This is a genomic window from Ruegeria sp. BG3, from assembly GCF_056538485.1.
This window is the reverse complement of record NZ_JBQFTE010000001.1, coordinates 508,144-720,850: the sequence shown is the minus strand read 5'-3', so window position 1 is coordinate 720,850 and position 212,707 is coordinate 508,144. Positions and strand designations below refer to the sequence as shown.

The following is a 212,707-nucleotide window of genomic DNA, read 5'->3' as shown; positions in this document are numbered from 1 at the left end:
TTGGAGTGTTGACAAAACGCGCCGTCCAAAACTGCTCGTAACCGCATAGGTGATAAAACCTAAAGCCCCGGGCAAAACCCCGGGGCTTTTGTTATGGTTTTCTAACCTTCGGTAGCTTTGCAGGTTGCCAATAGGCCCCGGTGTCTTCGCGTGTTTTCTCATAGGCTTCCACGCGGCGCAGGGCGTTTTCTCCGCCAACTGCGAATAGGTGGCTGAGCAGGCATTCCAGAACGGCCATCGCTCCGGAGAAGCTAGAAAAGTGGTGCCTCGACCGCGTGCTGATCTGCAGGCTCAGGTCCGGGCGAATACCGGGTGCGATCATGTCGCTGTCCGAGATAAGGATGATCTTCAAACCTCGGTCCGCGGCGAAGCGCATGGTTCGGATCGTCTCGGACGAATAGGGTCGAACGGTTATGGCCAGCAGACAATCATTCGGCCCCGCATCCAGCAGATCGTCGGTTGCGGACCCCATGTGACGCGGGATCAGTTGTAAACCCGGATGGGCCATGCGGCCTGCATAGTGGAAGTAATGAGCGAGCGCATAACTTGCGCGCGTTGCTGTTATGAAGCAGCGGTTAGCGTTCAAGATAAGCTGGATCACGGCGCTTGTTTTCTCCGGATCCATCAAACGTAGGGATCTTGCCACGACGTTCATTTCATTTCGCGCAAACCCTGCCTGAGCGGTGTCGAACGAAGCATCTGTTCGCACCTCGTTCAACCAATCCCGATCCAAGCGGGTCTCACCATCTGTGACCAGGGCATGTCGAAAGGGTTTGCGCAAGGCGTTGTAGCTATCAAAGCCCATCCGCTGGGCGAGGCGGACAAGAACGTTTGAGCTGACACCGATCTTCGTTGCGGTCGTGCGGATCGGGTCGAGGCCAAAGTCGCCCGGATGGTCTATCACATATTTGGCTGCCGCCTGTAGTTGCGGAGGCATTTGGTCGATTGATTGCCGGAGAGCAGAGATCAGAGGGCTTAGGGCGTCGGTCATAAAACAGAAGAAAACATATGTTTTGAAAATAGCCAATTGAAAACGATCTGTATGAGCGTAGATCGACCTGAAACAGAACGGAGAGTTTCATGACGTCCGAAGCAGGAAAACCCTATGTCCTTGTTGCTCCCAATGGGGCGCGGCGGGGGCATGCGGATCATCCTCAGCTACCAGTGAGCTTGCAGGAAACCCTTCAAACCGCGCATGACTGCCACGCAGCCGGAGCGGACGGGCTGCATCTGCATGTCCGGGATTCGGAGGGGCGGCACTCTTTGGATGCGGGGCTGTATAGTGAAGCCCTAGGCGAGTTGCGCCAGCAGTTGCCGGGTCTGGAGGTGCAGATCACGACCGAGGCCGCGGGGGTCTATGGTGCAGAGGCTCAATTCGAATGCTTGCGGCAGGTGCGACCCACTTGGGCCTCGATCTCTGTACGAGAAGTCTCGGAGATAGCGGATCGGGTCTACGGTCTTTGCTATGATCAGGGGACACGCGTGCAACATATCCTCTATGATGCTGAAGACGCGGCTTTGTTGGGGCGACTACAGGCTGAAGGCGTTGTGAGGGCCGGGCAGGTGGATCGCCTGTTTGTTTTGGGCCGGTATGCGACGGGGCAGGAATCTGCGCCTGACGATCTGGATCAGTTTCCGCAGGAGGGTGATCCGTGGATGCTCTGCGCGTTTGGAGCAAAGGAACACGCGTGTCTGCTGAAGGCCGCGCGGCAGGGCGGGGATGTGCGTGTCGGGTTTGAGAACAGCCTGACGGATTCCTCGGGTCAAACCTGGCCGAACAATGCAGCGTCGGTTGCAGCACTCGTGTCGTTGATCAAAGGAGAACAAGAATGAGCCATGTGTTTCCGCGCCATACCAAAGCCGAGTTGCCTATCGCCGCAGGCGGCGACGGGTGTTACTTGATTGATGCCGATGGCAAACGCTATCTGGATTGTGGCGATGCGGCCGTGTCTTGTCTGGGACATTCCAACCGCGCGGTGATTGAGGCTGTTCAGCAGCAGGTTGAACAGATCGCCTTTGCCCATAGCGGTTTCATGACCTCGGAACCGGCGGAAGAGCTGGCCGATCTGTTGATCCAGCATGCTCCGGGCGATCTGGAGCGGGTGTATTTCGTATCAGGCGGCTCGGAAGCGACTGAGGCGGCAATCAAGCTGGCGCGCCAGTATTACCTTGAGGTCGGTCAGCCTGAACGTCGCCATGTGATTGCGCGTCGCCAAAGCTATCACGGCAATACGCTCGGCGCTTTGTCTGCCGGCGGCAATGCGTGGCGGCGGGCGCAGTTCGCGCCGATGCTGATCGAGATGACCCATGTATCGGCGTGTTATGAATACGCGGAAAAGCCCGATGGTGAGAGCAGCTTTGACTACGGTCAACGCGTCGCGAATGAGTTGGAGCAGGAGATCCTGCGACTTGGACCAGAGACCGTCATGGCGTTCATGGCGGAACCAGTAGTCGGGGCGACTCTCGGTGCCGTTCCGGCGGTCGAGGGGTATTTCAAGCGCATTCGTGAGATTTGTGACCAATACGGGGTTCTGCTGATCCTCGATGAAGTGATGTGTGGAATGGGGCGAACCGGGCATCTGTTTGCTTGCGATCACGATGGCGTGGCACCGGATATTCTGTGCATCGCCAAAGGGTTGGGGGCCGGGTATCAACCGATTGGAGCGATGCTCTGCACGGATAAAATCTATGATGCGATCCAACAGGGCTCGGGCTTTTTCCAGCATGGTCATACCTATATTGGCCATCCGGTGGCGACTGCAGCGGCCTTGGCGGTGGTTCGTGAATTGACCAGCCGAGACCTGCCCGCCCGGGCGGGTGTTATGGGGGATAAGCTTCAGTCAGCGCTAGAAGCGACCTTTGGGCAGCACACCCATGTTGGCGATATCCGGGGCCGGGGCCTGTTTCGTGGGATTGAGCTGGTCGCGGATCGCGAAAGCAAAACTCCGTTCGATCCAGCGCTGGGTGTGGCTGCAAAGATCAAAAAGGCTGCAATGGCCGAGGGGTTGATCTGCTATCCGATGTCGGGAACGCGAGACGGCAAGGCCGGAGATCACATCCTTCTTGCTCCGCCCTTCATCATCGAAGAGGAGCAGATCGACGAGCTTGTCACCAAGCTTGGCCGGGCGATCGCCGCCGTGATCTGACAATCCGGTGACAGCCCTTTTCGCCCCGCGCAATTTTGCTAAGTTTCGCGCGAACTGAAAAAAGGTCGCGACTATGGTGCAGGATATTTGGCAGAGTTTCCGAGGGTTACCCCTTTGGGTGCAAATCTGGGTCGCCGTGATCTTGGCTCCGGTCAACCTGATGCCGTTGTTCTTTCTGGGCCAGCCGCAGGGGGTTTTGATTGCCGGTCTTGCGATCACGGGGATGGCGTTGAACCTGCCGATCATGATTGCCGCGCGCGGGATGAGCGGAGCGATGGCCCTTCCGCATCTCCTGTGCTGGGTTCCGATGGCGATTGTGGTTGCGGGGATGCTGAGCGCAGCAGAAACGCTCAACCCGGCCTATGTTCGGTTCCTGTGGCTGCTGCTGATTGTCGATGTCATCTCGTTAGTATTTGACGTGCGGGATGCAGCCCATTGGATGAGCAGCCGAAAGCCAGGATGAAAAAAGCCCCTTCGGAGATCGAAGGGGCTTGGGAATTTGCGGTGATAGGCCGAGTTACTTCTGCGGTAGCGGGCCGATCATCATGATCATCTGACGGCCTTCCATCTTGGGCATATTCTCAACCTTGCCCAGTTCCTTGATGTCTTCGGCAACGCGCTCCAGCAGTTCGCGACCCAAGTTTTGGTGCGCCATCTCACGGCCGCGGAAGCGCAGGGTGACTTTGACCTTGTCGCCCTTTTCCAGGAACTTATAGACGTTCTTCATCTTGACTTCATAGTCATGCGTGTCGGTGTTGGGCCGGAATTTGACCTCTTTCACCTCGATGATCTTTTGTTTTTTACGGGCTTCGCTTTCGCGTTTCTGTTGTTCGTACTTGAACTTGCCAAAATCCATGATCTTGCAGACCGGCGGGTTCGCGTTGGGCGAGATCTCGACCAGGTCAAGGCCGGCATCGGCGGCAAGTTGCATGGCTTTGGCGGGATGAACCACCCCGACATTTTCACCTTCGGCACCAATCAGGCGGATTTCGGGGGCACGTATCTTTTCATTGACGCGCGGGCCAGTGTCTCTCTGCGGCGGCGCGTTGTGGGGTCTGCGAGCTATGGGTTCATTCCTTTGATTATTGCAGAATTTCGAGGTGGGAATTTAGACGGGTGCGCGCAGTGTTTCAAGCAGCATAAAGGCTTAAAGACTGGAAATTCCCACGATTGAACACAGGAAACAGTTGGCCGGGACCCGATGAACCCGGCCAAACAGGTCGATCAGCCGACAAATGCTTTTTCGATCACGAACTCTTTGGGCTCGGAGTTTGCACCTTCGCGCAGGCCGAATTCCTCGAGGATTTCCTTGATGTCCAAGTTGAATGCCAGCGAACCGCAGACCATCGCACGGTCGGTTTCCGGCTTGATAACGCCTTCGATCCCCAGATCGGCAAACACGGTGCCGTCTTTCAGCAGGTTGGTAATGCGGCCCATCTTCGGGCTCTCTTCCCGAGTCGTTGTTGGGTAGTAGCGGATCTTGTCGGCAAAGCCTTCGCCCATCAGCTCGGCCAGCATTTCGTCCTGACGGATGTTTTCGATCAACTGGCGGCCATATTCCAGCTCGGCCACTTCGCGGCAGGTGTGGGTGATGATCACCTCGTCATAGTCCTCATAGGTCTGAGGCTCGCGCAGCAGCGAGGCGAAAGGGGCAAAGCCGGTGCCGGTGGCGAAGAACCACAGGCGTTTGCCGGGCAGCAGGGCGTCATGAACCAGCGTGCCGACGGGTTTGGGGCGCAGGATGATCTGATCGCCGGGCTGGATGTGCTGCAGCTTCGAAGTCAGCGGGCCATCCTGTACCTTGATCGAGTAGAACTCCAGCTCTTCGTCCCAGGACGGAGATGCAATTGAATAGGCGCGCAGCAGCGGTTTCTGCCGACCGGTTTTCGGATCAGGATCGCCCATCAGGCCGATCATCACGAACTCACCCGAGCGGAAGCGCAGCGTCGCAGGGCGCGACACCCGGAACGAGAATAGGCTGTCGGTCCAGTGTTTGACCTCGGTCACGGTCTGGGCGTCCGGCAGAACGGGGGCCTTTACGGCGGTTGCTTCAGTCACAGGCTTCATCTCTGTCATCGTTTCGCTATCGGTCTGCTAAACCGACATCTCCGTTTAATCTTTGATCCAAGTCAGGAAAAGGGGCGAAATGCCCCTTTCGTGTCACAAGCTGGCGATGGCGGGGTCAGCCCCGCAGGCGAGCCTGATAGTTGTTTTCTTCCCAGTTGGCGCGGGCCAACCACTGATCTTCGGGCTGGCGCGATGCGAGGGCGTCGTCGATCTCGACCTCGTCAAAACCGCTGCGGCGGGCCATGGCGTATTGATCGGCCAGAACGTGCCCTTTGGCGCGCAAACGGCCCGTATAGCCTTTCAGGCGCAACACGCGGGCAATGGTGAAACCGCGACCATCCGCCGAGGACGGGAAGGCCACCCGCACCATCTGTGCATTGCCAAGGCGCTCGACCAGCTCATCGGGGTCGGTGTCCGAGGCCACATCAAGCGCCACAACATCATTGGCCGCGTCTTCAAGCGTTACAAAGCCGTCGGTCCAGTCATCGGGGGAAAACCCCTCATCCGATACAATTACGTTCATGTTTTCTCTCCAGCGCGCACCATTTTGCCGTCGACGAAATGGATGCCGCATTCTTCTTTGTTCTGGTCGCGCCAACGTCCGGCGCGAGGGTCTTCGCCTTCCTTGACCGGCGAGGTGCAGGGCGCACAACCGATGGAGGGATAGCCTTTGGCCACCAGCGGATGGCGAGGCAGGTTGTTTTCATCCATATAGGCGCGCACGTCCTCGGGCGCCCAATGGGCCAGCGGGTTGACCTTGATCCGGCCTGTGCCGTCCTCGACCTCAAAGAACTCGAGCGCAGCGCGGGTGCCCGCCTGAAACCGCTTGCGACCGGTGATCCAACCGCGATAGCCGGTCAGGGCCTGTTGCAGCGGGAAGGTCTTGCGCAGGTTGCAGCACGCATCCGTATCCCGCAGACGCAGTGCGCCATAGGGGTCTTCACGCTGAATGTCCTCATCCTCGGCGCGGATGATTTTAACGTTCTTCAGGCCGAGGCGCTCGCTGACTTCCTGTTGATATTCAAGCGTTTCCGCAAACAACATCATGGTGTCAACAAACAGGACCGGCGTCATCTGGTCGACAACGGCAGCCATGTGCAACAGAACAACCGACTCGGCCCCAAAGCTTGAGACCAGAGCCAGATCGTCGATTTCCTCAATCGCTCCGTGCATGACGTCATGCGCCGAGTGATGGCGGAACCGGGCGTTCAGCGCGGTGACTTTTTCAGTCAGTTCGCTTCGGTCTTTACCCAGTTCCGTCTGGATCAAATCAAGCGGCATTGGCCTGTGCCTCGGGGTAGAGTGCAGCCTTGAAGGGCGCCATACCGACACGGCGGTAGGTTTCCAGGAAGGTCTCTTCGGCGCTCTCCCGCTGGTTCAGATAGGTGTCGACGATGCGCTCGACGGCCGGAACGATCTCATCATAGGCAAAGCCCGGGCCTGTGCGGTCGCCGATGGCCGCGGTCTCGGTGCCGTCGCCGCCCAGAGTGATCTGGTAGTTTTCAACGCCTGCACGATCCAGACCTAGAATGCCGATATGGCCGACATGGTGGTGACCACAGGCGTTGATGCAGCCCGAGATCTTGATCTTCAGGTGGCCGATATCATGCTCCAGCTTCAACTCGTCAAAGCGGGTCGCGATCTGTTCCGCAACCGGGATCGAGCGGGCTGTGGCCAGCGCGCAATAGTCCATGCCGGGGCAGGCGATGATGTCGCTGATCAGGCCGATATTGGCTGTGGCCAGCTCGTGCTCTTTCAACTTGGCGTGGATCGCGGGCAGGTCCGATTTGTGGACATGCGGCAGGATCACGTTCTGCTCATGGCTGACGCGCAGTTCGTCATAGGCGAACTCTTCGGCCAGATCGGCCATCACACGCATCTGCTCGGCGGTTGCATCGCCCGGCGTTTTCCCGTGCTTCTTGATCGAGATCGTGACGATCGCGTGGTCCGCGTTCTTGTGCGGCGCGATGTTGGTGTCGACCCACGACCGGAAGACCGGATCGTTGGTATAGGCGGACTCAAAAGACGCAACCGAAGCTTCGCGGAAGGCTGGAGCCGCAAAATGGCCCTTGATCTCTTCCAGTAGAGCCATGTCGGCGCCTTTGAACTGCGGGCGAACCTGCAAGAAGCGTTCGTTGACCTTGGCGCGGATGGCGTCGATGCCATGCTCGTGCACTGTGATCTTAATGCGTGCCTTGTATTTGTTGTCACGGCGACCGATCTGGTTCCAAACGGAAACGGTGGCTTCTAGGTAAGCCAACAGGTCGTCGAAAGCGACGAACTCGGACAGTTCCTTGCCGATCATCGGGGTCCGGCCCAGGCCACCGCCCACGATCACGCGGGCGCCCAAAACGCCGTCACGTTCGACCAGTTGCAGGCCGATGTCATGTGCCTTGATCACGGCGCGGTCGTTCTCTGACCCGGTGATGGCGATCTTGAACTTACGCGGCATGAACTGGAATTCCGGGTGGTCAGTCGACCACTGGCGCAGGAGTTCGGCATAGGGGCGCGGGTCGGCGACCTCATCCGCAGCGGCACCGGCGAAATGGTCGGCGGTCACGTTTCGGATGGTATTACCCGACGTCTGGATAGCGTGCATGCCAACTTCGGCGAGCGCGTCCAGCATATCCGGCACGTCTTTCAGTTTCGGCCAGTTGTACTGGATGTTCTGACGGGTGGTGAAATGGCCATAGCCTTTGTCCCACTTCTCAGCCAGCAGGGCCAGTTGGCGCATCTGCGCGCTGGACAGCGTGCCATAGGGAATGGCAACGCGCAGCATATAGGCGTGCAGCTGCAGATACAGGCCGTTCATCAAGCGCAGCGGCTTGAACTCATCTTCAGTCAGCGAGCCGTCGATGCGGCGTTCGACCTGTGCGCGGAACTGACGATTGCGCTCGGCCAGGAATGCTGTGTCAAACTCGGAGTAGCGATACATGTGTAGCTGTCCTTAAATGCAGCCCCGAAACCTTGGGGCCTAAATGGGGAGAAAGGGGCCAGAGGTCAGGCCCGGGGCTGCGACTGTGTTTCCTGCTTGCCATGGGCATAGTTCGAGGGTCCGGTGCGGCGGAACTCCTCTCGGAAATGGGTGGGTTCGGGGCCGTTTTCACCAGCCACGGCATCAGCCAGATACGCACCGACGATCTTGTTCGCCTGACGCGCGGCGTCCAGCAAACGGACCTGCGCATGGGCCTCATCGGTGATCAGCTCGGCCTCGGACAGTTCACGCGACCAGCGGTCATCTTCGGTCTGATAAATCACATCGCCTTCGAGCAGATCGTTGGCGGTGACGACTTTGGGGGTAAAAGCGCGGGCCATCAGGCATGCTCCTTTTTGAATTCGGTCAGGGCCTGAGCCGCTTGGCGCGGAGCCAGGCCATAAAACATAAGGGCTGGGCCTTCCATCTCGGCAGCAGCCAGATCTTTTGGCAGACGGTCCAGATTGGTTTCCAGAATGCGTTGGCCGGGGCGCGAGGCGTTCTCGATCAGCGTCACAGGTGTCTGTCGGTCGGCGCCGTGCATGATCAGGCGGCCTTGAATGAACCGTGCTGATTTCTTGCCCATATAGACCGCCGCAACTGATCCCAGGCGCGCGAGGGCCGCCCAGTCGTGATCCGCGAACCCTTTCATATCGTGGCCGGTCAGAAACCGAACCGAGGAGTTGCGACCGCGCCGGGTCAGGCTTTGACCGATCCCGGCCACGGCAGCAGAGGCCGCAGTGATACCCGGTACGATCTGCCACGCGATACCTGCGGCCGCGACGGCCTCAATCTCTTCGTCCAGACGCCCGAAGACGGTCGGATCGCCTGATTTCAAGCGCACAACACGTTGGCCCTCAAGGGCGTAAGAAACAAGCAGTGCGTCGATGTCTTCCTGTTTCCACGAAGGCCCGAAACCGGCCTTGCCAACATCGACCAGAATTGCGGACTGACCAGCCAGTTTCAGAACCTCTGCGCTGATTAGGCGATCATGCAGTACGACATCTGCCCGCTCAAAGGCTTTGACCGCCATGAGCGTGAGCAAATCCGGATCACCGGGTCCTGCGCCGACAAAATCGACGTGCCCTAAGTTTTTTTGTGACTCCGACTGCGTCATCTTCTGTTCCAGTTGGTTTGACTTGTCCTGATATATAGGAAATATTCCCGGTATCGCGCCATATGTCGCGTCAAATAAGAACATTCGTTCTCATGGGTTTAAATTTTGGAACGCTGGTTTCGAAACGCAAGGAAAATTGGAATGTCGGTGCGAATAGATGACACAGATCGGAAAATTCTGGCTGAACTGCAGCGCGATGCCAGCCAATCTCTGGACGAAATAGCGGCGCAGGTCGGCAGTTCCAAGACGCCTGTGTGGAATCGAATCCGCAAGTTGAAGGGGGCCGGCATCATCGGTCAGCAGACCGTTTTGCTTGATGCCGAAGCTCTTGGTTTTGAGGCCACGTTCTTTGTCTTAATCCGTACCTCTGAGCATGAGGCCGAATGGCAGCGCAAATTCCTGAAGGCGCTGCGTGATCAACCCGAAGTCCAAGAGGCCCATCGGCTGGCAGGGGACATTGATTACATCCTGAAAGTGAGGGTCAAGAATGCCCGCGCCTATGATCAGTTCTACCAACAGCTGATATCAGAGGTGCGTGTTCACAACGTGACCGCACTTTTGTCGATGGAAGAGATCAAGTCGACCACGATGCTGCCTCTCAACGCTTTGGTGGAGAGCTAGCAATAGATTGGGGGCGCTGCCCCCGCCGCCCCTGAAGGGGCGACTCCCCCGAGGTATTTTTAGCCAGATGAATAAAGGATTCCATGCTTCATCTGGCCCTAAATATCCCCGCCGGAGGCATCGTGCGGTAGCGCGGTTTTCTTGAATCTTTTGCCCGCCCGGAGGCTGATTTATTTCGTCTTTGCGGCGGGATGCAGTCTGGCACGAAGCTTTTTGGAAGTTGTGCGGACTTGCCATAAGGCGCCGCCAATGCAAGACCGTAGGACATGCAGCGTATTTTGGTCATTGCCGGATTTCTACTGATGGTCGGAGTTTTGTCTTCGACTGTATGGTCCTACGGCTACCGGCAGGCTGTGTTTCAACTCAGCGAAAAGGCCGAGGCAGATTTGGATCTTGCGGCAGATCGGTTGACCACGCAGTTGCAGGTTTATCAGGAACTGGCGGTGCTGATGGCCAGCCACCCCGTGCTTGAGGATCTGGATACACTATCCGGACGCTCCACCGCGCAGGCACTACTGTTGGAGGTCTCGGATAAAACGGCGGCGGTCGAGGTTCTTTATGCCGACCGGTCCGGGACGGTTCTGGCCTCTGCGCATAAAGGTGTCGCAGGCTCGGTCCGAAACAATCCGGCCTTCACACGCGCCATGCAAGGCGCGCTGGGAAGCGCACATGGTATCTTGCCGGGGCCCGGCAATCGGATTTTCACCTATGCCGCACCCGATTTCGATGAGAGCGGAGCGGTGATCGGGGCTTTGATCGTGATTGCTGACGTTGAGGACATTGAGCAAACTTGGCGCGGCAGCACCGAAGCGGTGTTCTTTGTCGACCATTCAGGTCTGGTCTTCATTTCAAACCGGTTGGAACTGCTGATGTGGCAACGCGTGGGTGAGGAGGTTGGCTTGACCCCTCCGGATGGGCGGATGGTTTCATTTCAGGCACGGCGTTTGGGGCCGTATGAACTCTGGACACTGGATTGGAGTCCATATCTGCCGCGACGGGCTTTGCATCTTGTCAAGGAATTGCCAGTGATCGGCATGACCGGTGAGGTCTTGATGGATGTTGCTCCGGCGCGGCGATTGGCGGGCTTGCAAGCCGCGACAGTCGCAGCCCTCTGTTTGGCTTTCGGCGCGCTGCTGTTTCTGGCAACCGAGCGGAGGCGCACGCTGACAGAGGCAAACGCGGTGCTGGAAACCCGTGTGGCAAAACGCACCAAAGATCTGACGAAAGCAAATGCCGCGCTGCGCCGCGAGATCACAGAGCGGCAGGAGGCCGAAGCCGCCCTGAAGCGCGCTCAGGCGGATCTTGTGCAGGCCGGTAAGCTAAGTGCACTCGGACAGATGTCCGCCGGGATCAGCCATGAATTGAACCAGCCTTTGATGGCGATCCAGCAGTTTGCCGACAATGGCTCAGCCTTCATGGAGAGAGGGAAATCCGAGAAAGCCGCGGAAAATCTGGGTCGAATTTCTCAGATGGCAGCACGTATGGCGCGGATCATCAAGAACCTACGCGCATTTGCCCGCAATGAAAGCGAACCGATGGGGCGCGTGGATCTGGTGCAGGTTCTGAACGCTGCGGTCGAGTTGACCGAAGCACGGCTGCGTTCCGAAAGTGTCTCGCTGGACTGGTTCGCGCCCGAACATCCTGTCTTTGCCTGGGGGGGCGAGGTTCGGTTGGTGCAGGTTTTTGTGAACCTGATCAACAACGCAGCCGATGCAATGAGCCAACAAGAAGACCGCCGCATTCAGATCGCGATCCATCCGGGTGAAAGGCTATCGGTTATTGTGCGGGACATCGGGCCGGGGATCGAGAATACGGAAAAGCTGTTCGAGCCGTTTTATTCCACCAAGGCCGTTGGCTCTTCAGAAGGGATGGGACTTGGGCTTTCGATCTCTTATGGTCTGGTCCAGAGCTTCGGGGGCAATATCCGTGGGATCAACACGGAAGAAGGGGCAGAGTTCACGGTCGAACTGGAGCCCTGCGAGAAGGAACAGGCAGCATGAGTCGGGTCGTTTTGTTGGTGGATGACGACGCTGCGGTGCGTGAGGCGCTGGCCCAGACCCTCGAACTGGCCGAGTATCAACCGATCGCGGCGGGGTCTTTTGTGGCCGCCAAAGACCACATTCGGGCTGGTTTTCCAGGTGTCATCCTGTCAGATATCCGTATGCCCGGGAGGGATGGGTTTCATCTGCTCAGCTACGCGCAAGAAATCGACCCGGAGTTGCCGGTGGTTTTGCTGACGGGTGAGGGTGACATTCCGATGGCGGTTCAGGCCATGGGGCAGGGGGCCTTCGACTTTCTGGAGAAACCCTGTGCCGCGGCGGACCTTCTGGCGGTGCTCGACCGGGCGTTTGACGCCCGCGCGCATATCATCCAGCAGCGGGCGTTGAAATCCGAGCTGGAACGCGGAGACCCCGCGGCACGACTTTTGTTCGGCCTTTCGCCTCAGGCCGAGGACTTGCGCGAGCGGGTGCGCAGTGTCGCTCCGACTGGCGCCGAGGTTCTGGTCACCGGTCCGGCGGGCAGCGGGATTTCCAAAGTCGCCGAGGTTGTGCATCTGATGTCGCCCATTGGGCAGGGACCGTTCGTCAAACGCGCGGCGGCCGGATTGAGCGTTCAGGAATTCACCCAAGCCCGCGAAGATGCTAAGGGCGGGTCCCTGTTTTTGGACGAGATATCGGCGATGCCGCAGGCTACTCAGTATGAAGCGCTGGACGTGATTGAGCGCGGCGCAGGGGCGCGGATCATCGCGGGCACGACCTCGGATCTGTCTTCGATCTCTGCCGAGGGCCGGTTCAACGCCGATCTCTACTACCGATTGGATGTGATGCGCGTGCGCATTCCGTCTCTGGCGGAGCGCCCCGAGGATATCCCGACGCTGTTTCGTCACTATGTTGCCCAGGCCGCCGAGCAGGCGGGAATTGCTGAACCGGACGTTTCACCTGAGCATCTTGCGGCATTGATGGCCAGCGATTGGCCGGGTAATGCGCGCTCTTTGATGTCGTCGGCCATGCGGTTTGTTTTAGGGATGCCCGAGGAGGTTACCGAGGCGACGGATCTGGGCTTGAACGAGCAGATGGCACGGGTGGAACGTTCGTTGCTGATCGCAGCGTTGGGGCGGCACAACGGAAAGGCCTCGGACGCAGCGAAGGCGCTGAAGCTGCCACGCAAGACGTTCTACGACAAACTGGCGCGCTATCAGATTCGGCCCGAGGATTACCGGCGATAGGGTATCCTCCCGCCAGCTTTGCCCGCATTTGCATGCGGTTAAAGCTGTTGGGCCAAGCAGTTCGCCTAGGCGGGCTGCGGATGGTGTCAGAGCGATTCGGGGGTGATTCGAAAAACTGTGCGGAATTCCGCACAGCGTCGTCGAGAGATGTGCGGGATTTCGCACATTGGCGACGCTGGCCTAATTTCGTGTTTTAGAGTTAGGTTTTAATTATCTGTTTTAACGGGATAAATTCTGACAACCCAAAGCCCGCTACAAATTGTTGTTTCACCGTGAAGCAGTCGGTTCACTGCTGTCCATACGGTGCCGAAATGGGGCCGATGAGACATTTCGAGGAAGTCTGGGAGGAAAACAGATGAAATTCCTAACAACAGCAGCCACAGCGCTGGCTTTGACGGTAACGGCGACGGCGGGCATGGCTGCGTGTGACGATGGTGAGATCGTCGTAAAGTTCGCGCATGTGACGAACACAGACAAGCACCCCAAAGGTATCGCTGCCTCGCTGCTGGAACAGCGCGTCAATGACGAGATGCAGGGCGTTATGTGCGTTGAGGTCTATCCGAACTCGACGCTCTACAATGATGACAAGGTTCTTGAGGCAATGCTGCAGGGCGATGTGCAACTGGCCGCACCTTCGTTGTCCAAGTTCGAAAAGTTCACCAAGCAGTTCCGCCTGTTCGACCTGCCGTTCATGTTCAAGAACATTGACGCAGTGGATGCCTTCCAGGCCTCGGATGCCGGTCAGGCAATGAAGGACAGCATGCAACGCCGAGGTCTGCAGGGGCTGGCGTTCTGGCACAATGGCATGAAGCAGATGTCGGCGAACAAGCCGCTGGAAACTCCGGCTGATGCAGATGGTCTGAAGTTCCGCGTGCAGTCCTCGGACGTGCTAGTTGCGCAGATGGAGGCCATCGGTGGCAGCCCGCAGAAGATGGCGTTCTCGGAAGTCTACGGCGCGCTGCAACAGGGCGTTGTCGACGGGCAGGAGAACACCTGGTCAAACATCTACGGCAAGAAGTTCTTCGAGGTGCAGGACGGCATCACCGAGACCAACCACGGTATCATCGACTATCTGGTCGTGACCTCGGTGGACTGGCTGGACAGCCTCGACCCCGAAGTGCGTGATCAATTCCTGACCATTCTGGCTGAGGTCACCGAGACCCGTAACAAAGAAGCCTTTGCCGTGAACGAAGCTGCCAAAGCCTCGATCACCGAAGCGGGTGGCATCATTCGTCAGCTGACGCCCGAACAGCGTCAGGCCTGGGTCGACACGATGAAACCGGTTTGGGACCAGTTTGCGGATGACGTAGGTCAGGACAAGATCGACGCCGCTCAGGCTATTAACGCTGGGTTCTGATCCCGGTTCAAGCCGCGCGCTGGGGACTGGGGAGTAATCTGCGTGCAGGCCGGGCGGGCCAAACGAAGGCCCGCCCCAACACTCTCATCATCAAAAAAATGTGGGGACAGATAGATGTCTGGTGCGAAATCCGGCCCGGCTGGGCTGGTCGACCATATCGAAGAAACCCTGATCGCGGTGCTACTTGGCCTGATGACGGCCGTGACCTTTGCCAACGTGATCGCGCGGTTCTTCTTCAACTCGAATATCCTGTGGGCGCTTGAGCTGACGGTCTTCCTGTTTGGGTGGCTGGTGCTTTTGGGGGCGTCCTATGCCGTCAAGAAACACGCCCATCTGGGTGTGGATGCGATCCTGAACATGCTGGCCCCTGCGCCGCGCCGGATTCTGGCGCTGATCTCTGTGGCCTGTTGTCTGGCGTTTTCGCTCCTGTTGCTGAAGGGGTCCTATGATTATTGGGCTGTCTTCGCGGATCTGCCGCCAACCTCGGGACGCTGGTTTCCCACGGGTCTGAACTTCGACGCGCGCAGTCAGAGCTTTTACGAGGTTGACGATATCCCGATGATCGCGCCTTTCCGCTTTCTCGAGGACTTAATTAACTACGGCGAATATTACGAGAAGCTGCCCAAGGTTGTTCCTTATTTCATCCTGCCACTGTCGATGTTGCTGCTGGTGATCCGCTTTGCGCAGGTCGCGGTGCAGATTTGGCGTGGTGAGGCGGATCGTTTGGTCGCCAGCCACGAGGTTGAGGATGAGATCGAAGAGGTTCGTGCGCAGCAAGGAGAGCATGACTAATGGACGTTGTACTTCTTTTTTCCATGGTCATCGGCCTGCTGCTGATCGGGGTTCCGATTGCGGTGGCACTTGGCCTCAGCTCGACCCTGTTCCTGCTGATATACTCAGACAGCTCACTAGCTTCGGTTGCAGGCACGCTGTTTGAGGCGTTCGAGGGGCACTTCACCCTGCTGGCGATCCCGTTCTTTATCCTCGCCTCGTCCTTCATGACGACCGGAGGGGTCGCGCGGCGGATCATCCGGTTCTCGATTGCCTGTGTGGGGCACCTTCCGGGTGGTCTGGCGATTGCAGGCGTGTTTGCCTGTATGTTGTTCGCTGCGCTTTCGGGGTCGTCGCCTGCAACAGTTGTGGCGATCGGCTCAATCGTCATCGCGGGAATGCGTCAGGTTGGCTATTCCAAGGAATTCGCCGCTGGTGTGATATGTAATGCCGGTACGCTGGGTATCCTGATCCCGCCGTCGATTGTAATGGTTGTCTACGCGGCCGCCGTTGAGGTCTCGGTCGGGCGTATGTTCCTTGCGGGGGTCATCCCTGGCCTGATGGCGGGTTTGATGCTGATGATCACCATCTACGTCATGGCGAAGGTCAAGAACCTGCCCAAAGGCGATTGGAAAGGCTGGGGTGAGATCTTTGTTTCCGCCCGCGAGGCCGGTTGGGGCCTGTTCCTGATCGTCATCATCCTCGGCGGTATCTACGGGGGCATCTTTACCCCGACCGAGGCCGCTGCGGTGGCTGCCGTCTATGCCTTCTTCATCGCGAGCTTTGTCTATAAGGACATGGGGCCGCTTAGCACCGAGGAAGGTACGCAGAACCTGCCGCTGCTCAAAAAGCCCTATGCTCTGGTCACGGCCTTCTTCCACCCCGATACCAAGCACACGCTGTTCGAGGCCGGAAAGCTGACCGTCACGCTGCTGTTCGTGATCGCCAACGCGCTGATCCTCAAGCATGTGCTGACGGATGAACAGGTACCGCAGCATATTGCCAGCGCCATGCTGTCAGCGGGTCTGGGCCCGGTGACCTTCCTGATCGTGGTGAACGTGATCCTGCTGATCGGCGGTCAGTTCATGGAACCCTCGGGTCTGCTGGTGATCGTGGCGCCTTTGGTGTTCCCGATTGCCATCGAGCTGGGCATCGATCCGATCCATCTGGGCATCATCATGGTGGTGAATATGGAGATCGGGATGATCACGCCTCCGGTCGGGCTGAATCTGTTCGTGACCTCGGGCGTTGCCGGGATGCCGATGATGGGCGTCGTGAAGGCCGCGCTGCCGTTCCTGGCCGTGCTGTTCGTCTTCCTGATAATGGTGACGTATATCCCGTGGATATCGACCTTCCTGCCCAACACCTTCATGGGGCCGGAAATCATAACCAACTAAGGGTGATAAACGAGTGTGAACCGGGCGAGTTTTCTCGCCCGGTTTTTTCATGTCTTGAAGACGGGTGTCGAGTACCTACCTATAACGTCAGAGGACGACCTCCCCATAACGGGCGATCATTCGGGACGACCTGAAAATCCGAAAGGGGTCCTCGATGTCCTGGATTTTTCTTTTACTTGCTGGCCTGCTGGAAATTGTTTGGGCCGTTGCCATGAAGCAATCGGCCGGTTTCACGCGGCTGGGGCCCACGGCTGTGATGGGCGTGTCAATGATCGGGTCCTTCGCGTTGCTGGCGCTTGCGATGCGAACCCTACCTCTGGGGACGGCCTATGTAATCTGGACAGGTATTGGCGCAGTGGGCGCGTTTCTGGTTGGCATCATGTTTTTGGGTGAAGCCGTGACCGCCACGCGTATCTGCGCGGCAGTTCTGATTGTCGCGGGCCTAACTACAATGAAACTGGCCTGAGGGCCCTTAGGCGGTTTCCAGCGCTTCAACGATGCGTGAGAAATCGGCCGCTTTCAGGCTGGCCCCACCGACCAACGCGCCATCCACATTGGACACGCCGAAAATCTCGGCCGCGTTGGAGGCTTTGACCGAACCACCATAGAGCAAACGCACCGAGCGCCCGACGCCCTCGCCAAAGCGACGCTCAAGCCGGGCGCGGATGAAGTCATGGACCTCTCCGATCTCGTCGAGTGTCGGAACCTTGCCGGTGCCGATGGCCCAGATCGGTTCGTAGGCGACAATCAGGTTCTCACCAGTGGAGCGGTCCGGGATCGAGCCCGACATCTGACCTCCGATGATGTCCAGCGTATTGGCGGCCTCGCGCTGCTCAAGGCTTTCGCCGACGCAGATGATCGCCTGGAGGCCAGCCTCCATCACGGCGTTGGCCTTGGCGCGCACATCTTCGTTCTGTTCGCCATGGTCCTCGCGCCGTTCGGAATGGCCCAGAATCACAGCCGTGGCTCCGGCGTCTTTCAGCATCTCGGCGCTGGTGTCGCCGGTATGCGCGCCCGAGGCTGCGGCGTGGCAATCTTGCCCGCCGACGGCAACGCCCGTGCCTTGGGTGCGTTCCGCGGCCCGGTGCAACAGCGTGGCGGGGGGGCAGATCAGGACATCGACGCTGGGCGAGGGGTGCTTCGCGGCGAGCGCGTCCAACTCGCTCAGCGCCGCGCTGGTTCCGTTCATTTTCCAGTTTCCAGCCGCCAGTTTGCGCCGCATCTCCGCGTCTCCCTTGTCGCTATTCTGTGGTTTTGTCCTGCGATATCACCCTTGGTCGGGCCTTACAATTCCGGTTGCAGTTCCGATACTGGAAAGGCAGGGTCCGCGCAGCGATTCCGAGGGTTCCATGATCGACAAACTCAACCTTGAAAAACTGGACAATCAGGACATTGATGAGCTTGCCAGATTGCTGCGGGCCGTCGGGCAGGTGGGGTTTCTGACCGTCGGCAACACTGGGCTTAGCGCTGAGCGGGTTCAGGACGTCATCGAGGCCTACCGCGCCTTTTTCCATTTGCCCGAGCAAGAGAAGAAGTCGGTCGATATGGCGTCAACCGGGTCGAACCGGGGTTGGGGCGCGCCGAAATCCGAACAGGTCGATCCAAACGCAAATCCCGATTTCAAGGAAGTGTTCGATTGCGGTTTTGAGTTGCCGCCGGAAAACCCATATCGCGCTGAAAATCTCAGCGTCTATGCGCCCAACCTTTGGCCTGCGAAGCCCGAGGGGTTCCGAGAAGCTATTCAGTCCTACTACACCGACGCCTGCGATGTAGCGATGCGCGTTCTGCGCGCAATTGCGGTTGCTCTGGGGCGCGGCTCGGACAGTTTCGACGACGCTTTTGACACGCCCATGGCGTTGCTGCGTGGCAACTATTACCCTCAGCGTCCGGATTGGGCTGGGGAGAAGGATTTTGGCATCGGCGCGCATACCGATTATGGCTGCGTGACCCTGTTGGCGACCGATGGCACTGCGGGGCTTGAGGTGCGGATGCCCGATGGTAGCTGGGAAAAGGTCGAGGCCGAGCCGGGCGTATTCATCATCAACTTTGGTGAGATGTTGGAGTTCTGGACTGCCGGTCGCGTCAAAGCGACCGAGCATCGTGTGGTTGGCGGCACGAATGAGAGGATCTCGGTCCCGCTGTTCTTTAACCCGTCCTACCACACGAATGTGGCCCCTCCGACGTCAGACCAAGTGATCACAGCCGGAGAGCACCTGACACGGCGTTACAACGAGACCTACGTTCACTTGAACGCAAGTTAGGATTGCTGGGCGAGGGTTTCGTCGAACTTGATCGACTCGCCGCAGCCGCAGGCGTCCACGACGTTGGGGTTCTTGAACTTGAACCCGGACTCCAGCAGCGAAACCTCGTAGTCGATTTCGGTGCCGAACAGGAACATCTGCGCCATTGGGGCAATCATCACCCGCGCACCGTCTTGTTCCACGACCTCGTCATGGGGATCGGCGTCATCGACGTAGTCCATGGTATATTCCATACCGGCGCAGCCACCTTTTTTCACGCCGATGCGCAGACCGGCATGTCCGCCGGACTTCATCAGGCGGGTGATCTGCTCTGCCGCTTTGGGCGTCATGGTCACGGCTTGTTTTCCGGGGATGCCGAACATCTGAGTCTCCATCGTCGCGCGATAGATGTAATCTAGGGTCGTCTTTCAGCAGGCTCAAGTCAGAGCGCCCCTAGAAAATGAAATTTGATACTGGATGCGCGTGCGCGTCCGTGTTGCTTTCGCATTGAGGATAGGTTTAGCCTGTTTTTAGGTGATCACAGTCACGTGCTTTAGATCAGAGGTCTTTCTGCGGAGATTTAAATTAAATGAACAGGTTAAAACGTAAAGTGAAGGTGTGTTTGGGAGCGTTCTTGGCTAGCGCGGCTCTATTGGCTTTGTCAGTTCCCGCTTCTGCCGAGGAAACTTTGAAACGACATCCCATCAATTGCACAACAGCGGAGGGTGATCTGCGCGCGATTGCAGCCGAGAAGAAACATGCTGAGGACCAGCAATTAGAAAGCGTTGCAGCCATAACGCCGGCAGGTGCTTTGCTTGGGTTGGTGACGGGGACCGAGAACAAGAGATTGCAGATGCTTTCCGGTGACTACATCAAGCAACTCGATGCGCGATCGGATGAAATCAAGGCCAAGTGCGGAGTAAGTTAGGTCTTAATAAAAAGACCGCCCTCGGGCAAGGGCGGTCCAATTTCGGGGCCGGTACCATGGGGGGCGGTGTCTTCCAGTCAGGCCCATTTGCAAGAGCTTTTGGGAATACAAACACTTGCGCCGCATGTGTCCCGCAGTACTGTGACAGTAGCTCTACACTTTGGTAACAGAAGGGTTAACCTTTTGTGACAAAGGCTTAGCTAGGTGCTGATGTTACATAAAGCCCAGCTCTAGCCGCGCTTCGTCTGACATCATTTCCATGCCCCAGGGCGGTTCCCAAGTCAGTTCGACATCGACTTCCTTGACGCCAGCAACGGGCTCGATGGCTTCCATGATCCAGCCTGGCATGTCTCCGGCGACGGGGCAGCCCGGGGCGGTCAGAGTCATGATCACCTTGACGGCGTTGTCGTCCTTGATGTCGATCGTGTAGATCAGGCCCAGGTCGTAGATATTGACCGGGATTTCCGGATCAAAGACCGTCCGGCACGCTTCGACCACCTGGTCATACAGGGGGTGTTCAATGCTCGATGGCGCAATCAATGGTGTGCCTTCTAACTGTTCACTCGGGTGAGTCATCTTTGCCTCGGGTCAGTTGCCTGAGTGTTTATATAGGGAACAGGTCTGGCAGCGTCCAGTCGTGCAGTGACTCTTGGGCGCTGCCTGTACTTAGTCGTTGATATCACGTTCAAACGTTTTCACCTGCCCATGCGGGTGCGCGAAGGTCTTGCGCAAGGCCAGCCATGCAACCAGCGACAAAACCGCGAAGATCAGCATCAGAACCGGCAGAGAGGGCGCAAGACCCGGGATCAGCAGCAGCAGGCCGGTGCCCGCTGCCCCGATGGCGAAACCGAGAAAGATGAACCCGGGCAGGACGATCTCGAGAATGCCGAGCGCCAAAGCGCCCGCCATCCAGATCCACCACGTCATCCAAAACGGGTCTGCCATCATTTAACCCCTTTGAGCATTTTGAACGCATCGCCAAAGGCCTCAAGCGCATTGGCCGGTACGACAATCGTTTGCTTACCAGTACCATTGCCCAGAGCGTTCAGAGATTCCACCTGTTTCAGAGCGACCTGGTATTGCGCGGCCTCGATGCCGTTGTCCTGAATGGCCTTGGCAACAACGCCGGTTGCGTAGGCTTCGGCTTCGGCCTCAATGCGGCGGGCCTTTGCGGTTTGCTCGGCCGCATAGAGCTCTGCGTCCGCCTGCAGCTCAACCGCGCGTTTCTGACCTTCAGCCTCAGTGACCTGAGCGCGACGCGCGCGTTCAGCGTTCAACTGCTGCAGCATTGCATCGCGAGTGGCCTGATCAAGGTTCACATCCAGAATCTCGGCCCGGGTCACTTCGATACCCCAGTCGTCGACAGCGGTTTCTACGCTGGCCTGAATTTGCGCAATCAACTGCGCGCGGTTCGATTGGACCTCATCCAGGTCCATCTTGCCGATTTCAGCCCGCACGATACCCGCGACCGTGGTCGCAATCGCGCCGTCCACATCGCGGATACGGTAGACGGTCTTTTCCGGCTCGAGAATACGGTAGAAGACCGAGGTGTCGATCTGCACCAGCACGTTGTCCTTGGTAATCGCATCCTGCGTTGCGTTGGGCAGCTGACGCTCAAGAATGGATATCTTGTGACGCGCAACATCCAGAAACGGTACGATAAAGTTGATCCCCGGCCCAAGGACCGAGTGCAGGCGTCCGAACCGTTCCACCACGTATTTCTCAGATTGGGGAACGATTTTGATACCTTTGAAGATGACGACCACCACAAGAATGGCGGCCAACAGGTACATGATATTCGACGAAAGCAATCCGATGATCTGCTCTTCTGTCATAACTGTCCTCGTTTATTGTGTACAATAGTATACATTTGGGGATTGAGTCGCCCGATTTCAACTCTGGTATGGCGGGAACCGGGGTGGTTGCAAATCCGGAATGCTCGAAACTGATGGCCGAAACAAGCGACAGTGACCGCTTTGCATCTGTGAATGCTTGCGTTATCGGGTGAGGATGAAACTGATAATCGACACAGACCCCGGCATCGACGATGCAATGGCGATCGTCTACGCTGCCGCCGCACCCGAGATTGACCTGATCGGGCTGACCACCGTTTTCGGAAACACCCATGTTCATCAATCCAGCCGCAATGCACGCTATCTGGTTGATAAACTTGGACTAGCTGTCCCTGTTGCGCAGGGCGCCCCCTTTGCTCATGGTGAGGACGACCATAGCCCATCCGAGCATGTGCATGGGCCTGAGGGGTTCGGTGATCTGACCGAAATCCCCGAGATTGGGCAGAACCACGACCTGAGCGCGGCCGCGTTTCTGGTCGAAATGGCACGCGAACATCCCGGAGAGCTTGTCGTTTGCGCGGTCGGCCCGTTGACCAATATCGCGGACGCATTGGCTCTGGATCCCGAATTCGCCTCGAACCTCAAACGTCTGGTGATCATGGGCGGCGCAGTCTATTGCCCCGGCAACATCACGGAACATGCCGAAGCAAATATCTACCACGATGCCAAAGCAGCCGACGCGGTGTTTTCGGCACCGCCTGAGACTGTTCTGGTCGGTTTGGATGTGACGCTGAAAACGCTCTACAAGAGCGCGGATTTCGAGGATCTAGCCCTGAGATCGCCCGATATGGGGGCATTTCTGCGCGATATCTCTCGTTTCTACCTGAAATTCTACAAAGAGATCGGAGGGTTGGAGGGTTGCGGTCTGCACGACTCGACCGCTGTCATCGCCTGTACCCATGATCATATGTTCGACTCCGTTCGGACCGGATTGAAGGTGGCAACCGAGGGAGAGGCAATCGGAGCCACAGTGCCAGACGAGGGGCGGCCCCCGGTTTGGGTCTGTCGAGACGTTGACGGGGCAGGGGTTGTTGATCTGTTTACGGCCCGCGTGGCCTCTCTGCCCTGACGGGTTGCAAAGACCCGGCGGATCGGGCAAATCCTGCCCGGTTCCGCGATCCGAGATGATGACATGACCCAACAGTTTTCCTTTGACCTCAAAGCAACCGACGGCAAAGCCCGCACCGGCGTGATCAACACGCCACGCGGCGAAGTTCGCACGCCTGCCTTCATGCCGGTTGGCACCGCAGCGACGGTCAAGGCGATGATGCCGGAAAGCGTACGTGCGACCGGGGCCGATATCCTGCTGGGCAACACTTACCACCTGATGCTGCGCCCCACGGCAGAGCGGATCGACCGTTTGGGCGGGTTGCACAAGTTCATGAATTGGGAACGTCCTATCCTGACTGACTCAGGCGGTTTTCAGGTCATGTCGCTTGCAGGGCTGCGCAAACTGACCGAAAAGGGCGTGACCTTCAAATCCCATATCGACGGCTCCAAGCATGAGCTGACGCCGGAACGGTCGATGGAAATTCAGCGCCTGCTGGGGTCGGACATCGTGATGTGTTTCGATGAATGCCCCTCACTGCCTGCGGACCGGAAGCGCATTGCCGAGTCGATGCAGCTGTCGATGCGATGGGCACAGCGGTCGCGCGATGCGTTCGGGGATCGCCCCGGCCACGCGCTGTTCGGGATTATGCAAGGCGGGCTGGAGCAAGACCTGCGCGAAGAAAGCGCCGAGGCGTTGAAAGCGATCGGGTTCGAAGGCTACGCTATCGGTGGTCTGGCCGTGGGTGAGGGGCAGGAGGCGATGTTTGACTGCCTCGATTTTGCCCCCGATTTCCTGCCCACCGACAAGCCGCGCTACCTGATGGGCGTCGGGAAACCGGATGATATCGTGGGCGCTGTGGCGCGCGGTGTGGACATGATGGATTGCGTTTTGCCGTCCCGGTCCGGTCGCACCGGTCAGGTGTTCACGCGACACGGTGTGGTGAACATCAAGAACGCGCGCCATGCCGATGATCCACGCCCGCTGGACGAAGAGTGCACATGCCCGGCCTGTTCGAACTACTCGCGCGCCTATCTGCACCATGTATTTCGCTCGAACGAGATGATCTCGGGCATGCTTTTGACCTGGCATAACCTGCATTACTTCCAGGAAATCATGCAGGGTATGCGCGACGCGATTGCGGCAGGAACGTTTGAGGCCTGGCAGGCCAATTTCCATGCACAGCGGGCACAGGGTGATATTGAGCCGATTTAGCAGGCACCGGCACAATTTCGGTGGATATCTTCCTGGCGCGCCTTGCGGTCCGCAGAACCTTTGGTCATGCTGCGCATTGAGACACGGTGGTGAGGTTGAAATAGGGCGGTAACAGCCCCACCTTAAACCATCCAAGACAGGAGACGGCCAGCGGTTGCCTCAAGCAGGGACCAGAGCCGTCTTGCCAATGATAAGGATAGAGCATGCAAGAGCCTCTGAATTCCTCATACCCCGTCCTGCCGCTGCGCGATATTGTGGTGTTCCCACATATGATCGTGCCGCTCTTCGTGGGCCGAGACAAATCGGTCCGCGCGCTGGAAGAGGTGATGCAGGATGATAAGCAAATTCTGTTGTCCAGCCAGATCGACCCCAGTGTCGATGATCCGGATGTGGATGGTATCTATCAGGCCGGTGTTCTGGCCAATGTGCTGCAACTGCTGAAATTGCCCGACGGCACCGTCAAGGTGCTGGTCGAAGGGCAGGCGCGTGTGCAGATTACGGAATTCCTTGAAAACGATCAGTTTTTCGAAGCCCGTGCCGAGTATCTGACCGAAATCCCCGGCGATGTCACTACGACTGAAGCGCTGCTGCGCACCGTTGCGGATGAGTTCGAGCGCTACGCCAAGGTTCGTAAGAACATCCCCGAGGAAGCTTTGGCTGCCGTTGGTGAGACCACCGAGCCTGCCAAGCTGGCTGACCTCGTGTCGGGTCACTTGGGCATTGAGGTCGAGCAAAAGCAGGAACTGCTTGAGACGCTCTCGGTCAGCGAGCGGCTTGAGAAGGTCTATGGCCTTATGCAGGGCGAAATGTCGGTTCTGCAGGTCGAGAAAAAGATCAAGACCCGCGTAAAATCCCAGATGGAGAAGACTCAGCGCGAGTATTATCTGAATGAGCAGATGAAGGCCATTCAGAAGGAGCTTGGCGATGGTGAGGACGGCTCGAACGAAGTTGCCGAGCTGGAAGATAAGATCAACGAGACCAAGCTGTCGAAAGAGGCGCGTGAAAAGGCCGAAGGCGAGCTGAAGAAGCTGCGCAACATGAGCCCGATGTCGGCTGAGGCCACTGTCGTGCGAAACTATCTCGACTGGATCCTGTCGCTGCCGTGGGGCACCAAATCCCGCGTTAAAAAGGATCTGGGCCGCGCGCAGGATATTCTGGATGCCGATCATTATGGGCTTGAGAAGGTCAAAGAGCGGATCGTTGAGTATCTGGCGGTTCAGCAGCGTTCGAAAAAGCTGAAAGGCCCGATCCTGTGCCTTGTTGGCCCTCCGGGCGTGGGTAAAACCTCGCTGGGTAAGTCCGTTGCCAAGGCCACGGGGCGCGAGTTCATTCGCATCTCGCTGGGTGGTGTGCGCGACGAATCTGAAATTCGGGGTCACCGCCGGACTTACATTGGCTCGATGCCCGGTAAGATCATTCAGGCGCTGAAAAAGGCGAAAACCACGAACCCGCTGATCTTGTTGGATGAAATCGACAAGATGGGGCAGGATTTCCGTGGTGATCCGGCCTCGGCAATGTTGGAAGTATTGGACCCGGAACAAAACAGCACGTTCATGGATCACTACCTTGAGGTCGAATATGACCTGTCGAACGTGATGTTCCTGACCACCTCGAACAGCTACAACATGCCTGGGCCTTTGCTGGACCGGATGGAGATCATCCCGCTGGCCGGTTATACCGAAGAGGAAAAATCCGAGATCGCCAAGCAGCACCTGATCAGCAAGCAGGTCAAAAACCATGGACTGAAGGCCAAGGAATTTGAACTGACCGATGAGGCTCTGCAGTCGATCATCCGCACTTACACCCGCGAGGCGGGCGTGCGGAACCTCGAACGTGAAATCGCCAAAGTGGCGCGGAAGTCGCTGACCAAGATCATCAAGAAAGAGGCTGACTCGGTTACCGTGACGCCTGAGAATCTTGATGATTTCTTGGGAGTGCCGAAGTTCCGATATGGGCTAGCTGAGCAGGATGATCAGGTTGGTGTCGTGACCGGTCTGGCATGGACGTCGGTTGGTGGAGACCTTCTGCATATCGAGGCGCTGAAACTGCCTGGCAAGGGGCGGATGAAGACCACCGGTAAGCTGGGCGATGTGATGAAGGAATCTATCGACGCAGCCTCGTCCTATGTGCGGTCGATTTCGCCTCAGATCGGGGTGAAGCCGCCTCAGTTCGACAAAATCGATATCCACGTGCACGTGCCGGATGGCGCAACGCCTAAGGATGGCCCGTCGGCCGGTTTGGCGATGGTGACTTCGATTGTGTCCGTGCTGACTGGCATTCCAGTGCGCAAGGATATCGCCATGACGGGTGAGGTCTCACTGCGCGGGAATGCGATGCCGATCGGTGGTTTGAAGGAAAAACTGCTGGCGGCTCTGCGCGGTGGCATCAAGACGGTTCTGATCCCGGAAGAAAACGAAAAGGATCTGGCCGACATTCCGGACAACGTGAAGGAAGGGTTGGAGATCATCCCGGTCAAACACGTCTCGGAAGTGCTGAAACGGGCGTTGGTCGAGGAGCCCGAGCCCATCGAATGGGACGAAGCCGCAGAAGAGGCGGCGGCTGCGGCAGCAAAAGCGGCTGAAAGCTCTGGGCCGTCTGCAACGGCGCACTAAGACACAAAGAAAAAGGCGGGGCTGGTCCCCGCCTTTTTTCTATAGCCCGATAACTGGTTGTTTCGGGTCCAAAATTTCCTCTTCTTCGATGTATTTCTGAAACTTTTCGTCGGCCAAGGACGACCGGACAGCGATCATGAATATCCCCGTCGAGAACAGAATGCAGACCAGAACATCCCAGCCGAACGGGATGAATTTTAGAGCACCCTCTCCGAACTGGCCAAATATTGAGATTACACCGATGCCGACGAAATAGGGCATCAGCCAACGCGCTTCGGCCACGTCCATTTCATCCAGGCGATTGTGAAAGCGGATCAGCAACAAGATCATTCCGATGATCAACGCGACGCCCAAGCGCCAGACGGTGTCCCATCCGCTCCAATAAACGATCAGTGTCGCTATGGCGAAGGCCAGTGCGCCTACGAAACGGACAGCGGGGATTCGGATCGAGCGTGGGTGATCTGGCATCAGCTTTCTAAGGCATACGACAGCGATCGGCCCTACCGCGAAAGACAAGACAATTGCCGCCCCGTTCAATGCGATGACCGTGGTAAACGGGACCGAAAGCAGGAACAAAACTCCGATCCCGAAATTCAGCACAAGAGCCCAAAGGGGTACTCCGAACGAAGACAAGCGCATGATGCGTTGAGGAAGAAAACCGTTCTTTGATAGGGCCATAGCGATCCGAGCATTTGATCCTGTTGCAACAAGCCCGTTGCCGAACGGTCCGATGACTGAGCCAACATTCAATACGCTTAAGAACCAGACAATGCCCACCGACATTATCACGGCATCAAGCGGCCCTTCACCGCCGAAGTTGAGGCTGGACCAGCCTTGTGCAAGCGATGTTGGATCAAGTGCGCCGATGAATGCGATCTGTAGCGCAAGATAGATGGCCGCGCACATCACGATCGACAGAACCAGCGCGGCTGGGATTGCGAATTTCGGGTTGCGGACCTCGCCCGCCATATCGACGATGTGGCGAAATCCGATGAAGGAGAAGATCACGCCTCCGGTCGACACCGCAGCCATGATGCCTTGCAGACCGTATGGGGCGAACCCGTCTGGATGGTTGAAGTTCTGAACCTTAAACCTGCTCACGATCAAGAGTGCTGAGAGAATGACCGGAATCGCGATCTTCGCCCAGGTTAGGGTGGCGTTAACACGTGTGAAGAATTTTACGCCCAAGGCATTGACGACAACGAATAGCAGCATGAAGGACAGAGCAACCAGCACACCCGCGCTCGTCAGATCACCGGTCTCTGCAGTGTGCAACCACGGCGTATAGGGGGCTAAGTACTTCAACATCGCCTCAACCTCGATGGGCGCAGTCGTGTTGTAGCCGATCCAAGCTGTCCAACCCATTGCCATCGCGACGATGTTGCCATGAGAGAATTGCGGAACCCGCGCGATCCCGCCCGGGATAGGCAGCATGGCCGAGATTTCAGCGAAGGTGATGGCCAGAACAAACATGGCCACCGCACCGATGATCCAGGACAGAACCGCAGCTGGTCCTGCATGTTGCACAGCCAAGAGCGGGCCGAACAGCCATCCAGAGCCTATAATGCCGCCAACGGAAATGAAGGTCAGTCCCAGTAGGCCAATGTCTCGCTTCAATTTGGCCATCTGCGTCAACCCTTTACACTGCGTATATCAAGGATACGCAGGCGGCTTCTGACCTGACAAGCGTTGTCTGGAGATGGGAAAATAGGAGGTGGTGGGTGATAAGAGATTTGAACTCCTGACATCTTCGATGTGAACGAAGCGCTCTACCACTGAGCTAATCACCCATTGCCTGGCGTCTTATCGCAGCTCATTCCCGGCTGCAAGACTTATAGGGCGGGACCCCGGCCAGTATGCAAGCCGGGGTCTGAAGTTCTTAAAGGCCGGGCAGCTTGTCCAGAACGCCACGGCGTCCGAAGGTTGTGCCGCGCTCGTTGCCCAGGTTGATACGGACACCTGCGCCTAGGAACGGTTCGGTGCTGCTACCGCTGCCGATGGACAGGTGGGCTGCGCCGAATTCTCCATAGACCTGTGCGTTGGTGCCAACATTGTAGGTCGCGCCAATCGAAAACGCGCTTACGTCCAAAGCGCCTTCGATGTCGTTGATGTAGTCGTATTTGCCGACCACAGTCCATTTGTCATTGACGGCTCCTCCGGCCGAAAAGCCCAGGATCACGCCATCTGCGTTAGAGATTTCTTTCAGGTCCTGAAAGCCCAGGTACCCTTCGATCTGCGCGGGGCCTGCGCCGAAACCGGCCTCAACGCCGTAGAATTGGAAGGTTTCGTCCTCGATATGGTCTTGCCCGTAGAAGGCGCCGAATGACGCGTTTTGTGTATGCAGATTGGCATGCAGGGTGACGCTTGTGCCGTCAAAGTCCTCATCCTCGAACCGGTAAGCGCCAGCATCCAGCTGCAGGCTGAACGCACGGGAAAACGCCAGCTCGCCCGCGCCGTTGAGGTTGTAAACATCGCCAAGATCGCTGTCTGTGAAGGTGGAATAGCCTAGGTCCACATATCCGCCGGTCACCTCGACGGCATATGCCGCGCCGGACAGTAAAAGGCTGGTCAATGCACTGGTAGCAATGATTTTTTTCATGTTGCTGCTCCGATTTGTGTTTTTGTTGGCGCGGGTCAAAATGAGACTAACGCGCATGAATGTCTGGTTAGTTTTTATCGTTTAGGATGAGTAGGGGGTCGGCGCGATTTCAATATGCTGTTGCAGGTGGGGCACAAATGCGCGGTCGTATGGGCCGCGCCCCGAAGGATGGCCGAGGAGCGGCTGCAAACAAAAATCAGGCTTCAGGCAAAAAACTTCAAAACGCCGCTTGACGATGCCCGAGCGTAGCCATAATACACCCCAACGTTCAGCAACGAACGGGCAGCGGGCGGTTGTAGCTCAGTTGGTTAGAGTACCGGCCTGTCACGCCGGGGGTCGCGGGTTCGAGCCCCGTCAACCGCGCCATCGCTGCCAGACTTGGTCCAGTTTAAAGGCCACGAAAATAGATGCGCGGTTGTAGCTCAGTTGGTTAGAGTACCGGCCTGTCACGCCGGGGGTCGCGGGTTCGAGCCCCGTCAACCGCGCCATTTTCCCTTGAAAATTGCGAAAATCACTGGTTCTTGGCGCAAGGCTGGCGTTGTTTCAGTATGATGTCAGTATGTGTCGGCAATAATCGGTGCGTTCATAGTTTGTTCTAACTTTTCTGTTGGAGACTCAGCGCCGCTCGCCTATCTCTGAGGGACGTGTTTGTTGGGGGCCAGAATGGCTGAGCTGAAGAATATCGAGGTGCGCGGCGCGCGCGAGCATAACCTCAAGAGCATTGACGTGGATATCCCGCGCGACCAGCTGGTGGTGATCACCGGGCTGTCTGGCTCGGGTAAATCCTCGTTGGCCTTTGACACGATCTATGCCGAAGGTCAGCGTCGCTATGTCGAAAGCCTCTCGGCCTATGCGCGGCAATTCCTCGATATGATGGAAAAGCCGGATGTGGATCACATCAGCGGGCTGTCTCCGGCGATTTCGATCGAACAGAAAACCACGTCAAAGAACCCGCGCTCGACCGTTGGAACGGTGACCGAGATTTATGACTACCTGCGATTGCTATTTGCCCGTGCGGGGACACCTTACAGCCCTGCGACTGGTCTGCCGATCGAAGCGCAGCAAGTACAGGATATGGTCGACCGGATCATGACGATGGAAGAGGGCACGCGCGGCTACCTTCTGGCCCCTATCGTGCGCGACCGGAAGGGCGAATATAAGAAAGAGTTTCTTGAACTGCGCAAACAGGGCTTCCAGCGCGTCAAGGTGGATGGTGAGTTCTACGAACTGGATGAACCGCCAACGCTGGACAAGAAATTCCGCCACGATATCGATGTGGTTGTGGATCGTCTCGTCGTGCGCGAGGGGATGGAGACGCGACTGGCCGACAGTTTGCGCACCGCTCTGGATCTGGCTGATGGGATCGCGATTCTGGAAACCGCGCCGCGCGAAGGGGATCCTGAGCGGATTACGTTCAGTGAGAACTTTGCCTGTCCGGTCAGCGGCTTTACGATTCCTGAAATCGAACCGCGCCTTTTTTCGTTCAACGCCCCGTTCGGGGCCTGCCCGGATTGTGACGGTCTGGGGGTTGAGCTGTTCTTTGACGAACGCCTTGTGGTGCCGGATCAGACACTGAAGCTGTATGACGGGGCCTTGGCGCCGTGGCGAAAGGGGAAATCTCCGTATTTCCTGCAAACCATCGAAGCCATCGCGCGCCACTATGAGTTCGACAAGAACACGCCGTGGAAAGACCTGCCCAAGAAGGTGCAACAGGTGTTTCTGCGCGGCTCTGGGGATGAGGAAATCCAGTTCCGCTATGATGAGGGCGGTCGTGTCTATCAGGTAACGCGCAACTTCGAAGGCGTTATTCCGAATATGGAGCGCCGCTACCGCGAGACTGACAGCGCCTGGATTCGGGAAGAGTTTGAGCGCTACCAGAACAACCGTCCGTGCGGCACCTGCGAAGGCTACCGCCTGCGCGCCGAAGCTTTGGCGGTGAAGATCGCTGGCCTCCATGTGGGGCAGGTCGTTGAGATGTCGATCCGTGAGGCTCTGGCTTGGGTCGAAGACGCGCCGAACCATCTGAGCATTCAGAAGAATGAGATCGCGCGGGCGATTCTGAAAGAGATTCGTGAACGCCTCGGGTTCCTGAATAACGTGGGTTTGGAATACCTTACACTGTCGCGTTCAAGTGGAACTCTGTCCGGTGGTGAAAGCCAGCGTATAAGGCTTGCCAGCCAGATCGGATCGGGCCTGACAGGCGTTCTTTACGTGTTGGACGAGCCGTCAATCGGCCTGCACCAACGGGACAATGATCGCCTGTTGGGCACGCTGAAAAACCTGCGAGATCAGGGCAATACGGTGATCGTCGTCGAACACGATGAAGAGGCCATACGTGAGGCCGACTACGTGTTCGACATTGGCCCCGGAGCGGGTGTCCACGGTGGGCAGGTCGTCAGCAAGGGAACGCCAGCCGAAATTACGGCCGATGCGGCCTCGGTCACCGGGCAATATCTGGCTGGTACGCGAGAGATTGCGGTGCCTGCGGAGCGGCGCAAGGGCAACAAGAAAAAGCTGACCGTGGTGAAAGCGACGGGCAACAACCTCAAGAACGCGACGGCCGAGTTCCCTCTGGGCAAATTCGTCTGTGTGACCGGCGTGTCGGGTGGGGGCAAGTCGACGCTTACGATTGAGACGCTTTTCAAAACGGCCTCGATGCGGTTGAACGGCGCGCGTCAAACGCCTGCGCCCTGCGAAACGATCAAAGGGTTGGAGCATCTGGACAAGGTCATCGACATCGATCAGCGTCCCATCGGGCGGACTCCGCGTTCGAATCCAGCGACTTACACCGGGGCGTTCACGCCGATCCGTGACTGGTTCGCAGGATTGCCCGAGGCCAAAGCGCGTGGCTACAAGCCCGGGCGTTTCAGTTTCAACGTCAAGGGCGGCCGGTGCGAAGCGTGTCAGGGCGATGGGGTCATCAAGATCGAGATGCACTTTCTGCCCGATGTTTATGTCACGTGCGAGACGTGCAAGGGCGCGCGGTATAACCGCGAGACATTGGAGATCAAGTTCAAAGGCAAGTCCATCGCCGATGTGCTGGATATGACAGTCGAAGACGCGCAGGAGTTCTTTAAGGCCGTGCCCTCGATCCGCGACAAGATGGATGCTCTGGCGCGGGTTGGTCTGGGCTATATTAAGGTCGGCCAACAGGCGACAACGCTGTCCGGAGGGGAAGCGCAGCGGGTCAAACTGTCGAAGGAGTTGTCGAAGCGCTCAACTGGGCGGACGCTGTATATTCTGGACGAGCCGACCACGGGGCTACATTTTGAAGATGTACGTAAGTTGTTGGAAGTTCTGCATGAACTGGTCGATCAAGGGAACACGGTAGTCGTGATCGAACACAATCTGGACGTTGTGAAAACCGCAGACCACATCATTGATATCGGCCCGGAAGGCGGCGACGGCGGTGGTGAGATCGTTGCGACCGGAACACCGGAAGAAGTGGCTGAGGTCGAGCGGAGCCACACCGGGCGTTACCTCAAGCCGATGCTTTCAGGAACCCGTGTCGCGGCTGAATAAGCTGCGACACGGTTTTTTGCGAGGCTCTGCCTCGCGCTCCGAGATATTTTTGGCCAGATGAATGAAGGATCCTTGTGCCTTATTCTCGGCTGCGTTTTTCAAATCTGGGCAGCATGGCTGAGAAGTCCTGGCCCAAACCACCTTCGGCTTCAACGAACTGCTGGTAGAGCGCAGTTGCGGCTTGGCCCATCGGGGTGTCGGCATCCGCGCCTTCGGCAGCTTGCTGGCTGAGGCGCAGATCTTTCAACATCAATTCGGCGGCGAAGCCCGGCTGATAGTCATTATCCGCGGGGCTGGTGGGGCCGACTCCGGGGGCCGGGCAATAGGCGTTCATGGTCCAGCTATAGCCGGAGGACGTGCTGACCACGTCGAACATCTTTTGCCGGTCCAGACCCAGTTTGTCGGCCAAGGCAAAGGCTTCACAGGTTGCGATCATGGTGACGCCGAGGATCATGTTGTTGCAGATTTTTGCGGCCTGTCCAGCGCCGGCCTCACCGCAATGCACGGCTTTTTGCCCCATGATGTCAAACAGGGGAGCGGCCTTGGCAAAGGCGTCGGATGTTCCGCCAGCCATGAAGGTCAGGGTGCCGGCCGAGGCCCCTCCGATTCCGCCGGAGACCGGCGCGTCCACGGACAGAAGATGCGCGGCGATGGCTTGCTCTGCCACGGCTCGGGCGCTGTCTACGTCGACAGTCGAACAGTCTATCAACACGGCGCCCTGTTGCATGGTCGGGATGATCTGGTTGGCGACCGCGCGCAGTATGTCGCCGTTCGGCAGCATGGTGATGACGGCATCGGCGCCCGAGACGGCCTCTGTTGCGGATTGCGCTTGCGTCACTCCATCAACGCTTACACCCGCCGTGTCAAAACCGGTCACCTGATGCCCGGCCTTCGCAAGGTTGGCCGCCATCGGCGCGCCCATATTGCCCAAGCCGATAAAACCGATTTGCATCTCTTAATCCTCCTCAAAAGTCAGTGCGTTTGCGCCAAGCGGTTGCAGCATTTTCGAGACCGCGACAGCGGGTACTTTCATATCCGGATACTGCCAACTTGGGCTACGATCCCTATCTATGATCAGCGCGCGGATACCTTCGATGAGATCTCCGTGCTCCTGCGCGCGGTAGGTGAAGCGATACTCCAGATCCAATGCGCGATGCATGGTCAGGGACGGGCCGCGGAGACGGTGGATCATCTCGACCGTGCAGGCCATGGAGAGCGGGGCATGCTGGCCCATCATTTCCAGCGCTTTCAACGGGAAATTAGTCTCTTCTGAGCGAAGTGTGATGAGGATATCCTCCAGCGTTTCGCCTGCAAAATAATGGTCGATCTCGGGTTGCATCTGTTGCAATTTCCCGTCGGGCGCGGGTTGGGCGTGATCGGTGACCAGTTCGGCATTGCCCGACGCCTCAAGCAATTCGATAAGGTCTGGCCAAGTGGCTTGAGGGATGAAGTGATCGGCGAAACCGGCGTAGATGGCATCCGCTGGCCCCATCCGGAAGGCGGTGAGGCCTAGATATTCGCCAAGCCGCCCAGGCGCCAATGCCAACATCAACGAGCCGCCGACATCCGGAACCAGCCCGATCGCGCATTCCGGCATCGAGATTTTCGAGGTCTCTCCGACTACGCGATGGGTTCCGTGGCAGCCGATGCCGACTCCGCCGCCCATTGTGAAACCCTGCAGAAAGCTGATGATGGGTTTGGGGTACGCGAAGATCAGCGCATTCAGGCGGTATTCATCGCGCCAGAAGGTTTGCCCGTGTGAGAAATCCCCTGCAAGTCCAGTTTCATATAGTTTGGCAATGTCGCCGCCTGCGCAAAAGGCTTTGTCGCCCTCGGCGTCGATGATGATCAGGTCGACCTCGTCGTCTTCGCGCCAGTTGCGCAGCGCGGTGTCGATGGCCATGCACATCTCATAGCTTAGGGCGTTCAAAGCCTTTGGGCGGGTCAGGGTGATGCGCCCGGCGCGACCGGTCGTGCGAATGTCGATGTCAGGCATGATCCCCTCAGGTTCCGGCCAGCAGGTGGCGCGCCACGATCACGCGCATGATTTCGTTTGTGCCTTCGAGTATCTGATGCACCCGCAGGTCGCGCACAAGCTTTTCGATGCCATAGTCGGCAAGATATCCGTAGCCGCCATGAAGTTGCAGGCATTGATCCACGACATTTGAGCCGGTCTCGGTCACGAATTTCTTGGCCATTGCGCAGAATTTCGACGCATCCGGCGCGCCTTGATCAAGTTTCCAGGCGGCCTGTCGCAGGAAGGTGCGCGCGGCCTGCAATTCGATCTCCATATCGGCCAGGCGGAATTGCAGAGCCTGGAACTGGTCGATGGATTGGCCGAATGCCTTCCGTTCAGACATATATTGCAGGGTCATGTTCAACCCGGCCTGCGCTGCGCCTAGGGAGCAGGAGGCGATGTTCAGACGTCCTCCATCAAGGCCCATCATGGCGTATTTGAAACCGTCCCCTTCAGTGCCGACCAGATTGCCTGCAGGAATGTTGCAATCGTCGAACTGGACCTGCGCTGTGGGTTGGCTTTTCCAACCCATCTTCTGTTCCAGTGCACCAAAGCTCAGGCCCGGTGTGCCGTCTTCGACATAGACAGTTGAGATTCCTTTTGGACCTTCCGCGCCCGTGCGGACCATGCAGACATAGGCGTCCGAATACCCGCCGCCCGATATAAAGGCCTTGGTGCCGTTCAGCGTGTAGCCCTCGTTCGTGCGCTCAGCACGCGTCTTCAAAGCGGCGGCGTCCGAGCCGGAGCCAGGTTCGGTCAGGCAATAGCTCAGCACTGTATTCAGGCTCAGCACATCGGGCATGACCTGTGATTTCAGCTCATCACTAGCGAAACTGTCCAGCATCTTGGCGCACATATTGTGGATCGACAGGAACGCCGCGACCGAGGGGCAAGCCATGGACAGCGCCTCGAACACGAGGGTTGCGTCGAGACGGCTGAGGTCTGCGCCGCCGCTGTCTTCCGAGACGTAGAGCGCGCCAAAGCCAAGCTCTCCGATGCGCGGCCAAAGCTCTTTGGGGATTGTGCCTTCGGCCTCCCACTGGCGGGCGAAGGGGGCGATGTTGTCCTGCCCAAATCCGTAGGCCATATCGAAAATGGCTGTTTGTTCCTCGGTCAGCCCGAAATCCATTGCGCACCCTCCCACAGGCAAAGAATTGAACGATTGTTTATTTCGCAATCGTTACAGAACTATTTCAGGATGAGCAATCCTGAGAGCTGTTCGCTAAAGGTCCGCGTGAAACTCTTCGATCAGATGGAGGACAACGGCCTGGCCGGGGTCTTCGCCTTTGGCGACAGCCTCGGCATGAACGCGCCGTTGGCGAGTGGCAGAGGTGCCTGCCTCGGCGATCTGACGCAGGCGGGCGAGTTCAGTCATGGTCCCCAGTGCCTCGGCATCTTCGGCCAGCATCCCCATGAGTTCGCCGATCAGCTCGGCCATGGGTTTGATCGAGCGATCCCCAAAGTCAATTAGCCCTTCGCCGACCCCATAGCGTTGAGCGCGCCAGCGGTTCTCACCGATCAGGAACCGGTCATATTGCCGCCAGCGCAGATTGCGGGCCTTGAGGCGACACAGCATACGGGTCAGCGCCTGCACGAGGGCGGCCAGAGATAGGGTGTGCTCAAGCCGCGGCTGGACGTCCATGATCCGCGTTTCCAGCGTCGGGAAACGATGGGAGGGGCGTAGATCCCACCATATTTTCGAGGTGTCTTCGATCACGCCCAGTTCGACCAGGACGCCGGTTGTGCGTTCGTATTCGCTCCAACTGTTGTAGACCGGCGGCAATCCGGTACGCGGTAGATTGTCGAACACGGTCAGGCGATAGGAGGAAAGCCCCGTATCCTCGCCATTCCAGAACGGGGAGGACGCCGAAAGCGCCAGCAGATGGGGTAGGAAGTAACTGAGTTGCGGCATCAGGTCTGCGCGTAGGGCCGGGTCCTCGACCCCCACATGCACATGCATCCCACAAATCAGCATCCGCCTCGCAACTCCGCCCAAGGCGTGTTGAAGCGCATCGTAACGCTCTTTTCTCGTGTGGTGCTGTTTTTTCCAATCGGCGAAGGGGTGGCAGGACACGGCGATCGGGCTGAGGTTATACTCCGCGGCACGTTTCGACACACAGGAGCGCAGACGTCTGAGATCTTCGCGCGCTCTTTTGACCGTCGTGTGGGGGCGGGTACCGACCTCGATCTGGCATTGCAGGAATTCGGGGCTGACCTGCCCTTCGAAATCGGCCTGGCAGGCTTCCATCAATGCGGCGGGGGCCTCGGCCAGGTGCAGGCTGTCGCGGTCGACCAGCAGGTATTCTTCTTCAATGCCGATCGTGAAATCTTGTTGCATGGGCCTTCCTGCCGTTTTCCAATGCAATCAGTGAATACGTAAATCAACGTTTTGCCAAGGGTTTGCCGCTGCGCCGCTTGCGGAGCGACCGCAAGCAGCGCTAAGGAACGGTTAGCAATGCGATAACGGAGCCGGCCTCGTGAAACCCAGAAAATTCCCGCAGATCAACGCAGCCCTTGATGAGTTAGGGGTGAAGCTGGTCGACAAGGTGACCGAACAGGACGAACGCGCCCGGCTGGAGGCGTTCGAGCGGGCAGGCGGGCTGGAGCGACCGGCTTACGCGCTTTCACCGGGGATGGAAGGCTTCGACATCGCAGAACTGGTCGCCGAATACGGCCAACACAAGGGGGCGCTGGAGGCCTTGAAGGACCCGGCCCGGAACCAGACAGGATATCGTTTGGGCAATGGCTATTATGACAGCCCGGATGCCGACGCTCTGTATTTGATGATCCGCAGGTTCAAACCGAAACGCGTGATTGAGGTCGGTTGCGGCAACTCAACTCGCGTGACGCGGCAAGCCATCCTTGACGGAGGGTTGGACACACATATCACAGCCATCGACCCTTACCCGCGGGCGGATATCGCTCATGTGGTCGATTCGTTCGAACAAAAACGGCTGGAAGAGGTCGATCCGGCGCTGTTCGAGCAGCTTGATGCCGGGGACATTCTGTTCATCGATTCCAGCCATGTTGTTAGGATGAGCAATGACGTCGCACATCTTTTCTGCCGCATCATCCCGACGCTGAAACCGGGCGTTGTCATCCACGTGCATGATGTTTTTTTACCTTATGAGTATCCTAAGCGTTTCTTCTATGATTGCCCCGGTTGGGGTGAACAGTACATGCTGCACGCTTTGCTGCAATCCGGCGCGTTTTCAATGCTTTGGCCGGGTTATTACCTGCAACAGGACCGCCCTGATGCGTGTGAGGCGCTGCCGTTTCTGAACGATGGTCGGGCGCAGAGTATCTGGGTTCAGATCAAAGAACAGTGATCCTAAAGTGATCCGGTGTGAAACATGCGCCGTACACCTTTCCATAACAAGCTGGAGAGGAGAAGACAGCCATGTTTCGTCGCACACTGATGGGCGCTGCCGCCGCCGTTGCACTTGCCATGCCAATCAAGGCTCAGGCTGCTGACATCGTTGACACCGCCGTATCTGCTGGATCGTTCACCACACTGGTCGCAGCCGTTCAGGCCGCCGGTCTGGTCGACACGCTGAAGGGCAACGGCCCATTCACCGTTTTCGCACCGACGGATGAGGCCTTTGCCGCTCTTCCCGAAGGCACGGTGGAAAGCCTGCTGCTGCCTGAAAACAAGGACAAGCTGGTTGAGATTCTGACCTACCACGTTGTGCCTGCCAAAGTGATGTCCGGCGATATCGCGGGCAAGCGCGCAAAGGTTCTGACCGTTCAGGGCGATCGTCTGAGCGTCAACGCCAAAAATGGTGTCCGCGTGAATGGTGCTGATGTGGTGCAGGCCGACATCGAAGCCAGCAATGGCGTTATCCATGTGGTCGATGAGGTTATTCTGCCTGAATAACTTTGGCTTCCCGCCAAACAAAAAGCCCCGGTCCTGTTGGCCGGGGCTTTGCTGTTTCTGAGTTTTAGCCCTCAGACCAAACGTACCTGCGTACCGATTTGGACCAGCGGGTACAGCTCTTCCACATGTTGGTTGTAAAGGCCGATGCAGCCCGACGAACTCTGCCGTCCGATCTTGCGGGTGTCGTGGGTGCCATGGACCAGATAAGCTGGCCAGCCCAGATACATCGCGCGCGTGCCCAGCGGGTTGCCGGGGTCACCACCCTCCATCCGAACGGGCAGAGACGGATCACGTTCCCGCATCGAGGCGGTTGGCGTCCATGTCGGGTATTCGGCCTTGCGGACAACCTTGGTGTAGCCTCGCCTGGTCAGCTCTTCACTCATCGGAACCGAGCTGGGATACAGTTTGTACGTCCCGTCCGGTCCCCAATAGTGAACCGCGCGGCTGGTGATGTCAGCCAACAGGCAGCCCGCACCCAGCTGATCAAAATGGTCTTGCCAGTTCTGCTGCGAGAACGACGAGACGTTTCGGCGTACCGGCAGTTGCGTGCTGATCGCATCTTCGGTTTGCGGGAAGGCGTCAGAACTCTGCGCGCGCACGAGGGCAGGTGTGGCGAGAACGGATGCGGCCCCCAAAAGGGCCGTACGGCGAGTCATATTGGATTTGGACAAGGCGACCTCCAGAGGTTCAATCTGCTCGAATATATAGTTGCGCCGAAAATATTTGCCAGGCTCGCAAATAGCCAGCCTCTACAGTTTGAATTTATCGTGAGATTCCGGGTTTTGGAGGGTCTTGGCGGAACCCTGCCAATGAAAAACCCGGCCAGAGCGGCCGGGTTTGAACAGAATTGGCTTTGGATCAGTCCATCGCTTTGAAGTTGAACTCGCCACCTTCCTTGATGCCCGACGGCCAGCGGGCCGTGACAGTCTTGGTGCGGGTGTAGAACTTGAAGCTGTCCGGGCCATGCTGGTTCAGGTCACCGAACATGGATTTCTTCCAGCCGCCAAAGGTGTGGTAGGCCAGCGGAACCGGGATCGGGACGTTGATGCCGACCATGCCGATGTTGATCCGGCTGGCGAAGTCACGTGCAGTGTCACCGTCGCGCGTGAAGATCGCGGTGCCGTTGCCGTATTCGTGGTCCATCGCCAGACCGATTGCCTCTTCGTAGGAGCCTGCGCGAACAGTCGACAGAACCGGACCGAAGATTTCCTGCTTGTAGATATCCATGTCTGGCGTCACGTGGTCGAAGAGGTGCGGGCCGACAAAAAAACCGTCCTCATAGCCCTGCAGGCTGAAATCGCGGTTGTCGACGACCAGCTTCGCGCCTTGCTCAACGCCCGAGTTGATCAGGCCGAGGATACGCTCTTTTGCAGCTCCGGTCACAACGGGGCCCATGTCCACGTCGTCTCCGGCTGTGTAGGGGCCGACTTTCAGCTTTTCGACGCGCGGGATCAGTTTCTCGATCAGACGGTCCGCGGTTTCTTCGCCCACAGGAACGGCAACCGAGATCGCCATGCAGCGTTCGCCCGCCGCACCGAAACCTGCACCGACCAGCGCGTCTGCGGCTTGGTCCAGATCCGCGTCGGGCATGACGATCATGTGGTTCTTGGCGCCGCCAAAGCACTGCGCACGTTTGCCGTTGGCCGTTGCGCGGCTGTAGATGTATTGCGCGATCGGGGTCGAGCCGACAAAGCTGACGCCTTGAATGATTTCGCTGTCGAGGATGGTGTCTACGGCCTCTTTGTCGCCATTGACGACTTGAAAGACGCCCTTGGGAAGGCCGGCTTCGATGAACAGTTCGGCCAGCATCAGCGGAACTGAGGGGTCACGCTCGGACGGTTTCAGAACCACGGCGTTGCCGCAGGCCAGTGCCGGACCAACGTGCCACAGAGGCATCATCGCCGGGAAGTTGAACGGCATGATCGAACCGACAACGCCCAGAGGCTGGCGCATCGAGTACATGTCGATACCCGGACCTGCGCTGTCGGTGAACTCACCCTTCAGCATCTGAGGCGCGCCGATGCAGTATTCGATCACCTCCAGACCACGCTGCAGGTCGCCCTTGGCGTCAGGGATGGTCTTGCCATGTTCACGGCTGAGCGCTTCGGCCAGTTTGTCCATGTCGCGGTTCATAAGGCCAACCATGGCCATCATGACGCGCGCGCGTTTCTGCGGGTTGGTTGCGCCCCATGCGGGTTGTGCGGCTGCGGCGGCTTCGATCGCGGCGGTGGTTTCGGCCGCGCTTGCCATTGGGCATTTGTACTGAACTTCACCCGTTGCCGGGTTGAAAACGTCATCAAAACGGCCCGAGGTTCCGGCCACGTTCTCGCCATTGATGAAATGAGTCAGATCTTGCATTGCAAACTCCTCCGATATGTTTGCGCGCAGAATAGGCTTGCAGAAATAACCTGAACAGAGGCAATGTCTCAAAAGACCTTTGCAAAAATGCAAGAAGGGTAGGATGACACCAAATTGGGATGATATGCGCGTTTTTCTTGCCGTAGCGCGCGAGGAAAGCCTGTCTTCGGCGGGGCGTATCCTCAAGATCGACCCAGCTACTGTTGGCCGGAGGATCGCCCGTTTGGAGAGCAGTCTGGACGCGCAGCTTTTCACCAAGTCGCAACAAGGTTACATTTTAACGACCGCTGGGGAACGCCTGTTGGATCACGGCCTTCAAGCCGAAGAGGCGATGCGCGCTGCCGCTGGCGCAGTGGTTGGGTCGACCGAGTCGCTGAGTGGTCAGATTCGGATCGGCGCTCCGGATGGTTCGGCGAACTACCTGTTGCCTCAGGTCTGCGCGAAGATCAGTGATGCCAATCCAGATTTGGATATTCAGATCCTGGCGCTGCCCAGGATCATCAACCTGTCGCGGCGTGAGGCGGATATGGCTGTCACGGTCAGCTCTCCGACCGCAGGTAAGCTGCTGGTGCAAAAGGTCAGCGACTACAAACTGCATCTGGTTGCGGCGCAGAAATATCTGGACCGACACACCCCGATCCAGACGGTCGAGGACCTAAAAGCCCACCGTTTGATTGGCTATATCCCGGATATGATCTTCGATCGCGAGTTGGACTACCTCAATGACTTGGGGATCGACCGGGTAGCGCTTGCATCGAACTCGGTACCTGTTCAATTGCGTCAGGCGGCGCTTGGGGCGGGGATCTGTGTTGCGCATGACTTCACGCTTCCGTTTCATCCGAACCTGCGCAGGTTGTTGACTGATCAGGTCAGTCTGACCCGCAGCTTTCATCTGGTTCGGCATCAAGGCGATCAGCGAAACGAACGCCTCAACCGCTTTGCGCAGGCATTGACCCGTGGGATTCGCGACGAAGTTGCACGGCTTGAGGCGGAAGCCGGAACTTGACACACATGACCATTCCGGCAACGCTTTGGAAAACAGTACGTTATTGCCGGAGGTTTTTTTATGCTCGTTCAAGCCATTCTGACATCCAAAGCCACCGATGAGGTGGTGACCGTCGCTCCATCCGCGACTGTGTCCGAGGCGGCGAAGATACTGGCGGAAAGACGCATCGGTACAGTTGTTGTCTCAGAGGACGGAGGCAGCACGGCCATCGGTATCCTGTCCGAACGCGACATCGTCCGAGAACTGGCGGCCAGCGGCAGCGGGTGCCTGAACCAATCGGTCGATAGCTATATGACCAAGGACCTGATCACTGCGACACGACAGGAATCGGTCGAAGATATTCTGGCACGCATGACCGAAGGTCGGTTCCGCCACATGCCGATTGTCGAGGATGGCAAGCTTGTCGGCATCGTCACCCTCGGGGACGTGGTCAAGGCGCAACTGACCGAGCTTGCAATGGAAAAAGACGCCCTTCAGGGCATGATCATGGGGCATTAAAGCGCTTTGCGTTTCATCGAAAACCCATCGAAATGCGCGTTCGACCGCAGGGATAGGCAGCGTATTTCGATTCATATAAAACGCAAAGCGATACGGGGGCAGGGCATAACGCCCTCTTGCACCTGCAGCATGATTGTGTTTGCTATCGCCCAGTTTTTGAACGCAGGAGAGCGTGATGCGGGTTGGCCTTTATCCCGGAACTTTTGATCCGATCACCTTGGGGCATATCGACATCATCCGTCGGGCCTCGGCGCTGGTGGACAAGCTGGTGATCGGTGTGGCCATCAACCGCGACAAAGGGCCTTTGTTTTCGCTGGAAGAACGCGTTGCCATGATCGAAGCGGAATGCGCGCATCTGTCAGAACAGACCGGGACCCAGATCGTGGCGCATCCGTTCGAGAACTTGCTGATCGACTGCGCGCGGGATGTGGGCGCGCAGGTTATCGTGCGTGGGCTGCGGGCCGTTGCTGATTTTGAGTATGAATTCCAGATGGTTGGGATGAACCGCGCGCTGGACGATTCCATCGAGACCGTTTTCCTGATGGCCGAAGCGCGGCATCAGGCCATTGCTTCGAAACTGGTGAAAGAGATCGCGCGGTTGAACGGGGACGTGTCGAAATTCGTCACGCCCCGCGTTAACGTGGCCCTTAAAGAGCGGTTAGGATAACGCGCCCATTGCGGCGGCTGTGTCCAGCATCCGGTTCGAGAAGCCCCATTCGTTGTCATACCACGCCAGCACGCGCACCAGCGTGCCATCCGTGACTTTGGTCTCCGCTAGCGACACGGTCGAGCTATGGGCATCGTGGTTGAAATCGATCGAGATCAGCGGACGGTTTTCTGCTGCCAGAACGCCAGGGATTTTGGCAGCGGCCTCAACAAACAGGGCGTTAACCTCTTCCTCGGTCGTTGGGCGCGAGACCTCGGCCACTAGATCAACCACCGAGACATTCGGCGTCGGTACGCGGATCGCCTGACCGGTCAGTTTGCCCGCCAGCTGAGGAAGAACCAGCCCCACGGCTGCAGCAGCACCAGTGGTTGTCGGAATCATCGACAGAGCTGCCGCGCGCGACAAGTAGGGGTCTTTGCCTGCGGTGTCATGCACCGGCTGGCTTGCGGTATAGGCGTGAACGGTGGTCATGTTTCCATGCACGATCCCCAACCCGGCATCCAGCGCCGCAGCAACAGGTGACAGGCAGTTGGTTGTGCATGAGGCATTCGACACGATCGTGTCCTCGGCGGTCAGTTCGGAATCGTTCACGCCAAACACGATCGTCTTGACGCCTCCGTCTCCACGGGCCGGGGCCGAGATCAGGACTTTCTTGGAGCCGTTCTTCAGGTGACGCTCAGCCGCTTCTCGGGTCCGGAATACGCCGGTGCATTCCAGCACGACATCGACATCCGACCAGTCCAACGCTTCGGGATCGCGTTCGCTGGTCAGTCGGATCGGACCCGCGCCGACGTCGAGACCGGCCTCGGACAGCGTGACGGGCGTGGAGTAGCGGCCATGAACGCTGTCAAATTCGAACAGATGGGCGTTCATTTCCGGCTTGGCCAGATCGTTGATGGCAACGATTTCCACATCGGTCCGTCCCGACTCCATAACCGCGCGCAAAACGCCGCGCCCGATACGTCCAAATCCGTTAATGGCCAGTTTAAGTGTCATGTCCTGCTCCGTCAGAGTCTCTGCTCGAAATGAGTTAGCGCTAACAAAGCGAGATCGGCGAGAAAGTCAAGTAAAACCTTGCTCAGCGCCAGAAGGCGAGCCAGTCGAGAAAGTCATAAAGTTTCTTACCGAGGAACAGAAAATGCTCGGTCCCGAACAGGGCATAGTCCAGCATGATTGCGCCAAGGATCAGCAGCGCCAGCCAGATGGCGATTTGATTTGTCATGAGGGCCCCGAACAAAAACGCCCGCCCAGATAACCTGAGCGGGCGAAGCTGTTCAAGCGATCATGGGGAAATCAGTTAAGGCGCCCCATTGCGACGGCGACATCGGCCATACGAACCGAAAAGCCCCATTCATTGTCATACCACGCCAACACGCGGACCATGCGGTTGTCCACCACGCGGGTCTGGTCCGGAGCGAAGATCGAGCTTTCCTCGGTGTGGTTGAAATCGGTCGAGACCAGCGGCGCAGGCTCATAGCCCAGTACGCGTTGCATCGGGCCTTTGGCGGCCTCTTCAACGATTGCGTTGACCTCTTCAACGGTCACGTCGCGCGAAGCGCGGAAGCTCAGGTCCACGGCCGAAACATTCGGAGTAGGGACGCGGATTGCCGAGCCGTCCAGACGACCTTTCAGGTTGGGCAGAACCTCGCCCAAAGCAGCCGCCGCACCGGTCGAGGTCGGGATCATCGACATCGCCGCCGCGCGGGCGCGGTAAAGGTCACTGTGGCGACGGTCCAGTGTCGGCTGGTCGCCAGTATAGGCGTGGATGGTGGTCATGATACCGTGTTCGATGCCAACACCTTCGTCCAGAACCTTGGCAAGCGGAGCAAGGCAGTTGGTGGTGCAGGAGCCGTTCGAGACCATGTTGTCATTTGCGGTCAGCGTGTTGTGGTTCACGCCGAACACGATGGTCTTGTCGACATTCTTTCCGGGGGCCGACAGCAGAACCTTCTGCGCGCCGCGATCCAAGTGGGTTTTTGCCTTGGTGCCGTCGTTGAACTTGCCGGTGCATTCCAGAACGACGTCGCAGCCTTCCCAGTCCAACTCGTTCATGTCGTAGGTCGAGAACATCTGCATCGGGCCGCGGCCCAGATCCATAGTGTCGCCTTCGATCGAAACTTCGCGCGGGAAACGGCCGTGAATGCTGTCATATTTCAGCAGATGCGCCGATGTTTCGAGCGGGCCGGTGGCGTTGACTTTGATCACTTCGATGTCGTTGCGGCCCGAGGCGGCAATGTGCGACAGGGTACAGCGGCCAATGCGGCCAAAACCATTGATACCGACCTTGATGGTCATGTGACGTCTCCAAATGCGCTTGCGTTTGAGGCCATATAGCCTTGAAACCGGAATCTCAAAAGGGCAAAAGCGGCATATTTTTAAGGTGTTAGCGCAAACCTGAACAGATTGCGCTAACGCTTGCGCTAGCTGTTGGATCGGGTAGGGTCCGTTTGCGGCAGGTGACAGGAAAGGACACGCGATGAGCGGACTGTTGGCCCTTTTGGATGATGTGGCGGGGATTGCCAAGGTGGCTGCGGCCTCGGTGGATGATGTCGTAGCGGCTGCTGGCAAGGCGGGGGCCAAAACGGCCGGCGTGATTATCGACGACGCGGCGGTTACGCCAAAATACGTTCAAGGGTTTGCGCCTGCGCGTGAGTTGCCTATCATTTGGCGCATTGCCCGTGGGTCGGTTTTCAACAAGCTCATCCTGCTGCTGCCGGTCGCCCTGTTGCTTGCGAATTTCGCGCCTTGGCTGATTACACCTCTGCTGATGCTGGGCGGGTCATATCTGTGTTTCGAAGGGGCCGAGAAGATATTTCACGTTCTGTTCCCACATGGCAGCCACGCCATTGAAAAGGACATGGATGTACGCGATCCGGGCCACCTTGAAGAACAGAAGGTCAAAGGTGCGATCAAGACGGATTTCATCCTGTCGGCTGAGATCATGACCATTGCGCTGGCCGCGATTGAGGCTCCGAATGTGTGGATGCAGGCGGCGACTTTGGCTGTTGTCGGGCTTGGGGTGACGGTGGCCGTTTACGGCTCAGTCGCCTTGATCGTGAAGATGGACGATGTCGGGCTGTATCTGGCCGGAAACGCTCCGACGCCGGTGGGCCGAGGTCTGGGGCGCGGATTGGTCAAGGCCATGCCCACGGTGATGAAAACCCTGTCGATCGTCGGAACGGCGGCCATGCTGTGGGTGGGCGGGTCCATCGTCATCCACGGGATGGAGGTTCTGGGCTTTGGCTGGCTGGGGCATCATATCCATGACTGGGCTTATGCGGTTGGTCATTCGGTCTCGGCGCAATGGGAGGCCGCGGCGGAGTGGATCGCCAAGGCGACGATGGACGGCATCTTTGGTCTGGCCTGGGGGATGGTCTTGATCCCCCTGGCAACCAAAGTCATTGGGCCCGTGATGGGAGCATTTTCAGGTTCATCCAAAGAACACTAGGCGATGACGTCAGGTCCTACTGGCTTCTCTCTGCGGTCAGATCATCCTCGACATGACAATAGTTAAGTGGAATTCCCATGTCCGAGCCATCCCTGTTCGATGTCCTCAGCGCCGCTGAGGCGCAAGACGATTGCCTCAGCTACCCAATACCGCAGAACTGGAAGCAAGGCCGCACAACATTCGGTGGGTTTTCGTCGGCCCTAATGCTGTCAACGGTTTACAATCGGCATAACGATCTGCCGCCCCTCAGATCGGCTCTGATCAATTTCACGGCGCCGATCAGTGATCCGCCGCTAGTCAAAACGGAAATCTTGCGCGAGGGGCGAAATGTGAAGACCATCAGCGCTCGTGCCGAAATCGGTGGCAGTGTTGCGGCGCAGGCGACATTTTCCTTTGGCCGCGCGCAAGACAGCCATGTCGCGTTCGATTGCCCGGCGAAGCCCGCAGATGCGCCCGAGATGACGGAGTATTATTTCCCTCCAGATTTGCCGCGACCGCCGATACCTTTCCTTACAAACTTTGACGTCAGAAAGGTCGAGGGTGAATTGCCTTTCATGGGGGCAGATCGCGGGTATCTGCGCCTTTGGGCCCGACACAACGATCCTCGGATGTGGAACAGGACGGAGGGCTTGATTGCAATCGCTGACCTCCCCCCGCCAGCTATCTACCCCACGCTAAAGAAACCCGGACCAAATTCGTCAATGAACTGGATTTTCAACGTGTTGTCCGAGGATATTCAAACACGCGACGGTTGGTTCTTACTGGAGCACCAACTTACAGCAGGCCGCGATGGCTATAGTTCGCAGGTCATGCGCGTTTGGAGCACAGAAGGCGATTTGATCGTGGATGGAATGCAGTCTGTGATCATCTTCGTGTAAGAAAAAAGCCCCGGCGTGGACCGGGGCTTTTCATTTTGTGGCAGGCTGGATTAGCCCAGAAGTTCCTTGACCTTGGCAACGGTCGCTTCGGCGGTGATGCCGAAATGCTTATATAGCTCACTTGCCGGAGCAGAAGCACCAAAGCTCGACATGCCAATGAAACCTGCCTTGGCTTCACGTCCACGCTCACCCAGTAGCCAGCGGTCCCAGCCACCGGCGCGAACAGCGGCTTCAATACCCACGCGGACAGCACCGGCGGGCAGCACGCGCTTGCGGTAGGCTTCGTCTTGTTCAGCGAACAGCTCCATGCAGGGCATGGAGACGACGCGGGTGCCGATGCCTTCGGCTTCAAGCATCGCTTTGGCTTCCATCGCCAGCGAAACCTCAGAGCCCGTGGCGATCAGGATCGCCTTACGCTTGCTCTCGGCTTCCGTCAGAACGTAAGCGCCCTGAGCGGTCAGGTTCTTGGCTTTGTGATCCTTACGCACGGTCGGCACGCCTTGGCGGGTCAGCGACAGGACCGAGGGGCTGTCCTTGAAGGTCAGCGCCAGTTCCCAGGCTTCAGCGGTCTCGACGGTGTCGGCGGGGCGGAACACATAGGTGTTCGGCGTCGCGCGGCTGATTGCCAGATGCTCGACGGGCTGGTGGGTCGGGCCGTCTTCACCCAGACCGATCGAGTCATGGGTCATCACGAAAACCGACGGGATTTTCATCAGCGCGGCCAGACGCATGGACGGGCGGGCATAGTCGGTGAAGGCCATGAAGGTACCGCCATAGGGGCGGATGCCACCGTGTAGTGCCATACCGTTCATCGCGGCGGCCATGCCGTGCTCACGGATACCGTAGTGGATGTAGCGACCCTTGCGGTTTTCCGGCAGGAACACACCCATATCAGCCGATTTGGTGTTGTTCGAACCGGTCAGGTCAGCCGAGCCGCCAACGGTCTCGGTCATGATCGGATTCACCACGTTCAGAACCTTTTCAGACGAGGCGCGGGTGGCCAGCTTGGGCTGATCTTCCGACATCTGTTTCTTGAACGAACGGATCGCACCGGCCAGTTTCTTGGGTGCTTCAAACGCGTAGGCGCGGTTGAACTCGGCCTGTTTGCGTTCTGAAATTTGCGCGAAACGCGCTTCCCATTCTGCACGCTCGGCTGCACCACGGGCGCCGATGGCTTCCCAGGCCGATTTCACATTGGCAGGGATTTCGAACGCGTCATGCGGCCAGCCATAACCTTCTTTGGCGGATTTCAGCTGCTCCTGATCTGTCAGCGCGCCGTGACCTTTCGAGGTATCCTGTGCGGCGTGGCCCAGAGCAATGTGGCTTTTGCAGGCAATCATCGAAGGCTTTTTCGACTTTTTCGCCTGCGTGATCGCCGCGTCGATGGCTTGTGGATCATGGCCGTCGATCTCGATCACGTGCCAGCCCGAGGCTGCAAAACGACGTACCTGATCGGTGCGGTCGGCGATATCCACGGTGCCGTCGATTGTGATGTTGTTGTCGTCCCAGAAAACGATCAGCTTGCCCAGCTCATGACGGCCGGCCAGAGTGATCGCCTCTTGGCTGACGCCTTCCATCAGGCAGCCGTCGCCCGCGATCACGTAGGTGTAGTGATCAACGATCTTCTTGCCGTAATGCGCGCGCTGGATCTCCTCGGCCATGGCAAAGCCCACAGCGTTTGAGATGCCCTGACCCAATGGGCCGGTGGTTGTCTCGATCCCCTCAACCAGGAAGTTCTCCGGGTGACCCGCAGTTTTCGCGCCCAGCTGACGGAAGTTCTTGATCTCGTCCAGCGTCACATCCGCGTGGCCGGTGAGATAAAGCAGCGAATAGATCAGCATCGAGCCGTGGCCCGCCGATAGAATGAAGCGGTCGCGGTCCGGCCAGTTCGGGGCTGAGGCGTCGAATTTCAGGTGCTTTTCGAACAGGACGGTCGCAACATCGGCCATGCCCATCGGCATGCCGGAATGGCCGGAATTGGCGGCGGCGACGGCGTCCAGGGTCAGTGTGCGGATGGCCGCAGCTTTGTCCCAGTGTTCGGGGTTTGCATTGCGCAGCGCAGTCAGGTCCACGGGCGTTGTTCCTTTGGATTTGAAGCAGATTGCGCGCTCAATAGCATTCAGCCCTCAAAGTGCAAGCAGAACCGGGCGAAACAAGGTCGCACCGCTTGAAGAGAGCAGTCCAAGTCTTTGAAACCAAACAGTGGGTATTTTCCGTCACATTCCGCTAGACTGGGACCAAGCGGGACCGATTCTTGATTCGGACGGTTCAGCAACAGAATGAACCTTGGTTAAGAGGTGACAGGGGCATGAGCCAGATTGAAGAGTTACAGCAACGCATTCTTGCCGCGATGGAGCGTATTGGTACGGGCGTGACCGCCCTGCAAAACGCGCCGGTGGGCGATACAGATGATGGGTTGCAAGCGGCGCTGGATGATGAACGTGTTGCCAACGCACAGCTGCAAGAGCGCCTGACTTCGTTGAAGGAACGCCACGAGCAGGAAGTTGACGGCATGCGCGCCGATATGGAGGCGCTGCGCGCTGCTCCGGCCCCCACGGCGGATGTGGACGCCCTGCGGGCTGAGTTGGCCGAAGCCGCAACCAAGCTTTCTGCGGTTGAGGCAGCACGGGCCGAACTGGCCGAGGCCAAGGCGGCACTGGAAAACACCGAGGAACTGGACGCTCTGAAAGCCGAGAACGCGCGATTGCGGGCCGATCTGGAAGGCCAGGAAGACCCTGCCGCGCTACGGGCCGAGATCGAAGAGATGAGGGCTGCCATTTTGCAGGCCGGTGCCATCGAGGCCGAAAATAGTCGTTTGCGGGCCGAATTGGCCGATAGCGAACGGGTGGCCGAGCTGAACGCCGAGCTGGAAATGCTGAGGGCCGAACGCGCCAGCCACGGGGCTGCCATGTCACGTCTTGATGACGACCTGCAGAGAATGCGGCAGGCGAATGAACAACTCCGCAATTCGGTCGATGCCCTACGCTCCGCCGCGCAAGAGGGGGTTCAGGATGCAGAGCTATTGAATCAAGCCACTGTGGCGGAGTTGGAAGCAACGCGTGCGGCGCAGGCGACCGATGCGGCCGAGGCTCGGGCTGTTCTGGCACGGCTTGAGCCTCTGCTTTCGCAGGCGAAACTGGCAGAAGGTGAGGTTGAGTAATGCCCGAAGTGACCATTCATATCGGCGGGCGCGGGTTTGACGTGTCCTGTCAGGACGGGGAAGAGAGCTTTCTGCAGGCCGCCGCGAAAATGCTGGATGACGAAGCGCAGGTGCTCTCGGATCAGATCGGGCGTATGCCGGAATCCCGCATGTTGTTGATGGCCGGTCTGATGTTGGCGGACAAGACGGCTGCGACTGACGACAAGGTCAAAGCGCTTGAAGCGAAACTGGCCGAAACCGAGGCCGAGATTCAAACGTTACGCAGCGCGCCTGCACCCGAACCCGAACGGATCGAGGTCGCTGTCGTGCCGCCTTCGGTGACGGATACACTGGCCGAACTGGCCGCACGGGCCGAAGCCCTGGCATCAGATATCGAGGAAAAAGCAAAATGAAACGAGCATGCGGCTTGATTTGCAGGGCCGTGGCCCTTGTGTGTGCGTCCAAGGCTATGGCCGAGATCGACATACTGACGGTGACGTTCAACTGCGAGAACGGTATTCCGTTGCCAGTGACCTATTTCAACGCATCCGACGGTTCGGGCGCCGCGGCAACGATGGTCGACAATTCTCTGGTCGCGATGCGTCAGGTCGAGAGCGGTTCGGGCATTCGGTACGAATCTGTGGATACGAACGGAACCTATATCCTGCGATCAAAAGGGTGGAATGCCACGGTGAGCTTCCTGGCGACAAACGCCGCCAGTGAGCAGGTCATTTTTCAGGATTGCTCCAGCCGTTAAGGCCGGGTCAGGCGTTGGCCTCACGGATTTTGTCGGCTGCGTCCTTGTTGTAGCCGACACCGTTTTCGTCAAACAACGTGTCTAATTCACCCGACAGGGTCATTTCAGTGATGATATCGCAACCACCGACAAACTCGCCTTTGACATAGAGCTGCGGTACGGTCGGCCAGTCCGAATAGTCCTTGATGCCCTGACGGACTGCTTCGTCGGCCAAAACATTCACATCGGCATACTCGACGCCCATGTAGTTCAGCACACCTGCCACACGGGATGAGAAACCGCACTGAGGCATCTCCTTGGTGCCTTTCATATACAGCACCACGTCATTGGCTTTGACGGTTTCGTCGATCTGAGTTTTCACATCGGTCATTTCGCGTTTCCTTTGCTCTTCGGCATCATAGCTTTAGCGTAATCTTGCGTATCCTTGGAGATATGGGTCTCTGCCGAGCTGATTGCACCGTCATGTGTTTGATAGGAGGAATGTAGGTTTTTTTTCTGTCCGGGTGGCGATCCTAGCCTTGTCTTGCGTCTAGTCTTTGAGTTGTTTCGCGCCAAGAGCGCGATGAGCAAAACAAAGACGGAAACCGCAATTGAGATTACAATCGCATGTTCCATTCTACTCCGGCACTTTGGTGGTCAGCGCCAGCGCGTGCAGGTCACCGTCCGGGCCGTCCATCTTGCCTTTCAGGGCTGCATAGACAGCGCGTTGTTGTTGGACGCGGTTCTTGCCGCGAAAGCTCTCGTCCACGACCATGGCGGACATGTGAACGCCATCGCTGCCGCCAACCTGAATTTCCGCGTTGGGAAAGCTCTCGCGCAGCAGGGTTTCAATCTCGTGGGCGCTCATCGGCATGTAGGCTTACTCCTGAAGGTCTTTCCCAAGATGTAGAACTCTGTCGGGCGACGTGCAAGAACACAAGGCAAGATAGGCTTCTTCAGAAACCGTATTTTCGTCGAATCTTGGAGCTGAGCGGTTTCGCCAATGGCGTTTCTGATCCGTTCAAGGCGCGAAAAACCCAACGATATGCAAGAATTGGCAACCAGCTCATGTTCAACGTCACGAAGGCGACGTCCCGGCCGTCGCGTGTTCCAACAATGCGCCCGTTCTTGAGGCGAATGTCTTTAACGAACATGTCTTTGTTGTAGAACGCTGTCTCAAACCCCTGAGCTTGCCGTAACACATCATCGAAGACCTCATCTTCGGAGAATTGCATCAAGTGCAAGCCTTTGGCCTCGGAGTTTGACATGAATTCTTGGAACGCCCGCATTTCCGAGAAGGCAAACTCAGGGTGATGTTCGTCAAACTCGCGCTGTTGTTGTTCAAGAAATTCTGCGTCCTTGAACAAGGAAATTGTGTGGTCGTTATATTGGGCAAGGAGGTCCGTTTTCACATACCCGTTGAGGCAAGTTGCGTTGCAATGAGTCGTGTAGTCATAAGGCTGCAAAGGGGCCTCGTATTCGTCCAGATTACGCAGCACCATCGTGTCACTGTCGAAATGCCAGAACCTGTCATAAGAGTGCACTTTCGCAAAACCTTCGACGTGATACCAGCGTTCGAAAACGAACTTCAGCCAGTCTTTGCCGCCTCGTATATTGTGCTTTACCCGGAACGCCTTGCCTTGTATCGGAGAATATACCTGGTCAAATTCGTCCTGACTTTCCGACCTGAACTCTCGATAGTCAAAATGATCCCATCCCTCATCAAGTGCGGTTTTCCGATTGCTATCATCCCCCAATAGAACCAGACGCCTCTCGGGGTTGGTCCGTCGCGCGCAACGAAAGGTGAACTTCAGGTACGGAGCATTCCCATAGTGGCAGAAAATAAGAGGTGACGTCATTTTATGCTCTGCTCGAAATCTCGTGCCTGCCTCAGTGCTGACTAAGCGACAACTGCTTCCAATCCGGTTCGATAGGCATGCGCAAGATCCGCAAGCGGAGCTTCGCTTGAACCGATCTTGACCGTCTCGCCCGTAAAGCGACCGACTGAAGTCAGCGGGACGCCGGCCTGACCAGCTGCGATCATCAATGCTTCGGCCTGATCAAAGTTGCAGGCAACCAGATAGCGGGCCTGATCTTCGCCGAACAGAACTTCGGTCGATGCGTCGTCGAGGTGAACGCCAACGCCCGCTGCTTCAGCCAGTTCAAACGCGGCCACTGCCAGGCCACCGTCGCTCAGGTCGGTGCAGGCCTTGATCATTTCGCGGTTGGCGCGGATGAAATCGCCGTTGCGTTTCTCGGCCTCAAGATCCACGTGGGGCGCGTCGCCTTCTTCGCGGTTGAACACCTCGGCCAGAAGGGCGGATTGGCCCAGATGGCCTTTGGTTTCACCGATCACGAGGGCAACGTGACCTTCACGCACCTCGTTTCCGATGATCTCATCGGTGTGGTTGAGCAGGCCAACGGCGCCAATGGTCGGGGTCGGCAGGATCGCCTGACCGTCGGTCTCGTTGTAGAGCGAGACGTTGCCGGACACGATGGGCACATCGAGCGCGCCAACGGCGGCTCCGATGCCTTGGATTGCGCCGACGAACTGACCCATGATCTCGGGCTTTTCGGGGTTGCCGAAGTTCAGGTTGTCGGTTGTGGCCAGCGGTTTGGCCCCGACAGCGGTCAGGTTGCGATACGCCTCGGCCACCGCTTGTTTGCCACCTTCGACCGGGTTGGCGCGGACATAGCGTGGCGTCACGTCCGAGGTGAAGGCCAGTACCTTGTCGGTGCCGTGAACACGCACCATCCCGGCACCCAGACCCGGGGTGCGGGCGCTGTCGGCCATAACCATGGTGTCATACTGCTCATAAACCCACTGCTTGCCCGCGTAGTTGGGCGAAGAGAGCAGGGCGCGCAGACCATCGATCGGGTCGATCTGCGGGACGTCGGCCAATTCCTCAGCCTCGGGCGTTGCAATCCATGGGCGGTCATATTCCGGCGCGGTCGACGAGAGTTTCGACAGAACCAGATCAGCCTTAACTTCGCCATTGTGCATGATCAGGAAGCGGTCTTCGGCGATGGTTTCGCCGACGATGGCAAAGTCGAGGTCCCACTTCTCAAAAACGGCGCGGGCTTCGGCCTCCAGCTCGGGCTTCAGAACCATCAGCATGCGTTCCTGAGACTCGGACAGCATCATCTCGTAAGCTGTCATGTTCTCTTCGCGCTGAGGCACGTTTTCGAGATCCAGACGGACGCCCAGACCACCCTTGTCGCCCATCTCAACGGCCGAGCAGGTCAGGCCTGCCGCGCCCATATCCTGGATCGAGATCACAGCGCCGGTTTTCATCAGCTCCAGCGTCGCCTCCATGAGGCGCTTTTCGGTAAAGGGGTCGCCGACCTGAACGGTTGGGCGTTTCTCTTCGATCGTGTCGTCGAACTCGGCCGAGGCCATGGTTGCACCGCCAACGCCGTCACGTCCGGTTTTGGCACCCAGATAGACGACAGGCATGCCGACGCCAGAGGCCGCCGAGTAGAAGATTTTATCGCTGTCTGCCAAACCTGCCGCGAAGGCGTTCACAAGGCAGTTGCCGTTGTAGGCCGAGTGGAAGCGAACCTCGCCACCGACGCAGGGCACGCCGAAACAGTTGCCATAGCCGCCGATACCTTCGACCACGCCGTTGACCAGCTGGCGGGTCTTGTGGTGACCGGGCTCTCCAAAGGACAGGGCGTTCATCGAGGCGATCGGGCGCGCGCCCATGGTGAAGACGTCGCGCAGAATACCGCCAACTCCGGTTGCCGCACCCTGATAGGGTTCGATGTAAGACGGGTGGTTGTGGCTTTCCATCTTGAAAACAACAGCTTGCCCTTCACCGATATCGACAACGCCTGCGTTCTCACCCGGTCCGCAAATGACCTGAGGACCAGACGTTGGCAGGGTGCGTAACCATTTCTTGGAGGATTTATAAGAGCAATGCTCGTTCCACATGGCCGAGAAAATGCCTAGCTCGGTGAATGTCGGCTCACGCCCGATGATCTCGAGGATCATGTCGTATTCCTCGGGCTTCAACCCGTGGGCGGCAATCAGATCAGGTGTGATGGCTGGCTCTTGCATCCTGTTTCGGTCCCCGAGATGGCAATGTTTGGCGCCTTTTAGGGGAAGGGACCGCCGGGGGGAAGAGAAAAGGCGCTTTCTAAGCGCTGTCCTGTTGCAAACTGGACAAAGGTGCAAATTGCGCAGATCGGGCAGAGCCTCAATCGAGGGATCGGCACGCGACAAAGACAGCCGCGTGCCGGGTTGAATTTACTTTTGTTGGTCCTGTTGCTGCGCCTGCTGCGCGACCGCTCCAGCGGCGGCGCCAACGGCTGCTTTCTGGTCTTCACTCAGGTGTTCAGCGTCATCCAGACCGGGTATGGCAACGCGCACTTCGCGGCGGGCGAAGTCGATGCCGTTCTCCTTGAAGGCCGCCTTGACCCGGTTGAAGATCTCTTTGCGCAGCGTGAACTGTTTGCCGGGTTTGGCCATGAACTTGCCCCGGATGATCATGCCCACATCGTCAAAGTCGAACACGCCCTGAGATTTGAACGGCTGCAGGAAGCCATCCTTGTGGGTCTCGTCCTCCATCATCTCGGCACCGATCTTCTTGAAGATCTTCTTCACCTTGTTGGGATCGGTGTCGAAAGGCACGGTGAATTTTAGCTTCATGATGACCCAGTCGCGGCTGTAATTGGTCAGTTTCTGAATCTCACCATAGGGAATGGTGTGCACCGGCCCGCGATGGTGACGCAGTTGCATGGAGCGGATGGAGATCTTCTCGACCGTTCCGGTAGTGCCTCCCACATCGACATACTCACCAACGCGGAATGCATCATCGATCAGGAAGAAAATGCCGCCAACGATGTCGGATACCAGCTTTTGCGCGCCGAAACCGATGGCCAGACCCAGGATACCTGCACCAGCCAGAAGTGGCGTGATGTCGAGCCCAAGGGCGCCCAATGCCAGCAAAACGAAGATCACGGCAATCGCCACCTGAGCCGTTACTCGCAGCAGCGGCAGAACCGTTGCCAGACGCGAGCCACCAGCACCGCCGCCTTCGCCAGCTTCTTCGTCCGGGCTTTGCGCGGCGGTCATCTCTTTCGCCAGTCGGCGGTTGATCCAGAGCGAGACGACCTCATTGAGGATGTAGCCAACGGCGATGATGATGAAGAACTGCACCAGTTTGCTACCTGAATCCGCATCCCCACCAGCGATTTCCTGCAGATCGAGATCCCATGCGTTGGCGATCATCAGGATGACCAGAATACCGGCCAGAACCCGACCGATACGGATGTAGCTGCGCTTGGTTGATTTATAGGCGCGTTCGGCCACCGAACCTTCGCCCTGCATCGGAGGTTGCAGATGACGGACAAGTCCTCGGATCAAGGTGTCGAGCGCCGGGGCGATCAACAGCCAGAACATGGTGGTGAAATGCGCCCCCTGAACCAGCAGAGCCAGCGATGCCGGGTTACGCTGCGCCACCAGAAACTCGACCAGAAGCCAAGTCGCAGCCGAGACCGCAATGGCGAAGTAGGGGTAATAATGCGCCACTTCCTCGTCGAACTTGGTGTGGTCCGGGTCAGTTCCCAGCATCATCTGCGACAGACCTTCGCGCGCTTTCCACGCGATCAGGCCGATATAAATGTGAATGCCTGCGTTCAGCCAGAAGCCGATACGCGTATCATCACCCGTGATGCCGTTCAGGCTGTTGAAGTGTAGCAGGAACAGGGTGAAACCGATCAGGATCAGCAACCCGATCAGGTTGCGATGAAGGTATTTGGCCCAGTGATCGTCGATATTGACCAGACGGTAATGGGGTTTGTTCGGCGCCAGCACAAAGCGTGAGGCGGCGGCACCCAGCCGTGGCACCCAGATCAGGTAGAATACAAACGGCCCGGCATAGGTGATTTGTTCGGGCGTAAGCAGGCCGCGCCCAACCGCGCGGATGACCACGTAAAAGACTACAAGCCCTGCGATTTCTCGACAGAAACGACCGAAAAGATAGCGGGCAGCGCCCCAGAGATCGCCCTCGGCTTCAGCCTCGGTCTGGACATGCCAGCGGCGGGTCAGAATCTCGAACAGTTTTTCGGCGATGAAGCCCACAACCAGAACACTAGCAACCAGCCCCATCAGAACCAACGCACCGAATGAGGTGAATGTGGTTGCAAAATTCTTGATGGCGGTGGCTTGCGCGCTGAAGAGATTGGGGACGGTCGTTATGACATGCGTCCACGAGGCGACCATTTCGCTCCAGACTTCATTTAACTCGGTAATCGGATCTTCGCGATCCTCTGCAGCGGCTGCGTTTTTCTCGGCCACTGCGTCCAGACGCTCTAACAGGATTGAGCGGACCTGATCATCCGACATCCGTGCAACCAAGTCATCAACCTGCTCAGGCGTTAGGTCTTCGGGGATGCTAACAGGGGCAGGCGCACTGGAGGTCGACGTGCCCGCAACTTGGGCATGCAGGGGTCCGACCACTAAAAATAGTGAAAAAATCGCCGCCAGAAGGCGGAGGGGGCTTATCATGGTTCTGTCCTCGAACACGAATTTTTAAACGTTTTCTCGGATCATAGGCAGGTGTCGGAGATTTTCCCAGAAATTTCATCGCTCTGGACGGTGAGTTTGAGGAAAACTAAAAAATGAATTTGGGAGAAGCCAAAAAAAAGGCCGAGCACTAAGCTCGGCCATAGTCCAACAGGGAGGTATGAAGATGATGAGCGTTTCAGCATCACCGCCTTCGAGTGCTCATTTAGGGGTCGGTTTGTGAACGTTCAAGAAGTTTTAATCTGATCGTTCAGCATTGCTGCTATGCTGCGAGTGCATAGCTAGAGTTTACCCATCATTTTCAGCTGTTTGCGTTGCGCGATGATCTCGTCCTGAACGAAGTCGCGGAATGCTCCGACCCGTTTGGAATGGCGCAATTCTTCCGGATAAGCGAGGTATACGGGAACGTCCGCGTTTTCGATTTCCGACAAGATCGGAACGAGGTGTGGGAAGTCCTGCGTCACGTAGTCGGGCAGGACGCCAATTCCCAGGTTGTGCAACACGCCCTGAAGCACGCCGAAATAGTTGTTCACTGTCAGCAGGGACCCCGGATTGAAGGTCATCAGATGGCGCACCATCGCCGCGCTTGCACCCACCTGCGGGGCAGAAGGGGTCTGGCTGATCAGACGGTGTTCCTTGATCTCTTCGAGCGATTTCAGCATCCCGCCATGGGATTCCAGATACTCCTGCGTGGCATAGAGCTTCATCTGGACGGTCATCAGGCGTTTGCGGATCAGATCGGCCTGGCTTGGCTCCTTCATGCGTATGGCAACATCGGCCTCACGCATGGGCAGGTCCAGAACACGCTCTTCCAGCATCAGGTCGATGTTAAGATCGGGGTACTGTTCGTATAGCTTAGGCAGGCGCGGGGCGAGCCACAGGGTGCCGAAGCCGAAAGTGGTGGTCACACGCAGGACGCCGAAGACTTCCTCTTCGCTGTCGCGGATGCGCGCGGCGGCGGCGTCCAGACGTTTGGACATGGCCGAGGTCGCATCAAACAGCAATTCACCCTGTTCGGTCAGAATCAGGCCGCGGGCGTGGCGGTGGAAAAGGGTTGCGTCGAGCGATTCTTCAAGCGCGCGGATCTGACGGCTCACGGCGGATTGAGATAAATTGAGCCTGTCCCCTGCATGGGTCAGACTGCCGGCATCGGCCACCGCGTGAAATATTCTAAGCTTGTCCCAATCCATCGCCGCAACTTTCGTTATCCTCGTGAAGCCCTATATGAAATAGGCAACAAGTTCCACAATCAAACCATGAAATCCTTGGGATTCAGGGGATAATGGCTATACAGGTCAATATTTATGACCTAAAATGCGTGAATATAAAGCACACTGATCTGACGAGGGGAGACGTCTGATGAGTCAGCCACACATAACGCTGAACGACCGCTTCGATCTTGAGAAATCACCCGTTCTGTTGAACGGAACGCAGGCGCTTGTGCGTCTGATGCTGATGCAGAAGGCCCGCGATCAACAGGCCGGGTTGAACACCGCCGGGCTGGTGACGGGCTATCGCGGTTCACCTCTGGGTGCGGTGGATCAGCAGATGATGCGCGCCCAGCGCTATCTGGCTGAAAGCGATGTGACCTTTCAATACGGCTTGAACGAGGATCTGGCGGCAACCGCGCTTTGGGGCAGCCAGCAGGCGGGCCTCCGCGGCGATGGCCGGTATGACGGCGTCTTTGGTCTTTGGTACGGCAAAGGGCCGGGGGTTGACCGGTCGGGAGATGTGATGCGTCACGCCAATATGGCGGGCACCGCGCAATATGGCGGTGTGCTGATGGCGATGGGTGATGATCATACCGGCGAAAGCTCAACTGTCTTGCACCAATCGGAGTGGTCTCTGGTCGATATGTATATGCCCGTGGTCAGCCCCGCAGGCGTGCAGGAGATTCTGGACTACGGCATTTACGGATTTGCGCTCAGCCGGTTCGCTGGTGTCTGGGTTGGTCTAAAAACGATGAAGGACACGATCGAGGTGACATCGGTCGTCGATGGCAGGCCGGACCGGATGGGCGTTGTGATCCCGGAATTCGACATGCGCGAGGGTGGGTTGAACATCCGTCTTGGTGATACGCCGCATCTGCAAGAGGCCCGCGTAATCGACTACAAGCGTTTCGCGGCCGAGACGTTTTCGCATGCCAACAAGCTGGACAAACGAGTCTGGGGCAAACCGGGTGCCAAGATCGGGTTCGTCGCGGCGGGCAAAAACTGGCTGGACCTGACCCATGCGCTGTCGTTGTTGAATATAGATGAGGGTGAGGCCGAACGGCTGGGCATCACAACTTACAAGATCGGGCAGACGTTCCCGCTGGATATGGCTGGATTCCATGATTGGGCAGAAGGTCTGGACCTGATCGTAATCGTTGAAGAAAAACGCAAGCTGATCGAGGTGCAGGTCAAAGAGGCAATCTTTGACGACCGTCGGGGTCGCCGCGTTTATGGCTGGTACAAGGGCGGCGCCGGAACGCTGCATCGTGAGGAGTTGTTCCCCACACGCGGCGCATTGGACCCTATCATGATTGCCGAAAAGCTGGGTGACATCCTGATCGAAGAGGGGCGCGAAACGGATGGCATCCGCGCAGGCCTCGCCAAACTGTCTGAGGCGCGACGGGCTGACAACGCACAAGAAATCGCGACGCGTTTGCCCTATTTCTGCTCGGGCTGTCCCCATAACAGCTCAACCAAAGTGCCCGAGGGCAGCCGCGCCTATGCAGGCATCGGATGCCACTACATGGTGCAGTGGATGGACCGTGAGACGACCGGTTTCACCCAGATGGGCGGTGAGGGTGCGAACTGGATTGGTGAGGCTCCGTTCTCGACCACCAAACATGTGTTCCAGAACCTGGGTGACGGGACGTATAACCACTCGGGTGTGCAGGCGATACGCGCGGCGCTGTCGGCGGGCACCAACATCACCTTCAAAATCCTGTTCAACGATGCGGTTGCGATGACTGGCGGGCAGGGGAACGAAGGTGATTTGACGGCTGAACGGATCGTGGCCGAGGTGAAGGCCATGGGCGTGCAGCATGTGGCTCTGGTCTATGATGAAAAGGAAGACGTGAACCTTGGGGCTCTACCTTCGGGTGTAGAGAGCTTTGAACGTGCCGAGTTGATGAAAGTGCAGGATCGGTTCCGCGAGATCGAAGGCGTCTCAGTCATCGTCTATGTCCAGACCTGCGCGGCCGAGAAACGCCGTCGCCGCAAGCGTGGTGAGTTCCCAGACCCGGACAAGCGCGTCTTCATCAATACCGATATTTGTGAAGGCTGTGGTGATTGCGGGGTGCAGTCGAACTGCGTCTCGATTGTGCCCAAGGAGACCGAACTGGGCCGCAAACGCGCGATTGATCAATCCAGCTGCAACAAGGATTTCTCGTGCCTGAACGGGTTCTGTCCGTCCTTTGTCACTCTGGAAGGAGCAAAGATCCGGAAAGAGGCGACCAAACAGCTTGATCTGCCGGATCTGCCTATGCCCGATCTGCCGCAGATCAACGGTACGCATAACGTGGTTATCACCGGCATTGGTGGCACAGGTGTTGTGACCCTCGGGGCGATTCTGGCGCAAGCGGCACAAATCGACGGCAAAGGTGCGGGTATGATGGAGATGGCTGGCCTCGCCCAAAAAGGCGGTGCGGTTCACATCCATTGCCGTCTGGCGAACAGGCCGGAGGATATCAGTGCCATTCGCGTCGCAACCGGCGAAGCGCATGCGCTGATCGGCGGTGACCTTGTTGTTTCGGCCGGGGCCAAAACCCTGGGCCTGACTCGGGCCGGACAGACTGGCGCGGTGGTCAACAACCACAGCACAGTGACCGGCGATTTTACCCGCGACACCGAATTCCGCATTCCGGGCGACCAGTTGGAGCTGGCACTGCAAGCGCGGCTGAAGGACGGGGTGAGCCTGTTCGATGCGACCGATCTGGCCAAGATCGTGATGGGCGATTCGATCTATTCCAACATGATGGTCTTCGGTGCGGCATGGCAGCGCGGTACTCTGCCCGTCAGTCACGAGGCGATCATGACCGCGATTGAGCTGAACGGAACCGCCGTAGAGCGCAACAAGCGGGCCTTTGACGTGGGTCGCTGGGCTGTTCTGCACCCGGAGGAGGCGCAGGCGATGCTGGCCCCTTCCGTCTCGGAATTGCCGAAGACCCTGGATCAAATGATCGACTTCCGGGCGCAGCACCTGACCGACTACCAGTCGGCCCGATTGGCGAAACGCTACCGCAAGCTGGTAGACGGTATTGAAGACGAAACACTGCGCGAGGCCGCGGCAAAAGGCTACCACAAGCTGTTGTCCTACAAGGATGAATACGAAGTCGCGCGCCTGTTGCTGACCAGCCGTGAAAAGGCTGCTGCCGAGTTCGACGGTGATTTCAACATGACCTTCCATTTGGCCCCGCCGATTTTTGGTGGGGAGGGCAGCAATGGCAGACCGCGAAAGCGCGCCTTTGGAGAATGGATGCTTGGGCCTCTTAAGCTGTTGGCCAAGTTGAAGAGTTTGCGCGGTACGCCTTTGGATATCTTCGGCTACTCGGCCGAGCGGCGGATGGAACGCGCGCTGATCAAACAGTACGAACAGGATATGAAAGAGGTACTGCCTCTGGCAACGGAAGACACGCGGGATGCGATCGTTGCACTCGCCCGTTTGCCGCTCGACATACGTGGTTTTGGTCCCGTTTTGATGCAAAACGAAGCCAAAGCGGCCAAACGGCGCGAGGAACTGCTTGCCACGATCCGCAGCGGCGGGCCTGAGATGCGCGCTGCGGCGGAATGAGGCGTCACAAACCTGTCACCTTCGCTAGGCAAAATCTCCGCTTAACGTATAATGCAGGCAGTTAGTTCCGGAGTCCTCAGATGCCCTCGCGCCGTCATGTCGTTCGAGACATTTCTTATGCCCATTCCGCCGAAACCAAGGGCGGTCGGATGGTAATCAAGCTGATGGAAAACACGACAGGCCGCATGCGCCTGATCAAGCGTGCGGACGGGTATGAACAAGACGTCGCCAAGGGGCGCGATTTCTGGGATGTCATGGTCGAACGCTACGGCCTGACGCTGGATGTCGTGGGCGGGGCGATGTCGAATATCCCGAAGGACGGCCCACTGATCCTGATTGCCAATCACCCTTACGGTATTCTGGACGGTTTGATGATGGGGCATATCCTGTCTGAAACGCGCGGAGATTTCCGGATTCTGGCCCATCGCGTGTTCCGCAAGGCAGAAGATCTGAACCGCATCATCCTGCCGATCTCTTTTGATGAGACCAAAGAGGCGATGAAACTGAACCTTGAGACCCGCAAAACCGCCTTGAACTATCTCGGCGACGGTGGGGCGATCGGGATTTTTCCGGGTGGAACCGTCAGCACGGCCCTCACGCCGTTCGACCACCCGATGGACCCCGGCTGGCGCGGATTCACCGCTCGGATGGTCGCCAAATCCCATGCCACAGTGGTGCCGGTTTTCTTTGACGGCCACACTTCTCGTTTGTTCCAGATCGCCAGCCATTTGCACAACACCCTGCGGATGGGATTGCTGATCAAGGAGTTCAAAAAACGCGTCGATACACCTGTGAGAGTGGTGATCGGCGAACCGATTGGCCGTGATGTTCTGGACCCACTCAGCAAGGATACGCGCAAGATGATGGATTTCCTGCGCAAAGCCACGTATGAGCTGTCTCCGACACCGCTGAAGTCATATGACTACGGCTATGAATTTGAGGAACGGCATCGCGCCTGAAGGGGCTAATGGCAGTAGGTATCTTTGATTCCGGTTTGGGCGGTCTGACCGTTCTGAACGCCGCGCAGCAACGGCTGCCTGACGTGGATTTCCTGTATTACGCGGACAGTGCGCATGCGCCTTACGGCGTGCGCGATGCCGAGGATATCTATCAGCTAACCCGCAAGGCGGTCTACGACTTGTGGGATCGCGGCTGCAATCTGGTGATTCTGGCCTGCAATACCGCCAGCGCGGCTGCCCTGCGCAGGATGCAGGAAGAAGGCGTGCCCGAGGGCAAACGGGTTCTTGGGGTCTTTGTCCCTCTGATCGAGGCGCTGACCGAGCGGCAATGGGGTGACAACTCGCCTCCACGGGAAGTGGCGGTCAAGCATGTGGCCTTGTTTGCAACGCCCGCCACAGTCTCCAGCCGCGCCTTCCAGCGGGAATTGGCGTTTCGCGCGATTGGTGTGGATGTCGAGGCGCAGGCCTGCGGCGGCGTGGTGGATGCCATTGAAGACGGTGATTTGATTCTGGCCGAAGCTCTGGTGCGCAGCCATGTGGATGCGTTAAAGCGCAAGATGCCCGAACCTCAGGCGGCCATTCTGGGCTGCACGCATTACCCCTTGATGGCCGAGACGTTTCAGGCTGCTCTGGGCGCGGATGTTCAGGTGTTCAGCCAGGGCGATCTGGTGGCTGAAAGCCTGGCCGACTATCTGCAACGCCACCCGACCATGATCGGTGACGGAGAAGGCGGCTATCTGACCACCGGCAAGCCAGGTTTTGTCAGTGATCGGGCGACGCAGTTCCTCCGACGACAAATCTTGTTTGAGGCGGCCTGATTTAGGTCAAGGACGCCTCCCTTCCGATTTTCTAAATCCAAGACCGTCACAGTGGCGGTCGTGATATGTGACACATGCAAAGAAGAGGTCTGACATGACCCATAAAATCGCAATCTTGGGCGCCTCGGGCTATACTGGCGCTGAACTGGTGCGGCTGATCGCCGAGCACCCGAACATGGAGATCGTGGCTCTGGCGGCGGAACGTAAGGCGGGTCTGTCGATGGCTCAGGTCTTCCCGCATCTGCGCCACATGAATCTGCCGGATCTGTGTAAAATTTCTGAGATCGACTATTCCCAGATCGACCTGTGCTTCTGCGCGCTGCCGCATAAAACCAGTCAGGAAGTGATCCGGGACTTACCGAAGAACCTTAAGATCATTGATTTGTCTGCTGATTTCCGGCTGCAGGACGCGGATGAGTACGAAAAGTGGTACGGCAACCCGCACAGCGCGTTGGAGCAGCAGGAAGAGGCGGTCTATGGCCTGACCGAGTTCTATCGTGACGACATCCGGACCGCACGGCTTGTGGCCGGTACGGGCTGCAACGCGGCAACCGGGCAATATGTGTTGCGGCCGTTGATTTCAGCCGGTGTGATTGATCTGGATGACATCATCCTCGATCTGAAATGCGCCGTGTCGGGCGCTGGCCGGTCGTTGAAAGAAAACCTGCTGCATGCCGAGCTGAGCGAAGGCGCGAATGCCTATGCCATCGGGGGCACACATCGTCATTTGGGTGAGTTCGATCAGGAGTTCTCGAAATTGGCCGGGCGCACGGTGCATATCCAATTCACACCGCACCTGATCCCGGCGAACCGGGGTATTCTGGCGACCTCCTACGTGAAGGGCGACCCGCAGAGCGTTTACGAAACGCTGGCAAAAGCCTATGCAGAAGAGCCTTTTATTGAGGTTTTGCCGATGGACGAGGCGCCGTCGACCCACCATGTGCGGGGATCGAATTTCTGCCATATCGGTGTTGTTGCGGACCGGATTGAACGGCGCGCGATTGTGATCGCCGCTTTGGATAACCTGACAAAAGGTAGCAGCGGGCAGGCCTTGCAGAATGCCAACCTGATGTTAGGTGAGGATGAAACCCGAGGGCTGATGATGGCCCCTTTGTTCCCGTGAGGACGGTATGAAAACGCTCAAGAAACGTCGTCGAGTTCAGATCCTTCTGGTGGCCGTAGCGGCCCTGGCGGTGTCGACGGCGTTGATTGGGTATGCAATGCGCGATGGCATCAACTTCTTCCGCTCGCCCAGCCAAGTGATCGCCGAGCCGCCTTCGCCGACCGAGGTGTTTCGGATCGGTGGTCTGGTCGAAGAGGGCTCGATCGTGCGGGGGCAGGGTGAAACGGTGCGCTTTGTGGTCACCGATGGCGGAGAAAGTGTTCCGGTGGCATTTACCGGGGTTCTGCCGGATCTCTTCTCGGAAAATGAGGGCATGGTAGGCACGGGTCGCTACGTCAACGGTGTGTTTGAAGCGACTGAAATCCTTGCCAAGCATGATGAGACCTATATGCCGAAAGAGGTCATGGACGCCTTGAAAGAACAGGGCGTTTACAAAGATCCTGGCGAAAGCTGAACGCAGCTGCGCTGCGTGCCTCCGGCGGAGGTATTTTTGAACAGAAGAAGCAGGGGCGTTGCGTGCGGGTGGCAGGCGGCGCTCTGTTTCGTTTGGGATTGTTAAGGAGTTTGCAGGATCGTTCCCGTCGACTGATGCGGGTGGGGGTCGTAATGCAGACGGTTCGACAGATTGCCGACGAGATTGTGCGCCGGGAAGGCGGGTTTGTTGATGATCCGGATGATCCGGGAGGAGCCACTAATTTCGGCGTGACCATTCACACGATGCGGCGTTTGGGTTTGGATTTGACGCGGGACGGGGTGGTTGATGTCGCGGATGTGCGGGCGCTCAGCCGCGCGCAGGCGGTTGATATCTTTGTGCAGCATTATTTTGAGAAACCGGGGATCGCCGCTTTGCCCGAGGCGCTTCAGGCCAGTGCGTTCGACATGTATGTGAATGCGGGCGCGCAGGCGGTGCGCATTTTGCAATCGCTGTTGGTGAAGATGGGTTTTGCTGTTGTGGTGGACGGGGTCATCGGCCCGCAGACCATAGGCGCCAGTCAGGACGCGGCGCACCCGAACCCGGTTCAGTTGCGGGACGCTTATGGGGTGGCGCGGCGGAACTATTACTTTCGGCTCGCAGATCGGCGTCCCGCGTCGCGAAAGTATGCGCGTACCCGTGCGGGCGGAAAAGGAGGTTGGATCAGACGGGCGGAAGAGTTCCTGTCGGATCGCTATCACCTGAGCGATGAGGCGTTTCATAGGAGGGTTGCGGGATGGGATTGATCTCGGGCGTATTAGGGTTCTTGTTCGGTGGCGGGCGCAACTTGGTGCGCGAAACCGTAGAGGTCTTTCGGGAAAACGCCGATGCGGGTGCCCAGCGCCGAATGGTGGCGCAAACTCAGGCCATGACGCAGTTCGGGGCTGAGTTTCAGAGGCCGCCCAAACGCATGTTCGACCGGTTCATGGACGGGTTGAACCGGCTTCCGCGTCCGGCTTTGGCGCTGGGAACGTTGGGCTTGTTTGTTGCCGCCATGATCGATCCGATCTGGTTTTCGGCGCGAATGCAGGGGATTGCGCTCGTGCCCGAACCGTTGTGGTGGTTGCTGGGCGTTATTGTCTCGTTCTATTTCGGGGCGCGGCATCAGGCGAAATCGCAGGATTTGCAGCGCGAGATCTCGGCCGTGATGGCGCGGACTCCGACAGTTTTAGCCAACCTTGATGCGCTTGGAAATATGCGCAGCGACCGACCCGGTGTGGCAGATACGGGGTCGGATGCGCGCTTGGCGCAAGAGAGCCTGCTGGCTGATGCGAACTCAGCGTTAGAGGATTGGCGACGCGAACGGGGCTGAGTTGCGACACTATGTGCCCCGAAATCAAACGAAAGTGGTTGGCGATTGCAGTGCCTCCGGCATATATCCTGCCCTATGGTTACAGAGCTAGGTCACTTCGCGCTAATCCTCGCCTTTTTCGTCGCTATCGTGCAAAGCGTGGTGCCCCTGATCGGGGCATCGAAACGCTGGGCCGGATGGATGGCGTTTGCGGAACCGGCGGCAATCTCGCAATTCCTGCTGACGGCGTTTTCGTTCGGAGCGCTGGTTTGGGCGTTCACCACGTCTGATTTCTCGCTGCGGATCGTAGTTGAGAACAGCCATTCGGCGAAACCGATGATCTACAAGATCAGTGGGACATGGGGGAACCACGAAGGCTCGATGCTGTTGTGGGTGTTGATTGTGACCCTGTTCGGCGCAATGGCCGCGTTTTTTGGCGCTGGCCTGCCGCCGACGCTGAAAGCGCGCGTGTTGGCTGTGCAGTCGGCTGTGGCCGTGGCGTTTTTTGCCTTTATCCTGTTTACCTCGAACCCTTTTGATCGTCTGGCGATTGCTCCGTTCGATGGGCGCGACCTGAACCCGCTATTGCAAGATCCGGGCTTGGCGTTCCACCCGCCGTTTCTTTATCTGGGCTATGTCGGCCTGAGCATGGCGTTCAGCTTTGCCGTGGCCGCATTGATCGAGGGCCGTATTGATGCGGCCTGGGGCCGGTGGGTACGGCCGTGGACCCTGGCCGCCTGGGTGTTTCTGACCATTGGGATCGCTCTGGGGTCGTGGTGGGCCTATTATGAGCTTGGCTGGGGCGGTTTCTGGTTCTGGGATCCGGTCGAGAATGCCTCGTTCATGCCATGGCTGCTGGCCGCGGCGCTATTGCACTCGGCTATTGTCGTTGAGAAGCGCGAGGCGTTGAAAAGCTGGACAATCCTGCTGGCGATTATCGCCTTCGGGTTCTCGCTGATCGGGACATTTATTGTACGCTCGGGGCTTCTGACCTCGGTCCATGCCTTCGCCACGGACCCAGAGCGGGGCGTGTTCATTCTGTTGATCCTTGTGTTCTTTATCGGCGGCGCGCTGACCCTGTTTGCGGCGCGGGCGCAGGCGATGGAGGCCAAGGGCGTCTTTGGCATGGTCAGCCGAGAGAGCGCGCTGGTCGTGAACAACGTGCTGCTGGCTGTTAGTTGTTTTGTTGTATTCGTCGGCACCATGTGGCCGATGGTGGCCGAGATGATGTTTGACCGGAAACTCTCGGTCGGACCACCGTTCTTTAACGCGGCCTTCACGCCATTCATGGTGCTGTTAGGGCTGGTCCTGCCGGTTGGCGCAATGTTGCCGTGGAAGCGCGGCAAGCTGGGCAAGACAGCGTGGTCGCTGCGCTATGCGTTTGTGCTGGCCGTCGCCCTTGGCGTGCTGGTCTGGGCCATGCAGACGGGGCGCAGCGCTTTGGGGCCTGTGGGTCTGTTTCTGGGCGCGTGGATCACCTTCGGCGCCGTTCTAGATTTGTGGAGCCGGACGGGACGCAACGGCAGCCTGAAACGTCTGTTCCGCCTGCCGGGCGCCGATTGGGGCAAGGCGGTTGCCCATACGGGGCTGGGTGTGACCATCTTCGCCATTGCCGGTCTGACCGCGTGGGAGGTTGAGGATATCCGCGTCGCCCAGCCGGGGCAGCCTTTTGAGGTTGGTCAATTCACCTTGACGCTTGAGGATGTCAATCGCGTGCAAGGGCCGAATTATTTCTCGACCATGGCGGATGTGAAGGTGGAGACCAACGGGCGCATGATCGGGACGCTGCATCCCGAAAAACGCGACTATCCGGTTGCGCGTATGCCCACCACCGAGGCCGCGATTGACTACCGTGTCATGCGCGATCTCTATGTAGTGATCGGGGACCAGCAGGCGGATGGGGGCTGGGTTTTGCGGACCTATATCAAACCCTTCGCCAACTGGATCTGGGCCGGATGCCTCATGATGGCGTTGGGCGGCGTCCTCAGCCTCTGCGATCGACGGTTCCGGGTGGCGGCTGGCGCACGCAAAGCGCCTTCGGCCGGAGTACCCGCAGAATGAAACGTCTGATCCTGATCCTTATGCTGTTGGCGGCGCCGGGATTTGCCGTGCAGCCCGACGAAGTTCTGGACGATCCGGCGTTGGAGCAACGGGCCCGTGACCTCAGCACCGGGTTGCGCTGTCTGGTCTGTCGAAACGAGAGCATCGACGAAAGCAACGCAGACCTCGCGCGCGATTTGCGATTGCTGGTACGCGAAAGGCTGGTGGCCGGGGATACGGATGAAGAGACGATTGCCTTTATCGTCGACCGCTATGGTGAATATGTGCTGCTGAAGCCTACGGTTACGGGCTCGAACCTGATGCTGTGGCTGGCCGGGCCAATCATGTTGCTGATTGCCGCCGGTGTCGGCTTGGTCTTTTTGCGCAATCGGGCCAAGGCGCAAGCATTGGGTGAAAGCGACGGGCTGAGCGACGCCGAAAAAGAGCGCCTGCGCCAAATTCTGAAAGACTGACGCTTGGTTCCGCTTTTCCTCGGCTTGTGAATACGGCAGTGTCCGCTCACGCATAGTCGCGAGGGAGAGCTTTAATGGACTACGAAACGATCCTGCTGGACATCACGGACGGGCTGGCGGTGCTGACGCTGAACCGCCCCGACAAGATGAACGCGCTGACCACGCAGACCCGGGCCGAAATTACCCACGCGATGAAGCATGCGGCCCGAAACGCGCGGTGCATCGTGTTGACCGGGGCCGGACCGGCCTTTTGTTCCGGGCAGGATTTAGGTGATGCATCCTCAACCGGAAAGATCGATCTGGAACGCTCGCTGCGCGATGAATATGAGCCGATGCTCGAAACCATCCATGACAGTCCGGTGCCCACCATTGCCGCTGTCAACGGACCAGCGGCCGGGGCAGGGGCCAACCTTGCGCTCTGTGCCGATGTGGTGATCGCGACCGAGAGCGCCTATTTCCTGCAGGCCTTTTCCCGCATCGGTTTGCTGCCGGACGCTGGCGGCACATGGTTCATGCCGCGTCAGATGGGGCTGGCCAAGGCCATGGGGGCCGCGTTGTTTGCTGACAAGATCACCGCGCGTCAGGCCGATGATTGGGGGCTGATCTGGGAAGCGGTCGGCGATGATGCGTTTGATGCCCATTGGCGTAGTCGGGCCGCACATTTGGCCCAAGGTCCGACGGCGGCTTATGGCGCGATCAAGCAGGCCCTGCGGGGTACGTACGAAAAGACCTTGCCACAGCAATTGGCGACCGAGGCACATTTGCAGGGTGAATGTGGACGCTCACGTGACTTCGCCGAAGGCGTGGTGGCCTTCATGGAAAAACGCCCCCCGAAATTCGAGGGGCGCTAACATAGTGTAAGGACCTTAAGCGCGGCGGCGGCGTCGGGTGCGCCGCTCGGGCGCGGCGTCGTCGCCGGTCCCATCCGAGGCGGATGAGAACGGTCCAAGCGCATCGGTGATCTGATCAAGCGTCGGGCGCGCGCCACGTTCTGTGCTGTCCAGAGCTGCACGCATTTTCTCAAGATGCGCGGGCATAGTGCCACAGCAGCCACCGATGATCTTTGCGCCTGCGTCGCGGGCCATCACGGCATAGTCGGCCATCAGTTCCGGCGTGCCGTCATAGTGGATGTGGCCGTGGACATATTTCGGAATCCCCGCATTGCCTTTCGAGATCAAAGGCCGCTCGGTCCCTTGTGCGGTGAACCCAAGTACAGTGCGCAGAATATCCGACGCTCCGGTACCGCAATTCGCGCCAAACGCAATCGGAGGGTTGGGCAGCGTTTCGACCAACAGAGCCAGATCAGCCGAGGTGACGCCCATCATGGTGCGCCCGGCAGTGTCAAAGCTCATGGTGCCACACCAGGGCATTTCGGCCAGCGCAAAGGCCTCGGCTGCGGCGCGGAATTCTTCCGGGGCACTGATCGTCTCGACCCACAGAACATCGACGCCGCCGTCTTTGAGGGCCTCGGCCTGTTCGTGGAACATCTCGACCGCCTCGGAATGCGACAGGCTTCCGACCGGCTCCATGATCTCACCAGTGGGGCCGACTGAGCCGGCAACCACGATGGTGCGTCCGGATTTGTCCGCGACCTCACGCCCCAACTCGGCGCCAATGCGGTTCAGCTCGCCCACGCGGTTCTGCGCATCATGCAGCTTGAGCCGGGCCGAGGTGCCGCCGAAGGTGTTGGTCAGGAACAGATCACTGCCCGCATCGACCGAGCCCTGATAAAGCGCGCGGATCTTGTCCGGCGCATCCACATTCCACAGTTCGGGTGCGTCGCCGGATTGCAGACCCATGTTGAACAGATTGGTTCCGGTCGCACCATCGGCCAGAATGACCTCTTTGGTCTCTAGAAGCTGGGTCAGCGCGTTTGTCATGGGCTTGGTCCGACGTGTTTGGCGCAAAGCGCCCGTATGAATATGAGACGCCCCGTGTCTCATGACCGGGGCGTCAAATCAAATTCATATTACTCATGAAGATCATGAGGGGACCGGTGGCTTAGTCCGTCTCGCTCATGACCTGTGCTTTGGCTTCGGGCAGAAGCTCAGCCATTTTGGCGCGGATTTCGTCATCCGAGGACAGACCGCCCAGATCGGCAGAGACCTTGCGCACGACGTCTTCATGGCCTGCCTCTTCCATATCAGCGATCACGACGGTTTTGGCGTAGTCGTCCGCGTCAGAGCCGGTTTTCCCAAGCTTTGCCGCCGCCCAAAGGCCCAGCAGTTTGTTGCAGCGGGCCTGGGCCTTGAACTGCATTTCTTCGTCATGGGCAAACTTGGCTTCAAAGGCGTTTTCGCGTTCGTCGAACGTGGTCATTTTATTGGGACCTCATAGCGTGGACATTCCTCATCTAGATAAGAAACGAATTTCGGAATGTATAGCGAAAATGGGCTTTGCGCGACCAAATGCGCTGTGTTGCTGCACGCAGGCTTTCTTGGCAGGTCTTAAGTGTGCTCAATACCGTATGAGGAACCGTTGAAAAGCGGATGCTTCGATGGAATACAACGAGGCAACTTGCGGGTTGGAGCGGGCTGCTCTATGAGGGCCGCAGCCGCGCGATATGCGCGTATTGCCGATATGGAAGGGGCCCCGATGGCGCGTCGCAAGAAAATCTACGAAGGCAAAGCCAAGATTCTGTATGAAGGCCCCGAGCCGGGCACTATCGTGCAGTACTTCAAGGATGACGCAACCGCGTTCAATGCCGAAAAGAAAGACGTGATCGATGGCAAAGGCGTTCTGAACAATCGCCTGTCCGAGTTTTTCATGAACGGCCTTACCCAGATCGGTGTTCCAAACCACTTCATCCGCCGCCTGAACATGCGCGAGCAGTTGGTGCGGAATTGCGAGATCGTCCCTCTGGAAGTGATCGTGCGCAACTATGCGGCCGGTACGATGTCCAAACGTCTGGGCATTGCCGAGGGCACGCAGTTGCCGCGTCCGATTGTCGAATACTGCTATAAGGACGACTCTCTGGGTGATCCGCTGGTCACCGAGGAACATATCGCGGCCTTTGGCTGGGCCAGCCAGCAGGACATGGATGATATCCTCAGCCTCGCGCTGCGCGTGAATGACTTCATGAGCGGTGTGATGCTCGCCGTGGGCATTCGATTGGTCGATTTCAAAATCGAGATCGGCCGCGTATTCGACGGTGATTACCAGCGTCTGATCGTCGCTGATGAGATTAGCCCCGACAGCTGTCGCTTGTGGGATATCGAAACCGGCCAGAAGCTGGATAAGGATGTCTTCCGCCGCGATCTGGGCAACCTGACCGACGCCTATTCCGAGGTCGCGCGCCGCTTGGGTGTTCTGCCGCAAAGCAATGTGACCAAGCCGACGCTGATCAACTGATATCGGCCCCTGCCTGACAGAATTGCAAAGCGCCGCCCTCATCCGGGCGGCGTTTTTTGTACCAGCGCAAGGTAAGTAGTTCGACCCGCATCACCCGCGCGGCCCGATTTGAGGCATGCCCTTTCGTAGCTTTTCAATCTTCGCCTCAAACAGGGTTGTCCCAAAGGCACAACCGCGCTATCCCCCGCGCAAAGAAATGGGCCGGCGATCGTGGCCCTCAGGTGGAGTTGCGAAGATGAAGGCACGGGTGCATGTGATGCTCAAGAACGGGGTGCTGGACCCTCAGGGTGAGGCGGTCCGCCACGCATTGGGCGCCATGGGCTTTGATCAGGTCGAAGCTGTGCGTCAGGGTAAGGTCATTGATCTGGAACTCGCAGAAGGCGCGACCGAGGCGGACGTGACCGAGATGTGCGAAAAGTTGTTGGCCAACACCGTCATCGAACGCTACGAGATCGAACTGGTCTGATTGGATGCGGGCGGCGCGTCTGATCACCTATCGCCAGCCGCTAGAGCTGACCACCATTCCCGACCCGGAACCGGCCGAGGATGGCGTTGTCGTACGGGTGCTGGCCTGCGGCGTCTGCCGGTCAGATTGGCATGCGTGGTCGGGTTCGGACCCGGATGTGATCCTGCCGATGACTCCCGGCCACGAATATTGCGGCGAGGTTGTCGCTGTGGGCAGCCGTGTCCGCCGCTGGAAAACCGGTGATCGGGTGATTGCGCCTTTCATTCTGGCCTGTGGTCATTGCCAGGACTGCGCCCAAGGCAACCAAACCACCTGTGCCGACCAAGTCGTGCCGGGGTTTACCTGCGATGGTGCGTTCGCCGAGTATGTTGCGGTTTCGCATGCGGATGCCAATCTGACGGAACTGCCCGAGACACTCGCGCCCGAGATCGCGGCGGCGCTTGGATGTCGGGTCACGACCGCGTGGCAGGCGCTGGTTGGACGCTCGCAGCTGCGGGGCGGCGAATGGCTGGCCGTGTTCGGTGGGGGCGGAGTAGGGATCTCGACCCTGTTGTTGGGCAAAGCGATTGGCGCACGGGTGGTGGTCGTCGATATTTCGGACGACAAGTTGGGCTACGCGAAATCTCTGGGCGCGGATGCGGTTGTGAACGCGGCGACATGTGACGCGTCTGAGGCGGTGAAAGAGATCACTGGCGGCGGTGCCCATGTGGCGATTGAGGCGCTTGGTATTGAAGTCACGACCGTGGCGTCAATGCGGTCCCTGCGCAAACTGGGCCGGATGGTTCAAATCGGCATGCCTGCGGGCGATCATGCAGCTATGACGCTGCCGATGGACGTGCTCTATTCCGGTCAGCTTTCTGTATATGGAACACGAGGGATGCCCAGTTGGCGCTATCCATCGCTTCTGTCGTTGATCATGGGTTCGGATCTTGATCTCAGCCCGCTCGTGACACGACACGTATCTCTGAACCAGGTGAGTGAAGAACTCGCCGCTTTCGACGCTCCTGCACCTCCGGGTGTGGCGGTTGTCACTGATTTTACTTGCTAGGAGGGTCCGCCATGCGCGCAGCCGTCATCGTATTCCCCGGATCAAACTGCGACCGGGACCTTGCCGTAGCCTTTGAACAGGCCGGCTTCGCCGTTGACATGGTCTGGCACAAGGACGCCGCGTTGCCCGAGGGGGTCGACATCGTCGGCGTTCCCGGTGGCTTCTCTTATGGCGACTACCTGCGCTGTGGGGCCATCGCGGCGCAATCTCCGATCTGCAAGGCTGTGGTCGATCATACCGAGCGTGGCGGTTATGCCGTTGGTATCTGTAACGGTTTCCAGATCCTGACTGAGACCGGGATTCTGCCCGGTGCGCTGCTGCGCAATGCCGGTCTGAAATACATCTGCAAAACGGTTGGCCTGAAGGTCGAAACCAGCGACAGCGCCTTTACCCAGGGCTACAATGCAGGCGACGTGATCGGCATTCCGATTGCCCACCATGACGGCAACTATTTCGCCGATGACGCAACCTTGTCCGCGCTGAAGGATCAGGACCGGATCGCGTTCACCTATACCGAGAATCCAAACGGCTCGGTCGGGGATATCGCGGGCATCCTGTCGGAAAACCGTCGCGTTCTTGGCATGATGCCGCACCCCGAACGCGCAGCGGATGAGGGACATGGCGGCACCGACGGGACGGCATTGTTCCGCGCATTGTCGGGCGTTCTGGCCCCGGCGTGACTTGAGGTCGCCGCTCAGCCCGCGTAACTTTCGGGAATGAGTTCTGGCCTTCACTCGATCAAGGACAAGATGACCCGTCCATTTCGCGGCGCCCCCTTGGGGTGGCGGCTGCGTGTGGCTGTTATTCTGGTCCTTCTGACCGCCGTTGCGACGATCTGGGTGACGAACCGGTTGCTGACCGACCGGTTCACCGAGTCGACCCGCAACCGTGCCGAGCTGCGCCTAGCGTTATATTCCGGCAACCTCCTCAGCGAATTGCGACGCAACGCGATTGTGCCGCAGCTTCTGTCGCGGGACCCGACGCTAATCTCGGCGCTGCAATCCAGTGACTACCTGTTGTCCAGCCAGCGGCTGATCTCTTTCGTTGAAGAGATTGGGGCCGCGTCTTTGATGCTGATGGACGGCGATGGCGTGACGGTGGCGGCCACTGACCGCAATCGCCTGCTCGAAGGGCATCGCAATGCGCCCTATTTTGTGGACGCGATCCGCTCTAACGCGACGATTTTCACGGTTAGCCCGCGCGAAACCGGCGATTACAGCTTTGTCTATTCCCGCAGGATCGAGGCGAATTCCGAGATCCTCGGCGTGATCGTGGTTGAGGTCGACCTACAGAAATTCGAACGCGCCTGGGCCGGGATTTCCGACGCCGTTTTGGTGCGAGACAGCACCGGCAACATCATCCTGTCGACCGAGCCGCAATGGCGGGGGCTGGACGAAAGCTCGGCCATGTTGCGGCAGACGCCGGAAAGCGCGATCCAGCGTGCGCTTCGTGCCACGGCCGACTGGTCTGCGTTGCCGCCGGATGGCTATCTGGAAGGTGAGGCCGTCATACGGCTTGAGACCCGCATACCGTTCCGGGGCTGGCAGATGGCCTCGTTCACCACCTATGACTCGATCCGCGAAAAGGTGAACAGCGTTCTGGCGCTGGAAATCATGGGCTTTGCGATTCTCCTGGCGGCGGCGTTCTATCTGCTCAGCCGCCGCGCGGCGTCGCGCGTGGTTCTGTTCCAGCGCGAGTCGGCAGAGCTTCGCGCATTGAACGCAAGGCTACAGCGGGAAATCGCTGAGCGCGAACGGGTTGAAAAGACGTTGGATTTGGCGGAACAGACGCTTGCGCAAAGCTCGAAGCTGGCGGCCTTGGGTGAGATGTCGGCGGCGGTAAGTCACGAGCTTAATCAACCTCTGGCTGCAATGAAAACCTACCTTGCCGGGGCACGTCTGCTGCTGCGCAGAAACCGACCGGAAGAGGCCCTCGCCAGCTTTGGCCGCATTGATGGTCTGATCGAGCGGATGGGCGCGATTACCCGGCAGCTAAAGTCTTACGCGCGTAAGGGGGCGGATGCGTTTTCGCCAGTAAACCTTGGCGAAGCGCTGGCCTCGTCGCTGTCGATGATGGAGCCTCAGTTGCGGCAGCGCCATGTTAAGATCACGCAGATCCTCCCCGAAGACCCTGTCATTGTGATGGGGGACCGGATGCGGATTGAACAGGTGATGGTCAACCTCTTGCGCAACGCACTGGACGCCACCAAATCTGTGGCAGAGCCGGATGTCGAGATAATCCTGGCGGCGGGCGACACTGCGGTACTGACCGTGCGCGACAACGGGTATGGTATCAAGGATATCGAAAGCCTGTTTGAGCCCTTCTACACCACCAAGCAGCCAGGTGACGGGGTCGGGCTGGGGCTTGCTATCTCGTCTGGGATCGTGAACGACCATGGCGGACGGTTAACCGCACGCAACGGCCAAAAGGGTGGCGCGGTCTTTGAGATGCAACTGCCACTGGGAAGCGACGGCCTCCAGGCCGCTGAATAACACGAGGGAATACTATGGCACAGGCCATGAAAATCGCCATTGTCGATGACGAACAGGACATGCGCCAGTCGATCAGCCAATGGCTGGCACTGTCGGGATATGACACCGAAACCTTTGCCAGCGCCGAAGACGCGCTCAAGGTTCTGGGTCCAGATTACCCGGGGATCGTGATTTCGGACATCAAGATGCCCGGTATGGATGGCATTCAATTGCTGAAAAAGCTGATGGGGGCCGATAGTACGCTGCCCGTTATCATGATCACCGGTCACGGCGATGTGCCGATGGCGGTTGAGGCGATGCGCGTTGGCGCGTTTGATTTCCTTGAAAAGCCCTTCAACCCGGACCGCATGTCGGAACTGGCCAAACGCGCCAGCAACGCGCGGCGTCTGACGCTGGACAACCGGGCCCTACGGCGCGAGCTGTCCGGTGGTACCCAGATCATGAACAAACTGATCGGCGCCAGCCCGGTGATGGAGCGTCTGCGCGAGGATATCCTCGATCTGGGGCAGGCGGACGGTCATGTGCTGATCGACGGTGAGACGGGTACCGGCAAGACGCTTGTGGCGCACGCTCTGCACGCCGTTGGCAGCCGCGCGGGCAAGAAATTCGTTCTGGTGTCCTGCGCGGCGCTGGAGGAAGAAGTGCTGTCGAAACGCCTGTTCGGCCCGATGATGCCCGAGGATGCGCAGCTTCCCGCGATTGAAGAGGCGCGCGGCGGCACGCTGGTGCTGGAAGATGTCGAGGCGTTGAGCGACACGTTGCAGGCCCGTCTGCTGAGCGTGATGAATGAGCAGGGGACACCGGCAGAAACGCGGATCGTGGCGATCTCGAACCTGCAAGAGGCCGGCAAGACCTCCGAAGACGTTCTGCGCCCGGATCTGTTCTATCGTCTGGCCGCGCTTCGTATCACCATGCCGCCGCTGCGACAGCGCGGTGAGGACATCCTGACGCTGTTCACCCGCCTCAGCGAGCAATTCGCCGAGGAATATGGATGTGATGCCCCGCAGGTCAGTGCGCAGGAAGCGGCGCAGCTGTTGCAGGCCCCGTGGCCGGGCAATGTTCGCCAGTTGATCAACATCGCCGAACGTGCGGTGCTGCAATCGCGGCGTGGCTCGGGAACGATTGCGTCCTTGCTGATGTCCGATCACGAGGAAATGCAGCCGGTCATGACCACTGAGGGCAAACCTCTGAAGGAATACGTAGAAGCGTTCGAACGAATGCTGATCGACAACACCATGCGCCGCCACAAGGGCTCGATCGCGTCGGTGATGGATGAGCTTTGCCTGCCGCGCCGGACGCTGAACGAGAAGATGGCGAAATACGGTCTGCAGCGGTCCGACTATCTTTAAGAACCACGCAGGCGCTTATTCAACGCTCCGATCACGCAAGTGGTTGGGGCGTTTTTTATGGTGAAAAGGTTCGCGCTGGGTTTTTGGACGTATCTTAAAGAGATTTTAACCCGTTATAGGGGAAATCTGTTATACTGCATTCACTTATCGTTGATGCAGATTTGAATTTAACAGAGGCGTTCCTAGGTTAAACACTCAAATAAGCGGGTGTTTGGTCCGCAAAGAAACCGTCAATGCGCCTGATTTGGAGACGTGTATGAAGCCCCTCTCAACCCTCATTGTCGCTGCGACGATGGCGATGACCAGCCCGGCCTCGGCCGAGGACTGGACAGGGGCCTATGCGGGGTTCAGCTTTGGTTACGCGGATGCGGACGGGTCCGGTGGCGCAGATGGCAACGATACTGTTTTTGGTCCTCATGTCGGGTATGACCGCGATTTCGGTGCCTTCGTTCTGGGCGGTGAACTGGAATATAACCGCCTGTCCCTCAATCTTGGTCAGGATCAGGGCAGCGTCGACAGTATCACCCGGCTGAAGATTCGCGGCGGGTATGATTTTGGCGCGGCAATGGGGTATGTCGTGGTCGGCGCTGCGCGTGTTGAAACCTCGGAAGAGAACGACACAGCGGCGGTTTATGGCATTGGCATTGCCTATCCCATCGGCGACAATTTCGTGATCAGTGGCGAAGCGTTGCGGCAGGATTTTGACGATGTCACCCGTTCGGGCGGTGGGTTGGACACGAATATCTTCAACCTGCGGACGACGTTCCGGTTCTAAGCACCCTCACTCGGCGGCTTGCTGACCTGCCATTTCGGATGCGAAGGCACAGATCGTCTTCAGAGCCGTTTCGAAACGATCGTCATCGACAGTCATGGCAACGCGGACGTGTCCTGCAGCGGCTGTACCGAAGCTCTCGCCGGGCATGACGGCAATCGCGTGTTTGTCGAGAAGGGCATTTGCAAACCCCTCACCGGTCAGACCGGTCGCACGGATATCCAACATCAGGTACATCGCACCATCCGCGGGGACGAGGCCGATGGTATTCTGTTCGGCCAGCACCTCTAGCGCGCGGGCCCGGCGACGACGGAAGGGGGCTGCAATTTCATCTTCGAGCGTTGTGCCCGCGTTCAGGGCAAAGCTTGCGGCATCCTGAATGAAGCCGGGAACGCCATAGGTGGTGTGGGTGGCGAGATTGATGAGGTGGCTGATGACCTCTTCCGGGCCAATGATCCAGCCGCAACGTGATCCGGTCATGGCGTGGGATTTCGACATGGACCCGACGACCAGAGTGCGGTCGGCCATACAGGGCAGCGCGCGTGGAGACAGATGCGCGCCATTCCATATCTGTGTGTCGTAAACCTCATCCGAGATCAGCCACAGGTCGCGCTTCTGGCACAGCTCGGCGATGGCCTTCAGTGTCTCGGGTGAATAAACAACTCCGGTCGGGTTGTTCGGCGTGTTGATCAGCAATGACACAGCGCCATCGGCCATGTCCTCGATCTGTTCGGCACGCGGTTGAAAGGCATTTTCAGCTGTGGTCTGAACCACCCGCGCTACAGCGCCGGTTCCTCTAATGGTGCCGGGATAGGTGGCGTAGTAGGGGTCAAGGAACAACCCGACGTCGCCGGGGTTGCACACGGCCATATGTGCGGCAAACAACCCCGCCTGTCCGCCCGGGGTGATCAGGACATTCTTTCGGGTGGTTGGTACTCCGGTCCGGGTCTGAACCCGCGCGGCGACCGTGTCACGCAGTAGATCGGTGCCCGGCACCATGGCATAACCGGTATGGCCGTCTCGGGCCGATCGGTTCATCGCTTCCAGGATCGAGGCATCGGTGCCGATGTCGTGTTCGCCGATTGTCAGCTGAGTCACGGCGTGGCCTTCGGCGATCATACGGCGCGCGCGATAGAACACTTCCCATCCGTCGCTGCCGCCTCCAGTGATCTGCGTGATGCGATCTGACAGTTTCATGAGCTTGCCTCGGTTTGTCTTTGTGGCGACAGGGGCAGAGCGATCCGAATTTGTCAATCAGCTTCGCGCAGGAAGGGTGGCCTGAACCTTTTTCGTGAGCGATGCACGCACCAGATCGTAAGAGGCGGAAAGGCGGTGTCGCATCTCGTCTTCATCCGCGTCAAAGGGCAGGCGAACCCAGCTGCGGTGGAAATATGGGGCTTTCACACCGACACCCGCATCAATCAGCATCTGCGCGGTTTCGATATCGGGAGTTTTGACCGAAACGCCATCATTCGCAGTCCCGATGCAGGCGAACATCTTATTGCCGACCTTCCACGCATCATGCCCACCGCCCCAAGGATCCGACCATTCGGCCCCCGGCAGGTCGCGGCAGATTGAGTTGACGAAATCCCTGCTCATGCGCGCAGAGTGCTGGAGAAGACGCGCGAACTCAAGCCTTGGCTTGGCGCGTGACGCATGTTATGCCGAGCAGATGAACCGGATGATCTGCACCATTATTTGCTGCATTACCTGCTGAATTCTCAAGCGGGCCGGTTTCTTTCGTTTTCATCCCTGAGACAAGTTGCTAAGCCCGCGCCAACGCGCAAGCTTTAGGAGCCCGAGTGATGACGACAATCAAGCTGCACAATACACGGACGCGGATGAAGGAAGACTTCGTTCCGATCGATTCCGACAACGTGCGGATGTATGTCTGCGGGCCCACTGTCTATGACCGGGCCCATCTGGGCAATGCGCGGCCCGTGGTGGTTTTCGATGTCCTGTATCGGTTGCTGCGCCATGTCTACGGTGCGGATCAGGTTACTTACGTACGCAATTTCACCGACGTGGATGACAAGATCAACGCCACCGCTCTGGCCCGCAAACAGGCTGGCGCCGAGGAGTCCTTGGAGCAGTTGGTGCAGGAACGATCTGATGAGACTATCGGCTGGTATCTGCATGACATGGGCGCGCTTGGGGCGTTGGAGCCGAACGCGATGCCGCGCGCGACCGAGTATATCGCGCAGATGATCGAAATGATCGAGGGGCTGATCGCGAAGGACCATGCCTACGCCGCGGAAGGTCATGTGCTGTTTGCCGTCGATAGCTGGAAATCGGGGTATGGCAAGCTTTCCGGTCGCTCGGTCGATGACATGATTGCCGGAGCGCGGGTTGAGGTTGCGCCTTACAAAAAGAACCCGATGGATTTTGTGCTGTGGAAGCCCTCGACCGATGAGCTTCCGGGGTGGGACTCGCCTTGGGGTCGGGGCCGTCCGGGGTGGCATATTGAATGCTCGGCCATGAGCTATGAACTGCTGGGCGCGAGTTTTGACATTCACGGCGGCGGCAATGATCTGATGTTCCCCCACCATGAGAATGAGATCGCCCAGAGCTGCTGCGCCCACCCGGAGGGTGAGTTTGCGCGCGTCTGGTTGCATAACGAGATGCTGCAGGTCGAAGGCAAGAAGATGTCCAAATCGCTGGGCAATTTCTTCACTGTGCATGACTTGCTAGAACAGGGCGTGCCGGGTGAGGTGATCCGCTTTGTTTTCCTGCAGACCCACTATCGCAAGCCGATGGACTGGACCGAGAAGAAGGCGCGTGAAGCAGAGGCGACGTTGCGCAAATGGCGGGCGCTGGCAGCGGGCATCGAGCCCGCCGCCAGCGCGGCCCCCTCGGTCATCGAGGCGCTGGCGGACGACCTGAACACGGCGGGTGCCATCGCGGAACTGCACCGTTTGGCTGCGGATGGAGATGCGGCGGCTCTGCTTGCCAGCGCACAAGTTCTCGGGCTTTTGGGCAATGATATGGGCGCTTGGGCCGAAGCGATGGATCTGAGCACTTTCGCTGCCCGGTTGGCTGAAGCACGGGCCGAAGCGATGCAAAGCAAGGACTTCTCAGAAGTGGACCGTTTGAAATCCGCTTTTGTCGCCGCAGGTCTGGAAGTGCGCATGAGCAAAGAAGGCGTTGAACTGGTTCCGGCTGCGGGATTTGATGCGTCGAAACTGGAAGATGTTTGAAGGAAATCCGCGCGCCACGTGGAAAGATCGACTACTCTGGGCCAGCGGGAGCAAGCCATGACCAAGGAACGCCTCTATCTTTATGACACGACCCTCCGTGACGGGCAGCAGACTCAGGGTGTGCAGTTCTCGACGGCAGAGAAAGTGCAGATCGCGCAGGCATTGGACGCGCTGGGGGTGGACTATATCGAAGGTGGTTGGCCTGGTGCAAACCCGACAGATAGCGCGTTTTTCGAGGTCGCTCCGAAGACCTCGGCCCGGTTGACGGCTTTTGGGATGACCAAGCGCTCTGGGCGGTCGGCCGAGAATGACGATGTGCTTGCCGCCGTTATGAATGCCGGGACGCAGGCCGTCTGTTTGGTGGGTAAATCGCATGACTACCACGTGACCCATGCGCTTGGCATTTCGCTTGAAGAGAATGTCGAGAACGTCCGCGCCTCGGTCGCGCATCTTGTTGCGCAAGGGCGTGAGGCGCTGTTCGACGCCGAGCATTTCTTTGACGGCTACAAGGACAACCCGACCTATGCGACCGAGGTCTGCCGGGCCGCGTTGGACGCGGGCGCGCGTTGGGTGGTGTTGTGTGACACGAATGGCGGTGCTTTGCCATCCGAGGTCGGGTGCATCGTGTCCGAGTTGATCGCCACAGGTTTGCCGGGGGACCGGCTGGGTATTCACACCCATAACGACACGGAAAACGCCGTGGCATGTTCACTGGCCGCTGTCGATGCGGGTGCGCGCCAGATTCAGGGAACTCTCAACGGGTTGGGAGAGCGATGTGGCAATGCCAACCTGACCGCTCTGATCCCAACTTTGCTGTTGAAGGAGCCTTATGCCTCAGGGTTCGAGATTGGTGTGAACCCGAACGCGCTGGCCGGTCTGACGCGGGTGAGCCGGATGTTGGACGATATCCTGAACCGGGTGCCGAGCAAGCAGGCGGCTTACGTTGGGGCCTCGGCCTTTGCGCACAAGGCGGGGCTGCATGCGAGTGCGATCCTCAAGGATCCATCGACCTACGAACATATCGACCCGGCGACGGTAGGGAACACGCGGATCATCCCGATGTCGAACCAGGCCGGGCAATCGAACCTGCGCAAACGGCTGACCGACGCAGGCCTGATGGTTGAAAAGGGGGATCCCGCCCTTGGCCGTATCCTCGACCGGATCAAACAGCGCGAGGCTGAGGGGTATTCTTACGACACCGCTCAGGCGAGTTTCGAACTGCTGGCGCGTGATGAGCTGGGGCAGATGCCCGAGTTCTTTGAGGTCAAGCGCTACAAGGTCACCGTTGAACGCCGCAAGAATAAGTACAACAAAATGGTCAGCCTGTCCGAGGCCGTGGTTGTGGTAAAAGTGGACGGTGAAAAGAAGCTCTCGGTCAGTGAGTCGGTGGATGATCAAGGTAGCGACCGAGGGCCGGTGAACGCGCTGTCCAAGGCGCTTGCAAAGGATCTTGGGCAGTATTCGCAGGTGCTGTCTGATATGCGGCTGGTGGACTTCAAAGTGCGGATCACCCAAGGCGGAACCGAGGCGGTGACCCGCGTCATCATCGACAGCGAAGACGGGCAGGGGCGGCATTGGTCGACCGTGGGTGTAAGTGCCAACATAGTCGACGCCTCGTTCGAAGCGCTGCTGGAGGCGATCCAGTGGAAACTCGTCCGCGATAGTGGGCATCGGAAAGCGGCGGCTGAGTGACCGCCGTTTTTGACGAAGACGTAAAGGCTTGTGCGGCCCTTGTGCAAAAGGCCGATCCGGACCGATTTCTTGCCGCCATGGCCTCGCCCGTCGAAGCGAGGACCACTCTGTTTCCGATTTATGCGCTGAATGCCGAAATCGCGCGCGCACCGTGGGTTACACAAGAGGCGGTGATTGCCGAAATGCGCCTGCAATGGTGGCGAGATGCGCTGCAGGAAATTGCTGAAGGGCAACAGGTGCGGCGGCATGAGGTGGTGACCCCCCTGTCTAGGGCATTGTCGCCACATCTGGCCGGTTTGCTGGATGAATATGTGGCTGTCAGGCGGTGGGATATCTATCGAGATCCGTTTGAAGATACAGAGCATTTCGAGAATTACATCGACCAAAGCGCTGGCACATTGCTGGTGGTCGCTGCGCAATCCCTCGGGGCTGCGGATGAGGGCGATTTGCGCGATTTTGGCTATGCGGTCGGCGTCGCAAACTGGTTTCGGGCCATTCCGGAGCTGGAGGCCCGAGGGCGGATTCCCTTGCTCGACGGCACTGAAGACGGAGTGCGTACATTGGCCGACACTGCGCTGAGGCGGTTGAAATCGGCGCGCAGAAGGCGATCTGAGGTTTCCCGCGCCGCTCGCCCGGCTCTCTATGCCGGTTGGCAGGCCGAGTGGGTTTTGCGGAAGGTTCTGGCCAATCCCGCGCGTGTCGCGCGCGGGGATCTGGCGCAGGGGGAACTCGGGCGCAGGATCTCTCTGATGTGGACGGCCAGCACGGGCCGTTGGTGATCAGACCGTGTCCGGCTCGGCCGGGCGCATGACTAGCCACAACAGTGCGCCTCCGGCCAATGTGAGCAGGGGAACCATGGCAAGGTTCACAGCCGTCCACCCTTCGATCGGGGACCCACCCGAGCAGTTCATCAAGCCACCCGATGCCAGCGAGGCAAAGGTCACGCCCCCAAAAACCAGAAGGTCGTTCATGCCCTGCATCCGGCCACGCTCGCTGACGTCATGAGAATCGGCCAGCATCGAAGTCGCGCCGATAAAGCCGAAGTTCCAACCGATCCCCAGCAGGATCAAAGCGACAAAAAAGTTGCCAAGCTCCACCCCTTGAAGGGCGACAACGCCTGCGGCACCGAGAATTGCAAGGCCGAGCGCAACGATCTTTTCGACGCCGAAACGGGCGATCAGATGGCCGGTGAAGAAGCTGGGAATATACATGGCAAGCACGTGGCCAGTCACTACATCTGCGGCATCATTGGCCGTGTATCCGCACCCGACCACAGCCAGAGGGGTCGAGGTCATCACGAGGTTCATCAGCGCGTAGGACACCATGGCGCAAATGATGGCGACGGCGATCCGAGGTGTCTTCAACATCTCGATACGCGACCGGCCTTTGGGGCTGTCTTCGCTCGCGCGTGGCGGCGTGGGGATGTCGAGAAAGAAGAACAGTGCCGAGCCGATGACATTGATGCCGATCACAGCCAGATAGGTGCCCAGGAACGGAATGACATAGGCCGTTGAGGTCAGCTTGACGATCTGCGGGCCAATAATGGCGGCTGCGAGCCCGCCCGCCATCACGTAAGAGATGGCCTTAGGCCGGAACGCGTCCGATGCCGTGTCCGCCGCCGCAAAACGGTAGAACCCGTGTGCGCTCATGTAGATTCCGGTCAACAGGCTGCCGATCAGGAAGACCGTGAAAGAGCCCAGATACAAACCATATGCTCCGATCAAACCGCCAAGCGCACCGGCGGTTGTACCGACCAGAAAACCGGCGCGGCGGCCCCAGCGTTGCATGATCGCAGAAATAGGCGTGGCCGCCAGCATCGATCCCAAAACGATCAGCGATATGGGCAGCGTCGCAAGGCAGGCGTTTGTGGCCAGCGATTGGCCGGCCAGCCCTCCGACAATGAACATCATTGGCATCTGCGCGCCCAGAACAGCTTGCGCTGCCACAAGGACTGCAACGTTGCGCTTGGCTTGATAGTCGTTCGGAGTCTCTGAAATCACAGTCATGACGCCATGCGTATCGGCGATCTGCGGCTTGCACAAGCGGGTTGCATACGCGGCAAAGCGCCCTAACGTGCAAGTGACTAAGAACACCGGAGCGCACATGTCCGTCGGACGCATCATCGAAACCAACGCCTGTGTGTCCGAAGGGGCCGAGTGGCTGGCCCAATCCTGTCCGCGTATGGCCTACGCGATGGAACAGACGGGGCCGCTGCCTCTGCGTCGCAAACCGGATGGTTTTGCGCAGTTGTTGAGCGCAATCGTTAGTCAGCAGGTCAGCGTGGCCTCGGCCAATGCGATCTGGAAACGAATGCAGGAGGCGAAACTGACCGGCCCGCGCAAGATCATGTGGGCGACCGATGAGGATTTGCGGGCCGTCGGGCTAAGCCGACAGAAGATCCGCTATGCTCGTGCTCTGGCCGAAGCACGTATTGATTACAAGGCGTTACGCGACGCGCCTGACGCAGAGGTCATCTCGACCTTGACCGAAGTGTCCGGCATCGGTGTTTGGACCGCCGAGATTTACGCCATGTTCTCGCTAGGCCGCGCGGACGTGATCGCGCCGGGCGATCTGGCCCTACAAGAGGCTGCGCGGGTTCTCTACGACTTACCCAAACGTCCGACGGACAAGGAACTCAGGCAGATGGCCGAGGCATGGTCGCCGTGGCGGTCGGTTGCGGCGCGGGTTTTGTGGGCCTATTACCGGGTGGCCAAGCAAAGAGAAGGGATCAGATGACACGGGTTTTGAACGCGCTCAGGAAAGAGCCGGTTTCCGGCGACACACGCTCGGTCGTGGTGTTCGTACACGGCTACGGGGCGAACGGGGCCGATCTGTTGGGCCTTGCCGACCCATTGGGCGAGCATTTGCCCGACACGCTGTTCGTAGCCCCCGATGCGCCGGAACAAATCCCCGGAATGCCAAACGGTTTTCAGTGGTTCCCGATCCCATGGATCGACGGCTCGTCCGAGGAAGAAGCGCGACGCGGCATGGAGATGGCGAGCGACGACTTCAACGCTTTCCTCGACGCGCTGATGGTCGACGAAGACGTGCTTCCCGAGCAGGTTGTATTGTTCGGGTTCAGCCAAGGCACGATGATGAGCCTGAACGTCGCCCCGCGCCGCGAGGACCCAGTGGCTGGGATTGTCGCCTTTTCGGGTCGTTTGCTGGAGCCAGATTTGTTGCCGGACGAAACCGTCAGCCGGATGCCGATCCTGTTGGTCCATGGGGATGCGGATGACGTGGTGCCTCCGCAATCGCTGCCTGAGGCGGCCGAGGCCCTGCAAGCGGCGGATTTCAAAGAGGTCTACGCCCATGTCATGAAAGGCACCGGCCACGGCATCGCGCCGGACGGCCTGAGCGTGGCGCTGGCCTTCATGCGCGACAAGCTGAGCCTGTAGGCATGATCGCGGTTCGCCCCATGATGCCCGAGGATGTGGCCGACGCCTGCCGCATCCTCAACGATATCATCGCCGCAGGCGGGACGACCGCGCATGAAATTCCCTTTTCAGAGGCGTTGTTTTCACAGAGCTATCTAACCGGGGCCGATAAGATTTGCTGCCACGTCGCATTGGACGACCAAGGCGCGGTGGCAGGGTTTCAGTGGTTGGGAACTCACGATGCCTTGCCCGAGGATTGTGCGGATATTGCCACCTTTACCCGGCGCGATCCTCCTTTGCGCGGCGCCGGGCGTGCGTTGTTTCAAGAAACCTCGAAAACAGCGGCGGCCGTGGGGTTCAAGGCGATCAACGCCACCATACGCGCGGACAATTCGCTAGGCCTTGGCTACTACGAAAAGATGGGATTCGTAGACTATTCTGTGGAGTATGGCCGCCCATTGCGGGATGGCACGCCGGTCAATCGAATTTCGAAACGCTTTGATCTTGGAAAGGGCAGCGCATGTTGATTGTTACCGGAACCGTCGAAGTCTCGGCCGATCATGTGGAAAAGGCGGCCGAGGCTGCAAAGGCGATGGTCGCAGAAACGGTCAAAGAGCCAGGCTGCCTGATCTATGAGTTCAGCCAGGTACTGGGCCATGCGACCCTTTTTCGGGTCTATGAAGAGTGGCAGGATCAGACCGCGCTAGAGGCGCATTTTGGCGCCCCACATATGGCGGCGTTCCAAGCCGCATTGGCTGAGGTCGGTGTGATCTCAAGCGAGATCTATCGCGTTGTGGGTGGGGAAAAGCAGCCCTTACGTTGACGATTTCAGGCCCAAAGGTGCCCTTCGGCAAATTCGACTGAGTTGCCAGAAGGATCCCGCACGTACAGGGACCGCGCGCCGTTTGGCCAATCGAACTCGGCATCCAGAGGGATGTTCCAATCCAGCAGATGCTTTCGCATTGCAGCCATCTCATCCCGCGTCAACACAAGGCACACATGCCCTGGCCCTAGCGCGCCGTGCGAAGGGACAGGCAGGTCCGGGTTCAGTGGCGGCTGCTGGGTCTTTTCAGGATTGAATATCAGCAGAACAGAGGCTCCGACCCGATAAAACACGTGGCGGTCCTCAATGCGCTGTATCTTTTCCAGCCCCAGAACCTCACCATAGAACCGTTCGGCGGCGTCCAAATCATCGACATAAAGCGCCGCTTCCAAGATGGCAGAGGGGGCCGGTATCTCGGGTGTCACCTTCATGCAGTTCAGTTTAGCCCGACGCGTGTGGTCTGTCACCGTCGGGGGCGTCGATCCCGTTTGCGCTGAGCCGTAGCCTGTATCTGCGGCATCGGCAGGCTGTCCCACTGGCCTGTTTCTAGGCCTTCAAGCGTCCAGTCTCCGATGCGACAGCGGATCAGGCGCAGGGTCGGCAGGCCAACGGCCGCTGTCATCCGGCGCACCTGCCGGTTTTTGCCCTCGCGAATCGTCAGCTCGATCCAACTGTCCGGCACGGTCTTGCGTTCGCGGATCGGAGGCGTACGGGGCCAGAGGTCTGCGGGCTCATCAATCTGGCGTACTTTGGCGGGGCGGGTCAGGCCGTCCTTCAACTCGACCCCATCGCGCAGGGCCTTGAGGGCCGCCATATCCAGCTCGCCCTCGACCTGTACCCAATAGGTTTTGGCCATCTTGTGTTTGGGGTCTGATATCTGCGCCTGCAGCTTGCCATTGTCGGTCAGCAACATCAGCCCTTCGCTGTCACGGTCCAACCGACCGGCGGGATAGACGCCGGGCAGGTCGATGAAGTCCGACAGGGTGCTACGCGGCGACTCGGCGTTTGCGCGGTCGGTGAACTGCGGCAGCACGTCAAAGGGTTTGTTGAATCGAATGAACCAGCTCATACCTCCGCCATAGCCTGCAAAACACGCTGTGTGCAACCTGTGGATAACTGTCATCTGTCTGTTACGGATTCGGCTTACCCAGTCTGCGACATATTGTGGAAACTCAGGGCTTGTCAGAGTTTTAACACGATATATAGTTATCTTAAGGCCGGAGCGGGTGCTCTCCGCTCTGGTGTCACAAACGGGCAGCTGAGAGCGAGGAGCGATTCTGTGATGGACGGAGACTTCAGGACCGATTTTGTAAGAGAACCGGGTATGCTCAAACAGCATCCGGCCTTGGTTTTGAATGCCGATTACCGCCCTTTATCCTACTATCCCTTGTCTCTGTGGCCGTGGCAGGAGGCGGTCAAGGCGGCCTGGTTGGACAGGGTCGACATCGTGGCTGAATATGACGAAGTGGTCCGCAGCCCGAGCACCGAGATCCGAATACCGTCGGTGGTTGTCCTCAAAGACTATGTAAAACCCAGAAAGCGCGTGGCCTTCACGCGCTTTAATTTATTTCTGAGGGATGAATTCCGCTGCCAGTATTGCGGAAGCCGGGACAACCTGACCTTTGACCACGTGGTGCCGCGCGCCGCCGGAGGGGTAACGAGTTGGCAGAACGTGGTTGCCGCGTGCAGCCCATGTAACCTGCGCAAAGGCTCCAAATCGCTGCGCCAGGCGGGCATGAACCTGCGCAAACCGCCGCGTCAGCCCGATGCAGAGGCATTGCGCAATATCGGACGGAAATTCCCGCCGAACCACCTGCATGACAGCTGGATCGACTTCCTCTATTGGGACGCGGAACTGGACGAGGCTTAAGCCTTAGCCCGCCACGCGGCCAGCCAGAGCAATACCAAAACCGCAGATATGGCTGCGTTCCATCCGGCCATGGACAGACCAAACATTTCCCACGGAATCTCATCGCATCGCACCAGCGGGGCTGCCATGATCTGGTTCATCAGCTCTTCTGCCGACAACCCTCCGATATCACCCGAGGTGCAGGTCGAGGGGCCTTCCCACCATCCTTGTTCGACACCCGCGTGGAAAAAGCCAATTCCGGCTGTGATCATCGCGGCCAAGGCTCCGATCAGCGGAAGCGGGTTGAGTTTTGGCAGCACCAAGGCCAGAGCGCCGATCACGACTGCAGCAACATGGGGATAGCGTTGCCAAATGCACATTTTGCAGGGGGCGAGACCGCCAATATGTTGAAACCCCCATGCACCCAACAACAGGGCCGCCGACCCTCCGGCTGCCAGGATCACGTAAGTTGATCGTTTTGTCATAGATATTTAACCGCCAGAAACCCACCAAACAGCAGGATGATGAACAGGGTGAACATAAGCCCGAGGCGCTTTTCGATGAAATCCCGGATTGGCTCTCCGAACTTCCACAGCAGGCCTGCCACAAGGAAGAACCGCAACGCGCGCGCCAGAATCGAGGTCGCAATGAAGGTACCCAGCGGCATGCTGGTCCAGCCGGACATGATGGTGATCACCTTGTAGGGGAAGGGGGTCACACCGGCGGCCAGCACGGCCCAGAAGCCGAAATCGTTGAAGCGGGTGTTGAACTCTTCCATCGCGTCGGCCTTGCCCATGGATTCGAGAATGGGTTGTCCGATGCTTTCATAGGCAAAGGCGCCAATCGCATAGCCCAGCATACCGCCCAGAACCGAGGCCACCAGGGCAACGCCTGCAATGAGCCACGCCTTCGAGGGGCGCGCCAGAATCATCGGGATCATCAGGACATCGGGTGGAATCGGAAAGAACGAGCTTTCGATAAAGGCCACGACGGCAAGCGCCCATAGGGCATGAGGGTGCTCGGCCAGCCGAATGGTCCAATCATACAGGGATCGCAGCATCACACTCTCACAGTCGCGTCTCAGGTCGTGACAGGCAAACCACGGGCGTGCGGAAGGGTCAACTGCCGTGCGGCCAACAATCGACGGGGCAATGTGTTTTTGCCTCTGGACCTTCCCGGTTAGGGGCGCTAATCCAATGTCCGTGGCCCAAGTGGCGGAATGGTAGACGCAGGGGATTCAAAATCCCCCGCCGCAAGGCGTGTGGGTTCGACTCCCACCTTGGGCACCACACTGAAAACAAACGGTTTTCTCCGCATTTCCCCCAGATCGAGCAGCAGCCAAAAAAGCCCGCTGGGTGCCATTTGGGTGCTTTTTTGAGCACTGGTCGGTTTTGGGTGCCACTCCCGAGTCGGTGTGCCAGCCACACCATCGCGCACAACTGGCTTACCAATATTGAAACGACGCACTAGAGTGTGTAAATATTTGTGGATGGAACGGGACAGCAAGAAAATACTAAAGCGGCTGCGCGATGAAGGATGGGCGCTGAAAAGTGTTAAAGGCTCGCATCACAAGTTCACCCGGCGCGGCAAGACCATTGTAGTGCCGCACCCAAAGAAAGACCTGCCAATCGGAACCGCGCGCGCGATAGCAAAGTATGTAGGATGGATCGAATGAAGTTTTATGTTGCTCTGATCGACCACGAAAGAGGGTCCGCATTCGGTATCCGCTTTCCCGACTTGCCCGGTGTGTTTGCTGCCGCTGACAGCGAGGGTGATGTGCTAAAAGCGGCCTCAGAGGCGCTGACCTTCTACGCCGAATCCGAACGTCTGCCGAAGCCGCGTGACGTCTCGGAGATCCGCGCCGAAGTTGCAGACGATCTGGCCGAAGGCGCTGTGATGCTGATGGTGCCCTATATCGTCCGCCGCAAAACCGTGAAGCGCGTGAATGTGTCCCTTGATCGGGGAACGCTGGCAGCTATTGATGCCGAAGCGGAACGCCGCAAACAAACGCGCTCCGCATTTCTTTCTGATGCCGCATTGGCCGAGTTAGCGGGCAAACACTAATCCCGGCTGACACTTGCAGTCTGTCGTTTCAGCCTCTGCTGGTGCCGTTTGGGTGCTTTTTCGGTAGTTGATCGGCTTGTGGTGCCAAGCCCGAGTCGATCAGTCAGCCGCGTCATCAATCACTTTACCCGTCACCAGAGCGTATCGGGCGCAACTCGATCCCAGCTTGCCGATACCGGGCAAACCCATCGCCGCCCGGTGCATCCCATTGGAAGGACCGAGACAAGCGATTCAGCTTCGCGTGTTCGGCCTTGGTGACATACGCCTTAACCAGCATGCGACGGGCGATCTCTTCCGCGTGTTCGATATCACGGGCAGGCCCGAGGCGTTCAGCAGACGGACCACCTGTGCGTGGATCGTGCGCGTCAGGGTCGATGATCTCAATGGCAATCCGTTTCGCGGGCATGACGTGTTCAATAACCACATCAAACGGGTCGGCAGCAGATGCGGCCTCGGTCGTGTAAGACACCGGCACGGTTGCGTCGATCAAATCTAGGAACGCCTTCCGCAAACGGCTGGGAACTGCGTTCGAACCCTTGCTGTATAACCGGCCACCATTTTTAACGATGGCCCGACCTTCCAGAATGATGTCCCAAGCCATCGCGGCACCCCTGCTGTCAATCACCGGCCTGACCGGTCTGACGCGATCCGTCAAGGACAACTGGCAGCCCTTCCCGATCAAAGCTGCCAATCAGTCGATCCGCAACATTGATCCAGAGTTCTCCAGGTTGGCCTGATTCTGGGCGATCACCTGCGTTGATGAATGTGAGCACGGTCATGCGGACGCCGGTTTGGTCGCCAGCAGCCTTGGGTTTGGCGGGGTGTTGTTTCGTGTCAGGCATTCCAGTGCTCCCTGTCGTCACTCAGACTGTAAGCCCCGTCCACGCTTGAGCCGTCAACAGGGTTCACCCTGCCAACACCCGTCACACAACCCGTGACCCGCCCCAGAACGCCTGTCTAAGCGGGGGATGGGCCGTCATAGCCATTGATTGATGACGTGGCGTCAGAGGCAGGCAAGTGTTTGGAGCGGATCAGACAACCAGCCATTTGCGCGGTCAGCATATGCCGGGGGGGATCCTAGCCGGGTGTTCTGTGTCGATCCAAACCTGAACCAGACCACGATATTCGAGCCGCCGTATCGCTGTCAGCCGGTGCAAACCGTCGCGAACAAACAAGCGACCGCATGGTGCCTTCCATGCCCGAAAAACGCCGAGCAGAGCCGGATCGAACGTGGCGGCAATCCGGTCGACCTTAGCGGGTTGCAAAGTTGCCAGATCGTATAAGCCGAGATCAAGGTCAGCGGGGTCAATCATACGCCGCACGGACATCCGGACGCCTGTGTGGTCGGTCATGGTTGGGTTCGGGGCGGTTCAAAGCGTCCAGGCCGCGCCCAGGATCGCCAGCGCCAACAGGATCGCGCTGCATAGGATCGCACCGGCAACTTTGACTTGGATCGTGTACTGCGGCTGAACAGCCATTGCGTGGTCCTTCCTTTACAGGTCCGCCAGCGCTTCGCGGTTCAGGACAGCGGCGGTGAGCGTTGCTGCGACAGAGTCGAGGTTTGCCAAATCCTCGTATGCGCCGGTGCGTTCAATCGCGTCACGCATGCGCAGGTATGTTCCCAAGGCGTCCTCTTCGGCGTGTGATAGCTCGCTCTGGGCGGCTGTGTTATAGCGTTCGTCGTAGGGCATCTGGCGGTGTCCTTTCCTGTGATTGACCGGGCGCATCTTGGCGGGTGGCCCGGTCGTTTCGTTTCATATTCGCACTTCAATGTCGCTGACGGTCGGTTGCAGCGCATCACCGGGCAAAGGCCACCATGTCTCTCCAACCGGTGTCCGCTCCATGCTGACCGCGAATGCCGACAGAACCTCATCGGGGAAATCCACATCCTTCAGCAGATCGCCCGTCCGCATGATCGAATACCGAACCAGCGCGCGGGGGATGCCAAACTGTTTGATCGTGGCGAGTTCATCCAGCACTTCGAGGTCGTGGTGACCCCAGACCGAGTTATCAATCAGGTCGTCAATGGTCGCGTATCGCTTGCCGCTATACACGGCCTCGGCAACAGCACCGGACGCGAATGAAACAATGGCTTCCTCGAATTGGCCCCGCTCCAAGAAATGCGCTGGGGTTTTGTCGCCCAGAACAGTCCAGAGGCGCGTACCATCCCGGCGCAGGCCAAACTTGCGCGCACCCTGAGTGATCGCGCAGACCATGTGGCCGTATTCGTGAACAGCCAAGGCGCGGGGAACGTCCGTCATTTCTTCGCCCTCGGCTTTCGCGCTTTCCGGGGTGCTGCCTTGCGTTTTGCAGGCTTCTTTCCGGACGCTTTGGTCTCAGGCTCCATCGCTGACACCGGATCAGCCTGAACGGGCGGCTCAGGCGCGGCTGTGGCGGCAGGAACGGCCTTCTTGGGCACAAGGGTGCCATCCACCGCAGCAGCAGCCTGTGCGGGCGTTGTCTGCCCCGACGCAACGCGCGCTCGAATGGTGTCGTTGCGGTCGGGATGATCATCCTTTTCGACAAACGCCTTGGATTTCCGGCGCATCTCACGCCGCTGCCGCTCAACGATCTGCTCAAGATCCGATGCAACCTTTTCCGCTGCCATTTGATGCAAAGCCGGATCGCTGTAGAGCGCCTGCGGGAACGATGCAGCATAGGTTTCACCCCGCTTTTCAGCTTCGCCCAGGATCACATTCACCAGTTTCTCAAGATAGAGTTCACAGGCGGCAGAGGCCTCCCATGCCTTGGTGCCGGGAATACCGAGCTCGTCCTGTAGGTGCTGGGCCAGAGTGATCCGGGTGGCGACAAGAGCCTTCTGAACACCTGCTGCTTCCGTTGCCGCCTTGTGAGCGACTGCGCCGACATGTTGGTCGATCTGGTTCTCAAACGTTGTCATGGTCAGATTCCTTTTCGCTGGGAATGTGCGTAGCCGCGCAGATGAAACACCGCCGAGGCGATTGCACCGGATGCAGCTGCCTCAGATCGGGCGGCTGACGCGGAAGCAGCACCGAGCGTCTGGTCGATCCGCGTGTTGGCTACCTCCTGCGCCTTGGGCAGTTCTTCCCTGATGATGGAAGCAACAGCACCGCTGACGGCTTTGATCGCGTTACGCTCGATCTGTTCCGAAACTGCGGCCACCTTCTTTGCGACCAGAGCGTCGACGTTGACCAGTTGCGCGGTCAGGCCGTTTACAGCCTTCCGCAGATCCGCAATCTCACTCGACCGATCCTCGGGGATATGCCGGTCGGCTGATTGTTCCAGGACCAGTAGACGCCGCTGCAGCGATGCGATGTCGTCAATTTCGTTCAGGTCAAAACCATCGTTCATCGGTTGTAAGCCTTTCTGTGATGCTGAAGCGCACCTAGGGCCTCTTCCGAGTATGCTTTCGCTAGGCGCTGGGCAGCTTTCGCCGTTTGAGCGCTTGGGGCAGTCTCAGCCCAGCGCGTCAGATAGGTGCTGCCGTTTTTCAGGGTCGCCACAGATCCGGCCGAGCGCAGACGCAGCAGCTTGGTCTCCATATCGGCGAGCTCTTTGCGGATCGCCTTCGAGGCAGCCCGCCATTCAGCGCTGATGCCGGTGTCGGCAGCCGTGTGGCCCGCGTCGATCCCTTTGCGGAGCGTTCGCAAGGCCGAGCGCGTGTGAACGTCCAGGCTGGGATGCGTGGGCATGCGTCCGCCGTTTTCGAGGTATGACGCACCCGCATCAAGCCCGTCGCAGGTTTCGCGCAGGTTTAGGATTTGGGTTTCGCACTCGTCGCAGGCCTGACCGAACGGCTGAGACGTCTTAGCGATCAGGTCGCGGGCGTCACGGGCACTCTGTGGGGCAGGGGATGATAGGCGCCGAGCGATCACCTGACCGAGCGTGTCACCAGCAAGAACGTCCGCAGAGTTATGCGGCAGGCTGGCAAACTGGTCGTCTAAATTGTCTAGGGTGGATTTCGCGCGATCATACGCTGCGTTTACGTCTGCGATAGACATCGGACCTCCTGACACGGGGCGGTGGCGGGCAACATGCCTGCCTATGCGATCAGCTTAGGCGGTCGGAATCAGCAAACAAGAAGGTAGGCGTTTTGGTGCCGTTTTGACCACCTTTCGAGATCAGGCGGCCACGTCCTGCTCAACGATTGCTTCAAGACGCTGGGCAATCTCGTCGGGATGATCAGACAACACCTCTGCGGCAAACAACGCGACGGCCTCAAAGTCAATGCGGACGTGATAGTGCTGGCACCGCCCCCGAGCAGCCGCACGATGATAAGCAGCGGCATCCCGAATAGCACTGAGCACAAGCTGCGCAATGAGTTCGGCACAATCAGCCGGGTCGCAGAGATCCGTGCGCTGGCGTGCGATCAGGACGGACAAAAGATCATCAAGCACCTCGTCGGGCAACTGCTCGATCACGACATCGCCAGCAAGGATGTCGCGCACCATCGCATCGGTCGTTTGATCTTCGGCATAGATGAACGCACGACGCTTACTCACGGGCAGCCTCCGCTTTGCGTCTCGCTTGTTCCAGTTGCAGACGGCGTAACACCTCAGCCTCGCGTTCGGCTTTGCCCAGGCGCGCGTAATCCGGTTGTGCAGGTTCAGGGGCGTTCGTGGGGGCGTTGGGCTGGGTCAATCGCAGTTATCCGAGGTTGGAACAGGACGGTCGAGTTCATGCCTTGTCGCAACAATAGCGCCGACGCGGGGATAAGGCGAGAGATAAGTCTGCACCAGCGCACATAAGCCGTTACAGGCGGGCGTAGCGTTCGCAGCGGCACGCTCTAAAAACCCTAAAAACGGGAAAGGCAATTGAACGAAAGACCCCAGTGCGGCGACGGACCCCAAAGCTTGAATTTGAACGACGCCCCCCCGCCCGGTAAACGCCCCCGCGCGGCCCCCATCTATTCATTGTGCGGGCATTAGTCTGCTGATTATACTTGGGGAATGATGACACAATCAAGATGGCCAGGCACCCCGGGCCGGTGCAGTGGAGGACATCGCTGGATTTCAGGACGGGAAGTCCGCACAAAACATGGTGCCCACCTGCTTGCACCACGCGGGAAACAGCAGAACGTGCGCGTGGATACAGCAACCTGCGCCCATTGCGGGAAGCTGTTCGACTATGATGGTGGGCGTGGGGATGTGCGGAAATACTGCTCGACCCGCTGCAACGCAGTCAGGAACGTCCGCGCAGCCAATCAGGCGTCCACAGTCGTCCGTACAGCGAGAGCGGCTGAGAGACGCGCTGAGCGACAGCAGGCACGGGAAGCAGCACAGGCGTTGCGACAGGCATGGGCAACGGCTCCTGTCACGCCTGTGAAGCCGTGCGTGCGGTGTGGCTACTTCATGCGCAACACATCACGGCGTCAGATATGCCGGGACTGCCGCAAGAAGCAATTCCCAGCGCCAGGATCAAAGCACTTCTTCTGGACCGTCATGAAACCCCGAACGCGAGACAAGGTGATGGTCAGGTGCATCTGCGGCTTCGACAGGTGGATCGAGCCCCGAGAGTTCGGCCGATCAAAGTCCTGCGGGTGCGGCGGACGGTCGAAGCAATATGCAAACAGACCGCGCGCGTTTCGGGATTTGCACAAGATGATGGTTGCCCGGTGCCACGATCCTGCGAGCAAAGACTTCGAGCGATACGGCGCAAAGGGCATCACGGTCTGCAAGCGGTGGCGGGACAACTGGCGGCACTTCATGGCGGATATGGGCGAGCGACCATCAGCAGCGCACACGATTGATCGCATCGAAACGGACAAAGGTTACACGCCGCAGAATTGCTGGTGGGCCCGTCCGCACGAACAATCGCGAGCACCACGCTACTGATCGCAGGTAGCATTTGATTATTAATCAATGGCTACCCATGCGACGGGGTAGGTGCCCCATCAGAGACAGGGCACGTCACTGCGAATTAATAGAGGCCTGCGCCTTATATATAACCCGCGCTACTTACGATCAGCCCTGACACCTGATCACTGGCGATTGCGCAGGAGCAGAGCGGCTGAGGCGTCATCCGGCCTCCCGTGTTTCGTCTGCCAACTGTTCCAGCATGAAGCCCTTGGCGGCTTCTATGTCCTCAAATTCGCAACTGGCCTGGACATAGACAGCACCATTTGGAGCCTCAATCATGTCGAGGTAATCGGAACAACCATCCACACATAGCGGTTTTGGGAACGTGTCGAGCATGTGCCAAGCGATGATGCTGTGCCGGTGGATGACAAGAGAGTCCGGATCGGCTGCATCGGTCAGATAATACTCAATCACGCTGAAGCCGGGGTGAGCGGGGATGATCGGCCGAAAGCTGTCAAGGTCGGTGTTCTCGAAGCGGGTGTGGGTGCCGTCGGCGTGCGTGGCTATGACCACATCCATCGCAAAGCCGTTTTGAGTTGTCGGCACATAATCGAACTTGTCGCCGGGTTGCGGGATGTAGACCGTTCCGGTGCCGGTGATTAGTGGGTTCATGTTCATATCCTCCTGTTGGTTGGGTTGGTGGGTTCATCGTTTGCGCTTCCTCATGTGACCGGGTTGGATCACCGCGTCCGGTTCGAGCGCTTGCAGCAATGTCAGGCCCTCTGGTGTGAGCCAGACCTTTACGTTGGTCGCGCGTTTGGCTCCGGAGTGCTTGAGTTGCACGGTGTGGGGTTCGAACGCAGACAGCGGAAACGGCGCGCCCAGGATGTCCACATGAGGGGCGTTGGCCTTCATTGCAGTCGTGACGCGATGGATCAGATCAGCACGGGCTTGGTTCAGTGTGTCGTCGTTCCCGCTATGGTTGCGGAGTTGTTCTCTGTACCAAGCTTTGCGTGTTTTTGGGGTGCTTAAAGGTGGGGAATCCCTATTATTATACTTTAATAGGGATTCCCCACCTTTAAGCACTTTGGCCTGAACGGCGTTTGGACGCCCAAAAAGGCCAAATATCTGGCTTGCACCCCTCGAATCCGGCCAAATCCCCATCAGCAAAGCCACACCAATCCACTCTGTTGCGGCCACGTAGTCGTCGCGCGAATAGTGCTCATCAATTGGCATCGGATCACCAGCCAACGACGTCCAGCCCAACCATGTGATCGTCACCGGATTGTCGTCTGTCCTGTTGATCCCTCGCGCACGGCCCAGCGCTTGAATTCGCTCAGCCTCGCTGATTTGCCAGCGGACACTCTCAACAACTGGATCGGGGTGGTGTTCGACCTGACCATGTTGCCGGGTGCCATCCCGGTAAACGGTAGGCATCGGAGTGTATTCCGGCATCACGCGCCGCGCACCGTCCGCCGGAACCTGCTTCACATACCGACCCGCAAGAACGGACGCCACACGCTCAGCATCACGAACATTGAGAGCGAGCCGACCGACAGCAATGTGGTGGCGCGTGTTCTCCATCGCGTTGAGACCGCGCATCGATCCGTATGTGCCGACGATCACGTCCTCAGGCGGCTTCACCTTCGCGCCGACCTTCTTGGGCATCACAACGGACGTAGGCCCGTCCGCAGCCCTCAGACGCAGGAACACCCCCAGACGCGCCCGATACCGCTCTGCGCGCCGTTTCTCCGCCGCTTTGCCCCCTGATGATGGCACATAGGCTGAAACCGAGATCGGGGCGTCGATCTGCACCACCTTAGCGGCTGGCAGGGGTGGTAGGGCTGCATCCTCATCAAAGATCATGCGCATGCCGGGAAACCACGGCTCCATCAGCGAAAGATCGAGCGTAGCATCCAGCGCCAGGACGTCCGAGTTGCGCCAGCACTCATGAAGGGTTGCGCGATACATCACGCTCGCCATGATTTTCTGTCCGTCGTCGTCGCGCCCCAGGCTGATCTCGCAATGGGGCAGCGGGCGATTTATCCGGTCGTCCTGCTCTAAATCCTCAAGGCCTTGCTGCAGCGCGCGGGCAATATGGATGATTTTGATCAGGGGCATGTTCCAGAGCATTTTTTCTTTCAGTCTGGCTTTCAGCGCATCGCCGGTCAGTTGAGGAACGTTGTCCTCGCGGTCGGGGCGCATTTTCAGATCCCAACAAACGCTGATGATGTTCGACAGCCGCGACCGCCAACGCCGGTCCAGCAAATCCCCGACGGACACAAATCCCGCATCCTCCTGCGCGTTCTCCAACACGTCATGCAGCGCACGGAGGTCATCGGCTGCCTTTTCCACGTCCCTCGGCTTGGCATAGATCGCATTATCGGGATTCACGCGGTCGCTGAGCAGAACGCGGATTGCGATACGCGGGTCCATCGCGCCGGTGTCGACGTCCATTCCACGCTCGAGCATGTTAAGCGGGGTTGTTTCGTCCAGCACCAGCAGCCCGACCCGTTCATTGTCTCGTAGCATCCGGTCATGGGGTGCTTGGGTCAGGATCGGATCGCCAAGCACCACCAGAATGTCCATATGCCGGGTGTCTTGCTGTTTGTAGCCGCAGGCTCGGATGCAATCAGGATGGTCTGGATGGTTAAAGCATAGGAATTTGCGCCGAACATCCGGGTCGCCCCGGTCATACCCTTTCGGAATACTGCCGCACATGGCCGCCAAATCCCCGCCAGCCCCGCCAACATAATCCAGATCGGCCGCTCTGGGGCACATCAGGCATCCGGGGTTGTTTGGGTCTGGTTGGGTTATTCCCAGCCACAAACCCACCACAAGATCATCGGCCCCGCGCAGTTCCGCCAAAAACCGTTGTGCCTGCTGGTCGCCCAGATCGCGGAACCCAACCCGCACAACAATCTGCTTTCGGAGCACACGGGCCAACCGCACAATGAAATCCGCGTTGGTCTTTCCGACACCCGGTGTGGTTCGGATCGCGTAGCGGCCGGGGGTTTGCGCCTTTTTGCCTTTGCGGCCCTTCCGGCGCCTGATGCTTTTAGGCACTGGCAGCGGATTGAAGAACACCCGCTCAAGGGCTGCTCTCATATCGGCCCGCACTTCATCCGCAGATTTGGTGGGCATTGGCTTGAGCGGGGCACCCATCGACTCGGCATCCCGCCGAAGCGTCCAATCAAGCTGCTCTGACAGCTTGTTCAACCGATCCTCGAGCTCCTGTTTAGGTCGGCTTGATCCGCGTTCCGAGACAATAGAGGCAACGGTGTTCAGCAGCCGCTCTCTGTCGACGTCTTGGCCGTGATAGTGAACCGCTACGGCGAAAGCGCTTTGCGCGCCATTGTGCAGCCCCAGCCCCCCGTCGTGATCCCCTATGCGCGCCAAAGCCTGCCGCACTTTTGGGCTGAGCCAATCCGTATCGTGGGCGTTCCCAAGTGCCAACTCCGCCCCGGCTAAGCGATGACGGGCACGCCGATCAGCCCGAATGTTCTTCTTTTCTGTCGGCGTGATTTTGGGCAAGGTAGCGACATCGAACGCGCCGCCGTTGCCATCCTCGGTCGGGTCGATCAGTTCCAGCTTTTGCGGCAAAACACGCAAGTTGCCCCGCACGGTCGGTTTTCCGTCAAAGCAGGGGCGCTCCGGGCTAATCACGGCAAAGTCCATGATGCCATCATACCGATGCCCCTCCCTAACGGTGCCTTGTGTTTTCACCCGCTCACCCAAGCCAGCCAGCGTGGTCAAATCCTCGCACTGCGTTCGAAACACCCCGACGGCATCCTGATCGTGCGGCCCGTTCGCCAGCTTGACCCAGGCGTGAAGCCCCAACACATCCGAGAACAGCGCCTCGCCGTTCGGTCGGGTCACGCGTCCAGTTGTTGACGGCGCGATCAGAGCGAGTGCTGATCGGGCGGGCGGCAGGGCTTCGCCTACAGCTCTCCACCATTCTCTCGGGTCTGTCAGCGTTTCGCGCAGATGCTCCGGCAACCGGTCCCGGTCGAAATAAATCCAATTGCCCAGCGCCATGTTGTCAGCGGTTCGGCGCAGGATCGGCATCGAACTATCAGGCATGTAAACCCGCCCAGGCTGGTACGTGTTCGCATGCTCGTTAGACAGCGCCCCCACATAGAGCATCGGGCGGAGGTGCGGGATGTGCTTTGCGATTCCAACTTGAAGCGTCAGCCACTCATGCTCGCTAACACCCTGAAGCACCCGGCGCATGACTTCATGATTTGCCACGGGAACTATGATTGCGATGTAAACGGACAGAAACCCAACCGGGTGTTTGTATGGAGCACCGTTTTCGACACCCACCACTTTGTTCACCGGATGCTGGCCCCCAACATCAGCCATGATTGTGACTGCGTCATACCGATCCGATACCGGCTCAAGGTCCATAGCCTCGATCACATCCACCAGACGCTTTATCGCGGGCGAGTAGTGATGAAACTCCATCTCGCGCAGGGCAGCGAGCGCCGCGTCGATCTGGGTTGCATCTGGTGGGGGTTTATCGTGCCTCGGACCCGTGGCGGCCATTTGCGATCTCCCTGAGCACAATCATGCGCTGTTGCGTTAGGAGAAATCCGCCGATATTGTGACACCGTGGTTGGTGAAATACCGTATCTTGCTTGTCAGCCAGTCAAGGTGGCGGATTTCTCAAAGGATTGGCCTCGGAGTGAAAAGCTTCGGGGCCTTTTCTTTTCGGGGGGATCGGCGAATGCGTGCGCGTTGTGTTGCGCGTGATGGCCGTTCGGAGATTGCCGCTCGGAGATGTCGAAAAGGATGCAATCGGCGGTTCGTTCAGTTTGGCTCAGGCAAAGGCGTATTGCCAGAGTCGTTTGGTTATGATCTGTCAGCGGCCTCCTGCTCTTGCGTCAGGGCTTCAGCTTTGTGTCGCAGCACCGCAGACGCCCGTCGATCATCCGTAGTGTATTTGCGCTGGCATCGCGCAGGCACGTGATCGCCCGGTTGCCACTCGCCCGAGAACAGGGCTTTCGCAAAAGCGACCTCATCCTCGGCCAGCCATTCAATCGGAAACGCGGAGCGGGCGAGAAATTCAGCGGGGCCGTCCTTATCGGCCACGTTCGCAATCCTCTCTATCGCCAGGGCACCGGCCATCTCGCCATCGTCGAACGTGGGCCAGAATATCTGGTGCGGCCATTGATCAGGCTGCTGACGGAACGTGTAGGCAATCCAGAGTGCTGTGTTTCCGAGCACCCGCAACACGACATCAACAGGCAAGCTGGCGTCTGTGAGCAACCGCTGGAACACGCGGACCAGCGCATGCTCGGTGAGATTGACGACAGCGAGCACCTGCGTTTGATGCGTATCCGCACAGACGCAATAGCACTGCAGCACGCGCACCTTCTGCAACTCACCATCGTTGGTTCTGGTCGCCTCCTGGACGTTCACAAAAGCGGCCAGCGTGGCGTGTCGACCGGCGTTCGCTTCCACGACGTCTGGGATTTGCAGCAAAGCCCCGGTGAGCCGCGCTTTCGACTTGCGTGTGGGTCGAGAAGCACGATGCAGCATATCGACCCGCGTCAGAGGATTCCGCGACAAGGGCAGTGCATCTACATGCGACATCAATGTGCGCGCACGGCCTCTCGCGATCCGTTCAACCGTTGCGGCACCGATATGATCCGGCGCCGTCATTGCTCTTGTTCCGGCCCAGGCGGCGCGTCAGTCAGATCCGGAGGCGAGCTCGGGGTTGGATCGGCGGTGAGCGCCAGCACGATGTCCGTCAACTGGTCCCGATGTTCACACACGGCCTGAACAATCTCGCCAGCCTTTAGCGAGCCGTTCGCAACATCCTGAGCCAGCAACGACAGATCGTCCGCAACGGAGTCCAGTTCCAGAGCCAGATCCGCGATTGTGTCTGGCGCGGTCGGTGATTTTGCAGAGGTCATGCTGCACCCTCCGCATCGGCAGCCACTTCCGCTGCAACCTCGGCAAAACGGGTCAGGAAGGCGCGTGTCGCATCAAAGTCCTGACCAATCAGCGTGTCGGGGAAGGCCGCGCACAGATCCGAGCGGCAGGCATGGTAGTCGGCAGGCGTCTTGATCCGGCGCGACAGGCCCGCGAGCTCGGCGACATACCCCCAAGATGCAGTCTCGATCATTTCATTGGCCTGCTGGACGGCATCGCGTTTCACACACGCCACTCGGGTCGCCTCTTTGATACGGGCATGTTCGATAGCCTCACGTTCGGCTTGATCGGCCTCGGCTTTCTCGGAGCGCAGGCGGTTTAATGTTTCAGTATTCATTGTTCAATCTCGCTGTTTGAACGCACCTCACCAGCCGCCCAGAGGCGTTGCAGGTTCCGGTGCTGTCGTTGGGTGGGTTGGGTGCCGCCGCTAAGCTGGCAGCCGATCAACTGGTCTTGAGACGGGCCAGATGCGCATCAACCTCTTCGGTCGACCGAAACTCAGGGGTGCGCCGCTCGGCGATAAAATCATCCAACGCCTGAGCGGTGTATTCGATCATGCGCCCGTTCCGAATAAAGCGGGGGCCGGTTCCACGGTTGCGCAGAACAGACAGCGTTCCGACAGTGGTCGTGAACCCGTGCCGGTCGCGCAGATAATCAACCGCTTGCTGGGCGCGGAAATAAACCGGCGGGGTTGGGTGGTTCGCTGGTGACATGAGGTTTCTCCTTACGTTCATGCATTAACTGAGCGTAACGATATAAACCGCTGGCAATAAACATAAAATTAGGGACTGCGCTAGTGAGTGCTGTGGTGCATTAGTGTGCTTCTACCGTGCTTCACCGTGCCAACTCAAACGCGCAGTTGACGTAAAGTCACCCCGGCATCTGAACAACATTGTCCACGGGTTCACGCCCGATCAGCGGACGCAGAACGCGATCCCAAGCATCAGCGCATCCCCGCATCGCCTTGATTCGCCGCGCCCGCTGATAGGTCGCCGCAACGCCGCTCGGAGTATGTGCAAGCCACAGATCGCCCGCAGCCGCGTCAAACTCGGCAAATCGATCCGCAGGCAGCGTGACAGCCGTCCGACGCAGATCATGCACCTGCCAACTGGACACACCGCTCAACTCATCCATGACCGTCTTGGGGGTAGAGCCCATCGAGGTCATGCCACCGTTGCGGCCGATGAATACCAGAGCATCCGGATCGCGCCATGTGTGCTCATCGGTTTCGGTCAGAACCTCGATTGCCGTGGCCGTCAGGGGCAGGATCATCTCAGACCGGGCTTTGTTGCCTGCCATATCGCTTGGGATCGTCAGCAGACCCGCATCAAGATCGACATGCTGCCATCGCAGGGACCGGGCAATCCCTGTTCGCACCGGCTGAGCGATGCAGAACCTCAGGATGCGCGCATACTGCCGCATGTTCCGCGACACCTTCAACGTGGCATCCCAGAGCCGCGCAACCTCATCCTCGGTCAGATAGCGTTCCCGGCTGGTGCTGCCCGCTGGGCTGGGCTGGTTGCGAAACACGTTCTCATCCGCAAACCCTCGGCTGACCGCAAAATCCATCACGCGCGACACGGCACCGAATGCCTTCTTGCGGACGCTTGGCGATATGCCGGTCTCATCCTCCAAGGTCGCAATGAACCGACGCGCCGCCAGCTTGTCGATCTCGGCAGCCCGAACGCCATCGAAGAACGCCAAGGCGCGGCGCATATCCTTATGGTGCGATTTGATCGACGCCGGGGCAGGGATGCGCGATTGACGGGCCAGAGCACCCTGTTCCCAAAGATCCGCATACTTGGCCGCAACCGCCTCAAACGTATCGTCAGCCGTCTCAACCCGCTCAAGAGGGTCAACACCATCCCGCATCGCCTGACGCAACTGCAAGGCCTGCTGGCGGGCGTCTGCGGCAGTGACGTCCAAGCTAGACCCGATTGTTACCTTGCGCCGCTTCCCGCCAACCCGGCCCGCATAATAATAGGTGGCACCGGCAGGACGGATGCGGACGGAGAACCCCGGCAGTTCAATGTCGCGGATTGTGAGCTCGCTCTGTCCAGGCGCCAACTTGGTTTTCCAAGTCGCCGGTGTGATTTTCCCGCGCTTCGAGGTCGCTGTATCGGCCATGTGCCTGCTCCGTTTTGGGTGTCATTGGGTGCCATTTGGGTGCCAAGGTGCTGATAATCTCGATTAACGCCGATAGCAAGTTTGTTAAACACGGTTAACGATAAGCAAAGTAAAACCAATGGTTTGCGTTCAACACTTGGGGCAGGGCCTAACGACAAGTAACCTCAAGCAAGCCTGCGATCAAAGGATTCAAAATCCCCCGGTAGTGATACCGTGCCGGTTCGAGTCCGGCCTTGGGTACCAAAGTAAAAACAGAGGGTTAGGGGAACCTACTCTCTGTTTTTACTTTTCTGGTGATGTCTTGCTACGCATGTGCACCCTTGTTGGGCATCAAACCCGCGATCCTATGAACAAAATGCGTTTTGCCGCGATGCGGGGCCAAGGGCTCAGAAACCGCCGCGCGATGGGGAAAGATTTGAAAACAACCTCATATCTGATGCGAGAGGCGTTCTGTCGAAGGGCTGGCCTTGACTTTCAGCGTATCTGAATGAAACCTCGGACCTGTTGGGAGATATCGGAAAATCTATACGGCTGGCCCTGTTGCAATGCGGATTGATCTGACCTATCGGCACAATCCCCAATGCGGGTCCCGAAAGGGAGGCGTCAGCCTTTTCCCGCCCAAGTCATAATAATGGGAGTTCTTAAATGAAAAACAGCAGCAAGCTTAGCCTCGGCGCGTTTGTGACCGCTGCAATGATGGCACCTGCCGCCTATGCGGAAGAGTTCATCACCATCGGTACAGGTGGCGTAACCGGCGTGTACTATCCTACCGGTGGTGCGATCTGCCGTCTGGTCAACAAAGGCCGCAAGGAACATGGCGTACGTTGCTCGGTCGAATCGACCGGCGGCTCGGTCTACAACATCAACACCATCCGCGAGGGTGAGCTGGAGTTTGGTGTGGCCCAGTCCGACTGGCAGTACCACGCATTTAACGGCACATCGAAATTCGAAGAGGCTGGCCCCTTCGAAAATCTGCGCGCCGTATTCTCGGTACACCCCGAGCCCTTCACCGTTGTGGCCCGTGCCGATTCCGGCATCGCCAGCTTTGAAGACCTCAAAGGCAAGCGCGTAAACATCGGTAACCCCGGTTCCGGTCAGCGCGGCACCATGGACGTTGTTCTGGAAGCCATGGGTTGGACTCTGGACGACTTCGAACTGGCATCCGAGCTGAAAGCGGCCGAGCAGTCGGCAGCTCTGTGCGACAACCAGATCGACGCGATGATCTACACTGTTGGTCACCCGTCGGGTTCGATCCAGGAAGCGACCACCGCATGTGATTCCGTTCTGGTGAACGTCACTGGCGACGCGATTGACGGCCTGATCGACGGCAACTCGTACTACCGTACCGCGACCATTCCGGGTGGCATGTACCGTGGCTCGGACGGTGACACCACCACCTTTGGTGTTGGCGCAACCTTCGTTACCTCGGCAGATGTGTCGGAAGATGCTGTATATGCAGTTGTCAGCTCGGTCTTCGAGAACTTTGACGATTTCAAAAAGCTACACCCTGCATTTGCAAACCTGAAGCCAGAAGAGATGATCGCGGACGGCCTGTCGGCTCCGCTGCATCCGGGTGCTGAAAAGTACTACAAAGAAAAAGGCTGGGTTCAGTAAACCAGACCTGAAGCAGGGTGCCCACGGGCGCCCTGCAACCCAAGCCCGGATCGAACGGGCAAAAATAAGGCCAAAAAGGCCACATGACGGGGAGACATTTATATGAGTTCCGACACGCAATCCAACCGACCGCTATCCGAAGAAGAGCTACAGGAGCTTGTAGCCTCCTCGGACGCGGGCGGTCGTAACCCGGTCGGTAGTGTCGGGATATTTCTGGCGATTGTCGCCGCGCTTTGGTCGGTGTTTCAGGTCGTTTTGGCCTCGCCCGTATCAAACGTCGTTTTGCCTGGTAGCGTGGTCAACAACTCGCGCCAGATCCACTTGGCCTTTGCGATGTTCTTGGCTTTTGCGGCCTATCCGGCGCTGAAATCCAGCCCTCGGAACTATATCCCCGTGCAGGACTGGATTATGGGGCTGCTGGGCGCCTTTGTGGCGCTCTACGGCTACTTTTTCTACGACAAGATCGTGAATGCAGGCGGTCTGGCGGACGACACCGATAAATGGGTCGCGCTGGGTGGGTTGCTGTTGCTGTTCGAGGCCGCGCGTCGTGCGCTTGGCCCGGCAATGGCAATCATCGCGACGATCTTTCTTGCCTATGTGTTCTTCGGCTCGTCCGAATGGGTGCCGGAGGTGATCCGCTGGAAGGGCGCGAGCCTGAAGAAAGCGATGAGCCATATGTGGATCACGTCCGAGGGCGTGTTCGGCATCGCGCTTGGTGTCTCGACGAAATTCGTCTTCCTGTTCGTGCTATTCGGAGCTTTGCTCGATAAAGCCGGGGCAGGGAATTACTTTATCAAGATGGCCTTCGGCGCTCTCGGCCACCTGCGCGGTGGCCCGGCCAAGGCGGCTGTTGTGGGGTCTGCGGCGACCGGTCTGATCTCTGGCTCGTCGATTGCAAACGTTGTGACCACCGGTACTTTCACCATTCCGCTGATGAAACGCGTCGGCTTCTCCAGTGAACAGGCGGGCTCGGTCGAGGTTGCCTCATCGGTGAACGGCCAGATCATGCCGCCCGTCATGGGGGCCGCGGCCTTCCTGATGGTGGAATATGTGGGTATTTCCTACGTTGAGGTCATCACCCATGCCTTCCTTCCGGCGGCGATCTCTTACATCGCGCTGGTCTATATCGTGCATCTGGAAGCCGTGAAGCGGAACATGCCGACGCTAGGCAACCGTGAGGTTCACCTCGCGCGGACTGTGGTCGGGATGCTGTCCTTCTTCATCGTCTTTGCTGGTCTGTGCTACGGCTCCCAATACCCGGTCGAAGCGGTCACCAGCATGGTGCCAACCGCCGCTGGCATGGTGCTGAGCCTGATCGTCTGTGCGGTCTATGTAGCGCTGCTGTATCTGGCTGCGCAGGTCCCCGACCTTGAGCCGGATGATCCCAACGCCAAAGAGGTTGAGCTGCCGGTCATCGCCAACATATACAAAGCCGGTCTGCACTATTTGCTGCCGATAATCGTGCTTGTCTACTTCCTGATGATCGAGCAGAAATCGCCGGGGCTGTCGGCCTTCTGGGCAACGGCACTGCTGTTCGTGATCCTGCTGACGCAAAAGCCGCTCAAGGCGATCTTCCGGGGCGAGAGCGAGGTCTACAACCGTTTCATCGACGGTGTTGCCGACCTCTGGCAGGGCCTGATCGACGGCGCGCGCAACATGATCGGGATCGCACTGGCCACGGCCACTGCGGGCGTGATCGTGGGCACCGTGACGCTGACCGGTGTGGGCCAGGTAATGGCCGATCTGGTCGAGTTCCTGTCGGGCGGCAACCTGATCCTGATGCTAGTGATGGTTGGTATCCTCAGCCTGATCCTGGGTATGGGCCTGCCAACCACGGCGAACTACATCGTCGTCAGCTCTCTGATGGCCGGTGTGGTTGTTGAACTGGGCGCACAGAGCGGGCTGATCGTGCCGCTGATCGCGGTACACCTGTTCGTGTTCTACTTCGGAATCATGGCGGACGTGACGCCTCCGGTCGGGTTGGCGAGCTTTGCGGCTGCGGCCGTGTCCGGCGGTGATGCGATCCGTACTGGTTTTACGGCCTTTTTCTACAGCCTTCGCACCGTCGCGCTGCCTTTTGTGTTCATCTTCAACACAGACCTGCTGCTGATCGACGTGACATGGGTCGAAGGGATCACCGTTGCCATATTTGCTACGATTGCGATTTTGGTCTTCACGGCGGGCACAATGGGTTATTTCCTGACCCATAACCGCATTTACGAAAGCGTTGCACTGATCGCGGTAGCCTTTGCGCTGTTCCGGCCAGACTTCTTCATGGACCGCATCTCACCACCCTTTAGCTCAGTCGAGCCAGCCGCCTTCGTTGAGACCATCGGAGAAACGCCTCCGGGCACCGAGGTCCGCGTTGTTGTAAGCGGTCCTGACTTCGACACGCTCGAGATGACGGACACTACCGTTGTCGTGACTGTCGGTGACGAAGAGGGCGGAGCCGCGCGCGTTGACGCCATGGGTCTGCTGCTGTTGGAAGAGGACGGGCTGGTCAAACTCGAAGAGCCGCTTTTCGGTTCGCCCGTCGCGGATGAGTTGGGCATTTTCGACTATTACGGCGATGACGCGGTGCGTCTGAGCTCTGTCAGCCTGCCGTCCGGCCAGCCTCCGAAACAGCTGATCTATATCCCGGCGATGCTCTTGTTGGGCTTGATCGCCTTCCTGCAACGCGGCCGGGCCGCCAGACAAGAAGAGGTGGCGGCATGACACAATCGGTTCTCTGCGCCGTAGATATCAGCAATGGTGATCTTGACAGCCCTGTATTGCAGAAAGCGGCCGCACTGGCGAATATGGACGGCGCACAACTAGATGTGGTGACGGTCCTGCCGGACTATGGTGAAAGCTGGGTCTCGGGGTTCTTCGAGGCCGACCACCACGAGAAGGCGTTGGAACAGGCACAGGCTGAGTTGACCGAGCTATGCGTGGCGACCTTGGGAGCTGAGCGCAATGCCTCTGTCCGGCATGTCGTGGCCACTGGGACCGCCTATCAGGAGATCCTGAAAACGGCGGAAAGCGCGGGGTCGGACTTGATCGTAATCGGGGCGCACAAGCCGGACCTGAAAGACTATCTTCTGGGGCCGAATGCCGCCCGTGTGGTGCGGCACGCAAACGTCTCAGTTTACGTCGTGAGGTAGATCAGTATCCGGTCATCTCCAGATAGCCGCGCCCGGCGTGGCTGCCTGAGACGGTGACCGGGCCTTCCCAGTACTCAAATCGTGTTCCCATCCACGCATCGGGGATCAAGGCTGCGACCTCAACATCCAAGTCATAATCCGGCAGTGCGACGTTCCAGCGTATCGGTACGTCGCGCCCGGCGACCGGCGCGGTTTCAAGCGGCGTGAAGGAGGCGGACCCGTCGGGCAACGCCCGCGTGCTGCCATCCGCATTGATCCAAGTGGCCGCCGTATAGTCCTGTCGATCGCCGCGCAAGCGAAATGCCATTAGATTCTCGCCGGTGTCAAAGCTGAGCGAGAACCAATCCCATCCGCTTTGATCCTCGGCCAGCGGCTGCGAGGACCACTCGCGATCCAACCATGCCTGGCCGGTGACCGTGACGTCCCGGTCCGGCAGGTGCAACGTGCCTTCCACAGCGTAGAACGGTTGTGAATAGTAGTAGCTTGCCTGACCGTCCGCGGATTTTACCGAATAGCCATCGTCCCCATGAAAAACCAAAGGCCCTTGCGCGCTCAGCGATAGGTCATAGCCAAAATCCGCGCCATGGGCCGTCAAGGACAGAGTATTGAAGTCCGGACCACTCATCCGCCATTCGTCGATCCAGGCCGCAAACGGTTGCGCCGTGACACCGGCCTGTCCAACACCACCGCGCGACAGGCGTTCCGCAAAGAAGTGGCGTTCGGGTGTGGTGACTGCGGCATGGCCCATCCAAATCTGAGGGCTCTGCCAGCCTTCGGTTTCAAAGGGTTTCAGGGCTGATCGGAACAAGGTCCATTGAATGCCATAGTCTTTCCCGTCATCGCCCTTCAGGTTGGCCGTCAAGTACCACCACTCGATCCGATACGCGGGATGAGGGCCATGATCTGCTGGGAACTCGAACGTGTAACCGCGCTGAGGGACTTCGAACCCTTCTGCGGAACCCCCAAGCCCGGCATAGCCTTGGGCCATCGCGCCAAAGGGGAGTAGAAGCAGCAGGGCTATCAAGAGGGCCTTAGCGTTCATTGGCAAATACTCTCAGCAAGTCGGCGGGTGGCAGCCGTAGCAGACGCAGGGCGGGCAGGGCGGCCGCGGCCAGCGCGGCAACGAGGGTCAGCAGGAAGAGAACAAGCCAGTCCCATGGGAAGACATACATGGGCAGCCGCCAACCGAAGGCCTCGACATTGATTACGGCCAGCAGCACCCAGGCGAGGATCAGACCGAGTGGCAGCGCAAGGCAAGCCGTCATCGCGGCCAGAATGGCACTGCGCGACAGCTCCAGCCGTGCCAGTTGCGCGCGGTCTAGCCCAAGCGCCCAAACAGGAGCAATCTGGGGCAGTCGCTGCGTCCAGAGCGTCAGGAGGCTGGTGAGGATGGCAAACCCGGCAACCCCAAGCGTTAGGACATTTAGTGCCGAAGTTACCACAAAGGTCTTCTCGAAAATCGCGCGGGATTGGGCCTTCATCGCGGCTTGTTGAACAACGGCCTGAGGCGCAAGACCGAACCGCTCGCGCAGGGTCTGCGCCAACTCGGTTGCGCGGTTTGGGTCGAGACGAATGCCGAACCGGCGCGCCTCTTGCCCCGGTGCGATCAGGTCCAGTTGCGCCATCGAAACGATCGCCTGTCCGGTCGGGTTGCCATAGTCCGAGTAAACCCCTGCGACTGGCATTTGGTGGTTTGGGCCAAGGCGCAGCACGTCACCGGGCCAAAGGTCGGCGCGTCGCGCAAGCTGTTCGTTTATCAAAACCGCAGCACCCGACATGACCCGATCCCAACTATCATCTGCGCGCGCGATCAGTGGCCAAAACTGGCGGTAGGTCGGGTCATCGACCACGCCATACAGGAACAACGGCCCGGTTTCATGCGCCAGTTCCACGTTGCGGATGGGGAGGATGGCTGTGACTTGCGGCTCTAGCCACTGGGTGATCTCGCGCCCTTGTTGGTCGCTTTCGGCGGTCAGGTAAAGCTCGGAGGTCAATCGCTGATCCAGCCAACCTACAAAGGTGAGGCGGAAGCTGGAGACCATAGTTCCTACGCCGATATTCGCCGCCAAGGCCAGCAACAGCGCCATCAGGGCGAGCGACAGACCGGGCAGTTGCGCGCGCATGTCGGCCCAGACCCATTGCGCAACCGGGCCGTTGGCGCGACGGGCGCAGAGGTTTAGCGCTACAGACAGGCTAATCGGCAACAGCAAGGCCGCCCCCGTCAACAGGCCCGCCAATAGTGCGAAACCGCCGAGGAGGCCTCCGACCGTGGTGTAAGCGAGGCCCCCGAAGACAAGCAGCGCCAAGCCGCAGTAGGCCGCTAGCCGTTGGCCTTGCCCGCTTCCGCGCCAGGCCTGCACGCCCGGGCCAGCCAATAACGGCATTCGTGACAGGCGCCAAAGGGCTTGTGCGCTCGCGATCAGAGTGCCTCCGAGCGCCATTCCTAATCCGGCCAACGCCCATGCGGGTTGGAGGGTCAATTGCCCGGTCACAGGTGCGCCGTAGAGGCCGCGCAATGTGGCGGCCACATCTGGTAAAAGCGCTCCGGCGAGGAAGAAGCCTAGGATCAAGCCGATGATGCCTCCGATCAGGGCCAGCAGGGTCAGCTCAGCCAGGATCAACCAGACCAGCCGCCGCATCGAGACACCAAGCGCCCGCAACGTTCGGATCATGCCGCGACGCTGTGCAAAGGCCAGACCAACCGTGCCGTTCACGATGAACAGCCCCACGGCAAAGGACAGCATTCCAAACGCGGTCAGGTTCAGGTGGAAACTGTCGGTCAGCTGCGCGGTATCGACTTGTGACGCGGGGCTGACCCGCTCCAACTCTGGCGCGATTTCGGACAGTGGAGGGACCGAGCGAGGTTGGTTCGGCAGAACCACAAGGCGAGAGATTTGGCCGGGCGCGCCGAGCAAGGTTTCGGCAACTCCAATGTCGGTCAGGATGACATCGGGTGGAAGCTCGGTCGTGATCAGGACCGGCGGCAGATCGTCTTGTGCCTGCAATAGGGTGGCCAACTCAGCCGAGGCCAGCAAGCGGCCCGGGGCCGTCAGGATATCAGCGGGATCCGTTTCGGCCTCAGCCTCGGTGATCGCAGGCAGGGCTGGATAGGCGACCATGTCGACGCCTAACACGCGCAGCGTTCGGCCGTGGATGCGATAGGGCCCCTCAAGCACCGCTGCGACCTGCCAACCGGCGCGGCGCAGGTCGGCATAGCGGTCCAGCGGGATCACCCCGGAAGGGTCGCGCAGCTCATCAAACTGGCCGAAGGCAAGCTGCGCATTGGCGCGGGCGTAGCTGGCGCGGGCCTCGGCGTTGATCGCCTGAACCGCAGACCAAAGCCCGGTTGCCAAGGCGATCCCAATCAGCAGCGTTGCAAGCTGCAACCAATGGCTTCGCCAATGAGACAACAGTGCCTGTATTATGGCAGCCGTCATTGAATACGCCCGCCTGCCAGATGAACTCTGCGATCCAGTTGGCCTGCGATGTCTTGCGAATGGGTTACCAACAGCAGCGCGGCACCCGACTCAGTCACCAGTGACAGCATCAGATCGAGAACAGCGGCACTGGCGGTTTCATCGAGATTTCCAGTTGGCTCGTCCGCAAGCAGTAGCCTGGGTCTCACAGCCATCGCGCGCCCGATGGCGACGCGTTGCTGCTGACCGCCAGACAAACGCTCGGGGAAGCGGGAAAGAAGATCGCTCAGGCCGAGGCGATCGGCCAGATGCGCCTCCCAATCTGGTTCGTGGCACCCGGCCAGCCGCGCATGGAAGGAGAGGTTCTGGGCAACCGACAACGACGGGATCAGGTTGAATTGTTGAAACACCAGCGAGACGTGTTTCCGTCGTAGCCCGGCGCGCCCGGCATCATCCAGATGTGACAGAGCAATACCGTCCAGCGTGATCTCTCCGGCGTCAAAATGATCCAGCGCAGCCGAAAGGTTCAGCAAGGTGGATTTGCCGCTGCCGCTTTCACCGGTCAGCGCCAGGGTCTGGCCGTGGTCCAGCGACAGCGAGACATCCTGCAGCACAGGCCGTCCGCCGGGATAGGTCTTGTGAACATGTTCAATCGACAACAGCATGATCCGCCTCGCTTTTTGTTCTAGATGTGCAACTGTTTGATCCGCTGTCCAGTGCCGACTGGGTCTTGATACGTGACATCGGCCTGTGCCCTTGTGCTTGCGGGCCGCAAAGGTCATGCTGAGACGACCTTACCGCAGCTTGATTCAGGACGTAAAAACATGACCTTGCTACATCAGATTGTCTGGGGAAGCACGTTTCTGGGCCTTTGTTTTCTGGTCGAAATCCTGCTTTTGACATGGTGTACCGTGGTGATCATGAAGATGGAGACCAATCTGGAAAAGAGAGGCGTATTTATGGGCACGGCGATGCCAATTGCGGTGGCTCTCGTTTTCATTGTCGCGATCCACACCATTCAGGTTTGGATTTGGGCGATCGTCTGGGTGTTGCTCGATGTTCTGCCGGATTGGAACACCGCGATTTACTTTTCCTTGGTGACCTTCACGACCCTGGGCTACGGCGACATTGTTCTGGGTGAGGCACTTCGGATTTTCGGGTCTTTCGCTTCTGTGGCGGGGTTGTTGGCCTTTGGCCTGTCGACCGCTTACATGGTTGCGATGATGACGCGCGTGTTTCAGGACCGAATTTTCTCTTAAAGAATAGGGGCAAAGAGCCGCGCCAGAGGGGCACCAAAACGGATATGGGCTGGTTGCTGGGGCATGGATCGCGTTAGCTCATAGCAGTTCTCGAAATCGGCTGACAGCATCTCACTGACGGCTTCCGCCGCGCGTGGGTCGAAGAACAGCGCCATCGCCTCAAAGTTCAGCCGGAATGAGCGGTTGTCCAGATTTGTCGTTCCAACCGCAGCCAGAGCATCGTCCACCACGAACGCTTTTTGATGCATGAACCCGTCAGTGTAGCGGAACACGCGCACGCCACAGTCTCGAATCTCATCGAAATAGGCGAAGGCAGCCAGCCAGGGCAGGCGGTGGTCGATCACGTCTGGCAACAAAATACGGACATCGACGCCGCGCATGGCCGCGTGCTGCAAGGCGGTCATGATGTCGATATCCGGCACGAAATAGGGCGAGGCGATCCATAGCCTTTCCTTGGCCTCTGCGATCGCAGCAAAGAACAGCATGGCACCGGTTTCGGTGTCATCTCCCGGCCCGGTTGCCACCAATAGGGCGTTCATGTCCTGCTCGGCCTCGCTTCCTGCCCAATCAAGGTGGTCAATCAGATCCTCGTCGCGCGCCCAGTGCCAGTCTTCGCAGAAAATCAGCTGTAGCTGCCGCACGATATGGCCGGTCATCTTCAGGTGTGTGTCACGCCAATGGCCAAATTTGTCGCTTTGGCCCAGATATTCGACCCCTACATTGTGGCCGCCGATGAATCCGGTTTCGCCATCAATGATCACCGTTTTGCGGTGATTGCGATAGTTCAACTGAAACCGGAAGTTCGGGCCGCGTTGTTCTTTGGGGTCGGCTACATCTATCCCAGCCTCGCGCATCGTTTCGAGATATGTGGGAGGAAGACCGTAACTGCCGACGGCATCTGTCATGAACCGAACGTGTACGCCACGTTTGGCTGCGGCGATAAGCTTTTTCTGTAGCTCTTGTCCAAGCGTATCATCCCGAACGATGTAGAACTGGATCAGGATGTAGTTTTTAGCGGCATCAATGGCCTTGAAAATCGCATCAAAAGTGGCCTGTCCATCAACCAGCAACTCAGCCCCGTTCCCACGTGACACGGGCAGGTGAGCCAGAACCTCGAACGGACGCGGGTTGAGCGTCATGGTTGAGGGGTCGGGCTTCGAATAGTCGGCAAAGGTCTTGATGCCTTCGACAACGCGCTCGCTTTCCTGCCGCGCGATGCGGTAGCCGCGAAAGCGATGGTGGCCCAAAAACAGATACATCGGCACCGCAAAGAAGGGGGCCGAAATCAGGAAGACCACCCAGCCCACGGCCCCCTGAGGGGTACGCGCGGTTTGTGCCGCGCGCAGCGAGAACACGCCTGCCGTCACGTAGAGACAAAAAACGAGGGCAGAAACAAGCAATGTCCACATAGGGTTGAGGGCCTCCGGCGCAGGTCAGTTAGCGCCAGTGTAGATGCGAGACCAGTCCTGCGCCATATCCACAATAACCCAGCCCATGTCGGGGCCTTTATCCAACCCGTCAACCAAGCGGCCAATTGGGCTTTCGCGGTCATAGGCCCATTCCCGTTCCGCATCCGTGTGGTGGACAAGGACCCCAAGACGCGGACCATCACCCGCCGTGGTCCACTCCATCATTGCGAAATCGCCGTCCGAGTTACCCCCGGCCAGAATAGGGCGTTTGCCGAGCGTGCGTTCGATGTTGATCGGCTTGCCTTCTTTGTCGTCAATAAAGGCGATGCCCGGTTCCTTGACGATAGTCGGAACCCCGTCGACCTGCGCATAGCTGGTGGTGCCATAAGTGCCGAGGATCTGTTCAGGCGGGATGCCATAGGCCTGTTCGGCAAAGACGCGCATGAAATGAAGACCGCCGCCTGAGACAATGTACGTCGTGAACCCCTCATCACGCAGATAACGCAGCAGCTCGACCATTGGTTGGTAGGTCATCTGATCAAAGGGTAAACCAGTATCGGGGTGTTGTGTCGTGGCAAGCCAGTCGGCTACCGCCGCCTGAAACGCCTCGACGCTGACGCCGGAATGTGAGGCATTGACGACCTCGATCAACGCGTCGTGACCGCCTTCCAGGATGGTCGCAAGATCACCTTCAGCGGCGGCTTTCAAGGTCGGAGTGGTCAGGATGCCTGGGTCCTGCTCAGCCAACTCGGCCAGCCGATCCATCGCAAAGATGAACTGGAAATAGACGGGCTGTTCCGCCCAAAGCGTGCCATCATTGTCAAAGACCGCGACACGGTCTGCAGGAGTGACATAATCCGGGCCGTCAGGGTCGGTCACGGCCTCAACAAACTCTACAATCGCGGCTTTTGAGTCACTTTGCGTCCAGCTGGGCAGAGGGTCCGCCAGCAACGCAAAAGGGGCGACGGACAAAAGGGCGCTTAGAACAGCGTGTTTCATGAAATTCTCGGTGGTTTTTGAATGGAAAAGGGCCGCCCATGACGGGCGGCCCGGTATATTTGAACGCCGGTATTAGTTGTTGGTCGGCGTTGTCAGCTTCTCCATAACCTGATCCAGGTTGAAGCTTGCCGCTTTCTGACGCGGTGGGAATTCCTCAAACGTACTCAGGAACGTACCGACATATTGCTGGGCAGGAACCAGGAAATAGGCCCGATCTAACAGCCAGTCATAGTAGGTGTTTGAGGTGCGATAGGCGCGCTCATACGGGTCGCGGCGCAGGTTGATAATCAGCGGGATGCGCAGCTCGGTCCAGGGTTCGATCCAGGCGCGCAGGGTTGCCCATGCTTTTTGCTCCAGGAAGATCAGCTTCCAGTCTTCAAAACGAAGCGCCGTCAGGTCGCCATCATCCGAGAAGTAGAAGATCTCTTTCCGGGGGCTTTCGGTGGACTCACCGGTCAGCAAGGGCAGGATGTTGTAGCCATCCAGATGCACCTTGTAGTCACGGCCCATACCGGACGAACTATAGCCCGCTTTCAGCTTTTCCTTGATATCCGGATCGCCGGCAACCGCAAGGTAGGTGGGCAGCCAGTCCATATGGTGAACGATCTCGTTGGTGACAGAACCGGCCTCAATCTGGCCCGGCCAGCGCACCATCGAGGGCACACGCCATCCGCCTTCCCAGTTGGTATTCTTCTCACCCCAGAAAGGTGTCGCGGCGGCATCCGGCCACGTGTTCATGTGCGGACCGTTGTCGGTGGAGTAATGAACGATCGTGTTGTCAGCGATGCCAAGCTCGTCCAGCAAATCCAGCAGTTGCCCGACATGCATGTCATGTTCGATCATGCCTGCCGTGTATTCATCGGCTACACGACCCGAGATTTCGTTGGCCTTGGTGCGCATTTCGTCTTTGACGTGGGTCCGGAAGTGCATACGCGTACCGTTCCACCAGACGTAGAAGGGCTGACCCTGCTCATGTGCGCGGGTGATGAAGTCGATGGCGGCGGCCACGGTCTCATCGTCTACGGTTTCCATGCGCTTGCGGGTCAGAGGGCCGGTGTCCTCGATCGTGCCATCTGATTTGGATTTGATCACGCCACGCGGGCCGTACGCTTCGCGGAAGGTGCGGCCATCGGCCAACACGCGATCACCGGGATAGTCTTCGTTTTCCGGCTCTTCCTCGGCATTCAGGTGATAAAGATTCCCGAAAAACTCATCAAATCCATGGTTTGTCGGCAGGTGCTCATCCTTGTCACCCAGGTGGTTCTTGCCGAACTGACCGGTCACATAGCCGTGGTCTTTCAGTAGGCCGGGAATGGTCGGATCCTCGACCTGCATTCCCAGATCAGCACCGGGAAGGCCGACCTTGGACAGACCGGTCCGGAACACAGACTGACCCATGATGTAGGAGGACCGGCCCGCGGTACAGGACTGCTCACCGTAATAGTCGGTGAAGATCATGCCTTCTTTGGCAACGCGGTCGATATTGGGTGTCTGATATCCCATCAGGCCCATCGTGTAGGCCGAGATATTCGACTGACCAATGTCATCGCCCCATATCACAAGAATATTGGGCTTTTGATCCTGCGCCCAAGCCGGCAGGGCAAGGGCAACGGCTACCGTCGCAACAGCGACCCTGCGCACTGCACTGCGCCAATTGTTAGCAATCATTCGTGGAGGTGACATGTAGTACTCCTCAGTAAACGGGAATTAATGGCCCGGTAATTTTATCGTTAATGGCAGCGGCCGACTTAAGGAAAAGACCGCGAGCAAGGTGTTGATTGTCGGACAAAAAACTATCTATTGGTCCGAGAATCGAACAGAACTAGATTAGGCTATGAAACGTATCGAAAACTTATCATATGATCGCTTTGAAAGATACTAATGTTTGATGTTGATGAGGATATCCGAACGCTGACCCAGTCGGATTGGTTTGGCGCGCGCGGTCACAAATTTCAGAGCGATCTTATGACCTGCGCCGTGCGAAAAACCTTTGATGCGGGGGAAACGCTTTATCTCTACGGCGATGAGGCAAATGGAATTCACGCGGTTCTCAGCGGCGCTGTTCAGATCACCGCCCCGGCCGATGACGGGCAGGAATTTGTCGTTCATCGCGATGGGCGCGGGTTTTGGGTTGGAGACCTCGCGTTATTTGCCGAAGCGCGACGCCTAATCAGTGTTATGGCGACCCAAAAAACCAGGGCCTTGTTCTTTCCCACCTCACGGGTTGAGAGGCTGGTCCAAGACAACCCGGAATACATCCGCGATTTCTACGCCTTGACGCGCGAGAACATGAAAACATCCCTGCGCATCATGGCCAATCTGGCCGTCACAGGCACCGAGAAACGCCTAGTTCTGCGTCTGTTGCATCTGGACGAGGGCGCCGCGAAAGCCGACGGATGGATCATCGTATCGCAAGAGGAGCTGGCCGCGATGGTTGCGGTTTCTCAACCCACCTTGCATCGCAACCTGCATCGTCTGGTGGATCTGGGTCTGGTCGAGCTTGGCTATGGGCGCTTGCGCCTGATCGACCGCAGCAAACTGATTGCAAATTGCCAGAGTTAACTCATGGATTGAGCGGCGGCAATGCATCCTTGTCGCGTGCTGCCGCGTCTTTCAACAACGCAAGGCTTTGCAAGGCGGAACTCCAATCTTCCGATTGATCTCGTTCCGAATACCGGGCAGCGCCGATACGGGTCAGGCATTCCTCTAGCTCGGCTGTATTCTTAGAGTCGCCGCCACGCGATCTCCAAAGCTCCAATGCGGTATAAGTGGCATTTAAATCATGCGCTTGAACGGCGGTCTTCAAGGCGTCCACCGCATATCTCGGCGACGCCAGATAGCGATCACGGCGTGCCTCTCTCAGATCGCGGATGCGTGGGGAAAGAAAACGCCACAAAGCCCCAATCACAAAAAGGGCGATCGCAGCGAAGGCAGCGATCTTCAGAACTTCGTCCAGACTGGGCGGCTGCCATTTCGGCGGCGCAAGCTTCAGGTCCGTCGCGGGAATTGTGGCGGTTTCGACCTTATTGGTCTCCAGGTTGAACCAATCGATGGAAACCTCGGGCAACTGCGCGTCACCTTCTTGCTGCGCAATATACACGACCTCTTCCTGACGTTGGCCGGACAACACGCCACGTTCCTCGGTTTCTGAAATCCGGGGTTCTTTGGGATAGGCGCGCAACAGCGGGCTTTGCTGTTGAGATGTCAGAACCGGGATCAGCAGCGGCGTTGTGCCAGAGATACGCGCTGTCAATTCGCGCGTGATGGCGTCACCGGCTTGCATGTCGGTCGGGCCTTCGAGTTTCTGCTCAAGGGTAAACCCAGTTGCGATGATCAACGGATCAAGACCTTCCGCGCCAGCCGGTATCTCGGCTGTGATCTTGACCGGAGGCAGGTCGACCGTAGCTTGAACCGGGGCACTTGTGTTGGGATCGGCATAGGTCACCGCAACCGTCTGCGCATCGAAGGTGATGTCGCCGGCGATCAACGGATACACCCTATAGCTACGCTGAACACCCGACCATGTCTCTCCGTCAACGGTCTCACTGACCGGCCCCGAGGAGCGTTCGGGCAGACGCACCAAGAGGTTTTGTTGTTCCAAAGAGGGAAACTCGGGTGGTTGTGGCATGAAGGTCGGCACCAGAACCTTGATCCGAACAATCGTTGGCTGGCCGACGATGACGGACTCCTCCGGAGCCTCCACCGTTATTTGAGGTGCCGTTGTATCGCTGCCTTGCGCGAAGACGGAAACGGGGAAGAGGAGAATAAAGAGGAGCGCGTATCTCATTCCGTTCGCTCCTGATTTTCCAACAGGAAGCGGTTGCGCAGGAAGTCCTGCATGTCGGTATCAATGGTGCTGATCCATTGCTCCGCATTCAGCGTTTGCGGTCCGTCCTTGGGGGCTTGGACCGTAGTTTCGCTACCGCGCGCGTCGTCATTGTCGAACACTGTATCGTCCGCGCCGATGCCAGCTTCTTCGCTCGTATCGGACTGCTCCCGTGTCGTTTCGACAAAGTCCAAGATGGCCTTGGAGACCTCAAGGTTATGTTGCGCCTCTGGCCAATCCGGGCGCCGTTCCAGAGCGGTTTCGAACGCTACAATTGCCGGTCGGTATTCGCGGTTTCGGATTCGGGCCATCCCTTCGGCAAAGGCAGCCTCAGCCGTGTTCAAACCGGCGAAAATCTCAGAGGCCTTTTCATATTGTCCGTCTTTGAGATACGCATAGCCCTTGTGATATGGGTCATCAAACAGCTCGGCTGCGTCTCCAAACCGCTTCTGGTTCATCGCAATTTGCCCCTGCTGATCCGGTGTCAGGAACCAATCCCGCCAACCTTCGGCGTGTGCGCCCGAGGGCGGAAGGACGAACAACGCCAAAAGAGCCCAACGGATCACCCAACCCTTTCGGAACCACAAAAGCGACAGCAGCGCAGCGGGCCAGGCCAGCATCCAACCCTTGTCTTGCCAGTCCAGCCGATCGTCATCGTCCAGCGCTGCGGTATAGGCCGACTGAATTTGGCGTTGCAGCCGAGAGATATCCCGGTCGTCATCCGTGAACGCAACAGTCGAAGCGCCTTGGACATTTCCCAACTGCGCAATCCGGTCGCCGTCGGGCAGCATGGTCAGGAAGAAAAGATCATGGGTTGAGTTGCTTAGAGCAGGAACCTGAGACGGATCAAGATCGTCCAGAACAAACAAAACTGCGCCCGGGCTCTCGCTTTCGCCCAAAATGGATTGCGCCAGCGTCAGCGCATCAGCGGCGGCGTCACCTTGTTTGGGCATTACGGCTGGCGTCAGCCCTTCAAGCAGCGGGCGAAGGATGTTTGCATCCTCGGTCAGAGGCGCAACGCGGTGCGGGGTACCTGCATAGGCGATCAGGGCGGTGCGTGCTCCGGCGCGTTCGGTGATCAGGTCGGCGATTTTGAACTTGGCCCGGTCAAGGCGCGAAGGCGCAAGATCGGTGGTCTCCATGCTTTCTGTGACTTTGAGAGCGATCACCAACGGCGCGGTATCCGCGATCAGCGGATTGGGCGAGCGCGACCACGTTGGCCCCGCCGCCGCGAGAGTGACAAGCGTGGCGATGATCATGGCGACGTCAATGGGGTGAATTCGACGGGTCTCCTCCGCGCCCAATTGCAGGGCGGCAGCAAGATGTCGTGCGATCCCTGCAGTCTGAATGGATTGACGGGTAGGCTTGGGTCTGATCCGCCACCACAGGAACGCCATAGGGATGAGGAGCAACAGGTAATACATTCGAATAAAATGGAAATCCGTGAGGTCCATTTTCAGCTCACTCCCTTTTTCCGGTGGGAGAAATGGAACCCGGCTGTGCTGACTAGAATGGCCATCAGCGCCAGCAGCAGAGGAATATGGGACAAGCTATGACGGGGCCGATAGCTTTGGGTTTGAACGGTTCGTGGGTTCAACTCATCAATGCGCGCGTAGGTTTGCGCCAAGGCCGCTGTGTCGTCGGCAAAGAAATACTCTCCGCCCGTGCGGTCGGCTATGTCCTGCAAGGCCTGCAGGTCGACGCGATCTTCACCCGAGGCGTTCGGATCTCCGACCCCGATCGTGTAGATGATGACGTTCTTCTCCGCAGCAATCGCCGAGGCGTTTACTGGTGTCATGCGGCTTGAAGTATCCGCTCCATCGCTGAGAACGATCATCAGGCGCTGATCCACTTCGCTGGAGTCGAATGTGCGAATTCCTAGACCAATCGCATCGCCAAGCGCGGTGTTTGGACCGGCCATGCCGACTTGAGTTTGATCCAGGAACCCATTCAAACTATTGAGGTCTTCGGTGAAGGGTGCCTGAATAAATGCGCGTGTACCGAAGATGATCAACGCCATCCGGTCGCCGTCGCGTTCGGCGATGAACTGTTTCAAAACGCCTTTGACTGCATCCAGCCTCTGCATCGGCTCGCCAGAGTCAGTCTGAAAGTCGCGCTGATCCATCGAGCCTGAGATATCCAAGGCAAGAACAACATCCCGCGCGGATTTCTCGATCACAATTGGCTCGCCCAAACGCTCCGGTCTGGCGAGGGCCAAAACCAGAAGCACCCAGATAGTGATGATACTGGCTGTTTGCAGTCTGGCGCGCTTTCGGATCACGGAGCCGGATTTTGGTTCAACACCAGCGGCTTGCGCGACACGGCGAAAAAAGGGAATGCGGACCGAGGCCGTTTTCTCACGTTGAGGTGGTGCGAGGAAATACACGGCTGCGGGTAACGGCAGCAAGAGAAAGACCCAGGGCGCGGCGAAGGAAAACATCATGCGCTCCGATACGGTTTGTGAGACTTGACCCAATGCCGGGCCATTTGCCTGAGGTCTTCATTCGAAGGTGTTGTCTTGTATGGCGCTTCGGTCAGTGCATGGCTTAGTTCTTGGTTTAATGTATTTAAATCTGACGATTGGTTCAGAAACTTAACCCACTCGTCACCATATAGACCTGCGACCTGGTCCCTCGGGTATGCGGCCAAAGCCGTTCGTCGCAGCACCTCGGCAATCTTCGCTGACGGGATGTCTGGCACGGACAGCTCTTCCAGAGCAGCGCGGCGATAGGCGTTGGCGCGTCTGTGCTTGCGAACGACCGAGACGGCGGCGAATAAGACAATCAGCAACAACATCGCCAAAGCAGCCCAACCCCATGTCTGGGGCGACATTGCAATGGGCAAAGGCTCGGGCGCCGGTTCGAGAATGTTCAGCAAGTCGACCAGAGATTTACCGGTGGTGTCGATGCTCATCGCCGTTCTCCGCCATGTCCGAACAAGCGCATCAACTGATCCAGTGCCGGTTCAGAGGTTGTCAGAGGAACCACAGGGAACCCGTATCGGCGCGACCATTTGTGGAGCTGCGAAAGGCGGTCCTCCATGGAGGCGCGGATTTTCGCAGAAAGCTCGGGATCGGAGCTGTCAATTTCAATCTGCGCGTCCCCGTCCGAGACGGTCAGTTTGAGGTCGGGCGCCAAGCTGCGTGCTGTCGGATCGGCGACGTTGAACACGATCAGGTCGTTCGATGCTGCAAGACGGCGGAGCAGGGCCTCCGACCGGTCATCCAGCCCGTCGCAGTCGGAGAAAAGGCAGATCAAACCGCTGGTTTGGCAGACACGCGCGGCCTCGGTCAGCATATCGTTTAAGGATACGGTTGGTTCTGGCGTCAGACCCGCATGTAGGGCGGAGTTGGCCGCCGCTATGGAAGACAAAAGCCGGGTCAGGGCGGTCGCGCGGCGCTGAGGGCGATGCTCGGCAACGCTGGTATCGCTGAAGACGAGGCCGCCTACATGGTCTCCCTGTCCCAATACGCGATGCGCTGCAATCGCTGCGGCCTCGGCGGCGATGACGGATTTCATGTAGGCGACGGTCCCAAAGAACATCGAAACACGCTGATCGACCAGCAACAGGGCCGGGCGGTCGCGCTCTTCGGTGTAGACCCTAACATGGGGGTCTCCGGTGCGGGCGGTAACCTTCCAGTCGATGGTCCGGATGTCGTCACCGGGCAGATAGCCGCGCAGTTCTTCAAAGTTCAGGCCACGTCCGCGCAGTCGCGAGGCATGGCGGCCATTCAGGATCGACCGCGCAGGTTGACGGGGCAACAGGCTGAGCGCTCGGGCGCGGGGGCCAAGACGCACAAGCTGGTCGGCATCCACATGGATGCGCGGGTCTTTGGAATATGGCGCAGTCTGACTCATGCGGCCGGTATCCTTAAGGGTCAGGGCAATGCAACCAAACGCAACAGCTCGGCGATCACGTCATCTGCGGATTTGCCGGATCCTTGCGCCTCAAAGCTGAGGGTTACGCGATGGCGCAGCACATCATGGGCGATGGCGCGGATATCTGCGGGGTCGACATAGTCGCGTTCGTTCATCCACGCATGCGTGCGCCCGCATTTGTCCAAGGCAAGCGAGGCACGGGGACTGGCGCCGATCTCGATCCAACTGGCCAATTCGGGGCTGAGTGCCTCTGGCGTGCGGGTGGCCTGCACGATATCAGCCATATAGCGATCCATCGCATCCGAGACATGGATCTGTCCAATCTCGGATCGCGCGTCAAAGATGGCGTCTTGCGGGATCGCTGGAGGATGCTCTTTGGGGGCATCTTTGCCTGCGGCGATGTCTTCACCACGCACGAGGCGGATGACCTCGACCTCATCCTCGACCGGAGGGTAAGTGATCTGCACATGCATGAGGAACCGGTCCATCTGCGCTTCGGGCAGAGGGTAGGTGCCCTCTTGCTCAATCGGGTTTTGGGTGGCCATGACGATGAACAGCGGCTCCATCTTGTGGGTGGTCCCAGAAACGGTGACCTGGCGTTCCTCCATCGCCTCAAGCAGAGCGGCCTGAACTTTTGCGGGCGCGCGGTTGATCTCGTCGGCGAGGACGATGTTGGCGAAGATCGGGCCGGGTTCGAATTTGAATGCGCTGCCTTTGTCCGTTTGCTGATAAATCTCGGTCCCTGTCACGTCCGAGGGCAGCAGGTCCGGCGTGAACTGAATGCGGCTGAACTGAGCGTCCATGTTCTTGGCCATGGCCTTGACCGCGCGCGTTTTTGCCAGGCCCGGAAGCCCTTCGATCAGTAGATTGCCGTTGGCCAGAAGACCGATCAACAGGCGATCAATAACTTCAGTCTGTCCAATGATCGATTGCGCCATGCGGGATCTGAGATCCATGATCTGATTGAGTGCGCTCATAAAAATTTCCCGTTACGGCCCGAAAGGTAGACCATGCAGCCTAGTGCCTGCAAAGGCCCGGATTCGGGATTTTCAAGTAATGAGAACATGTTATCAGCGCGACACCGCGCAGACCAACAGGAATTCCGACTTCCTTATATTTGATTGTTTTCGCGTCGCCGGAATCAGCTGGAAACCGCGTCGTTACTGTCATCCCCAAGCCTGCCATCCAGAGACATCAGGATCGCGACAGGCCTCAGCGCAGGGATATGGCTGAAGACGATCAGGATACAGACCGTCAGGGGGACGCTCAGGAAGGCTCCGATCAGGCCCCATACGGTGGTCCAGAACATCAGGGCGAGGATGACCAGAAAAGTCGACATGTTCAGCGACCGACCCAGCAACGCCGGATCGAGGAAATTGCCGATCAGGAACTGGATGGTGCCGCAGCCCAGGACCACCACCAGAAACGGCGCGATGCTTTCGAACTGCACCAGGGCGATCATCGCAGGGAAGATGACAGCAATAATCGAACCGATCGAGGGGATGAAGTTCAGCGCAAAGGTCAGCACGGCCCATGTCTCGGCATATTCTAGCCCCAGCAAGCGAAAAATGCTGTAGCTGATGCCAGCCGTGATTAGGCTGATCAGGGTTTTGACACCAACGTAGCGTTGCAGACTGATCGATATCGCATCCAGCATGGCCGCGAATTCTCGACCAGTTTGCGGGTTGCCGGCCGCCATCTGGATTTTCTTTCGAAACGCTAAACGCTCCGCCATCAGAAAGGCCACATAGAGGCTAATGAGAAAGAACTGGTTCAGCAGCGAGGTCGCGCTGCCCAGAAGGATGCGGGCGACATAGGACATGTCGATGCTGACCAGATTGTCCCGGATAAAACGCGTCACGTCGCTGCCGACTAATCCGGCGACGCGATTCACGGCATTGTCGAATTGCTCCTCATAGGTGCCGACGGTGCGGGCGAACTGGGTGGCCTGACTACCGAGGATATACATAATCATGAAAAGGCCAGCCAGAACCACGGTGACACCAGCTATGTTGGCGAGCCAGACGGGAACTCGTGTCAGGGCGGCAATCCGGTCGCTCAGAGCGATGATCAGCACGTTGACCAGAAGCGCCATGGTCAGCGGGATCAGAAAAGCGGCCCCGGCGTATAGCCCCAAAACCAAAAGGGTTGCGACAATACAGGTGTCACGCACCACAGGCAGTGTGGCGCGGGGTACGTCCGTGGTTGTGTTCGGGTCCAGAGGCATGTGCAAACCAGTTTGGCAAAAGGTGCTTGGTACGATCCTGCACAGGGCAAAGAGTTTATGCAATGCGCTCAATTATTTATATGATTGATTTTCCGCTTGGGTGGCTTCTACCTGTAAAGTGCGCAGGGTAGAGTTCGGTATGTCCAGTGCTGCGAATCCCATATCAAGCCGATTGATAAAGGCGTTTTTCCTGGCCGTTCGGCGCTTTGGCGAGAAGAACGGCTTTGTCATGAGCAGCCACGTCGCCATGTCGATGATGATGGCGCTTTTTCCCTTTGTTCTGTTTACCGTGGCGCTGGCGGGCGCCTTGTCTCAGGGCTATGTGAATGATGAATTGATCGAGTTGATTTTCGGCGCGTGGCCACAGGATGTGGCTGAACCGATCGTCTCCGAGCTGCGCGCGGTGTTGCAGAGCTCCAGCTCGGGCGTGATCACCATCGGCGGTCTGCTGGCGGTCTATTTCGCCTCAAACGGGGTGGCTGCGGTGCGGGCGGCGATGAATCAGGCCTATCATGATCAGGACAGCTGGCCGTTCTGGAAAACGCGGCTGCTGTGCATTGGTCTGGTCATTCTGGGCGGTGCAGCGATCCTGATCATCGCCGCGGTCGAGGTTGTCTTGCCCGTCTACACGCAGCTCGTGTCCGAGCATACGGATGTGGATGTCTCGAACTGGTTGTCGGTGGACCGGCTGCGATGGACCTTCACGATTGCGGTTCCGGCGGGCACGATCCTGCTCGCGCATCTGATCCTGCCGACCGGTCGCCATCGGGTGACGCAGATCTTGCCCGGTGTTGTTCTGACACTCGTACTGCTGGGGGCAGGAGGGTGGGGGTTTTCCATCTATATCGGCCAGTTCGCCAGCTACAGCGCAACCTATGCCGGGTTGGCGGGGGCGATGGCGGCGTTGATTTTCCTGTATCTGTGCGCGGCGATACTGATCCTCGGTGCAGAGTATAACGGCGCTCTGATGGATATACAGCGCGACGAAGAAAGCGCTCCAGCATGAGGTGGGTTTTGCTCTTTGTCGCATTGGCCGGGGCCGCCAACGCGCAGTCCTATGTCGGTTCGGATCAATGCACTGACTGTCACGTGGAGGAGGCCCAGGCCTGGGCCAACTCTCACCACGCACTCGCTTGGACCGAGGTCGGGGCAGGGAAGATAGTTGCCGATTTTGATGGCACCCGCTTTGAGCATGACGGCATGTCGGTCCTGTTCGACAATAGCGGCGAGGTCCCATCTGCTCAGGTCACTGAAAAAGACGGTGTGATGACCGAATATGACGTCCACTCCGTCGTCGGCATTGAGCCCTTGCAGCAATACCTGTTCGAAACCGATCCCGGACGGTTGCAGAGCTTTGATGTCGTCTGGGACACCGAAAACGAACGCTGGTATCACCTCTACCCGGAGCAGGATTTGCCCCCGGATGACGGGTTGCACTGGACCGGGCCTTACAAAAACTGGAACGCCCGGTGCGCCGAATGCCACGCAACCGGCTTTGAAAAGAACTACGACGCGCAAACCCGCAGCTACCAGTCTCGCCAAGCTGAGATCGGCGTCGGGTGTGAGGCCTGCCACGGCCCCGGCTCGGCACATATCGATTGGGTCAATGGCCGTGTACTGCCCGAAGGGGTAGGTGAGGCCGGTTTCGCAATGTCATGGGGCAAAGGCCAGACCGAGGCCGAAATTCAGCAATGCGCTGGCTGCCATTCCCGGCGTGAGGCGCATGAGCAGGGCAACCCTCTGCCCGGAACGCCCTATCACGACGCCTATAATCTGGCGCTGCTGCGACCGGGGGCCTATCACCCCGACGGTCAGATTCTGGATGAGGTCTATGTTTACGGGTCCTTCCTGCAGTCCAAAATGTACGCACAGGGTGTGGGCTGCATGAACTGCCACGAACCCCATAGCGCAACGCTGAGGGCGGAGGGCAACGGGGTCTGCACGCAATGCCATTCTCCGGCGGGCAATCCGGATTTCCGGACTCTGGCCCGCAAGGACTATGACACCGCTGATCATCATCACCACCCCGAAGACAGCGCAGGTGCGCAATGCAAGACCTGCCACATGATTGAGCGTGTCTATATGGGCGTTGATGGTCGGCGGGATCACAGTTTCCGTGTGCCGCGCCCTGATCTGGGCCTAGGTCAGGACGCCTGTACTGATTGCCACACAGACAAAGACCAACCATGGGCCGCAACGCAAATCGAGGGCTGGTTTCCGGACTCACCCCATCGCGGCCCGCATTTCGGTTCGATCTTCGCTCCGGCGATGGCGGGGGAGGCGGACAGCCCAGACGGTTTACTGGCGATTGCCACCGATCCGTCTCAGGCCGGGATCGTGCGCGCAACAGCGGCGTATCTGCTGCAACCCTTCGGCTCCCGTCAGGTGGCCGACGCGACAGCAGAGTTGCTGAAGGATGACGACCCGCTGGTTCGGGCCAACGCTGTGACGTTGCAACGTCAGGCCTCTCCCCGCGATCAGGTTCAGCGGTTGGAACCATTGCTTTCGGACCCGCTGCGCAACGTTCGAATTTCGGCGGCGAAAGAGGTCCTGACAATCCCGCCCGAGGCGTTGACGCAGGAACAGCGGGTCTTGGCAGGGCAGGCTACCGCCGAATGGCAAGGGGCAATTGCAAACCGTCTGGATTTCCCTGAAACCCATATGGTGCTGGGCGGAATGGCATTGACCTTCCGCAACGCTCCAGCAGCCGAACGTGCCTTTCGAGAGGTCGTGACCCTCGACCCTCAGCGTTCGGAAGCATGGCCGATGCTGGTGCAGTTGGCACAGATCAATCGCGGGCCGCAGGCCGCTCGTGAGGTCGTACAGGAGGGCTTGCAGCGCATTCCCAATGATCCAAACCTGCAAGAGCTGTCACGACAACTCGGGCCATAAGAACGGCCCTTGCGCGCCCGTTTCGCGCCATCATCCCGGCAGATTTGACCGCTAGACCTGTGTCTGAGGGTGTCAGGCCAACGGGTCGTAAAAGGTGTCACATGTCGGAACATGTTTTGAAACAGCCTGCGTTAAGTGGCAGGCAGGTCTCAATGGATCAGCGGATCTCGGAACTTCGGGACCGTAAGCCGATTGACCTCAATCATGGTGAAGGGCTGATGATTCAAGGCATCGCCGCCGCGTCGCTACGCGAACAGCGGCTGGCAGGTGAAATTGCGCTTGAGGACTAAGCGCCGCCCCGGAACCCGGTCGCAACCACGAATTTCTCGGAACTGTCCGAACGCGATGCAGGCGGTTTGACGTTTGCGACTTTCTTGAACTTCTGTTTGAGCAGCTTTTGCAAATCGCCCTCGGCACCACCGGCCAGAACCTTGGCCACAAAGGTGCCGCCATCCTCCAGCACATCAAAGGCAAAGTAAGCTGCGGTTTCGCACAGGGCCATGATCCGCAAGTGGTCGGTCTGCTTGTGACCCGAAGACGCGGCAGCCATGTCCGACATCACAACGTCGGCCTTACCGCCCAGCCACTCTTTGACCTTGAGGTCCGCGTCATCTTCCATGAAATCCAGCACATGGGCCGTCGCGCCTGCAACCGGTTCGACCTCTTGCAGGTCAACACCCAGAACGGTGCCGATACGCTTGCCGCTTTTCTCGCCCAGTGCATTTACCCGCTTGACGGCGACCTGCAACCAGCCACCGGGCGCACAACCCAAGTCAACCACGCGCGCGCCGGGGACCAGAAAGCGGAACTTGTCATCCAGTTCGAGGATCTTGAACGCCGCTCGCCCGCGATACCCTTCGGCATTCGCGCGCTTGACATAGGGGTCGTTCAACTGCCGCTCAAGCCACCGGGTCGAGCTGAGCTTGCGCCCACGCGCTGTCTTCACCTTGACCTTCAGGTCGCGCTGTCCGCGGCCTGAGGTGTTTTTCCCACTCGGTGTCTTCGCCATCAGAACGGTCCGTCTTCCAATACGCCGTCCGCACTCATCTGCGCATAGAGCAGACCTTCACGCAGCCCCCGGTCCGCCACGGAAAGGCGGTCGGTGGGCCAGCAACGCAAAAGGGCCTGCAGAATGGCCGAGCCGGACATGATCAGGGCCTGCCGGTCATCCCCAATCCGAGGGTCCCGGCGCCGCCCGTGAGGGCCGAGTTCTAAATACCCACGTATGACTTTGTCAATCTGATCGCTGGTCATGCGCAAACCGTCCACTTTGGTCCGGTCATACCGCTTCAGGCCCAGATGCGAGGCGGCTACAGTTGTCACAGTACCGCTGGTGCCGACGATCTGAAAACCCGCTCGGGTCTGTTCGTCCTTGTAGGGGGCGAAATCGGCGAGGTTTTCCTCGAAAAACCAACTCATCAAAGCAAACCGAGCCGAGTCATCCTCTACGTCATGAAACTGGTCGCGCAGGGTTGCAACGCCCAATGGGACGCTGATCCAGTCCACGACCTTGGCGGCTGGAAAGGGGCTGTCGGCGGTGTGAAACCCGTTATGCAGACGCATGATTGCAGCTGGCCGATCGCGGCGCGGCACAGACGAGATGTCGATCCACACCAGCTCGGTCGAGCCGCCACCGATATCGACGACCAGCAACTGCTCGGTCTTGGTCGACACCAGTGGCGCGCAGGAGATGACGGCCAGACGGGCCTCTTCCTCGGGCTGGATGATCTCAAGGTTCAGGCCGGTTTCACGCCGCACTTGGCGGATGAAATCGCGTGAGTTCTTGGCGCGCCGACAAGCCTCGGTTGCGACCAGGCGCATCCGTTTGACCTTGTTGCGCTTCAGCTTTTGCTGACAGATTCGCAGCGCCTGAACGGTGCGCGACATGGACGCCCGGGACAGCCGTCCTGTGCGTTCCAACCCCGCGCCCAACTGCACGGATTTGGAGAAACTATCGACCACATGGAACCCGCTCCCTTTGGGTTGGGCTATCAACATGCGGCAGCTATTTGTCCCCAGATCCAACGCCGCATAGAGTGCATCTGGATCGGGTCTTGCCGGCGCGGGGCTTTCGACCGCCTTCGGGAACGCGCCCGCACCTTTGGGACGCTTGGGCGCCATTCGTAACGCCCTCCGATTTTCGAGTTAAGTTGACCCTAGGCGGGGTCTCGCCGACGCGCAAGTGATTTCAATTTTGAATTTAACGTGAGTGTCACACAGCGTTCATACTGAAATGCAATTCCCGTGCCGATCCCCATTTCGGGATTCTCTACAAGCTTACAGCCATATACGGAGACTGCCATGAAAGATGAGCGCACCCTGTCCTTCGATGAATTTGATGAAGTCGTAAATCCGCGCCCCGAGGAATGTGAATTCGACCGCGTGGTCGAGCGCGCCTTGTCGCGACGTGGCTTTCTGGGGGGCGTTCTGGCGATGGGCAGCTTTACCGCAGTAGGCGGCTCGCTTCTGCCCACAGGCGCGCGCGCGTCAGCTGATCGGTTCTCGTTCGAGGCGATTCCGGTCTCAACTGCCGATGAGGTGGTCGTGCCCGCAGGCTACAAGGCCGAAGTCATGGTACGCTGGGGCGATCCGTTGTGGTCCGACGCACCTGAATTCGATCCTGCGACTCGTGGCACCGCCGCCAGCCAGGAACGCGCCTTTGGCGACAACACCGACGGTCAGGACGTTTTCTTCCATGACGGTCACGTTCTGCTGGTCGTGAACAACGAATACACCAACCGTGACATTCTGTGGGGCAACAATCCGGACGCCAAGGCGGCCTCGGATGACGATGTCGCCAAGGGCATGATGGCCCATGGTGTGACGGTGGTCGAGATTGCCAATACCGACGGCAAATGGGGCATCGTCAAGGACAGCCCGTATAACCGCCGTATCACGCCGCAGACCGACATGACCATCACCGGACCGGCTGCGGGCCATGACCTGATGAAAACCGCCGCTGATCCAACCGGCACGACCTCCAAGGGGACGTGGAACAACTGCGGCAACGGCATGACGCCTTGGGGCACCTATCTGGCCTGTGAAGAGAACTTTAACGGCTACTTCTCGGCAGAAGACGAAGCGCACGAAGTCAGCGCCGAGCTGAAGCGCTATGGCGTCTCGTCCAAGGATTGGGGCTATGGCTGGGCCAAGATCGACGACCGCTTTGACGTCTCGAAGAACCCCAATGAACCGAACCGCGCCGGTTACGTGGTTGAGATTGACCCGACCGACCCAACCTCGACCCCGCGCAAGCTGACCGCTCTGGGACGTTTCAAGCATGAAAACGCCGAGTCTGTGGTCAATAATGACGGTCGCGTTGTCGTCTATATGGGCGATGATGAACGCGGCGAGTTCCTGTACCGTTTCGTCTCGGACGGCGTTTATGCGGCGGGGGTCGATACCAACGCGCTGCTGGAAAACGGCACGCTGTCGGTTGCCAAGTTCAACGATGACGGTACCGGTGAATGGCTGGACCTGACGCCCGAGACAACCGGTTTGGCCTCGCAGGCTGAGGTCAGCATCCACACCCGCCAGGGCGCGTCTGCTGTGGGCGCGACCACCATGGACCGCCCCGAGTGGGTGGCTGCCAACCCGAACGTGGCCGAGGTCTATTGCTGTCTGACCAACAACAAGAACCGGGGCGTCAAGCCGAATGCCGGTGGGGATGACACCTCGGTCAACGGTCCGAACCCTCGCGAGGCCAACAACTATGGCCAGATCGTACGCTGGCGCCCCGAAGGTGGCGATCATACCGCGTCCGGTTTTGCCTGGGATCTGTATGTGCTGGCGGGCAACCCGAATGTCCATCAGGACACCTATGGCGGGTCGGACAACGTAAATGCCGAGAACATGTTCAACTCACCCGATGGTCTGAAGTTTGACAGCAACGGCCTGCTGTGGATCCAGACCGACGGCAACTATGGCAACGAAGGTGATTTCGAAGGTCAGGGCAACAACCAGATGCTGGCAGGTGACCCGGTCACCGGCGAAATCCGTCGCTTCCTGGTCGGCCCGAATGAATGCGAGATCACCGGCCTCAGCTGGTCGCCGGATCGCCGCACCATGTTCGTGGGCGTCCAGCACCCCGGTGAGGACGGCAACAGCCACTGGCCCGAAGGCGGCGATGCGGTGCCACGCTCGGCCATCATCGCGGTCACACGCGACGATGGTGGCTTGGTCGGCTAAGGCCAAAAACGCCCTTAAAAACAAGCCCCGGACGGTGTTACCGCCCGGGGTTTTTGCTTGTGTTGAGCCATCCTCATACAAGCGTTGAAAGTTTTGATATCTGGTTTTCTGTGAATCCCGGCTAAAACCACTGTACACCGTCATAGGCAAAAAGGTCGCTTGGAAGGCGCTGGGTGTCGAAAACCGACCTCCTTAGCCCAATATAGACGTTTAGAACCGCCCCATTGGTTAGGAGGAATCACAGCTATGCCTGACGTCACCATCGTGTACTGGCGCGACATTCCCGCTCAGGTCATCGTCGGCAAAGGCCGTCGTGGCGCAAAGCGGCAGTTGGAAGAACGGTTTGAACAGGCCATCGACCGCGCCGCAATGAAGGTGAATGCCAAGGACAGCGATGCCTACCTGGCCGAATGGCGCAAGGCCGAGCCTTTCGCGGTTGAGGGCGACCCGTCCGAGATTGCCGAAGCGCAGGCTGTGCGTCTGGAAACGGAATACGATCAGGACCGCATCAAGGCACTGATCGCGAATGACGGTTGGGCATGAGCCCGAAATCTATATGGGAGGCCGCAATGGCTTTGCTGAACTTCAAGAAACGTGATGCCGCCGAAAACGGCCCTGTAAATCCGACCGTCGAAGCCTTTCTGCAGGGCTACTCGATCGAGGTAATGCCCCGGACCGCTGAAAAGGTCGAAGATTTCCGCGCGCTGCTGCCCGAAGGCACCCGTGTCTACATCGCCCATATCGAGGGCACGCCGATCGAAGACATGGTGAAAACCGCCAAGCGCATCGCCGCAGAAGGCTACCCGGTCATGCCGCACTTCCCGGCGCGCATCATCAAGGATGCCGCGACGCTGGAGAACTGGATCTCGATGTACCAAGGCGAAGCGGGCGTTGATCAGGCGCTTCTGCTGGCCGGTGGTGTCGCCAAGCCCCATGGTGATTTCGACAGCTCGATGCAGCTGATGGAATCCGGCCTGTTCGATAAAGCAGGTTTCAAGCGCCTGCACGTTGCTGGTCACCCCGAAGGCAACAAGGATATCGACCCAGACGGCTCGACCAAGAATGTCGACGACGCGCTGCGCTGGAAGCAGAAATTCAGCGAAACCACCGACGCCGAGATGGCGCTGGCCACTCAGTTCGCATTCGACGCAAAGCCGATCATCGAATGGGCGAACGGCCTGAAAGAAGCGGGGATCGATATCCCGGTTCATATCGGTATCGCAGGCCCAGCCAAGCTGCAGACCCTGATCAAGTTCGCCATCGCCTGTGGCGTGGGCCCGTCGCTGAAAGTTTTGCAAAAGCGCGCCATGGATGTCTCCAAGCTGCTGCTGCCTTATGAGCCGAATGATGTGATCACCGAGCTGGCCGAATACAAAGCGGCGAACCCGGATTTCAACATCACCAACGTACACTTCTTCCCCCTTGGCGGTATCAAGACCAACGCCAACTGGGCCATCAACAACGGCGGCGCTTCGGCGAAGCCGGCCAACGCTTAAGGAACGGACATGACCCGTACAGTCGTAGAATCAAAAACAAAAACCGCCGTTCTGGGCTTTGACGAACCGTTCTGCGTGATTGGTGAGCGGATCAACCCCACGGGCCGCAAGAAACTGGCTGCTGAGCTTGAGGCTGGCGACTTCTCGACCGTTGAGAAAGACGCGCTGGCCCAGGTCGCTGCAGGCGCGACCGTTCTGGATATCAACGCAGGCGTTGTCTACAATTCGAACCCCAACCCGAACGAGACCGAGCCGCCGTTGATGCGCCAGATCGTAGAGCTGGTTCAGGGTCTGGTTGACGTCCCACTCTGCATCGACTCGTCGGTTCCTGGCGCGCTGGAGGCCGGTCTTGAGGCGGCTGAAGGCCGTCCGCTGCTGAACTCGGTCACCGGCGAAGAAGAGCGTCTGGAGCTGGTTCTGCCGCTGGTCAAGAAATACAACGTTCCGGTTGTTGCGATCTCGAACGACGACACCGGCATCTCGGAAGACCCCGATGTACGGTTCGACGTGGCCAAGAAGATCGTTGAGCGCGCCGCTGATTTCGGCATCCCGGCGCATGACATCGTGGTTGACCCGCTGGTTATGCCGATCGGTGCAATGGCAACTGCTGGCCAGCAGGTCTTCGCTCTGGTCCGTCGTCTGCGCGAAGAGCTGGGCGTGAACACCACTTGTGGTGCATCCAACATCTCGTTCGGTCTGCCGAACCGCCACGGCATCAACAACGCGTTCCTGCCGATGGCAATGGGTGCGGGCATGACGTCCGCGATCATGAACCCGGTTGCTCTTCCGACGACGCAGAAGAAAATCGCCGAGAAGAAAGAAGCCGTTGCCGCAGCTGGTATCATCCTGCCCGAAGGCATGGACGATGAGGCCTTTGTTCAGATGTTCGGTCTGGGCTCGACCCAGCCGCGTGCCGGCAAGGAAATGGAGGCCATCCGTGCCGCCAACCTGCTGACCAACAACGACCCGCACGGCGGCGCATGGATCAAGTTCAACAAATCGCCTGAAGAAGCGGCTGCGGCGGGTGGAGCAGGCGGTCGTCGCGGCGGTGGCCGTCGTCGTCGCGCTTGATTTTTTGAGCTATCAGATCAAAGGCCGGGCCCTGCGCCCGGCCTTTTTCGTTTGACCCTGATCAATGCAACAAACGTGATATCGTTGAGACTGGGGCGGTCCTTTCCGCAACGATCAGGTGCTTTCATGTCCAAACATCACCCTCCAAAACTGGCCGACGCAGACCTGAGTGAGAAGTTGGGCAAGAAGGACTATTTCGACAAGCTGATCGATCTGCAGGCGAAACTGGCGCGTATTCAGCAAGCTTTTCTCTTCCATGGAACCAAGGGCGTAATCGTCTTTGAAGGTTGGGATGCCGCTGGCAAAGGTGGCACGATCCGCCGTATCAGCCAGGCGCTTGATCCGCGCAGTTTCAAAGTCTGGCCGATCGGCGCGCCGCGCAACTACTATCTCAACCGCCACTATCTGCTGCGATTTTGGGAACGCTTGCCGCCAGAAGGTGCAATCTCGGCTTTTGACCGCAGTTGGTACGGGCGTGTTCTGGTGGAGCGGATCGAGAAATTCACACCGGAGAAACGGTGGCGGGCGGGATATCGAGAGATCAACGATTTCGAGCGTATGCTTGTTGATGACGGCACCCGGATCGTAAAGCTGTTCTTTCATATCTCACAAGACGAACAGATGGCGCGTTTCACAGAACGCCTGCGCAACCCATTGAAGCGCTGGAAGCTGACCTATGAAGATTTCCGCAATCGCGAGCGTTGGGACGAAGCAGGGATCGCGGTCGATGAGATGCTGGCGCGTACATCAACGGAGATTGCGCCGTGGCACGTTATTCCGGCCAACAACAAAAAATCTGCGAGAATCAAAGCAATGCAAGTCATCGTTGATGCGTTCTCAAAGGACATAGATCTAAACCCACAGCATTTGGACAAACGAACTTTGGACGCGGCGTGCGAGGCATTGGATGTTGACCAATCATTGATCGACTCTCTGCGGGCAAGGACAGAGTAATCCATAAACCTCACCGAAAGGCGCTTGCAGTTCCTCAGGTGGCGATGATATCTCAAATCTCGCGGCGGGTATGATGTAATGGTAGCCTGTCAGCTTCCCAAGCTGAACGCGCGGGTTCGATTCCCGCTACCCGCTCCAACTTCAATGTCTATTGTGGACGGCGTGCTTGCAGCAGATTGATAGCGGCCGGGACACGCGTTCCTCCCGAAGTGAGGTACTCCTCGAACTGTAGCACAACAGTATCGACGATCGCGCGCACATCCTCTTCGGTGCCGTTGAAATGCGCGATCACACGCGCAGCAGGACCCACACGGGTGCAGAGCAGGGCTGCGTCTTCGACCGATAGTGGCCCGTTTAGCACCAGCGAAACCGTCGAGACCTGAACATCCACAAGCCCCGCGTCGGTCATCAGACCAGCGACTCTGTCCTTGTCATGGAAGGCGAGCGGCCCAGGGGCATTCCGGTCAACTTTAGGCGGCTGACCCAACCGCGCTGTGGCAGCGATATGCGGGGTTTTGAACCAAGGGTTGTCAGACAGACCGCCCCAAGCGGCAAAGGTCATCTGCGCACCTGGCTTCAGGGCGCGAGCCATGTTGGCGAAGGCGACGGTCGGGTCGGCAAAGAACATGACGCCGAACCTTGAGATCATCGCGTCAATATCGCCCCGCGAAAGCTCTGTGGTCTGAGCGTCGGCGTATTGAAACGAAAGATTGCCCAGACCAGCATTGCTGGCCCGCTGGCGCGCGCGCTCTAGAAACTGTTCCGATATGTCGATGCCGCGTACCGCACCCTCAGCCCCAACAAGCTGCGCAGCGGCCAGCGCAGATGCGCCAGTGCCACAGCCGATATCAAGAATCCGCATGCCCCGTGATAGACCAGATCGTTTCAGGACCAGTTCCAGTACGGGCTTAAACAAGGTGTCCAGCTGATCTTCAAAGGTCAGCCAGCGGGCACCCATTTCAGACTTACCCCAGAACTCTTCCTGATCACCATTGATGTTCAGCATCGCAGCCCCCTTTTTAGGGGAACTATGACCTCCGGCGGCGACGGCGGCCAGTCTTTTCCTCATCGCCGCCACCGGTGTTAAAGGACGGTGCGGGCAGGGTGACGACCTGTGCGAGCTCCGGGAAGGGGTCCGTTTTGTGCGGGATCGCGTTGGCGGCAACGAAGTGGTCCTGGAACTTCGGCTCGATGGCGGTTTCGATCTTGGTGATCTCGCGCACCACACGCTCGATCTCGGCGCGCGATCCGATGTTGCACAATGCAATCCGCGCGCCGGTACCCGCTGCGTTGCCGGCACTTGAGACCTTTTCGAGCGGCGCATCCGGGATCATGCCCAGCACCATCGCGTGTTTGGTGGAGATATGAGCCCCGAAGGCCCCGGCCAGAACCACACGATCCACGCGGTCGACCTCCATCTCATCCATCAACAGGCGCGCACCGGCATAAAGCGCCGATTTCGCCAGTTGGATGGCCCGGATATCGCCTTGGGTCACGGTGATCCGAGGTCCACCTTCTGCGCTGGAATCATGGATCAGGTAGGCGTGTGTGCGCCCTTCGGGAACGCAGCGGGGCGTTCCTGTTTGTTCGGCTGAACCGATCAGACCGCTTTCGTCCAACAGGCCAGCGATGCGCATTTCGGCCACGGCCTCGATGATGCCCGAACCGCAGATGCCGGTGATGCCGGTGGTGGCGATGTCCTGATCGAACCCGTCCTCATCGGACCATTTCTCGGACCCGATCACGCGGAAGCGGGGTTCCTTGGTGACGGGATCAATCTCGATCCGCTCAATCGCACCGGGCGCGGCGCGTTGGCCCGAACTGATCTGCGCGCCTTCAAAGGCAGGCCCTGTGGGCGACGAGCAAGCCAGAACACGACTGGTATTGCCGAGCAGGATTTCGGCATTGGTACCCACGTCTACGATCAGCACCAGATCTTCGGACTTGCCGGGTTCTTCCGACAAGGCAACGGCAGCACAGTCGGCACCCACGTGACCAGCGATACAGGGCAGGATGTAGATCTGCGCGCGCGGGTTCATCGAGGTCAGGTCCATCTCACGCGCGGGCAGGGACATGCTTTCCGAAGTCGCCAGCGCAAACGGAGCTTGCCCCAACTCGACCGGGTCCAGACCCAGCAGCAAGTGGTGCATGACCGGGTTACAGACAAATACCGTCTCAACGATCAGGCTGGCGTCAATGCCCGCTTCTTCCGCGATCGAGGTGGTCAGGTCATTGATCGCCTCACGCACGGCATTGGTCATCTCCTGGTCACCGCCGGGGTTCATCATGGCGTAGGAGACGCGGCTCATGAGGTCCTCACCGAAGCGGATCTGAGGGTTCATCAGACCGGATGAAGCCTTGACCTCACCTGTCTCCAGATCGGTCAGATGCGCCGCAACCGTGGTCGAGCCGAGGTCGATCGCCAGACCATAAAGGCCCCCTTCGTGCAGGCCGGGCCAGATTTCGACGATGCGAGCCACAGGGTCCTTGTGGCCATTGTGAACGGCGACTGTGACTTCCCATTTGCCTTTGCGCAGAACCGGTTGCAGCTTGGACATCAGGGACAGATCGGCGGTGACGGCCTCGATCTTCCACTGCTCGCGCAGGGCGCGTTCTAAACGCTCCAGATCGCCGGTGGGCGAGTGCATGTCGGGCTCCTCGACGACCACGAAATACAACCGCGTGGCCGGGTCCATGGTGATGGCGCGCGCCGCTGCGGCCTTGCGGACAACCTGACGGTGAACCTGGCTTTCGGGCGGCACGTCGATCACAACATCACCCTGAACCGAGGCCTGACAGCCCAAACGACGACCGGGTTTCAGGCCACGTTTGTCGTCATAGCGCTGCTCGACCGCGTTCCATTCGCTCAGCGCGTCTTCCGAGACCGTCACGCCGTGCTTGGGGAACTCGCCGTAGCTAGGCGTGATCTGACATTTTGAGCAGATGCCGCGCCCCCCGCAAACCGAATCCAGATCGACGCCCAACTGTCGGGCGGCTGTCAGAATCGGGGTGCCAACGGGAAAGTGCCCGCGTTTGCCCGAGGGGGTAAAGACGACAAGGGGGTCGGTGGTCATGGTCGGCCTGCCTAAATTGTGTTCGCGCGTATGCCGGGGAAGATATGAGTTTATTCACAAAGGGAAAGCCCTGTCAGCGGCACGTTTTGTACAACGAGCGTCGTTTTGTGACGTGCTATTCCCCCCCAAGGGTAAACAACTTGGGTTCTGGGGCTTTTCCTTCGGGTCAATCCATGCAATAGGGTCACCGCCAAACGGGCTTTTGCATGGGGTTTGATGATGCAGATTCGTGAGGCACTTACCTTTGACGACGTACTTCTTGTTCCGGGCGCATCTTCAGTGCTGCCGGCAACGGCGGATACGACGACGCGCGTGACGCGGCAGATTTCCATGAACATCCCGCTGCTCAGCTCGGCCATGGACACTGTGACCGAGGCGCGTATGGCCATCGCCATGGCGCAGGCCGGTGGGATCGGTGTGATCCACAAGAACCTCTCGGTCGAGGAACAGGCCCGCGAGGTACGCCGGGTGAAGCGGTTCGAATCGGGCATCGTCTACAACCCAGTGACGCTACGCGCCGATCAGACGCTTGCAGACGCGCAGGCGTTGGTTCAGCGCTACAACTTCACCGGTTTTCCCGTTGTGGACGAGCAGGGCCGTGTTGTCGGCATCGTGACCAACCGGGACATGCGCTTTGCCACGTCGGATGACACGCCGATCAAGGCCATGATGACCTCGGACAATCTGGCGATGCTGCAAGAGCCCGCCGATCTGGAAGAGGCCAAATCCCTGATGCGCGCTCGCCGGATCGAAAAGCTTCTTGTGGTTGATGGCGAGGGCAAGCTGACCGGTCTTTTGACCCTGAAAGACACGGAACAAGCCGTTCTGAACCCAACGGCCTGCAAAGACCATCTGGGCCGTCTGCGCGTTGCCGCCGCGACCTCGGTCGGAGATGCAGGGTTTGAGCGTTCGGAACTGCTGGTCGACTCGGGGGTCGATATCATCGTCGTCGATACCGCGCACGGCCATTCCGAAGGAGTTCTGGAGGCGGTCAAACGCGCCAAAACGCTGTCGAACGAAGTTCAGATCATTGCGGGCAACGTCGCCACCGCGGACGCCACCAAAGCGCTGATCGATGCGGGTGCGGATGCAATCAAGGTCGGCATCGGGCCGGGCTCGATCTGTACCACTCGGATGGTGGCCGGTGTCGGGGTGCCTCAGCTGACGGCGATCATGGACTGCGCTTCAGCCGCCGGAGATGTGCCGGTGATTGCAGATGGTGGTATCAAGTTTTCGGGCGATTTTGCCAAGGCCATCGCGGCGGGTGCGTCCTGCGCCATGGTCGGTTCGATGATCGCGGGTACTGATGAAAGCCCGGGTGAGGTGATCCTGTATCAGGGTCGTTCGTTCAAATCCTATCGCGGAATGGGCAGCCTTGGCGCGATGGCGCGCGGCTCGGCGGATCGCTATTTCCAGAAAGACGCCGCCAATGACAAGCTTGTGCCGGAAGGGATCGAAGGACAGGTGCCCTACAAAGGCTCCGCCGGAGCGGTTGTTCACCAGCTGGTCGGTGGTTTGCGCGCAGCCATGGGCTATACAGGCTGTGCCACGGTCGAAGAGATGCGCAAGAACTGCAATTTCGTGAAAATCACCGGGGCAGGTCTGAAAGAAAGCCATGTGCATGACGTGCAGATCACGCGCGAAAGCCCGAATTACCGGGTTATGTGATCTGGTGATCTGTTGCAGGCGGCGCCCCGACGCGGGCGCCGTTTTGCGTTCCTGGAAAACCCGACGGAGGGAAAGATGACCCCGGCAGCCCGTGTTCAGGCCTCAATCGAGATCCTTGACCAAATTCTGGACGGCGCGCCCGTTGAAAAGGCTCTGACTGGGTGGGCACGGCGCAGCCGGTTCGCAGGTTCCAAGGATCGCGCAGCGGTGCGGGATCACGTTTTTACGGCCTTGCGCTGCAAGCGCTCATTCGCGGCACTTGGAGGGGCTGAGTCGGGCCGGGGTTTGATGATCGGAGCGCTGCGTGCTGCGGGGCAAGCGCCTGACACTCTGTTCACTGGCGAACGCCACGCGCCTGAGCCGATTGAAGCGTCTGAGCAGGGTCGAGGTTTCGTGTCACTGGCCGAGCAGTTTGATATTCCAGACTGGCTCTGGCTTCGGTTTTCGGCGTCTTTGGGGGATGCGGCGACTGAGGCCGCAGCGGCACTGCAAAACCGCGCTCCATTGCATCTTCGGGTCAATTTGCGCAAAACAGACGTGGCGGGTGCGGCCCGTGCTTTGGCGGCTGACGGAGTGCAAACTGACCTCCATCCCGCCTGTGAGACGGCTCTTGCTGTGATTGAGGGCGCACGCAAGGTTGCGCAAAGCCGGGCTTATCTGGAGGGTCTGGTCGAGCTACAGGATGCGGCCAGTCAGGCGGTTGTGGCAGCTTTGCCCCTCAAGCCTGGTTTGCGTGTACTTGACTATTGCGCCGGTGGTGGTGGGAAATCGCTGGCCCTTGCGGCTCATCAAGGAGTCGAGGTGTTTGCGCATGACATCAACCCGAAGCGCATGCAGGACCTGCCGAACCGCGCTGACCGCGCGGGCGTAAGAGTAACCTGCGTTGAGACCGCGGAACTAGCCGGTTTCGCGCCCTTTGACATCGTACTGGTCGATGCACCTTGCTCGGGCAGTGGCTCTTGGAGGCGCGCTCCGGCCGGAAAATGGGCCCTGACCGAAGAGCGTTTGATCGAATTGACCAAGCTGCAACGTGCGGTTCTGGGTGAGGTCGCGCCACTGGTTCATCCCGAGGGCCTTCTCGCGTATGCAACCTGTTCGATGCTTCAGGACGAAAACGCGCGGGTTGTCGAAAGCTTTGTGTCGGAGAACCCCGAATGGACGGCGACGCTGCAACGGAATTGGCGTGTCACGGATGGCGTTGACGGGTTTTTCACTGCGCATCTGACAAAGTAGCCACGCAAAACAACTTAAGGTAGTTTTCGTAGCCCCTTAACTCTGTTAAGCGGGCATTAACTATTTTAGATCGTTATTGCTCTCAAAAAAGCTACCCGGGTCGTCCATGTCCGATTCTACATATCCGTTCTTCGGTTCCCGCTCGCGTAGAACGCCGTCAGCTGCGCGTGTTTTGGCGTTGGTTGGACTGGCCGGTCTTTTATACGTGGCGCCACATACGGGCCGAGTGCCTGCGGACTGGACGCAGGGCATGATCGTCGTAGGAGTCTCGGTCCTGTTTGCGACTCTCTGGATTCTGATCGGGGGCCTCTTTGCCGACAAAGCTGCTCATCAAACCCTTGACGTGCTGGCTGCTTATGTAGATCACGACGATTGCGCAAGCGTTATTGCCGATGAAGAGGGCACTGTTCTGGTCGCCAATCCAATTGCGCGCCAACAGTTAAAAGCCGGCCCGGAGGCAACGCTGCCCGAGGTTCTGCGCTCGGTCTTCGCCAACCCGTCTAGCCTTCTACTGAGGTTGCAGACACTGGCCCAAGCAAATGGCTCAGCGGATGAGGACATCATCACCGTTGGCGAGAATGTCCCGGTTTCGGTTGTTCGATTGGGAGACAATCTGTTCTGCTGGCGGTTCAAACTTGGTCGCCAAGGGCAGTGGGACAAGATCGCCCTTCCCGTACTGACCATCGGTCGGGGTGGGCGCCTATTACACCTCAATACCGCCGCAAGGGCCTTTTTCGGCATGGTACCGGGTTCGATTGACAATATCTTTCCGAACGGATTGCCACATAATGGTCAAATCTGCTCGGTCCCTGCTTATGAGGGGGAAACACGCGTCGCAGTCACTGGCGTTTCGGCGTCGGGGGCTGAACGGCACCTCGTTTTGATGCCGGTTTCTCAACCTGTCCATCCGGAGCATGAATCCTCACTTGCCGAACTGCCCGTGCCGATTATTTGCATGACGCCCGAGGGGACCATACTGCAGGCAAACCAGATGGCGTTGGCTCTCTTGGGTGATCTCTGCCTAAACGAGACCAATATCGACCAGATCATGCAGGGGCTGAACCATCCAATTCTGAAGTGGCTGGCACAAACGGCATCCGGCGAGGATGCTGCTCGATCCGAATTCCAGCGACTGACCCGCGATGACAAAGAGCTGTTTGTCCAAGTCACTCTGGACCGCGTTCAGATCGACGGCAAAACCCACCTAATCGCGGTTCTGAATGACGCGACCGAGCTGAAAACGCTCGAGGCGCAGTTTGTACAGGGCCAAAAAATGCAAGCTGTCGGCCAGTTGGCTGGAGGAGTTGCGCATGATTTCAACAACCTATTGACCGCGATATCCGGTCATTGCGACCTGCTGTTGCTGCGCCATGATCAAAACGATCCCAACTATGGTGACCTCGTTCAAATCAATCAGAATGCCAATCGCGCGGCGGCTTTGGTCAGCCAGCTTCTGGCCTTTTCGCGCAAGCAAACCTTGCGGCCCGAGGTGCTGGACGTGCGCGACACTATCTCGGACCTCATCCATCTGTTGAATCGGTTGGTCGGTGAGAAAGTTCAACTGACCCTCAGCCATGATCCTGTACTCAAGCCTGTGCGCGCGGACAAGCGGCAGTTGGAGCAGGTGTTGATGAACCTTGTCGTTAATGCGCGCGATGCAATGCCTGAGGGCGGTGAGATTCGCATCGAAACGGAGGTGCTGAGCCTGACCGAGACCTTGCACCGCGACCGGGCCACCGTTCCGCCCGGCGACTACATGACCGTCAAGGTGATCGACAGTGGCGTTGGTATTCCTGCGGACAAGCTGCAAAAAGTGTTCGAACCGTTCTACACGACCAAGCGAACGGGCGAGGGCACAGGTCTTGGCCTTTCCACCGTTTACGGGATCGTCAAACAGACGGGCGGATTCATCTTTGTCGACAGCGCTGTCTTTCGCGGTACCGAGTTTTCCTTGCTCCTGCCGGTTTGCGTCGAAGCGAAACCCGTCGAAGAGCAGGCCGAAGATGTGCAGGACTCCAAAACGGCGCGCCAGGGCGAGGGCGTTGTTCTTTTGGTCGAGGACGAAGCACCGGTGCGCGCCTTCGCGACCCGCGCGTTGCGCCTGAAAGGCTATACGGTGCTCGAGGCTGAATCTGCCGAGGACGCCCTAGCCTTGCTGGAAGATGTCGACCTGAACGTAGACGTGTTCGTAACGGATGTGGTCATGCCCGGAATGGACGGCCCGACCTGGGTTGCCAAGGCCATGGAGACGCGGCCCGATGTCCGGGTCGTGTTCGTCTCGGGCTATACCGAGGGCGCGTTCGGCGACTCGGGTCCTCAGGTTCCGAATTCGACCTTTTTGCCAAAGCCCTTCTCTTTGACCCAACTGACCGAGGCAGTGTTTCAGCAGATGAATTGACGGCTATTGCGCCGCCTCATAGACCGCAAAATCGGCCTTTGAGTGCTTTCGGAGCGCGGCCTCGGTTTCAGAAGACAGAGTTGTCTCTGCGGGTGGCGAGACGTTCTCGCGCTGCAGTTTGAAGTCGAAATTCAACCGGTTTTGCAGGAATTCGACGATTCTGTCCTGATGGTCGTACTTGAAAACATGGCTGGCCCCGACACCGTTGTTGCGGGTGCGGAAGAACTGGCTCTGACTGCCGACATCGGCAAACTCGGGCTGTGGGTTCTGCATATAGGCCCGCACAAACGCGTCAAAGCTGACATCTCGCGTCGAATGAGGATGCCCGAAGCGATCTTCGCGCCGACGAAACCTGTACCAGCTGCCCAGCCAGTCGATGGGTTCGCGGACAACGGCCATGATCTCCATCTCGGTGTCGTACATTTTGCGGAACATGTTCTGAATAAAACGGTCATATCGGCGCACCGGTGCGTGTTTCAGCTCGGGCGGGTGGGTGATCACAAGATCCGCTCGGGCGCGCAAAGCGGAGTGATATGCGGTGCTGCCGGTTTTGGGAACAGATAAAAACGCAAGGCGTTCCTTATAGAAAACAAGCATTTAGTGTTCCCATTTCGATGTTAGTTCGGATGACAGATTGGCGTAAACGGATCTTTAACACAATTGGCCAAGAGTAGGTTCTGTAAGTTTTAGTTGAAATGTTCTCTTTTTGGTCCCATAAGGAACAAGAGGCGAACAAAGCAGCGATTGCCGCCCGGCAAAGGGTGTGACAAAAGGGAAGGCGACAGGACAATGGCGGATCTTCTGACGATGAGCGACAAGAAAAACGCGGACAAGCAAAAGGCGCTCGATAGCGCGCTGGCCCAGATCGAACGGCAATTCGGTAAAGGCTCGATCATGAAGCTGGGCGAAGATGCCAAGCAGGATATCGAGGCGAGCTCGACCGGGTCTCTGGGTTTGGATATCGCGCTAGGAATCGGCGGTCTGCCGATGGGCCGGATTGTTGAGATTTACGGGCCTGAAAGCTCAGGCAAAACAACGCTGACCCTGCATTGTATCGCCGAACAGCAAAAGCGCGGCGGTGTCTGTGCGTTTGTCGACGCAGAACATGCGTTGGACCCGCAATATGCCCGCAAGCTGGGCGTTGATCTGGATGAGCTGCTGATCTCGCAGCCTGACACCGGCGAACAGGCGCTGGAAATCACCGACACGCTTGTCCGGTCTGGCGCGGTTAATATGGTGGTGGTCGACTCGGTGGCGGCGCTGACGCCGAAATCCGAATTGGAAGGCGACATGGGCGACAGCAACGTCGGTGTTCAGGCTCGCCTGATGAGCCAAGCGATGCGCAAACTGACCGGCTCGATCAGCCGTTCGAATTGCATGGTGATCTTTATCAACCAGATTCGGATGAAGATCGGTGTGATGTTTGGAAGCCCGGAAACCACGACTGGTGGTAACGCACTGAAGTTCTACAGCTCGGTTCGTCTGGACATTCGCCGTATCGGCGCGATCAAGGATCGGGATGAGGTGGTCGGCAACCAGACCCGCGTCAAAGTCGTTAAGAACAAGGTGGCCCCTCCGTTCAAACAGGTGGAATTCGACATCATGTATGGCGAAGGCATCTCGAAAATGGGTGAGCTGCTGGATCTGGGCGTCAAAGCCGGTGTGGTCGAGAAATCGGGGTCGTGGTTCAGCTACGGAGACGAACGGATCGGGCAGGGGCGTGAGAATGCCAAGCAATATCTGCGGGATCACTCTCGGATCGCTTTGGATATCGAGGACAAGATCCGCGCGGCCCATGGCCTGGACTTCGACATGCCGCCCGGCGCGGCTGAGGATGACGATATCCTCGAGGCCTAGAGAACGCTGACGGGAACAACCTAAATCCCCCGGCACCCCAATGGTGCTGAGAATACCTGGAACGGGGCGGTCTATCGGGGCCGCCTTGTTTCGTTTGGAAGGTCAATGCTGTGGACACTCTGCGGGCACGGCGATAAACCTGCGCAGACCATTCTGATTGCGCGCTGAGAGAGCCCCATGCCAACGTTGAACGACATCCGATCGACCTTTCTGAACTACTTTGCCAAGCAGGGGCACGAAGTGGTGGCGTCCAGCCCTCTGGTGCCGCGCAATGATCCGACTTTGATGTTCGTGAATTCGGGCATGGTGCAGTTCAAGAACCTGTTCACCGGTGTTGAAACGCGCGACTACCAGCGCGCAACCACAGCACAGAAATGTGTGCGCGCTGGCGGCAAGCACAATGACCTCGACAATGTGGGTTATACGGCGCGCCACCATACTTTCTTTGAGATGCTGGGGAACTTCTCCTTCGGTGACTATTTCAAGCACGACGCGATTCCCTTCGCGTGGGAGCTGATCACCAAGGAATTCGGCATTGACAAAAACCGTCTGCTGACCACCGTCTATCACACTGACGACGAAGCCTTTGAAATCTGGAAGAAAGTCGGCGTTCCCGAAGATCGCATCATCCGCATCGCGACCAGCGACAATTTCTGGCAGATGGGTCCGACGGGCCCCTGCGGACCGTGCACCGAGATTTTCTTTGACCATGGCGATCACATCTGGGGCGGCCCTCCGGGATCGGCCGAGGAAGATGGCGACCGGTTCATCGAAATCTGGAACATCGTTTTCATGCAGAACGAGCAGTTCGAGGACGGCTCGATGGTGGAGCTCGACATGCAGTCGATCGACACCGGCATGGGGCTGGAGCGGATCGGCGCGCTGTTGCAGGGAAGCCATGACAACTACGACACCGACCTGTTCAAGACGCTGATCGAGGCCTCCGCTGACGCAACCGGCGTTGATCCTTACGGAGATCAGAACGTCCACCACCGCGTGATTGCGGACCACCTACGGTCTACTTCATTCCTGATTGCCGATGGCGTGATGCCCAGCAATGACGGGCGCGGCTATGTACTGCGCCGGATCATGCGCCGGGCCATGCGTCACGCTCATTTGCTGGGGGCCAAGGACCCGGTCATGCACCGTCTGGTGCCCTCGCTCGTACAACTGATGGGCGCTCAATATTCGGAACTAGGGCAGGCGCAGGCGTTGATCGAAGAGACCCTGCTGCTGGAAGAAACGCGGTTCAAACAAACGCTGGATCGCGGCCTGAAACTGTTGGATGACGAGGTAGCCAGCCTGCCCGAAGGCGCGGCCCTGTCCGGTGATGCGGCGTTCAAGCTCTATGACACCTATGGGTTCCCACTCGATTTGACCCAGGATGCCCTGCGGGAAAAAGGCCGGACCGTCGATACTGACGGGTTCGATGCGGCCATGGCAGAACAGAAAGCGAAGGCCCGCGCAGCATGGGCCGGGTCGGGCGAAGCTGCGGATCAGGCGGTCTGGTTTGACGTGGCCGACAGCGCTGGCGCGACCGATTTCCTGGGCTACGACACTGAAAAGGCTGAGGCTCAGATTGCAGCGCTGATCGTCGATGGCGCTCTGGTCGACAAGATCGAACAGGGTGGCAGTGGCTGGGTCGTCGTGAACCAAACACCGTTCTATGGCGAGGCTGGTGGTCAGGTCGGCGACAGTGGTGAGCTACGCCGCCTCGATGCGCGCGAAGAAATTGCGCGCGTTGAAGACACCAAGAAATTCGCCGATGGCAAAGTCTATGCACACAAGGTGACCGTGGATCATGGCACCCTATCCAAAGGTGACGCGGTTGAGCTAGAAGTGGATCATGCGCGCCGTTCGGCCATTCGTTCCAATCATTCTGCCACGCACCTTTTGCACGAAGCTCTACGAGAGACTTTGGGCAATCACGTAGCTCAGCGGGGTTCTTTGAATGCCTCGGATCGTTTGCGGTTCGATTTCAGCCATTCCAAGGCTCTGACTCTGGAGGAAATCCAAAAGGTCGAGCGTGAGGTGAACGATTTCATCCGCCAGAACTCGAGCGTAGAAACCCGGATCATGACGCCGGACGACGCACGTGAACTGGGTGCTCAGGCTTTGTTTGGTGAGAAATACGGCGACGAAGTTCGCGTTGTTTCGATGGGTAAGGCGCCGACCGGCAAGGGCCAGGATGGCGAGACTTGGTCGATTGAACTTTGCGGTGGCACGCATGTCCGCCAAACCGGCGATATCGGCACGTTCGTTGTACTGGGCGACAGTGCAAGCAGTGCAGGTGTCCGGCGGATTGAGGCGCTCACGGGCGATGAAGCCTTCCGCTATCTGTCCGCGCAAGATCACCGCTTGGCACAGGTCGCGTTAGAGTTGAAAGCGCAGCCGGATGACGTGGTCACACGCGTGAAATCTCTGCTGGATGAGCGGAAAGCCCTGCAAAACGAAGTTGCTCAGCTGCGCCGCGATCTCGCTATGGCAGGCGGGGCCGGGCAGGGCGGCGGCGCGGAAGCGACCGAAGTCAACGGCGTTAAGTTTCTGGCCCAGACACTCAGCGGTGTGTCCGGCAAAGATCTTCCTGCATTGATCGACGAACACAAAAGCCGACTGGGATCTGGCGCGGTTCTGTTGATCGCGGACACAGGCGGCAAAGCGGCTGTCGCGGCTGGGGTCACCGCGGATCTGACCGATACGGTTTCGGCCGTTGATCTGGTCAAAGCCGCAGTGGTTGAGCTGGGCGGCAAGGGCGGCGGTGGTCGCCCGGATATGGCCCAAGGTGGCGGCAAGGACGCGACCAACGCAGATGCGGCGATCAAAGCCGCCGAACAGGTATTGGAGGGATAAGATGGCTGCTCTTTGGATTGCACATGTCACGGTAACTGACGCCGAAGCTTATGGAAGATACGCAGAGCTGGCAGGACCCGCGATCGCTCAGCACGGTGGCGAGTTCATCGCGCGTGCGGCGCGTTACGTTCAGCTCGAAGGGAAGGAGCGTCCGCGCAATGTGGTCGCACGTTTCCCCTCAGTTGAGGCCGCGGTCCAGTGCTATAACTCCGCCGCATACCAAGAAGCGCTCGATCACGCCCGCGGGGCAAGCGAGCGCGAATTGGTCGTTGTTGAGATCACCGACTGAGAATCAGCTGTTTCAGCCGGATCGGTTTGACAGTCTCGGCGAAAATCAGCACATGAAGAATTGCGCGGCTTCCATCTCTTGTTTGGAAACCGCTATCTTCCAAAAGTCTCATAAAAACAGCACGTTGCAGAACTATCGCATTCTGGCTTGGTCATAAATTTGGCAGATCACCCTCAATTCTTGCCTTAAATTGCCTCGGAATGTGACGAATTTCCGCCTTTTTTACCCCTGATCCTCAACATTGATTGCGTCAACAGAGCCAGTTGCGGTTAAAGTCGAAAAACTTCGACACCCTGATTGGCCGGATGTGCGCGGGCAAACATGGATTGAGGAACGGGCATGAAATATTCGGCAGTAGGTTTTTCGGCAGGTCTTCGATCGGTCGCTCGATTTTCAGGGCGCTCCGTTGGGATTTGCGCTCTGGTCCTGACATCGTTGTTTACCACCTCTGTGGCGCAGGCGTCAGAGGGCGCGTTCATCACCGCGATTTCAGCCTCTCCACCTCCGTCCGGAGCGCAGCAGCTTTGCCGTCAGTACAGTTGGGCCTGTTCAGGCCAAAGAGCGGCCTCGTTGACGAGCAAGCAAGAAATGCAGATCGTCAAGAAAGTGAACTTGCAAGTCAACGCGTCCACCCGTGCAATTACAGACCAATCGCAATACCGACAGCCTGAGTTTTGGGCCTTGCCGACGACACGCGGCGGTGATTGCGAAGACTTTGCGTTGTTGAAAAAGCGGAACCTGATCAAAGCAGGAATTGATCCGAGCAAGCTTTTGATTGCGACTGTTCTGGATACGCGTCGGAACGCGCATGCTGTGTTGGTCTATCGATCAGCTCAGGGAGATCTGGTTCTTGACAACCTGACAAACAGCATCAAACCGTGGAAAGCGACCCGGTATCTGTTTCTGAGAATGCAAGACCCAAAGCAGCCGCGCCGTTGGGTTGGGGTTTATGGGAACAGCTAAGAAAAAGAAAGCTCACCCAACAGGGTGAGCTTCAGCCTAGGCTTGAGTTTTCACTTCACAGATTCACCCTAGACTGACTTTCGATTCACAATACTACTTATCACTGGTTTTTGTCGGGCCACCTTTTGTCGGGCCACCTTTTGTCGGGCCACCTTTTGTCGGGTCACCTTTTGTCGGGTCACCTTTTGTTGGTCCGTCTTTTGTTGGGCCGTCATTTGTCGGGCCGGGTCCTTCCCCACCACCGGTAGGTCCGCCGCTTGGGTTTCCATTTGGGTCGGGTTTGCCATCTCCCGATCTTTGATCAGCGAACCCTGTGGATGCGGTCGGCAAATCCGAAAGCAACGCGGCCAGTTGCGGGCATTCCGCACCCGTACGGGCTAGGAAGTTACCGAAATCGGCGCGACGCTGAATGTAGCGGATCATGCCCGATGTGACGGCGTCACATTCGCAGAGGATCTCGGGCGAGCTTGCAGCCTGACGTGCCGTTGAGACGGTACATGCGGCTTGTGCGGCTGTAACGCCTACCATTTGAACGGCAACAGCTGCGACGATTACTTTTAGTTTGCTGGTATGGATGCCCATGATGGAACTCCTCGGTACTCGTTAATCTCTGCGTCGAACTTATGCACCAAAACCAAATGGGCTTGTATGAACGACGTCACACTTTGGACAAGATTACACCTTTTTAAGGTCGAACTTGCAAGTTGCCGCCCACTTGGCGAGATTGCCAAAAAACCGGAATAATCTCAAAAATCATGTAAAACCAATAAGAAAGGCCAGCCGAGGGCTGGCCTTTCCTAGAGTGCCATTTTTTAGGATTGAGGAAATAATGTCACAAAAATGGCATTGTTTCCCAATCGAGAACGTCGATCTATCCGGCTTTTGCCATCCGTTTCCGCTCATGCGGGTCAAGGAATCGCTTGCGAAGACGGATTGCGTTGGGCGTCACCTCGACCAGTTCGTCGTCATCGATATAGGCAATGGCTTCTTCCAGCGAGAACTGGATGTGGGGCGTCAGGCGCACCGCGTCGTCCGAGCCGCTGGCCCGCACGTTGGTCAGCTTCTTGCCTTTTAGCGGGTTCACTTCTAGATCGTTGTCGCGGGAATGCTCACCAATCACCATGCCCCGATAGACATCGGTCTGAGGGCCAACGAACATGCGGCCACGCTCTTCGAGGTTCCACAGGGCGTACGCGACGGCCTGGCCGTTTTCCATCGAGATCAGAACGCCCGCCCGGCGTCCCGGGATCTGACCTTTGTGTGCGGCCCAGCCATGGAACACGCGGTTCAGAACACCGGTGCCGCGGGTGTCGGTCAGGAACTCTCCGTGATAGCCGATCAGACCGCGCGAGGGCACATGCGCGATAATCCGGGTCTTGCCGGCGCCGGCGGGGCGCATCTCTACCAACTCGCCCTTACGCGCACCGGTGATCTTTTCGATGACCGCACCAGAATATTCGTCATCCACGTCGATTGTGACTTCTTCGACAGGCTCCAGCCGTTGGCCGTCTTCCTGGCGGAACAGAACCTGCGGACGAGAGATGCTGAGCTCGAACCCTTCGCGGCGCATATTCTCGATCAGTACGCCCATCTGCAATTCGCCACGACCGGCCACTTCGAACGCCTCTCCGCCCGGAGTATCGGTGATGCGGATCGCGACGTTCGATTCCGCTTCTTTCATCAGGCGGTCGCGGATCACACGGGACTGAACCTTCTTGCCGTCACGACCAGCCAGAGGCGAGTCGTTGATGCCGAAAGTCACGGTGATGGTTGGCGGGTCGATGGGCTGAGCGGGAAGGGCCTCTTCAACCTGCGGTGCGACCAGCGAGTCCGCGACGGTGGCTTTGCTCATACCTGCAATGGTCACGATGTCACCGGCCTCGGCCACATCGATCGGTTGTTGCGCCAAACCACGGAAGGCAAGGATTTTCGATGCCCGGAAATTTTCGATCAACGAGCCATCGCGGCTGAGCGCCTTGAGGCTGTCGCCCGCTTTCAGAGTACCGCTTTCCACACGGCCCGTCAGGATGCGGCCGATGAACGGGTCGCTGCCCAAGGTGGTGGCCAGCATGCGGAACGGCTCGTCCTTCTTTTCGGCCTGTTTGGGGGCCGGGACGTGATCGACGACCAGATCGAACAGCGCGGTCAGGTCCTTGCGCGGCCCGTCTAGCTCCATATCCGCCCAGCCTGAACGGCCCGAGGCATACATGGCCGGGAAATCCAGCTGATCGTCATCTGCGCCGAGGTTGGCGAAGAGGTCGAAACACTCATCCAAAGCACGGTCGGGTTCGGCATCGGGTTTGTCGACCTTGTTCAGGACCACGATGGGGCGCAGGCCCAATGCCAGCGCTTTGGAAGTCACGAATTTGGTCTGAGGCATCGGGCCTTCAGCCGCGTCAACCAACAGGACAACGCCGTCCACCATACTGAGGATACGCTCGACCTCACCGCCGAAATCGGCGTGGCCTGGGGTGTCGACGATGTTGATGCGCGTGCCTTTCCATTCGACCGAGGTCGCCTTGGCCAGAATGGTAATGCCGCGCTCGCGTTCCAGATCGTTGCTGTCCATGGCGCGTTCCGCCACGGCCTGATTTTCCCGGAACGCGCCGGATTGTTTGAGCAGCTCATCCACCAGGGTCGTCTTGCCGTGGTCCACGTGAGCGATGATTGCGATATTGCGCAGGTCCATGAGAGGTCAGCCTTTGAACGGGAAGTTGCCCGGCGCATAGCGCGGCTTGACCCAATATACCAGCCCAAACCGGCGTTCAGTGACCTGCGGTCTTTGAAAACAGATGAATGATTAGGATTCCGGCCAATATCAGGGCCAGCCCCAGAACTGCCCACAGGTCGAGCTTTTGCCCGAACACCACAAAGCCGATGATGGCGATGAAGAAAATCCCAAGCCCGGACCAGATCGCATAGACGATGCCCACCGGCATGTATTTCAGTGTCAGACCCAACAGGTAAAACGCCACCCCGTAACCGACTACGACCAGAACCGAAGGCCAGAAGCGCGAGAATTGCTGGCTGGCCTGCAAGGCTGTTGTACCTATGGTTTCGGCAAAGACGGCCATCAGCAGGATCAAGTAGGCTTTGGGCATGATCTCAACCTTTTGCATGCAAATCACGCGCGAATTCTCAACATGAAACAGGCCGCCCCGGCAAGCACATTCGGTTGCTTGGGTGCGTGACGCCACAAGATAAAGGTCGGGTATACCTGACTACGATCTGATCAAAATTTGTGTAAATACAGAACAGTATTTGTTGATGTGTTTTCGAGTTTTTTATGACTGTGTTTATTAAATACGTCGTTTTTGCTTCGACTCTTATTGCGGCGCTAGGGTGGCTTGCAGACGGGGGGTCCGTCAGTTCTGATGCAGCCCAAATGTTAGTTGGTTTCTTTGTCTTGTAGTTTTGGCGTTAATGAAGATCCAAGCAGGGAAAAGGGCCGTTTTGGCCCTTTTCTTTTGCCTAGCCTCTCGCTGAAACCGCGAAATAATCCGCCAGATGCGGTTGCAACCAATCCCAAAGACTAGGCGCGCCGCGTTCGATGGCAGGCTTTACCCGCGCTTCGATCTGAGGGTAGGTCACGGCATAGTCCACCCACGAGCCGCCGCCCGTTTCAAGATTTGCAATTGGGGTCTGAAACCGATCAACAGCCTTAGCGAACCGCGCATCTGCCGAATTTGCGCTCTCAAACTCATGCCAGAGATCCGAAAATGCCTGCGTTTGATCCTCTGACAATAATCCGAAAAGACGCCGTGCTGCGGCCTCTTCCTTTTCAGCTTGGGCGGCGTGATCGACTTGGCCGTGGATTGGGTGATCTCCGGCGTCGATCTCGACGATATCGTGAAGCAGTAGCATTTGCAGGACGCGGTCCAACTGGACCTCAGCATCGGAATGTTCCGCCAGAACCCATGCGTACAGCATGATGTGCCACGAGTGCTCAGCCGAGTTTTCGAACCGATCAACCGCCATCAGGCGCGACGCGCGCACGACGGATTTCAACTGATCCGCCTCAACCAAAAACGCCAACCGTTGGGTAAAACTGTTTTCCTCGGTCGGCGCATCCGCCAATAACGCAACCGCGTGTTCATAGGCCTGAGGCAGCGCCTCACTCAGATAAGCCGCGCGCCCAGTCGCGAGGTTCTCGCGCGCGATCTCGATATGGTCTGGCCGTTTGGGCGAGGCATGCAGCACCTGAAAAAGGGGCTGACACCGGTCCAGCATCTTGGCGAACTTGGCGTCAGGCGTCTGGTCGGCTTCGAATTCCGTCCATAGGTCCAGAAAACCCTGGGTCTGGTCTGGCGGCAATAAACCGAACAAATCCATAGCAGCGGCGTGTTCGGCCTTGGCGACGCTCTGCCAGTCGGTCTCAAGATGGATTGGATGGTCGCCCACGATGATCTCGACCAGATCATGCAGCAACAACATGCGGATGACCCGATCAATTGACACGTCCGACCCGGCCAGAGGCCCCATGACCAGCGCCCAAAGCGCAAGATGCCAGCTGTGTTCTGCGGAATTCTCAGGCCGGGATTGATCCAGCAGGGTGTTTGCCCGATCCACCGTCTTCAACTTGTCCGCTTGTTTCAGAAACGCGATTTGCGCGGACAGTCGATCATTCATTGTTTTTCAATCGCTTTCAGCTTTGAGCGGTGATCTGTCAGGCGTTTGATCACGAATTGGCGGGCCTGGCGCTCGGACAAGCGCACGCGGATTTCGGTCAGAAAGGCCTCTTCCAGAGATTGGGAGGAGGCCGCCAGCAAATTGCCGACCTCCATGTAAAACCGGTCATCGCCGGTTTCGTCCATGACCTTCAATGTATCCTCGGCCAGTTTGGCAGCGAGGGTATTGATGGTGTCTGTCATCAGCGCGTGTTCTCGGTCAGGCGGCGTTTCACATAGTCACTGACATCAGTGATGAGCGTGTCCATGTGCTGATCCTGGAAGAAGTGATCGGCGCCTTCGACTTCATTATGCGTGATGGTGATGCCCTTCTGCTCATGCAGCTTGTTGACCAGCGCAGTTGTATCCGCCGGAGGCGCCACGCGGTCGGACGAGCCATTGATGATCAGGCCCGAAGACGGGCAGGGCGCAAGGAATGAGAAGTCGTACATATTCGCCGGGGGCGACACGCTGATAAAACCGGTGATTTCCGGGCGACGCATCAACAACTGCATTCCGATCCAGGCGCCGAACGAGAAGCCAGCAACCCAGCAATGCTTGGAGTTGTTGTTCATAGACTGCAGATAATCGAGCGCCGAGGCTGCATCGCTCAACTCGCCCACACCCTGGTCATATTCGCCCTGGCTGCGGCCTACGCCACGGAAGTTGAAGCGCAACACGGTGAAGCCCATGTTGTAGAACGCGTAGTGCAGATTATAGACCACCTTGTTGTTCATGGTCCCGCCGAACTGAGGATGCGGGTGAAGCACGATGGCGATCGGTGCGTCTTTTTCCTTTTGCGGGTGGTAGCGGCCTTCCAGGCGGCCTTCGGGTCCGGGAAAAATCACCTCGGGCATGTGTGCTTTGGTCCTGTCTTTATCTTGGGCGCCGGGAAATACTTGACTGTATTCGTTGGGCACCTTAGAACGGTTCTAAATGTGATATCTTGCGCAACGCGCTGTCAGTCGGAGATACGCACTGGCGGCGGCGGCGTCAATGATTTCGCGTCCAACTTGCCGAAGGGAAATGCCAATGAAGCTGTCGACGAAAGGCCGGTATGCCATGGTGGCGCTGGCGGACATTGCGCTGCAGCCCTCGGACAAGATCGTGACACTGGGCGAAATCTCGGAACGGCAGGATATCTCGCTGCCGTATCTTGAGCAGTTGTTCGTGAAATTGCGCCGGGCCGAGCTTGTGACCTCGACCCGTGGTCCGGGTGGGGGATACCGCCTTGCACGGCAGCCATCTGAGATCCGCGTGGTCGAGATTCTGTCCGCCGTCGATGAAACGGTGGATGCAATGGCCAAGGGCGCCGGAGCTTCGGGCGCGTCCTCGGGAAGCCGGGCACAATCCTTGACGAACCGTCTTTGGGAAAGCCTCAGCGCACATGTCTATGTGTTCCTGCATCAGACCCGCTTGTCTGACGTGATCAAGAACGACCTCGCGCCCTGTCCGGCGGTTCCTAACCTGTTTGCTGTTGTGGACGAGTAATCCGTAGCCTCTGAGTACAAGTTTCAGAAATATCTGGGAAAAGATGACTCCATGAATCGTGTTTATCTCGATCACAACGCCACCACGCCTTTGCGGCCCGAAGCGCGGGACGCGATGATCGCGGCAATGGATGTCTGCGGGAACCCATCGTCGGTCCATGCCGAGGGGCGCGCGGCGAAGGCTTTGATCGAACGCGCACGGGCACAGGTGGCATCGGCTTTTGGGGCTGATGGTGCGGATATCGTATTTACCTCTGGCTCGACCGAAGGCGCCGCTTTGGCTTTGGCGGGTCGAAATCTGCACGGTGCATCAATTGAGCATGACGCGGTAAGAGCGTGGATTACTGAGGATATCCCGGTTTCTTCGGGCGGGACGGCAGCATTGACTGATCCGGCAAATGCGACGCTGCAAGTTGCGAACTCGGAAACGGGTATCGTGCAGACGCTACCGAAGGGGCTGGCGGTGACCGATGCGACCCAGGCATTTGGCAAACTGCCGATTGCGTTCAATTGGATGGACGTTCAGATGGCGCTAGTGTCTGCGCATAAACTGGGTGGACCGAAAGGGATCGGAGCTGTTGTGATGAAACGCGGCACGGACCTGCCTGCTCAGATCAAGGGCGGCGGGCAAGAGATGGGCCGGCGCTCTGGAACCGAAAACGTCGTTGGGATCGTGGGGTTCGGGGCCGCTGCTGAAGCAGCAGCCCAGGATCTTGCCATTGGTGTTTGGGAGCAGGTCGAAGAATTTAGAAATATTCTAGAAAACGCCCTTGAGGCTGGTGAAAGATCACCTATTTTTGTCGGGAAAGACCAGACTCGCCTGCCAAACACGTTATGTTTCGCGTCGCCCGGCTGGAAGGGTGAAACGCAGGTCATGCAGATGGACCTGTCTGGTTTTGCGGTCAGTGCGGGCTCGGCCTGTTCAAGCGGAAAGGTCCGCGCCAGCGCTGTACTGACTGCGATGGGATTTGATGAGGGGACAGCAGCCAGCGCAATCCGCGTGTCGCTGGGACCTCGGACTACCAAGGAAGATGTGCTGCGTTTCGCCGAAACGTGGCTTGAGAAAGAGAAAAAGCATCGCGCGCGGGCCGCGTGATCTTACGGAGGGTAAACAATGGCCGCTTTGGACCAGACCCAGGTAAAAGAGGGTGTCGATCAGGAAACCGTGGATGCGGTACGCGAGGTCAGCACTTATAAATACGGCTGGGAAACCGAGATCGAGATGGAGTACGCGCCCAAGGGCGTGAACCCAGATATCGTTCGGTTGATCTCGGAAAAGAACGAAGAGCCCGAATGGATGACCGAATGGCGTCTGTCGGCCTTCGAGCGCTGGACTAAGATGGAAGAGCCAAAATGGGCCATGGTCAACTACCCTGAGATCGACTTTCAGGACCAGTATTACTATGCCCGCCCGAAATCGATGGAAGAAAAACCCAAATCTCTGGATGAGGTCGACCCCAAGCTTCTGGCCACTTACGAAAAGCTGGGTATCCCTCTGAAAGAACAGATGATTCTGGCAGGCGTGGAAGGCGCCGAGGATATGCCCGTCGAGGGTCGCAAAGTGGCCGTCGACGCCGTGTTTGACTCGGTTTCAGTCGGCACGACCTTCCAGGCTGAGCTGAAGAAGGCCGGCGTTATCTTCTGCTCGATCTCGGAAGCAATCAAAGAGCATCCTGAGCTGGTGAAGAAATACTTGGGCACCGTGGTTCCGGTGTCAGACAATTTCTATGCCACTCTGAACTCGGCCGTGTTCTCGGATGGCTCGTTCGTCTACATCCCGCCGGGCGTCCGCTGCCCGATGGAGCTGAGCACCTATTTCCGCATCAACGCGGAAAACACCGGCCAGTTTGAACGCACCCTGATCATCGCCGATAAAGGCAGCTATGTCAGCTACTTGGAGGGTTGCACCGCACCTCAGCGCGACACCGCGCAGCTGCACGCGGCCGTGGTCGAGATCATCGTTGAAGAAGATGCCGAGGTGAAATACTCCACTGTTCAGAACTGGTTCCCAGGGGACGAGAACGGTAAGGGCGGTATCTATAACTTCGTGACCAAGCGTGCGGATTGCCGTGGAGATCGCTCCAAGGTGATGTGGACGCAGGTCGAGACCGGCTCGGCCGTGACGTGGAAATACCCGTCCTGCATCCTGCGTGGTGAGGAAAGCCAAGGTGAGTTCTACTCGATCGCGATTGCCAACAACTATCAGCAGGCCGATACCGGCACCAAGATGGTTCACCTGGGCAAGAACACCAAGTCGCGCATCGTCTCTAAAGGTATCAGCGCGGGCAAGGCACAGAACACCTATCGTGGGCTGGTCTCGATGCACCCGAAGGCCAAAGACAGCCGCAACTACACCCAGTGTGACAGCTTGCTGATCGGCGACAAATGCGGGGCGCATACCGTTCCCTATATCGAGGTCAAGAACAACTCGAGCCGCGTCGAGCATGAGGCGACGACCTCGAAGGTGGACGACGATCAGCTGTTCTACTGCCGTCAACGTGGCATGGACGAGGAAGAGGCCGTGGCGCTGGTTGTCAACGGGTTCTGTAAGGACGTGCTGCAGGCGCTGCCGATGGAATTTGCGATGGAGGCCCAGCAGTTAGTGGCCATCTCGCTCGAAGGGTCTGTGGGTTAAACCCAAGCTTCTCTGAAATCAGAATTTACGCGGGGGCCGCGCGCCCTCTTGCGATACGCAAAAGGACAAAACATGCTGGAAATCAAGAACCTGCACGTACAGCTTGAAGAAGAAGACAAGCAAATTCTCAAGGGTGTCGACCTGACGGTCGAGGCTGGCAAGGTGCATGCGATCATGGGGCCGAACGGCTCGGGCAAGTCCACGCTCAGCTATGTGCTGTCGGGGCGCGATGGCTATGAGGTCACCGAAGGCTCGGCCACTCTGGACGGCGAAGACCTGCTAGAGATGGAGCCGGAAGAGCGTGCCGCAGCTGGTGTGTTCCTCGCGTTCCAATACCCGGTTGAGATCCCGGGCGTCGGCAACATGACCTTCCTGCGCACCGCAGTGAACGCGCAGCGCAAAGCGCGCGGGGAAGAGGAGCTGTCGGCCGCCGACTTCCTGAAACTCGTGCGAGAAAAGGCGAAATCGCTGAAGATCGACGCGGACATGCTGAAGCGTCCGGTCAATGTCGGCTTCTCGGGTGGAGAGAAAAAGCGCAATGAAATCCTGCAGATGGCGATGCTGGAACCCAAAATGTGCATTCTAGACGAGACCGACTCGGGCCTCGACGTGGATGCCATGAAGCTGGTCTCCGAAGGCGTGAACGCGCTGCGGGATGAGGGGCGTGGTTTCCTGGTCATCACCCATTACCAGCGCCTGCTGGACCACATCAAACCGGATGTCGTTCACATCATGGCCGATGGCCGCATCGTGAAATCCGGTGGTCCTGAGCTGGCGCTGGAAGTTGAAAACAACGGTTACTCCGACATTCTTGCCGAGGTGAACTAATGGCCTTACCGCAAGCAAAACAGACCGCAACCGAAGAGCGTCTGGCCTCGCTGACGATGCCTGATCCCGGATGCACCAAGGCCGCGCGCCAAGGGGCTTTGGGCCGGGTGCGAGAAATGGGGCTACCAAGCCGTCGCGATGAATACTGGAAATACACGCGTCCGGATACGCTGGTCTCGGCCGATGCGCCCAAGGCTGCCATTTTCGACTCGGGCGAGCCGATGGTGTTCAACGATGTCGATCGGCTGCAAATTGTATTCGTCGACGGTGTGTTCGATGCCGAAGCCTCGGATGATCTGAGCCTTGAAGGCGTCAAGATCGACCGGCTGGAGGATATCTGCTGCAAGGATATCCACTGGGCCAAGGATCTTTACGGCAAGCTCGAGGAGCGGGGCCAAACCCCGGTTCAGCGTCCTCTGGCTGCTTTGAACACCGCATTCGCGACAGACGGCGTTGCCATCCATGTAACCGGCAAACCGTCGAAGCCGATCAATCTGGTGTACCGTCACGAGTCCGAAGACTCGGACGCGATTCTGCACCACGTGATCCGTGTTGAAAGCGATGCCGAGGCGACGATCCTCGAGGCCGGTCCGGCCGCGTCGCGCTTCAACAAATGCATGGAGATCGACATCGCCGACAACGGGACCTTGCACCATGTCCGGGCGCAGGGCCGCGATCATGAACGCCGGGCCGTAACCCATATGTTCACGCGTCTTGGTCAGGAATCGACCTATAAGTCGTTTACTCTTACAGCCAATGGCGTGCTGACTCGTAATGAGCAGGTGGTAGAACTGACCGGTGACGATGCCGTGGCCCATGTGGCCGGAGCCTGCGTCGGGGACGGTGATTTTCACCATGACGACACCGTTTTTGTCACCCATGACGCGGTGAATTGCGAAAGCCGTCAGGTGTTCAAGAAGGTCCTGCGCAACGGCGCGACGGGCGTGTTCCAAGGCAAGATCCTTGTGAAGGAAGGCGCGCAGAAGACCGATGGCTACCAGATCAGCCAGTCGCTTTTACTGGACGATGACAGCCAGTTCCTCGCCAAGCCCGAGCTTGAAATCTACGCCGATGACGTTGCCTGTTCGCACGGGTCGACCTCGGGCGCGATTGATGAGACCGCGTTGTTCTATCTGCGCTCGCGCGGGGTTCCGACGAAGGACGCCACCAACATGCTGACGCTGGCTTTCCTTGCCGAGGCGGTGGATGAGATCGAGGACGAAACACTGGCCGAAGAGATCGTGACCCGTCTGGAAGGCTGGCTTTCGCGTCACAGCTGATATGCCGGTCTCATCAGATATCGTCGCCACATACCGGGGGCCGGGTCGCGTTGTGCGTCGGCTTCTGGATATGGGGCCGCGCGAAGACCGAGCGCTTATCTTCGTCATGGCCTTTTGCGTGGTGGCCTTCATTGCGCAAATGCCCAGCCTTGCACGCCGCGCGCATCTGGAGCAGGTCGAATTGAACATGCTTCTGGGCGGAGCGCTTTTGGGCTCGGTCTTCATCCTGCCGCTGTTCTTCTACACGCTGGCCTTGGTGTCACATTGGGCCGCGCGTCTGGTGGGCGGGCAGGGCAGTGCCTATGGTGCCAGATTGGCATTATTCTGGGCGCTCTTGTCCTCAGCACCTTTGGTTTTGCTAAACGGACTGGTCGCCGGGTTCATAGGCCCTGGGCCGACTCAAACTTTGGTCGGATTGATTTGGGTTGCCGTTTTTGTCTGGTTCTGGTTATCCGGATTGCGACAAGCACAAAGGTCGGCTGAATGACTATACCCCCCCTGGGCCCGCTGGCGAGCCTGACGCTCAGAAAACCTGCCGAAGCGGCGCGACAGATTTTGGCCCTCAACCCGGGGCGAGAGGTTTTGTGGCTGGCGTTCTTTCTGGCCGTTGTCCTCAATTGCATCGCGCAGATGGGCATAGATCTATCCATCGCCGCATCGGGTGGCCCAACCGTATCCCAATCGATCCCGGTTGTCCTGATCCGATCCGCAGGAACGATGCTGTTCAGCATTCTGGCCTTTCTCTATGTCGGGCGTTTTCTGGGCGGAACGGGGCGTTTTGAAGATCTGATGGTCCTGACGATCTGGCTGCAGTTTCTGCAAATTGCAGCACTGGTCGCGACCCTCGCGCTGAGCTTGATCGCGGTAGCTTTTATGGCCCCTCTGATCCTGGCAACGGCCATCTACAGCCTCTACATAACACTTCATTTTCTGAATGAGGCGCACAAGCTTGGATCTCTGGGCAAGTCTTTTGGTGTCATTTTGTTGACGGCGTTGCTGGCGGTACCTTTTGTCCTATTTCTCAACCCGTTGGGTCCTGTCTAGAAAGATCTCTCATGTATGATGTGCAGAAAATCCGGTCTGATTTCCCGATCCTGTCGCGGCAGGTGAACGGCAAACCCCTGACATATCTGGACAATGGCGCGTCGGCGCAGAAACCTCAGGTCGTGATTGATGCCGTTACGCGCGCCTATGCCGAGGAATACTCTAACGTGCATCGCGGGCTTCACTACCTCTCGAACCTCGCGACCGAGAAATATGAATCCGTGCGTAGCACGGTCGCGCGCTTTCTGGGTGTTGCGGATGAGGATGAGATTGTTCTGAACTCCGGCACGACCGAGGGGATCAATCTGGTCGCCTATGGCTGGGCCATGCCGCGGCTTGAAGCGGCGGATGAGATCGTCCTCAGCGTGATGGAGCATCACGCCAACATCGTGCCCTGGCATTTCCTGCGTGAGCGTCAGGGCGTCGTCCTGAAATGGGTCGATGTTGATGCGGATGGCGGGCTTGATCCGCAGGCCGTGATTGACGCAATCGGCCCCAAGACCAAACTGGTCGCGGTCACGCAATGTTCGAACGTGTTGGGCACTGTGGTCGACGTGAAGGCCATCACTGCGGGCGCGCATGCCAAGGGCGTGCCGGTCTTGGTTGATGGTAGTCAGGGTGCGGTTCACATGCCGGTTAACGTGCAGGATATCGGCTGCGATTTCTATGCCATTACCGGGCACAAGCTCTATGGCCCATCCGGTTCCGGAGCGATCTATATCAAATCCGAACGTATGGCCGAAATGCGCCCCTTCATCGGCGGCGGCGACATGATTAAAGAGGTCAGCAAGGATCAGGTTATCTACAATGATCCACCGATGAAGTTTGAGGCTGGCACGCCGGGCATCGTCCAAACTATCGGTCTCGGTGTGGCTCTGGACTATATGATGGATCTGGGGATGGCGAATATCGCCAGTCACGAAGCGGGCCTGCGTGATTATGCCATGCAGCGTCTGACCGGTCTAAACTGGCTACAGGTTCAGGGCACACGGCCGGACAAGGCCGCGATCTTTAGCTTTACGCTGGATGGGGCAGGACATGCGCATGATGTCTCGACGATTCTGGACAAGAAAGGCGTCGCGGTGCGCGCCGGTCACCACTGCGCCGGTCCTCTGATGGATCACCTTGGGGTGACGGCCACCTGCCGCGCCAGCTTTGGCCTCTATAACACCACGGATGAGGTCGACACCCTGATTGACGCGCTTGAACTGGCGCATGATCTCTTTGCCTAAATCTGGGTCGTGCCGGTCAGTTTTCCAGTTGCACCCAGCTCGGAACAAGGTTAGCTAACGGCCAAGGCACCTGTAGCTCAGCTGGATAGAGCGCTGCCCTCCGAAGGCAGAGGCCAGAGGTTCGAATCCTCTCAGGTGCGCCACTTCTCACAGTCTTGATGATTTGTTCAGTCCGACCGTAGTGGTCGTTGCATCCGCTAGATGTTTGATTTCGAAAATATCTTTAGCCTGAACAAGCTAGAGAAACGTTGGGTGATTGGCTCTGCAACGAACAAAGGCCGCCAATTGCAGCAGCCCGTTCCTGCAAAATTCGAGTTTTGCAACACACTCAGGCAGACCTAATGGCCTGCCAGATCCATCTCAGTAAACGACAATGCGCTTAGCCGCGCCAACTGCGAACAACACCGCAATCCATGTGGACGAAGTTCGAACGGTAGTATTGTCCAACACCGCCTGCACGGCATGACATGGCCGCTTTGGCCATTTGCGAAACCGAACGGGATGCGAGTCGCAGGTCAGCCGCCTGTCCCTGCATATGGAGCGAGTTCCGCGCCACCCGGCGCGATTTGGACCGCAACATGGCGTTGGTTTGTGGCGAGCGGTACCCCGAAAGGAGCATATAGGGCTCATCAGCGTCCAAAAGGTTGTGCGACGCCGCCATGATGTCGATTGTGCGCAGGTCCATCGCTTTCGACTGATCGGTGCGCCAGTCGCGCATGAAGTGGTTCACCTCTTTCACGGCGTCTTTGATATATTTGCCGTCGACCCAGTAAACCATATCAATCCGCTCACCCGTGCGACCGGAATACATGCGGATGCGGCGAATATCGCCACCACCACGAAGGAAACCTGCTGCGTTGGAAAAAGTCGGTGCTGCCGCCACGGCCGTTGCCGCGAATGCGCCCAGAAGGGCACGACGGGTAATACCCGAAGTACTGCTCTTGGTCATTTTCGTTTCGTCCCGTACTGTTCCTGCCTGCGCACGATGTTACGCGCGCTGTCTTAATATTTTCCCATCCCAGATGGCGAATGTATGGCACAGTTGGAATCAACGGCCAAGAAGTCTTTGAAATGCACCTTTGTCAGGGGGAATTTTCGGCAGTTTTTTGCGCAGGTGATGCAAATGAGTCATTTTATTCAGCAACTGAGGGTTTTCGGCATCGGGTAGATGCAAACGCGCATCAGGGCGCAAAAGAAGGAGATAAGTAAGGTATTTGTGAATAGACATGCCCGATGGCTGAAAACCATATATAAATAAAGCTCCGGCAAACATCGCATAAGTTATTGAAGAACCAAGGCCATCCCATGCTCTCAGTGTTACGGACCAGTACCAGTTTTGTTTTCACCGCCTGTTTTCTGGCGACGGCATCCATCGCGAACGCGTCGTCAGACGAGGGGTCGAACACCGCATTTCGGATGGCGGTTGCCGAAAATACCTCTGCCTCTGTTCAGATTGCCGAATTTTATCGCAGCAATGGCTTTGTCCCTCTGTGGGTCGGCGATACGCCCGAACACGCCAAACGCCGTGCGGCATTGATCAAAGCAATCTCTGAGACCGAGCGACACGGATTGCCCGCCGCGTATGACGTGCAGGCCCTTGTCGATCAGATGGCTGAGGCTCGTTCGGTTCGCGATTTGGGCACGGTCGAGGCTCAGTTGACGCGTAGCTTCTTGTCCTATGCAGATGACATCTATTCCGGTGCCCTGCGGCCCGCCAGTATTGACGATGGCCTTGTCCGCAAGGTCGAACGCCGCGATGCAAACCAGCATCTTGAGGCGCTGAACACCCAAGGTGCGGCGTATTTTGAAACTCTGATCCCGCAAACCGCCCAATATCGCGCTTTGATGAAGCAAAAGATCGCGTTGGAGAACCTGATCCGCCAGGGCGGGTGGGGGCCGACTGTTCCGGTCGCGAAACTGGAATACGGCGATACCGGTCCGAACGTGATCAAACTGCGCAACCGGCTTGTTGCTATGGGTTACCTCAAACCCACGGCCAGCCCGGAGTTTGATGACGCCCTGCTTGGGGCCGTTCAGGCATTCCAAACAGCGCACGGATTGGCCTCGGACGGGGTAGCCGGACAAGGGACTATCACCGAGCTGAACCGACCGGCTTCGGACCGTTTAAAGGCCGTCTATGTCGCCTTGGAGCGGGAGCGTTGGCTGCCGCGTGAGCGGGGCGAGCGGCATATTCTGGTCAATCAGGCCGACTTCTCGGCAAAGATCGTGGATGACGGGCTGGTCACGTTCGAGACCCGCGCCGTGATCGGCAAAAACGTACATGATCGTCGCAGCCCCGAATTCTCGGATGAGATGGAGCATATGGTGATCAATCCCAGCTGGTATGTGCCACGCTCGATCATTACCAAGGAATACCTGCCCAAGCTGCAATCGAACCCGAACGCGGTCGGCCATATCCAGATCACGGATCGCAGTGGTCGTCAGGTCAATCGAGGGGCCGTCGACTTCACCCAATTCACCGCACGCAACTTCCCGTTCGCGATGCGTCAGCCTCCCAGCAAAAGCAATGCACTGGGGCTGGTGAAGTTCATGTTCCCCAATAAGTACAACATCTATCTGCATGATACGCCTCAGAAATCTCTGTTTGCGCGTGAGGTTCGGGCGTTCTCGCACGGGTGTATCCGACTGGCGCAACCGTTCGAGTTCGCCTATGCGCTGCTGGCCAAACAGGAGGAGGACCCCAAGGCATTCTTCCACCGTGTGTTGAACACCGGCAAAGAAACGACGGTGAAGTTGGACAAGAAAGTGCCTGTCCACCTGATCTACCGCACCGCCTATATCGGCCCAAAAGGTGAGGTTCAGTATCGCCGCGACGTATATAACCGCGATGCCAAGATTTGGGACGCGCTGCAAAAGGCAGGGGTGGCCCTGCCGGACGTTCAGGGGTAAGCACTCAGGGTAAATCCTGCCCAAGAGGACGCCCGCTATGCAGTTCACCATCCAACAGATCGCCGACAGCCTTGGGGCCGAATGTCAGGGTGAAACAGACCTGACAATTCTGCGCGCCGCTGAGCCGGGTGATGCCGGGCCAACCGATCTGGCGATGGCAATGTCCCCCAAATATGCCGAAACGCTTTCGGGCGGTGAGGCGCGCGCAGCCGTGCTGTGGGAAGGCGCGGATTGGCAAGCAATGGGCCTGCGTGCTGCGATCTTTGTCACGCGTCCCCGGATGGCGATGGCGGGTATCACGACACTGCTGGACCGGGGGCAGGGTGTTGAACCGGGCGTTCACCCCTCGGCTGTGATCGACCCGACAGCCGAGATCGGAGAGGGTGTTTCGATCGGTCCGCTGGCCGTTATCGGCGCGCGGGCGAAGATTGGCGCGGGATCGGTGATCGGTCCGCACTGTACAATCGGAATGGACGTGGTGCTGGGCGCGCAAGCTCTTCTGCGTGAAATGGTCAGCATCGGTGCGCGGGCGCAAATCGGAGACCGCTTCATCGCCCAACCCGGCGCGCGTATCGGCGGCGACGGGTTCAGCTTTGTCACGCCCGAGGTGTCCGGTGCCGAAAACGCTCGTAAAACCATGGGCGATCAGGGGGAAGCCAAGGCGCAAAGCTGGCTGCGCATTCATTCGCTTGGCGCTGTTGAAATCGGGGACGATGTCGAGGTCGGCTCGAACTGTACCGTCGACAACGGCACAATTCGGAACACACGTATTGGCGACGGATCCAAGCTCGATAACCTTGTGCATGTGGGTCACAACACGCGTGTCGGGCGCGATTGCCTTTTATGCGGTCAGACCGGCGTGTCCGGCTCGGTCGAGATCGGCAATAACGTGGTGCTTGGCGGTCAAACCGGAGTAGCTGACAATATTTTCATCGGCGATGGCGTGATCGCGGGGGGCGCAACCAAGATCCTGTCTAACGTGCCAGCTGGCCGTGTGATCATGGGCTATCCGAGCGTCAAGATGGAAACCCATACCGAGATCTACAAGGCACAGCGCCGCTTGCCGCGCATGGCTCGCGACGTCGAGGCATTGAAAAAGGCTGTTTTCAAACAGTCTCCGAGCGATTAAATCATCCTCAGATTGATAGCCAGGGGATCAACATGAGCATCAGCGACCGCGTCATCGCAATCATTGCAGAGCAGGCCGTTCTGGAGCCATCGGATGTGACGCCCGAAAGCTCGCTGGCGGATCTGGGAATCGATAGCCTGGGTCTGGTCGAAAGCATCTTTGCCATCGAGGAAGAGTTCGACATCTCGGTTCCCTTCAACGCCAACGAGCCCGAGGCGAATGATTTCGACATCTCGAACGTGGCCGCGATCATTGCGGGCATCGAAAAGCTTGTGTCGGAAAAGGTCTGACCCAGCGCAATGAAAAGGGTTGTCATTACCGGGGCAGGCACGATCAATTCTCTGGGCCATTCCGTCCCCGACACGCTGGAGGCGATGCGCGAGGGCCGCTGCGGTATCTCTGAGCTGGAGTTCCGCGACGTTGACCGTCTGGCCATCAAGATCGGCGGACAGGTGCGTGGGTTCGAGGCCGAAGGGCGGTTTAATCGCCAGCAAATGTCTCTGTATGACCGGTTCACGCAATTCACCCTGACCGCCGCCAAAGAGGCCATCGAGCAATCGGGTATCGAGTTTCATGGCGACCTTGCAGCCCGGTCCGGCGTGGTCCTGGGCACGGCGGGTGGCGGCGTGTCGACATGGGATGACAACTACCGCTCCGTCTATGAGGACGGTAAGAACCGCGTTCACCCCTTTGTGGTGCCCAAGCTGATGAACAACGCAGCCGCCAGCCATGTGTCGATGGAGCACAACTTGAAGGGCCCCAGCTTCACGGTATCGACCGCCTGCGCGTCCTCGAACCACGCGATGGCGCAAGCGTTCCAGATGGTGCGCAGCGGGGCCGCGCCTGCGATGATCACCGGCGGGTCGGAATCGATGTTGTGTTTTGGCGGCGTGAAAGCCTGGGAAGGGCTGCGCGTGATGTCCAAAGACGCCTGCCGCCCCTTCAGCGCCAACCGCAACGGGATGGTGCAGGGCGAGGGTGCTGGTGTCTTTGTGTTCGAGGAATACGAACATGCCCGCGCGCGGGGCGCAGATATCCTGTGCGAGGTTGTTGGCTTCGCCATGTCTTCGGACGCCTCGGATATCGTGATGCCCAGCAAGCAGGGGGCCGCACGAGCGATGGCGGGCGCGTTGGCGGATGCCAAGCTGAACGCCAGCGATGTGTGCTATATCAATGCACATGGCACAGGTACTGCGGCAAATGACAAAACGGAATGTGCCGCCGTAGCGGATGTGTTTGGACCGCATGCAGATGATTTGATGATCTCATCAACCAAATCCATGCACGGCCACCTGATCGGAGGCACCGGAGCGGTAGAGCTTCTGGCCTGTATAATGGCGCTGCGGGACGGAGTCATCGCGCCCACCATCGGTTATGAAGAACCCGACCCGGAATGCGCGCTGGACGTGGTGCCAAATGTCGCGCGTGAAGCCAAGGTCGACGTGGCGCTCAGCAATGCGTTTGCGTTCGGCGGGTTAAACGCGGTCTTGGCGCTCAAAAGCGTCTGAGCTGCAAAGAAAACCGCCGCCACAAAGCTGTGGCGGCGAAATCTATTCGCAGCCGACTTAGTTGACGTTAATGGCCAGCCCGTCAAAGCCCGAAGTGAAACCCGACAGGGACATATCCATTGTTATAACCTGATCGGGGAAGCGCGCGGGAACCAGCGAGAAGGTCGCTTTGCTGCCCGCTTTCATCGCGTCAATGTCACCCTGGCTTAGGCCCAGCTGCGCGACACAGCCAACAGGCAGACAATGGTGGTAGTTGTAAAGCTTGCGCGGCGCGCCGTCGATCGACAGGGCCAGTTGCGCTTGTAGCAGGGTCTCCAACGGTACGATCACATTGGCCCATGCAACAGCCGCTCCACCTTCCGGCAGCTTGCCGATGGACACTTCTGCAATCGGATCACCCTGAGGGCCGTTCAGAACCTGAACGATCGCACAAGGATCTTCGCCTTCCGGTGCCTTGATGCAGGAGACATCCCAATCGCCGGATTCTTCTTTGACAAATTGCTCACCTACACGCGGGCCGGATTGGCCCAAATCGAGGCCCGCGCCTGCATCGGCCCCTGTTCCTTCATTGGTCGTGCCTTCGGAAGTCGTTTCCTGCGCGCTAACCGCTCCGCACATCAGAACGGCTGCCAGAGTATTAAACGAGAGGAGTCTCTTGAACATGAATGCCTCGGTTTGCTGTTTGTTTTGCCTCATCTAGCATCCTTCGCTGCGGCTGTCAGTCGTTAACCGAATGGCTGAGATCAATGTGAGCGTTTTCTTGGGCCAAACCCCGCTCAAGAACCAATACAGGCAAAAGAAAAGAGGGCTGGTGGAGCAGCCCTCTTTCCAAAATTTTTCTCCCCGTCGGACTGGCCGACTTAGTTATGCGCAGACGTTACGAAAGGGGGAAGCAGGGGTCAACCGCTAACAGAAAAATTTAATGCACTAATCAGCATAGTTTTATTCGCCCACTTCCAAAAAAAGCCGTGCCCGAAGGCACGGCCAGTCGACAGGGAGGAAGTGTCCCCTTCGCAACCCGGGGCCACAAAGGGAACGAATAGACTATGGCAGCCAAAGGTTAAGTTTGTATGCTGGTTGCGGATCAGTGAAAAAAGGCTGCAATTACATGGGTAAAGAGATTTTTCTGGGCGGTGCGGGTGAGGGATACGGAACGCCTCAGGGTTTGACGCTGAAATACGCGAACCGCCATGGGCTGATCGCAGGGGCCACGGGGACGGGCAAGACGGTCACTCTGCAAATCCTGGCAGAAGGATTTTCGCAAGCGGGCGTGCCTGTTTTCCTGTCGGACGTCAAAGGCGACTTGTCTGGCCTAGCCTTGGCAGGCAGCGAAACCCATAAGTTGCATCAAGCGTTTACCGAGCGCGCCGAACGGATTGGCTTTTCTGATTTCTCCTACGCCGCATGTCCGGTCACGTTCTGGGATCTGTTTGGCGAACAGGGCCACCCGGTCCGTACCACTGTGACTGAAATGGGTCCTCTGCTGCTGTCTCGCCTCATGGAGCTCAGCGAGGCGCAGGAGGGGATTCTCAACATCGCGTTCCGGGTAGCTGATGAAGAAGGCATGCCGCTGCTAGACCTCAAGGATCTTCAGGCGCTTCTCGTGTGGATTGGTGAGAACAGGGCGCAGCTGTCTCTGCGCTATGGCAATGTCTCAACGGCCTCTATCGGAGCCATTCAACGCCGTCTTTTGGTGTTGGAAAACCAAGGCGGCACTAAATTGTTTGGAGAACCCGCTCTGGATCTGGCCGATCTGATGCGGACAGATGAAAACGGGCAGGGGATGGTGAATATACTGGCCTCAGACAAGCTGATGGGGGCGCCTCGGCTTTATGCCACGTTCCTGTTGTGGCTTCTGAGCGAACTGTTCGAAGAACTGCCCGAAGTTGGTGATCCGGAGAAGCCGAAGCTGGTGTTCTTTTTCGACGAAGCGCATCTTCTGTTTGATGATGCACCCAAGGTACTGGTCGACAAGGTCGAGCAGGTCGCGCGCCTCATCCGCTCCAAGGGTGTTGGGGTGTATTTCATCACGCAGAATCCCGCTGACATTCCTGAGGATATTCTGGGGCAGTTGGGCAACCGGGTACAACACGCGCTACGCGCCTTTACCGCGCGGGACCGAAAGAACCTTCGTATGGCAGCGGAAACCTACCGCGAGAATCCCGCCTTCGATACCGAGGCCGCGATCCGAGAGGTGGGCGTTGGTGAGGCCGTGACCTCGATGCTGCAGAAGAAAGGCGTGCCGGGGATTGTCGAGCGGACTTTGATTCGCCCACCGGGATCGCAGCTTGGGCCAATTTCGGAACCTGAGCGTCAGGGTATCCTGCAAGCTTCTCCGATGGCGGCGAAATATGACACGCCCGTCGATCGCAAATCGGCCTTTGAAATCCTGCAAGCCCGTGCGGAGGCTGCCGCCAAAGAGGCCGAGGCCGCGGAGGCGGAAGAGATCATCGAACAACAAACCCCGATAGAGCGCGAATACAGCTCGGCGCGCCGGTATTCAGGTAGCCGGGTTGGGCGTTCAACGTCTCGGATGGTGCGTAAGAAAGACACATTAGCAACGGCGATGAGTGAGGCCGTCATCAAAGAGCTGAAGGGAACAACCGGCCGTCGCATCGTGCGGGGTATTCTGGGCGGGTTGTTCCGAAATCGCTGATCGGAGGCGCCCAGCACAGGGCGCCAACCGGCTTACTTCAGACGGCGCTGGCCTTCCTGACGGCAATAGGCATCAGCTTGTTTGACCGACATCTTTGTGGCCGGGAAATCAATCGCACGGTCCCAGGTCACACGATCATGACGGTAAAGCTGACAGGTCACGACGCCCTGCGGAGTGTTGACCTGAACAGGTGTGGTCTCAAGGTCTTCGGGCGACGGAATACAGGCCGTCAGCGTGGCCAGAACCGGCAGCATGACAACGGCTTTGGTGATCAGTGTTTTCTTGGTCAAGTCGGATACTCTCATCGATTGAGTGCGAATGATCGTAGAGATCGGTCGGGTTTCTTCTGAGCATAGGCCGGACCCCATAAGTCCGAACAACGAGCGGTAGTCTCGTGTACGCGGAAACCTCTTTAGAAATCAAGAAGCCGCGCCGGATGAGAGGCACCGCTTCTGTATTGTGATCGTGATGCGTCTATTTCTCGGGGATCAGCCCTCGGGGGCTGAATCTGAGGACAATCAGCAAGACCAGTCCCATCGTAAACAACCGCATATGCGCAGCACTTTCGATCAGATGCGCCTTCAGCGCGCTGCCATCCGGCATGCCCGAGGTAATCAGGTTCATCAGCCACAGGCCCATCGGTTCGACCTGGACCCACAAGAACCAGATCAGGAACGCGCCCAGCACGGCGCCGAAATTGTTGCCCGACCCACCGACGATCACCATCACCCAGACAAGGAATGTAAATCGCAGGGGGTTGTAGGTACCCGGCGTCAGCTGACCGTCCAGCGTGGTCATCATCGCGCCCGCGATACCGCAAATGGCAGAGCCAAGCACAAAGATTTGTAGGTGGCGGCGGGTGACATCTTTACCCATCGCCTCAGCTGCGACCTCATTGTCGCGAATGGCGCGCATCATCCGACCCCATGGGCTTTTGAGCGCCATCTGCGCCATCCACAGCAGCACCAGCAGAACGATCAGGAACAGCAGCGAATAGCCCAGCTTGACCGAAAGGGTTGAGGCGATCACCGGATCAAGCCCCAGCCAATCGGCCCGCGCAAGGAAGGAGGGGTCTTGCTGCAGCTCAACCTCATAGCCGACCACGGGTGAAGGGCGCGGGATGCCGTAGACATTCTTGACGCCGCGGGCCAGCCAGTCCTCGTTCTTCATGACGGCAATGATGATCTCGGCAATACCAAGGGTCGCAATCGCCAGATAGTCCGAGCGCAAACCCAGAGCCGTCTTGCCGATCAGCCATGCGGCTCCTGCTGCCAGTAACCCTCCGGCAGGCCAGGCGAGCAAGACCGGCAGGTTCAGACCACCAATATTGCCGGCAACAGCCGGATCAATCGCCTCAATCGCGGCGACGTTCGGGTCAAAGATCGCACGGTAGACAAAGAAACCGACGATGAGGATTCCGACGATGGCCAGCGTTCGCGCGCGCCCTTTCGGCATCTTCTGCGCGACCATGACGGTCGCAACGACGGTCGCGGCCCCCAGAAGCAGCGCCAGAATGACGCCATAGCCGCCCTCGGACCATGCCCCGGGCGTTGGCGGGGTCGAGACCAGCACAACCGCCAGCCCACCCAAAGCCACAAAGCCCATGACGCCAACGTTGAAGAGGCCAGCAAATCCCCATTGCAGGTTCACCCCGATCGACATGATGGCCGAGATCAATCCCATGTTCAGGATCAGGATCGCCGCGTTCCAGCTTTGCGTGAATCCGGTCAAAAGGATCAGCGCGCCAACTGTGACGAAAAGCAGGGTGTTCTTGGTAACCTCGCTCATACCGATTTTCCTTTGAACAGGCCCGTGGGCTTAAACAGAAGCACGATCAGCAGGATGGCAAAGCTGACAGCGAATTTGTAATCGGTAGAGAGGAACTGAACCAATCCCGACGGTTCCAGATTTTCAGGGGCAAGATAGGTCAGCACTTTCTTCCAGGCGTATGTGATGGTCACCTCGGAAAACGCAATGATGAACCCACCCGCGATGGCACCAAGGGGGTTGCCCAAACCGCCGACAATGGCCGAGGCAAAGATCGGCAGAAGAAGCTGGAAATAGACGAAGGGCTTAAAGCTCTTGTCGAGGCCATAAAGCACGCCTGCCGTGGTCGCCAGTGCGGCGACGATGATCCAGGTGATCATCACCACGCGCTCAGGGTTGATGCCGGACAGCAGCGCCAGATCTTCATTGTCCGAATAGGCACGCATCGACTTACCGGTGCGGGTTTTGTTCAAAAACCAGAACAGAGCGGCCACGGCGATCACCGCCACAACGACCGTAATGGCCTGAGAGGTTTTGATCGCGAGCCCTTCGTTCAGCCCGGTCCATTCCTTGAAATCCCGAGCCTTGATCAGAAACCGCGCGCCGTCCGAGAACCTCTGATCGTCCGGCCCGATGATGAAGCGGACGATACCGTTCATGATGAACATCACGCCCATGGACACGATCACCAGAATAACCGGTTTGGCCTTTTGTTCACGGTAGAAGCGATAGACCAGCCGGTCGGTGATCAGCACCAGAATGATACAGCCCAGAATGGCGAAGGGCAGGGCGAGCAGAGCCGTCGGCAACGGCCCGAAACTGACCCCTGCGGCTTGCAAGCCCCACGTGACCAAAACCGCGATCATAGCGCCAAAGGCCATGGTGTCGCCATGAGCAAAGTTCGAGAACCGTAGGATGCCATAGATCAGCGTCACCCCTAAAGCCCCCAGCGCCAACTGGCTGCCATAGGCGATTGCGGGAACAAGGACGAAGTTGGAAAGCGCCACAAGGGCGTTGACGAAGTCCATTAAAACTCCTGCTCGCATTTACCAGAGAACGCGCGTCGTCCGTTGTTAGCTTTCGTATAGTCGGCATAACGCAGCGGTTGGGTTAATAAGGTCACGGTTAGATCGGTGGTCGAAGTCTTGGTCACATACATATACTCATGTTTTTCGTCTTCGATCCGGGACGCCGTCAGCAAGTCGCTTCGTGAAACGGCCGTCCACTCTTGCCCATCAGACAAGCCAATTTTGGAGGTGATATCACCGGCCTTGGCGATCTGATCGACTGAAAAGTCACCATAGTTACTTTCTATAAGCTCGGGCGGGGTGCCTAACAGCTCAAGCATGAGTTCCCCACCTTCACAGTTTTGCACGCCTGCGCAGGCCTCTTGTAGAATGCATGGCGCCGCCCAAGCCGTACTGCACATTGAGGCAAATGCGATCGTCATTGCGGACCTCACCTCACCCCCCCAAGAAACTCTTACGCACTTCGGGATCGGCCAGAAGTTCCTTGCCCGTACCGGTATAGGCGTTCCGCCCCTGAACCAGCACATATCCCTTGTCCGCGATCTCCAAGGCCTGGCGGGCGTTCTGTTCGACCATCAGGATCGGCAAACCGGTGCGCGAGACCTCGATGATCCGGTCAAACAACTCATCCATCACGATGGGCGAGACACCGGCGGTCGGCTCGTCCAGCATAAGTACTTTCGGCTGAGTCATCAGCGCGCGGCCCACGGCGACCTGCTGGCGCTGACCGCCCGACAGTTCGCCGGCCGCTTGATGGCGTTTATCGCGGAGGATGGGGAACAACTCATAGACCTGCTCCATCGTGTCCGAGAAATCATCCCGGCGGATAAAGGCACCCATCTCAAGGTTCTCTTCCACCGTCATAGAGGTGAAGATGTTCGAAGTCTGCGGCACAAAACCCATCCCACGCATCACCCGGTCCTGAGGCGTGAGAGAGGTGATATCCTCGCCGTCCAACCGAACTGCGCCCGAGCGCACATCCAGCATGCCGAACACGGCCTTCATCGCAGTAGACTTGCCAGCGCCGTTGGGCCCGACGATGACTGCAATCTCGCCCCGGTCGACGGCGATGGTGCAATCGTGCAGAATGTCGGGCCCTTTGCCGTAGCCACCTGTCATCGTGTCGCCGATCAGAAACGGCCCACCATCGACCTTGTGTGTTGCGCCGCTTTTGCGATGGGCCGGGGTCATGGTGCCGACGCCTTGCGTGTTCGTGATCGACGCGTCCTTGTTGCCTTTGTCGTCGTGATAAGGATTATCGCTCACGCTCCGGCCTCCAGCTTGTCTTTGTTTTTCAGGCCGGTGCCCAGATAGGCCTCGATCACGTGTTCATTGGCTTTGATCTCGTCCAGCGTTCCCTCGGCCAGCACCTTGCCCTCGGCCATACAAATGACCGGGTCGCAGATCTTGCCGATGAAATCCATGTCATGCTCGATGACGACGAAAGTATAGCCACGTTCCTTATTCAGACGCAGGATCGTGTCGCCAATGGTCATCAGCAGGGTCCGGTTCACACCCGCGCCGACCTCGTCCAGAAACACGATCTTGGCGTCGACCATCATGGTGCGACCAAGCTCCAGCAGCTTCTTCTGTCCGCCCGAGACCTGACCCGCCTTGTGGTCAGCCAAATGTTCGATGGTCAGGAACTCCAGCACCTCATCAGCTTTGGCCCGAAGCGCGCGCTCCTCATCAGCAATCCGTTTGCGACCGAACCATGTGTTCCAAAGCGATTCCCCGGATTGCGCGCCGGGCACCATCATCAGGTTCTCGCGGCAAGTCATCGACGAGAACTCATGCGCGATCTGGAAGGTACGCAGCAGGCCCTTGTGAAACAGCTCATGCGGGGGCAGGCCGGTGATATCCTCACCATCCATCACCACCTTGCCACTGGTCGGCGGCAAAACACCCGCGATCACATTGAACAAAGTGGTTTTTCCGGCCCCGTTCGGTCCGATCAGACCGGTGATCGAGCCCTTTTGGATTTCCAGCGATGCCCCGTCCACCGCATGAAACCCGCCGAAATGCTTATGCACGTCTTCGACGACGATCATCTTTTCCCCTAGCCGCCGTTTTCCGGCGTTGTTGCCGCATCCCTGTACGAATGGTGCGGGCTTTTGTCATTGAAACAGCCCGGACACAAGGCCCGGGCTGCTTGTTTTTATGACTGTTAACCTTGGATCAACGGAAGTTGACGGTTTTGTTCTCGCCGTCGGTGACTTCAATCTCACGGTAGGATCCCGCGCTTTCACCGGGGCCGATCAACTCAACACCGGAGGCACCGACATAGTCGATCTCCTGACCGGCAGCGAGCAGTTCCAGACCCTTGGCCAGTTCACCCGGGTAGATCTTCTCACCAGGTTCGTTGGCGACGTCCATGATCTTGGAACCATAGTCCGCTGGGTTGGTCGAACCTGCGGCCTGCATGGCCAGCATGAACAGGGCAGCGGCGTCATAGGATTCAGGCGAGTAGGGCGACGAGCCGTCGAAACCTGCAGCTTCGGCCATGGCAAAGTACTTTTCAGCGCCTTCACCACCCGAACCAGCGATCTGACCGAACGAACCGTTCAGGTCCGGACCGACATTTGCAGGCAGCGAGTCACCGATCATGCCGCCGGGCAGACCGAATGTGTCAAACGCGCCGCTGTCCAGAGCCGACTGGATGATGCCCAGACCTCCTTGGTCCAGGTAGCCCGCAACGACCAGAATATCGCCACCGGCCGACGCCAGCGCGCCAACTTCAGCCGAGTAGTCGGCTTTGCCGTCTTCGTGCGCTGCGACGATGGTGACTTCGCCACCCGACGCCTCGAACGAGGACTGGATCGCGTCCGCAAGACCCTTGCCGTAGTCGTTGTTGGTGTAGGTCAGAGCGATCGAGCTAATGCCACGATCGTTCAGGATGTCAGCCATCACCTGACCTTCACGCGCATCCGACGGCGCGGTGCGGAAGAACAGGCCGTTGTCTTCCATGGTCGACAGACCGGGCGACGTGGCCGATGGCGAGATCATCACCATGCCATTCGGAATCGCGACGTTCTGCAGGATCGCGCCAGTCACGCCCGAGCAGTCACCGCCGATGATGCCAGCTACGCCGTCAGCGATCATGCGCTCGCCGTTCGACGTGGACAGGCCGTTGTCGATACAGCCGGTGTCTGCACGAGTTGCGGTCACGGTTGCGCCGTCCAGCAGCTTGCCGGATTCGGTGACTTCGGCCATCGCCATCTCGGCGCCCGAACCCATGGCAGGTGCCAGCGATTCAATCGGGCCGGTGAAGCCGAACAGAACGCCCAGCTTGACGTCTTCGGCCATTGCGGTACCCGCCAGCAGAGCGGAGGCTGCAGTTGCAGTCAGCAGCTTTTTCATATGGTTACTCCCTATTGTGAACGTATTCGTTCTGCGCATGACCCTAGGCAAGCAATCCGGAAAAGAAAAGTCCTAACGCAATCGTGTTTTTACGCTCCATAATCCTATTTGTTCTCATGGTGATAACGCTGTCAGTCCGAAAGGAAGACCCATGACGCCCAGACCCTTTGCGATTCTTGCCTTGATGATCGGCACAGGTCTCGCCTCCGCTGAGGAGCTTGAGACATCCCAAGGTCCGGTTCAGATCGAGCCGATGATCGAGGGACTGGATGCGCCTTGGGCCGTCGGCATCCTGCCCGATGGATCGTTTCTGGTGACCGAACGGGATGGCGATGTGCTTTATGTGTCGGACGGGAAATCTCAAAAAGTGAAGGGGGTTCCGAAAGTGGCCGCCAGAGGGCAGGGCGGCTTGCTGGACGTGACCATCGCGAGGGACTTCCCACAGACGCGCGAGGTTTTTCTGACCTTCTCGAAACCTCAGAGCACTGGAGCTGGCACCGCGCTGGCCGTCGCGCGACTGTCGGAGAACGGCAAACGCCTGACCAACACGCGTATCCTGTTCGAGGCCACGCCGGGAGGCTCGGGCGGGCGTCACTTTGGCTCCCGGGTGGTTGAGGCGGAAGACGGCAGTTTGTTTGTCACCATCGGGGATCGGGGGGATCGACCGCAGGCTCAGGACCGCTCAAACACTATCGGGTCGATTATCCGCATTAATCGGGATGGCTCGGTTCCTGCAGACAACCCGTTTGTCGGGCAGGCGAATATTCGGCCCGAGATCTGGTCCTACGGTCACCGCAACCCTCAGGGTGCCGATCTGGACGCGCAGGGGCGTCTTTGGACATCCGAGCATGGCGCGCGCGGAGGGGACGAGGTTAACCTCGTGCAACCGGGGCTGAACTACGGCTGGCCCGTCATTTCCTATGGCAAGCACTACTCGGGCAAGACGATAGGCGAAGGCACTGCCAAAGAAGGGATGGAACAGCCGCGCCACTATTGGGACCCTTCCATCGCGCCCTCGGGCTTGATGGTCTATTCAGGTGCGCTCTGGCCGGAATGGAGAGGCGACGTCTTCGTGGGATCGCTCAAGTTTGATTACATCGCCCGGCTCGACGGCAACCCACTGCGCGAGGTCGAACAGATCAGAGGCCCCGAAACAGAGCGGGTCCGGGATATCGTTGAGGCCCCGGATGGGTCGATCTGGTTCATTTCCGTAGGCAATGGGGCAGTTTTCCGGCTTTCCCCGGATAGATAGATCAGTGCTCGCCCTCCTTGACTGTTGCCGAGTAACCGAGCTTGATCCTGTATCAAGAAACCATCTGAGGGTACGGTCCATTGCGCGACTTTTCGATTGAAATGTGTGACAAGCTGCCAGATCAGGATGAGTTGAACGGCATCCTGTCCCAATATTATGCGTTGATCGTTGAGCGCATGACGGCCATGGGGTTTGAAATCGATCCGGCTGCGCCGCAAAGCGCGCTGGCCGAGTTTTGGGCACACTCAGAGGACTATCTGCCGCCAAACGGGTGCCTGGTTCTGACGCGAGACAGCACGGGTAAGATCATCGGCTGTGGCATGATGAAACGGCTGGATCAGGACACCGGCGAATTGAAACGCGTGTTCGTGACCGAAGCCGCGCGCGGCACAGGTGCGGGGCGTGCCATGATACAAGCCCGAGAGGAGGCGGCCCGCACGCTGGGGTTAAAACGCCTTGTGGCTGACACACTTACTCCGAATGTCGAAATGAGGGACCTGTATCCGAAACTGGGATTTGTCGAACTGTCCGAACCCATTGAGACGACGACCTATCTGGATCAGCCCATGCTTAGGCCCCATCTGCACTATTTTGAGAAGACCCTGTAAAGCGGCTTTACACGGACAGCCGTCCCGACTGTGCCCCACGCTCACGGTATGGCGTGGTGTTGTAGTGCGCCCGGTAGCATTTCGAGAAATGGCTCGGCGAGGCGAAACCGCAGGCCAGAGCCACGTTGATCACGCTCATATCCGTCTGCATCAGCAGGTTGCGGGCTTTGTGCAGTCGCAACTCCATGTAATACCGCTTGGGTGAGCGGCTCAGGTAGCGGCGGAACAGACGCTCAAGCTGGCGGGTCGACATGCCGACATCCTTGGCCAGAATCGAAGGCGAGATCGGCTCTTCGATGTTCTTTTCCATCATCAGGATGACCTGGCTCAGCTTCGGATGTCGAACCCCAATCCGAGTGGGCGTCGACAAGCGCTGCGTGTCCTGATCCGTGCGGATTGAAGAATAGATCATCTGATCTGCCACTGCGCTGGCCAGACCCTCGCCATAGTCATTCGCGATCAGTTTCAGCATCAGATCAATGGATGAGGTGCCCCCCGCGGTCGTCATCCGGTTGCCGTCGACCTGAAACACGGATTTGGTCAATTCCACATTGTCGAACTCTTCAATGAAGCTGTCCGAGTTTTCCCAGTGGATGGTCGCTCGCTTACCCTCCAGCAGCCCCGCTTTGGCAAGCGAATACGCTGCTGTACACAAGCCACCGATCCGAAGCCCTTTGCGGGCCTCGCGCCGCATCCAGTTCAGGATCTTCTTGGTGGTTGCGGTTTTTACCTCGACCCCGCCGCAGATCAGTACGATGTCATCACGCTGCAGCTCGATCAGGTCCTGATCCAGCTTGAACGTCGTGCCCGCGGAACACGATATCATGTCACCACCTTCACCGATCAGGGACCATGTATAGACGGGCCTATCAGCCATACGATTGGCAATGCGCAGGCTGTCCAGAGCCGACGCAAAAGACAAAAGCGAAAATCCATCTAGTAAGACGAATACAAAATTAATCGGCTTGTCGACGTTACCGTCGACTTTGACAACTTGGCGTTGTTCTTGCATGGGTTTTTGTCCTTGATTCGGTGGCCGATGCGCCTTGGGCGCGCATGATTTGACAGATACCATGATCAAAGCTTGTTTACGACGTCAAGAGCCGCAAATCGGATATGGTCTCTCTTCCCGGCTTTTTGTATAGAGACCACCTGAATACTATCAGCGGAGATCAAGGCTATGACCGAATGGCAAAAATCGAACTGGCGCAACAAGCCCCGGGTTCAGATGCCAGACTATACCGACGCGGCAGCACTTGCCAAAGTCGAGGCGCAGCTTTCGCAGTATCCCCCGCTGGTCTTTGCCGGTGAGGCGCGGCGTCTCAAGCAACATTTGGGTGCCGCCGGTCGCGGCGAGGCTTTCCTGTTGCAGGGCGGGGATTGTGCTGAAAGCTTTGAACAATTCAGCGCGGATGCGATCCGTGACACGTTCAAAGTGATGCTGCAAATGGCGATGGTTCTGACCTATGGCGCCAAGGTGCCGGTGGTCAAAGTGGGCCGTATGGCTGGGCAGTTTGCCAAACCGCGTAGCGCACCGACCGAGGTTGTGGATGGCGTTGAGCTGCCCAGCTACCGTGGCGACATCATCAACGAGCTGGATTTCACGCCCGAGGCGCGGATTCCGAATCCGTCCAAGATGCTGCAGGCCTACACACAGGCCGCCGCCACGCTGAACCTGCTGCGCGCGTTCTCGACCGGTGGTTTCGCCGACATGAGCCGCGTGCATTCCTGGACGCTGGGCTTCACGGATGAACAGGACGTTCAGAAATACTCCGAGATTGCCGACCGCATTCAGGACACGATCGACTTCATGGGTGCTGCGGGCATCACCGCCGAGACGACGCATGAGTTCTCGACCGTTGAGTTCTACACCAGCCACGAAGGTCTGTTGCTGGAATATGAAGAGGCGTTGACCCGTCTGGATTCGACTTCGGGCAACTGGCTGGCAGGTTCCGGTCACATGATCTGGATCGGCGACCGCACCCGTCAGCCCGACGGCGCGCATGTGGAATTCTGCCGTGGCGTTCAGAACCCGATCGGTCTGAAATGTGGCCCGACCACAACGGCCGAGGACCTCAAGGTGCTGATGTCCAAGCTGAACCCCGAAAACGAAGAGGGTCGTCTGACCCTGATCGCCCGCTTCGGTGCAGGCAAGGCGGGCGAGCATTTGCCGCGTCTGGTCAAAGCGGTCAAGGAAGAGGGTGCCAAGGTCACTTGGGTCTGCGACCCGATGCACGGCAACACGATCAAATCGGCCACTGGGTACAAAACCCGCCCGTTCGATTCGGTCTTGCGCGAAGTGCGCGACTTCTTTGGCGTGCATCAGGCCGAAGGTACTATCCCCGGCGGTGTACATTTCGAGATGACTGGTCTGGACGTCACTGAATGCACCGGCGGCGTGCGTGCCGTGACCGAAGAGGACCTCTCGGACCGGTATCACACCGCATGCGACCCGCGTTTGAACGCGTCGCAATCGCTGGAACTGGCCTTCTTGGTCGCCGAAGAACTGACCAACCTGCGCCGCGACCGCACCAAGCGCGAAGCAAGCTAAGGTCCGAACAATTAAAGAAAACGGCGGGTCATTGGCCCGCCGTTTTTCTTTGGATCAATCGTCGCGCGATGCAACCAGCCTGAGGTGCCCCTTGGGGCGTTTGAACTCTGCCTTGCCCTCGGCAAAGCCCTCAGCAAAACCCTCTGTGACCTCCAGCTTTGGCTTGGCCGGGGCCTGAACCTCGCTCACGGGTTTGATCCGGGTGTCTTGGATCGAGAAGCGGCGCGGTGTCGCTCCGATCGCGCCGTCACTGACCATGACGCCCATGACGCGGCTGACATCCCCCAGATCGCTTTTTAGCGGCAAAAGCAGCATCCGCGCCTGCATCCGGGCGCGTCCGAATGCACCGCTCGACACCATATCCCATTCGGCAATGGCGGGGTTGGCAAAGACCTGCTCCAGAGCATTCGTGGCTGTCTTGCGCGCCTCGGGATCGAAAAACGCGGTCAGAGGCATGCCGCGCACCTCCATCCCGGCCAGCTTGTTCAGGTGGCTACCCGCAAGGCGAAACCGGGCCAGACCGGGGGCAATCCGCTCGAGAATGAAGGTGTATTCCAGAATATTCTCAAGCCCGCGCGGATCAATCTGCGACCGCATAGGCACCCCATTGCCGTCAAGCAAGGCGGTCCAGTAGGCCTCGGCCTGACGGATCGGTGAGAGGCTGCGCCCGCTGTCAAAGCGATCCATTGCGACAATCTTTCCAAGTTTGGACTTCGAGCCAGTCCTAAAAAAGGTTTTCATTTTCATCACCCTAGCGCCTAATCACCGTCATTTTCATAAAATGCAACATATCGGAGGCATTTTCGGCCAAACGACCGAGCTAGAGACATGATTGACACGGGTTGAGTAAATTTTGGAGTAATTCTTTAACGAATGGTTAACTTCTGTCGGACAGAGGCGGTCTCAGCAAACTCTTGCCCTGCACCGGGCAATGGCATTAGGTGCGGCAGACACGAAGACTGACAGCGATGGAAAGGGCAGTGATGATCAAATCCATGACCGGGTTCGCCTCGGGCAAGGGAGAGTTCGGCCCCCATAGCTGGACATGGGAACTGCGCAGCGTGAACGGCAAGGGGCTGGACATGCGCATTCGCGTCCCCGACTGGCTGACGGGCCTTGAGGCCGCGTTGCGGGCCGTTCTGTCCAAATCGCTGAGCCGAGGCAATGTGACCCTGTCGTTGCGGATCAGCCGGGACGAATCCCAGCCGGATCTGGCCTTGAATATGGTTGCCATGACGGCGGCCTTGGATGCCTTGCAACAGACACAGGCCATGGCCGAGGCAAGGGGGATTGCACTGGCCCCCTCCAAAGCAAGTGATCTGCTGACCCTTAAAGGCATGCTGGATGCGGGGGCCGAGGCCGATGATCCGGCGCCGCTGGTAGCGCAGATGACCACCGAATTCACTCAACTTTTGGCGGCGTTTCTCGACATGCGTCAGACAGAAGGCGAGGCTCTGGCCGCGATCCTGGCGTCTCAACTGGATCAGGTCGCGGCATTGACGTCGAAGGCCGCCGAACTGGCCGAACAGCGCAAGGACAAGATGGCCGAGGCGCTGCGCGAAAACCTCGCCCGCGTGCTGGACAACGCCCAAGGGGTCGAACCTGAGAGAGTGGCGCAAGAACTCGCCCTGATCGCCGTCAAGGCCGACATCACCGAAGAGATCGACCGTCTCAGCGCCCATGTCACCGCCGCGCGGGACCTTCTGGCGCAGGATGGCGCGGTTGGCCGCAAGCTGGATTTCCTGATGCAGGAGTTCAACCGCGAGGCAAACACCCTTTGCTCCAAGGCGCAAAGCGCCGATCTGACATCGGTCGGGTTGGAGTTGAAGGCGGTGATCGACCAGATGCGCGAGCAGGTACAAAACGTTGAATAACAGTAGGAAGAACTGACATGGCAGATCGCCGAGGCCTCCTTATCATCCTGTCATCCCCCTCGGGCGCGGGTAAGTCCACCTTGGCCCGCAGGCTGATGGCCTGGGATACCGACCTCGAATTCTCGATCTCGGCCACAACCCGCGAACCACGCCCGGGTGAGGAACATGGCCGCGAATACTACTTCTTGTCGGAAGACGAGTTCAAACAGCAGGTGGCCGATGGGCAAATGCTGGAACACGCGCACGTCTTCGGCAACTTCTATGGCTCTCCCGCCGGACCGGTGCGCGAGTCCATCGAATCCGGCAAGGATGTCCTGTTCGACGTGGACTGGCAGGGCGAGGTGCAGATCCGAAACTCAGATCTGGGCAAACACGCGCTGTCGATCTTCATTCTGCCGCCCTCGATCCCCGAACTGCGCCGCCGGTTGGAGAGCCGGGCTCAGGACAGCGCAGATGTGATCGGCAAGCGCATGCTGAAAAGCTGGGATGAGATCAGCCACTGGGGCTATTATGACTATGTGCTGGTGAATGACGATCTGGATTCGACAGAGGAAAAGCTGAAAACCATCGTCAGCGCCGAACGGATGCGTCGCATTCAGCAACCGAAACTGCAAAACCACGTCCGCACCCTGCAGATGGAATTCGAGGAGCAGTCATGACGATCTACGCGCTGGGAGATCACACGCCCCAAATCCACGAAGACACCTGGGTCGCGCCGGACGCCAATCTGATCGGCAAGGTGGTGTTGGAAGAGGGCGCCTCGGTCTGGTTTGGCTGCACGATCCGGGCGGATCACGAAGAAATCCGCGTCGGCGAGGGCAGCAATGTGCAAGAGAACTGCGTCATGCATATCGACGCGGGTTTTCCGCTGACCATCGGGGCGAATTGCACCATCGGCCACAAGGTCATGCTGCATGGCTGCACGATCGGTGAGAACTCTCTGATCGGGATGGGGGCGATCATTCTGAACGGGGCCAAGATCGGCAAGAACTGCCTGATCGGGGCAGGGGCGCTGATCACGGAAAACAAAGAGATCCCCGACAACTCGCTTGTCATGGGGTCTCCGGGTAAGGTGGTTCGCCAGCTTGATGAGGCCGCGGCCCAGCGGATCACGCTCAGCGCGCTGCACTATCAGCAGAACATGCGCAAATTCAGGGACACCCTGAAACCGTTGGCTTAAGCGGCAGGAAATCAATCGGACATGGCTGAAAACCTTCTGGAAGAATATGTGTCGGCCATTCCGATGCCAGCGCTTCTGGTCGACCAGACCGAACGGATCATCGCCGCCAATACCGACGCCAAAACCCTGCTGAGCCAGAACATCACGGGCCGTCATTTTGCGACGATCCTCAGGCAGCCTCAGGTCATTGAGGCGATTGAGCAAAGCCTGCGCAGCAAGGGTCCGGCCAAAACGCGGCACCTTTCAAATGATGGCGCGCAAGATACGACCTTCGAGGTGATCTGCCGCTATATGAACGGCATCGGCGCAGTGTCGGGCGGGGCGGTGCTGACGATCTTTCAGGATATCACGCATCTGGAACAAGCCAGCCAGATGCGTCGCGATTTCGTCGCCAATGTCAGTCATGAGCTGCGCACCCCTCTGACCGCCTTGATGGGTTTCATCGAAACCCTGCGCGGCCCGGCGCGAGATGACGACGCCGCGCGTGAGCGCTTTCTGCAGATCATGACGGATGAGGCAAACCGCATGAACCGCCTTGTTGGCGATCTGCTGTCGCTCAACCGGGTCGAAAGCGAGGAACGCGTGCGCCCGAAAGAGGAAGTGGAACTAACGGGCCTGCTGCAATCCACCCTGAACTCTTTGCGCCCTCTGGCCGATGACGCCGAGGTGGTGCTGACGCTTGATGCGCCTGAGGATCCGGTGACCATGACCGGCGACAGCGATCAGTTGCGTCAGGTGTTTACCAACCTAGTCGAGAACGGCATCAAATATGGCGGCAGCGGCGGCAGCGTTGAGTTGCGCGTTACCACCTCAGAGAGGGATACGGCCATGCGAGGTCCGGCGGTTCGGGTGCAGATCATCGATCGGGGGCCTGGCATTGATTCCGTTCACCTGCCGCGACTCACCGAGCGGTTCTATCGCGCCGACAGTCACAGATCGCGCCAATTGGGTGGAACCGGGCTTGGACTCGCGATTGTGAAGCATATCGTCAACCGTCACCGCGGGCGCCTTCGGGTGGAAAGCGATTTAGGAAAAGGCACTGTTTTTACGGTGATTTTACCGCGCTAGAGAGCGGGTTTCCGCAAAGCCAACATGGCCGTGCCAAAAGTTTTATGACAGCAGGACTCAAGAAAAACCCAGCTTGTCATAAAACTGTTACGTACCTGTCACAAAAGCCTTACGCACGGGGCCTAGTGGTTCGCGCAAGATCATCATGGGGGTGATCGAAAACCCAATCCTCAGGGAGACTGAAATGTCCTTTGTAAAACTGTCGGCATCTGCGCTGGCAATTGCTGCCGTCTCGGCAACCACTGCTGCAGCTCGTGACAATGTACAGGTTGCTGGTTCGTCGACCGTTCTGCCTTATGCCTCGATCGTTGCGGAACTGTTTGGTGAAAACACCGACTTCCCGACACCTGTTGTTGAATCCGGCGGTTCGTCGGCTGGCCTGAAGCGTTTCTGTGAAGGTGTTGGCGAAAACACCATCGACGTTGCAAACGCGTCGCGCGCTATCCGTGAGAAAGAAATCAAGGCCTGTGCCGAAAACGGCGTGACCGACATCATGGAAGTCCGTATTGGCTACGACGGCATCGTCTTTGCAAGCCAACAGTCTGGCCCTGCCTTCAACGCGTTTGAGCCTTCGGACATCTTCAACGCTCTGGGCGCAAAGGTTCTGAAAGACGGCGAGATCGTCGACAACCCATACAACACTTGGGCCGAGTTCAACGGCGACCTGCCTGACGTTGAAATCGCAGGCTTCATCCCCGGCACCAAGCACGGCACCCGTGAAGTTTTCGAAGAAAAAGTTCTGCTGATCGGCTGCGAAGCAACTGGCGCCATGGAAGCGATGATCGCTGGCGGCATGAGCGAAGATGACGCAGAAGATGCATGCTTGGCTGTTCGTACCGATGGCAGATCGGTCGACATCGACGGTGACTACACCGAGACCCTGGCCCGTATCGACACCAACCCGAACGGCATCGGCGTCTTCGGTCTGGCGTTCTACGAGAACAACACCGACAAGCTGAAAGTTGCGACCATGTCGGGTATCGCGCCGTCGACCGAGACCATCTCGACCGGTGAATACCCTGTATCGCGTCCGCTGTTCTTCTACGTGAAGAAAGCCCACATCGGCGTGATCCCTGGTCTGAAAGAATACGCTCAGTTCTTCGTCGCTGACGAAATCGCTGGCCCCTCGAGCCCGTTGGCCAACTATGGTCTGGTTGCCGACCCTGAGCTGGCAAAAACTCAGGAAGCGATCAACAACGAAGTGACCATGGGTTCGGGCAGCTAAGCCGATCTATGGATGAATGTTTGGGGCGGCGGAATTCGCCGTCCCTTTCTGCGACTTTTGCCCAGTCAAGAATAGTGGGGATATGATGCCGATATTTTGGCTTGTTCTGATCGTTTTGGCGATCGCTGTGCTCGGCTATGTTCTGGGACGGGCCCGCGCAATTCAAAGCGCAGGAGGCGAACCGCGAGACTTGCATTCGCTGCCAGCCTACTACGGCGCAAATGTTCTTTTGAAGACGATTGTCCCGGCTTTTGGCCTTCTGATTATCTGGCTGCTGGTTCAGCCATTGTATGTGAATTCCAAGGTCTCGGGCATGATCCCCGATACAAGTGTCAAAGAGGGTTCTTCCCTTAGCTTGGTCATGGCCGAGGTGCGTCGCACGGCAAGCGGCCTGCAAGCCGCTGTTTCGCAGGGCAATATGACCGAAGCAGCTGCTAGTGACCCCCAAGCCGATCTGACCGAAGTGACTCAGAATTTGAAAGATGCGGGTCAGGTGGTTACATCCGATATCACCCAACCGGTGCTGAACGCAGCGCAGAGCCATCGCGCGTTAAATGCAACTGGATATGGAATCATGACCGTCGCGGTTCTGGTGGTGGCACTGATTGGCGCCGGGGCAGGCTGGATGCAAACCAAGGCGGACTATCGCGCCCGCAACGTTGTTGAGCAGGGTGTACGCTTTCTACTCCTAGCAGCGGCCTCGATTGCTATTCTGACCACCGTTGGCATTGTTTTGTCGCTGGTTTTCAATACGTGGGAGTTTTTTAAGCTCTACCCCGCGCCAGAGTTCTTTTTTGGCCTGACCTGGTCGCCCAGCTTTTCGGGCCGGGGCGGGTTGTCGGAACTTGGGATCATCCCACTGCTTTGGGGCACGCTCTATATCTCTATCGTTGCTCTACTGGTGGCTGTGCCGATTGGGCTGTTTGCCGCGATTTACCTCAGCGAATATGCATCGCCCGCCGTGCGGTCTGTTGCCAAGCCGTTGCTGGAGGTTCTGGCGGGCATTCCAACCATCGTATACGGCTTGTTCGCCCTGCTGACCGTCGGTCCTCTTTTGTTGGACGTGTTTGGTGATAACGGATTGGGCTGGATGAAGGCAGGTACGGCCGTGATGACAGCTGGTCTGGTGATGGGCATCATGCTAATCCCCTTTGTGTCTTCGCTATCCGACGACATCATCAACGCCGTGCCACAAGCGATGCGTGACGGGTCCTATGGCCTGGGCGCTACGCAGTCCGAGACCATTCGACAGGTGGTTCTGCCTGCCGCGCTGCCGGGCATCGTAGGTGCGATCCTGCTGGCGGCCTCACGTGCTATTGGTGAGACCATGATCGTGGTTCTGGGGGCAGGGGCAGCCGCTCGGCTTAGCCTGAACCCGTTTGAGGCGATGACAACCGTCACCGCAAAAATTGTAAGCCAACTGACCGGCGACGCAGACTTTGCCTCGCCAGAAGCGCTGGTTGCCTTTGCGCTTGGCATGACACTGTTCGTTGTCACGCTGGGCCTGAACGTCTTTGCCCTTTACATCGTGCGTAAGTACCGGGAGCAGTACGAATGACCGACGCAAGCATGCAAAACCCAGAAACGGGTCGCCAAGCTGTTTCCCTGACTGCATATGATGCGCGGACCCGAAAACGCGCAAAGGCAGAAAAACGCTTCCGTGCCTATGGTATCGTTGCCATCGCGACCGGTCTGTTCTTCCTGATCGTCCTTTTCGCCTCGATCCTGTCCGAGGGTATTCCGGCCTTCACCCGGACCGTTGTCAGCGTAGAGTTCACTCTGACCCAACAAGAACAGGAAGAGGCCGAAAGCACGCTGTTCAAGACCAAAGCCTATTCGGACCTTTTCATTGCAGCCCTTAACAAAGAGCTCGACGAAAGTGGTCTCCAAGTCGACTTCGACGAAGCGGCAATTGAGCGTCTGCTGGGTAAAGTTGGCGGAACCATTCGAACATTCTACGCAGAAAACCCGGACAAACTGGGCGAACCTATCGAGTTTGATCTGGCGGCCTCAAGCCGCGTTGATGGATACTTTAAAGGCCGGGTGTCGCGTGACACCATACAGGATAGTCGTTTCCTCCAGAAAAGCGATCTGGATCTGGTCGATGCACTTAAGGAAGCGGGTATCATCAAACAGGTCTTCAACTGGCCGTTCATCACCGGGGCAGACTCGGGCGTGGACAACCCTGGCGGCGCCGGCATTGGTGCTTCGGTTGTCGGATCGTTCTTCATGATGCTGGTGGTTCTGGCGCTTTCGCTGCCAATTGGCGTAGCCGCGTCGATCTATCTGGAAGAATTCGCGCCGCAAAACAGGTTTACCGATCTGATTGAGGTGAATATCTCGAACCTGGCTGCGGTTCCTTCGATCGTGTTTGGTATCCTTGGTCTGGCTGTCTTCATTCAGTTCATGCACCTGCCGCAATCGGCCCCGCTGGTCGGTGGTCTGGTGCTGACCTTGATGACCTTGCCGACGATCATCATCTCGACCCGGGCGTCGCTGAAAGCAGTTCCGCCGTCGATCCGTGATGCCGCACTTGGGGTAGGGGCTTCCAAAATGCAGGCGGTGTTCCATCACGTTCTGCCGCTGGCCGCGCCCGGTATCCTGACCGGCACAATCATTGGTCTGGCGCAGGCGCTGGGGGAAACCGCACCGCTGTTGCTGATCGGGATGGTGGGCTTTGTTGCCCGTGGCTACCCAGACGGATTCCTTGCCGGGTTCACAGAACCAAACTCAGCCATGCCTGCCCAGATTTACACTTGGGCTGCGCGCGCAGACGTTGGGTTCTACGAAAAAGCTTGGGGCGGGATCATCATCCTTTTGATTTTCCTGCTGACAATGAACATCATCGCAATCATTCTGCGCCGCCGCTTTGAACGCCGCTGGTAAGAAGGGCAGACCCATGAACGACATGTCACGAGTGGAGAGACAAGTGGATACCAATGAAATCAAGCTGGAGTGCCGGGACTGCCAAGTCTTTTACGGTGACACTCACGCGATCAAAGATGTGAATGTCGATATCGAAGACAAGACTGTCACAGCCTTCATCGGTCCTTCGGGCTGCGGTAAATCCACGTTCCTGCGCTGTCTGAACCGGATGAACGACACAATTGATGTCGCACGTGTTGAGGGCAGCTTCAAACTGGACGGCGAGGACATCTACGACAAACGCGTTGATCCTGTTCAGCTGCGCGCTAAGGTCGGGATGGTGTTCCAGAAACCCAACCCTTTCCCGAAATCGATCTATGACAATGTGGCCTATGGCCCGCGCATCCACGGTCTTGCCAAGAACAAAGCAGAACTGGATGAGATCGTCGAGAAATCCCTGCGTCGCGGTGCGATCTGGGAAGAAGTCAAGGATCGTCTGGACGCTCCGGGCACTGGCCTGTCCGGCGGTCAGCAGCAGCGCTTGTGCATTGCCCGCGCCGTGGCGACAGAACCTGAAGTTCTGCTTATGGACGAGCCTTGCTCGGCGCTGGACCCGATTGCGACTGCTCAGGTCGAAGAGTTGATTGACGAACTTCGCGCTCAGTATTCGGTGGTCATCGTGACCCACTCGATGCAGCAGGCCGCGCGTGTCAGCCAGAAAACGGCCTTTTTCCACTTAGGGAACCTCGTCGAGTTCGGCGAAACAGGACAGATTTTCACCAACCCGGTGGACCCGCGCACCGAAAGCTACATCACCGGCCGGATCGGCTGAGCACAGGTATTCCGACATGAACGATTCAGAACAACATATTGCCTCTGTCTTCGACCGCGATCTCGAAGCGATCCAGGCACATATCATGAAGATGGGCGGTCTGGTCGAAGCCGCGATCATGGGTGCCGCCCGCTCGCTAGAGACGCGGGACGAGGAACTGGCACAGCAGGTGCGTCAGGGCGACAAAGCCATCGACGCGCTCGAGGATATCATCAACGAGGAAACCGCCCGCCTGATCGCCCTCCGCGCACCGACGGCAAGCGACCTGCGGCTGGTGCTATCGGTACTGAAGGTATCGGCCAACCTGGAACGGATTGGCGACTATTCCAAGAATATCGCCAAGCGGACCACGGTGCTTGTGAACTCGGGCGAGATCAACGGTAGTGCCTCGGCGCTGCGCCGGATGGCGCGCGAGGTTGAGGTCATGCTGCGCGACGCTTTGGACGCCTATATTCAACGGGATGCCGAACTGGCCGCCGATGTCATCGACCGAGATGAAGAGGTGGACCAGATGTATAATGGTCTGTTCCGCGAATTCCTGACCTTCATGGCCGAGGATCCGCGCAGCATTTCGTCCTGCATGCACCTGCATTTCATCGCCAAGAACATCGAGCGCATGGGCGACCACGTGACCGCGATTGCCGAGCAGGTGGTGTACCTTGTCACCGGCGAGCGCCCGACCGAGTCGCGCCCCAAGGCCGACACAACGTCGCAAACCGTCTAGGAGACGCCTCTTATGTCTGCAGATCAACCAACAGTTCTGGTGGTCGAAGATGAGCTCGCCCAGCGTGAAGTGCTGGCCTACAACCTTGAGGCCGAAGGCTTTCGCGTCTCAAAGGCGGCCAGCGGAGACGAGGCGCTGTTGCTGGTGGACGAAGACAGCCCCGACATCATCGTTCTTGACTGGATGATGCCCAATCTCAGCGGAATCGAGGTCTGCCGACGCCTGAAAACACGGCCCGACACCCGTTCTATTCCGATCATCATGCTCTCGGCGCGGTCTGAAGAGGTCGACAAAGTGCGTGGGCTTGAGACCGGCGCAGATGACTATGTGGTCAAGCCATACTCAGTCGTGGAACTCATGGCTCGGGTGCGGACCCAATTGCGCCGTGTACGCCCAGCGACGGTGGGTATTCGCCTGGAATTCGACGATATCATACTGGATTCCGAGACCCACAAGGTCAGCCGTGGCAGCCATTCGCTGAAACTGGGACCGACCGAATTCCGCCTTCTCAGCACCTTCATGGAAAAACCCGGCCGAGTCTGGAGCCGCGAGCAATTGCTGGACCGGGTCTGGGGGCGCGACATCTATGTCGACACCCGTACGGTCGATGTGCATATCGGCCGTTTGCGCAAAGCGCTGACCCAGCATGGCGGCAATGATCCTGTGCGGACTGTGCGCGGGGCAGGGTACGCCTTGGGATAAAAAGGGAAGGGGGTGCTTGCCCCCTTACCTATGACATTTACTCATAATCGGGTGTCAAACTCTTGCTGTTTTTCCGTGAAGTGCCACGTTACTGTGCGAGCGACTTCAGACAAACCGGAGACACCCGATGAACGCCCCTGCCACCAAACCGACTTTGCGCGCAAAAGATGCGCCGGATCTGGGTAAGTTTGCCTGGGACGATCCGTTCCGTCTGTCCGACCAGTTGTCAGAAGACGAGCGCATGATCGCCGACAGCGCGCGCGCATACGCGCAGGAAAAGCTGCAGCCGCGCGTCACCGCCGCATTCCAGAACGAAGAAACCGACCCCGAGATTTTTCGCGAAATGGGCGAGATGGGCCTTCTGGGCACCACGATCCCCGAGGAATATGGCGGCCTTGGCAGCGGCTACGTGTCCTACGGCTTAGTCGCGCGCGAGGTTGAGCGCGTAGACTCGGGCTATCGCTCGATGATGTCGGTGCAAAGCTCGCTGGTGATGTACCCGATCTATGCCTACGGGTCCGAGGAGCAGCGCCGCAAATACCTGCCGAAACTGGCTTCGGGCGAATGGATCGGCTGCTTCGGCCTGACCGAAGCGGACGCAGGGTCTGACCCCGCAGGCATGAAAACACGGGCCGAGAAGATCGACGGCGGATACCGCCTGACCGGCACCAAGATGTGGATCTCGAACGCGCCAATTGCGGATGTCTTCGTGGTCTGGGCCAAGTCAGACGCGCATGACGGTAAGATCCGCGGGTTTGTTCTGGACAAGGGTCAGGCTGGTCTGTCTGCGCCGAAAATCGAAAACAAGCTCAGCCTGCGGGCCTCGATCACCGGTGAAATCGTATTGGATGGTGTCGAGGTGGACGAGGGCGCTTTGCTGCCTCATGTGCAAGGTCTAAAAGGCCCGTTCGGCTGTCTGAACCGCGCGCGGTATGGGATTAGCTGGGGCGTGATGGGCGCAGCCGAACATTGCTGGCACGCGGCTCTGCAATATGGCCTGGACCGTAAGCAGTTCAACAAACCGCTGGCGCAAACGCAGCTGTACCAACGCAAACTGGCCGACATGCAGACCGAAATCGCTTTGGCTTTGCAAGCAAGCCTGCGCGTCGGTCGCCTGATGGATCAGGCCGAAGCGGCGCCCGAGATGGTCTCAATCGTCAAACGCAACAACTGCGGCAAAGCGCTGGACATCGCGCGCATGGCCCGTGACATGCACGGTGGCAACGGTATCTCGCTGGAATTCCAGGTTATCCGCCACATGGTCAATTTGGAGACTGTGAACACCTATGAGGGCACGCATGACGTTCACGCTCTTATCCTTGGACGTGCGCAAACTGGGCTGCAGGCTTTTTTCTAGGCCTTAAAGGCGGTTAGGTGTAGGGTTTGATCAAAGACGGCACTAATCTGTAATACGTGTAATTGGTATTATGGTTAATATACTGACCACTAGTCAAACCCAACCACCAAGGATGACGATTTGGAACTCAGCGGAAAGACAGTTGTCATAACCGGCTCCGCTGGCGGTATTGGCAAAGGTCTCGCCGAGAGGTTCTCTGCAGATGGCGCAAACGTTGTCTGTTCAGACATCGAAGGAGCAACTTCGCAAGCCTTGGCGGAGGAAATCGGCGGGCACGCGTTTCCGTGCGACGTCTCCAGCGAAGCGCAGATCAAAGCGCTTATCGAGCATGTCGAGGACGAGATTGCTCCGATCGATCTGTTTTGTGCTAATGCCGGAATCCTGACACTCGGCGGTTTGGACGTGCCAGATGAAGACTGGAATCGCATTTGGGACATCAACGTGATGTCTCATGTCTGGATGGCGCGTCACCTTGTTCCACGGTTCGTCGAGCGCGGCCGTGGCTACATCATGATCACGGCGTCGGCTGCCGGGCTTTTGAACCAACCCGGCGCGGTGCCGTATGGCGTCACCAAACACGCGGCCATCGGTTTTGCAGAATGGTTGGCGTTGACCTACAGCCACAAGGGTTTGAAGGTTTCGGCCCTATGCCCGCAAGCTGTCAGATCCGAGATGACACGCGGTCATGAAACCTCGGTCGCGGCTATTGACGGAATGCTCGAACCGGAGGATGTCGCACAGGCTTGTGTGGACGGTATTCGAGCCGAGCAATTCCTGATCCTGCCGCATCCCGAAGTCCTTCAATACATGCGTCACAAAACGGCCGACTATGACCGATGGCTGCTCGGCATGAATAAATTAAATCAACAGTTTATAGGCGACCCTTAAGAGCGGCCATTTGCTCGTCGCATCAATCCCTCTTGCGCAACTGACGCCACCAGAACGCCATCCTCGGAATAGATGGAGCCGCGATTGAAAGACCGCCCCTGCCCCGTCCACGGTGATTCCATCACGTAGAGATGCCAGTTTTCAAAACGCACCGGCGCATGAAACCACAGCGCGTGATCCAAGCTCGCTGCGTTTACCTGACCCGTGAACCAACTCAGCCCATGGGGCCGCATGCCGGAGCTCATCAGGCTCATATCTGAGGCATAGGCCAGTATCAGATGCTGTATACGGGCATCAGTTGACGCCGCTCCGGGCATTCGGAACCAGATCTTATTCTGATCGTCGGAAATTTCAGGTCGAAATGGGTCGAGATGATCCACTTCGCGCACTTCGATTGGCCGCTCACGCAACAGCTCTTTCTTCATCTTTTCAGGAACTTGGTCCACATACTTGTGGCGTAGTTCGCTGCGCGATGGATGGGTTTCTGGGCTCTCAGAAGACGGCATCGGATGCTGATGAGACCACCCCTCGTCCTCAACATGAAAGGATGCAGACATATTCAGGATTTGCTTACCATGCTGAATCGCAACAACCCGCCGCGTGGTGAAAGAACCGCCGTCTCTGGCACGATCCACTTGATAAACAACGGGAATACTGGGGTCACCCGGACGGATGAAATAAGCATGCAAGGAATGGCAGAGCCTGTCATCAACCGTTCTGTAAGCCGCTGCTAGTGCCTGCGCGATGACCTGACCGCCAAAGATACGTGTCGGTGTCTCACCGCCGGACCCAGTGCCCCGGAACAGGTCAACCTCAAGCCGTTCGATGTTCAGAAGGTCCAGAAGAATACGCTCAGCTTCGGTCATGGGTTGCTCGATCTTGTTCATTTGGGGGACGAGGTACCAACACCCGCGCCATCAATCAATCACCGCACCCAAGACCAGAGCCTTGAGCTCGGCGCGGGATGGATAAGAGCTGGAAGGCGCCAATTGAGTGAAGAACACAGCCGTCAAATCCAAGGACCGGTCAATCCAGAAATAGGTCGAGGCCATACCTCCCCAGCTGAAGTCCCCGACAGACCCAGGCACTCCGGTACGACCCGGATTCAGCAGGACCGAGCCGCCCAATCCGAACCCCATACCTTCCATCGGTTGTTCCGCAAAACTACTGGGCCCCATTGAGGCAATATCGCCGGGTAAGTGATTGATCATCATGAAATCTACCGTTTTAGGACCCAATAGCCGTTCGCCACCGGCCTGACCTCGGTTCCGCAGCATTTCAGCAAACCGGCTATAGTCATCGATCGTTCCGACCAAGCCGCCACCGCCCGATAACGTGGTGGTGGATTCGAATGGCGAAGTTCCTAGTTGATCCACCAGCCTGAGCGTATCCTCAGACTGTTCGGCCGAGTTGAGATCCATCGCATCGCCGGCCAGAGGCGTATAGAGCGACGCAAATCTATCGCCCGCATCTTTCGGGACCACGAAACCGGTCTCTTGCATACCAAGCGGCTCAAATATCTCTTGCTGGAAGAACTGCTCCAACGTCTTTCCCGAGACGACTTCGACTACGCGTCCAAGGACGTCGGTACTGACCGAATACTCCCACCGGCTGCCCGGTTGAAACGCCAAAGGCAGCGTTGAAAGATCATCTACCCTATCCTTCAGAAGCCCTTGATTAGGTTTGAAGATCATATCCCGCTCGTCCATCGCCGATGGCAGAACACCGGGATTGAATGGGTAACTGAACCCGCTCGTGTGGGTCAGAAGCTGATGAAGAGTCGGCGGCGGCGCAGCTTCGGTCTGATCCAACCGTTCGGCATTTGGAACCAACGCCTGAGGCGCGGCAAATTCGGGTAGATACTCGGACAATGGCGCGCCAAGGTGGATCAATCCGCGCTCGACCAGCATCATAACGGCAACTGAGGTGATCGGTTTGGTCATCGAGTAGATACGGACCAGCGTGTCACGCTCGAAAGGGAGTCCTGCTTCGATATTGCGCAGGCCGCAGGCGTGGAAGAAGACCTCCTGCCCTTTGTGTTTTAGAAGAACTGAGCTGCCGGGATATTTTCGTTTATCTACATAGTGTTGCATCCATGGGCGAATGCGATCCAACCTGTCTTGATCCCACGTAACCGGCATTCCAAAGTTCCCTCTGCCCTAGGCGTCCAATGCCGACAAACCATGCTGTGCAAAGAGCGGCACGTAGTCACCGAAAAGTTTCGCCCGCCCCGGGTCCGAGGCGTTGCCGTCCAGCGCGCGTTTGTAGACGCCCTGCAGAATGGCGGCCATTCGGAAGAAGTTAAAGGCCAGATAGAAGCCAAAATCCTTGATTTCCGGTAACCCGCGCCGCTCGCAATACTGCTCGATATAGTCTCTATCACTGGGCAATCCGAGGGTTTTGCGGTCAATTCCCGCCAGCCCCCGCCCTTCTGGGCCCGGAGGCAGCTGCCACTGCATGATCACGGCGGCAAGGTCGGCGTAAGGGTGGCCGATGGTCGACAACTCCCAATCCAGCACGCCGATGCACCGCGTGCCGCTGCGTTCAAACATCAAGTTGTCGATCCGATAATCGCCATGCACAAGACTGCGCTGACCATCGTCTTCGGGCAAAGCCCCCTCCAACCCCGCGATCAGCGCATCCATCTGAGCGATCTTGTTTGTCTCAGAGGCGCGGTACTGCTTTGTCCAGCGCGCGATCTGACGTTCGAAATAATTCCCGCTGGGGCCATAGTCGGCGAGGCCCGCTGCGTCGATATCGACGGAATGCAGCGCGGCCAGCACCCGGTTCATTTCATCCATGACGGCGGTGCGTGTCTCGTTGCTTTCACCGGTCAGAGTTGGTTCCAGGAAAACACGGCCCTCAAGGTGTTCCATCACGTAAAAAGCGGACCCTATGACTGAGGTATCTTCGCATAGAAGAAACATCTCAGGCACAGGGACATCGCTGCCTGCAAGCGCCTGTTGCACACGAAATTCGCGCTCCACTGCATGCGCGGATTTCAGTAGCTTTCCCATGGGCTTACGGCGCAAAACGTAGTTTCGATCTGGTGTCTCCAACGCGAAAGTCGGGTTGGATTGCCCGATGTCGAACTTGTGGGCCTTCAGAGGGCCGCGATATCCTGAGAGGTTTGCGGCAAGGTAGCTATCAACGGCGTCCAGATCCAATGGGCTTTTCGTATTCATCGTCAAAACGCTTCGGCAAAGATGTTGCCCGCTGTAACTACGTTGATGCCTCCGGACACAGGGATGACGGCTCCGGTCACATAGCTGCCCCCTCGCCCGCAGAGAAACAGCATGCAGCCAGCGATGTCATCATCACGCCCCACACGGCCCAGAGGAACCGATTTACCCACCTTCTCGCGCGTTGTCTCATCCGCAGTTGCAAAGGCTGTCATGCGCGAGACGAACGGGCCGGGTGCCAGAGCGTTGACGGTGACGTGGTAAGGCGACAGTTCCTTGGCCAGGATTTTGGTTAGATGCAGGACGGCCGCCTTGGAGGCCGAATAGCTGTATGCCCCGTCGCCCATGGGAACCTCGCCCATGACCGAGCCGACATTGACCACCCGCGCCGGGTCTTCGGCGGTGCCGGATTTCATAAGCAAGGGCAACAGTTTCTGCGTCAGCTCAAACACACCCGCGACGTTGACGGACATCACTTTGTCCCACGCGTCATGAGGGAATTGACCTAAAGGCGCACCCCAGGATACACCCGAATTATTCATCAAGATATCAAGGCGTTCCGTCCGTTTGTTGATCTCGGCGACGACTTCGTCGATTCCGTCTTTGCTGCCCAGATCCCCGGCAAACCCCTCGGCACTGCCGGTGGCATCCAACGCGTTCAGCGCCGCCGCGACGGCTTCGCAGGCGTCACCTTTGCGGGAGGCGATCAGTACATGCGCTCCGGCCCGAACAAGCGCTTCGGCGGCCATGCGGCCAATTCCGGTGGCACCGCCCGTGACCAGCGCCACCTTTCCATCCAAAGAAAACAGGGTTTCCGGGGTCATGCCGCACTCCTCGCTTGTCGTAGGGGAAAGGGGGTGCGCCGTTGACAGCACGCGATCCCGCCCCAAAATTCTATCTGCAAGAATAACAGGAACAATGAGGGCAACATGCAAGCATTACTCAGCGTCGCAGCGGGTGGACCGGAGACTCTGGAACTGACCACCCTGCCCGATCCGACCCCGAGCCGCGAAGAGATACTGGTTGGAATAAAAGCCGCCGGGGTGAACTTTCCCGATACGCTGATGATCCGAGACCTCTATCAGATGAAGCCACCGCGGCCCTTCGCCCCTGGTGGTGAAATCGCAGGTGAGGTACTTGCGCTTGGCGACGGTGTCAAAGGGTTCGAGATCGGAGATCGCGTTCTGGCGCTGACCGGTCATGGCGGCTTTGCCACGCATCTTGCAACAAAAGCCAAGGATGCAATCAAGTTTCCTGACACCATGCCCTTTGATGAGGCGGCGTGTTTTATCTTCACTTACGGCACGTCCTACCATGCCCTAAAGGACCGAGCGGCCCTCCAACCGGGTGAGACGCTGTTGGTTCTGGGGGCAGCAGGTGGTGTCGGATCGGCGGCGATCGAGTTGGGCAAAGCCATGGGCGCGCGAGTCATCGCTGCGGTTTCCACGCCAGACAAAGCTGAATTCTGTCGCTCAATCGGAGCGGATGAGACAATCCTGTACCCCAAAGACCCGGACAAAGACGCGCAAAAGGCGTTCTCGAAAGATATCAAGGCACTGGCGGGCGCCGAGGGTGTCGATGTCATCTATGATGCAGTGGGCGGAGCCTATGCGGAACCCGCGTTGCGAAGCATTGCATGGAAGGGGCGATATCTGGTTGTCGGGTTTCCGGCTGGCATCCCCAGCGTACCGCTCAATCTCGCGCTGCTGAAAGGGTGCCAGATCGTTGGCGTCTTCTGGGGGGCCTCCGTCTTTCGGGAGCCTGACGCTCACGCCGAAAACCTAAGCGAATTGTTTGACTTATACGCCGCAGGTAAAGTCACACCCCGTATCACGGCGCGCTTCCCCCTTTCCGAGGGCGCGGCGGCAATCGAGCTGCTTTCTCAGCGCTCCGTTCTTGGAAAGGTTGTGGTCACAATGGACGAAACCTAACTGGAACGGGTTGCATCAAAGGCATCTTTGTCAGCCCACTCGCCTCATTGGAGCATTGTCCGGTAGACATCCCCACCAAATGCCGTTTAAGAAACGAATATGGGGACGGAGATTTATGAATAAAATTCTTGTGTTGAATGGCCCGAACCTCAATCTTTTGGGCACCCGACAGCCTGAGGTTTACGGCAGCACCACCTTGAAAATGGTGGAGGAGCAATGCGTTGCTCATGGCACGTCTATCGGGCTTGAGGTTTCGACATTTCAGTCCAACCACGAAGGCGCGCTGATTGACGCCATCCATCAGGCCCGCGGCACGCAGAACGGTTTGGTTCTGAACGCAGGCGCTTATACCCATACGTCGATTGCCCTGATGGATGCGATTGCCTCGGTGGAGCTGCCTCTGGTCGAGGTTCACCTGTCCAACATCCACGCGCGGGAAAGCTTCCGCCACAAGTCCTACATCTCGTCGGTTGCCCTTGGGCAGATCTGCGGTTTTGGTGCGCAGAGCTATGTTTTGGCGCTGGATGCCTTGGCGGCTCATCTGAAATTAGGGGACGTTGCATGAAGCTGAAGGAATATCTTCGCTTTGTCAGCTATTCCAGAACCTTGGAAGAGCTTTGGGATGCCCATTGCCGACAGATGGCCATATACGGGTTTGACCGTCTAATTTATGGCTACACTCAATATCTTACTGCCACATCCTTGGGCGACCCTGAGGATTTTGTCATCCTCAGTAATCATCGGCGGGAATATGTTGATGGTTTTCTTGGTGACAGCAGGTATTCCAACGCTCCGATGCTGCAATGGGCTTTGAACAACGATGGCGCGGCAAGCTGGGGGTTGATTCAGGATTTGGCCTTGAACGGGGAACTCACGCCCGAGCAGCAAAAGGTTGTGGATTTCAACAAGTCGCACAACGTGCTTGCTGGATATACTGTCAGCTTCAACTCGGTCTCGGTGCGGTCCAAGGGAGCGATCTCGCTATCGGCCGAAGAAAACCGCAACCAGGACGAGATTGACGACATGTGGGAAGAGCATGGCGAGGATATCCTTCTGATGAACAACATCGCTCATCTCAAGATCCTGACCCTGCCCTACACACCGCCGAATCGGTCGCTCACCAAACGTCAGCGAGAGGCGCTGCAATGGGTCGGTGATGGCAAAACGACTCAGGATATAGCCCTGCTGATGGGGCTGACGGCGGCGACAGTAGAAAAACACCTGAGGCTGGCACGCGAATCGCTTTCGGTCGAGACGACGGCCCAGGCCGTTCTGAAAGCCGCCCTACACAACCAGATGTATGTTATGGAAGCCTGACCACAAGAGATTGACGCCAAACCGCGTCAATTTACCTTAGGTAAGGAAATCATGACTTCCCATCTTCACGGGAAAATTGCAGATTGATACCGTTCCGTGAGTGGTGGCTTTAGCCAAGGAACATTCGATTGGATCTTTGCAATACCAGAGCTCTCCAATCACTCTGACTTTTGGAGCGCCTATTCGTCCGCGTACCGACGTCGGAATTTTGGAGGGTCCCGACCATCCCCATCATGCGGGGCCCTCCATTCACCTTCTGCTTGAACAGACAAATCCATCTCTGGCACAAAAAAACCGGCCACGTTCGACATGACCGGTTCTGAATGTCGTCAGGCCCCGCAACCGGGGCCTGGAGCAAAGGCTTAGCCTTGTGCCGCTTTGGCAACTTCTGCAGCGAAGTCTTCTTTTTCGACCACGATGCCTTCGCCAACTTCCAGACGGATGAAGCCGGTGATGGTTGCGCCTGCTTCTTTTGCCGCTGCTTCAACGGTCAGGTCAGGGTTCACAACGAAGGACTGGTTCAGCAGAGTTGATTCAGCCACGAATTTCTTCATACGGCCTTCGATCATCTTCTCGATCACCTGCTCCGGCTTGCCGGATTCGCGGGCGATGTCCATCTGAACTTGCTTTTCTTTCTCGACAACAGCCGGATCCATGTCGGCCTCGGACAGAGCTGCCGGGTTCACAGCGGCGATGTGCATCGCAACCTGCTTGCCGATCGCTTCGTCGCCACCGGTCAGAGCAACCAGAACGCCGATTTTGCCCATGCCGTTGGTGGCTGCGTTGTGAACGTAGGACACAACGGTGTCGCCCGACAGTTTCGACATGCGGCGCACAGACATGTTTTCGCCAATGGTGGCGATCTTGTCAGTGATAGTGTCCGCAACGGATTTGCCGCCCAGATCAGCAGCCAGCAGAGCTTCGACATTGTCGACGCCTTCAGCAGCGTAGGTGATCTTGCCGACCATTTCCTGGAACTCAGCGTTCTTCGCAACGAAGTCGGTTTCCGAGTTCACTTCGACAGCAACACCGTTGCCACCGTTGACGTGAACAGCAACCAGACCTTCTGCTGCGGTACGGCCCGATTTCTTGGCCGCTTTGGCCAGGCCCTTGGTGCGCAGCCAGTCAACGGCTTCGTCCATGTTGCCGCCGGTTTCGGTCAGGGCTTTTTTCGCGTCCATCATGCCTGCGCCGGTTGCGTCGCGCAGTTCTTTAACCATTGCTGCTGTGATTGCCATCTTTTGGCTCTCCTCAATTCAAACGGAATTGGGGCAGGTCATACCCTGCCCCATGTGTCATTTACGTGACGGGCAGCTTACGCTTCGGCCGGAGCTTCAGCGGCTTCTTCCGCAACGACTTCTTCAACCGGTGCTTCTTCGAAGGCACCCAGGTCAACGCCTGCAGCACCCATCTGAGCGGTCATACCGTCCAGAGCGGCACGTGCGGCCAGGTCACAGTACAGCGAGATCGCGCGGGCTGCGTCGTCGTTGCCAGGGATGATGTAGTCAACGCCGTCGGGCGAGCAGTTGGTGTCGACAACAGCCACAACCGGGATACCCAGCTTGTTGGCTTCTGCGATGGCCAGCGCTTCTTTTTTGACGTCGATGACGAACAGCAGATCAGGAACGCCGCCCATCTCGCGGATACCGCCCAGCGAAGCCTGCAGCTTCTGCTGGTCACGCTCCATGCCCAGACGCTCTTTCTTGGTCAGGCCTTCTGCGCCCGCTTCCATGGCTTCGTCGATCTGGTTCAGACGGTTGATCGACTGGGAAACGGTTTTCCAGTTGGTCAGAGTGCCGCCCAGCCAGCGGTGGTTCATGTAGTACTGAGCCGACTTTTCAGCCGCTTCAGCAATCGGGCCAGCGGCCTGACGCTTGGTACCAACGAACAGAACGCGGCCACCTTTTGCGACGGTGTCACGAACAGCCTGCAGAGCCTGATCCAGCATCGGAACAGTCTGGGTTAGGTCCATGATGTGGATGCCATTGCGCGAGCCGTAGATGAACGGGCCCATGCGGGGATTCCAACGCTGTGTCTGGTGACCAAAGTGAACGCCAGCTTCCAGCAGCTGACGCATGGAGAACTCGGGAAGAGCCATGCTATTTTCCTTTTCCGGTTTACGCCTTGGCGGGGGTGAAAGAAGCGGATGCTCCAACCGGCGGTCTTGATGAGGATGTCTCCCTCAAAAAGCCCAAACCCCGCCTGCGGGTTTGAATGGCGCGCGTATAAATTAAGTCGCGCAGCAGTACAAGTAGAGATTCTAAGAAATTGAATCGTCTTCCGCACCTTTGGAGATTCATCGTTACTGTGATAAGCTCCCGTAATCCGCTAAGGTTTAATGATAAATTTGATTTCCAAGTCCGTGCCGGTAAGGCGGATCTCATTGAGAAGAGTTTCTTTGAGGGAGTATAAATTATGAAGAAGCCTATGCGGCGACCCAAACAAGCGGACGAGGGAGCGCCTGAAAAGACAGGTTTGCGAGCCCGAATGGGTCAGTTAGCCGACTTTATCAAAGACGCCGGGGTTATTTTTGCTGTCGTCGCGACACCCGTTGCCTTCATTCTGGCCCTGACGTGGACCGGCTACGTGCGTCCTTGGCTGGCGTCCGAGCTGTTTGTCGAACTCAAGGATCAAAATGAAGAAAAGGCCTATGACGAACTGACGACCGAACTGGTGCTGCGTACGCTCACGAATTTTGATGACGAACTCGTCGCCGAATGGACCGAGTTTCAGGACCCGATCATCACCCGGCTCGATCGCGCTCCGACGCAAGAGGATATCGAAGCGTTGTTTGAACTACAGGAATTCAGACAACTGTTCTTACGTGAAGTTTTGATGGCGTTGCTGAACGATAAGGAAGAGAAAGTGGATCAGGTTCTGGAGGATCACAAAAACCAGGATCTGGTAGAAAACTGGCTGCAAAGCCAAGTGTCAGCGCTATCTGAGACAGTTGTCCAACAGGTCGACGATGTGCACGTTCGCCGGATGTACTTCAAATATGGCAAAGAAGAAGATGAAAGCCCGGACGCCAATATCGTGGATCGTTTTTATGCAAGCCGTAATCAAATCTATACATTGGAAGTGGACGTCAACTCCTTTGACCACTTTGATCCTGATGTTCAGAATAAAAATCGGGCACTCTCTATTCAGCTTGGCAGTGAAGATAAAATCATCATTCGAAACGGCGGATTGTCGTCCACAGACATCACGTGTGAGATCAGCAAAATTCTCACTTCGCCATCGGGATTTATCCGACTTGAGGCCGGTGTTGTAGAAAAAGATGGTGTAACCAGCGCACCGATACCCAAAAGTGGGTTTGATCTTACTGTCATTGTGGCTGCGAAGAAGGGTGGGCGGAAGCTATGCAATTGAGACTCATCTACCTTTTGTTGCTTTGGCTGGTTCCTGTGATTGCGTTGGCCGAACAAGGAAAATGGACTGAAACCTTTGGCGACGCGGGTTTTTGGACCAAGGAAAACGCGCGTTTCATTGCTAAAGATAACGCGGAAAGGCAATTTGGCTATTCTGCGCTCAGGTTCGACCGAGAAGAGTACACCTATGAGCTTGTCGATTTGGAGCAATTGTTGGATGAAGCTTTTCCCGAAAAAACGGATGATGGTCTGATATTCGACAAGAAGACGGGGCAGTACAAGTCCATACAGGTGAGTGTCGGGCAAGCATGGGATGCGCTCAAAGACGATCCTGCGATCGTCGCGCTCATACCGATGGGCTTCGCCAGAACGGCGGGAGAGCCGCGCATCGTCGGATACCGGAAGATAAACGGCAGGCTGTTTCGTGGACTGTTCAGCGCCGCGAATCTGGATACAATCCTGTGCCTGGATGATGAAGGCGACCCGCGTAAGGCGGAATTTCCGCATCAGGTTCCACTGCTGCTGCCTTTGAATTTTTCGAACCAAAAGTTCACTTACAACTACCTTGAGGACGTAAATGCGATAGATTTCACCGGTCGGGAAACAAGGACTAGCCCACTGGAGCTCGACTATTATCGCGACAGGCTGGACCTTTGCCCGGACGCCCTGCAGGTCGGCCCGCGTGTTTTGCAACCGCGGGACGTAAAGCCGGCGCAAGGCGCGCCTGGTCGTATGGCTCATAACGTCAACAGCGTTGCCAGCGACAAGAACACAGGCCGGGTCGTCATGATGTACGACTGGAATGGCTGGGTGAATTTTGTACGCACAGACGGAGAATCGACACTGTTCGATTTGGGTACTTTGCTAAGTTCCGATGCCTATTTTGACAAGGAACCCGATGATCCGAAACGGTGTAAATGGGGGCCACTGCCTCCATCACTCAGTTGCGAATTGTGGGCCGTGACCGTTGCGGCATTCGACGAGGCTGCGATTGCATTGCGGAAAGGGGACGATGTCGAGTTTTGGGGCGATCCGAACCGCTTTGCTCCGGGCGTTCTTGTGTTGCGCCGAAATACAGTGCCCCCGTCACTCAACGAGGTTCCTGAAGAGCCGGTCGAGCAAGACTAATCCGCACAGGTCCGGTTCAGCTAGATGACCGCGCAAGCGCATGGGCGTGGCGGACCGCGTCTTCGCAATGCGCGGCCAATGCTTTGCGATTGGCAAAATCGCTGACTTTGGCGGGGGCGTGATAAATCAACTCAACGCCCCCTTGCCGGTGTGCCCCCAACGTCTTCAACAGGTGTGGTGCGAAATCCATGTCACCCCACCAGCCATAAAATCTGTCGGGTTGTCCTGTCGGGGCATGAAAGACCACGGAAACAGGTTGTACGTACATGAAGTCCCGCAGCTCATCTGAAAAGAACGCGGCGAAAAGCGTTGTCTTGAAGGGCAATACACGCCTGCCGTCCGTTGAAGTTCCCTCAGGAAAAAAAAGCAGCTTATGGCCGGCTTTCAGACGTTCCTCGAATATCTTCGTTTGTTCGCGTGCCTTTTTGGGATTTCGTTCGATGAAGATGGTTCCGGTCGCACGCGCAAGCCATCCGATTCCCGGCCACTTGGCAACTTCGGCTTTGGAAACAAAATAAATGCGTTTGCGGGCGTTCAACGCAAATACATCCAGCCACGAAGTGTGGTTCGCAACAACGGCGCCACGTTCCTGCATCAGCTCTCCCGAAGTTCGAAAACCTATCCCAAGGATCCTGAATGCGTTGCGGCAGACGAATTGAGTGATGAACGGTGTGATCGGGCGGCGAACTCCAAACAAAGGCAGTTCGACAAGGCGTACGATCAGCAGGATGATCAGCCCGCCAAAAACGAGCAATGCCAAAGGTAGACCGCGCAGGACCACAAATAGCCAACCAACAAGGCCCAGTTCAATCGTATCTGGCGCGTCGTCACTGTTCCAAAGCGGATCACTCACGGGTTTAAGCTCCGCCATAGATGCGCTTTTGCCGCTCGTTCATGCGCGCGGTATCTAGGATCAAGCAGACATCAGTGGTGTTGAAGCTGTGGTCGATAAAGGCCCCTTCACCAACAAACCCGCCCAAACGGAGATAAGCTTTGATTAGCGCGGGCACCTGCACCATGGCCGCCCTGCGGTCGAGGTCTTCAGGTGCCGCGAGGTTCATAGATTGAAACACATCCGGCTGCGCGCGGACCCGCAGATCTTCGGGCGCCAGATGGTTGTGATGCAGCATCGACAAGGGTTGGGCAAGCGCGGTGACATCGGTGCCGTGAAAGCTGGCGACGCCGAACAGAACCTCGATCTCACGCTCGGTGACATAAGCCGCCAGACCGTTCCACAGGTGATACATGGCCGTGCCGCCGCGATAGTCCGGATGCAGGCAAGACCGGCCAAGCTCTAGCAGCTTGCGACCGCTTTGCTTCAGAACTGTCAGATCATACTCGTCTTCGGAGTAAAACTGGCCCAACTCTGCCGCACGTTCGCCCGGTAACAGCCTGTAAACGCCGACAGTTTCCCCGGTTTCATCGTCGATCGCCAGCATGTGATCGAAATACGGATCGAACTTGTCTTGCTCTAGACCGGCATAGTGATCGACCATCTCTCCGCCACCACCTAATTCGCGTACAAACACGTCGTAGCGCAAGCGCTGCGCGGCGCGCAGGTCCTGTTCGGTTTCAGCGAGTCGGATGGTGAAAGAAGGGCCTGAATCCGGCATGTCGTTCCTTGAAGTTGCCTCCGGCTGATAGCGCAGCTGTTCCCCCAAAGGCAATACGGGTCCCATCCGATGACTGGCGTTAACCTTTCCTAAACCAGTTTCACGGATCAAAGACCGGCATCAAGGCAATGCGCGTTCCGTCGATTACCACTTTTCCTTCCTCACGGAAGTTCACGGTAATCTTGCCCCCGATATTGGACTGCACCTGTCCAACGCCCCAATCGGGAAAATCGGGGTGGCGGACAAACATGCCCGGTGCAAGAATGGCATTGAGGTCTGTCATGGGGGCTCCGGTCCGGTGGCAGATACAGCAGGAGGTACGCATGGGCGCCACAGACGTCAACCTGGCCGAGCTGATTGGCTCGCGCATCTGTCACGATCTGATCAGCCCGATCGGGGCCATCACCAACGGGCTGGAGCTGTTGGATATGGTTGGCGCGGTACAGGGCCCCGAGATGGAGCTGATCTCGGGCAGTGTCGGCAGTGCCGGCGCGCGCATTCGGTTTTTTCGCGTGGCCTTTGGCTCGGCCAGTGACCAGCCATTGGGGCGTAGCGAGGTGGCCGAGTTGCTGAAAGACGTGGAGCGCGCGGGTCGTGTGCGGGTCAATTGGAACCTGACCGAGGCTGTGCCACGCAATCAGGTCAAACTGGCTTTTCTGGCCCTGATGTGCTGCGAGAGTGCAATGCCGTTTGGTGGGCAAGTCGATATCTCGGCCTCTGACACCGGCTGGCAGGTAGCCGGCACAGCCGATAAGCTGAACATTGGCAATGACTTATGGAAGAGTGTTGGCACGGGCAATCTCGCCAACAAACTCACCCCGGCGCAGGTTCAGTTTGCTTTGCTGCCGGAAACGGCCGCGGCCATGGGGCGGCGGGTTGCGGTCGAGACCGGTACAACCCGCGTCACCCTGAGGTTCTAGGCGCGGGTCGTACCGTTCCCGCGCACCATATATTGAAAGCTGGTCAACTGCGCCGCGCCGACAGGACCGCGTGCATGCATTTTGCCCGTGGCAATGCCGATCTCAGCGCCCATTCCGAACTCACCGCCATCCGCAAATTGCGTTGAGGCGTTGTGCATCAGGATGGCGCTGTCCAGCCGTTCGAAAAAGCGGGCAGCAGCCGCGTCATCTTCGGTCATGATGCAATCGGTGTGGTTCGAGCCATAGTGCTGGATATGCGCAATGGCGGCATCGATATCGGCGACAGGTTTGGCGGCAATGATGCTATCCAGAAACTCTTTGCCCCAATCCTCTGACGTGGCTTGGGTAGTTCCATCGACGGCCAGAACACCTTCGGCATGAACCTCAACCCCGGCGACCATGAGCGCAGCAACCACGTCGCGCCCAAGGGTTTCGGCCACGTCGTTATGGATCAGCAAACACTCTGCCGCGCCGCAAATACCAGTACGACGGGTCTTGGCGTTCAACACAACCTCCAACGTTTTCTGCGGGTCGGCAGCTTTGTCGATGTAAACATGCACAATGCCTTCAAGATGGGCGAAGACCGGCACACGCGCCTCACGCTGAACGAGCCCAACCAGTCCTTTACCGCCACGAGGAACGATGACGTCGACGTAGTCAGTCATGGTTAGCAATTCCTGCACCGCCGCGCGGTCACGGGTCGGCACGAGTTGAATTGAGTCCTCAGGCAAGTTCGCGGCCTTCAGACCTTCGACCAGACAGGCGTGGATGGCCGTTGAGGAGTGAAAACTCTCGGAGCCACCGCGCAAGATGACGGCGTTGCCGGACTTCAGGCACAAAGCGCCAGCATCGGCGGTCACGTTGGGGCGGCTTTCGTAAATCACCCCAATGACACCCAACGGCGTGCGCACACGCTGAATGTTGAGGCCCGAGGGCATGTCCCACTCGGTCATCACCTCACCCACCGGATCGGTCTGATCAGCCACCGTGCGCAGGCCATCGACCATGCCCTGAATGCGGTCCTCATCCAGCATCAGACGGTCCATCATGGCGGGGCTCAGGCCCTTTTCACGTCCGAACTCCAGATCCTTCTTGTTGGCTTCGATGATCTGAGCGCGATTGGCCCAGACAGCCTCAGCCGCGGCGATCAGGGCTGCGTGTTTACGCTCCGCCGTGGCAAAGGCCAGCTCGCGCGCGGCAGCTTTGGCGCGTTTACCCAGATCGGCCATCAGAGCGGGAATATTGTCGAGATCCTTCATAACCTTAGCCTTTCTGCGCCTTTATAGCGCCAAATCGTCCCTGTGAATCAGCGCTGCGCGACCAGGGTAGCCCAGCGTTGCCTCAATCTCTGAGGATTTTCGTCCTTTGATTGCGTCAGCCTCTTGCGCGGTATAGCGGCTGATGCCCTGCGCCAGTCGACGCTCTTGCAGATCAAGAATGGCAACCGGATCTCCGCGTCCGAAATCACCGGTCACTTCGACAATACCCGCAGGCAACAGGCTTTTGCCATTTGAAAGCGCCTTTGCGGCCCCATCGTCAATCGTTATCTCTCCGCGCGGTTTCATTGCCGAGATCCAGCGCTTGCGCGCTGCATGCGGATCAAGCGTCGCCGTAAACCACGTGCTGTTCGCGCCATTCTCAAGCGATTGCAAAGGGTTGAGTGTCGATCCTTCCGTGATCGCCATATCGCAGCCCGCAGCCGTCGCCATCTTGGCCGCCATCAGCTTGGTCTTCATGCCGCCCTTAGAGAGGCCTG

Annotated in this window: 210 protein-coding genes and 6 tRNA genes (1 of these 216 cut by a window edge); 112 read left to right on the top strand and 104 right to left on the bottom strand. The window is 58.2% G+C overall.

The genetic code is table 11. From position 1 onward, the window contains the following. Positions 1-91 precede the first annotated feature (91 nt). Positions 92-991, bottom strand: a complete 900-nt coding sequence (locus ACR0AI_RS03640) for a MurR/RpiR family transcriptional regulator (RefSeq protein WP_480670613.1) — start codon at positions 989-991, stop codon at positions 92-94. 89 nt (positions 992-1,080) lie between these two features. Between ACR0AI_RS03640 and ACR0AI_RS03635 the strand changes: the two genes are divergently transcribed. The 3 genes from ACR0AI_RS03635 to ACR0AI_RS03625 all read left to right on the top strand — a co-directional run bounded on the left by ACR0AI_RS03635 (position 1,081) and on the right by ACR0AI_RS03625 (position 3,609). Beyond that, the gene (locus ACR0AI_RS03635; RefSeq protein WP_480670615.1) at positions 1,081-1,833 is read left to right on the top strand and encodes a beta-keto acid cleavage family enzyme; all 753 of its coding nucleotides are present in this window, start codon (positions 1,081-1,083) and stop codon (positions 1,831-1,833) included. Continuing rightward, positions 1,830-3,146: an aspartate aminotransferase family protein gene (locus ACR0AI_RS03630; protein WP_480670617.1), complete on the top strand. Its 1,317-nt coding sequence runs from the start codon at positions 1,830-1,832 to the stop codon at positions 3,144-3,146. Before ACR0AI_RS03635 ends, ACR0AI_RS03630 begins: the two co-directional genes overlap by 4 nt. Positions 3,147-3,219: 73 nt before the next feature. Next, on the top strand, positions 3,220-3,609 hold the full coding sequence (locus ACR0AI_RS03625; RefSeq protein WP_480701249.1) for a hypothetical protein: 390 nt from the start codon (positions 3,220-3,222) through the stop codon (positions 3,607-3,609). Positions 3,610-3,663: 54 nt separating this feature from the next. Here the strand turns inward: ACR0AI_RS03625 and infC are convergent, their stop codons facing one another. The 7 genes from infC to cobA form a co-directional block, all read right to left on the bottom strand. Next, complete coding sequence (gene infC, locus ACR0AI_RS03620) at positions 3,664-4,125, bottom strand: translation initiation factor IF-3 (protein ID WP_475216281.1); 462 nt, start codon at positions 4,123-4,125, stop codon at positions 3,664-3,666. 245 nt (positions 4,126-4,370) lie between these two features. Then, positions 4,371-5,222: a ferredoxin--NADP reductase gene (locus ACR0AI_RS03615; RefSeq protein ID WP_480670621.1), complete on the bottom strand. Its 852-nt coding sequence runs from the start codon at positions 5,220-5,222 to the stop codon at positions 4,371-4,373. Positions 5,223-5,328: 106 nt separating this feature from the next. Beyond that, on the bottom strand, positions 5,329-5,736 hold the full coding sequence (locus ACR0AI_RS03610; protein ID WP_480670623.1) for a DUF934 domain-containing protein: 408 nt from the start codon (positions 5,734-5,736) through the stop codon (positions 5,329-5,331). Beyond that, positions 5,733-6,494 carry a phosphoadenylyl-sulfate reductase gene (locus ACR0AI_RS03605; protein ID WP_480670625.1) on the bottom strand — a complete coding sequence of 254 codons (762 nt, stop codon included), beginning with the start codon at positions 6,492-6,494 and terminating at the stop codon, positions 5,733-5,735. Before ACR0AI_RS03605 ends, ACR0AI_RS03610 begins: the two co-directional genes overlap by 4 nt. Continuing rightward, complete coding sequence (locus ACR0AI_RS03600; protein WP_480670627.1) at positions 6,484-8,148, bottom strand: nitrite/sulfite reductase; 1,665 nt, start codon at positions 8,146-8,148, stop codon at positions 6,484-6,486. Before ACR0AI_RS03600 ends, ACR0AI_RS03605 begins: the two co-directional genes overlap by 11 nt. A 65-nt stretch (positions 8,149-8,213) precedes the next feature. After that, positions 8,214-8,528: a DUF2849 domain-containing protein gene (locus ACR0AI_RS03595; protein ID WP_170373575.1), complete on the bottom strand. Its 315-nt coding sequence runs from the start codon at positions 8,526-8,528 to the stop codon at positions 8,214-8,216. Then, positions 8,528-9,304, bottom strand: a complete 777-nt coding sequence (gene cobA / locus ACR0AI_RS03590; protein WP_480670630.1) for a uroporphyrinogen-III C-methyltransferase — start codon at positions 9,302-9,304, stop codon at positions 8,528-8,530. The genes ACR0AI_RS03595 and cobA overlap by 1 nt, the downstream gene beginning before the upstream one ends. Before the next feature lie 141 nt (positions 9,305-9,445). On the opposite strand from cobA, the gene ACR0AI_RS03585 reads away from it, so the two are divergent. The 7 genes from ACR0AI_RS03585 to ACR0AI_RS03555 all read left to right on the top strand — a co-directional run bounded on the left by ACR0AI_RS03585 (position 9,446) and on the right by ACR0AI_RS03555 (position 17,142). After that, entirely contained in the window at positions 9,446-9,925 is a 480-nt protein-coding gene (locus tag ACR0AI_RS03585; RefSeq protein ID WP_170373577.1) for an Lrp/AsnC family transcriptional regulator, read from the top strand. A gap of 266 nt (positions 9,926-10,191) precedes the next feature. Further along, entirely contained in the window at positions 10,192-11,925 is a 1,734-nt protein-coding gene (locus ACR0AI_RS03580; protein ID WP_480670632.1) for a sensor histidine kinase, read from the top strand. After that, positions 11,922-13,151, top strand: coding sequence for a sigma-54-dependent transcriptional regulator (locus tag ACR0AI_RS03575; RefSeq protein WP_480670634.1), 1,230 nt, complete (start codon positions 11,922-11,924; stop codon positions 13,149-13,151). The genes ACR0AI_RS03580 and ACR0AI_RS03575 overlap by 4 nt, the downstream gene beginning before the upstream one ends. Before the next feature lie 355 nt (positions 13,152-13,506). Further along, complete coding sequence (locus ACR0AI_RS03570; protein WP_170458080.1) at positions 13,507-14,508, top strand: DctP family TRAP transporter solute-binding subunit; 1,002 nt, start codon at positions 13,507-13,509, stop codon at positions 14,506-14,508. 114 nt (positions 14,509-14,622) lie between these two features. Then, positions 14,623-15,300, top strand: coding sequence for a TRAP transporter small permease (locus ACR0AI_RS03565; protein ID WP_170373581.1), 678 nt, complete (start codon positions 14,623-14,625; stop codon positions 15,298-15,300). Next, complete coding sequence (locus ACR0AI_RS03560; protein WP_480670637.1) at positions 15,300-16,676, top strand: TRAP transporter large permease; 1,377 nt, start codon at positions 15,300-15,302, stop codon at positions 16,674-16,676. Before ACR0AI_RS03565 ends, ACR0AI_RS03560 begins: the two co-directional genes overlap by 1 nt. Before the next feature lie 154 nt (positions 16,677-16,830). After that, a complete protein-coding gene (locus tag ACR0AI_RS03555; protein ID WP_480670639.1) occupies positions 16,831-17,142 on the top strand; it encodes a DMT family transporter in 312 nt (103 codons plus the stop codon). Between the two features lie 6 nt (positions 17,143-17,148). On the opposite strand, the gene tpiA is transcribed toward ACR0AI_RS03555, so the two are convergent. Then, positions 17,149-17,898, bottom strand: coding sequence for a triose-phosphate isomerase (gene tpiA, locus ACR0AI_RS03550; RefSeq protein WP_480670641.1), 750 nt, complete (start codon positions 17,896-17,898; stop codon positions 17,149-17,151). A gap of 127 nt (positions 17,899-18,025) precedes the next feature. Between tpiA and ACR0AI_RS03545 the strand changes: the two genes are divergently transcribed. Further along, positions 18,026-18,937, top strand: a complete 912-nt coding sequence (locus ACR0AI_RS03545; protein WP_480670643.1) for an isopenicillin N synthase family dioxygenase — start codon at positions 18,026-18,028, stop codon at positions 18,935-18,937. Here ACR0AI_RS03545 and ACR0AI_RS03540 read toward each other — a convergent pair. After that, a complete protein-coding gene (locus ACR0AI_RS03540; RefSeq protein ID WP_480671630.1) occupies positions 18,934-19,299 on the bottom strand; it encodes a HesB/IscA family protein in 366 nt (121 codons plus the stop codon). The two genes, ACR0AI_RS03545 and ACR0AI_RS03540, sit on opposite strands and share 4 nt — an antisense overlap. 206 nt (positions 19,300-19,505) lie before the next feature. Here ACR0AI_RS03540 and ACR0AI_RS03535 point away from each other — a divergent pair, with 206 nt between their 5' ends. Next, a complete protein-coding gene (locus ACR0AI_RS03535) occupies positions 19,506-19,844 on the top strand; it encodes a hypothetical protein (RefSeq protein ID WP_480670645.1) in 339 nt (112 codons plus the stop codon). A 213-nt stretch (positions 19,845-20,057) separates the two neighbouring features. Here the strand turns inward: ACR0AI_RS03535 and ACR0AI_RS03530 are convergent, their stop codons facing one another. The 3 genes from ACR0AI_RS03530 to ACR0AI_RS03520 all read right to left on the bottom strand — a co-directional run bounded on the left by ACR0AI_RS03530 (position 20,058) and on the right by ACR0AI_RS03520 (position 21,679). Next, a complete protein-coding gene (locus tag ACR0AI_RS03530) occupies positions 20,058-20,420 on the bottom strand; it encodes an SUF system Fe-S cluster assembly protein (protein WP_170458085.1) in 363 nt (120 codons plus the stop codon). A gap of 90 nt (positions 20,421-20,510) precedes the next feature. After that, complete coding sequence (locus tag ACR0AI_RS03525; protein WP_170638804.1) at positions 20,511-20,789, bottom strand: NfeD family protein; 279 nt, start codon at positions 20,787-20,789, stop codon at positions 20,511-20,513. Further along, on the bottom strand, positions 20,789-21,679 hold the full coding sequence (locus ACR0AI_RS03520) for an SPFH domain-containing protein (protein ID WP_480670647.1): 891 nt from the start codon (positions 21,677-21,679) through the stop codon (positions 20,789-20,791). The genes ACR0AI_RS03525 and ACR0AI_RS03520 overlap by 1 nt, the downstream gene beginning before the upstream one ends. 175 nt (positions 21,680-21,854) lie before the next feature. Here ACR0AI_RS03520 and ACR0AI_RS03515 point away from each other — a divergent pair, with 175 nt between their 5' ends. The 3 genes from ACR0AI_RS03515 to lon all read left to right on the top strand — a co-directional run bounded on the left by ACR0AI_RS03515 (position 21,855) and on the right by lon (position 26,572). Beyond that, the gene (locus tag ACR0AI_RS03515) at positions 21,855-22,766 is read left to right on the top strand and encodes a nucleoside hydrolase (RefSeq protein ID WP_480670649.1); all 912 of its coding nucleotides are present in this window, start codon (positions 21,855-21,857) and stop codon (positions 22,764-22,766) included. Between the two features lie 63 nt (positions 22,767-22,829). Then, entirely contained in the window at positions 22,830-23,960 is a 1,131-nt protein-coding gene (gene tgt / locus ACR0AI_RS03510) for a tRNA guanosine(34) transglycosylase Tgt (protein ID WP_480670651.1), read from the top strand. A gap of 203 nt (positions 23,961-24,163) precedes the next feature. Then, positions 24,164-26,572 carry an endopeptidase La gene (gene lon, locus ACR0AI_RS03505; RefSeq protein WP_480670653.1) on the top strand — a complete coding sequence of 803 codons (2,409 nt, stop codon included), beginning with the start codon at positions 24,164-24,166 and terminating at the stop codon, positions 26,570-26,572. Positions 26,573-26,611: 39 nt separating this feature from the next. Here the strand turns inward: lon and ACR0AI_RS03500 are convergent, their stop codons facing one another. The 3 genes from ACR0AI_RS03500 to ACR0AI_RS03490 all read right to left on the bottom strand — a co-directional run bounded on the left by ACR0AI_RS03500 (position 26,612) and on the right by ACR0AI_RS03490 (position 29,171). Next, positions 26,612-28,198 (bottom strand): APC family permease, encoded by a 1,587-nt coding sequence (locus ACR0AI_RS03500; RefSeq protein WP_480670655.1) that lies wholly within the window; start codon positions 28,196-28,198, stop codon positions 26,612-26,614. An 89-nt stretch (positions 28,199-28,287) separates the two neighbouring features. Continuing rightward, positions 28,288-28,362: transfer RNA gene (locus tag ACR0AI_RS03495), tRNA-Val, on the bottom strand. Positions 28,363-28,451: 89 nt separating this feature from the next. Then, entirely contained in the window at positions 28,452-29,171 is a 720-nt protein-coding gene (locus ACR0AI_RS03490; RefSeq protein WP_480670658.1) for a porin, read from the bottom strand. 289 nt (positions 29,172-29,460) lie between these two features. Here ACR0AI_RS03490 and ACR0AI_RS03485 point away from each other — a divergent pair. The 3 genes from ACR0AI_RS03485 (at position 29,461) to uvrA (ending at position 32,693) form a co-directional block, all read left to right on the top strand. After that, a tRNA-Asp gene (locus tag ACR0AI_RS03485) sits at positions 29,461-29,537 on the top strand. Between the two features lie 45 nt (positions 29,538-29,582). Then, positions 29,583-29,659, top strand: a tRNA-Asp gene (locus ACR0AI_RS03480). Positions 29,660-29,834: 175 nt separating this feature from the next. Then, a complete protein-coding gene (uvrA, locus tag ACR0AI_RS03475; protein WP_480670660.1) occupies positions 29,835-32,693 on the top strand; it encodes an excinuclease ABC subunit UvrA in 2,859 nt (952 codons plus the stop codon). A 79-nt stretch (positions 32,694-32,772) separates the two neighbouring features. On the opposite strand, the gene mmsB is transcribed toward uvrA, so the two are convergent. From mmsB to ACR0AI_RS03455, 4 genes are all read right to left on the bottom strand, one after another. Further along, positions 32,773-33,645, bottom strand: coding sequence for a 3-hydroxyisobutyrate dehydrogenase (mmsB, locus tag ACR0AI_RS03470; protein WP_480670662.1), 873 nt, complete (start codon positions 33,643-33,645; stop codon positions 32,773-32,775). A gap of 3 nt (positions 33,646-33,648) precedes the next feature. After that, complete coding sequence (locus ACR0AI_RS03465) at positions 33,649-34,689, bottom strand: enoyl-CoA hydratase/isomerase family protein (protein ID WP_480670664.1); 1,041 nt, start codon at positions 34,687-34,689, stop codon at positions 33,649-33,651. A 7-nt stretch (positions 34,690-34,696) separates the two neighbouring features. Beyond that, positions 34,697-35,839, bottom strand: coding sequence for an acyl-CoA dehydrogenase family protein (locus ACR0AI_RS03460; RefSeq protein ID WP_480670666.1), 1,143 nt, complete (start codon positions 35,837-35,839; stop codon positions 34,697-34,699). Positions 35,840-35,932: 93 nt separating this feature from the next. Then, a complete protein-coding gene (locus ACR0AI_RS03455; RefSeq protein WP_480670668.1) occupies positions 35,933-37,048 on the bottom strand; it encodes a carboxylate-amine ligase in 1,116 nt (371 codons plus the stop codon). 139 nt (positions 37,049-37,187) lie between these two features. On the opposite strand from ACR0AI_RS03455, the gene ACR0AI_RS03450 reads away from it, so the two are divergent. Together ACR0AI_RS03450 and ACR0AI_RS03445 are read left to right on the top strand one after the other, a co-directional pair. Further along, positions 37,188-38,039 carry a class I SAM-dependent methyltransferase gene (locus ACR0AI_RS03450; RefSeq protein ID WP_480670670.1) on the top strand — a complete coding sequence of 284 codons (852 nt, stop codon included), beginning with the start codon at positions 37,188-37,190 and terminating at the stop codon, positions 38,037-38,039. A gap of 71 nt (positions 38,040-38,110) precedes the next feature. After that, on the top strand, positions 38,111-38,587 hold the full coding sequence (locus tag ACR0AI_RS03445; protein ID WP_170373597.1) for a fasciclin domain-containing protein: 477 nt from the start codon (positions 38,111-38,113) through the stop codon (positions 38,585-38,587). Between the two features lie 71 nt (positions 38,588-38,658). On the opposite strand, the gene ACR0AI_RS03440 is transcribed toward ACR0AI_RS03445, so the two are convergent. Both ACR0AI_RS03440 and ACR0AI_RS03435 read right to left on the bottom strand, forming a co-directional pair. After that, complete coding sequence (locus tag ACR0AI_RS03440; RefSeq protein ID WP_480670672.1) at positions 38,659-39,243, bottom strand: L,D-transpeptidase; 585 nt, start codon at positions 39,241-39,243, stop codon at positions 38,659-38,661. Between the two features lie 202 nt (positions 39,244-39,445). After that, positions 39,446-40,945, bottom strand: coding sequence for a CoA-acylating methylmalonate-semialdehyde dehydrogenase (locus ACR0AI_RS03435; protein WP_170467131.1), 1,500 nt, complete (start codon positions 40,943-40,945; stop codon positions 39,446-39,448). Between the two features lie 103 nt (positions 40,946-41,048). On the opposite strand from ACR0AI_RS03435, the gene ACR0AI_RS03430 reads away from it, so the two are divergent. The 3 genes from ACR0AI_RS03430 to coaD all read left to right on the top strand — a co-directional run bounded on the left by ACR0AI_RS03430 (position 41,049) and on the right by coaD (position 43,116). Next, complete coding sequence (locus ACR0AI_RS03430) at positions 41,049-41,951, top strand: LysR family transcriptional regulator (protein WP_480670674.1); 903 nt, start codon at positions 41,049-41,051, stop codon at positions 41,949-41,951. A 60-nt stretch (positions 41,952-42,011) separates the two neighbouring features. Next, complete coding sequence (locus ACR0AI_RS03425) at positions 42,012-42,449, top strand: CBS domain-containing protein (protein WP_419739667.1); 438 nt, start codon at positions 42,012-42,014, stop codon at positions 42,447-42,449. 175 nt (positions 42,450-42,624) lie between these two features. Then, positions 42,625-43,116 (top strand): pantetheine-phosphate adenylyltransferase, encoded by a 492-nt coding sequence (gene coaD / locus ACR0AI_RS03420; RefSeq protein WP_170373601.1) that lies wholly within the window; start codon positions 42,625-42,627, stop codon positions 43,114-43,116. On the opposite strand, the gene gap (ACR0AI_RS03415) is transcribed toward coaD, so the two are convergent. From gap (ACR0AI_RS03415) to gap (ACR0AI_RS03405), 3 genes are all read right to left on the bottom strand, one after another. Next, the gene (gap, locus tag ACR0AI_RS03415; RefSeq protein WP_480670677.1) at positions 43,108-44,112 is read right to left on the bottom strand and encodes a type I glyceraldehyde-3-phosphate dehydrogenase; all 1,005 of its coding nucleotides are present in this window, start codon (positions 44,110-44,112) and stop codon (positions 43,108-43,110) included. The genes coaD and gap (ACR0AI_RS03415) overlap by 9 nt on opposite strands. An 82-nt stretch (positions 44,113-44,194) precedes the next feature. Further along, positions 44,195-44,338, bottom strand: coding sequence for a hypothetical protein (locus ACR0AI_RS03410; RefSeq protein WP_170458101.1), 144 nt, complete (start codon positions 44,336-44,338; stop codon positions 44,195-44,197). A 71-nt stretch (positions 44,339-44,409) separates the two neighbouring features. Next, positions 44,410-45,411, bottom strand: coding sequence for a type I glyceraldehyde-3-phosphate dehydrogenase (gap, locus tag ACR0AI_RS03405; protein ID WP_209255854.1), 1,002 nt, complete (start codon positions 45,409-45,411; stop codon positions 44,410-44,412). Positions 45,412-45,592: 181 nt separating this feature from the next. On the opposite strand from gap (ACR0AI_RS03405), the gene ACR0AI_RS03400 reads away from it, so the two are divergent. Beyond that, positions 45,593-46,564: a DUF808 domain-containing protein gene (locus tag ACR0AI_RS03400; protein WP_170373605.1), complete on the top strand. Its 972-nt coding sequence runs from the start codon at positions 45,593-45,595 to the stop codon at positions 46,562-46,564. 77 nt (positions 46,565-46,641) lie between these two features. Continuing rightward, complete coding sequence (locus tag ACR0AI_RS03395; protein ID WP_480670679.1) at positions 46,642-47,442, top strand: thioesterase family protein; 801 nt, start codon at positions 46,642-46,644, stop codon at positions 47,440-47,442. Between the two features lie 50 nt (positions 47,443-47,492). Here the strand turns inward: ACR0AI_RS03395 and tkt are convergent, their stop codons facing one another. After that, positions 47,493-49,514 (bottom strand): transketolase, encoded by a 2,022-nt coding sequence (tkt, locus tag ACR0AI_RS03390; RefSeq protein ID WP_480670681.1) that lies wholly within the window; start codon positions 49,512-49,514, stop codon positions 47,493-47,495. 236 nt (positions 49,515-49,750) lie between these two features. On the opposite strand from tkt, the gene ACR0AI_RS03385 reads away from it, so the two are divergent. From ACR0AI_RS03385 to ACR0AI_RS03375, 3 genes are read left to right on the top strand one after another with little or no spacing between them, the layout of a single operon-like run. Continuing rightward, entirely contained in the window at positions 49,751-50,602 is an 852-nt protein-coding gene (locus tag ACR0AI_RS03385) for a hypothetical protein (protein WP_480670683.1), read from the top strand. Further along, a complete protein-coding gene (locus ACR0AI_RS03380) occupies positions 50,602-50,994 on the top strand; it encodes a cell division protein ZapA (protein WP_480670685.1) in 393 nt (130 codons plus the stop codon). Before ACR0AI_RS03385 ends, ACR0AI_RS03380 begins: the two co-directional genes overlap by 1 nt. Further along, positions 50,991-51,338: an MliC family protein gene (locus ACR0AI_RS03375; RefSeq protein ID WP_480670687.1), complete on the top strand. Its 348-nt coding sequence runs from the start codon at positions 50,991-50,993 to the stop codon at positions 51,336-51,338. The genes ACR0AI_RS03380 and ACR0AI_RS03375 overlap by 4 nt, the downstream gene beginning before the upstream one ends. 7 nt (positions 51,339-51,345) lie before the next feature. Here the strand turns inward: ACR0AI_RS03375 and grxD are convergent, their stop codons facing one another. From grxD to ACR0AI_RS03345, 6 genes are all read right to left on the bottom strand, one after another. Then, on the bottom strand, positions 51,346-51,708 hold the full coding sequence (gene grxD / locus ACR0AI_RS03370) for a Grx4 family monothiol glutaredoxin (RefSeq protein WP_170536938.1): 363 nt from the start codon (positions 51,706-51,708) through the stop codon (positions 51,346-51,348). Positions 51,709-51,954: 246 nt separating this feature from the next. Next, entirely contained in the window at positions 51,955-52,191 is a 237-nt protein-coding gene (locus ACR0AI_RS03365; protein WP_170373612.1) for a BolA/IbaG family iron-sulfur metabolism protein, read from the bottom strand. Between the two features lie 82 nt (positions 52,192-52,273). After that, a complete protein-coding gene (locus ACR0AI_RS03360) occupies positions 52,274-53,176 on the bottom strand; it encodes a hypothetical protein (protein ID WP_480670689.1) in 903 nt (300 codons plus the stop codon). A 41-nt stretch (positions 53,177-53,217) separates the two neighbouring features. Continuing rightward, entirely contained in the window at positions 53,218-55,377 is a 2,160-nt protein-coding gene (gene purL / locus ACR0AI_RS03355; protein ID WP_480670691.1) for a phosphoribosylformylglycinamidine synthase subunit PurL, read from the bottom strand. A 189-nt stretch (positions 55,378-55,566) separates the two neighbouring features. Continuing rightward, positions 55,567-57,828 carry a mechanosensitive ion channel family protein gene (locus ACR0AI_RS03350; protein ID WP_480670693.1) on the bottom strand — a complete coding sequence of 754 codons (2,262 nt, stop codon included), beginning with the start codon at positions 57,826-57,828 and terminating at the stop codon, positions 55,567-55,569. Between the two features lie 299 nt (positions 57,829-58,127). Next, positions 58,128-59,036, bottom strand: a complete 909-nt coding sequence (locus ACR0AI_RS03345) for a LysR family transcriptional regulator (protein WP_170373615.1) — start codon at positions 59,034-59,036, stop codon at positions 58,128-58,130. Between the two features lie 169 nt (positions 59,037-59,205). Here ACR0AI_RS03345 and ACR0AI_RS03340 point away from each other — a divergent pair, with 169 nt between their 5' ends. The 10 genes from ACR0AI_RS03340 (at position 59,206) to ACR0AI_RS03295 (ending at position 70,652) form a co-directional block, all read left to right on the top strand. Continuing rightward, positions 59,206-62,625, top strand: coding sequence for an indolepyruvate ferredoxin oxidoreductase family protein (locus tag ACR0AI_RS03340; RefSeq protein ID WP_480670696.1), 3,420 nt, complete (start codon positions 59,206-59,208; stop codon positions 62,623-62,625). Between the two features lie 80 nt (positions 62,626-62,705). Further along, positions 62,706-63,584, top strand: coding sequence for a lysophospholipid acyltransferase family protein (locus tag ACR0AI_RS03335; RefSeq protein WP_480670698.1), 879 nt, complete (start codon positions 62,706-62,708; stop codon positions 63,582-63,584). 8 nt (positions 63,585-63,592) lie between these two features. After that, positions 63,593-64,402 (top strand): glutamate racemase, encoded by an 810-nt coding sequence (locus ACR0AI_RS03330; RefSeq protein WP_480670700.1) that lies wholly within the window; start codon positions 63,593-63,595, stop codon positions 64,400-64,402. A 94-nt stretch (positions 64,403-64,496) separates the two neighbouring features. Next, a complete protein-coding gene (gene argC, locus ACR0AI_RS03325; RefSeq protein WP_480670702.1) occupies positions 64,497-65,525 on the top strand; it encodes an N-acetyl-gamma-glutamyl-phosphate reductase in 1,029 nt (342 codons plus the stop codon). A gap of 7 nt (positions 65,526-65,532) precedes the next feature. Next, complete coding sequence (gene ccmE, locus ACR0AI_RS03320) at positions 65,533-65,979, top strand: cytochrome c maturation protein CcmE (RefSeq protein WP_480670704.1); 447 nt, start codon at positions 65,533-65,535, stop codon at positions 65,977-65,979. 152 nt (positions 65,980-66,131) lie between these two features. Continuing rightward, positions 66,132-66,743, top strand: a complete 612-nt coding sequence (locus ACR0AI_RS03315) for a holin-associated N-acetylmuramidase (protein ID WP_480670706.1) — start codon at positions 66,132-66,134, stop codon at positions 66,741-66,743. Then, the gene (locus ACR0AI_RS03310) at positions 66,734-67,309 is read left to right on the top strand and encodes a holin family protein (protein WP_480670708.1); all 576 of its coding nucleotides are present in this window, start codon (positions 66,734-66,736) and stop codon (positions 67,307-67,309) included. The genes ACR0AI_RS03315 and ACR0AI_RS03310 overlap by 10 nt, the downstream gene beginning before the upstream one ends. A gap of 75 nt (positions 67,310-67,384) precedes the next feature. Next, the gene (locus tag ACR0AI_RS03305) at positions 67,385-69,349 is read left to right on the top strand and encodes a heme lyase CcmF/NrfE family subunit (RefSeq protein WP_170467087.1); all 1,965 of its coding nucleotides are present in this window, start codon (positions 67,385-67,387) and stop codon (positions 69,347-69,349) included. Next, positions 69,346-69,801: a cytochrome c-type biogenesis protein gene (locus ACR0AI_RS03300; protein WP_480670710.1), complete on the top strand. Its 456-nt coding sequence runs from the start codon at positions 69,346-69,348 to the stop codon at positions 69,799-69,801. The genes ACR0AI_RS03305 and ACR0AI_RS03300 overlap by 4 nt, the downstream gene beginning before the upstream one ends. Positions 69,802-69,875: 74 nt before the next feature. After that, positions 69,876-70,652 carry an enoyl-CoA hydratase-related protein gene (locus tag ACR0AI_RS03295; RefSeq protein WP_480670712.1) on the top strand — a complete coding sequence of 259 codons (777 nt, stop codon included), beginning with the start codon at positions 69,876-69,878 and terminating at the stop codon, positions 70,650-70,652. A gap of 15 nt (positions 70,653-70,667) precedes the next feature. Here the strand turns inward: ACR0AI_RS03295 and bmt are convergent, their stop codons facing one another. Together bmt and ACR0AI_RS03285 are read right to left on the bottom strand one after the other, a co-directional pair. Continuing rightward, positions 70,668-71,681 (bottom strand): betaine--homocysteine S-methyltransferase, encoded by a 1,014-nt coding sequence (gene bmt, locus ACR0AI_RS03290; RefSeq protein WP_480670714.1) that lies wholly within the window; start codon positions 71,679-71,681, stop codon positions 70,668-70,670. Positions 71,682-71,802: 121 nt separating this feature from the next. Next, the gene (locus tag ACR0AI_RS03285; RefSeq protein WP_170373627.1) at positions 71,803-72,120 is read right to left on the bottom strand and encodes a DUF1476 domain-containing protein; all 318 of its coding nucleotides are present in this window, start codon (positions 72,118-72,120) and stop codon (positions 71,803-71,805) included. 276 nt (positions 72,121-72,396) lie between these two features. On the opposite strand from ACR0AI_RS03285, the gene purC reads away from it, so the two are divergent. From purC to ACR0AI_RS03250, 7 genes are all read left to right on the top strand, one after another. Beyond that, the gene (purC, locus tag ACR0AI_RS03280) at positions 72,397-73,152 is read left to right on the top strand and encodes a phosphoribosylaminoimidazolesuccinocarboxamide synthase (protein ID WP_170467720.1); all 756 of its coding nucleotides are present in this window, start codon (positions 72,397-72,399) and stop codon (positions 73,150-73,152) included. A gap of 235 nt (positions 73,153-73,387) precedes the next feature. Further along, entirely contained in the window at positions 73,388-73,618 is a 231-nt protein-coding gene (gene purS, locus ACR0AI_RS03275) for a phosphoribosylformylglycinamidine synthase subunit PurS (protein WP_170526572.1), read from the top strand. A 4-nt stretch (positions 73,619-73,622) separates the two neighbouring features. Further along, entirely contained in the window at positions 73,623-74,666 is a 1,044-nt protein-coding gene (locus ACR0AI_RS03270) for a zinc-dependent alcohol dehydrogenase family protein (RefSeq protein WP_480670717.1), read from the top strand. 11 nt (positions 74,667-74,677) lie between these two features. Next, positions 74,678-75,346: a phosphoribosylformylglycinamidine synthase subunit PurQ gene (gene purQ / locus ACR0AI_RS03265; protein ID WP_170467079.1), complete on the top strand. Its 669-nt coding sequence runs from the start codon at positions 74,678-74,680 to the stop codon at positions 75,344-75,346. A gap of 69 nt (positions 75,347-75,415) precedes the next feature. Continuing rightward, complete coding sequence (locus tag ACR0AI_RS03260) at positions 75,416-77,158, top strand: sensor histidine kinase (protein WP_480701247.1); 1,743 nt, start codon at positions 75,416-75,418, stop codon at positions 77,156-77,158. A gap of 14 nt (positions 77,159-77,172) precedes the next feature. Next, positions 77,173-78,507, top strand: coding sequence for a sigma-54-dependent transcriptional regulator (locus tag ACR0AI_RS03255; protein ID WP_170373631.1), 1,335 nt, complete (start codon positions 77,173-77,175; stop codon positions 78,505-78,507). A 256-nt stretch (positions 78,508-78,763) separates the two neighbouring features. After that, a complete protein-coding gene (locus ACR0AI_RS03250; RefSeq protein WP_480670722.1) occupies positions 78,764-79,282 on the top strand; it encodes an outer membrane protein in 519 nt (172 codons plus the stop codon). Positions 79,283-79,288: 6 nt separating this feature from the next. On the opposite strand, the gene ACR0AI_RS03245 is transcribed toward ACR0AI_RS03250, so the two are convergent. Both ACR0AI_RS03245 and ACR0AI_RS03240 read right to left on the bottom strand, forming a co-directional pair. Beyond that, positions 79,289-80,476 carry a pyridoxal phosphate-dependent aminotransferase gene (locus ACR0AI_RS03245; RefSeq protein WP_480670724.1) on the bottom strand — a complete coding sequence of 396 codons (1,188 nt, stop codon included), beginning with the start codon at positions 80,474-80,476 and terminating at the stop codon, positions 79,289-79,291. Positions 80,477-80,533: 57 nt separating this feature from the next. Then, entirely contained in the window at positions 80,534-80,878 is a 345-nt protein-coding gene (locus tag ACR0AI_RS03240; protein ID WP_480670726.1) for an MmcQ/YjbR family DNA-binding protein, read from the bottom strand. A 206-nt stretch (positions 80,879-81,084) separates the two neighbouring features. Between ACR0AI_RS03240 and cysS the strand changes: the two genes are divergently transcribed. The 3 genes from cysS to ACR0AI_RS03225 are packed head-to-tail and all read left to right on the top strand — an operon-like array spanning position 81,085 to position 84,947. Beyond that, positions 81,085-82,476 carry a cysteine--tRNA ligase gene (gene cysS, locus ACR0AI_RS03235; RefSeq protein WP_480670728.1) on the top strand — a complete coding sequence of 464 codons (1,392 nt, stop codon included), beginning with the start codon at positions 81,085-81,087 and terminating at the stop codon, positions 82,474-82,476. Between the two features lie 57 nt (positions 82,477-82,533). Next, positions 82,534-84,168, top strand: coding sequence for a citramalate synthase (gene cimA, locus ACR0AI_RS03230; RefSeq protein WP_480670730.1), 1,635 nt, complete (start codon positions 82,534-82,536; stop codon positions 84,166-84,168). Then, on the top strand, positions 84,165-84,947 hold the full coding sequence (locus tag ACR0AI_RS03225) for a squalene/phytoene synthase family protein (RefSeq protein WP_480670732.1): 783 nt from the start codon (positions 84,165-84,167) through the stop codon (positions 84,945-84,947). Before cimA ends, ACR0AI_RS03225 begins: the two co-directional genes overlap by 4 nt. Here ACR0AI_RS03225 and ACR0AI_RS03220 read toward each other — a convergent pair whose 3' ends face one another. After that, on the bottom strand, positions 84,948-86,174 hold the full coding sequence (locus ACR0AI_RS03220) for an MFS transporter (RefSeq protein ID WP_480670734.1): 1,227 nt from the start codon (positions 86,172-86,174) through the stop codon (positions 84,948-84,950). A 97-nt stretch (positions 86,175-86,271) separates the two neighbouring features. On the opposite strand from ACR0AI_RS03220, the gene ACR0AI_RS03215 reads away from it, so the two are divergent. Genes ACR0AI_RS03215 through ACR0AI_RS03200 form a run of 4 tightly spaced genes read left to right on the top strand, consistent with a single transcriptional unit; the run spans position 86,272 to position 88,368 of the window. Beyond that, the gene (locus tag ACR0AI_RS03215) at positions 86,272-86,904 is read left to right on the top strand and encodes a DNA glycosylase family protein (protein ID WP_170458132.1); all 633 of its coding nucleotides are present in this window, start codon (positions 86,272-86,274) and stop codon (positions 86,902-86,904) included. Then, positions 86,901-87,566 carry an alpha/beta hydrolase gene (locus tag ACR0AI_RS03210; protein ID WP_480670737.1) on the top strand — a complete coding sequence of 222 codons (666 nt, stop codon included), beginning with the start codon at positions 86,901-86,903 and terminating at the stop codon, positions 87,564-87,566. Before ACR0AI_RS03215 ends, ACR0AI_RS03210 begins: the two co-directional genes overlap by 4 nt. A 2-nt stretch (positions 87,567-87,568) precedes the next feature. Continuing rightward, on the top strand, positions 87,569-88,072 hold the full coding sequence (locus ACR0AI_RS03205; RefSeq protein WP_480670739.1) for an N-acetyltransferase family protein: 504 nt from the start codon (positions 87,569-87,571) through the stop codon (positions 88,070-88,072). Next, complete coding sequence (locus ACR0AI_RS03200; protein WP_170373641.1) at positions 88,066-88,368, top strand: putative quinol monooxygenase; 303 nt, start codon at positions 88,066-88,068, stop codon at positions 88,366-88,368. Before ACR0AI_RS03205 ends, ACR0AI_RS03200 begins: the two co-directional genes overlap by 7 nt. 5 nt (positions 88,369-88,373) lie before the next feature. Here ACR0AI_RS03200 and ACR0AI_RS03195 read toward each other — a convergent pair whose 3' ends face one another. Continuing rightward, positions 88,374-88,799, bottom strand: coding sequence for a VOC family protein (locus ACR0AI_RS03195; RefSeq protein WP_480670741.1), 426 nt, complete (start codon positions 88,797-88,799; stop codon positions 88,374-88,376). Positions 88,800-88,831: 32 nt separating this feature from the next. Next, positions 88,832-89,437 carry an rRNA large subunit pseudouridine synthase E gene (locus ACR0AI_RS03190; protein ID WP_480670743.1) on the bottom strand — a complete coding sequence of 202 codons (606 nt, stop codon included), beginning with the start codon at positions 89,435-89,437 and terminating at the stop codon, positions 88,832-88,834. A gap of 213 nt (positions 89,438-89,650) precedes the next feature. Here ACR0AI_RS03190 and ACR0AI_RS03185 point away from each other — a divergent pair, with 213 nt between their 5' ends. Beyond that, the gene (locus ACR0AI_RS03185) at positions 89,651-90,238 is read left to right on the top strand and encodes an HNH endonuclease (protein ID WP_170458136.1); all 588 of its coding nucleotides are present in this window, start codon (positions 89,651-89,653) and stop codon (positions 90,236-90,238) included. Here ACR0AI_RS03185 and ACR0AI_RS03180 read toward each other — a convergent pair. Both ACR0AI_RS03180 and ACR0AI_RS03175 read right to left on the bottom strand, forming a co-directional pair. Further along, positions 90,235-90,702 (bottom strand): disulfide bond formation protein B, encoded by a 468-nt coding sequence (locus ACR0AI_RS03180; protein ID WP_170638759.1) that lies wholly within the window; start codon positions 90,700-90,702, stop codon positions 90,235-90,237. The genes ACR0AI_RS03185 and ACR0AI_RS03180 overlap by 4 nt on opposite strands. Continuing rightward, positions 90,699-91,277, bottom strand: coding sequence for a YqaA family protein (locus tag ACR0AI_RS03175; RefSeq protein WP_480670746.1), 579 nt, complete (start codon positions 91,275-91,277; stop codon positions 90,699-90,701). Before ACR0AI_RS03175 ends, ACR0AI_RS03180 begins: the two co-directional genes overlap by 4 nt. 145 nt (positions 91,278-91,422) lie before the next feature. Between ACR0AI_RS03175 and ACR0AI_RS03170 the strand changes: the two genes are divergently transcribed. The 3 genes from ACR0AI_RS03170 to ACR0AI_RS03160 all read left to right on the top strand — a co-directional run bounded on the left by ACR0AI_RS03170 (position 91,423) and on the right by ACR0AI_RS03160 (position 92,281). Further along, positions 91,423-91,506: transfer RNA gene (locus tag ACR0AI_RS03170), tRNA-Leu, on the top strand. Positions 91,507-91,706: 200 nt separating this feature from the next. After that, complete coding sequence (locus ACR0AI_RS03165; protein WP_480670748.1) at positions 91,707-91,892, top strand: type II toxin-antitoxin system HicA family toxin; 186 nt, start codon at positions 91,707-91,709, stop codon at positions 91,890-91,892. Further along, positions 91,889-92,281 carry a type II toxin-antitoxin system HicB family antitoxin gene (locus ACR0AI_RS03160; RefSeq protein ID WP_480670750.1) on the top strand — a complete coding sequence of 131 codons (393 nt, stop codon included), beginning with the start codon at positions 91,889-91,891 and terminating at the stop codon, positions 92,279-92,281. The genes ACR0AI_RS03165 and ACR0AI_RS03160 overlap by 4 nt, the downstream gene beginning before the upstream one ends. Positions 92,282-92,405: 124 nt before the next feature. Here ACR0AI_RS03160 and ACR0AI_RS03155 read toward each other — a convergent pair whose 3' ends face one another. From ACR0AI_RS03155 to ACR0AI_RS03080, 16 genes are all read right to left on the bottom strand, one after another. Further along, complete coding sequence (locus ACR0AI_RS03155) at positions 92,406-92,882, bottom strand: hypothetical protein (protein ID WP_480670752.1); 477 nt, start codon at positions 92,880-92,882, stop codon at positions 92,406-92,408. A 16-nt stretch (positions 92,883-92,898) separates the two neighbouring features. Continuing rightward, complete coding sequence (locus ACR0AI_RS03150; protein ID WP_480670754.1) at positions 92,899-93,123, bottom strand: hypothetical protein; 225 nt, start codon at positions 93,121-93,123, stop codon at positions 92,899-92,901. 651 nt (positions 93,124-93,774) lie between these two features. Further along, complete coding sequence (locus ACR0AI_RS03145) at positions 93,775-93,972, bottom strand: hypothetical protein (RefSeq protein ID WP_480670758.1); 198 nt, start codon at positions 93,970-93,972, stop codon at positions 93,775-93,777. Positions 93,973-94,035: 63 nt separating this feature from the next. Continuing rightward, positions 94,036-94,542, bottom strand: coding sequence for a hypothetical protein (locus ACR0AI_RS03140; protein WP_480670760.1), 507 nt, complete (start codon positions 94,540-94,542; stop codon positions 94,036-94,038). Continuing rightward, entirely contained in the window at positions 94,539-95,180 is a 642-nt protein-coding gene (locus ACR0AI_RS03135; RefSeq protein ID WP_480670762.1) for a hypothetical protein, read from the bottom strand. Before ACR0AI_RS03135 ends, ACR0AI_RS03140 begins: the two co-directional genes overlap by 4 nt. Positions 95,181-95,182: 2 nt before the next feature. Then, positions 95,183-95,611 carry a hypothetical protein gene (locus ACR0AI_RS03130; protein WP_480670764.1) on the bottom strand — a complete coding sequence of 143 codons (429 nt, stop codon included), beginning with the start codon at positions 95,609-95,611 and terminating at the stop codon, positions 95,183-95,185. Beyond that, positions 95,608-96,261 carry a hypothetical protein gene (locus ACR0AI_RS03125; protein WP_480670766.1) on the bottom strand — a complete coding sequence of 218 codons (654 nt, stop codon included), beginning with the start codon at positions 96,259-96,261 and terminating at the stop codon, positions 95,608-95,610. The genes ACR0AI_RS03130 and ACR0AI_RS03125 overlap by 4 nt, the downstream gene beginning before the upstream one ends. 120 nt (positions 96,262-96,381) lie before the next feature. Further along, a complete protein-coding gene (locus ACR0AI_RS03120; protein ID WP_480670767.1) occupies positions 96,382-96,762 on the bottom strand; it encodes a hypothetical protein in 381 nt (126 codons plus the stop codon). Further along, complete coding sequence (locus ACR0AI_RS03115) at positions 96,755-96,901, bottom strand: hypothetical protein (protein ID WP_480670769.1); 147 nt, start codon at positions 96,899-96,901, stop codon at positions 96,755-96,757. Before ACR0AI_RS03115 ends, ACR0AI_RS03120 begins: the two co-directional genes overlap by 8 nt. 1,376 nt (positions 96,902-98,277) lie before the next feature. Continuing rightward, complete coding sequence (locus tag ACR0AI_RS03110) at positions 98,278-98,730, bottom strand: hypothetical protein (RefSeq protein ID WP_480670771.1); 453 nt, start codon at positions 98,728-98,730, stop codon at positions 98,278-98,280. A gap of 33 nt (positions 98,731-98,763) precedes the next feature. Beyond that, a complete protein-coding gene (locus tag ACR0AI_RS03105) occupies positions 98,764-102,606 on the bottom strand; it encodes a hypothetical protein (protein ID WP_480670773.1) in 3,843 nt (1,280 codons plus the stop codon). Positions 102,607-102,912: 306 nt separating this feature from the next. Next, positions 102,913-103,725 carry a hypothetical protein gene (locus ACR0AI_RS03100; protein ID WP_480670775.1) on the bottom strand — a complete coding sequence of 271 codons (813 nt, stop codon included), beginning with the start codon at positions 103,723-103,725 and terminating at the stop codon, positions 102,913-102,915. Next, on the bottom strand, positions 103,722-103,979 hold the full coding sequence (locus tag ACR0AI_RS03095; RefSeq protein ID WP_480670777.1) for a hypothetical protein: 258 nt from the start codon (positions 103,977-103,979) through the stop codon (positions 103,722-103,724). The genes ACR0AI_RS03100 and ACR0AI_RS03095 overlap by 4 nt, the downstream gene beginning before the upstream one ends. Continuing rightward, positions 103,976-104,335, bottom strand: a complete 360-nt coding sequence (locus ACR0AI_RS03090) for a hypothetical protein (protein ID WP_480670779.1) — start codon at positions 104,333-104,335, stop codon at positions 103,976-103,978. Before ACR0AI_RS03090 ends, ACR0AI_RS03095 begins: the two co-directional genes overlap by 4 nt. A gap of 106 nt (positions 104,336-104,441) precedes the next feature. Next, positions 104,442-104,711: a hypothetical protein gene (locus ACR0AI_RS03085; protein ID WP_480670781.1), complete on the bottom strand. Its 270-nt coding sequence runs from the start codon at positions 104,709-104,711 to the stop codon at positions 104,442-104,444. A 157-nt stretch (positions 104,712-104,868) separates the two neighbouring features. Beyond that, positions 104,869-106,125, bottom strand: coding sequence for a tyrosine-type recombinase/integrase (locus ACR0AI_RS03080; protein WP_480670783.1), 1,257 nt, complete (start codon positions 106,123-106,125; stop codon positions 104,869-104,871). Positions 106,126-106,770: 645 nt separating this feature from the next. On the opposite strand from ACR0AI_RS03080, the gene ACR0AI_RS03075 reads away from it, so the two are divergent. The 3 genes from ACR0AI_RS03075 (at position 106,771) to ACR0AI_RS03065 (ending at position 110,882) form a co-directional block, all read left to right on the top strand. Then, positions 106,771-107,739, top strand: coding sequence for a TAXI family TRAP transporter solute-binding subunit (locus ACR0AI_RS03075; RefSeq protein ID WP_170467054.1), 969 nt, complete (start codon positions 106,771-106,773; stop codon positions 107,737-107,739). A gap of 102 nt (positions 107,740-107,841) precedes the next feature. Beyond that, complete coding sequence (locus ACR0AI_RS03070) at positions 107,842-110,454, top strand: TRAP transporter permease (protein WP_480670785.1); 2,613 nt, start codon at positions 107,842-107,844, stop codon at positions 110,452-110,454. Then, the gene (locus ACR0AI_RS03065) at positions 110,451-110,882 is read left to right on the top strand and encodes a universal stress protein (protein ID WP_170665170.1); all 432 of its coding nucleotides are present in this window, start codon (positions 110,451-110,453) and stop codon (positions 110,880-110,882) included. The genes ACR0AI_RS03070 and ACR0AI_RS03065 overlap by 4 nt, the downstream gene beginning before the upstream one ends. Position 110,883: 1 nt before the next feature. Here the strand turns inward: ACR0AI_RS03065 and ACR0AI_RS03060 are convergent, their stop codons facing one another. The 3 genes from ACR0AI_RS03060 to ACR0AI_RS03050 are packed head-to-tail and all read right to left on the bottom strand — an operon-like array spanning position 110,884 to position 114,963. Further along, a complete protein-coding gene (locus ACR0AI_RS03060) occupies positions 110,884-111,924 on the bottom strand; it encodes a lipocalin-like domain-containing protein (protein ID WP_480670787.1) in 1,041 nt (346 codons plus the stop codon). After that, a complete protein-coding gene (locus tag ACR0AI_RS03055; RefSeq protein WP_480670789.1) occupies positions 111,914-114,319 on the bottom strand; it encodes an FtsX-like permease family protein in 2,406 nt (801 codons plus the stop codon). The genes ACR0AI_RS03060 and ACR0AI_RS03055 overlap by 11 nt, the downstream gene beginning before the upstream one ends. Beyond that, positions 114,316-114,963 carry an ABC transporter ATP-binding protein gene (locus ACR0AI_RS03050; RefSeq protein WP_480670791.1) on the bottom strand — a complete coding sequence of 216 codons (648 nt, stop codon included), beginning with the start codon at positions 114,961-114,963 and terminating at the stop codon, positions 114,316-114,318. The genes ACR0AI_RS03055 and ACR0AI_RS03050 overlap by 4 nt, the downstream gene beginning before the upstream one ends. A gap of 159 nt (positions 114,964-115,122) precedes the next feature. On the opposite strand from ACR0AI_RS03050, the gene ACR0AI_RS03045 reads away from it, so the two are divergent. Continuing rightward, positions 115,123-115,557, top strand: a complete 435-nt coding sequence (locus ACR0AI_RS03045) for a potassium channel family protein (protein ID WP_170373652.1) — start codon at positions 115,123-115,125, stop codon at positions 115,555-115,557. On the opposite strand, the gene cls is transcribed toward ACR0AI_RS03045, so the two are convergent. The 3 genes from cls to ACR0AI_RS03030 form a co-directional block, all read right to left on the bottom strand. Beyond that, positions 115,554-116,966: a cardiolipin synthase gene (gene cls, locus ACR0AI_RS03040; RefSeq protein ID WP_480670793.1), complete on the bottom strand. Its 1,413-nt coding sequence runs from the start codon at positions 116,964-116,966 to the stop codon at positions 115,554-115,556. The genes ACR0AI_RS03045 and cls overlap by 4 nt on opposite strands. A gap of 24 nt (positions 116,967-116,990) precedes the next feature. After that, the gene (locus ACR0AI_RS03035; RefSeq protein ID WP_480670795.1) at positions 116,991-117,965 is read right to left on the bottom strand and encodes an HAD family hydrolase; all 975 of its coding nucleotides are present in this window, start codon (positions 117,963-117,965) and stop codon (positions 116,991-116,993) included. Positions 117,966-118,037: 72 nt separating this feature from the next. After that, positions 118,038-119,648 carry an arylsulfatase gene (locus ACR0AI_RS03030; RefSeq protein WP_247748279.1) on the bottom strand — a complete coding sequence of 537 codons (1,611 nt, stop codon included), beginning with the start codon at positions 119,646-119,648 and terminating at the stop codon, positions 118,038-118,040. 198 nt (positions 119,649-119,846) lie between these two features. On the opposite strand from ACR0AI_RS03030, the gene ACR0AI_RS03025 reads away from it, so the two are divergent. Further along, positions 119,847-120,527 (top strand): Crp/Fnr family transcriptional regulator, encoded by a 681-nt coding sequence (locus tag ACR0AI_RS03025; protein WP_170373655.1) that lies wholly within the window; start codon positions 119,847-119,849, stop codon positions 120,525-120,527. A gap of 1 nt (position 120,528) precedes the next feature. Here the strand turns inward: ACR0AI_RS03025 and ACR0AI_RS03020 are convergent, their stop codons facing one another. The 7 genes from ACR0AI_RS03020 to ACR0AI_RS02990 form a co-directional block, all read right to left on the bottom strand. After that, a complete protein-coding gene (locus ACR0AI_RS03020) occupies positions 120,529-121,752 on the bottom strand; it encodes a hypothetical protein (RefSeq protein WP_480670798.1) in 1,224 nt (407 codons plus the stop codon). Continuing rightward, complete coding sequence (locus tag ACR0AI_RS03015; RefSeq protein WP_480701245.1) at positions 121,749-123,245, bottom strand: VWA domain-containing protein; 1,497 nt, start codon at positions 123,243-123,245, stop codon at positions 121,749-121,751. Before ACR0AI_RS03015 ends, ACR0AI_RS03020 begins: the two co-directional genes overlap by 4 nt. Before the next feature lie 2 nt (positions 123,246-123,247). Further along, complete coding sequence (locus ACR0AI_RS03010) at positions 123,248-124,231, bottom strand: vWA domain-containing protein (RefSeq protein WP_480670802.1); 984 nt, start codon at positions 124,229-124,231, stop codon at positions 123,248-123,250. Next, the gene (locus ACR0AI_RS03005) at positions 124,231-124,704 is read right to left on the bottom strand and encodes a DUF4381 domain-containing protein (RefSeq protein WP_480670804.1); all 474 of its coding nucleotides are present in this window, start codon (positions 124,702-124,704) and stop codon (positions 124,231-124,233) included. Before ACR0AI_RS03005 ends, ACR0AI_RS03010 begins: the two co-directional genes overlap by 1 nt. Then, on the bottom strand, positions 124,701-125,648 hold the full coding sequence (locus tag ACR0AI_RS03000) for a DUF58 domain-containing protein (protein ID WP_480670806.1): 948 nt from the start codon (positions 125,646-125,648) through the stop codon (positions 124,701-124,703). Before ACR0AI_RS03000 ends, ACR0AI_RS03005 begins: the two co-directional genes overlap by 4 nt. Before the next feature lie 20 nt (positions 125,649-125,668). After that, complete coding sequence (locus ACR0AI_RS02995) at positions 125,669-126,646, bottom strand: AAA family ATPase (protein WP_480670808.1); 978 nt, start codon at positions 126,644-126,646, stop codon at positions 125,669-125,671. Positions 126,647-126,810: 164 nt separating this feature from the next. Beyond that, entirely contained in the window at positions 126,811-127,896 is a 1,086-nt protein-coding gene (locus tag ACR0AI_RS02990; protein WP_170467710.1) for an AI-2E family transporter, read from the bottom strand. Between the two features lie 139 nt (positions 127,897-128,035). On the opposite strand from ACR0AI_RS02990, the gene ACR0AI_RS02985 reads away from it, so the two are divergent. The 3 genes from ACR0AI_RS02985 to ACR0AI_RS02975 all read left to right on the top strand — a co-directional run bounded on the left by ACR0AI_RS02985 (position 128,036) and on the right by ACR0AI_RS02975 (position 131,078). Then, a complete protein-coding gene (locus ACR0AI_RS02985) occupies positions 128,036-128,902 on the top strand; it encodes a YihY/virulence factor BrkB family protein (RefSeq protein ID WP_170638743.1) in 867 nt (288 codons plus the stop codon). After that, the gene (locus ACR0AI_RS02980) at positions 128,899-130,788 is read left to right on the top strand and encodes a cytochrome c3 family protein (RefSeq protein ID WP_480670810.1); all 1,890 of its coding nucleotides are present in this window, start codon (positions 128,899-128,901) and stop codon (positions 130,786-130,788) included. Before ACR0AI_RS02985 ends, ACR0AI_RS02980 begins: the two co-directional genes overlap by 4 nt. 101 nt (positions 130,789-130,889) lie before the next feature. Further along, the gene (locus ACR0AI_RS02975; RefSeq protein ID WP_480701244.1) at positions 130,890-131,078 is read left to right on the top strand and encodes a hypothetical protein; all 189 of its coding nucleotides are present in this window, start codon (positions 130,890-130,892) and stop codon (positions 131,076-131,078) included. On the opposite strand, the gene ACR0AI_RS02970 is transcribed toward ACR0AI_RS02975, so the two are convergent. Next, the gene (locus tag ACR0AI_RS02970) at positions 131,075-131,797 is read right to left on the bottom strand and encodes an RlmE family RNA methyltransferase (RefSeq protein WP_480670814.1); all 723 of its coding nucleotides are present in this window, start codon (positions 131,795-131,797) and stop codon (positions 131,075-131,077) included. The two genes, ACR0AI_RS02975 and ACR0AI_RS02970, sit on opposite strands and share 4 nt — an antisense overlap. Then, entirely contained in the window at positions 131,797-132,909 is a 1,113-nt protein-coding gene (locus ACR0AI_RS02965; protein ID WP_170373666.1) for a Ppx/GppA phosphatase family protein, read from the bottom strand. Before ACR0AI_RS02965 ends, ACR0AI_RS02970 begins: the two co-directional genes overlap by 1 nt. 180 nt (positions 132,910-133,089) lie before the next feature. Here ACR0AI_RS02965 and ACR0AI_RS02960 point away from each other — a divergent pair, with 180 nt between their 5' ends. From ACR0AI_RS02960 to ACR0AI_RS02935, 6 genes are all read left to right on the top strand, one after another. Beyond that, positions 133,090-134,976 (top strand): PhoX family protein, encoded by a 1,887-nt coding sequence (locus tag ACR0AI_RS02960; protein WP_170665155.1) that lies wholly within the window; start codon positions 133,090-133,092, stop codon positions 134,974-134,976. A 246-nt stretch (positions 134,977-135,222) separates the two neighbouring features. Continuing rightward, on the top strand, positions 135,223-135,519 hold the full coding sequence (locus ACR0AI_RS02955) for a virulence factor (RefSeq protein WP_170373668.1): 297 nt from the start codon (positions 135,223-135,225) through the stop codon (positions 135,517-135,519). Between the two features lie 26 nt (positions 135,520-135,545). Beyond that, complete coding sequence (locus tag ACR0AI_RS02950) at positions 135,546-136,472, top strand: methylenetetrahydrofolate reductase (RefSeq protein WP_425082759.1); 927 nt, start codon at positions 135,546-135,548, stop codon at positions 136,470-136,472. Positions 136,473-136,481: 9 nt separating this feature from the next. Next, positions 136,482-137,543, top strand: coding sequence for a methyltetrahydrofolate cobalamin methyltransferase (locus ACR0AI_RS02945; protein WP_170373670.1), 1,062 nt, complete (start codon positions 136,482-136,484; stop codon positions 137,541-137,543). A gap of 126 nt (positions 137,544-137,669) precedes the next feature. Beyond that, positions 137,670-138,497 (top strand): polyphosphate kinase 2 family protein, encoded by an 828-nt coding sequence (locus tag ACR0AI_RS02940; RefSeq protein ID WP_480670817.1) that lies wholly within the window; start codon positions 137,670-137,672, stop codon positions 138,495-138,497. Positions 138,498-138,561: 64 nt separating this feature from the next. Further along, positions 138,562-138,635: transfer RNA gene (locus ACR0AI_RS02935), tRNA-Gly, on the top strand. A 10-nt stretch (positions 138,636-138,645) separates the two neighbouring features. Here the strand turns inward: ACR0AI_RS02935 and ACR0AI_RS02930 are convergent. Then, the gene (locus ACR0AI_RS02930) at positions 138,646-139,566 is read right to left on the bottom strand and encodes a class I SAM-dependent methyltransferase (RefSeq protein WP_480670819.1); all 921 of its coding nucleotides are present in this window, start codon (positions 139,564-139,566) and stop codon (positions 138,646-138,648) included. After that, the gene (locus ACR0AI_RS02925) at positions 139,526-141,571 is read right to left on the bottom strand and encodes an ASKHA domain-containing protein (RefSeq protein WP_480670821.1); all 2,046 of its coding nucleotides are present in this window, start codon (positions 141,569-141,571) and stop codon (positions 139,526-139,528) included. Before ACR0AI_RS02925 ends, ACR0AI_RS02930 begins: the two co-directional genes overlap by 41 nt. A 219-nt stretch (positions 141,572-141,790) precedes the next feature. On the opposite strand from ACR0AI_RS02925, the gene guaB reads away from it, so the two are divergent. The 3 genes from guaB (at position 141,791) to ACR0AI_RS02910 (ending at position 146,870) form a co-directional block, all read left to right on the top strand. Continuing rightward, positions 141,791-143,239 (top strand): IMP dehydrogenase, encoded by a 1,449-nt coding sequence (gene guaB / locus ACR0AI_RS02920; RefSeq protein ID WP_170374314.1) that lies wholly within the window; start codon positions 141,791-141,793, stop codon positions 143,237-143,239. 75 nt (positions 143,240-143,314) lie between these two features. Next, on the top strand, positions 143,315-144,472 hold the full coding sequence (locus ACR0AI_RS02915; RefSeq protein ID WP_480670823.1) for an RsmB/NOP family class I SAM-dependent RNA methyltransferase: 1,158 nt from the start codon (positions 143,315-143,317) through the stop codon (positions 144,470-144,472). A gap of 106 nt (positions 144,473-144,578) precedes the next feature. Next, complete coding sequence (locus ACR0AI_RS02910) at positions 144,579-146,870, top strand: ATP-binding response regulator (RefSeq protein ID WP_480670825.1); 2,292 nt, start codon at positions 144,579-144,581, stop codon at positions 146,868-146,870. A 3-nt stretch (positions 146,871-146,873) separates the two neighbouring features. Here the strand turns inward: ACR0AI_RS02910 and ACR0AI_RS02905 are convergent, their stop codons facing one another. Then, entirely contained in the window at positions 146,874-147,467 is a 594-nt protein-coding gene (locus tag ACR0AI_RS02905) for a sulfotransferase family 2 domain-containing protein (protein ID WP_480670827.1), read from the bottom strand. Positions 147,468-147,659: 192 nt separating this feature from the next. Here ACR0AI_RS02905 and recA point away from each other — a divergent pair, with 192 nt between their 5' ends. From recA to ACR0AI_RS02885, 4 genes are all read left to right on the top strand, one after another. Further along, positions 147,660-148,727 (top strand): recombinase RecA, encoded by a 1,068-nt coding sequence (gene recA, locus ACR0AI_RS02900; RefSeq protein WP_170373677.1) that lies wholly within the window; start codon positions 147,660-147,662, stop codon positions 148,725-148,727. 177 nt (positions 148,728-148,904) lie between these two features. Then, entirely contained in the window at positions 148,905-151,577 is a 2,673-nt protein-coding gene (alaS, locus tag ACR0AI_RS02895; RefSeq protein WP_480670829.1) for an alanine--tRNA ligase, read from the top strand. A gap of 1 nt (position 151,578) precedes the next feature. Then, positions 151,579-151,866, top strand: coding sequence for a DUF1330 domain-containing protein (locus ACR0AI_RS02890; protein WP_480670831.1), 288 nt, complete (start codon positions 151,579-151,581; stop codon positions 151,864-151,866). 339 nt (positions 151,867-152,205) lie between these two features. Beyond that, positions 152,206-152,829, top strand: a complete 624-nt coding sequence (locus tag ACR0AI_RS02885) for a transglutaminase-like cysteine peptidase (protein WP_480670833.1) — start codon at positions 152,206-152,208, stop codon at positions 152,827-152,829. Between the two features lie 93 nt (positions 152,830-152,922). Here ACR0AI_RS02885 and ACR0AI_RS02880 read toward each other — a convergent pair whose 3' ends face one another. The 6 genes from ACR0AI_RS02880 to ACR0AI_RS02855 all read right to left on the bottom strand — a co-directional run bounded on the left by ACR0AI_RS02880 (position 152,923) and on the right by ACR0AI_RS02855 (position 158,353). Next, the gene (locus tag ACR0AI_RS02880; RefSeq protein ID WP_480670835.1) at positions 152,923-153,411 is read right to left on the bottom strand and encodes a hypothetical protein; all 489 of its coding nucleotides are present in this window, start codon (positions 153,409-153,411) and stop codon (positions 152,923-152,925) included. A 289-nt stretch (positions 153,412-153,700) separates the two neighbouring features. After that, positions 153,701-155,518, bottom strand: a complete 1,818-nt coding sequence (gene typA / locus ACR0AI_RS02875; protein WP_480670837.1) for a translational GTPase TypA — start codon at positions 155,516-155,518, stop codon at positions 153,701-153,703. Positions 155,519-155,594: 76 nt separating this feature from the next. Continuing rightward, positions 155,595-155,930, bottom strand: coding sequence for a DMT family transporter (locus tag ACR0AI_RS02870; RefSeq protein WP_480670839.1), 336 nt, complete (start codon positions 155,928-155,930; stop codon positions 155,595-155,597). A gap of 370 nt (positions 155,931-156,300) precedes the next feature. Next, a complete protein-coding gene (locus tag ACR0AI_RS02865) occupies positions 156,301-157,458 on the bottom strand; it encodes an HD domain-containing protein (protein WP_480670841.1) in 1,158 nt (385 codons plus the stop codon). Continuing rightward, on the bottom strand, positions 157,455-157,700 hold the full coding sequence (locus ACR0AI_RS02860) for a hypothetical protein (RefSeq protein WP_170373684.1): 246 nt from the start codon (positions 157,698-157,700) through the stop codon (positions 157,455-157,457). Before ACR0AI_RS02860 ends, ACR0AI_RS02865 begins: the two co-directional genes overlap by 4 nt. Beyond that, positions 157,700-158,353 (bottom strand): alpha/beta hydrolase, encoded by a 654-nt coding sequence (locus ACR0AI_RS02855; protein WP_170373685.1) that lies wholly within the window; start codon positions 158,351-158,353, stop codon positions 157,700-157,702. Before ACR0AI_RS02855 ends, ACR0AI_RS02860 begins: the two co-directional genes overlap by 1 nt. A 175-nt stretch (positions 158,354-158,528) precedes the next feature. Here ACR0AI_RS02855 and iscR point away from each other — a divergent pair, with 175 nt between their 5' ends. From iscR to ACR0AI_RS02810, 9 genes are all read left to right on the top strand, one after another. After that, a complete protein-coding gene (iscR, locus tag ACR0AI_RS02850; protein WP_170373686.1) occupies positions 158,529-158,987 on the top strand; it encodes a Fe-S cluster assembly transcriptional regulator IscR in 459 nt (152 codons plus the stop codon). A 51-nt stretch (positions 158,988-159,038) separates the two neighbouring features. Beyond that, entirely contained in the window at positions 159,039-160,082 is a 1,044-nt protein-coding gene (locus tag ACR0AI_RS02845) for a cysteine desulfurase family protein (protein WP_480670843.1), read from the top strand. Positions 160,083-160,100: 18 nt separating this feature from the next. Further along, positions 160,101-161,621: a Fe-S cluster assembly protein SufB gene (sufB, locus tag ACR0AI_RS02840; protein WP_480670845.1), complete on the top strand. Its 1,521-nt coding sequence runs from the start codon at positions 160,101-160,103 to the stop codon at positions 161,619-161,621. A 72-nt stretch (positions 161,622-161,693) separates the two neighbouring features. Further along, positions 161,694-162,449 carry a Fe-S cluster assembly ATPase SufC gene (sufC, locus tag ACR0AI_RS02835; RefSeq protein ID WP_170373689.1) on the top strand — a complete coding sequence of 252 codons (756 nt, stop codon included), beginning with the start codon at positions 161,694-161,696 and terminating at the stop codon, positions 162,447-162,449. After that, entirely contained in the window at positions 162,449-163,729 is a 1,281-nt protein-coding gene (sufD, locus tag ACR0AI_RS02830; RefSeq protein WP_480670848.1) for a Fe-S cluster assembly protein SufD, read from the top strand. Before sufC ends, sufD begins: the two co-directional genes overlap by 1 nt. A gap of 1 nt (position 163,730) precedes the next feature. Next, a complete protein-coding gene (locus tag ACR0AI_RS02825; protein WP_170373691.1) occupies positions 163,731-164,216 on the top strand; it encodes a YIP1 family protein in 486 nt (161 codons plus the stop codon). Next, positions 164,213-164,773 carry a Yip1 family protein gene (locus ACR0AI_RS02820; protein WP_480670850.1) on the top strand — a complete coding sequence of 187 codons (561 nt, stop codon included), beginning with the start codon at positions 164,213-164,215 and terminating at the stop codon, positions 164,771-164,773. The genes ACR0AI_RS02825 and ACR0AI_RS02820 overlap by 4 nt, the downstream gene beginning before the upstream one ends. 11 nt (positions 164,774-164,784) lie before the next feature. Then, positions 164,785-166,005, top strand: coding sequence for a cysteine desulfurase (locus ACR0AI_RS02815; RefSeq protein ID WP_480670852.1), 1,221 nt, complete (start codon positions 164,785-164,787; stop codon positions 166,003-166,005). 66 nt (positions 166,006-166,071) lie between these two features. Next, positions 166,072-166,148, top strand: a tRNA-Arg gene (locus tag ACR0AI_RS02810). Between the two features lie 236 nt (positions 166,149-166,384). On the opposite strand, the gene mepK is transcribed toward ACR0AI_RS02810, so the two are convergent. Next, positions 166,385-166,954, bottom strand: a complete 570-nt coding sequence (gene mepK, locus ACR0AI_RS02805; RefSeq protein ID WP_170676037.1) for a peptidoglycan L,D-endopeptidase MepK — start codon at positions 166,952-166,954, stop codon at positions 166,385-166,387. A 99-nt stretch (positions 166,955-167,053) separates the two neighbouring features. After that, positions 167,054-167,278: a hypothetical protein gene (locus tag ACR0AI_RS02800; protein ID WP_480670854.1), complete on the bottom strand. Its 225-nt coding sequence runs from the start codon at positions 167,276-167,278 to the stop codon at positions 167,054-167,056. A 32-nt stretch (positions 167,279-167,310) separates the two neighbouring features. Between ACR0AI_RS02800 and ACR0AI_RS02795 the strand changes: the two genes are divergently transcribed. From ACR0AI_RS02795 to ACR0AI_RS02780, 4 genes are read left to right on the top strand one after another with little or no spacing between them, the layout of a single operon-like run. Then, positions 167,311-168,915 (top strand): L,D-transpeptidase family protein, encoded by a 1,605-nt coding sequence (locus ACR0AI_RS02795; protein ID WP_480670856.1) that lies wholly within the window; start codon positions 167,311-167,313, stop codon positions 168,913-168,915. Between the two features lie 37 nt (positions 168,916-168,952). After that, on the top strand, positions 168,953-170,044 hold the full coding sequence (lpxD, locus tag ACR0AI_RS02790) for a UDP-3-O-(3-hydroxymyristoyl)glucosamine N-acyltransferase (RefSeq protein ID WP_480670858.1): 1,092 nt from the start codon (positions 168,953-168,955) through the stop codon (positions 170,042-170,044). Between the two features lie 32 nt (positions 170,045-170,076). Next, complete coding sequence (locus tag ACR0AI_RS02785) at positions 170,077-170,334, top strand: acyl carrier protein (RefSeq protein ID WP_480670860.1); 258 nt, start codon at positions 170,077-170,079, stop codon at positions 170,332-170,334. Positions 170,335-170,343: 9 nt separating this feature from the next. Beyond that, the gene (locus ACR0AI_RS02780) at positions 170,344-171,552 is read left to right on the top strand and encodes a beta-ketoacyl-[acyl-carrier-protein] synthase family protein (RefSeq protein WP_480670862.1); all 1,209 of its coding nucleotides are present in this window, start codon (positions 170,344-170,346) and stop codon (positions 171,550-171,552) included. Positions 171,553-171,609: 57 nt separating this feature from the next. Here ACR0AI_RS02780 and ACR0AI_RS02775 read toward each other — a convergent pair whose 3' ends face one another. After that, entirely contained in the window at positions 171,610-172,215 is a 606-nt protein-coding gene (locus tag ACR0AI_RS02775) for an invasion associated locus B family protein (RefSeq protein ID WP_480670864.1), read from the bottom strand. 445 nt (positions 172,216-172,660) lie between these two features. On the opposite strand from ACR0AI_RS02775, the gene ACR0AI_RS02770 reads away from it, so the two are divergent. Beyond that, entirely contained in the window at positions 172,661-174,208 is a 1,548-nt protein-coding gene (locus tag ACR0AI_RS02770) for a helicase HerA-like domain-containing protein (protein WP_480670866.1), read from the top strand. A 32-nt stretch (positions 174,209-174,240) separates the two neighbouring features. On the opposite strand, the gene ACR0AI_RS02765 is transcribed toward ACR0AI_RS02770, so the two are convergent. From ACR0AI_RS02765 to ACR0AI_RS02735, 7 genes are all read right to left on the bottom strand, one after another. Then, the gene (locus ACR0AI_RS02765; RefSeq protein ID WP_480538507.1) at positions 174,241-174,498 is read right to left on the bottom strand and encodes a hypothetical protein; all 258 of its coding nucleotides are present in this window, start codon (positions 174,496-174,498) and stop codon (positions 174,241-174,243) included. A gap of 184 nt (positions 174,499-174,682) precedes the next feature. Then, complete coding sequence (locus ACR0AI_RS02760; RefSeq protein WP_170458184.1) at positions 174,683-175,996, bottom strand: branched-chain amino acid ABC transporter permease; 1,314 nt, start codon at positions 175,994-175,996, stop codon at positions 174,683-174,685. After that, complete coding sequence (locus ACR0AI_RS02755; RefSeq protein WP_480670869.1) at positions 175,993-177,003, bottom strand: branched-chain amino acid ABC transporter permease; 1,011 nt, start codon at positions 177,001-177,003, stop codon at positions 175,993-175,995. The genes ACR0AI_RS02760 and ACR0AI_RS02755 overlap by 4 nt, the downstream gene beginning before the upstream one ends. Further along, the gene (locus tag ACR0AI_RS02750; protein ID WP_170638715.1) at positions 177,003-177,425 is read right to left on the bottom strand and encodes a hypothetical protein; all 423 of its coding nucleotides are present in this window, start codon (positions 177,423-177,425) and stop codon (positions 177,003-177,005) included. Before ACR0AI_RS02750 ends, ACR0AI_RS02755 begins: the two co-directional genes overlap by 1 nt. A 13-nt stretch (positions 177,426-177,438) precedes the next feature. Continuing rightward, positions 177,439-178,269 carry an ABC transporter ATP-binding protein gene (locus ACR0AI_RS02745; RefSeq protein ID WP_170665136.1) on the bottom strand — a complete coding sequence of 277 codons (831 nt, stop codon included), beginning with the start codon at positions 178,267-178,269 and terminating at the stop codon, positions 177,439-177,441. Next, a complete protein-coding gene (locus tag ACR0AI_RS02740; protein WP_170458187.1) occupies positions 178,266-179,054 on the bottom strand; it encodes an ABC transporter ATP-binding protein in 789 nt (262 codons plus the stop codon). Before ACR0AI_RS02740 ends, ACR0AI_RS02745 begins: the two co-directional genes overlap by 4 nt. Positions 179,055-179,181: 127 nt before the next feature. Beyond that, positions 179,182-180,363 (bottom strand): ABC transporter substrate-binding protein, encoded by a 1,182-nt coding sequence (locus ACR0AI_RS02735; protein ID WP_170458188.1) that lies wholly within the window; start codon positions 180,361-180,363, stop codon positions 179,182-179,184. Between the two features lie 151 nt (positions 180,364-180,514). On the opposite strand from ACR0AI_RS02735, the gene ACR0AI_RS02730 reads away from it, so the two are divergent. Together ACR0AI_RS02730 and ACR0AI_RS02725 are read left to right on the top strand one after the other, a co-directional pair. Continuing rightward, on the top strand, positions 180,515-181,615 hold the full coding sequence (locus tag ACR0AI_RS02730; RefSeq protein WP_480670872.1) for a PQQ-dependent sugar dehydrogenase: 1,101 nt from the start codon (positions 180,515-180,517) through the stop codon (positions 181,613-181,615). An 80-nt stretch (positions 181,616-181,695) separates the two neighbouring features. Continuing rightward, positions 181,696-182,223 carry a GNAT family N-acetyltransferase gene (locus ACR0AI_RS02725; protein ID WP_480701241.1) on the top strand — a complete coding sequence of 176 codons (528 nt, stop codon included), beginning with the start codon at positions 181,696-181,698 and terminating at the stop codon, positions 182,221-182,223. A 7-nt stretch (positions 182,224-182,230) separates the two neighbouring features. Here ACR0AI_RS02725 and ACR0AI_RS02720 read toward each other — a convergent pair whose 3' ends face one another. Beyond that, a complete protein-coding gene (locus ACR0AI_RS02720; protein ID WP_170373709.1) occupies positions 182,231-183,235 on the bottom strand; it encodes a GlxA family transcriptional regulator in 1,005 nt (334 codons plus the stop codon). Positions 183,236-183,403: 168 nt separating this feature from the next. Here ACR0AI_RS02720 and ACR0AI_RS02715 point away from each other — a divergent pair, with 168 nt between their 5' ends. Then, positions 183,404-184,774: a class II 3-deoxy-7-phosphoheptulonate synthase gene (locus tag ACR0AI_RS02715; protein WP_170373710.1), complete on the top strand. Its 1,371-nt coding sequence runs from the start codon at positions 183,404-183,406 to the stop codon at positions 184,772-184,774. 54 nt (positions 184,775-184,828) lie between these two features. Here the strand turns inward: ACR0AI_RS02715 and ACR0AI_RS02710 are convergent, their stop codons facing one another. Next, positions 184,829-185,461 carry a PAS domain-containing protein gene (locus ACR0AI_RS02710; protein ID WP_480670877.1) on the bottom strand — a complete coding sequence of 211 codons (633 nt, stop codon included), beginning with the start codon at positions 185,459-185,461 and terminating at the stop codon, positions 184,829-184,831. Positions 185,462-185,757: 296 nt separating this feature from the next. Here ACR0AI_RS02710 and ACR0AI_RS02705 point away from each other — a divergent pair, with 296 nt between their 5' ends. The 12 genes from ACR0AI_RS02705 to ACR0AI_RS02650 all read left to right on the top strand — a co-directional run bounded on the left by ACR0AI_RS02705 (position 185,758) and on the right by ACR0AI_RS02650 (position 197,489). Continuing rightward, positions 185,758-186,648 carry a YicC/YloC family endoribonuclease gene (locus ACR0AI_RS02705; RefSeq protein WP_480670879.1) on the top strand — a complete coding sequence of 297 codons (891 nt, stop codon included), beginning with the start codon at positions 185,758-185,760 and terminating at the stop codon, positions 186,646-186,648. Between the two features lie 17 nt (positions 186,649-186,665). Then, positions 186,666-187,307 (top strand): guanylate kinase, encoded by a 642-nt coding sequence (gene gmk, locus ACR0AI_RS02700; RefSeq protein ID WP_170487126.1) that lies wholly within the window; start codon positions 186,666-186,668, stop codon positions 187,305-187,307. Beyond that, positions 187,304-187,828, top strand: coding sequence for a gamma carbonic anhydrase family protein (locus ACR0AI_RS02695; RefSeq protein WP_480670881.1), 525 nt, complete (start codon positions 187,304-187,306; stop codon positions 187,826-187,828). Before gmk ends, ACR0AI_RS02695 begins: the two co-directional genes overlap by 4 nt. Before the next feature lie 21 nt (positions 187,829-187,849). Then, a complete protein-coding gene (locus ACR0AI_RS02690; protein ID WP_419737817.1) occupies positions 187,850-188,896 on the top strand; it encodes a sensor histidine kinase in 1,047 nt (348 codons plus the stop codon). Between the two features lie 184 nt (positions 188,897-189,080). Then, a complete protein-coding gene (locus ACR0AI_RS02685; RefSeq protein ID WP_480670884.1) occupies positions 189,081-190,121 on the top strand; it encodes a substrate-binding domain-containing protein in 1,041 nt (346 codons plus the stop codon). 85 nt (positions 190,122-190,206) lie between these two features. Then, positions 190,207-191,679 (top strand): phosphate ABC transporter permease subunit PstC, encoded by a 1,473-nt coding sequence (gene pstC / locus ACR0AI_RS02680; RefSeq protein ID WP_480670886.1) that lies wholly within the window; start codon positions 190,207-190,209, stop codon positions 191,677-191,679. Further along, positions 191,676-193,007, top strand: a complete 1,332-nt coding sequence (gene pstA / locus ACR0AI_RS02675; protein WP_480670888.1) for a phosphate ABC transporter permease PstA — start codon at positions 191,676-191,678, stop codon at positions 193,005-193,007. The genes pstC and pstA overlap by 4 nt, the downstream gene beginning before the upstream one ends. A gap of 13 nt (positions 193,008-193,020) precedes the next feature. Next, the gene (pstB, locus tag ACR0AI_RS02670) at positions 193,021-193,818 is read left to right on the top strand and encodes a phosphate ABC transporter ATP-binding protein PstB (RefSeq protein WP_170373719.1); all 798 of its coding nucleotides are present in this window, start codon (positions 193,021-193,023) and stop codon (positions 193,816-193,818) included. 16 nt (positions 193,819-193,834) lie between these two features. Beyond that, entirely contained in the window at positions 193,835-194,542 is a 708-nt protein-coding gene (gene phoU / locus ACR0AI_RS02665) for a phosphate signaling complex protein PhoU (protein ID WP_170373720.1), read from the top strand. 12 nt (positions 194,543-194,554) lie between these two features. After that, on the top strand, positions 194,555-195,244 hold the full coding sequence (gene phoB, locus ACR0AI_RS02660) for a phosphate regulon transcriptional regulator PhoB (protein WP_170373721.1): 690 nt from the start codon (positions 194,555-194,557) through the stop codon (positions 195,242-195,244). A 127-nt stretch (positions 195,245-195,371) separates the two neighbouring features. Further along, a complete protein-coding gene (locus ACR0AI_RS02655) occupies positions 195,372-196,601 on the top strand; it encodes an acyl-CoA dehydrogenase (RefSeq protein WP_480670890.1) in 1,230 nt (409 codons plus the stop codon). A gap of 120 nt (positions 196,602-196,721) precedes the next feature. Beyond that, a complete protein-coding gene (locus ACR0AI_RS02650) occupies positions 196,722-197,489 on the top strand; it encodes an SDR family oxidoreductase (protein WP_480670892.1) in 768 nt (255 codons plus the stop codon). On the opposite strand, the gene ACR0AI_RS02645 is transcribed toward ACR0AI_RS02650, so the two are convergent. The 4 genes from ACR0AI_RS02645 to ACR0AI_RS02630 are packed head-to-tail and all read right to left on the bottom strand — an operon-like array spanning position 197,486 to position 201,495. Beyond that, complete coding sequence (locus tag ACR0AI_RS02645) at positions 197,486-198,355, bottom strand: acyl-CoA thioesterase (RefSeq protein ID WP_480671632.1); 870 nt, start codon at positions 198,353-198,355, stop codon at positions 197,486-197,488. The two genes, ACR0AI_RS02650 and ACR0AI_RS02645, sit on opposite strands and share 4 nt — an antisense overlap. A 51-nt stretch (positions 198,356-198,406) precedes the next feature. Then, complete coding sequence (locus ACR0AI_RS02640; protein ID WP_480670894.1) at positions 198,407-199,630, bottom strand: serine hydrolase domain-containing protein; 1,224 nt, start codon at positions 199,628-199,630, stop codon at positions 198,407-198,409. A gap of 18 nt (positions 199,631-199,648) precedes the next feature. Next, on the bottom strand, positions 199,649-200,674 hold the full coding sequence (locus tag ACR0AI_RS02635; RefSeq protein ID WP_480670896.1) for a phosphotransferase: 1,026 nt from the start codon (positions 200,672-200,674) through the stop codon (positions 199,649-199,651). Between the two features lie 2 nt (positions 200,675-200,676). Further along, a complete protein-coding gene (locus tag ACR0AI_RS02630; protein WP_480670898.1) occupies positions 200,677-201,495 on the bottom strand; it encodes an SDR family NAD(P)-dependent oxidoreductase in 819 nt (272 codons plus the stop codon). A gap of 105 nt (positions 201,496-201,600) precedes the next feature. Between ACR0AI_RS02630 and ACR0AI_RS02625 the strand changes: the two genes are divergently transcribed. From ACR0AI_RS02625 to ACR0AI_RS02615, 3 genes are all read left to right on the top strand, one after another. Next, a complete protein-coding gene (locus tag ACR0AI_RS02625; RefSeq protein WP_480670900.1) occupies positions 201,601-202,602 on the top strand; it encodes an NADPH:quinone oxidoreductase family protein in 1,002 nt (333 codons plus the stop codon). Between the two features lie 115 nt (positions 202,603-202,717). Beyond that, positions 202,718-203,167: a type II 3-dehydroquinate dehydratase gene (gene aroQ, locus ACR0AI_RS02620; protein ID WP_480670902.1), complete on the top strand. Its 450-nt coding sequence runs from the start codon at positions 202,718-202,720 to the stop codon at positions 203,165-203,167. Continuing rightward, a complete protein-coding gene (locus tag ACR0AI_RS02615) occupies positions 203,164-203,919 on the top strand; it encodes a LuxR family transcriptional regulator (protein WP_480523645.1) in 756 nt (251 codons plus the stop codon). The genes aroQ and ACR0AI_RS02615 overlap by 4 nt, the downstream gene beginning before the upstream one ends. Before the next feature lie 362 nt (positions 203,920-204,281). Here ACR0AI_RS02615 and tsf read toward each other — a convergent pair whose 3' ends face one another. Further along, entirely contained in the window at positions 204,282-205,157 is an 876-nt protein-coding gene (tsf, locus tag ACR0AI_RS02610; protein ID WP_170373730.1) for a translation elongation factor Ts, read from the bottom strand. A gap of 77 nt (positions 205,158-205,234) precedes the next feature. Continuing rightward, entirely contained in the window at positions 205,235-206,017 is a 783-nt protein-coding gene (gene rpsB, locus ACR0AI_RS02605; protein WP_170466928.1) for a 30S ribosomal protein S2, read from the bottom strand. Positions 206,018-206,334: 317 nt separating this feature from the next. Between rpsB and ACR0AI_RS02600 the strand changes: the two genes are divergently transcribed. After that, complete coding sequence (locus tag ACR0AI_RS02600) at positions 206,335-207,291, top strand: hypothetical protein (protein ID WP_480670905.1); 957 nt, start codon at positions 206,335-206,337, stop codon at positions 207,289-207,291. Next, positions 207,282-208,418, top strand: a complete 1,137-nt coding sequence (locus tag ACR0AI_RS02595; protein WP_480670907.1) for a hypothetical protein — start codon at positions 207,282-207,284, stop codon at positions 208,416-208,418. Before ACR0AI_RS02600 ends, ACR0AI_RS02595 begins: the two co-directional genes overlap by 10 nt. A gap of 16 nt (positions 208,419-208,434) precedes the next feature. Here ACR0AI_RS02595 and olsA read toward each other — a convergent pair whose 3' ends face one another. The 3 genes from olsA to ACR0AI_RS02580 form a co-directional block, all read right to left on the bottom strand. After that, the gene (gene olsA, locus ACR0AI_RS02590; RefSeq protein WP_480670909.1) at positions 208,435-209,289 is read right to left on the bottom strand and encodes a lyso-ornithine lipid O-acyltransferase; all 855 of its coding nucleotides are present in this window, start codon (positions 209,287-209,289) and stop codon (positions 208,435-208,437) included. After that, complete coding sequence (gene olsB / locus ACR0AI_RS02585) at positions 209,276-210,031, bottom strand: L-ornithine N(alpha)-acyltransferase (RefSeq protein WP_480671634.1); 756 nt, start codon at positions 210,029-210,031, stop codon at positions 209,276-209,278. Before olsB ends, olsA begins: the two co-directional genes overlap by 14 nt. A 100-nt stretch (positions 210,032-210,131) precedes the next feature. Then, positions 210,132-210,314, bottom strand: a complete 183-nt coding sequence (locus tag ACR0AI_RS02580) for a DUF3553 domain-containing protein (protein WP_170764310.1) — start codon at positions 210,312-210,314, stop codon at positions 210,132-210,134. A gap of 40 nt (positions 210,315-210,354) precedes the next feature. Here ACR0AI_RS02580 and ACR0AI_RS02575 point away from each other — a divergent pair, with 40 nt between their 5' ends. Then, a complete protein-coding gene (locus tag ACR0AI_RS02575; RefSeq protein ID WP_480670911.1) occupies positions 210,355-210,951 on the top strand; it encodes a histidine phosphotransferase family protein in 597 nt (198 codons plus the stop codon). Here ACR0AI_RS02575 and ACR0AI_RS02570 read toward each other — a convergent pair. Then, entirely contained in the window at positions 210,948-212,210 is a 1,263-nt protein-coding gene (locus tag ACR0AI_RS02570) for a glutamate-5-semialdehyde dehydrogenase (RefSeq protein ID WP_480670913.1), read from the bottom strand. The genes ACR0AI_RS02575 and ACR0AI_RS02570 overlap by 4 nt on opposite strands. A 21-nt stretch (positions 212,211-212,231) precedes the next feature. Continuing rightward, positions 212,232-212,707 carry the 3' end of a glutamate 5-kinase gene (gene proB, locus ACR0AI_RS02565; RefSeq protein ID WP_170466919.1) on the bottom strand. It continues 631 nt past the right edge of the window, so only the last 476 of its 1,107 coding nucleotides appear in the window; its start codon lies beyond the right edge, outside the window — the gene reads right to left on this strand; it ends in the stop codon at positions 212,232-212,234.

What these genes read in the sequence shown, in the direction of transcription:
- ACR0AI_RS03640 (WP_480670613.1), bottom strand. Translation starts at nt 991, where the DNA reads ATGACCGACGCCCTAAGCCCTCTGATCTCTGCTCTCCGGCAATCAATC.
- ACR0AI_RS03635 (WP_480670615.1), top strand. Translation starts at nt 1,081, where the DNA reads ATGACGTCCGAAGCAGGAAAACCCTATGTCCTTGTTGCTCCCAATGGG.
- ACR0AI_RS03630 (WP_480670617.1), top strand. Translation starts at nt 1,830, where the DNA reads ATGAGCCATGTGTTTCCGCGCCATACCAAAGCCGAGTTGCCTATCGCC.
- ACR0AI_RS03625 (WP_480701249.1), top strand. Translation starts at nt 3,220, where the DNA reads ATGGTGCAGGATATTTGGCAGAGTTTCCGAGGGTTACCCCTTTGGGTG.
- ACR0AI_RS03615 (WP_480670621.1), bottom strand. Translation starts at nt 5,222, where the DNA reads ATGACAGAGATGAAGCCTGTGACTGAAGCAACCGCCGTAAAGGCCCCC.
- ACR0AI_RS03610 (WP_480670623.1), bottom strand. Translation starts at nt 5,736, where the DNA reads ATGAACGTAATTGTATCGGATGAGGGGTTTTCCCCCGATGACTGGACC.
- ACR0AI_RS03605 (WP_480670625.1), bottom strand. Translation starts at nt 6,494, where the DNA reads ATGCCGCTTGATTTGATCCAGACGGAACTGGGTAAAGACCGAAGCGAA.
- ACR0AI_RS03600 (WP_480670627.1), bottom strand. Translation starts at nt 8,148, where the DNA reads ATGTATCGCTACTCCGAGTTTGACACAGCATTCCTGGCCGAGCGCAAT.
- ACR0AI_RS03595 (WP_170373575.1), bottom strand. Translation starts at nt 8,528, where the DNA reads ATGGCCCGCGCTTTTACCCCCAAAGTCGTCACCGCCAACGATCTGCTC.
- cobA (WP_480670630.1), bottom strand. Translation starts at nt 9,304, where the DNA reads ATGACGCAGTCGGAGTCACAAAAAAACTTAGGGCACGTCGATTTTGTC.
- ACR0AI_RS03585 (WP_170373577.1), top strand. Translation starts at nt 9,446, where the DNA reads ATGTCGGTGCGAATAGATGACACAGATCGGAAAATTCTGGCTGAACTG.
- ACR0AI_RS03580 (WP_480670632.1), top strand. Translation starts at nt 10,192, where the DNA reads ATGCAGCGTATTTTGGTCATTGCCGGATTTCTACTGATGGTCGGAGTT.
- ACR0AI_RS03575 (WP_480670634.1), top strand. Translation starts at nt 11,922, where the DNA reads ATGAGTCGGGTCGTTTTGTTGGTGGATGACGACGCTGCGGTGCGTGAG.
- ACR0AI_RS03570 (WP_170458080.1), top strand. Translation starts at nt 13,507, where the DNA reads ATGAAATTCCTAACAACAGCAGCCACAGCGCTGGCTTTGACGGTAACG.
- ACR0AI_RS03565 (WP_170373581.1), top strand. Translation starts at nt 14,623, where the DNA reads ATGTCTGGTGCGAAATCCGGCCCGGCTGGGCTGGTCGACCATATCGAA.
- ACR0AI_RS03560 (WP_480670637.1), top strand. Translation starts at nt 15,300, where the DNA reads ATGGACGTTGTACTTCTTTTTTCCATGGTCATCGGCCTGCTGCTGATC.
- ACR0AI_RS03555 (WP_480670639.1), top strand. Translation starts at nt 16,831, where the DNA reads ATGTCCTGGATTTTTCTTTTACTTGCTGGCCTGCTGGAAATTGTTTGG.
- tpiA (WP_480670641.1), bottom strand. Translation starts at nt 17,898, where the DNA reads ATGCGGCGCAAACTGGCGGCTGGAAACTGGAAAATGAACGGAACCAGC.
- ACR0AI_RS03545 (WP_480670643.1), top strand. Translation starts at nt 18,026, where the DNA reads ATGATCGACAAACTCAACCTTGAAAAACTGGACAATCAGGACATTGAT.
- ACR0AI_RS03540 (WP_480671630.1), bottom strand. Translation starts at nt 19,299, where the DNA reads ATGTTCGGCATCCCCGGAAAACAAGCCGTGACCATGACGCCCAAAGCG.
- ACR0AI_RS03535 (WP_480670645.1), top strand. Translation starts at nt 19,506, where the DNA reads ATGAACAGGTTAAAACGTAAAGTGAAGGTGTGTTTGGGAGCGTTCTTG.
- ACR0AI_RS03530 (WP_170458085.1), bottom strand. Translation starts at nt 20,420, where the DNA reads ATGACTCACCCGAGTGAACAGTTAGAAGGCACACCATTGATTGCGCCA.
- ACR0AI_RS03525 (WP_170638804.1), bottom strand. Translation starts at nt 20,789, where the DNA reads ATGGCAGACCCGTTTTGGATGACGTGGTGGATCTGGATGGCGGGCGCT.
- ACR0AI_RS03520 (WP_480670647.1), bottom strand. Translation starts at nt 21,679, where the DNA reads ATGACAGAAGAGCAGATCATCGGATTGCTTTCGTCGAATATCATGTAC.
- ACR0AI_RS03515 (WP_480670649.1), top strand. Translation starts at nt 21,855, where the DNA reads ATGAAACTGATAATCGACACAGACCCCGGCATCGACGATGCAATGGCG.
- tgt (WP_480670651.1), top strand. Translation starts at nt 22,830, where the DNA reads ATGACCCAACAGTTTTCCTTTGACCTCAAAGCAACCGACGGCAAAGCC.
- lon (WP_480670653.1), top strand. Translation starts at nt 24,164, where the DNA reads ATGCAAGAGCCTCTGAATTCCTCATACCCCGTCCTGCCGCTGCGCGAT.
- ACR0AI_RS03500 (WP_480670655.1), bottom strand. Translation starts at nt 28,198, where the DNA reads ATGGCCAAATTGAAGCGAGACATTGGCCTACTGGGACTGACCTTCATT.
- ACR0AI_RS03490 (WP_480670658.1), bottom strand. Translation starts at nt 29,171, where the DNA reads ATGAAAAAAATCATTGCTACCAGTGCATTGACCAGCCTTTTACTGTCC.
- uvrA (WP_480670660.1), top strand. Translation starts at nt 29,835, where the DNA reads ATGGCTGAGCTGAAGAATATCGAGGTGCGCGGCGCGCGCGAGCATAAC.
- mmsB (WP_480670662.1), bottom strand. Translation starts at nt 33,645, where the DNA reads ATGCAAATCGGTTTTATCGGCTTGGGCAATATGGGCGCGCCGATGGCG.
- ACR0AI_RS03465 (WP_480670664.1), bottom strand. Translation starts at nt 34,689, where the DNA reads ATGCCTGACATCGACATTCGCACGACCGGTCGCGCCGGGCGCATCACC.
- ACR0AI_RS03460 (WP_480670666.1), bottom strand. Translation starts at nt 35,839, where the DNA reads ATGGATTTCGGGCTGACCGAGGAACAAACAGCCATTTTCGATATGGCC.
- ACR0AI_RS03455 (WP_480670668.1), bottom strand. Translation starts at nt 37,048, where the DNA reads ATGCAACAAGATTTCACGATCGGCATTGAAGAAGAATACCTGCTGGTC.
- ACR0AI_RS03445 (WP_170373597.1), top strand. Translation starts at nt 38,111, where the DNA reads ATGTTTCGTCGCACACTGATGGGCGCTGCCGCCGCCGTTGCACTTGCC.
- ACR0AI_RS03440 (WP_480670672.1), bottom strand. Translation starts at nt 39,243, where the DNA reads ATGACTCGCCGTACGGCCCTTTTGGGGGCCGCATCCGTTCTCGCCACA.
- ACR0AI_RS03435 (WP_170467131.1), bottom strand. Translation starts at nt 40,945, where the DNA reads ATGCAAGATCTGACTCATTTCATCAATGGCGAGAACGTGGCCGGAACC.
- ACR0AI_RS03430 (WP_480670674.1), top strand. Translation starts at nt 41,049, where the DNA reads ATGACACCAAATTGGGATGATATGCGCGTTTTTCTTGCCGTAGCGCGC.
- ACR0AI_RS03425 (WP_419739667.1), top strand. Translation starts at nt 42,012, where the DNA reads ATGCTCGTTCAAGCCATTCTGACATCCAAAGCCACCGATGAGGTGGTG.
- coaD (WP_170373601.1), top strand. Translation starts at nt 42,625, where the DNA reads ATGCGGGTTGGCCTTTATCCCGGAACTTTTGATCCGATCACCTTGGGG.
- gap (WP_480670677.1), bottom strand. Translation starts at nt 44,112, where the DNA reads ATGACACTTAAACTGGCCATTAACGGATTTGGACGTATCGGGCGCGGC.
- ACR0AI_RS03410 (WP_170458101.1), bottom strand. Translation starts at nt 44,338, where the DNA reads ATGACAAATCAAATCGCCATCTGGCTGGCGCTGCTGATCCTTGGCGCA.
- gap (WP_209255854.1), bottom strand. Translation starts at nt 45,411, where the DNA reads ATGACCATCAAGGTCGGTATCAATGGTTTTGGCCGCATTGGCCGCTGT.
- ACR0AI_RS03400 (WP_170373605.1), top strand. Translation starts at nt 45,593, where the DNA reads ATGAGCGGACTGTTGGCCCTTTTGGATGATGTGGCGGGGATTGCCAAG.
- ACR0AI_RS03395 (WP_480670679.1), top strand. Translation starts at nt 46,642, where the DNA reads ATGTCCGAGCCATCCCTGTTCGATGTCCTCAGCGCCGCTGAGGCGCAA.
- ACR0AI_RS03385 (WP_480670683.1), top strand. Translation starts at nt 49,751, where the DNA reads ATGAGCCAGATTGAAGAGTTACAGCAACGCATTCTTGCCGCGATGGAG.
- ACR0AI_RS03380 (WP_480670685.1), top strand. Translation starts at nt 50,602, where the DNA reads ATGCCCGAAGTGACCATTCATATCGGCGGGCGCGGGTTTGACGTGTCC.
- ACR0AI_RS03375 (WP_480670687.1), top strand. Translation starts at nt 50,991, where the DNA reads ATGAAACGAGCATGCGGCTTGATTTGCAGGGCCGTGGCCCTTGTGTGT.
- grxD (WP_170536938.1), bottom strand. Translation starts at nt 51,708, where the DNA reads ATGACCGATGTGAAAACTCAGATCGACGAAACCGTCAAAGCCAATGAC.
- ACR0AI_RS03365 (WP_170373612.1), bottom strand. Translation starts at nt 52,191, where the DNA reads ATGCCGATGAGCGCCCACGAGATTGAAACCCTGCTGCGCGAGAGCTTT.
- ACR0AI_RS03360 (WP_480670689.1), bottom strand. Translation starts at nt 53,176, where the DNA reads ATGACGTCACCTCTTATTTTCTGCCACTATGGGAATGCTCCGTACCTG.
- purL (WP_480670691.1), bottom strand. Translation starts at nt 55,377, where the DNA reads ATGCAAGAGCCAGCCATCACACCTGATCTGATTGCCGCCCACGGGTTG.
- ACR0AI_RS03350 (WP_480670693.1), bottom strand. Translation starts at nt 57,828, where the DNA reads ATGATAAGCCCCCTCCGCCTTCTGGCGGCGATTTTTTCACTATTTTTA.
- ACR0AI_RS03345 (WP_170373615.1), bottom strand. Translation starts at nt 59,036, where the DNA reads ATGGATTGGGACAAGCTTAGAATATTTCACGCGGTGGCCGATGCCGGC.
- ACR0AI_RS03340 (WP_480670696.1), top strand. Translation starts at nt 59,206, where the DNA reads ATGAGTCAGCCACACATAACGCTGAACGACCGCTTCGATCTTGAGAAA.
- ACR0AI_RS03335 (WP_480670698.1), top strand. Translation starts at nt 62,706, where the DNA reads ATGCCCTCGCGCCGTCATGTCGTTCGAGACATTTCTTATGCCCATTCC.
- ACR0AI_RS03330 (WP_480670700.1), top strand. Translation starts at nt 63,593, where the DNA reads ATGGCAGTAGGTATCTTTGATTCCGGTTTGGGCGGTCTGACCGTTCTG.
- argC (WP_480670702.1), top strand. Translation starts at nt 64,497, where the DNA reads ATGACCCATAAAATCGCAATCTTGGGCGCCTCGGGCTATACTGGCGCT.
- ccmE (WP_480670704.1), top strand. Translation starts at nt 65,533, where the DNA reads ATGAAAACGCTCAAGAAACGTCGTCGAGTTCAGATCCTTCTGGTGGCC.
- ACR0AI_RS03315 (WP_480670706.1), top strand. Translation starts at nt 66,132, where the DNA reads ATGCAGACGGTTCGACAGATTGCCGACGAGATTGTGCGCCGGGAAGGC.
- ACR0AI_RS03310 (WP_480670708.1), top strand. Translation starts at nt 66,734, where the DNA reads ATGGGATTGATCTCGGGCGTATTAGGGTTCTTGTTCGGTGGCGGGCGC.
- ACR0AI_RS03305 (WP_170467087.1), top strand. Translation starts at nt 67,385, where the DNA reads ATGGTTACAGAGCTAGGTCACTTCGCGCTAATCCTCGCCTTTTTCGTC.
- ACR0AI_RS03300 (WP_480670710.1), top strand. Translation starts at nt 69,346, where the DNA reads ATGAAACGTCTGATCCTGATCCTTATGCTGTTGGCGGCGCCGGGATTT.
- ACR0AI_RS03295 (WP_480670712.1), top strand. Translation starts at nt 69,876, where the DNA reads ATGGACTACGAAACGATCCTGCTGGACATCACGGACGGGCTGGCGGTG.
- bmt (WP_480670714.1), bottom strand. Translation starts at nt 71,681, where the DNA reads ATGACAAACGCGCTGACCCAGCTTCTAGAGACCAAAGAGGTCATTCTG.
- ACR0AI_RS03285 (WP_170373627.1), bottom strand. Translation starts at nt 72,120, where the DNA reads ATGACCACGTTCGACGAACGCGAAAACGCCTTTGAAGCCAAGTTTGCC.
- purC (WP_170467720.1), top strand. Translation starts at nt 72,397, where the DNA reads ATGGCGCGTCGCAAGAAAATCTACGAAGGCAAAGCCAAGATTCTGTAT.
- purS (WP_170526572.1), top strand. Translation starts at nt 73,388, where the DNA reads ATGAAGGCACGGGTGCATGTGATGCTCAAGAACGGGGTGCTGGACCCT.
- ACR0AI_RS03270 (WP_480670717.1), top strand. Translation starts at nt 73,623, where the DNA reads ATGCGGGCGGCGCGTCTGATCACCTATCGCCAGCCGCTAGAGCTGACC.
- purQ (WP_170467079.1), top strand. Translation starts at nt 74,678, where the DNA reads ATGCGCGCAGCCGTCATCGTATTCCCCGGATCAAACTGCGACCGGGAC.
- ACR0AI_RS03260 (WP_480701247.1), top strand. Translation starts at nt 75,416, where the DNA reads ATGACCCGTCCATTTCGCGGCGCCCCCTTGGGGTGGCGGCTGCGTGTG.
- ACR0AI_RS03255 (WP_170373631.1), top strand. Translation starts at nt 77,173, where the DNA reads ATGGCACAGGCCATGAAAATCGCCATTGTCGATGACGAACAGGACATG.
- ACR0AI_RS03250 (WP_480670722.1), top strand. Translation starts at nt 78,764, where the DNA reads ATGAAGCCCCTCTCAACCCTCATTGTCGCTGCGACGATGGCGATGACC.
- ACR0AI_RS03245 (WP_480670724.1), bottom strand. Translation starts at nt 80,476, where the DNA reads ATGAAACTGTCAGATCGCATCACGCAGATCACTGGAGGCGGCAGCGAC.
- ACR0AI_RS03240 (WP_480670726.1), bottom strand. Translation starts at nt 80,878, where the DNA reads ATGAGCAGGGATTTCGTCAACTCAATCTGCCGCGACCTGCCGGGGGCC.
- cysS (WP_480670728.1), top strand. Translation starts at nt 81,085, where the DNA reads ATGACGACAATCAAGCTGCACAATACACGGACGCGGATGAAGGAAGAC.
- cimA (WP_480670730.1), top strand. Translation starts at nt 82,534, where the DNA reads ATGACCAAGGAACGCCTCTATCTTTATGACACGACCCTCCGTGACGGG.
- ACR0AI_RS03220 (WP_480670734.1), bottom strand. Translation starts at nt 86,174, where the DNA reads ATGACTGTGATTTCAGAGACTCCGAACGACTATCAAGCCAAGCGCAAC.
- ACR0AI_RS03215 (WP_170458132.1), top strand. Translation starts at nt 86,272, where the DNA reads ATGTCCGTCGGACGCATCATCGAAACCAACGCCTGTGTGTCCGAAGGG.
- ACR0AI_RS03210 (WP_480670737.1), top strand. Translation starts at nt 86,901, where the DNA reads ATGACACGGGTTTTGAACGCGCTCAGGAAAGAGCCGGTTTCCGGCGAC.
- ACR0AI_RS03205 (WP_480670739.1), top strand. Translation starts at nt 87,569, where the DNA reads ATGATCGCGGTTCGCCCCATGATGCCCGAGGATGTGGCCGACGCCTGC.
- ACR0AI_RS03200 (WP_170373641.1), top strand. Translation starts at nt 88,066, where the DNA reads ATGTTGATTGTTACCGGAACCGTCGAAGTCTCGGCCGATCATGTGGAA.
- ACR0AI_RS03195 (WP_480670741.1), bottom strand. Translation starts at nt 88,799, where the DNA reads ATGAAGGTGACACCCGAGATACCGGCCCCCTCTGCCATCTTGGAAGCG.
- ACR0AI_RS03190 (WP_480670743.1), bottom strand. Translation starts at nt 89,437, where the DNA reads ATGAGCTGGTTCATTCGATTCAACAAACCCTTTGACGTGCTGCCGCAG.
- ACR0AI_RS03185 (WP_170458136.1), top strand. Translation starts at nt 89,651, where the DNA reads ATGGACGGAGACTTCAGGACCGATTTTGTAAGAGAACCGGGTATGCTC.
- ACR0AI_RS03180 (WP_170638759.1), bottom strand. Translation starts at nt 90,702, where the DNA reads ATGACAAAACGATCAACTTACGTGATCCTGGCAGCCGGAGGGTCGGCG.
- ACR0AI_RS03175 (WP_480670746.1), bottom strand. Translation starts at nt 91,277, where the DNA reads ATGCTGCGATCCCTGTATGATTGGACCATTCGGCTGGCCGAGCACCCT.
- ACR0AI_RS03165 (WP_480670748.1), top strand. Translation starts at nt 91,707, where the DNA reads ATGGAACGGGACAGCAAGAAAATACTAAAGCGGCTGCGCGATGAAGGA.
- ACR0AI_RS03160 (WP_480670750.1), top strand. Translation starts at nt 91,889, where the DNA reads ATGAAGTTTTATGTTGCTCTGATCGACCACGAAAGAGGGTCCGCATTC.
- ACR0AI_RS03155 (WP_480670752.1), bottom strand. Translation starts at nt 92,882, where the DNA reads ATGGCTTGGGACATCATTCTGGAAGGTCGGGCCATCGTTAAAAATGGT.
- ACR0AI_RS03150 (WP_480670754.1), bottom strand. Translation starts at nt 93,123, where the DNA reads ATGCCTGACACGAAACAACACCCCGCCAAACCCAAGGCTGCTGGCGAC.
- ACR0AI_RS03145 (WP_480670758.1), bottom strand. Translation starts at nt 93,972, where the DNA reads ATGCCCTACGACGAACGCTATAACACAGCCGCCCAGAGCGAGCTATCA.
- ACR0AI_RS03140 (WP_480670760.1), bottom strand. Translation starts at nt 94,542, where the DNA reads ATGACGGACGTTCCCCGCGCCTTGGCTGTTCACGAATACGGCCACATG.
- ACR0AI_RS03135 (WP_480670762.1), bottom strand. Translation starts at nt 95,180, where the DNA reads ATGACAACGTTTGAGAACCAGATCGACCAACATGTCGGCGCAGTCGCT.
- ACR0AI_RS03130 (WP_480670764.1), bottom strand. Translation starts at nt 95,611, where the DNA reads ATGAACGATGGTTTTGACCTGAACGAAATTGACGACATCGCATCGCTG.
- ACR0AI_RS03125 (WP_480670766.1), bottom strand. Translation starts at nt 96,261, where the DNA reads ATGTCTATCGCAGACGTAAACGCAGCGTATGATCGCGCGAAATCCACC.
- ACR0AI_RS03110 (WP_480670771.1), bottom strand. Translation starts at nt 98,730, where the DNA reads ATGAACCCACTAATCACCGGCACCGGAACGGTCTACATCCCGCAACCC.
- ACR0AI_RS03105 (WP_480670773.1), bottom strand. Translation starts at nt 102,606, where the DNA reads ATGGCCGCCACGGGTCCGAGGCACGATAAACCCCCACCAGATGCAACC.
- ACR0AI_RS03100 (WP_480670775.1), bottom strand. Translation starts at nt 103,725, where the DNA reads ATGACGGCGCCGGATCATATCGGTGCCGCAACGGTTGAACGGATCGCG.
- ACR0AI_RS03095 (WP_480670777.1), bottom strand. Translation starts at nt 103,979, where the DNA reads ATGACCTCTGCAAAATCACCGACCGCGCCAGACACAATCGCGGATCTG.
- ACR0AI_RS03090 (WP_480670779.1), bottom strand. Translation starts at nt 104,335, where the DNA reads ATGAATACTGAAACATTAAACCGCCTGCGCTCCGAGAAAGCCGAGGCC.
- ACR0AI_RS03085 (WP_480670781.1), bottom strand. Translation starts at nt 104,711, where the DNA reads ATGTCACCAGCGAACCACCCAACCCCGCCGGTTTATTTCCGCGCCCAG.
- ACR0AI_RS03080 (WP_480670783.1), bottom strand. Translation starts at nt 106,125, where the DNA reads ATGGCCGATACAGCGACCTCGAAGCGCGGGAAAATCACACCGGCGACT.
- ACR0AI_RS03075 (WP_170467054.1), top strand. Translation starts at nt 106,771, where the DNA reads ATGAAAAACAGCAGCAAGCTTAGCCTCGGCGCGTTTGTGACCGCTGCA.
- ACR0AI_RS03070 (WP_480670785.1), top strand. Translation starts at nt 107,842, where the DNA reads ATGAGTTCCGACACGCAATCCAACCGACCGCTATCCGAAGAAGAGCTA.
- ACR0AI_RS03065 (WP_170665170.1), top strand. Translation starts at nt 110,451, where the DNA reads ATGACACAATCGGTTCTCTGCGCCGTAGATATCAGCAATGGTGATCTT.
- ACR0AI_RS03060 (WP_480670787.1), bottom strand. Translation starts at nt 111,924, where the DNA reads ATGAACGCTAAGGCCCTCTTGATAGCCCTGCTGCTTCTACTCCCCTTT.
- ACR0AI_RS03055 (WP_480670789.1), bottom strand. Translation starts at nt 114,319, where the DNA reads ATGACGGCTGCCATAATACAGGCACTGTTGTCTCATTGGCGAAGCCAT.
- ACR0AI_RS03050 (WP_480670791.1), bottom strand. Translation starts at nt 114,963, where the DNA reads ATGCTGTTGTCGATTGAACATGTTCACAAGACCTATCCCGGCGGACGG.
- ACR0AI_RS03045 (WP_170373652.1), top strand. Translation starts at nt 115,123, where the DNA reads ATGACCTTGCTACATCAGATTGTCTGGGGAAGCACGTTTCTGGGCCTT.
- cls (WP_480670793.1), bottom strand. Translation starts at nt 116,966, where the DNA reads ATGTGGACATTGCTTGTTTCTGCCCTCGTTTTTTGTCTCTACGTGACG.
- ACR0AI_RS03035 (WP_480670795.1), bottom strand. Translation starts at nt 117,965, where the DNA reads ATGAAACACGCTGTTCTAAGCGCCCTTTTGTCCGTCGCCCCTTTTGCG.
- ACR0AI_RS03030 (WP_247748279.1), bottom strand. Translation starts at nt 119,648, where the DNA reads ATGTCACCTCCACGAATGATTGCTAACAATTGGCGCAGTGCAGTGCGC.
- ACR0AI_RS03025 (WP_170373655.1), top strand. Translation starts at nt 119,847, where the DNA reads ATGTTTGATGTTGATGAGGATATCCGAACGCTGACCCAGTCGGATTGG.
- ACR0AI_RS03020 (WP_480670798.1), bottom strand. Translation starts at nt 121,752, where the DNA reads ATGAGATACGCGCTCCTCTTTATTCTCCTCTTCCCCGTTTCCGTCTTC.
- ACR0AI_RS03015 (WP_480701245.1), bottom strand. Translation starts at nt 123,245, where the DNA reads ATGGACCTCACGGATTTCCATTTTATTCGAATGTATTACCTGTTGCTC.
- ACR0AI_RS03010 (WP_480670802.1), bottom strand. Translation starts at nt 124,231, where the DNA reads ATGTTTTCCTTCGCCGCGCCCTGGGTCTTTCTCTTGCTGCCGTTACCC.
- ACR0AI_RS03005 (WP_480670804.1), bottom strand. Translation starts at nt 124,704, where the DNA reads ATGAGCATCGACACCACCGGTAAATCTCTGGTCGACTTGCTGAACATT.
- ACR0AI_RS03000 (WP_480670806.1), bottom strand. Translation starts at nt 125,648, where the DNA reads ATGAGTCAGACTGCGCCATATTCCAAAGACCCGCGCATCCATGTGGAT.
- ACR0AI_RS02995 (WP_480670808.1), bottom strand. Translation starts at nt 126,646, where the DNA reads ATGAGCGCACTCAATCAGATCATGGATCTCAGATCCCGCATGGCGCAA.
- ACR0AI_RS02990 (WP_170467710.1), bottom strand. Translation starts at nt 127,896, where the DNA reads ATGCCTCTGGACCCGAACACAACCACGGACGTACCCCGCGCCACACTG.
- ACR0AI_RS02985 (WP_170638743.1), top strand. Translation starts at nt 128,036, where the DNA reads ATGTCCAGTGCTGCGAATCCCATATCAAGCCGATTGATAAAGGCGTTT.
- ACR0AI_RS02980 (WP_480670810.1), top strand. Translation starts at nt 128,899, where the DNA reads ATGAGGTGGGTTTTGCTCTTTGTCGCATTGGCCGGGGCCGCCAACGCG.
- ACR0AI_RS02975 (WP_480701244.1), top strand. Translation starts at nt 130,890, where the DNA reads ATGTCGGAACATGTTTTGAAACAGCCTGCGTTAAGTGGCAGGCAGGTC.
- ACR0AI_RS02970 (WP_480670814.1), bottom strand. Translation starts at nt 131,797, where the DNA reads ATGGCGAAGACACCGAGTGGGAAAAACACCTCAGGCCGCGGACAGCGC.
- ACR0AI_RS02965 (WP_170373666.1), bottom strand. Translation starts at nt 132,909, where the DNA reads ATGGCGCCCAAGCGTCCCAAAGGTGCGGGCGCGTTCCCGAAGGCGGTC.
- ACR0AI_RS02960 (WP_170665155.1), top strand. Translation starts at nt 133,090, where the DNA reads ATGAAAGATGAGCGCACCCTGTCCTTCGATGAATTTGATGAAGTCGTA.
- ACR0AI_RS02955 (WP_170373668.1), top strand. Translation starts at nt 135,223, where the DNA reads ATGCCTGACGTCACCATCGTGTACTGGCGCGACATTCCCGCTCAGGTC.
- ACR0AI_RS02950 (WP_425082759.1), top strand. Translation starts at nt 135,546, where the DNA reads ATGGCTTTGCTGAACTTCAAGAAACGTGATGCCGCCGAAAACGGCCCT.
- ACR0AI_RS02945 (WP_170373670.1), top strand. Translation starts at nt 136,482, where the DNA reads ATGACCCGTACAGTCGTAGAATCAAAAACAAAAACCGCCGTTCTGGGC.
- ACR0AI_RS02940 (WP_480670817.1), top strand. Translation starts at nt 137,670, where the DNA reads ATGTCCAAACATCACCCTCCAAAACTGGCCGACGCAGACCTGAGTGAG.
- ACR0AI_RS02930 (WP_480670819.1), bottom strand. Translation starts at nt 139,566, where the DNA reads ATGAGGAAAAGACTGGCCGCCGTCGCCGCCGGAGGTCATAGTTCCCCT.
- ACR0AI_RS02925 (WP_480670821.1), bottom strand. Translation starts at nt 141,571, where the DNA reads ATGACCACCGACCCCCTTGTCGTCTTTACCCCCTCGGGCAAACGCGGG.
- guaB (WP_170374314.1), top strand. Translation starts at nt 141,791, where the DNA reads ATGCAGATTCGTGAGGCACTTACCTTTGACGACGTACTTCTTGTTCCG.
- ACR0AI_RS02915 (WP_480670823.1), top strand. Translation starts at nt 143,315, where the DNA reads ATGACCCCGGCAGCCCGTGTTCAGGCCTCAATCGAGATCCTTGACCAA.
- ACR0AI_RS02910 (WP_480670825.1), top strand. Translation starts at nt 144,579, where the DNA reads ATGTCCGATTCTACATATCCGTTCTTCGGTTCCCGCTCGCGTAGAACG.
- ACR0AI_RS02905 (WP_480670827.1), bottom strand. Translation starts at nt 147,467, where the DNA reads ATGCTTGTTTTCTATAAGGAACGCCTTGCGTTTTTATCTGTTCCCAAA.
- recA (WP_170373677.1), top strand. Translation starts at nt 147,660, where the DNA reads ATGGCGGATCTTCTGACGATGAGCGACAAGAAAAACGCGGACAAGCAA.
- alaS (WP_480670829.1), top strand. Translation starts at nt 148,905, where the DNA reads ATGCCAACGTTGAACGACATCCGATCGACCTTTCTGAACTACTTTGCC.
- ACR0AI_RS02890 (WP_480670831.1), top strand. Translation starts at nt 151,579, where the DNA reads ATGGCTGCTCTTTGGATTGCACATGTCACGGTAACTGACGCCGAAGCT.
- ACR0AI_RS02885 (WP_480670833.1), top strand. Translation starts at nt 152,206, where the DNA reads ATGAAATATTCGGCAGTAGGTTTTTCGGCAGGTCTTCGATCGGTCGCT.
- ACR0AI_RS02880 (WP_480670835.1), bottom strand. Translation starts at nt 153,411, where the DNA reads ATGGGCATCCATACCAGCAAACTAAAAGTAATCGTCGCAGCTGTTGCC.
- typA (WP_480670837.1), bottom strand. Translation starts at nt 155,518, where the DNA reads ATGGACCTGCGCAATATCGCAATCATCGCTCACGTGGACCACGGCAAG.
- ACR0AI_RS02870 (WP_480670839.1), bottom strand. Translation starts at nt 155,930, where the DNA reads ATGCCCAAAGCCTACTTGATCCTGCTGATGGCCGTCTTTGCCGAAACC.
- ACR0AI_RS02865 (WP_480670841.1), bottom strand. Translation starts at nt 157,458, where the DNA reads ATGAATGATCGACTGTCCGCGCAAATCGCGTTTCTGAAACAAGCGGAC.
- ACR0AI_RS02860 (WP_170373684.1), bottom strand. Translation starts at nt 157,700, where the DNA reads ATGACAGACACCATCAATACCCTCGCTGCCAAACTGGCCGAGGATACA.
- ACR0AI_RS02855 (WP_170373685.1), bottom strand. Translation starts at nt 158,353, where the DNA reads ATGCCCGAGGTGATTTTTCCCGGACCCGAAGGCCGCCTGGAAGGCCGC.
- iscR (WP_170373686.1), top strand. Translation starts at nt 158,529, where the DNA reads ATGAAGCTGTCGACGAAAGGCCGGTATGCCATGGTGGCGCTGGCGGAC.
- ACR0AI_RS02845 (WP_480670843.1), top strand. Translation starts at nt 159,039, where the DNA reads ATGAATCGTGTTTATCTCGATCACAACGCCACCACGCCTTTGCGGCCC.
- sufB (WP_480670845.1), top strand. Translation starts at nt 160,101, where the DNA reads ATGGCCGCTTTGGACCAGACCCAGGTAAAAGAGGGTGTCGATCAGGAA.
- sufC (WP_170373689.1), top strand. Translation starts at nt 161,694, where the DNA reads ATGCTGGAAATCAAGAACCTGCACGTACAGCTTGAAGAAGAAGACAAG.
- sufD (WP_480670848.1), top strand. Translation starts at nt 162,449, where the DNA reads ATGGCCTTACCGCAAGCAAAACAGACCGCAACCGAAGAGCGTCTGGCC.
- ACR0AI_RS02825 (WP_170373691.1), top strand. Translation starts at nt 163,731, where the DNA reads ATGCCGGTCTCATCAGATATCGTCGCCACATACCGGGGGCCGGGTCGC.
- ACR0AI_RS02820 (WP_480670850.1), top strand. Translation starts at nt 164,213, where the DNA reads ATGACTATACCCCCCCTGGGCCCGCTGGCGAGCCTGACGCTCAGAAAA.
- ACR0AI_RS02815 (WP_480670852.1), top strand. Translation starts at nt 164,785, where the DNA reads ATGTATGATGTGCAGAAAATCCGGTCTGATTTCCCGATCCTGTCGCGG.
- mepK (WP_170676037.1), bottom strand. Translation starts at nt 166,954, where the DNA reads ATGACCAAGAGCAGTACTTCGGGTATTACCCGTCGTGCCCTTCTGGGC.
- ACR0AI_RS02800 (WP_480670854.1), bottom strand. Translation starts at nt 167,278, where the DNA reads ATGTTTGCCGGAGCTTTATTTATATATGGTTTTCAGCCATCGGGCATG.
- ACR0AI_RS02795 (WP_480670856.1), top strand. Translation starts at nt 167,311, where the DNA reads ATGCTCTCAGTGTTACGGACCAGTACCAGTTTTGTTTTCACCGCCTGT.
- lpxD (WP_480670858.1), top strand. Translation starts at nt 168,953, where the DNA reads ATGCAGTTCACCATCCAACAGATCGCCGACAGCCTTGGGGCCGAATGT.
- ACR0AI_RS02785 (WP_480670860.1), top strand. Translation starts at nt 170,077, where the DNA reads ATGAGCATCAGCGACCGCGTCATCGCAATCATTGCAGAGCAGGCCGTT.
- ACR0AI_RS02780 (WP_480670862.1), top strand. Translation starts at nt 170,344, where the DNA reads ATGAAAAGGGTTGTCATTACCGGGGCAGGCACGATCAATTCTCTGGGC.
- ACR0AI_RS02775 (WP_480670864.1), bottom strand. Translation starts at nt 172,215, where the DNA reads ATGTTCAAGAGACTCCTCTCGTTTAATACTCTGGCAGCCGTTCTGATG.
- ACR0AI_RS02770 (WP_480670866.1), top strand. Translation starts at nt 172,661, where the DNA reads ATGGGTAAAGAGATTTTTCTGGGCGGTGCGGGTGAGGGATACGGAACG.
- ACR0AI_RS02760 (WP_170458184.1), bottom strand. Translation starts at nt 175,996, where the DNA reads ATGAGCGAGGTTACCAAGAACACCCTGCTTTTCGTCACAGTTGGCGCG.
- ACR0AI_RS02755 (WP_480670869.1), bottom strand. Translation starts at nt 177,003, where the DNA reads ATGGACTTCGTCAACGCCCTTGTGGCGCTTTCCAACTTCGTCCTTGTT.
- ACR0AI_RS02750 (WP_170638715.1), bottom strand. Translation starts at nt 177,425, where the DNA reads ATGACGATCGCATTTGCCTCAATGTGCAGTACGGCTTGGGCGGCGCCA.
- ACR0AI_RS02740 (WP_170458187.1), bottom strand. Translation starts at nt 179,054, where the DNA reads ATGATCGTCGTCGAAGACGTGCATAAGCATTTCGGCGGGTTTCATGCG.
- ACR0AI_RS02735 (WP_170458188.1), bottom strand. Translation starts at nt 180,363, where the DNA reads ATGAAAAAGCTGCTGACTGCAACTGCAGCCTCCGCTCTGCTGGCGGGT.
- ACR0AI_RS02730 (WP_480670872.1), top strand. Translation starts at nt 180,515, where the DNA reads ATGACGCCCAGACCCTTTGCGATTCTTGCCTTGATGATCGGCACAGGT.
- ACR0AI_RS02720 (WP_170373709.1), bottom strand. Translation starts at nt 183,235, where the DNA reads ATGCAAGAACAACGCCAAGTTGTCAAAGTCGACGGTAACGTCGACAAG.
- ACR0AI_RS02715 (WP_170373710.1), top strand. Translation starts at nt 183,404, where the DNA reads ATGACCGAATGGCAAAAATCGAACTGGCGCAACAAGCCCCGGGTTCAG.
- ACR0AI_RS02710 (WP_480670877.1), bottom strand. Translation starts at nt 185,461, where the DNA reads ATGGATCGCTTTGACAGCGGGCGCAGCCTCTCACCGATCCGTCAGGCC.
- ACR0AI_RS02705 (WP_480670879.1), top strand. Translation starts at nt 185,758, where the DNA reads ATGATCAAATCCATGACCGGGTTCGCCTCGGGCAAGGGAGAGTTCGGC.
- gmk (WP_170487126.1), top strand. Translation starts at nt 186,666, where the DNA reads ATGGCAGATCGCCGAGGCCTCCTTATCATCCTGTCATCCCCCTCGGGC.
- ACR0AI_RS02695 (WP_480670881.1), top strand. Translation starts at nt 187,304, where the DNA reads ATGACGATCTACGCGCTGGGAGATCACACGCCCCAAATCCACGAAGAC.
- ACR0AI_RS02690 (WP_419737817.1), top strand. Translation starts at nt 187,850, where the DNA reads ATGGCTGAAAACCTTCTGGAAGAATATGTGTCGGCCATTCCGATGCCA.
- ACR0AI_RS02685 (WP_480670884.1), top strand. Translation starts at nt 189,081, where the DNA reads ATGTCCTTTGTAAAACTGTCGGCATCTGCGCTGGCAATTGCTGCCGTC.
- pstC (WP_480670886.1), top strand. Translation starts at nt 190,207, where the DNA reads ATGCCGATATTTTGGCTTGTTCTGATCGTTTTGGCGATCGCTGTGCTC.
- pstA (WP_480670888.1), top strand. Translation starts at nt 191,676, where the DNA reads ATGACCGACGCAAGCATGCAAAACCCAGAAACGGGTCGCCAAGCTGTT.
- pstB (WP_170373719.1), top strand. Translation starts at nt 193,021, where the DNA reads ATGAACGACATGTCACGAGTGGAGAGACAAGTGGATACCAATGAAATC.
- phoU (WP_170373720.1), top strand. Translation starts at nt 193,835, where the DNA reads ATGAACGATTCAGAACAACATATTGCCTCTGTCTTCGACCGCGATCTC.
- phoB (WP_170373721.1), top strand. Translation starts at nt 194,555, where the DNA reads ATGTCTGCAGATCAACCAACAGTTCTGGTGGTCGAAGATGAGCTCGCC.
- ACR0AI_RS02655 (WP_480670890.1), top strand. Translation starts at nt 195,372, where the DNA reads ATGAACGCCCCTGCCACCAAACCGACTTTGCGCGCAAAAGATGCGCCG.
- ACR0AI_RS02645 (WP_480671632.1), bottom strand. Translation starts at nt 198,355, where the DNA reads ATGACCGAAGCTGAGCGTATTCTTCTGGACCTTCTGAACATCGAACGG.
- ACR0AI_RS02640 (WP_480670894.1), bottom strand. Translation starts at nt 199,630, where the DNA reads ATGCCGGTTACGTGGGATCAAGACAGGTTGGATCGCATTCGCCCATGG.
- ACR0AI_RS02635 (WP_480670896.1), bottom strand. Translation starts at nt 200,674, where the DNA reads ATGAATACGAAAAGCCCATTGGATCTGGACGCCGTTGATAGCTACCTT.
- ACR0AI_RS02630 (WP_480670898.1), bottom strand. Translation starts at nt 201,495, where the DNA reads ATGACCCCGGAAACCCTGTTTTCTTTGGATGGAAAGGTGGCGCTGGTC.
- ACR0AI_RS02625 (WP_480670900.1), top strand. Translation starts at nt 201,601, where the DNA reads ATGCAAGCATTACTCAGCGTCGCAGCGGGTGGACCGGAGACTCTGGAA.
- aroQ (WP_480670902.1), top strand. Translation starts at nt 202,718, where the DNA reads ATGAATAAAATTCTTGTGTTGAATGGCCCGAACCTCAATCTTTTGGGC.
- ACR0AI_RS02615 (WP_480523645.1), top strand. Translation starts at nt 203,164, where the DNA reads ATGAAGCTGAAGGAATATCTTCGCTTTGTCAGCTATTCCAGAACCTTG.
- tsf (WP_170373730.1), bottom strand. Translation starts at nt 205,157, where the DNA reads ATGGCAATCACAGCAGCAATGGTTAAAGAACTGCGCGACGCAACCGGC.
- rpsB (WP_170466928.1), bottom strand. Translation starts at nt 206,017, where the DNA reads ATGGCTCTTCCCGAGTTCTCCATGCGTCAGCTGCTGGAAGCTGGCGTT.
- ACR0AI_RS02600 (WP_480670905.1), top strand. Translation starts at nt 206,335, where the DNA reads ATGAAGAAGCCTATGCGGCGACCCAAACAAGCGGACGAGGGAGCGCCT.
- ACR0AI_RS02595 (WP_480670907.1), top strand. Translation starts at nt 207,282, where the DNA reads ATGCAATTGAGACTCATCTACCTTTTGTTGCTTTGGCTGGTTCCTGTG.
- olsA (WP_480670909.1), bottom strand. Translation starts at nt 209,289, where the DNA reads ATGGCGGAGCTTAAACCCGTGAGTGATCCGCTTTGGAACAGTGACGAC.
- olsB (WP_480671634.1), bottom strand. Translation starts at nt 210,031, where the DNA reads ATGCCGGATTCAGGCCCTTCTTTCACCATCCGACTCGCTGAAACCGAA.
- ACR0AI_RS02580 (WP_170764310.1), bottom strand. Translation starts at nt 210,314, where the DNA reads ATGACAGACCTCAATGCCATTCTTGCACCGGGCATGTTTGTCCGCCAC.
- ACR0AI_RS02575 (WP_480670911.1), top strand. Translation starts at nt 210,355, where the DNA reads ATGGGCGCCACAGACGTCAACCTGGCCGAGCTGATTGGCTCGCGCATC.
- ACR0AI_RS02570 (WP_480670913.1), bottom strand. Translation starts at nt 212,210, where the DNA reads ATGAAGGATCTCGACAATATTCCCGCTCTGATGGCCGATCTGGGTAAA.